At 69.2% G+C, this 221,085-nt stretch carries 220 protein-coding genes, 1 other RNA gene and 1 pseudogene (1 of these 222 only partly in view); 97 read left to right on the forward strand and 125 right to left on the reverse strand.

The genetic code is table 11. The annotated features are described in order from the left end of the window. Positions 1-148 precede the first annotated feature (148 nt). Positions 149-1,120, forward strand: coding sequence for a 4-hydroxy-3-methylbut-2-enyl diphosphate reductase (ispH, locus tag EV278_RS00280; protein WP_132085522.1), 972 nt, complete (start codon positions 149-151; stop codon positions 1,118-1,120). Positions 1,121-1,202: 82 nt separating this feature from the next. On the opposite strand, the gene EV278_RS00285 is transcribed toward ispH, so the two are convergent. Further along, a complete protein-coding gene (locus EV278_RS00285; RefSeq protein ID WP_243692044.1) occupies positions 1,203-1,613 on the reverse strand; it encodes a DUF805 domain-containing protein in 411 nt (136 codons plus the stop codon). 235 nt (positions 1,614-1,848) lie between these two features. Then, positions 1,849-2,103, reverse strand: coding sequence for a hypothetical protein (locus tag EV278_RS00290; protein ID WP_132085526.1), 255 nt, complete (start codon positions 2,101-2,103; stop codon positions 1,849-1,851). 82 nt (positions 2,104-2,185) lie between these two features. Between EV278_RS00290 and thrB the strand changes: the two genes are divergently transcribed. Beyond that, positions 2,186-3,148: a homoserine kinase gene (gene thrB, locus EV278_RS00295; RefSeq protein WP_132085528.1), complete on the forward strand. Its 963-nt coding sequence runs from the start codon at positions 2,186-2,188 to the stop codon at positions 3,146-3,148. Next, positions 3,145-3,594 carry a ribonuclease HI gene (rnhA, locus tag EV278_RS00300; RefSeq protein ID WP_132085530.1) on the forward strand — a complete coding sequence of 150 codons (450 nt, stop codon included), beginning with the start codon at positions 3,145-3,147 and terminating at the stop codon, positions 3,592-3,594. Before thrB ends, rnhA begins: the two co-directional genes overlap by 4 nt. Positions 3,595-3,622: 28 nt before the next feature. Here rnhA and EV278_RS00305 read toward each other — a convergent pair whose 3' ends face one another. The 4 genes from EV278_RS00305 to EV278_RS00320 form a co-directional block, all read right to left on the reverse strand. Continuing rightward, positions 3,623-5,389, reverse strand: a complete 1,767-nt coding sequence (locus EV278_RS00305) for an ATP-binding protein (RefSeq protein WP_132085532.1) — start codon at positions 5,387-5,389, stop codon at positions 3,623-3,625. Between the two features lie 267 nt (positions 5,390-5,656). Next, complete coding sequence (locus EV278_RS00310) at positions 5,657-8,722, reverse strand: TonB-dependent receptor (protein ID WP_132085534.1); 3,066 nt, start codon at positions 8,720-8,722, stop codon at positions 5,657-5,659. A 544-nt stretch (positions 8,723-9,266) separates the two neighbouring features. Further along, entirely contained in the window at positions 9,267-9,413 is a 147-nt protein-coding gene (locus tag EV278_RS00315; protein ID WP_207905418.1) for a hypothetical protein, read from the reverse strand. Positions 9,414-9,484: 71 nt separating this feature from the next. Continuing rightward, positions 9,485-9,904 carry a rhodanese-like domain-containing protein gene (locus tag EV278_RS00320; protein ID WP_165916478.1) on the reverse strand — a complete coding sequence of 140 codons (420 nt, stop codon included), beginning with the start codon at positions 9,902-9,904 and terminating at the stop codon, positions 9,485-9,487. 86 nt (positions 9,905-9,990) lie between these two features. Here EV278_RS00320 and ftrA point away from each other — a divergent pair, with 86 nt between their 5' ends. From ftrA to EV278_RS00335, 3 genes are all read left to right on the forward strand, one after another. After that, entirely contained in the window at positions 9,991-10,971 is a 981-nt protein-coding gene (ftrA, locus tag EV278_RS00325; RefSeq protein ID WP_132085538.1) for a transcriptional regulator FtrA, read from the forward strand. Between the two features lie 71 nt (positions 10,972-11,042). Further along, on the forward strand, positions 11,043-11,723 hold the full coding sequence (locus tag EV278_RS00330; RefSeq protein WP_132085540.1) for a hypothetical protein: 681 nt from the start codon (positions 11,043-11,045) through the stop codon (positions 11,721-11,723). Positions 11,724-12,004: 281 nt separating this feature from the next. Next, positions 12,005-13,177: a Gfo/Idh/MocA family oxidoreductase gene (locus tag EV278_RS00335; protein ID WP_132085542.1), complete on the forward strand. Its 1,173-nt coding sequence runs from the start codon at positions 12,005-12,007 to the stop codon at positions 13,175-13,177. Positions 13,178-13,256: 79 nt separating this feature from the next. Here the strand turns inward: EV278_RS00335 and EV278_RS00340 are convergent, their stop codons facing one another. Beyond that, a complete protein-coding gene (locus tag EV278_RS00340) occupies positions 13,257-13,796 on the reverse strand; it encodes a hypothetical protein (RefSeq protein WP_132085544.1) in 540 nt (179 codons plus the stop codon). Further along, positions 13,793-14,377 (reverse strand): hypothetical protein, encoded by a 585-nt coding sequence (locus EV278_RS00345; RefSeq protein WP_132085546.1) that lies wholly within the window; start codon positions 14,375-14,377, stop codon positions 13,793-13,795. The genes EV278_RS00340 and EV278_RS00345 overlap by 4 nt, the downstream gene beginning before the upstream one ends. 224 nt (positions 14,378-14,601) lie before the next feature. Here EV278_RS00345 and EV278_RS00350 point away from each other — a divergent pair, with 224 nt between their 5' ends. Both EV278_RS00350 and EV278_RS00355 read left to right on the forward strand, forming a co-directional pair. Continuing rightward, a complete protein-coding gene (locus EV278_RS00350) occupies positions 14,602-15,525 on the forward strand; it encodes an ABC transporter ATP-binding protein (RefSeq protein ID WP_132085548.1) in 924 nt (307 codons plus the stop codon). Then, positions 15,522-16,283: an ABC transporter permease gene (locus tag EV278_RS00355; RefSeq protein ID WP_035076817.1), complete on the forward strand. Its 762-nt coding sequence runs from the start codon at positions 15,522-15,524 to the stop codon at positions 16,281-16,283. The genes EV278_RS00350 and EV278_RS00355 overlap by 4 nt, the downstream gene beginning before the upstream one ends. A gap of 46 nt (positions 16,284-16,329) precedes the next feature. On the opposite strand, the gene EV278_RS00360 is transcribed toward EV278_RS00355, so the two are convergent. From EV278_RS00360 to EV278_RS00370, 3 genes are read right to left on the reverse strand one after another with little or no spacing between them, the layout of a single operon-like run. Beyond that, entirely contained in the window at positions 16,330-16,782 is a 453-nt protein-coding gene (locus EV278_RS00360; RefSeq protein WP_132085550.1) for an NfeD family protein, read from the reverse strand. A 4-nt stretch (positions 16,783-16,786) separates the two neighbouring features. Next, complete coding sequence (locus EV278_RS00365; RefSeq protein WP_132086269.1) at positions 16,787-17,743, reverse strand: SPFH domain-containing protein; 957 nt, start codon at positions 17,741-17,743, stop codon at positions 16,787-16,789. Between the two features lie 36 nt (positions 17,744-17,779). Next, on the reverse strand, positions 17,780-18,217 hold the full coding sequence (locus tag EV278_RS00370) for a TIGR02301 family protein (protein ID WP_132085552.1): 438 nt from the start codon (positions 18,215-18,217) through the stop codon (positions 17,780-17,782). A 155-nt stretch (positions 18,218-18,372) separates the two neighbouring features. On the opposite strand from EV278_RS00370, the gene EV278_RS00375 reads away from it, so the two are divergent. Together EV278_RS00375 and EV278_RS00380 are read left to right on the forward strand one after the other, a co-directional pair. Then, on the forward strand, positions 18,373-18,582 hold the full coding sequence (locus tag EV278_RS00375; RefSeq protein ID WP_028037454.1) for a hypothetical protein: 210 nt from the start codon (positions 18,373-18,375) through the stop codon (positions 18,580-18,582). Positions 18,583-18,674: 92 nt separating this feature from the next. After that, on the forward strand, positions 18,675-19,427 hold the full coding sequence (locus EV278_RS00380) for a Crp/Fnr family transcriptional regulator (protein ID WP_132085554.1): 753 nt from the start codon (positions 18,675-18,677) through the stop codon (positions 19,425-19,427). A 21-nt stretch (positions 19,428-19,448) separates the two neighbouring features. Here the strand turns inward: EV278_RS00380 and EV278_RS23860 are convergent, their stop codons facing one another. The 5 genes from EV278_RS23860 to yaaA all read right to left on the reverse strand — a co-directional run bounded on the left by EV278_RS23860 (position 19,449) and on the right by yaaA (position 23,089). Further along, complete coding sequence (locus EV278_RS23860) at positions 19,449-19,586, reverse strand: hypothetical protein (protein ID WP_165916479.1); 138 nt, start codon at positions 19,584-19,586, stop codon at positions 19,449-19,451. 177 nt (positions 19,587-19,763) lie between these two features. Further along, a complete protein-coding gene (locus EV278_RS00385) occupies positions 19,764-20,225 on the reverse strand; it encodes an NUDIX hydrolase (RefSeq protein WP_132085556.1) in 462 nt (153 codons plus the stop codon). 27 nt (positions 20,226-20,252) lie between these two features. Continuing rightward, positions 20,253-21,314: a patatin-like phospholipase family protein gene (locus EV278_RS00390; RefSeq protein WP_132085558.1), complete on the reverse strand. Its 1,062-nt coding sequence runs from the start codon at positions 21,312-21,314 to the stop codon at positions 20,253-20,255. A gap of 112 nt (positions 21,315-21,426) precedes the next feature. Continuing rightward, positions 21,427-22,224 carry a 3-hydroxybutyrate dehydrogenase gene (locus EV278_RS00395; RefSeq protein WP_132085560.1) on the reverse strand — a complete coding sequence of 266 codons (798 nt, stop codon included), beginning with the start codon at positions 22,222-22,224 and terminating at the stop codon, positions 21,427-21,429. Positions 22,225-22,321: 97 nt separating this feature from the next. Continuing rightward, on the reverse strand, positions 22,322-23,089 hold the full coding sequence (yaaA, locus tag EV278_RS00400; RefSeq protein ID WP_132085562.1) for a peroxide stress protein YaaA: 768 nt from the start codon (positions 23,087-23,089) through the stop codon (positions 22,322-22,324). Between the two features lie 100 nt (positions 23,090-23,189). On the opposite strand from yaaA, the gene EV278_RS00405 reads away from it, so the two are divergent. Further along, positions 23,190-23,528, forward strand: a complete 339-nt coding sequence (locus tag EV278_RS00405; protein ID WP_132085564.1) for a hypothetical protein — start codon at positions 23,190-23,192, stop codon at positions 23,526-23,528. Here EV278_RS00405 and EV278_RS00410 read toward each other — a convergent pair. After that, entirely contained in the window at positions 23,525-24,934 is a 1,410-nt protein-coding gene (locus EV278_RS00410) for an FAD-binding oxidoreductase (RefSeq protein WP_132085566.1), read from the reverse strand. The genes EV278_RS00405 and EV278_RS00410 overlap by 4 nt on opposite strands. A 66-nt stretch (positions 24,935-25,000) precedes the next feature. Here EV278_RS00410 and EV278_RS00415 point away from each other — a divergent pair, with 66 nt between their 5' ends. Continuing rightward, entirely contained in the window at positions 25,001-25,288 is a 288-nt protein-coding gene (locus EV278_RS00415) for a type II toxin-antitoxin system VapB family antitoxin (protein ID WP_132085568.1), read from the forward strand. Further along, on the forward strand, positions 25,285-25,677 hold the full coding sequence (locus tag EV278_RS00420; protein ID WP_132085570.1) for a type II toxin-antitoxin system VapC family toxin: 393 nt from the start codon (positions 25,285-25,287) through the stop codon (positions 25,675-25,677). The genes EV278_RS00415 and EV278_RS00420 overlap by 4 nt, the downstream gene beginning before the upstream one ends. 48 nt (positions 25,678-25,725) lie before the next feature. Here EV278_RS00420 and EV278_RS00425 read toward each other — a convergent pair whose 3' ends face one another. The 3 genes from EV278_RS00425 to EV278_RS00435 form a co-directional block, all read right to left on the reverse strand. Continuing rightward, positions 25,726-26,703, reverse strand: a complete 978-nt coding sequence (locus EV278_RS00425; protein ID WP_132085572.1) for an L-threonylcarbamoyladenylate synthase — start codon at positions 26,701-26,703, stop codon at positions 25,726-25,728. Then, positions 26,634-27,986 (reverse strand): YceI family protein, encoded by a 1,353-nt coding sequence (locus EV278_RS00430; RefSeq protein WP_132085574.1) that lies wholly within the window; start codon positions 27,984-27,986, stop codon positions 26,634-26,636. The genes EV278_RS00425 and EV278_RS00430 overlap by 70 nt, the downstream gene beginning before the upstream one ends. A 105-nt stretch (positions 27,987-28,091) precedes the next feature. Then, positions 28,092-28,733 (reverse strand): YceI family protein, encoded by a 642-nt coding sequence (locus EV278_RS00435; RefSeq protein WP_243692027.1) that lies wholly within the window; start codon positions 28,731-28,733, stop codon positions 28,092-28,094. Positions 28,734-28,905: 172 nt separating this feature from the next. Between EV278_RS00435 and EV278_RS00440 the strand changes: the two genes are divergently transcribed. After that, positions 28,906-30,651: an acyl-CoA dehydrogenase gene (locus EV278_RS00440; protein ID WP_132085576.1), complete on the forward strand. Its 1,746-nt coding sequence runs from the start codon at positions 28,906-28,908 to the stop codon at positions 30,649-30,651. A 31-nt stretch (positions 30,652-30,682) separates the two neighbouring features. Here the strand turns inward: EV278_RS00440 and EV278_RS00445 are convergent, their stop codons facing one another. Continuing rightward, the gene (locus EV278_RS00445) at positions 30,683-31,315 is read right to left on the reverse strand and encodes a lysoplasmalogenase (RefSeq protein ID WP_132085578.1); all 633 of its coding nucleotides are present in this window, start codon (positions 31,313-31,315) and stop codon (positions 30,683-30,685) included. Beyond that, on the reverse strand, positions 31,308-31,745 hold the full coding sequence (locus EV278_RS00450; protein WP_132085580.1) for a YkvA family protein: 438 nt from the start codon (positions 31,743-31,745) through the stop codon (positions 31,308-31,310). The genes EV278_RS00445 and EV278_RS00450 overlap by 8 nt, the downstream gene beginning before the upstream one ends. Positions 31,746-31,799: 54 nt before the next feature. Here EV278_RS00450 and EV278_RS00455 point away from each other — a divergent pair, with 54 nt between their 5' ends. After that, entirely contained in the window at positions 31,800-32,582 is a 783-nt protein-coding gene (locus EV278_RS00455; protein WP_132085582.1) for an SDR family NAD(P)-dependent oxidoreductase, read from the forward strand. Between the two features lie 102 nt (positions 32,583-32,684). On the opposite strand, the gene EV278_RS00460 is transcribed toward EV278_RS00455, so the two are convergent. From EV278_RS00460 to EV278_RS00470, 3 genes are all read right to left on the reverse strand, one after another. Continuing rightward, positions 32,685-33,290, reverse strand: a complete 606-nt coding sequence (locus EV278_RS00460) for a hypothetical protein (protein ID WP_132085584.1) — start codon at positions 33,288-33,290, stop codon at positions 32,685-32,687. 111 nt (positions 33,291-33,401) lie between these two features. Beyond that, the gene (locus tag EV278_RS00465; RefSeq protein WP_132085586.1) at positions 33,402-34,037 is read right to left on the reverse strand and encodes a LysE family translocator; all 636 of its coding nucleotides are present in this window, start codon (positions 34,035-34,037) and stop codon (positions 33,402-33,404) included. 44 nt (positions 34,038-34,081) lie between these two features. Further along, positions 34,082-34,486, reverse strand: coding sequence for an MAPEG family protein (locus tag EV278_RS00470; RefSeq protein ID WP_132085588.1), 405 nt, complete (start codon positions 34,484-34,486; stop codon positions 34,082-34,084). A 164-nt stretch (positions 34,487-34,650) separates the two neighbouring features. Here EV278_RS00470 and EV278_RS00475 point away from each other — a divergent pair, with 164 nt between their 5' ends. From EV278_RS00475 to EV278_RS00485, 3 genes are all read left to right on the forward strand, one after another. Next, entirely contained in the window at positions 34,651-34,851 is a 201-nt protein-coding gene (locus EV278_RS00475; RefSeq protein WP_132085590.1) for a KTSC domain-containing protein, read from the forward strand. A 64-nt stretch (positions 34,852-34,915) separates the two neighbouring features. Next, positions 34,916-36,232, forward strand: coding sequence for a PQQ-dependent sugar dehydrogenase (locus EV278_RS00480; protein ID WP_132085592.1), 1,317 nt, complete (start codon positions 34,916-34,918; stop codon positions 36,230-36,232). Positions 36,233-36,268: 36 nt separating this feature from the next. Continuing rightward, the gene (locus tag EV278_RS00485; RefSeq protein WP_132085594.1) at positions 36,269-37,219 is read left to right on the forward strand and encodes a cation diffusion facilitator family transporter; all 951 of its coding nucleotides are present in this window, start codon (positions 36,269-36,271) and stop codon (positions 37,217-37,219) included. Here EV278_RS00485 and EV278_RS00490 read toward each other — a convergent pair. Next, positions 37,214-37,759, reverse strand: a complete 546-nt coding sequence (locus tag EV278_RS00490) for a GNAT family N-acetyltransferase (RefSeq protein WP_132085596.1) — start codon at positions 37,757-37,759, stop codon at positions 37,214-37,216. The two genes, EV278_RS00485 and EV278_RS00490, sit on opposite strands and share 6 nt — an antisense overlap. Before the next feature lie 11 nt (positions 37,760-37,770). After that, entirely contained in the window at positions 37,771-38,496 is a 726-nt protein-coding gene (gene mtgA, locus EV278_RS00495; RefSeq protein WP_132086273.1) for a monofunctional biosynthetic peptidoglycan transglycosylase, read from the reverse strand. Between the two features lie 53 nt (positions 38,497-38,549). Here mtgA and EV278_RS00500 point away from each other — a divergent pair, with 53 nt between their 5' ends. Together EV278_RS00500 and EV278_RS00505 are read left to right on the forward strand one after the other, a co-directional pair. Beyond that, positions 38,550-39,227: a nitroreductase gene (locus EV278_RS00500; RefSeq protein WP_132085598.1), complete on the forward strand. Its 678-nt coding sequence runs from the start codon at positions 38,550-38,552 to the stop codon at positions 39,225-39,227. A 203-nt stretch (positions 39,228-39,430) separates the two neighbouring features. Continuing rightward, positions 39,431-40,270: an AraC family transcriptional regulator gene (locus EV278_RS00505; protein WP_132085600.1), complete on the forward strand. Its 840-nt coding sequence runs from the start codon at positions 39,431-39,433 to the stop codon at positions 40,268-40,270. Here the strand turns inward: EV278_RS00505 and EV278_RS00510 are convergent. The 3 genes from EV278_RS00510 to EV278_RS00520 all read right to left on the reverse strand — a co-directional run bounded on the left by EV278_RS00510 (position 40,267) and on the right by EV278_RS00520 (position 43,644). Further along, entirely contained in the window at positions 40,267-41,106 is an 840-nt protein-coding gene (locus tag EV278_RS00510) for a DUF4198 domain-containing protein (protein ID WP_132085602.1), read from the reverse strand. The genes EV278_RS00505 and EV278_RS00510 overlap by 4 nt on opposite strands. A 2-nt stretch (positions 41,107-41,108) precedes the next feature. Further along, a complete protein-coding gene (locus EV278_RS00515; protein WP_132085604.1) occupies positions 41,109-42,341 on the reverse strand; it encodes a DUF4331 family protein in 1,233 nt (410 codons plus the stop codon). A 112-nt stretch (positions 42,342-42,453) separates the two neighbouring features. After that, on the reverse strand, positions 42,454-43,644 hold the full coding sequence (locus tag EV278_RS00520) for a serine hydrolase domain-containing protein (protein WP_132085606.1): 1,191 nt from the start codon (positions 43,642-43,644) through the stop codon (positions 42,454-42,456). A gap of 330 nt (positions 43,645-43,974) precedes the next feature. Between EV278_RS00520 and EV278_RS00525 the strand changes: the two genes are divergently transcribed. Continuing rightward, a complete protein-coding gene (locus EV278_RS00525) occupies positions 43,975-44,559 on the forward strand; it encodes a GNAT family protein (RefSeq protein ID WP_243692028.1) in 585 nt (194 codons plus the stop codon). Positions 44,560-44,629: 70 nt separating this feature from the next. After that, positions 44,630-46,297, forward strand: coding sequence for a bifunctional diguanylate cyclase/phosphodiesterase (locus EV278_RS00530; protein WP_132085610.1), 1,668 nt, complete (start codon positions 44,630-44,632; stop codon positions 46,295-46,297). 36 nt (positions 46,298-46,333) lie between these two features. Here the strand turns inward: EV278_RS00530 and EV278_RS00535 are convergent, their stop codons facing one another. Together EV278_RS00535 and EV278_RS00540 are read right to left on the reverse strand one after the other, a co-directional pair. Next, a complete protein-coding gene (locus EV278_RS00535) occupies positions 46,334-47,218 on the reverse strand; it encodes a slipin family protein (RefSeq protein WP_132085612.1) in 885 nt (294 codons plus the stop codon). 130 nt (positions 47,219-47,348) lie between these two features. Then, positions 47,349-47,960 carry a YqgE/AlgH family protein gene (locus EV278_RS00540; protein ID WP_132085614.1) on the reverse strand — a complete coding sequence of 204 codons (612 nt, stop codon included), beginning with the start codon at positions 47,958-47,960 and terminating at the stop codon, positions 47,349-47,351. A gap of 136 nt (positions 47,961-48,096) precedes the next feature. Here EV278_RS00540 and EV278_RS00545 point away from each other — a divergent pair, with 136 nt between their 5' ends. The 4 genes from EV278_RS00545 to EV278_RS00560 all read left to right on the forward strand — a co-directional run bounded on the left by EV278_RS00545 (position 48,097) and on the right by EV278_RS00560 (position 49,920). Continuing rightward, positions 48,097-48,579: a peroxiredoxin gene (locus tag EV278_RS00545; RefSeq protein ID WP_132085616.1), complete on the forward strand. Its 483-nt coding sequence runs from the start codon at positions 48,097-48,099 to the stop codon at positions 48,577-48,579. A 70-nt stretch (positions 48,580-48,649) separates the two neighbouring features. Further along, positions 48,650-49,045: a PaaI family thioesterase gene (locus tag EV278_RS00550; RefSeq protein ID WP_243692029.1), complete on the forward strand. Its 396-nt coding sequence runs from the start codon at positions 48,650-48,652 to the stop codon at positions 49,043-49,045. Between the two features lie 3 nt (positions 49,046-49,048). Beyond that, positions 49,049-49,447, forward strand: a complete 399-nt coding sequence (locus EV278_RS00555; protein ID WP_207905419.1) for an SRPBCC family protein — start codon at positions 49,049-49,051, stop codon at positions 49,445-49,447. Beyond that, positions 49,444-49,920 carry a GNAT family N-acetyltransferase gene (locus EV278_RS00560; RefSeq protein WP_132085620.1) on the forward strand — a complete coding sequence of 159 codons (477 nt, stop codon included), beginning with the start codon at positions 49,444-49,446 and terminating at the stop codon, positions 49,918-49,920. The genes EV278_RS00555 and EV278_RS00560 overlap by 4 nt, the downstream gene beginning before the upstream one ends. Before the next feature lie 46 nt (positions 49,921-49,966). Here the strand turns inward: EV278_RS00560 and EV278_RS00565 are convergent, their stop codons facing one another. From EV278_RS00565 to EV278_RS00585, 5 genes are all read right to left on the reverse strand, one after another. After that, positions 49,967-50,863 carry a hypothetical protein gene (locus EV278_RS00565; protein ID WP_132085622.1) on the reverse strand — a complete coding sequence of 299 codons (897 nt, stop codon included), beginning with the start codon at positions 50,861-50,863 and terminating at the stop codon, positions 49,967-49,969. A gap of 79 nt (positions 50,864-50,942) precedes the next feature. Next, the gene (locus EV278_RS00570; RefSeq protein WP_132085624.1) at positions 50,943-52,562 is read right to left on the reverse strand and encodes a long-chain fatty acid--CoA ligase; all 1,620 of its coding nucleotides are present in this window, start codon (positions 52,560-52,562) and stop codon (positions 50,943-50,945) included. A gap of 86 nt (positions 52,563-52,648) precedes the next feature. Beyond that, the gene (locus EV278_RS00575; RefSeq protein WP_132085626.1) at positions 52,649-54,553 is read right to left on the reverse strand and encodes a methyl-accepting chemotaxis protein; all 1,905 of its coding nucleotides are present in this window, start codon (positions 54,551-54,553) and stop codon (positions 52,649-52,651) included. Between the two features lie 97 nt (positions 54,554-54,650). Next, positions 54,651-55,709: a 3-isopropylmalate dehydrogenase gene (gene leuB, locus EV278_RS00580; protein ID WP_132085628.1), complete on the reverse strand. Its 1,059-nt coding sequence runs from the start codon at positions 55,707-55,709 to the stop codon at positions 54,651-54,653. 12 nt (positions 55,710-55,721) lie between these two features. Next, positions 55,722-56,024 carry a putative quinol monooxygenase gene (locus EV278_RS00585; RefSeq protein WP_132085630.1) on the reverse strand — a complete coding sequence of 101 codons (303 nt, stop codon included), beginning with the start codon at positions 56,022-56,024 and terminating at the stop codon, positions 55,722-55,724. A gap of 5 nt (positions 56,025-56,029) precedes the next feature. On the opposite strand from EV278_RS00585, the pseudogene EV278_RS00590 reads away from it, so the two are divergent. Next, a pseudogene (locus tag EV278_RS00590) lies at positions 56,030-56,160 on the forward strand (hypothetical protein); the annotation flags it as partial. Here the strand turns inward: EV278_RS00590 and leuD are convergent. After that, positions 56,161-56,769 (reverse strand): 3-isopropylmalate dehydratase small subunit, encoded by a 609-nt coding sequence (leuD, locus tag EV278_RS00595; RefSeq protein WP_132085632.1) that lies wholly within the window; start codon positions 56,767-56,769, stop codon positions 56,161-56,163. Beyond that, entirely contained in the window at positions 56,769-58,211 is a 1,443-nt protein-coding gene (gene leuC / locus EV278_RS00600; protein WP_132085634.1) for a 3-isopropylmalate dehydratase large subunit, read from the reverse strand. Before leuC ends, leuD begins: the two co-directional genes overlap by 1 nt. A 124-nt stretch (positions 58,212-58,335) precedes the next feature. Between leuC and EV278_RS00605 the strand changes: the two genes are divergently transcribed. Beyond that, on the forward strand, positions 58,336-59,889 hold the full coding sequence (locus tag EV278_RS00605) for an MFS transporter (RefSeq protein ID WP_165916480.1): 1,554 nt from the start codon (positions 58,336-58,338) through the stop codon (positions 59,887-59,889). A 290-nt stretch (positions 59,890-60,179) separates the two neighbouring features. Here the strand turns inward: EV278_RS00605 and rplS are convergent, their stop codons facing one another. The 3 genes from rplS to EV278_RS00620 all read right to left on the reverse strand — a co-directional run bounded on the left by rplS (position 60,180) and on the right by EV278_RS00620 (position 61,580). Continuing rightward, positions 60,180-60,575, reverse strand: coding sequence for a 50S ribosomal protein L19 (rplS, locus tag EV278_RS00610; protein ID WP_132085638.1), 396 nt, complete (start codon positions 60,573-60,575; stop codon positions 60,180-60,182). Positions 60,576-60,578: 3 nt separating this feature from the next. Continuing rightward, positions 60,579-61,316 carry a tRNA (guanosine(37)-N1)-methyltransferase TrmD gene (gene trmD / locus EV278_RS00615; protein ID WP_132085640.1) on the reverse strand — a complete coding sequence of 246 codons (738 nt, stop codon included), beginning with the start codon at positions 61,314-61,316 and terminating at the stop codon, positions 60,579-60,581. A gap of 69 nt (positions 61,317-61,385) precedes the next feature. Beyond that, complete coding sequence (locus tag EV278_RS00620; protein WP_132085642.1) at positions 61,386-61,580, reverse strand: hypothetical protein; 195 nt, start codon at positions 61,578-61,580, stop codon at positions 61,386-61,388. Between the two features lie 280 nt (positions 61,581-61,860). On the opposite strand from EV278_RS00620, the gene EV278_RS00625 reads away from it, so the two are divergent. From EV278_RS00625 to EV278_RS00635, 3 genes are all read left to right on the forward strand, one after another. Then, positions 61,861-62,661, forward strand: coding sequence for an isocitrate lyase/phosphoenolpyruvate mutase family protein (locus EV278_RS00625; protein WP_132085644.1), 801 nt, complete (start codon positions 61,861-61,863; stop codon positions 62,659-62,661). A gap of 53 nt (positions 62,662-62,714) precedes the next feature. Then, positions 62,715-65,621 (forward strand): DNA polymerase I, encoded by a 2,907-nt coding sequence (gene polA / locus EV278_RS00630; RefSeq protein WP_132085646.1) that lies wholly within the window; start codon positions 62,715-62,717, stop codon positions 65,619-65,621. A gap of 275 nt (positions 65,622-65,896) precedes the next feature. Next, positions 65,897-67,819 carry a methyl-accepting chemotaxis protein gene (locus EV278_RS00635; protein WP_132085648.1) on the forward strand — a complete coding sequence of 641 codons (1,923 nt, stop codon included), beginning with the start codon at positions 65,897-65,899 and terminating at the stop codon, positions 67,817-67,819. Between the two features lie 66 nt (positions 67,820-67,885). On the opposite strand, the gene EV278_RS00640 is transcribed toward EV278_RS00635, so the two are convergent. The 10 genes from EV278_RS00640 to coxB form a co-directional block, all read right to left on the reverse strand. Next, positions 67,886-69,154, reverse strand: a complete 1,269-nt coding sequence (locus EV278_RS00640) for a pitrilysin family protein (protein ID WP_132085650.1) — start codon at positions 69,152-69,154, stop codon at positions 67,886-67,888. A 144-nt stretch (positions 69,155-69,298) separates the two neighbouring features. Next, positions 69,299-70,696 (reverse strand): threonine synthase, encoded by a 1,398-nt coding sequence (gene thrC / locus EV278_RS00645; RefSeq protein WP_132085652.1) that lies wholly within the window; start codon positions 70,694-70,696, stop codon positions 69,299-69,301. Continuing rightward, positions 70,696-71,415 carry an SURF1 family cytochrome oxidase biogenesis protein gene (locus tag EV278_RS00650; protein WP_132085654.1) on the reverse strand — a complete coding sequence of 240 codons (720 nt, stop codon included), beginning with the start codon at positions 71,413-71,415 and terminating at the stop codon, positions 70,696-70,698. The genes thrC and EV278_RS00650 overlap by 1 nt, the downstream gene beginning before the upstream one ends. Further along, positions 71,408-71,770, reverse strand: coding sequence for a DUF983 domain-containing protein (locus tag EV278_RS00655; protein ID WP_132085656.1), 363 nt, complete (start codon positions 71,768-71,770; stop codon positions 71,408-71,410). The genes EV278_RS00650 and EV278_RS00655 overlap by 8 nt, the downstream gene beginning before the upstream one ends. 118 nt (positions 71,771-71,888) lie before the next feature. Continuing rightward, a complete protein-coding gene (locus EV278_RS00660; protein ID WP_132085658.1) occupies positions 71,889-72,764 on the reverse strand; it encodes a cytochrome c oxidase subunit 3 in 876 nt (291 codons plus the stop codon). Between the two features lie 136 nt (positions 72,765-72,900). Further along, complete coding sequence (locus EV278_RS00665; RefSeq protein WP_279389361.1) at positions 72,901-73,539, reverse strand: cytochrome c oxidase assembly protein; 639 nt, start codon at positions 73,537-73,539, stop codon at positions 72,901-72,903. A 43-nt stretch (positions 73,540-73,582) separates the two neighbouring features. Then, complete coding sequence (locus EV278_RS23865; RefSeq protein ID WP_165916481.1) at positions 73,583-73,738, reverse strand: hypothetical protein; 156 nt, start codon at positions 73,736-73,738, stop codon at positions 73,583-73,585. After that, entirely contained in the window at positions 73,735-74,796 is a 1,062-nt protein-coding gene (locus tag EV278_RS00670) for a heme o synthase (RefSeq protein ID WP_165916482.1), read from the reverse strand. Before EV278_RS00670 ends, EV278_RS23865 begins: the two co-directional genes overlap by 4 nt. Before the next feature lie 95 nt (positions 74,797-74,891). Continuing rightward, on the reverse strand, positions 74,892-76,553 hold the full coding sequence (gene ctaD / locus EV278_RS00675; protein WP_132085662.1) for a cytochrome c oxidase subunit I: 1,662 nt from the start codon (positions 76,551-76,553) through the stop codon (positions 74,892-74,894). A gap of 24 nt (positions 76,554-76,577) precedes the next feature. Further along, complete coding sequence (gene coxB / locus EV278_RS00680; RefSeq protein ID WP_132085664.1) at positions 76,578-77,537, reverse strand: cytochrome c oxidase subunit II; 960 nt, start codon at positions 77,535-77,537, stop codon at positions 76,578-76,580. Between the two features lie 384 nt (positions 77,538-77,921). Here coxB and EV278_RS00685 point away from each other — a divergent pair, with 384 nt between their 5' ends. The 9 genes from EV278_RS00685 (at position 77,922) to EV278_RS00725 (ending at position 88,245) form a co-directional block, all read left to right on the forward strand. Then, positions 77,922-78,248, forward strand: coding sequence for a PadR family transcriptional regulator (locus tag EV278_RS00685; protein ID WP_132086279.1), 327 nt, complete (start codon positions 77,922-77,924; stop codon positions 78,246-78,248). Further along, the gene (locus EV278_RS00690; protein ID WP_132085666.1) at positions 78,245-78,811 is read left to right on the forward strand and encodes a DUF1700 domain-containing protein; all 567 of its coding nucleotides are present in this window, start codon (positions 78,245-78,247) and stop codon (positions 78,809-78,811) included. The genes EV278_RS00685 and EV278_RS00690 overlap by 4 nt, the downstream gene beginning before the upstream one ends. Before the next feature lie 10 nt (positions 78,812-78,821). After that, the gene (locus tag EV278_RS00695; protein WP_132085668.1) at positions 78,822-79,628 is read left to right on the forward strand and encodes a DUF2807 domain-containing protein; all 807 of its coding nucleotides are present in this window, start codon (positions 78,822-78,824) and stop codon (positions 79,626-79,628) included. A 208-nt stretch (positions 79,629-79,836) separates the two neighbouring features. Beyond that, positions 79,837-81,267 carry a metalloprotease TldD gene (gene tldD, locus EV278_RS00700; RefSeq protein ID WP_165916483.1) on the forward strand — a complete coding sequence of 477 codons (1,431 nt, stop codon included), beginning with the start codon at positions 79,837-79,839 and terminating at the stop codon, positions 81,265-81,267. A 26-nt stretch (positions 81,268-81,293) separates the two neighbouring features. Next, positions 81,294-81,893 (forward strand): cation transporter, encoded by a 600-nt coding sequence (locus EV278_RS00705; protein ID WP_132085670.1) that lies wholly within the window; start codon positions 81,294-81,296, stop codon positions 81,891-81,893. A gap of 162 nt (positions 81,894-82,055) precedes the next feature. After that, positions 82,056-84,104 (forward strand): TonB-dependent receptor, encoded by a 2,049-nt coding sequence (locus EV278_RS00710; protein ID WP_132085672.1) that lies wholly within the window; start codon positions 82,056-82,058, stop codon positions 84,102-84,104. A gap of 250 nt (positions 84,105-84,354) precedes the next feature. Then, positions 84,355-86,112: an ABC transporter permease subunit gene (locus tag EV278_RS00715; RefSeq protein ID WP_132085674.1), complete on the forward strand. Its 1,758-nt coding sequence runs from the start codon at positions 84,355-84,357 to the stop codon at positions 86,110-86,112. Positions 86,113-86,126: 14 nt separating this feature from the next. Further along, positions 86,127-87,437, forward strand: coding sequence for a nitrate/sulfonate/bicarbonate ABC transporter ATP-binding protein (locus EV278_RS00720; protein ID WP_132085676.1), 1,311 nt, complete (start codon positions 86,127-86,129; stop codon positions 87,435-87,437). 118 nt (positions 87,438-87,555) lie between these two features. Beyond that, a complete protein-coding gene (locus EV278_RS00725; RefSeq protein ID WP_132085678.1) occupies positions 87,556-88,245 on the forward strand; it encodes a hypothetical protein in 690 nt (229 codons plus the stop codon). Between the two features lie 76 nt (positions 88,246-88,321). Here EV278_RS00725 and EV278_RS00730 read toward each other — a convergent pair whose 3' ends face one another. The 3 genes from EV278_RS00730 to EV278_RS00740 form a co-directional block, all read right to left on the reverse strand. Then, positions 88,322-89,080 carry a DUF4908 domain-containing protein gene (locus EV278_RS00730; protein WP_243692030.1) on the reverse strand — a complete coding sequence of 253 codons (759 nt, stop codon included), beginning with the start codon at positions 89,078-89,080 and terminating at the stop codon, positions 88,322-88,324. Between the two features lie 268 nt (positions 89,081-89,348). Continuing rightward, on the reverse strand, positions 89,349-90,074 hold the full coding sequence (locus tag EV278_RS00735) for a beta-ketoacyl-ACP reductase (RefSeq protein WP_132085682.1): 726 nt from the start codon (positions 90,072-90,074) through the stop codon (positions 89,349-89,351). A gap of 120 nt (positions 90,075-90,194) precedes the next feature. Continuing rightward, positions 90,195-91,370, reverse strand: coding sequence for an acetyl-CoA C-acetyltransferase (locus EV278_RS00740; RefSeq protein WP_132085684.1), 1,176 nt, complete (start codon positions 91,368-91,370; stop codon positions 90,195-90,197). A gap of 222 nt (positions 91,371-91,592) precedes the next feature. On the opposite strand from EV278_RS00740, the gene phaR reads away from it, so the two are divergent. Continuing rightward, positions 91,593-92,270 carry a polyhydroxyalkanoate synthesis repressor PhaR gene (phaR, locus tag EV278_RS00745; protein WP_132085686.1) on the forward strand — a complete coding sequence of 226 codons (678 nt, stop codon included), beginning with the start codon at positions 91,593-91,595 and terminating at the stop codon, positions 92,268-92,270. 180 nt (positions 92,271-92,450) lie between these two features. After that, positions 92,451-92,792 carry a hypothetical protein gene (locus tag EV278_RS00750; RefSeq protein WP_132085688.1) on the forward strand — a complete coding sequence of 114 codons (342 nt, stop codon included), beginning with the start codon at positions 92,451-92,453 and terminating at the stop codon, positions 92,790-92,792. Here the strand turns inward: EV278_RS00750 and EV278_RS00755 are convergent. The 4 genes from EV278_RS00755 to EV278_RS00770 all read right to left on the reverse strand — a co-directional run bounded on the left by EV278_RS00755 (position 92,789) and on the right by EV278_RS00770 (position 96,183). Then, positions 92,789-93,103 carry a DNA-binding protein gene (locus EV278_RS00755; protein WP_132085690.1) on the reverse strand — a complete coding sequence of 105 codons (315 nt, stop codon included), beginning with the start codon at positions 93,101-93,103 and terminating at the stop codon, positions 92,789-92,791. The two genes, EV278_RS00750 and EV278_RS00755, sit on opposite strands and share 4 nt — an antisense overlap. 247 nt (positions 93,104-93,350) lie before the next feature. After that, on the reverse strand, positions 93,351-94,640 hold the full coding sequence (locus EV278_RS00760; protein WP_132085692.1) for an acetyl-CoA C-acyltransferase: 1,290 nt from the start codon (positions 94,638-94,640) through the stop codon (positions 93,351-93,353). A gap of 117 nt (positions 94,641-94,757) precedes the next feature. Then, positions 94,758-95,186, reverse strand: coding sequence for a hypothetical protein (locus EV278_RS00765; RefSeq protein ID WP_132085694.1), 429 nt, complete (start codon positions 95,184-95,186; stop codon positions 94,758-94,760). 247 nt (positions 95,187-95,433) lie between these two features. Then, positions 95,434-96,183, reverse strand: a complete 750-nt coding sequence (locus EV278_RS00770; protein WP_132085696.1) for a glycosyltransferase family 2 protein — start codon at positions 96,181-96,183, stop codon at positions 95,434-95,436. Positions 96,184-96,238: 55 nt separating this feature from the next. On the opposite strand from EV278_RS00770, the gene EV278_RS00775 reads away from it, so the two are divergent. Together EV278_RS00775 and EV278_RS00780 are read left to right on the forward strand one after the other, a co-directional pair. Continuing rightward, entirely contained in the window at positions 96,239-97,978 is a 1,740-nt protein-coding gene (locus EV278_RS00775; protein WP_132086283.1) for a glycosyltransferase family 39 protein, read from the forward strand. Next, positions 97,975-98,877, forward strand: a complete 903-nt coding sequence (locus EV278_RS00780; protein WP_132085698.1) for a hydroxymethylglutaryl-CoA lyase — start codon at positions 97,975-97,977, stop codon at positions 98,875-98,877. The genes EV278_RS00775 and EV278_RS00780 overlap by 4 nt, the downstream gene beginning before the upstream one ends. Before the next feature lie 53 nt (positions 98,878-98,930). On the opposite strand, the gene EV278_RS00785 is transcribed toward EV278_RS00780, so the two are convergent. The 6 genes from EV278_RS00785 to cysS all read right to left on the reverse strand — a co-directional run bounded on the left by EV278_RS00785 (position 98,931) and on the right by cysS (position 104,645). Continuing rightward, the gene (locus tag EV278_RS00785) at positions 98,931-99,857 is read right to left on the reverse strand and encodes a glycosyltransferase family 2 protein (protein ID WP_132085700.1); all 927 of its coding nucleotides are present in this window, start codon (positions 99,855-99,857) and stop codon (positions 98,931-98,933) included. Further along, a complete protein-coding gene (thrS, locus tag EV278_RS00790; RefSeq protein WP_132085702.1) occupies positions 99,857-101,827 on the reverse strand; it encodes a threonine--tRNA ligase in 1,971 nt (656 codons plus the stop codon). Before thrS ends, EV278_RS00785 begins: the two co-directional genes overlap by 1 nt. Beyond that, complete coding sequence (yidD, locus tag EV278_RS00795; protein ID WP_132085704.1) at positions 101,824-102,078, reverse strand: membrane protein insertion efficiency factor YidD; 255 nt, start codon at positions 102,076-102,078, stop codon at positions 101,824-101,826. The genes thrS and yidD overlap by 4 nt, the downstream gene beginning before the upstream one ends. Before the next feature lie 54 nt (positions 102,079-102,132). Further along, on the reverse strand, positions 102,133-102,594 hold the full coding sequence (locus EV278_RS00800) for an iron-sulfur cluster assembly scaffold protein (RefSeq protein ID WP_132085706.1): 462 nt from the start codon (positions 102,592-102,594) through the stop codon (positions 102,133-102,135). Between the two features lie 5 nt (positions 102,595-102,599). Further along, complete coding sequence (locus tag EV278_RS00805) at positions 102,600-103,061, reverse strand: SRPBCC domain-containing protein (protein WP_132085708.1); 462 nt, start codon at positions 103,059-103,061, stop codon at positions 102,600-102,602. A gap of 195 nt (positions 103,062-103,256) precedes the next feature. Further along, entirely contained in the window at positions 103,257-104,645 is a 1,389-nt protein-coding gene (cysS, locus tag EV278_RS00810; RefSeq protein ID WP_132085710.1) for a cysteine--tRNA ligase, read from the reverse strand. A 181-nt stretch (positions 104,646-104,826) separates the two neighbouring features. Here cysS and folE point away from each other — a divergent pair, with 181 nt between their 5' ends. From folE to EV278_RS00840, 6 genes are all read left to right on the forward strand, one after another. Next, positions 104,827-105,483 (forward strand): GTP cyclohydrolase I FolE, encoded by a 657-nt coding sequence (gene folE, locus EV278_RS00815; RefSeq protein WP_132085713.1) that lies wholly within the window; start codon positions 104,827-104,829, stop codon positions 105,481-105,483. A gap of 137 nt (positions 105,484-105,620) precedes the next feature. Beyond that, the gene (locus EV278_RS00820; RefSeq protein ID WP_132085715.1) at positions 105,621-107,450 is read left to right on the forward strand and encodes a M14 family metallopeptidase; all 1,830 of its coding nucleotides are present in this window, start codon (positions 105,621-105,623) and stop codon (positions 107,448-107,450) included. Positions 107,451-107,627: 177 nt separating this feature from the next. Continuing rightward, positions 107,628-108,029 carry an MAPEG family protein gene (locus EV278_RS00825; RefSeq protein ID WP_132085717.1) on the forward strand — a complete coding sequence of 134 codons (402 nt, stop codon included), beginning with the start codon at positions 107,628-107,630 and terminating at the stop codon, positions 108,027-108,029. Positions 108,030-108,082: 53 nt separating this feature from the next. Then, entirely contained in the window at positions 108,083-109,414 is a 1,332-nt protein-coding gene (locus tag EV278_RS00830; RefSeq protein ID WP_132085719.1) for a TldD/PmbA family protein, read from the forward strand. Next, on the forward strand, positions 109,411-110,196 hold the full coding sequence (locus EV278_RS00835) for a 3'(2'),5'-bisphosphate nucleotidase CysQ (RefSeq protein ID WP_132085721.1): 786 nt from the start codon (positions 109,411-109,413) through the stop codon (positions 110,194-110,196). The genes EV278_RS00830 and EV278_RS00835 overlap by 4 nt, the downstream gene beginning before the upstream one ends. Positions 110,197-110,220: 24 nt before the next feature. Then, positions 110,221-110,445 (forward strand): DUF4170 domain-containing protein, encoded by a 225-nt coding sequence (locus EV278_RS00840; protein WP_132085723.1) that lies wholly within the window; start codon positions 110,221-110,223, stop codon positions 110,443-110,445. A 139-nt stretch (positions 110,446-110,584) separates the two neighbouring features. On the opposite strand, the gene EV278_RS00845 is transcribed toward EV278_RS00840, so the two are convergent. After that, a complete protein-coding gene (locus EV278_RS00845) occupies positions 110,585-111,250 on the reverse strand; it encodes a tyrosine-protein phosphatase (RefSeq protein ID WP_132085725.1) in 666 nt (221 codons plus the stop codon). A gap of 138 nt (positions 111,251-111,388) precedes the next feature. Between EV278_RS00845 and EV278_RS00850 the strand changes: the two genes are divergently transcribed. Continuing rightward, positions 111,389-113,194 (forward strand): ABC transporter ATP-binding protein, encoded by a 1,806-nt coding sequence (locus EV278_RS00850; protein WP_132085727.1) that lies wholly within the window; start codon positions 111,389-111,391, stop codon positions 113,192-113,194. Further along, on the forward strand, positions 113,191-113,901 hold the full coding sequence (locus EV278_RS00855; RefSeq protein ID WP_132085729.1) for a lysophospholipid acyltransferase family protein: 711 nt from the start codon (positions 113,191-113,193) through the stop codon (positions 113,899-113,901). The genes EV278_RS00850 and EV278_RS00855 overlap by 4 nt, the downstream gene beginning before the upstream one ends. 12 nt (positions 113,902-113,913) lie before the next feature. Here the strand turns inward: EV278_RS00855 and EV278_RS00860 are convergent, their stop codons facing one another. Continuing rightward, the gene (locus tag EV278_RS00860; protein ID WP_132085731.1) at positions 113,914-114,759 is read right to left on the reverse strand and encodes a hypothetical protein; all 846 of its coding nucleotides are present in this window, start codon (positions 114,757-114,759) and stop codon (positions 113,914-113,916) included. Positions 114,760-114,845: 86 nt separating this feature from the next. On the opposite strand from EV278_RS00860, the gene EV278_RS00865 reads away from it, so the two are divergent. From EV278_RS00865 to lpxK, 3 genes are read left to right on the forward strand one after another with little or no spacing between them, the layout of a single operon-like run. Then, positions 114,846-115,835: a cation diffusion facilitator family transporter gene (locus tag EV278_RS00865; protein WP_132085733.1), complete on the forward strand. Its 990-nt coding sequence runs from the start codon at positions 114,846-114,848 to the stop codon at positions 115,833-115,835. Continuing rightward, positions 115,832-117,100 (forward strand): 3-deoxy-D-manno-octulosonic acid transferase, encoded by a 1,269-nt coding sequence (locus EV278_RS00870; protein WP_243692031.1) that lies wholly within the window; start codon positions 115,832-115,834, stop codon positions 117,098-117,100. The genes EV278_RS00865 and EV278_RS00870 overlap by 4 nt, the downstream gene beginning before the upstream one ends. Continuing rightward, positions 117,097-118,104 carry a tetraacyldisaccharide 4'-kinase gene (gene lpxK / locus EV278_RS00875; RefSeq protein WP_132085735.1) on the forward strand — a complete coding sequence of 336 codons (1,008 nt, stop codon included), beginning with the start codon at positions 117,097-117,099 and terminating at the stop codon, positions 118,102-118,104. Before EV278_RS00870 ends, lpxK begins: the two co-directional genes overlap by 4 nt. A 137-nt stretch (positions 118,105-118,241) precedes the next feature. Here lpxK and EV278_RS00880 read toward each other — a convergent pair whose 3' ends face one another. Then, a complete protein-coding gene (locus EV278_RS00880; protein ID WP_132085737.1) occupies positions 118,242-119,321 on the reverse strand; it encodes a phosphotransferase in 1,080 nt (359 codons plus the stop codon). A gap of 297 nt (positions 119,322-119,618) precedes the next feature. Here EV278_RS00880 and EV278_RS00885 point away from each other — a divergent pair, with 297 nt between their 5' ends. After that, a complete protein-coding gene (locus EV278_RS00885; RefSeq protein ID WP_132085739.1) occupies positions 119,619-119,978 on the forward strand; it encodes a VOC family protein in 360 nt (119 codons plus the stop codon). A gap of 47 nt (positions 119,979-120,025) precedes the next feature. On the opposite strand, the gene purD is transcribed toward EV278_RS00885, so the two are convergent. Next, positions 120,026-121,309, reverse strand: a complete 1,284-nt coding sequence (gene purD / locus EV278_RS00890) for a phosphoribosylamine--glycine ligase (protein ID WP_132085741.1) — start codon at positions 121,307-121,309, stop codon at positions 120,026-120,028. 321 nt (positions 121,310-121,630) lie between these two features. Here purD and EV278_RS00895 point away from each other — a divergent pair, with 321 nt between their 5' ends. Continuing rightward, positions 121,631-121,975, forward strand: coding sequence for a hypothetical protein (locus tag EV278_RS00895; protein WP_132085743.1), 345 nt, complete (start codon positions 121,631-121,633; stop codon positions 121,973-121,975). 110 nt (positions 121,976-122,085) lie between these two features. After that, positions 122,086-122,886: a nuclear transport factor 2 family protein gene (locus EV278_RS00900; RefSeq protein ID WP_165916484.1), complete on the forward strand. Its 801-nt coding sequence runs from the start codon at positions 122,086-122,088 to the stop codon at positions 122,884-122,886. 380 nt (positions 122,887-123,266) lie between these two features. On the opposite strand, the gene EV278_RS00910 is transcribed toward EV278_RS00900, so the two are convergent. The 7 genes from EV278_RS00910 to EV278_RS00940 all read right to left on the reverse strand — a co-directional run bounded on the left by EV278_RS00910 (position 123,267) and on the right by EV278_RS00940 (position 130,531). Then, positions 123,267-123,785, reverse strand: coding sequence for a tetratricopeptide repeat protein (locus EV278_RS00910; protein ID WP_165916485.1), 519 nt, complete (start codon positions 123,783-123,785; stop codon positions 123,267-123,269). Positions 123,786-123,837: 52 nt separating this feature from the next. Next, complete coding sequence (phoB, locus tag EV278_RS00915) at positions 123,838-124,530, reverse strand: phosphate regulon transcriptional regulator PhoB (protein WP_132085749.1); 693 nt, start codon at positions 124,528-124,530, stop codon at positions 123,838-123,840. A gap of 18 nt (positions 124,531-124,548) precedes the next feature. Next, positions 124,549-125,238, reverse strand: coding sequence for a phosphate signaling complex protein PhoU (gene phoU / locus EV278_RS00920; protein WP_132085751.1), 690 nt, complete (start codon positions 125,236-125,238; stop codon positions 124,549-124,551). An 18-nt stretch (positions 125,239-125,256) separates the two neighbouring features. Continuing rightward, positions 125,257-126,102, reverse strand: a complete 846-nt coding sequence (gene pstB / locus EV278_RS00925) for a phosphate ABC transporter ATP-binding protein PstB (protein WP_132085753.1) — start codon at positions 126,100-126,102, stop codon at positions 125,257-125,259. Positions 126,103-126,154: 52 nt separating this feature from the next. Further along, positions 126,155-127,468: a phosphate ABC transporter permease PstA gene (gene pstA, locus EV278_RS00930; protein WP_132085755.1), complete on the reverse strand. Its 1,314-nt coding sequence runs from the start codon at positions 127,466-127,468 to the stop codon at positions 126,155-126,157. Beyond that, positions 127,461-128,903: a phosphate ABC transporter permease subunit PstC gene (pstC, locus tag EV278_RS00935; protein WP_132085757.1), complete on the reverse strand. Its 1,443-nt coding sequence runs from the start codon at positions 128,901-128,903 to the stop codon at positions 127,461-127,463. The genes pstA and pstC overlap by 8 nt, the downstream gene beginning before the upstream one ends. Before the next feature lie 197 nt (positions 128,904-129,100). Continuing rightward, a complete protein-coding gene (locus tag EV278_RS00940; protein WP_132085759.1) occupies positions 129,101-130,531 on the reverse strand; it encodes an ATP-binding protein in 1,431 nt (476 codons plus the stop codon). A 175-nt stretch (positions 130,532-130,706) separates the two neighbouring features. Between EV278_RS00940 and EV278_RS00945 the strand changes: the two genes are divergently transcribed. From EV278_RS00945 to EV278_RS00990, 10 genes are all read left to right on the forward strand, one after another. Further along, entirely contained in the window at positions 130,707-134,000 is a 3,294-nt protein-coding gene (locus tag EV278_RS00945; protein ID WP_132085761.1) for an autotransporter domain-containing protein, read from the forward strand. Between the two features lie 252 nt (positions 134,001-134,252). Next, complete coding sequence (locus EV278_RS00950; protein WP_132085764.1) at positions 134,253-135,722, forward strand: porin; 1,470 nt, start codon at positions 134,253-134,255, stop codon at positions 135,720-135,722. Positions 135,723-135,852: 130 nt separating this feature from the next. After that, on the forward strand, positions 135,853-136,905 hold the full coding sequence (locus tag EV278_RS00955) for a sulfate ABC transporter substrate-binding protein (protein WP_132085766.1): 1,053 nt from the start codon (positions 135,853-135,855) through the stop codon (positions 136,903-136,905). Between the two features lie 160 nt (positions 136,906-137,065). After that, on the forward strand, positions 137,066-138,187 hold the full coding sequence (locus EV278_RS00960) for a histidine kinase dimerization/phosphoacceptor domain -containing protein (protein ID WP_132085768.1): 1,122 nt from the start codon (positions 137,066-137,068) through the stop codon (positions 138,185-138,187). Positions 138,188-138,204: 17 nt separating this feature from the next. Beyond that, on the forward strand, positions 138,205-138,672 hold the full coding sequence (locus tag EV278_RS00965) for a response regulator (protein WP_132085770.1): 468 nt from the start codon (positions 138,205-138,207) through the stop codon (positions 138,670-138,672). A 2-nt stretch (positions 138,673-138,674) separates the two neighbouring features. Beyond that, positions 138,675-138,995 carry a SemiSWEET transporter gene (locus EV278_RS00970; protein WP_132085772.1) on the forward strand — a complete coding sequence of 107 codons (321 nt, stop codon included), beginning with the start codon at positions 138,675-138,677 and terminating at the stop codon, positions 138,993-138,995. A gap of 175 nt (positions 138,996-139,170) precedes the next feature. Further along, positions 139,171-140,085, forward strand: a complete 915-nt coding sequence (gene argB / locus EV278_RS00975; RefSeq protein ID WP_132085774.1) for an acetylglutamate kinase — start codon at positions 139,171-139,173, stop codon at positions 140,083-140,085. Further along, complete coding sequence (locus tag EV278_RS00980) at positions 140,082-140,756, forward strand: pyrimidine 5'-nucleotidase (RefSeq protein WP_132085776.1); 675 nt, start codon at positions 140,082-140,084, stop codon at positions 140,754-140,756. The genes argB and EV278_RS00980 overlap by 4 nt, the downstream gene beginning before the upstream one ends. Position 140,757: 1 nt before the next feature. After that, positions 140,758-141,618, forward strand: a complete 861-nt coding sequence (gene dapD, locus EV278_RS00985; RefSeq protein ID WP_132085778.1) for a 2,3,4,5-tetrahydropyridine-2,6-dicarboxylate N-succinyltransferase — start codon at positions 140,758-140,760, stop codon at positions 141,616-141,618. A gap of 115 nt (positions 141,619-141,733) precedes the next feature. Continuing rightward, positions 141,734-143,014 carry a leucine-rich repeat-containing protein kinase family protein gene (locus EV278_RS00990; protein WP_132085780.1) on the forward strand — a complete coding sequence of 427 codons (1,281 nt, stop codon included), beginning with the start codon at positions 141,734-141,736 and terminating at the stop codon, positions 143,012-143,014. A 301-nt stretch (positions 143,015-143,315) separates the two neighbouring features. Here the strand turns inward: EV278_RS00990 and EV278_RS00995 are convergent, their stop codons facing one another. Further along, positions 143,316-143,870: a Panacea domain-containing protein gene (locus EV278_RS00995; protein WP_132085782.1), complete on the reverse strand. Its 555-nt coding sequence runs from the start codon at positions 143,868-143,870 to the stop codon at positions 143,316-143,318. A 102-nt stretch (positions 143,871-143,972) separates the two neighbouring features. Next, complete coding sequence (locus tag EV278_RS01000; RefSeq protein ID WP_132085784.1) at positions 143,973-144,473, reverse strand: cupin domain-containing protein; 501 nt, start codon at positions 144,471-144,473, stop codon at positions 143,973-143,975. A 52-nt stretch (positions 144,474-144,525) separates the two neighbouring features. Here EV278_RS01000 and dapE point away from each other — a divergent pair, with 52 nt between their 5' ends. Both dapE and EV278_RS01010 read left to right on the forward strand, forming a co-directional pair. Next, positions 144,526-145,713: a succinyl-diaminopimelate desuccinylase gene (gene dapE, locus EV278_RS01005; RefSeq protein ID WP_132085786.1), complete on the forward strand. Its 1,188-nt coding sequence runs from the start codon at positions 144,526-144,528 to the stop codon at positions 145,711-145,713. Positions 145,714-145,729: 16 nt separating this feature from the next. Then, a complete protein-coding gene (locus EV278_RS01010; RefSeq protein ID WP_132085788.1) occupies positions 145,730-146,650 on the forward strand; it encodes a glutaminase in 921 nt (306 codons plus the stop codon). Between the two features lie 341 nt (positions 146,651-146,991). Here the strand turns inward: EV278_RS01010 and truA are convergent, their stop codons facing one another. Further along, positions 146,992-147,741, reverse strand: coding sequence for a tRNA pseudouridine(38-40) synthase TruA (gene truA, locus EV278_RS01015; RefSeq protein WP_132085790.1), 750 nt, complete (start codon positions 147,739-147,741; stop codon positions 146,992-146,994). After that, the gene (gene fmt / locus EV278_RS01020) at positions 147,741-148,667 is read right to left on the reverse strand and encodes a methionyl-tRNA formyltransferase (RefSeq protein ID WP_132085792.1); all 927 of its coding nucleotides are present in this window, start codon (positions 148,665-148,667) and stop codon (positions 147,741-147,743) included. The genes truA and fmt overlap by 1 nt, the downstream gene beginning before the upstream one ends. A 121-nt stretch (positions 148,668-148,788) precedes the next feature. On the opposite strand from fmt, the gene EV278_RS01025 reads away from it, so the two are divergent. Continuing rightward, the gene (locus EV278_RS01025; RefSeq protein ID WP_132085794.1) at positions 148,789-149,148 is read left to right on the forward strand and encodes a cell surface protein; all 360 of its coding nucleotides are present in this window, start codon (positions 148,789-148,791) and stop codon (positions 149,146-149,148) included. 100 nt (positions 149,149-149,248) lie between these two features. Here the strand turns inward: EV278_RS01025 and def are convergent, their stop codons facing one another. The 7 genes from def to ffs all read right to left on the reverse strand — a co-directional run bounded on the left by def (position 149,249) and on the right by ffs (position 155,009). After that, the gene (def, locus tag EV278_RS01030; protein ID WP_132085796.1) at positions 149,249-149,770 is read right to left on the reverse strand and encodes a peptide deformylase; all 522 of its coding nucleotides are present in this window, start codon (positions 149,768-149,770) and stop codon (positions 149,249-149,251) included. Positions 149,771-149,919: 149 nt separating this feature from the next. Next, complete coding sequence (locus tag EV278_RS01035; RefSeq protein WP_132085798.1) at positions 149,920-151,215, reverse strand: DNA recombination protein RmuC; 1,296 nt, start codon at positions 151,213-151,215, stop codon at positions 149,920-149,922. A 176-nt stretch (positions 151,216-151,391) separates the two neighbouring features. Beyond that, positions 151,392-151,994 carry a recombination mediator RecR gene (recR, locus tag EV278_RS01040; protein WP_132085800.1) on the reverse strand — a complete coding sequence of 201 codons (603 nt, stop codon included), beginning with the start codon at positions 151,992-151,994 and terminating at the stop codon, positions 151,392-151,394. Continuing rightward, positions 151,994-152,431 carry a nuclear transport factor 2 family protein gene (locus EV278_RS01045; protein WP_132085802.1) on the reverse strand — a complete coding sequence of 146 codons (438 nt, stop codon included), beginning with the start codon at positions 152,429-152,431 and terminating at the stop codon, positions 151,994-151,996. The genes recR and EV278_RS01045 overlap by 1 nt, the downstream gene beginning before the upstream one ends. 163 nt (positions 152,432-152,594) lie before the next feature. Continuing rightward, complete coding sequence (locus EV278_RS01050) at positions 152,595-152,924, reverse strand: YbaB/EbfC family nucleoid-associated protein (RefSeq protein ID WP_132085804.1); 330 nt, start codon at positions 152,922-152,924, stop codon at positions 152,595-152,597. Between the two features lie 70 nt (positions 152,925-152,994). Continuing rightward, complete coding sequence (locus EV278_RS01055; RefSeq protein WP_132085806.1) at positions 152,995-154,830, reverse strand: DNA polymerase III subunit gamma/tau; 1,836 nt, start codon at positions 154,828-154,830, stop codon at positions 152,995-152,997. A gap of 81 nt (positions 154,831-154,911) precedes the next feature. Then, positions 154,912-155,009, reverse strand: an RNA gene (gene ffs, locus EV278_RS01060) — signal recognition particle sRNA small type. A gap of 148 nt (positions 155,010-155,157) precedes the next feature. On the opposite strand from ffs, the gene nudC reads away from it, so the two are divergent. Next, positions 155,158-156,099 (forward strand): NAD(+) diphosphatase, encoded by a 942-nt coding sequence (nudC, locus tag EV278_RS01065; protein ID WP_132085808.1) that lies wholly within the window; start codon positions 155,158-155,160, stop codon positions 156,097-156,099. A 32-nt stretch (positions 156,100-156,131) separates the two neighbouring features. Here nudC and EV278_RS01070 read toward each other — a convergent pair whose 3' ends face one another. The 4 genes from EV278_RS01070 to EV278_RS01085 all read right to left on the reverse strand — a co-directional run bounded on the left by EV278_RS01070 (position 156,132) and on the right by EV278_RS01085 (position 159,906). Beyond that, the gene (locus EV278_RS01070; protein WP_132085810.1) at positions 156,132-156,548 is read right to left on the reverse strand and encodes an MAPEG family protein; all 417 of its coding nucleotides are present in this window, start codon (positions 156,546-156,548) and stop codon (positions 156,132-156,134) included. 134 nt (positions 156,549-156,682) lie between these two features. Beyond that, positions 156,683-158,314 (reverse strand): family 43 glycosylhydrolase, encoded by a 1,632-nt coding sequence (locus EV278_RS01075; RefSeq protein ID WP_132085812.1) that lies wholly within the window; start codon positions 158,312-158,314, stop codon positions 156,683-156,685. A gap of 3 nt (positions 158,315-158,317) precedes the next feature. Further along, the gene (locus EV278_RS01080) at positions 158,318-159,166 is read right to left on the reverse strand and encodes a prephenate dehydratase (protein WP_132085814.1); all 849 of its coding nucleotides are present in this window, start codon (positions 159,164-159,166) and stop codon (positions 158,318-158,320) included. Continuing rightward, positions 159,163-159,906 (reverse strand): 3-deoxy-manno-octulosonate cytidylyltransferase, encoded by a 744-nt coding sequence (locus EV278_RS01085; protein ID WP_132085816.1) that lies wholly within the window; start codon positions 159,904-159,906, stop codon positions 159,163-159,165. The genes EV278_RS01080 and EV278_RS01085 overlap by 4 nt, the downstream gene beginning before the upstream one ends. Before the next feature lie 158 nt (positions 159,907-160,064). Between EV278_RS01085 and EV278_RS01090 the strand changes: the two genes are divergently transcribed. Then, a complete protein-coding gene (locus EV278_RS01090) occupies positions 160,065-160,769 on the forward strand; it encodes a cytochrome c family protein (protein WP_132085818.1) in 705 nt (234 codons plus the stop codon). Between the two features lie 176 nt (positions 160,770-160,945). Beyond that, positions 160,946-161,470: a thioredoxin family protein gene (locus EV278_RS01095; RefSeq protein ID WP_132085820.1), complete on the forward strand. Its 525-nt coding sequence runs from the start codon at positions 160,946-160,948 to the stop codon at positions 161,468-161,470. A gap of 48 nt (positions 161,471-161,518) precedes the next feature. On the opposite strand, the gene EV278_RS01100 is transcribed toward EV278_RS01095, so the two are convergent. Next, complete coding sequence (locus tag EV278_RS01100) at positions 161,519-162,364, reverse strand: NlpC/P60 family protein (RefSeq protein WP_132085822.1); 846 nt, start codon at positions 162,362-162,364, stop codon at positions 161,519-161,521. After that, positions 162,361-163,785 carry a leucyl aminopeptidase family protein gene (locus tag EV278_RS01105; protein WP_132085824.1) on the reverse strand — a complete coding sequence of 475 codons (1,425 nt, stop codon included), beginning with the start codon at positions 163,783-163,785 and terminating at the stop codon, positions 162,361-162,363. The genes EV278_RS01100 and EV278_RS01105 overlap by 4 nt, the downstream gene beginning before the upstream one ends. Positions 163,786-163,874: 89 nt before the next feature. Between EV278_RS01105 and EV278_RS01110 the strand changes: the two genes are divergently transcribed. Next, positions 163,875-164,711, forward strand: coding sequence for a pilus assembly protein TadD (locus EV278_RS01110; RefSeq protein ID WP_132085826.1), 837 nt, complete (start codon positions 163,875-163,877; stop codon positions 164,709-164,711). A 78-nt stretch (positions 164,712-164,789) separates the two neighbouring features. Here EV278_RS01110 and EV278_RS01115 read toward each other — a convergent pair whose 3' ends face one another. The 10 genes from EV278_RS01115 to EV278_RS01160 all read right to left on the reverse strand — a co-directional run bounded on the left by EV278_RS01115 (position 164,790) and on the right by EV278_RS01160 (position 174,456). After that, on the reverse strand, positions 164,790-165,764 hold the full coding sequence (locus tag EV278_RS01115; RefSeq protein ID WP_132085828.1) for a type II secretion system F family protein: 975 nt from the start codon (positions 165,762-165,764) through the stop codon (positions 164,790-164,792). A gap of 11 nt (positions 165,765-165,775) precedes the next feature. After that, positions 165,776-166,756 carry a type II secretion system F family protein gene (locus tag EV278_RS01120; RefSeq protein WP_132085830.1) on the reverse strand — a complete coding sequence of 327 codons (981 nt, stop codon included), beginning with the start codon at positions 166,754-166,756 and terminating at the stop codon, positions 165,776-165,778. 3 nt (positions 166,757-166,759) lie between these two features. Beyond that, the gene (locus EV278_RS01125) at positions 166,760-168,277 is read right to left on the reverse strand and encodes a CpaF family protein (RefSeq protein ID WP_132085832.1); all 1,518 of its coding nucleotides are present in this window, start codon (positions 168,275-168,277) and stop codon (positions 166,760-166,762) included. 3 nt (positions 168,278-168,280) lie between these two features. Beyond that, positions 168,281-169,807 carry a CpaE family protein gene (locus EV278_RS01130; protein ID WP_132085834.1) on the reverse strand — a complete coding sequence of 509 codons (1,527 nt, stop codon included), beginning with the start codon at positions 169,805-169,807 and terminating at the stop codon, positions 168,281-168,283. Continuing rightward, positions 169,807-170,523 carry a CpaD family pilus assembly lipoprotein gene (locus tag EV278_RS01135; protein WP_132085836.1) on the reverse strand — a complete coding sequence of 239 codons (717 nt, stop codon included), beginning with the start codon at positions 170,521-170,523 and terminating at the stop codon, positions 169,807-169,809. The genes EV278_RS01130 and EV278_RS01135 overlap by 1 nt, the downstream gene beginning before the upstream one ends. Positions 170,524-170,533: 10 nt before the next feature. Continuing rightward, positions 170,534-172,189 carry a type II and III secretion system protein family protein gene (locus EV278_RS01140; RefSeq protein ID WP_132085838.1) on the reverse strand — a complete coding sequence of 552 codons (1,656 nt, stop codon included), beginning with the start codon at positions 172,187-172,189 and terminating at the stop codon, positions 170,534-170,536. Next, positions 172,186-173,076: a Flp pilus assembly protein CpaB gene (gene cpaB / locus EV278_RS01145; RefSeq protein ID WP_132085840.1), complete on the reverse strand. Its 891-nt coding sequence runs from the start codon at positions 173,074-173,076 to the stop codon at positions 172,186-172,188. The genes EV278_RS01140 and cpaB overlap by 4 nt, the downstream gene beginning before the upstream one ends. A 182-nt stretch (positions 173,077-173,258) precedes the next feature. Continuing rightward, complete coding sequence (locus tag EV278_RS01150; protein ID WP_132085842.1) at positions 173,259-173,771, reverse strand: prepilin peptidase; 513 nt, start codon at positions 173,769-173,771, stop codon at positions 173,259-173,261. A 267-nt stretch (positions 173,772-174,038) separates the two neighbouring features. Then, positions 174,039-174,209, reverse strand: coding sequence for a Flp family type IVb pilin (locus EV278_RS01155; protein WP_132085844.1), 171 nt, complete (start codon positions 174,207-174,209; stop codon positions 174,039-174,041). A gap of 82 nt (positions 174,210-174,291) precedes the next feature. Beyond that, positions 174,292-174,456, reverse strand: a complete 165-nt coding sequence (locus tag EV278_RS01160; RefSeq protein ID WP_056760715.1) for a Flp family type IVb pilin — start codon at positions 174,454-174,456, stop codon at positions 174,292-174,294. Positions 174,457-174,767: 311 nt separating this feature from the next. Here EV278_RS01160 and EV278_RS01165 point away from each other — a divergent pair, with 311 nt between their 5' ends. The 3 genes from EV278_RS01165 to EV278_RS01175 all read left to right on the forward strand — a co-directional run bounded on the left by EV278_RS01165 (position 174,768) and on the right by EV278_RS01175 (position 176,389). Continuing rightward, positions 174,768-175,196 (forward strand): pilus assembly protein N-terminal domain-containing protein, encoded by a 429-nt coding sequence (locus EV278_RS01165; protein ID WP_132085846.1) that lies wholly within the window; start codon positions 174,768-174,770, stop codon positions 175,194-175,196. Positions 175,197-175,283: 87 nt separating this feature from the next. Continuing rightward, positions 175,284-175,853, forward strand: coding sequence for a TadE/TadG family type IV pilus assembly protein (locus EV278_RS01170; RefSeq protein ID WP_132085848.1), 570 nt, complete (start codon positions 175,284-175,286; stop codon positions 175,851-175,853). After that, positions 175,850-176,389 (forward strand): TadE/TadG family type IV pilus assembly protein, encoded by a 540-nt coding sequence (locus EV278_RS01175; RefSeq protein ID WP_132085850.1) that lies wholly within the window; start codon positions 175,850-175,852, stop codon positions 176,387-176,389. Before EV278_RS01170 ends, EV278_RS01175 begins: the two co-directional genes overlap by 4 nt. A 98-nt stretch (positions 176,390-176,487) precedes the next feature. Here the strand turns inward: EV278_RS01175 and EV278_RS01180 are convergent, their stop codons facing one another. From EV278_RS01180 to EV278_RS01195, 4 genes are all read right to left on the reverse strand, one after another. Further along, complete coding sequence (locus EV278_RS01180) at positions 176,488-177,258, reverse strand: aminotransferase class IV (RefSeq protein WP_132086287.1); 771 nt, start codon at positions 177,256-177,258, stop codon at positions 176,488-176,490. After that, positions 177,258-178,610 carry an aminodeoxychorismate synthase, component I gene (gene pabB / locus EV278_RS01185; RefSeq protein ID WP_132085852.1) on the reverse strand — a complete coding sequence of 451 codons (1,353 nt, stop codon included), beginning with the start codon at positions 178,608-178,610 and terminating at the stop codon, positions 177,258-177,260. Before pabB ends, EV278_RS01180 begins: the two co-directional genes overlap by 1 nt. Positions 178,611-178,662: 52 nt before the next feature. Then, positions 178,663-180,102 carry an MFS transporter gene (locus tag EV278_RS01190; protein ID WP_132085854.1) on the reverse strand — a complete coding sequence of 480 codons (1,440 nt, stop codon included), beginning with the start codon at positions 180,100-180,102 and terminating at the stop codon, positions 178,663-178,665. A 266-nt stretch (positions 180,103-180,368) separates the two neighbouring features. Next, the gene (locus tag EV278_RS01195) at positions 180,369-181,142 is read right to left on the reverse strand and encodes a tyrosine-protein phosphatase (protein ID WP_132085856.1); all 774 of its coding nucleotides are present in this window, start codon (positions 181,140-181,142) and stop codon (positions 180,369-180,371) included. Here EV278_RS01195 and EV278_RS01200 point away from each other — a divergent pair. Next, positions 181,141-181,974, forward strand: coding sequence for an alpha/beta fold hydrolase (locus tag EV278_RS01200; RefSeq protein WP_243692032.1), 834 nt, complete (start codon positions 181,141-181,143; stop codon positions 181,972-181,974). The genes EV278_RS01195 and EV278_RS01200 overlap by 2 nt on opposite strands. A 147-nt stretch (positions 181,975-182,121) precedes the next feature. Here the strand turns inward: EV278_RS01200 and EV278_RS01205 are convergent, their stop codons facing one another. Then, the gene (locus EV278_RS01205) at positions 182,122-183,576 is read right to left on the reverse strand and encodes an AMP nucleosidase (protein WP_132085860.1); all 1,455 of its coding nucleotides are present in this window, start codon (positions 183,574-183,576) and stop codon (positions 182,122-182,124) included. Positions 183,577-183,818: 242 nt separating this feature from the next. Here EV278_RS01205 and EV278_RS01210 point away from each other — a divergent pair, with 242 nt between their 5' ends. Further along, a complete protein-coding gene (locus tag EV278_RS01210) occupies positions 183,819-185,072 on the forward strand; it encodes a dicarboxylate/amino acid:cation symporter (protein ID WP_132085862.1) in 1,254 nt (417 codons plus the stop codon). 80 nt (positions 185,073-185,152) lie between these two features. Continuing rightward, entirely contained in the window at positions 185,153-185,575 is a 423-nt protein-coding gene (locus EV278_RS01215) for a DUF6491 family protein (protein ID WP_132085864.1), read from the forward strand. Between the two features lie 37 nt (positions 185,576-185,612). Here the strand turns inward: EV278_RS01215 and EV278_RS01220 are convergent, their stop codons facing one another. Next, positions 185,613-186,485 (reverse strand): 2-dehydropantoate 2-reductase, encoded by an 873-nt coding sequence (locus tag EV278_RS01220; protein ID WP_132085866.1) that lies wholly within the window; start codon positions 186,483-186,485, stop codon positions 185,613-185,615. A 95-nt stretch (positions 186,486-186,580) separates the two neighbouring features. Continuing rightward, entirely contained in the window at positions 186,581-187,621 is a 1,041-nt protein-coding gene (locus tag EV278_RS01225; protein WP_132085868.1) for a ribonucleotide-diphosphate reductase subunit beta, read from the reverse strand. A gap of 146 nt (positions 187,622-187,767) precedes the next feature. Here EV278_RS01225 and EV278_RS01230 point away from each other — a divergent pair, with 146 nt between their 5' ends. The 6 genes from EV278_RS01230 to EV278_RS01255 all read left to right on the forward strand — a co-directional run bounded on the left by EV278_RS01230 (position 187,768) and on the right by EV278_RS01255 (position 193,472). After that, positions 187,768-188,439, forward strand: coding sequence for a glutathione S-transferase family protein (locus EV278_RS01230; protein WP_132085870.1), 672 nt, complete (start codon positions 187,768-187,770; stop codon positions 188,437-188,439). A gap of 221 nt (positions 188,440-188,660) precedes the next feature. Then, on the forward strand, positions 188,661-189,152 hold the full coding sequence (locus EV278_RS01235) for a hypothetical protein (protein WP_132085872.1): 492 nt from the start codon (positions 188,661-188,663) through the stop codon (positions 189,150-189,152). A 258-nt stretch (positions 189,153-189,410) separates the two neighbouring features. Further along, positions 189,411-190,457, forward strand: coding sequence for an aspartate-semialdehyde dehydrogenase (locus EV278_RS01240; RefSeq protein ID WP_132085874.1), 1,047 nt, complete (start codon positions 189,411-189,413; stop codon positions 190,455-190,457). 88 nt (positions 190,458-190,545) lie between these two features. Beyond that, complete coding sequence (locus EV278_RS01245) at positions 190,546-191,316, forward strand: sulfite exporter TauE/SafE family protein (protein ID WP_132085876.1); 771 nt, start codon at positions 190,546-190,548, stop codon at positions 191,314-191,316. Positions 191,317-191,395: 79 nt separating this feature from the next. After that, positions 191,396-192,109 carry a hemolysin III family protein gene (locus EV278_RS01250; protein ID WP_243692033.1) on the forward strand — a complete coding sequence of 238 codons (714 nt, stop codon included), beginning with the start codon at positions 191,396-191,398 and terminating at the stop codon, positions 192,107-192,109. A 22-nt stretch (positions 192,110-192,131) separates the two neighbouring features. After that, on the forward strand, positions 192,132-193,472 hold the full coding sequence (locus EV278_RS01255; protein ID WP_132085878.1) for a patatin-like phospholipase family protein: 1,341 nt from the start codon (positions 192,132-192,134) through the stop codon (positions 193,470-193,472). On the opposite strand, the gene EV278_RS01260 is transcribed toward EV278_RS01255, so the two are convergent. The 12 genes from EV278_RS01260 to EV278_RS01315 all read right to left on the reverse strand — a co-directional run bounded on the left by EV278_RS01260 (position 193,462) and on the right by EV278_RS01315 (position 205,978). Then, complete coding sequence (locus tag EV278_RS01260; RefSeq protein ID WP_132085880.1) at positions 193,462-193,800, reverse strand: hypothetical protein; 339 nt, start codon at positions 193,798-193,800, stop codon at positions 193,462-193,464. The two genes, EV278_RS01255 and EV278_RS01260, sit on opposite strands and share 11 nt — an antisense overlap. Before the next feature lie 116 nt (positions 193,801-193,916). Next, positions 193,917-194,906, reverse strand: coding sequence for a lipid A-modifier LpxR family protein (locus EV278_RS01265; RefSeq protein WP_132085882.1), 990 nt, complete (start codon positions 194,904-194,906; stop codon positions 193,917-193,919). A 170-nt stretch (positions 194,907-195,076) separates the two neighbouring features. Continuing rightward, positions 195,077-196,954: a ribonucleoside-diphosphate reductase subunit alpha gene (locus EV278_RS01270; protein ID WP_132085884.1), complete on the reverse strand. Its 1,878-nt coding sequence runs from the start codon at positions 196,952-196,954 to the stop codon at positions 195,077-195,079. Between the two features lie 507 nt (positions 196,955-197,461). Continuing rightward, positions 197,462-198,664, reverse strand: coding sequence for an OmpA family protein (locus EV278_RS01275; RefSeq protein WP_132085885.1), 1,203 nt, complete (start codon positions 198,662-198,664; stop codon positions 197,462-197,464). A 327-nt stretch (positions 198,665-198,991) separates the two neighbouring features. After that, on the reverse strand, positions 198,992-200,188 hold the full coding sequence (locus EV278_RS01280; RefSeq protein ID WP_207905420.1) for an ABC transporter permease: 1,197 nt from the start codon (positions 200,186-200,188) through the stop codon (positions 198,992-198,994). Continuing rightward, complete coding sequence (locus tag EV278_RS01285; RefSeq protein ID WP_207905421.1) at positions 200,185-201,141, reverse strand: ABC transporter ATP-binding protein; 957 nt, start codon at positions 201,139-201,141, stop codon at positions 200,185-200,187. Before EV278_RS01285 ends, EV278_RS01280 begins: the two co-directional genes overlap by 4 nt. Further along, positions 201,138-202,124, reverse strand: coding sequence for an HlyD family efflux transporter periplasmic adaptor subunit (locus EV278_RS01290; protein WP_132085887.1), 987 nt, complete (start codon positions 202,122-202,124; stop codon positions 201,138-201,140). The genes EV278_RS01285 and EV278_RS01290 overlap by 4 nt, the downstream gene beginning before the upstream one ends. Then, positions 202,121-202,765, reverse strand: coding sequence for a TetR/AcrR family transcriptional regulator (locus EV278_RS01295; protein WP_132085889.1), 645 nt, complete (start codon positions 202,763-202,765; stop codon positions 202,121-202,123). The genes EV278_RS01290 and EV278_RS01295 overlap by 4 nt, the downstream gene beginning before the upstream one ends. Before the next feature lie 380 nt (positions 202,766-203,145). Beyond that, a complete protein-coding gene (locus tag EV278_RS01300) occupies positions 203,146-204,933 on the reverse strand; it encodes a cation:proton antiporter (RefSeq protein ID WP_132085891.1) in 1,788 nt (595 codons plus the stop codon). A 38-nt stretch (positions 204,934-204,971) separates the two neighbouring features. Continuing rightward, positions 204,972-205,226 carry a toxin-antitoxin system HicB family antitoxin gene (locus EV278_RS01305; protein WP_132085893.1) on the reverse strand — a complete coding sequence of 85 codons (255 nt, stop codon included), beginning with the start codon at positions 205,224-205,226 and terminating at the stop codon, positions 204,972-204,974. Next, positions 205,223-205,651 carry a putative toxin-antitoxin system toxin component, PIN family gene (locus EV278_RS01310; protein WP_132085895.1) on the reverse strand — a complete coding sequence of 143 codons (429 nt, stop codon included), beginning with the start codon at positions 205,649-205,651 and terminating at the stop codon, positions 205,223-205,225. Before EV278_RS01310 ends, EV278_RS01305 begins: the two co-directional genes overlap by 4 nt. Before the next feature lie 42 nt (positions 205,652-205,693). Then, positions 205,694-205,978 carry a helix-turn-helix transcriptional regulator gene (locus EV278_RS01315; RefSeq protein ID WP_132085897.1) on the reverse strand — a complete coding sequence of 95 codons (285 nt, stop codon included), beginning with the start codon at positions 205,976-205,978 and terminating at the stop codon, positions 205,694-205,696. 70 nt (positions 205,979-206,048) lie between these two features. Here EV278_RS01315 and ybaL point away from each other — a divergent pair, with 70 nt between their 5' ends. The 5 genes from ybaL to EV278_RS01335 all read left to right on the forward strand — a co-directional run bounded on the left by ybaL (position 206,049) and on the right by EV278_RS01335 (position 211,067). After that, positions 206,049-207,701 carry a YbaL family putative K(+) efflux transporter gene (gene ybaL / locus EV278_RS01320; RefSeq protein ID WP_132085899.1) on the forward strand — a complete coding sequence of 551 codons (1,653 nt, stop codon included), beginning with the start codon at positions 206,049-206,051 and terminating at the stop codon, positions 207,699-207,701. Positions 207,702-207,758: 57 nt separating this feature from the next. Continuing rightward, on the forward strand, positions 207,759-208,145 hold the full coding sequence (locus EV278_RS01325; protein ID WP_243692034.1) for a hypothetical protein: 387 nt from the start codon (positions 207,759-207,761) through the stop codon (positions 208,143-208,145). Further along, the gene (locus EV278_RS24200; RefSeq protein WP_243692035.1) at positions 208,115-208,303 is read left to right on the forward strand and encodes a dihydrofolate reductase family protein; all 189 of its coding nucleotides are present in this window, start codon (positions 208,115-208,117) and stop codon (positions 208,301-208,303) included. Before EV278_RS01325 ends, EV278_RS24200 begins: the two co-directional genes overlap by 31 nt. A gap of 69 nt (positions 208,304-208,372) precedes the next feature. After that, positions 208,373-208,861, forward strand: coding sequence for a copper chaperone PCu(A)C (locus EV278_RS01330; protein WP_132085901.1), 489 nt, complete (start codon positions 208,373-208,375; stop codon positions 208,859-208,861). 79 nt (positions 208,862-208,940) lie between these two features. Continuing rightward, the gene (locus tag EV278_RS01335) at positions 208,941-211,067 is read left to right on the forward strand and encodes a M13 family metallopeptidase (protein WP_132085903.1); all 2,127 of its coding nucleotides are present in this window, start codon (positions 208,941-208,943) and stop codon (positions 211,065-211,067) included. Positions 211,068-211,637: 570 nt separating this feature from the next. On the opposite strand, the gene hisG is transcribed toward EV278_RS01335, so the two are convergent. The 3 genes from hisG to hisS are packed head-to-tail and all read right to left on the reverse strand — an operon-like array spanning position 211,638 to position 215,261. Continuing rightward, positions 211,638-212,603 (reverse strand): ATP phosphoribosyltransferase, encoded by a 966-nt coding sequence (gene hisG / locus EV278_RS01340; protein ID WP_132085905.1) that lies wholly within the window; start codon positions 212,601-212,603, stop codon positions 211,638-211,640. Further along, on the reverse strand, positions 212,600-213,751 hold the full coding sequence (locus EV278_RS01345; protein WP_132085907.1) for an ATP phosphoribosyltransferase regulatory subunit: 1,152 nt from the start codon (positions 213,749-213,751) through the stop codon (positions 212,600-212,602). The genes hisG and EV278_RS01345 overlap by 4 nt, the downstream gene beginning before the upstream one ends. Beyond that, positions 213,741-215,261: a histidine--tRNA ligase gene (gene hisS, locus EV278_RS01350; RefSeq protein WP_132085909.1), complete on the reverse strand. Its 1,521-nt coding sequence runs from the start codon at positions 215,259-215,261 to the stop codon at positions 213,741-213,743. Before hisS ends, EV278_RS01345 begins: the two co-directional genes overlap by 11 nt. A 228-nt stretch (positions 215,262-215,489) precedes the next feature. On the opposite strand from hisS, the gene EV278_RS01355 reads away from it, so the two are divergent. The 5 genes from EV278_RS01355 to EV278_RS01375 all read left to right on the forward strand — a co-directional run. Next, entirely contained in the window at positions 215,490-216,059 is a 570-nt protein-coding gene (locus tag EV278_RS01355) for a hypothetical protein (protein ID WP_132085911.1), read from the forward strand. Next, the gene (locus EV278_RS01360) at positions 216,059-217,354 is read left to right on the forward strand and encodes an XRE family transcriptional regulator (protein WP_132085913.1); all 1,296 of its coding nucleotides are present in this window, start codon (positions 216,059-216,061) and stop codon (positions 217,352-217,354) included. Before EV278_RS01355 ends, EV278_RS01360 begins: the two co-directional genes overlap by 1 nt. A gap of 8 nt (positions 217,355-217,362) precedes the next feature. Further along, positions 217,363-218,508, forward strand: coding sequence for a beta family protein (locus EV278_RS01365; protein WP_243692047.1), 1,146 nt, complete (start codon positions 217,363-217,365; stop codon positions 218,506-218,508). A 938-nt stretch (positions 218,509-219,446) separates the two neighbouring features. Then, positions 219,447-219,659, forward strand: coding sequence for a hypothetical protein (locus EV278_RS01370; protein WP_132085917.1), 213 nt, complete (start codon positions 219,447-219,449; stop codon positions 219,657-219,659). 332 nt (positions 219,660-219,991) lie between these two features. Further along, positions 219,992-221,085: the 5' portion of a TonB-dependent receptor gene (locus tag EV278_RS01375; protein ID WP_132085919.1), read on the forward strand. 976 nt of this gene lie beyond the right edge of the window; the window shows 1,094 of its 2,070 coding nt (coding positions 1-1,094); the start codon lies at positions 219,992-219,994; its stop codon lies off the right edge, out of view.

A 221,085-nucleotide genomic window follows, 5' to 3' on the forward strand; every position in this document is an offset into this window, starting at 1 on the left:
TTCGAAATTGGAAAGCTTGAGCGGGAATTCCCCGCCAGCGTCATGCAGCCTGATAAAGGCATATGCGTGACGTCGCAATGCGCCGCAGACTTCACGGAGTCGCCGCCCGATGCTGGCGCGGGCGGCCCGGAAGCCTTAGGTTCGGCCCATGAACGCCCATTCGCCCATCTCCAGCCCCGGCCGCCGCGCGCTCCGCGTGGTGCTGGCCAGTCCGCGCGGCTTCTGCGCCGGCGTCGACCGGGCGATCCAGATCGTCGAGCGGACGATCGAGAAGTTCGGCGCGCCGGTCTATGTGCGCCACGAGATCGTCCACAACCGCCACGTCGTCGATCGCCTGAAGGCCCTGGGCGCGGTGTTCATCGAAGAACTGGACGAAGCGCCGGACGATCGCCCGGTGGTGTTCTCGGCCCATGGCGTGCCCAAGACGGTGCCCGCCGCGGCCAAGGCGCGAGAGATGGTCTATCTGGACGCCACCTGCCCGCTGGTCTCCAAGGTCCATGTCGAGGCCCAGAAGCACTATGACGCCGGCCGCGAGATCGTGCTGATCGGCCACGCCGGCCATCCCGAGGTGGTCGGCACCATGGGCCAGCTGCCCGAGGGGACCGTCACCCTGATCGAGGACATCGACGACGCCCGGGCCTGGGTTCCCAAGGACCCGGCCAACGTCGCCTTCCTGACCCAGACCACCCTTTCGGTCGACGACACCGCCGAGATGGTGAACCTGCTCAAGCAGCGCTTCCCTGGCATCGCCGCCCCGCACAAGGAAGACATCTGCTACGCCACCACCAATCGCCAGGAGGCGGTGAAGTCGCTGGCCGAGGCCTCGGACCTGGTGCTGGTGGTCGGCTCGAAGAACTCGTCCAACTCGGTGCGGCTGATGGAGGTCGCCAAGCGGGCCGGCGCCCGGGACGCCCGGCTGATCGACGACGCCCGCGGTATCGACTGGTCGTGGTTCGAGCACATGACAGCCGTCGGCCTCACCGCCGGGGCCTCGGCGCCGGAAGACCTGGTCCAGGGCGTGATCGACGCCATCGCCGCGCGCTATGATGTGACGGTGGATGAACTGATCGAGGCGCGGGAAACCGTGACGTTCAAGCTGCCAAGGTTGCTGACGACGTAGGGGCCCTATTCGTCGTAGGGAGCTCTGTTAGCGAGCCAGCACTTACGTACCGCTCCCGACCCTAGCTCCTTCAGGTAGGCCCCTAAGCAGACGCAGTCGCGCGGCTATCGGTCTGTTCGGAGTGGAGCGTTGGACGTTTTTTCGGATCGCAACCGAACCGATTGTCACCGGCAGTTCCGTCGCGAACCCAGAACGTAATCAACGCAAACACACCGAACGGAATAAACGCGGCGAGTAGCCACCACCCCGATTTATCAACGTCGTGAAGCCGGCGGACCATGACCGCGAACCAAGGCACAGTGACGAGCACGTAGATCAGATTGAGAACGTGGAAGCCGATCTCGTTACCGGGAAACCGTGTGTTTCTCTCAATAATCACTCCACCGACCACACAGGCGGCTGTAGCTAGGAAGATCAGCAGATAGAACAACCAAAATTCGGACCGTCGCGATCTACCCACGAAATCCACATAGCGAGCCAGCGGCCTCAGCATCAGCGGCAAATTTGGTCTCCGTCAAAAGTGGCTCGTTGGAGCTGTACCTTATGCGAAATGCAACTTCCGAAAACCACCCTTCTCAGAAAGTCAGAAGGTCTGCCGCCGGGCAGCCGCTTGCAGCTTGTTTTAGGCGGCAAGTGTCAGCCGCGGCCGGTTTCGGGTTGGGACTCTCCGGTCGTTAAACCGCATTTGTGCAGGCTTTCAGGGGTTAGCCAGCCAACACAAAGTTAGCCTAACGCGGCTTGGCCAGAGCGCTGAAGGTCTCGCCATACTCATCCATGATCGCCTCGCCGAGTTCGACCTGGCGGATGGTTTCAAGATCGACAGCGCAATCCTGGTTCGCAAGCGCTTCGAAAGTCGTCCGGTAGCGGGCCATAAAGGCTTCTCCGCGCGCGAGCCGTTCATCTGCACGCCTCTCAGTCGACGCCTCGGGCTCATCCCGCCCGGTCGAGACCGCAGGCTCGTCGCCGTCTGGTTCGCCGCTCATGGATCGTCTCCTTCCACCGCCATCCTAGCACAATTCCGACACCGCTCTTGACCGCCAGCGTCCCGTCCCGCATCCCGGCCGCATGGCCGTCTATACCGACATCACCGACGACGAACTCGCCGCCTTCCTGGGCGACTACGACCTGGGGCAGGCCCTGGCGTTCAAGGGCATCGCCGAGGGCGTGGAGAACTCCAACTTCCTGCTGGAGACCGAGAGCGGCCGCTTCATCCTCACGGTCTACGAGCGCCGCGCCAAGCCCGAGGACCTGCCCTACTTCCTCGACCTGCTGACCTGGCTGGCCGATCGCGGCTATCCCAGCGCCAAGCCGATCGCCGATCGCGCGGGCGCGACGCTGAAGACCATCCGCGGCAAGCCCGCGGCCCTGGTCGAGTTCCTGCCGGGCCTGTCGGCCCGCCGCCCGACCGTGGCCCACTGCCGCGAGGCCGGCGAGGGCCTGGCCTGGCTGCACCTGGCCGGCGAGGGCTATCCGGCCCGCCGCGCCAACGACCTGGGCCAGCCGTACTGGGCGCCGCTGTTCGCCAAGCACCGCAAGGCCGCCGACGGCCTCAAGCCGGGCCTGTCGGCCACCATCGACAGGGACCTGGCCGAGCTGGCGCTGTCCTGGCCGCGCGGCCTGCCGTCGGGCGTGATCCACGCCGACTACTTCCCCGACAACGTGTTCTTCCGGCCCGACGGCAAGTTCGCGGCCGCCATCGACTTCTATTTCGCCTGCGACGACGCCTATGCCTACGACATCGCCGTGACCCTGAACGCCTGGTGCTTCGAGGCCGACGGCAGCTTCAACATCACCGCCGCCCGGGCGCTGGTCGCCGGCTACGAGCGCCGCCGTCCGCTCAGCCCCGCCGAGCGCGACGCCATCCCGATCCTGGCGCGCGGCGCGGCCATGCGCTTCTTCCTGACCCGTCTGGCCGACTGGGGCGCGACCCCGGCCGGGGCCCTGGTCAAGCCGAAGGACCCGCTGGAGTACGAGCGCAAGCTGGCCGTGCACCGCGAGGGCCTCAGCCTGTTCGGGGCCGGCGCGTGACCCCCAGACTGGTGATCTACACCGACGGCGCCTGTCGCGGGAATCCCGGCCCCGGCGGCTGGGGCGCGCTTCTGATGTACGGCGACAAGAAAAAGGAAATCTGCGGCGGCGAGCTGGCGACCACCAACAACCGTATGGAGCTGATGGCCGCCATCCAGGCCCTGGAAGCCCTGAACAAGCCGACCAAGGCCGAACTGCACACCGACAGCCAGTACGTGATGAAGGGCGTCACCCAGTGGATCCACGGCTGGAAGGCCAAGGGTTGGAAGACCGCCGACAAGAGCCCCGTCAAGAACGTCGACCTGTGGCAGCGCCTCGACGCCGCCCGGGCGCGCCACGAGGTCGACTGGCGCTGGGTAAAGGGCCACGCCGGGCACGTGCACAACGAGCGCGCGGACGAGTTGGCGCGGCTGGGCATGCTGAAGGCCCTGGGCGAAGGGCGCTGAAGACATACCCTGTCGACCGGCGCCCCGACTAGCTCTCGACCAGTTCCAACGGTCCGGCTGTCGTCGCTAGCGCCGCGGCGATGGCTTCGAACAGGGCGGCGACGTCGATGGGCTTGCTGACGTGACCGTCGAGGCCGGCCGCCAGGTAGTCGTACTTTTGATGATCCATGGCGTTGGCCGTCAAGGCGATGATGGGCGTCCGCGCCCGGGCGCTGGCGCCCTCCTCGGCCCGGATCGCCCGGGTGGCGCTGACGCCGTCCATGATGGGCATGTTGATGTCCATCAAGATCAGATCGAACGACCGCTTGCGCCAAGCTTCCAGCGCCAGCAGGCCGTCCTCGACCACCTCCAGGCAAATGTCGGCGCCGCCCAACAAGCTCTGAAGCACCAGCTGATTTGTCGGGTTGTCCTCGGCCACCAGAACGCGGAGCGGCGTGCTGGCCGTCGTAACCAGTGCTTCCGCCACGGGCGTGAGCGCGGGCCCCATGGTGACGGCCGGACAAGCCGCACGCGGCGCCGGCAGCGTCACGCGGAAGACCGATCCTTCTCCGACCCGGCTTTCGACCGAGATGTCGCCGCCCATCAGCTTGGCCAGTTCGCGTGAGATCGGCAGGCCAAGGCCCGAGCCGCCGAACCGTCGCGTCGTCGTGGCGTCCGCCTGCCCGAAACGCTCGAAGAGGCTCGCCCTGGCCTGTTCGCAAAAGCCCACGCCCGTATCCTTCACGGACAACTCGAAACCCGTCGGCGCGAAGGCAAGCCGCACCATGACATGGCCGCGATCCGTGAATTTCACGGCGTTGCCGATCAGGTTGTAGAGGATCTGCCGGATCCGCGTCGGATCGCCATGATAGAGCGCCGGCTCTCCGTCCGTTTCAAAGTGGAGGTCGAGCCCTTTTTCCGCTGCGATGGCCGCGAAGGCGTCGCAGGCGCCGCGCGCCAGCATCTCCGGATCGAAGTCCAAGGGCTCCAGTTCGATCTTGCCGGCTTCGATCTTGGCCATATCCAGCAAGTCGTTGAGCAGGGTCAGCAACGTCGCCCCGGAGTGTCGCAAGACCTTCAGCCTTTCAGCCTGGTCCGCGGTCAGCGGTTCGCGCGTCATCGCCTGGGCCATGCCCAACACCCCGTTGAGCGGCGTGCGGATCTCGTGGGAGACGGTGGCGAGGAAGGCGCTCTTGGTCTCGTTGGCCTGTTCGGCGCTGAGCTGGCCGTTGATGACCTCGGCGTAAGACACGGCGTTGGCGACCTGCAGGCCCCTGGCGTTGACCACGAAGCAAAAGCCCAGCGCCAGCAGGATCCAGCCCTCCAACCCCGTTTGCAGTCGGCTCATGCTGTAGAGCAGGGCGGCCGCCGGAACCGGCGCGGTCCAGAAGAACATCCCGCGCGTCAGGGTGTGTTGGGCGGCGATGGTCATCAGGACGCCGGCGCTGACGATGACCATGGCGACGACGCCGGCGCTGCTCGTCGGGTGGGCCAGCAGGACGGGTCCGGCGCCGGCCACGGACAGCAGTGCCGAGATCGCGATCAACTGATTTCGAAAGACCAGGACTTGCCTTGGCGTGGCGGCGGGCAGACGCGGAACGACCCTGCGCCACCAGGCCATCGAATAGGCCTCGCAAAGCGTGAACGACAGCAGCCAGCCCAAGGCGATCCACGGACCGATCACCTTCAGAAAAAGCAGCAATGCGGCGACCACGCCGATGCTGCCGATGCGCATGGCGACGTGACCAGAATAGGTTCGAGCGTAGTACTTCTCGAACGCCTGCTGAGAATAGGACCTGTAAGCCTCGGCTTTCATGCCGGCAGATTGACCGCTCTAGTCTTTACGCACCATTGGCGGATCGCTCAGGCGGTTGCGGCATTGCGCCACAGCAGGTGCGAGCACGGCATGGCCATGACCGAATTCGCTCCGAATGTTGAGAGCGCTTCGTCCACATGACCATCGCGCGCTGACTGGGCCGAAGCCCCCGGGCCTGCTGCTCCGGGCTCCCGACACAGGCCGGAAGAAAAAGGGGCCGGCCCACGAATGGACCGGCCCTCAGGGGCTTCACGAGGAGAGTGAAGATCAGAAGGTCGCGCGCGCCGTCAGGGTGTAGGTGCGGCCGTCGTAGTCGACCCAGCGAGAGACCCGGCGGTCGTTCTCGAATTCGAAACGCGAGGAGTCGGTCAGGTTGTAGACGTCCAGCGACAGGGTGAAGCTGTCGGTGACGTTGTAGGAAGCCGACATGTCCAGCTGGCCGCGGGCCCTCACGGAACGGGCGCCGCCGGTGTACGTGCCGTTGGCGTTCAGCGGGTAGTCCGAGCGGTAGTTGTAGACCGCGCGGATGCCGTACTTGGGCGTCTCGTAGTAACCGATCAGGTTGACGTTGTGCTTGGAGATGCCCGGGAACGGGGCGATCGATGGGCTCTTGGACCTGGTGTAGGCGTAGTTGAAGCTGCCGCCGAAGTTCTTCCAGAAGCCCGGCAGGAAGTCGAGGTTCTGCTGGATGTTGAACTCCACGCCCTCGACGGTGGTCGGCTTGTCGAGGTTGTAGGCGCCGCTGGCGTTGACGTGCACCTGCTTGGTGGCGCTGGAGAGGCTGGTGGCGTTGCAGTAGGCGCCGTCCCATGACAGAGCGCCGAAGCCCCAGGTCGAGCCGTCCGCTGGGCAGAGGATCGACGGGTCGGTGGTGCTGGCGATGCGGCCGGTGATGTTCTTGTGGAAATAGGCCAGCGAAACCAGACCGTTGGGGCGGTTGTACCACTCCAGCGACAGGTCGAACGACTCGGCCATGTAGGGCCGCAGCTGGTTGTTGCCGATCTGGACCGAGACGTCATAGACGCTGACCGACCCCGAGCTTAGGCCGGTGTTCAGGATCTGCCCGGGATTGACCTTGGTGGCGGGCGAGTACTGGCGCGGGTGCGGACGCACATAGGTCTTGTAGTAGGCGCCGCGCAGGATCAGGTCGTCGGTGACGTCGGCCACGAAGATCGCCGACGGCAGGAAGAAGTCGTACTTGTTCTTGTAGTGGTCGGTCGTGAAGTCGTTCGGCGAGCCGATCGAGTCGGTCGGCGGCGTCTTCCGGTCCAGCACCGTGATCGTGTTGTCGGTGTCTTCGTAGCGGCCGCCGAAGCTGCCGCGCACGCCATGGCCGAAGATCTCGGTGTCATACTTCGCCTGGACGTAGAATTGATTGATGTCGTTCTCGTTGGTGAAGTTCTTGTCGTAGTAGGCGTCCTCGGCGTACTGGATGTTCAGCCCCGTGGGCGACAAGCCGCCGCCCGGATAGACCGTTACGGGTTTGACCGCGTTCAGGAAGTCCTGGATTTTCAGGGTCTGCCAGTTCTTGGTGTAGTTGCCGGCGATGCCGCCCATGAAGTCGCCGACGAACGGCGAGGTGGTCAGCATGCTGGGCGAGATCTTCGACGTCTGAATGCCGTAGCCGAACACGCGATAGCCCGTGGAGACGTACTTCTCGCGCTCGAGACGGACGCCCGCCTGCAGGCTCTTGATCGGGCCCCATTCGACGAAGCGCTCGCCGTCCAGGCCCACGCTGTTCAGCTCGTTCTTGGCGTAGCTTTGCGAGCCTTCCAACCCCAGGCGGATGGAGCTGTTGGCCGACGTGCCGTTGTTGTAATACGAGACCGGGTCATCCTTTCCGCCCCAGGTCCAGGTCGTGCCTGCCGGCCCCAGCGAATTCTGCGGGGTCGACTGGGTGACGTAGGAGAAGCCGCCGATATCGTCCAGGCCGGTCGACATCGAGCCGTTGATGCCGTTGCCGCCGGCGCGGGTGGGATTGACGACGTCGACCGAGGTCTCGACCGAAGCGTTGGAGCCGGACGACAGGCTCAGGGCGGCGGCCAGGCGCCACTTGTCGTTGCTCCAGTCGATATTGCCGATCACGCCGTCCGACTTCTGGCGCTGCGAATACAGGCGGGTCGAGGACAGCCCGTTCATGTTGGCGAACGAATAGCCCTCGTAGAGATAGCGGCCGTCGTTGGTCTGGATCGGCGCGCCGGTCGGGGTGATCACCGTCCCCTCGCCGGGGTTCGAGGACGGGGCGACGTAATTGATCAGGAAGTACTGGACGGTGTCGGGCAGGTTGCGGTCGGTCGAGAAGCCGATCAGGCCAACCTTGGTGTTGTCGTTCGGCTTCCACTCGATACCGGCCGAACCCGACCAGACCTTGCCGACGTTCATGCGCGTGTACTGACGGATGGCGGTGTTGGCCCAGACGCCGTTCGTGGCCTTGGAGCCGGTGTTGCTGGTGATGTAGGGCGTCGCGTCGGCCTGCGACAGGCCCAGCGCCTGGCCCAGCGAGCGGCAGTAGGAGGTGGCGCTGCTAGCGCAGGCGGTGGGCGAGAAGTACTGGCCGTAGGCGGCGTTGAACTGGGTGGGCGTCAGCCCCGTCATCGCCGAGGTCAGATATTTGTAGTCGTTGAGCCGGACCGTATCGCGGCGGAAGTTTTCCTTCTTGTAGGCGATGGTCCCGAAGACGGCGAGATCGTCGGTCAGGTGCTTGTTGTAGCTCAGGGTCGCGGCCGGGGCGTTGAGGTCGCCCAGGGTGTTGTGCTCGTAGGACAGCTTCACGGAGCCGCCGTCCTTGCGCGACAGGGCCGGGGCGATCTGCAGGTCGACATTGCCGGAAAGGCCGCCGGACACGGTGTTGGCCATCGGCGACTTCTGGATCACGAAGGCCGAGAAGATGTCGGAGTTGAACGCGCCCAGCGGCGAGCCCTGGTTGTCGCGCAATAGGGCGGGCCCGGCGAACGACTGGCCGTTCAGCGTCGTGCGGGCGTACTCGCCCGGCATGCCGCGCAGGTTGATGGTGGCGTCGCGGCCCTCGGCCTCGCGGTTGATCTGGACGCCCGGAATGCGCTGCAGCGCCTCGCCGACGTTCAGGTCCGGGAAGCGGCCCAGGCCGTCCGACGAGATGCCGTCGGTGATCTCGATGGCGTTCTTCTTGGCGCGGACGGCGTTGGCGTAGCTTTGCTTGAAGCCGGTCACGACGACCGCGTCGAGCGTGTTGTCCTGGGACGCAGCCGGGGGCGCGGCTTCCTGCGCCGCCGCGAGCGCGGGCGCCCCGCCGATGACGGTGGCCGACAGGAGCGCGACCTTCAAGGCGCGCACGGATCCGGTTCTCAAGCTCAAGACATCCCTCCTTGCATACCGCGCCACCTTGATGGCGACCTCATTGGCCTGACCTCTTTGTATTTCCCGCCCGGCCAGCCACGGCTAATTTCTCAGATAAATATGTTTTTGTGAATGAAATCTTTCCGCTCAGAGGGCAGATTTCTCATAACTAATTGATTTTACCGATATAATTTTTGTTGCGTTTCGAAACACCACGTTCCCATTTCAACTTAAATGGAACAAGAATTCCAAATAGCGGAATTGGTCAGGCCAAAATCGGAACGTAATCCAGCTTTCAACGGGCTGCGAAGACGGGACCGGGGCGCGGTTCGAACCCGCGCAAATCGCAAGCTCAGGATTCACGGCCTGGCGTGGATGACGACGGCGTAGCCGCTGAGATCGGGTGACCGCGGAACCGGGAGGACTCGAAGCGTCGGGGCCACGCCTCCGCCGCCTCCGGGCCAAAGAGGTCTGATCCAGACCGAAACGCCCCACGCCGCGAACGGCGGCTGACGAGGTCGGCGTAGGGCGGCCAGGCTGGGAAAGCTGAACAGCGCCACGTTTATGTTGTCGGCGCCTTACCGGGCAGGAAATCGCCGTGATGGATCCCGCCCATCCGGTTGACCAGCGGGATCCACAGTTTCGCATAGGCCTCGAACTCGGCCAGCGTGTTGGGGTCGATGACCTGGCGCGGGTAGCCGGCGATCATGCGAACTCCCCATTCATCGGCTGGCGCAAGTGACGCCCGCCCCCCGGCGCGGAGAGTCCGAGGAGCGACGGTCAGGCGGCCAGGGTTCCCGGCTCCGCCCCCGTCGCGAACGGCTGGCCTTCATCGTCCCAGCCGGTGATCCCGCCGATCATCAGCTTCACCGGACGGCCCAGCATCGCCAGCTTCAGCGCGGCCCGGTCGGCGCCGTTGCAGTGCGGTCCGGCGCAATAGACCACGAACAGGGTGTCGGCCGGCCACGCGGCCATGCGCTCGGCGGTGATCTCGGCGTGGGGCAGGTGCAGGGCGCCGGGCACGTGGCGGCGGGCATAGGCCTGGGGCGAGCCCACGACGTGCAGCAGCACGAAGTCGACCTCGCCGGCCCGCATCGCGGCGGCGACGTCGGCGCAATCGGTCTCGACGCTGAGCCGGCGGGCGAAATGGGCGACGGCTTCCGGCGACGACGCGGCGGGAATGGCGGAAACAAAGCTCAAGACGGCCTCCTCTGTTTGGCGAAGGAGACTTGCCCCAGAGAGCGGCGCGGCGTTAGCTGGCACGATTGCCATAGGCCGTAAATATCATGCCAAACCGCCCTCGCCCCGCCGACCGACCGAGGAACCTGAAAGTGGTCGCCCTGGCCTATGACGGCCTGTGCACCTTCGAATTCGGCTCGGTGGTCGAGCTGTTCGGCCTGCCCCGGCCGGAGATGGGACCTGACTGGTACAGGTTCGCCACGGCTGCGATCGAACCTGGCCCCCTGCGCGGCTTGGGCGGCGTTCAGGTGATCGCCGACGGCGGGCTGGAACTGGTCGAGCAGGCCGGCACGATCGTCGTGCCCGGCTGGCGAGGGTGCGACAGCCCCGTGCCGCGCCCGCTGATCGACGCGCTCCGGAAAGCCCACGCGCGCGGCGCGCGGGTGATGTCGATCTGTTCGGGCGTTTTCGTGCCGGCGGCGGCCGGACTGCTGGCCGGACGGCGGGCCACCACTCACTGGCGCCATGTCGACAAGCTGCGGGCCCGCCATCCCGACATCGAGGTCCTGCCCGACGTGCTGTATGTCGACGAGGGCGACGTGCTGACCTCGGCCGGCAGCGCCGCGGGCCTGGACCTGGGCCTGCACCTGGTGCGCCGCGACTTCGGTCCGGAAGCCGCCAACACCGTCGCCCGCCGGCTGGTGATCCCGTCGCACCGCGACGGCGGCCAGGCCCAGTTCATTCCGCGGCCGGTGCCCACCGCCCACGAGGCCTCGCGCCTGTCGCCGATCCTGGACCGCATGCGCGCCGACCTGTCCCGCGAGCACACGGTCAAGGCCCTGGCCGACGCGGCCGGCATGAGCCCGCGCACCTTCCTGCGCCGGTTCGAGGCCGCCACCGGCACGACCCCGGCCCGCTGGCTGCTGGCCGAGCGCCTGGCCCAGGCCCGCGAACTGCTGGAGACCACCCCGGCCGGCGTCGAACAGATCGCCCACGCGGTCGGCTTCGGCGCGGCGGCCCTGCGCCACCACTTCCGCAAATCGCTGGCCACCACGCCCCAGGCCTATCGGGCGCGGTTCGGAGGATAGGGCGACGCCTTTCCACTCCGCCCTTCCCGTGGCTAAGCTTGCGCCTCTGAACCGTAACGGGGGCGCCGCCCATGACACGCATGCTCCGGATGGCCCAGGCCGCCGCCGTCCTCGCCGTACCCCTGCTGGCGGCCTGCGATCAAGCCGCGCCTCCGGTCGAGCTGACCGGCAAGGTCAAGGAGGTCATCGACCGCAGCAAGGCCACGCAGGCGACCTACGCCGTATATAACTGGAACGAGCTGCCGCGGGACGGCCAGTTGATCCAGGAATGGGGCGCGGAGTTCCATTCCGGCTACAAGCATCGGGTGGAAACGCCCCGCGACCGCGTGATCGCCGACTGCAAGGCGCAGACCGGCGCGGCGCTGTCGCTGGTCACCGGCAAGACCGTCGAAGGCCCCTCGGTCGCGCGCGCGGCCTGCGGCGTCAACACCAACAAGGCCTTCACCGCGACCGAATGGAAGGGGTTGGTCAAGACGCCCTTTGGCACGGCGGACCGCGTCGTGCTGACCGACAAGGACGACGTCCGCACCTACGACATATCGCCGTCCGGGGTGATCGTGCGATCCACCTACGTGCAGAACGGTCCCCAGGCGCAGCTCGGCCTGTCGTCCGAGGCTGTAAGCGTGCTCGCCGAACTGCCCGCGTCCGGCATGTTCGACAAGGCCTCGCTGGCCCGAAGCTACGTGCCCGATCGTTTCAAGGCCGCGCCGGGGTCGGCGACCGCGCCCTCAGCAACAAGTTCGTCCCGCTGAAACGAACCCGCCCCGAAATGACCTTGGTCGCGCCGTTGCGAAGCCCGGTTCGCATCCCAATCTCTTCCTCGACGCGGACAACCCGGCTCCTCCCCCCCGGCCGGCCCCAGCGTCCCTAGAAGCGCAGCGCCCGTGCCCTCCCCCTCGGCACGGGCGCTGTTTGCGTTTCGGCCCGCATCGCCGCTCAATCGAACATTGTGCTGGTAACGCTAACATTCCGCGCTATCCTGAACTCCGAAACCTCCGGCCGCGAGACCGGAGGATCACGGGAGCGAAACGTCATGCGGGTATCGCCGAACCCCATTTCCAGACGCAGCCTGCTGGGCGCGGCCGGCGCCGCGGCGGCCCTGGCGCCCGCCTCCGCCAAGGCCGCTGCGGAGACCGACAAGGTCGGCTTCGCCATCGTCGGCCTGGGCAAGCTGAGCCTGGGCCAGTTGATCCCGGGCCTGAAGGCGGCCAGGAACGCCAGGCTGGCCGCCGTGGTCAGCGGCCATCCCGACAAGGCCCGCCGCGTCGCCGCCGAGAACGGCCTGCCCGCCGACGCCGTCTACGGCTATGACGACTACGACCGCATCGCCAAGGACCCGCGTATCCAGGTCGTCTACATCGTGCTGCCCAATGCGCTGCACGCCGAGCACACGATCAAGGCGCTGAAGGCCGGCAAGCACGTGCTGTGCGAGAAGCCGATGGCGACCACCATCGCCGACGCCGAGGCGATGATCGCCGCCGCCAAGGCCGCCAGCCGCCATCTGATGATCGCCTATCGCTGCCATTACGAGCCGCTGAACCTGGACGTCATGCGCCGGCTGCGCGCCAAGTCGCTGGGCCGGGTGCGGCAGATCAACACCACCATGGGCCGGCAGGCCGATCCCTCGGATCCGTCCGACGCCTGGCGGCTGGACGCCGCCCTGTCGGGCGCCGGCGCCCTGGGCGACATGGGCGTCTACGGGATCAGCGCCGCCCGCTACCTGCTCAACGAGGAGCCGGTCGCGGTGCAGGCCTGGGCCTGGACCGACCCCGCCGATCCGCGGTTCAAGCAGACTCAGGACCTGATCAACTGGCAGTTCCGCTTCCCGTCGGGCGTGATCGCCAACGGCTCCACCTCCTTCGGCTACGCCCCGACCATGGCCTTCGAAGCGATCTGCGAGCAGGGCCGGCTGGTGGCCGACCCGGCCGCCTTCTACGGCGGCAACCGCCTGATCGTGGTCAAGGGCGGCCAGGCCCAGCCGCCGATCCCCGCCCCGCCCGGCGACCAGTTCGCCCGCGAGATGGACTGGATGGCCGACGTGGTGCGCGGCAAGGCGCCGATGGTCTCGCCGGGCGAGGAAGGCCTGCAGGACATGCGGCTGATGCAGGCGATCCTGGACTCGGCGGCCAGGGACGGCGCGACGGTCCGGACCGACTGGGGCTACAGGCGGGCGGTGGACCCGGCCGCGGTGGTGGCTGTCGCCTAGAGGTCGCAGCTCCGGAGGTTGTTCGCCCGCGAGATGGCCGAGGCGTGGCGGACCCGCCGCCGCCCCGACCGCCTGGATCCTATTTCTTGCCCTTGTCCAGCTTGACCTTAGAGCTGGTGAAGCGGGCCTCGTCCGCTGGCGTCAGGCGGAAACCCCCGGTCACCATGCCCATGCGAACCGTCTGTTCCACATAGTAGGTCTGGCCCGGCTCGACCTCCAGCCGCAGCCGGTCGTCGGCCTTGTTGACCGCCATGGGACCGGTGATGTTGTAGCTGTGGATGCCCGGCTCGACCTCGAGGATGAAGGCGCCGCCGTTCGGCAGGTCGCCCAGGCGCGGCGCGTCCTTGGCCGGCTTGCCGTCATCGCCCACCTCGACGATGTGATAGGTATAGATCGCGCCGGGCAGGCGGCTGGGGCGGAAGAAATAGATGCGACCCTTGCCGGACTCGCTGGTCGCGGCCGCCGGCGGCGCCGCTTCCGGGGCCGGCGGCGTGTCGGCGGCCGGAGCGGCGGCCGCGTCGGGCGCTGGAGCCGTCGTGGTCTGGGCGTCCTGCGCGAAGGCCGATGCGCCGAGCATGAGCGAAAGCGCGGCGCCGGCCGCGATGATGAACTTCTTCATTGAAACGTCCCTATTTGGTCAGTCGTTGATTCAGGCGCCGCGTTGACCGGCAGCTCCACGTCCTCCGCCAGCCGGACGGTGGCCCGGGCGCCGGCGGGTATCTCGATCTCGCCGCCCTGGATGAACGCCGCGGCGACGCCCACATAGGGCGCCAGCAACACGCCCGTCGCCAGGTCGACCCGGCTCTTGCCGGAAGCCATGAACGTCATCCCGCGGATGCGAACCCGCCGGCCGTTCAGGTCCAGATAGCGGGCCGAGATGATCAGCTTGCCCTGCCTGCCGCCCATCCCCGCGCGGGCGGCGTCGATGACTTCACCCTGACCGGTGGCGCCGGCGGCGACCACGTCGACGCCCCGGCTGGAAATCGGCTGCGCCAGGCGCAGCGCGAACCTGTCGCCGAGCTTGTTGACCCGCGAGCTGAGCGTGTCGACCAATTCGACTTCCACCTGGGCGCCGGCCGGCAGCCGGAGCGTGGTCTCGGGAACGGGCGAAGCCGCCACGGCCGGCGGCGGGCCGCTCGCGTCAGCCTGGCCGAAGCCGGCGGACGCCAGGGCGTACGAGAGAAAAGCGATCACCAGCATGCGAATTGCCCCCGAGCTTCGCCGTACCATGGCGCCGTAAACCCGCAAAGGTTGTTTTAGCTCCGCATGGACGAGTTCCGGATCGGGTCGCCGTGCGCGGGACGGGCGGGCCCACACAAACTTCCGCTCATAAGCCTGATCAGCCCTAGCCAAGTCGCCGACCGGGCCCCATCTGGCTCTGGCGGCTCGGTTCCAGGGCGGGACGGCCGCGCACCAGGGGCCCCATGGCGATCATTTCCGTTTCCGGTCTGACCAAGACCTATGCTTCCGGCCATCAGGCCTTGAAGACCGTCGATCTCGACATCCGCAAGGGCGAGATCTTCGCCTTGCTGGGCCCCAACGGGGCCGGCAAGACCACGCTGATCAGCATCATCTGCGGCATCGTCAATCCCAGCACCGGGATGGTGACGGCCGACGGCCACGACGTGGTCAAGGACTACCGCGCGGCCCGCACCAAGATCGGGCTGGTGCCGCAGGAACTGCACACCGACGCCTTCGAGACCGTCTGGGCCACCACCAATTTCAGCCGGGGCCTGTTCGGCAAGGCGCCCAACCCGGCCTATATCGAGAAGATCCTCCGCGACCTGTCGCTGTGGGACAAGAAGGACAGCAAGATCATGGCGCTGTCGGGCGGCATGAAGCGGCGGGTGATGATCGCCAAGGCCCTGAGCCACGAGCCGACCATCCTGTTCCTGGACGAGCCCACAGCCGGCGTCGATGTCGAGCTGCGCCGCGACATGTGGGAGATGGTCCGCAAGCTGCGCGAAAACGGCGTCACCATCATCCTGACCACCCACTACATCGAGGAGGCCGAGGAGATGGCCGACCGGATCGGGGTGATCAGCAAGGGCGAGATCATCCTGGTCGAGGACAAGGACGTGCTCATGCGCAAGCTGGGCAAGAAGCAGCTGACCCTGCAATTGCAGAGCCCGCTGGAAGCCATCCCCGCCCGGCTGTCGGACTATCCGCTGGAGCTGGCGGCCGACGGCCACGAGCTGGTCTACACCTTCGACGCCCAGGCCGAGGAGACCGGCATCGCCGGCCTGCTGCGGCGGCTGTCCGAGGAGGGCGTCGACTTCAAGGACCTGCATACCAGCCAGAGCTCGCTGGAAGACATCTTCGTCAGCCTGGTGAGGGCGCCGCAATGAACATCCACGCCATCAAGTCCATCTACCGCTTCGAGATGGCCCGCTGGTTCCGCACCCTGGCCCAGAGCGTGATCTCGCCGGTGCTGTCGACCAGCCTCTATTTCGTGGTGTTCGGCTCGGCGATCGGCTCGCGGATGCAGGCCATCGACGGGGTCAGCTACGCGGCCTTCATCATCCCCGGCCTGGTCATGCTGTCGCTGCTGGGCGAGAGCATCTCCAACGCCTCGTTCGGCATCTACATGCCCAAGTGGGCTGGCACGATCTACGAGCTCTTGTCCGCGCCCGTGTCGTGGATCGAGACCGTGATCGGCTATGTCGGGGCGGCGGCGACCAAGTCGGTGTGCCTGGGCCTGCTGATCCTGGCCACGGCCCGGATCTTCGTGCCTTACGAGATCGCCCATCCGTTCTGGATGCTGGGCTTCCTGGTGCTGACGGCGATCACCTTCAGCCTGTTCGGCTTCGTGATCGGGGTCTGGGCGACGGACTTCCAGAAGCTGCAGATCGTGCCGATGCTGGTGGTTACGCCCCTGACCTTCCTGGGCGGCAGCTTCTATTCGATCAGCATGCTGCCGCCGATCTGGCAGAAGATCACCCTGTTCAATCCGGTGGTCTATCTGGTCAGCGGCTTCCGCTGGAGCTTCTACGGCGTCTCGGACCTGAACCCGATCGTCAGCTTCGGCGCCACGCTGTGCTTCCTGGCGGCCTGCCTGACCGCGGTGTGGTGGGTGTTCAAGACCGGGTACCGGCTGAAGGTGTAGGAGCCGCTCGAACGGGGACAGGCGCATGCGCCTGTCCCCGACCGCGTTATCTGACCGTCAGCACCGCGCCGTCGACGGCCACCACCAGCACTCGCTGGCCCGCCGCCGGGGCGGCGCCGTCGAGCGCCACCGCCGCCCAGTCCTTGCCGTCGACGAACACCCGACCCTTGCCGTTGACGAAGGCGTCCAGCACCTCGCCGTTGCGGCCGACCAAGCGCAGCGCCGGGTCGTTGAGGTCGGGGTTCTGGGCGTCCAGCACCGGCTTGAGGAACCGCCGGGCCAGGTAGGTGGTCGCGATCGTCAGCACCGCGAACAGCACCAGCTCGGCCGACAGGCCCAGGGGCGCCACCAGAGTCAGCAGCCCCACCAGGAAGGCGCTGGCGGCCGGCCACAGCAGCCAGCCGGTGCCGGTGGCGACCTCGACCGCCAGGAAGATCGCCGCCGCCGCCAGCCAGACCCAGAACGGATGGGTCGCATAGAACGCCATCAGGCCGTCCATGACGTCAGGCTCCGCGCTTGGGCGTCGGCGGGACGGCCGGGCGGGACGGCGCGTCATCGCCGCCGAGGGTCTTCACCAGCTGGGCCACGCCCGCCACCGTACCGGTCAGGCCGGCGAAGTCGGCGGGAACGATGACCGTCTTCTGCTGCGGGCTCTTGGCCAGCTCCGCGAACGCTTCGACATACTTCTGGGCCACGAAATAGTTGATGGCGTTGACGTCGCCCTTGGAGATGGCTTCCGACACGAAGGCCGTCGCCTTGGCCTCGGCCTCGGCCTCCCGCTCGCGGGCCTCGGCGTCGCGGAAGGCGGCTTCGCGGCGGCCCTCGGCCTGCAGGATGGCCGACTGTTTCTGGCCCTCGGCCCGGGCGATCTGGGCCTGCTTCTCGCCCTCGGCCTCGGTGATCACCGCCCGCCGCTCGCGCTCGGCCTTCATCTGCCGGGCCATGGCGTTGGTGATGTCGGCCGGCGGCGTCAGGTCCTTGATCTCGATCCGCGCCACCTTGACGCCCCACGGGCCGGTGGCGTGGTCGATGGTCGACAGCAGCCGGGTGTTGATCGCGTCGCGCTGGCTGAGCACCTCGTCCAGCTCCATCGAGCCGACCACGGTGCGCAGGTTGGTCTGGGCCAGCTGGGTGATGGCGTAGATCAGATTGTCCACCCGATAGGCGGCCGCGGCGGCGTCCATCACCTGGATGAAGACGATGGCGTCGACCTTGACCGAGACGTTGTCCTTGGTGATGACCTCCTGCTGGGGAACGTCCAGCACCTGCTCCATCATGTTGACCCGCCGGCCGATGCTTTCGACGAACGGGGTCAGGATGCTGATGCCGGGCTTGAGCGTCCGGGTGTAGCGGCCGAACCGCTCGACCGTGAACTCCCGCCCCTGCGGCACGATCTTGATGACGTTGACGACGACGAAGATCGCCAGCGCCACCAGCGCCAGCGGAACAAGATAAGACAGCACTGGATGGCCTCCCCACAACCGATGGAAGAGACCCTAGCGCGCGGCTCCGTCGTCCGCCACGGAATCCGGCGCCGCTTGGTCCGAAGGCGAGCGGGCCCGCATCGCGCGCGATAGCCGGGCCGCCAGGGCCCGCCCCTTGACGGCCGCCTGCTGCTCGGCCCGCAGGCTGGCCTCGCCGCATTCGGTGAACTGGCCCTGGCCGGCGGCGAAGCCGGTGTTGAAGCGGTCGCGCAGCTGGGCGTCGAAGGCCTGGTCGGCCTTCTCCACCTCGACCAGCCGCATCATCCGCGCCCGCCAGTACTGGTCGCCCGCCCCTTCGCAGACCTGCCGCAGGGCGTGGCTTTCGCCCAGGGTGAAGGCCAGGTCGAGCAGGGTCTGGCGCTCGGCCGGGCTTCGATCCTGGGCCAGGGCGGGGCCTGTCCCGGACAGGACGGCAAGAACGAGCAAGGCGTTGAGCGGCAGGCGTTTCATGGCCGCACTATCCCCGCTGACGGCGCGTCTGTCACCGTTCCGTCGGCCCGGCCCGACAGCATGATTCGCCTTTGCCTTCAATAGGCCTTGCGAAGGCCGCGGATCGGAGCGACCCTGTGGATAACGTGGGGAACAACACGCGCAGGGAGGTCGTCATGGCTGAAGTGCACTACGGGGTGGTTCGCGTTGGAGAGACCTGGGCCATCATCGGCGACCAGCTCCGGGTCGGCGCCTACACCACCCGCCGACAGGCCGAGACCGCGGCCCGCCGCCTGGCGGAACAGGTCACGGGCGTGGGTCTTCCGGTCCGCATGCACCTGCAGGATGACACCGGCCAGCTGCATAGGCCCACGCTGCTGAGCTGAGCCTTCCAGCCCGCGCGAGGGCGCTCAGGAAACTGATCACGCCGTCGCGCGCTTTGCTCCTGAAAAAGCTCGACTGTTTCCAGGAGGCGAACGTGGCCGATACTGCTGAACTGGCCGTCATTGGCGCGGCCCTGCCGCCGGGCTGCGCCGGAAACCGCCTGCTGGCCGCCCTGCGTCCCGGCGACCTGGCGATGCTGGCGCCGCACCTGTCGCCCCAGGCCCTGACCACCGGCCAGACCCTGTTCGAGGCCGGCGACGACGTCGTCAACACCGTCCTGCCCTGCTACTCGACCATGGTCTCGCTGCTGGTGGTCACCCGCGACGGCGACGAGATCGAGGTGGCCTCGATCGGCCGCGAGGGGGCGATCGGCGGCATCGTCAGCACCGGTTTCAAGCCCGCCTATGGCCGCGCCGTGGTCCGCATTCCCGGCGCCGCCCTCAGCATCCCGACCAACCGGCTGGAGGAGGCCAAGCTGCGCTCCCCGGCCCTGGCCGACCTGTTCGCCCGCTACGCCGACGTGCTGCTGGCCCAGATGATGCAGTCCTCGGCCTGCAACGCCCTGCACAGCATCGACCAGCGCCTGTGCCGCTGGCTGCTGTCGACCCACGACCGGGCCAATGACGCCACCATCCGCCTGACCCAGGAGACCCTGGCCGACATGCTGGGCGTGCAGCGCACCACGGTCACCGCCGTCGCCAAGGCCCTGCAGGACGAGGGGTTGATCCGGACCGGAAGGGGCCGCATCGAGATCCTCGACCGCCCCCGCCTGGAGCGCCGGGCTTGCGAGTGTCATGATCAGGTGGAGGCGCACTTCCAGCGGATGCTGCCGGAGGTGAAGACCTGACTTTCAGGCCTTCGACAGCCCTCAGTCCCGCCGCAGAACGTCCGGCTGGACCTCGGCCTCCGAGGTCCAGAAGCAGGCGGCCATCGCGGTCAGGATCATCGCGATCAGGGCCAGCGTGCCCCTGGGCGGGGCCAGGCCCGCGATGTCTTGCGGTGTCATCCGTCGTTTCCTCTGGCGACGCCCTGGTCTGATGCCCGGGCTGTCGGCAAGGAAAGCTTGTCACCGGCCCAACGGTTCCGCAAGCCGCTAATTTATAAGGATATTTTCTGGACGACACGGTCCAGCTTTCATCTCAACCCTGAGGATCGGGCACGTGCTGTCCCTTCGAAAGGGCGGCTATCGGCCGAAACGCTCGAACGTTTCCCTGATCACCTTGCGGGTCACGTCCCATTCGACCATGGCCAGAGCCTGGTCCAGCGGTACGAACCGGGCCTCGGCCGCGTCGTCGCCGGCCACCGGTTCGCCCGAGATCCACCGCGCCGCATAGTCAATCATCACATAGTGGCGGGTGGTCTGGCCCGTGGACGGGGAGGTGAACAGGCCGTCGACCACGTCGACCAGGCCCAGCAATTGCGCCTGGACGCCGGTCTCCTCGGCCAGTTCGCGCAGGGCGGCCGCGACCGTGGTCTCGCCGCGCTCCAGCCGGCCGCCGGGCAGGCTCCACTGACCCAGGCGCGGCGGCGTGCCGCGCTTGATCAGCAGCACCTGGTCGCCGCGCAGGCAGACCACGCCGACGGTGGGGACGGGGTGTTCAGACGTGGCGGGTACGGACGGAGCGCGGATCGAAGCGGAAACCATGGCGCGTCAGATACGCCCCATTCGTATTCACGGAAACCCCGCCTTCAGGTCCAGGCTGGAACTGATCCCGACCTGGGTCAGGCAATGGCCCAGCCAGTCGTCGGCGGCCTTGTAGCCCCGCGCCCGCAGGTCGGTCAGGAAGCTCCACTCGGTGTCGAACTTGCTGCCCAGCGACAGGTCGGCCAGGGCCTTGTCGGCGGTGATGGCGTGCATCAGCATCCGCCGGTAGCGGCCGCGGGCGTTGTCCTTCAAGAGGCCCTCGTCCAGCAGCTTCTGCACGAAGCCGATGGCCCGCAGCTCGCTGGCGAGGGCGGCGTTGAAGGTGATCTCGTTCAGCCGGTCCATGATCTCGCCCGGCGTCCTGGGCGTCTCGTCGCGGACGAACGGGTTGAGGCTGACCAGCAGGATGTCGTCGGGCGTGTCGTCGTAGAACAGCGGCCACAGCGGCGGATTGGCCAGGAAGCCGCCGTCCCAATAGGCCTCGCCGTCGATCTCCACCGCCTGGAACACCTGGGGCAGGCAGGCGCTGGCCAGGATGTGTCGGGCGGTCAGCTCGGTCTCGCGGAACACCTTGACCTTGCTGGTCCGCACCTGGGTGGCGGCGATATAGAGCTTGATCGGCGCGCGTTCACGCAGGGCCTTGAAGTCAATCTCGGCTTCCAGCACGTCGCGCAGCGGGTTCAGGTTGAACGGGTTGAACTCGTAGGGGCTCATCGACAGGGCGAAGGTTTCGGCCAGTCGCCAGCCGGGGCTGTTCTTGAGCCAGTCGGTCCCGCCGGCGAAGGCGCTGGTCCAGATGCCGGTGTCGCCGAACACGTTGCGGCCGCCGTTGCGGTTGACCTGCTTCCAGAACCGTTCGAGCCGGGCCTTGGCGCCCTCCCGTCCCCCGTCGATCAGCCCCTGGGCCAGGCAGACGGCGTTCATCGCCCCGGCCGAGGCGGCGGTCACCGCCCGGATCTCCAGGTCCTCCGCCTCCAGCAGACGGTCCAGCACGCCCCACTCGAACGCCCCGTGCGAGCCGCCGCCCTGCAAGGCCAGGGCGATGGGCTTCGGGCCGGAGGGCTTTTTCTTGAACGGCGGGATGGGCATGCAGGCGGCCTCGATCTACGGCCGGGGACATGCTCTCGCGGCGTGTCCCCTATAAGGCGCAGCGCTTTCGGAGGGGGACACGCCGCAAGGACGCGTCCCCGGCGGATGAACGCTACTGCGCCGTCCAGCCGCCGTCGATGCTGAAGGCCGCGCCGTTGGCCGAGGCGCCGGCGTCGGAGACCAGGTACAGCAGCATGCCGTTCAGCTGGTCGAAGGTGACGAACTGCTTGGTCGGCTGGGCGGCCAGGATCACGTCCTTCATCACCGCCTCTTCCGAAATGCCCCGGGCCTTGGCCTGGTCGACGATCTGGGCCTCGACCAGCGGGGTCTTCACGAAGCCCGGGCAGATGGCGTTGCAGGTGATCCCGAAGGTGGCGGTTTCCAGGGCCACGGTCTTGGTCAGGCCCAGGATGCCGTGCTTGGCGGCGACATAGGCGCTCTTGAACGGCGAGGCGACCAGGCCGTGGGCCGAGGCGATGTTGACGATCCGTCCCCGGCCCTGCTCCTTCATGATCGGCACCGCCGCGCGGGTGGCGTGGAAGGCCGAGGACAGGTTGATGGCGATGATCAGGTCCCACTGGTCGACCGGGAAGTCCTCGATCGGCGCCACGTGCTGGACGCCGGCGTTGTTGACCAGGATGTCCAGCTCGCCGAACTCGGCCTTGGCGGCGGCCACCATCTCGGCGATCTGGCCAGGCTTGGTCATGTCGGCGCCGTTGTAGAGCACCTCGACCCCGTGCTTTTCGGCCAGTTCGGCGCGGGTCTTCTCGATGGCGGTCATCTCACCCAGGCCGTTGAGGACGATGTTGACGCCCTGTGCGGCCAGCGCGTCGGCCATGGCGTGGCCGATGCCGCTGGTCGAACCGGTCACGATCGCGACCTGCCCCTGCAAACCGAAATCCACGGCCATCGGCGTCTCCTTGCGCTCACCGCCCATCATGTTGCAGCGCAGCATACAACTCGCCCTTGCGGCGGGCGAGTGCTTATAAATTCACCGGTAGATGAAATCAGGGCTGGAGGCGAGCAAAAACCCAGTCGGCGGGGGTCGAGAGGTCGGCCCGGTAGCGATAGCCATCCAGGTCGAAGGCCCGAAGGTCGTCGGCCCGGTCGATCCGGTTGTCGATCGCGAACCGGGCCATGCGGCCGCGGGCCTTCTTGGCGAAGAAACCCAGCACCCGCAGGGTGTTGCCCTTCTCTTCCTTGAAGTGGCAGGTCACGGTCGGCAGCTTCAGGGCCTTGGCGTCGACGGCCCCGAAATATTCCTGGCTGGCCAGGTTCACCAGGGTCGGATCGGCGTGGTCCTGGGCGGCGGCGTTCAGGGTCTTGGCGATGGTCTCGCCCCAGAAGTCGTAGAGATTGGCGCCGCGCTTGGTCTTCAGCCGCGTGCCCATCTCCAGGCGATAGGCCTGCAGGGCGTCCAGCGGCCGCAGCACGCCGTACAGGCCCGACAGGATCCGCAGGTGGTCCTGGGCCCAGTCCAGGGCGGGACGGTCCAGCTCGCGGGCGTTCAGCCCCGCATAGACGTCGCCGTTGAAGGCGATCACCGCCTGGAGGCCGTCCTCGACCTGGGCGTCGAAGTCCTGGAACCGGGCGTGGTTCAGGGTCGCCAGCTTTTCGGAGATGTGCATCAGCCGGCGCAGGTCGGCGACCGTCAGCTTGCGCGCCACCTTGGCCAGCTCGGCGATCTGGGACTTCAGCTCGGGCGTGGTGAGCGGCAGCACCTGATCGGGGGCGGTGAAGTCCAGCGACTTGGCGGGGGAGATGACCATCAGCATGGCGGTGCAGATAGAGGCTTGGGAGGACCGAGGCTAGTGCGGCGCTGGACAACCGGGCCGTCCGCCGCGATGTTGCCCGCCCTTTGGACGGACCCTCACGATGCCCCAGCTTCTCGGCCTGACCGCCGCCCTCCTCTGCCCGCTGGTGATGTTCGTGGGCCTGTTCCTGGTGTTGCGGACGCCGGGCCTGAAATGGCGGATCGCCTGGGCGGTGCTGTGCTTCGTCGGCGTCGGGGCGTTCTGGATGCGGGCCTCGGACGGCGCCTGGGGCTTCGTGCCGGCGGCGATCAACATCCTGGGAACCGGCCAGCAGGCCGGCTTCTACAAGGCCTCGTTCCCCTTGGGCGCCCTGGTCTCGATGTTCATCTGCGTGAGCGTGCGGCGGGTCCGCCTTCAGGCGGCCCAGCGCCGCGACGACGCCGCTGGGACCAAGACCTAGAACAGCACCCGCGGGTTCATGATCCGCTTGGGGTCCAGGGCCGCGCGGATCGCCCGCAGCACCTCGACTTCGACGGGATCCTTGTAGGTCAAGGCCTCGAGCGACTTCATCGCGCCCAGGCCGTGCTCGGCGCTGATCGAGCCCGAGAAGGCGGCGGTGATGTCGTGGACGATCTTGGCCCCCGCCTCGCGCTGAGCGTCGTGGGCGTCGTCGTCGCCGCCCTCGGGCTTGAGGACGTCATAGTGGACGTTGCCGTCGCCGACGTGGCCGAAGGCGACGATGCGGCTTCCGGGGAAGGCCTTGCCGATCGCGGCGTCGGCCTGGCCGATGAAGTCGGGAATCTTGGAGACCGGCACCGAGACGTCGTGCTTCCACACCGCGCCCTCCGGCTTCTGGCCGGCCGAATGCCCCTCGCGGATATGCCAGAAGGCCTTCATCTGGGTTTCGGTCTGGGCCACCGCCGCGTCGGCGATCAGGCCGCTCTCCAGAGCGTGGGCCAGCAGGCGCTCCAGCGCCGCCTCGGCCGCGCCGGGCTCGCCGCTGGCGATCTCGATCAGCACGTACCAGGGATGGGCCTCCGGCAGCGGGTCGCGCAGGCCCGGCACGTTGCGGACGGTCAGGGCGAAGCCCAGACGTCCCATCAGCTCGAAGGCCTCGACCGCGCCGCCGGTCTCGTCCTTGGCCCTCGCCAGGAGCTGGATGGCGTCGGCCGGCGAGGCCAGTCCCACGACCGCCACGGCCCGCGAGGCCAGGGGCGCGTGCAGCTTGAGGCTGGCGGCGGTGACGATCCCCAGCGTCCCCTCGGCGCCGATCAGCAACTGCTTGAGATCGTAGCCGGTGTTGTCCTTGCGCAGACGCTTGAGTCCGTTCCAGATCTCGCCGTTGGGCAGCACCGCCTCGACGCCCAGCACCTGCTCGCGCATCATGCCGTAGCGCAGGACAGCCGTGCCGCCGGCGTTGGTCGAGATCAGGCCGCCGATCGTGCACGAGCCTTCCGAGGCCACGCCCACGGTGAAGCGCCGGCCGACCCTGGCCGCCTGCTGATGGGCCTCCCACAGGGTGACGCCGGCCTCCAGCACCATCACGTCGTCGATCGGATCGACGTCGCGGACGGCCGTCAGCTTCTCGGTCGAGAGCAGGATCTCGCCCTGCGGGATCTGGCCCGCGACCAGACCGGTATTGCCGCCCTGCGGGGTGATCGCCACGCCCTCGGCCGCGCAGACGCCGACCACGGCGGCGACCTGGGCGGTCGAGCGCGGCAGGACCAGCAGCGGCGTCTGGCCGGCCCACCGACCGCGCCATTCCTGGAGCTTGGGCGCCAGCCGGTCGGGGTCCTGGCTCCACCCGCCCTCGCCGAGCACGGCCTTGAGGCGGGAGACGACATCTGCGGGAACGGGCTTGGTCATGGGCGGGAGGATACGCTTTCGAGGCCGCGAGGAACAGTATATACTCGGTATATACCGGAGGCCATGATGGGCATCTTCATCAAGAACCCCGAGACCGAGAAGGCCGTGCGCGAGATCGCCGCGCTGCGGGGCGAGACGATCACCGGCGTCATCGACGCCCTGGCGCGGGAAGCGTTGGCGCGGGAGACGCCGGCGCCGCGCAAGCGCCGCCCGACCCTGGAGGAGATGATGGCCGCCACGGAAGAGTTTCGCCGAGCGGTCGGGCTCGACAAGCACAAGCTCAATGTCACCAAGGCCGACTTCGACGAGCTGAACGAGATCCCTGGCCTCGAATTGCGCGATGACGCTCCGTGATCGTGGTCGATGCATCGGCCCTGGTGGCCATCGGCGACTTCGAGGATGACGCGGAGGACTTCGCCGACGCCATTTCGCGCGCTTCGGCGGCGGTCATCTCACCGGTCAACGCCGTCGAGGCCGGCCTGATCCTGATCGGCCGACGGCGCTTCGCCGACATCGGCGATTTCAACCGCTGGCTTTCGAAACTCGCCGTCGAGGTCGCGAGCGATCCGGTGGACCATTCCGGGGCGCTCGCCGCCTATATGAGCTTCGGCCGCAACTATCACCGCGCGCGCCTGAACTTCGCCGATTGCTTCGCCTACGCGCTGGCCAAGCAGATGGACGCGCCCCTGCTCTACAAGGGCGACGACTTCGCCATGACGGACGTGCGCTCGGCCCTGGGCTGACGGGATGCGGCCGGGGACAGGCGCATGCGCCTGTCCCCAATCCAGCGCTCACCCCACGAACCCCGCCGCCCGGCGCAGGCGGTCGTTGATCGCCTCGCCCAGGCCCTCGTCGGGGATCGGGGCAACGGCGATGGCCGTGGGCCTGACCCGGTCGGCGGCGCGCAGGAACGCGAACAGGTTGGCCGCCGCTTCCGCCAGGTCGGCCGTCGGGCTGAGGTTGAACACCCCCTCGCCATCCGGCCACGGCCCGAACGCCAGGAACGCCTCGCCTTCGCGCGGCGCGGCGGCGTCGATCCGCACCGGAGCGTCGGGCGCGTAGTGCAGGGCCAATCTCCCCGGCGAGCGCCGGGCGTCGTCGTCGGCCTGGGCCAGCGGACCGACCACCGCCTCCAGCTGGGCGCGGGTCACCGCGCCGGGGCGCAACAGGCGGACGGGGCCGTCGAGCACGGCGACGACGGTGCTTTCCAGACCCACCGCGCACGGCCCCCCGTCCAGGGCGGCGTCGGCCTTGTCGCCGGTCTCGGCGAAGGCGTCGGCGAAGGTGGTGGGGCTGGGCCGGCCCGAACGGTTGGCCGACGGCGCGACCACCGCTCCCCCGAACGCCGCCAGCACGGCGCGCGAGAGCGGATGGCCGGGCACGCGGATCGCCACGGTGTCCAGCCCCGCCCGTGCCAGGTCGCAGACGGCGGCGGCGTCGCGGATCGGGGCGACGATCGTCAGCGGACCAGGCCAGAAGGCGGCGGCCAGGGCCTGGGCGCGGTCGTCGAAGGCGGCGATGCGGGCCGCGGCCTCGGCGTCGTGGACATGGGCGATCAGCGGGTTAAAGCGCGGCCGGCCCTTGGCCTCGAAGATCGCCGCCACGGCCGCCGGGTTCGAGGCGTCGGCGCCCAGGCCGTAGACGGTCTCGGTGGGCAGCAACACAAGACCGCCGCCCGCCAGCGCCTGGGCGGCGGCCGCTACTTCTTCTTGGCCGTGATGGCGAAGCTTACCTTCACCTTGCCGCCGATCTGATCCGTAGACGCCCATTCGCCCTGTCCAACCCCGAACGCCGTCCGGTCCAGGGTGGTTACACCGCGCGCCGTGGCTGTGTCGCCGTCGATCTTCAGGGTGAAGGGCAGGCTGACCGGCTTCCTGACGCCCCGCAGGTCCAGGGTCCCATCGGCGACGAACCTGCCTTCGCCGGTCTTGCGGAACTTGCTGGCGGTGAAGGTCGCCTTGGGATGGGCGGCCGTGTCGAAGAAATCCCCGCTGGGCAGGCTGGAGTCCCGCTGGTCGTCGCCGGTGGCGGCCGAGCCCATGTCGATGCTGACGGTCAGCTTGGAGCGGTCCAAGGCGTCCGGCGAGAACAGGATGTCGGCGGTCCAGCGCTTGAACTGACCTTCAATGGCGTCGCCGGCCCAGGAGGCTGTGAAGTTCAGGGTCGAGCTCTTGGCCACGGCCCAGGCGACAGGGTCCTTCAGGGCCTTGTCCGGTTCGGCGGGCGCGGCGGCCTCGGCGGGCGGCGAGGTCGGGGGCGGCGCGGCGGTGGCGGCCTCGGCCGGCGTCGCGGGCGCGGCGCTCGACGTTTCGGCTTGAGTATCGGCGATGTCGGTGGACGCAACGGGCGCCTTGGCCTTGGCCGCCGGCTTCAGGGCGTAGCCCGCCGCGATCACCGCGATCAGGCCGGCGGCGGCCAGCCAGGCGCGCGGCTCCAGCCAGCCTGGGCGCGCGCCCGGCGCCATGTGGCCCAGCACTTCGTCGCGGTCGAGAATCTGGTGCTTGGCCACCGCGCCCAGGTGCAGGGCCAGCAGGCCATAGGTCAGCCACACCAGCAGCTGGTGGGCGGCCAGGCCGGCCTGGTTCCAAAGGTGCTTGGGACCCGCCGCCAGCTCGGACAGGAACGGCATGTGCGGCCACGGGATCGCGCCGTACAGCACCGTCGGGATGGTCAGCTTGCTGGTCGAGACGATGATCCAGCCGGTCAGCGGCAGGCCGATCATGATCCCATAGAAGCCCACGTGCACGATCTTGGAGGCGATCGTCTCCCACCGCGGCTGCCCGACCGGATGCGGCGGCGGCCGGTGGAACAGCCGCCAGGCCAGGCGCGCCAGGCTGAGCAGCAGGATCGTGATCCCGACCGACTTGTGCAGCTGGAAGATGGCGTAGGTGGCTGGTCCCTTGGGCTCGTCGCCCATCCGCCAGCCCAGGATGATCTGGAAGACGATGGCGGCGGCGATCAGCCAGTGCAGGACGATCGCCACCGTCGTGTAGCGGGAACGGACGGCAAGACCCGCTGCCGAAGGGGTCTCGATAGGCGCTTCGGCGGTCATGGTCGTCCTCGTCTCGACGGGCGCTGGCCCCAGCTTACTAGACTTCATCCTGACGCGCTCGCCCAAGAGGTCGAGCGCGTCAGGATGAGGAGCGTGGGTGAAAGACTACTTCTTCGGATTGAACTCGGCTTCGATCAGGAGATCCACGTCGTCGCTGACCATCGGCACGAGGTGGGTGAAGCCGAAGTCCGAGCGCTTGATCTTGCCGGTGGCCGAGAAGCCCATGATCTGCGAGCCGAACGGGGTCTTGGCGTAGCCGTTGTACTTGACGTCCAGGGTGACCGGCTTGGTCACGCCGCGGAAGGTCAGGTCGCCGGTCAGCTTGCCCGGCTCGACCTTGGTCGAGACGAAGGTGATCTTGGGATACTGGGTCCCGTTGAAGAACTTCGCGTCCGTGCCGATTTCCTTGTCGAAGTCCGGCAGGCCGGTGTCGACCTTGGTGGCGTCGATGGTGATCGACACCTTGGTGTCCAGCGGCTTGGCCGGGTCGTAGGCGTACGACCCGTCGATGGCGCCCTGGGCGAAGCGGAAGGTGTAGTGCGAGGTGCCGAAGTGCGTGACCTTCATGGTCAGGCTGGCGTGGCGCTTGTCGAGCGTCCAGTTTCCGGCGGGGGCGGCGGCCGGATCGGTCGCGACCTGGGCCTGGGCCATGGCCGGCAGCGTGACGGACGCGGTCAGAAGAGCGCCAGCCAGGACGGCGCCCTTCAGGAGAGACGGGGCGAGGCGGCGGTTCAGGGCGCGGTTCATCGGGGGACAGTCTCCAAACTGTAATAGCAGCGGTTGCCGAACCCCAACTTAGGAAGCTTGGCCCGGGGCGGAAGAGACCGCCCTTCACGAAGCCGTGATCTGATCCACTTTGCAGGGCCCGTCGCAGCATCTAAACGAGGTTCACCTATCCGCCGCCAGATCGGACCGTCCCATGACCTACCGCGCGCCCGTCCGCGACCTCGCCTTCGCCCTGAAGCACGTGGCCGGGTTCGACCGCCTGGCGGCCGCCTTCCCGGAGGCCGACGCCGACACGGTGGAGGCGGTGCTGCAGGCGGCCGGGGTGTTCGCCAGCGAGGTGCTGGCCCCGCTCAACCGGGCTGGCGATCTGGTCGGCGCCAAGCTCGAAAACGGCGTGGTCCGCGCCGCGCCCGGCTTCGCCGACGCCTACCGCCGGTTCGCCCAGGACGGCTGGACCAGCCTGGCGGCCGCGCCCGAGCACGGCGGCCAGGGCCTGCCCAAGACCCTGGAGGTCGCGGTGCTGGAAATGGTCCAGGCCGCCAACATGGCCTTCGGCCTGTGCCCGATGCTGAGCCTGGGGGCCATCGAGGCCCTGGCCCACCATGGCTCCGACAGCCAGAAGGCGCTGTACCTGCCCAAGCTGGTCTCGGGCGAATGGACCGGCACCATGAACCTGACCGAGCCCCAGGCCGGTTCGGACCTGGGCGCCCTGACGACCCTGGCCACGCCGGACGGGAACGGCGGCTACACCCTGTCGGGCCAGAAGATCTTCATCACCTGGGGCGACCACGACGCCGCCGACAACATCCTGCACCTGGTGCTGGCCCGCACGCCCGACGCCCCGTCCGGCGTCAAGGGCATCTCGCTGTTCCTGGCCCCCAAGGTTCTGGTCGACGAGGCCGGCGGCCTGGGCGCGGCCAACGCCCTGCGCGTGGGCGGACTGGAGCACAAGCTGGGCATCCACGGCTCGCCCACCTGCGTGATGCTGTACGAGGGCGCCAGGGCCGAGCTGGTCGGCCAGCTGGGCCAGGGCCTGGCCCATATGTTCACGATGATGAACGCCGCGCGGCTGCAGGTCGGCGCCCAGGGGACGGCCATCGCCGAGCGGGCCTACCAGCAGGCGCTGGCCTTCTCGCTGGAGCGCACCCAGGGCCGCTCGGCCTGGACCGGCGCCCACCCCGCCCGTCTCTACGACCATCCCGACATCCGCAAGACCCTGGTGCTGATGAAGGCCAAGATCGAGGCGGCGCGCGGGATCTGCCTGTCCACGGCCGTGGCCGCCGACCTGTCTACCCACGCCGCCACCGAGGCCGAGCGCAAGACCGCCAAGCTGCGCGAGGAGCTGCTGACCCCGATCGCCAAGGCCTGGTCCACCGACGTCGGCGTCGAGGTCGCCTCCCAGGGCGTGCAGGTGCACGGCGGCATGGGCTTCATCGAGGAGACCGGCGCGGCCCAGCACTATCGCGACGCCCGCATCGCCCCGATCTACGAGGGCGCCAACGGCATCCAGGCCATCGACCTGATCGGCCGCAAGCTTCCCCTGTCGGAGGGCCAGGCGATCGCCGACCTGATGGACGACATGCGCGACACCCAGGAGGCGCTGGAGGCCGCCGACGGCGCGCTGGGCGGCTTCGCCCTGCGCTTCAAGGCGGCCCTGGACGCGACCGGCTCGGCCACCGCCTGGCTGATCGAGCGCCGAGCCCGCGCCATGCCTGACGCCCTGTCCGGCGCCACCGCCTATCTGAAGCTGTTGGGCGACACGGTCGGCGGCTGGATGCTGGCCAAGGGCGCCCTGGCCGAGCCCGAAGGGCTGCGGCTGACCCTGGCGCGGGTCTATGGCGAGGCCGTGCTGGCGACCGTGCCGGGGCAGGTGGCGGCCGTGACAGCGGGCGGGGCCGACCTGGAGGCCGTGACGCCGGACATGCTGGGCGCGCACTGACGCGGCGGGGATAACCTCACCAGGCCGACCGCTACCGCAGCATCCCCCAGGTGATCATCGCCTGGCCGCCGAAATACAGGAACCAGACCGCCCAGGCCGTCAGTCGGGGCGAGCCGGCCAGCTTGGCCCCCTTGAACAGGTCGAACGACAGGATGGCGTCGGACGCCATGAAGGCAAGGGCCCCGACCGTGGCCGGCCAGCGCAGATGGGGCAGCAGCAGGCTGGTCGAGACCATGGCGGCGATGGCCAGCCCATAGACGACGACGGCCGGCTTCAGGGCGCCCAGCGACGTCCAGAGCCTCGCCAGCATCACCGCGGCGGCCAGCAAGACCAGGGGCGCGACGGTCCAGAACGCCGTCCCGAGCGGACCCCGCTCGCGCCAGAACAGCACGACATAGACCAGGTGCCCGGCCAGGAACGCGGCCAGGCCGAACGGCAGCCCGCGCTTCGGATCGCCGGCCAGGAAAGCGTCGCCGAGCGCGCACAGGGCCAGGGCGATCGCCAGCCCCGGGCCGTCGCCCTCCAGATAGGCCAGCACCGACAGCACGCCGACGGCGAGCGTCTTGACCAGGGTCCGCGGCGGCGACGGCGGCCGCTGGACCAGCACCAGGCCGTACAGCGCCGCGCAAAGCCCGGCCACGGCCCACAGCCTCAGGTCAGTCATCCGCGCCCAGCTTGGCGAGGAAGGTCTTGGCCTCGTCCTTGTGACGGGGCTTGAGGTTCTTGCCGACGATGGCGATCAGGGCCGCGATGACGGCCGCGTCGTCGGTGAAGCCGATGGCCGGCAGCACGTCGGGGATCGCGTCGGTCGGCAGCACGAAATAGGCCAGGGCCGCCAGCATCATGCCCTTGGCGGCGGTCGGGGTGGCCGGGTCCCGGGCGCACCACCACAGCGACAGGGCGTCGGCCGCGAACGGGACCTTGGAGGCCACCTTGCGGATCTTCGGCCAGAAGCCGCGGGCCACGCGCTGCTCGTTGACCTTCACCGTGGCGGGCACGAGCGCCTTCTTCGGGTCCAGCACCTCGCGGGCGTTGGCCTCCGGATCGACGCCGCTGGGCTTGACGTCGGGGGATGGTTTGGCGTCTGCGCTCATCGGGTTAAACCGCTCCTCAAGGACCAATTAAACGCAAGCTCCGAGGAAACGTCCATGAAACTCGATCGCACCGTCGCCGCCGTCGTCACCGGGGGCGCCTCGGGCCTGGGCGAGGCCACCGCCCGCGCCCTGGCCGCCCAGGGCGTCAAGGTCGCCATCTTCGACATGAACGAGGCCAAGGGCGAAGCGGTCGCCCGGGAGATCGGCGGGGTGTTCTGCAAGGTCAACGTGACCTCCGACGAGGACGTCGACGCCGGCTTCGCCAAGGCCCGCGCCGCCCACGGCCAGGAGCGGGTGCTGGTCAACTGCGCCGGCACGGGCAACGCCATCAAGACCGCCAGCCGCGACAAGGCCACCGGCGAGGCCAGGCACTTCCCGCTCGACGCCTTCGACAGGATCATCCAGATCAACCTGGTCGGCACGTTCCGCTGCATCGCCAAGTCGGCCAAGGGCATGCTCGACCTCGAACCCCTGGAGGACGGCGAGCGCGGCGCGATCGTCAATACCGCCAGCGTGGCGGGCGAGGACGGCCAGGTCGGCCAGGCCGCCTATTCGGCGTCCAAGGGCGGCGTCATCGGCATGACCCTGCCGATCGCCCGCGACCTGATGAACGACGGCATCCGGGTCAACACCATCCTGCCGGGCATCTTCAACACGCCGCTGATGAACGGGGCGCCCGAGCACGTGAAGGCCGCCCTGGCCGCATCCGTGCCGTTCCCCAAGCGCCTGGGCAATCCCGAGGAATACGCCCAGTTGGCCCTGACCATGATCACCTGCGGCTATTTCAACGGCGAGGACGTGCGGCTGGACGGCGGCATCCGCATGGCCCCGCGTTAGGCGTCTTAAGGGGCCACGGCGGCTCAACGGAAAAGGGGGCGACCTGAACCCAGGTCGCCCCCTCATCTGGCGCCTTCTCCCTCCGGGAGAGAAGAACTCTCGTTACTTCGGCGCCGGGCGCTGGATGCTGGGGGCCAGGTTGTCCATGATCTCGCGAGCGTCATAGGCCCGCGGATCACCGGCCGGCTTGCGCCCCTTGTGCATCACGATCTCGGCGCTGGCTTCGAACTTCTCGATCGTGCGGACCTCGGTCCGATCGAAGAAGGGGTCGCCCCAGTAGGGATCCCAGGCGCGCCAGCCGCCGTAGCGGGGGCCGTAATAGCGCCACGCCGGACGCCAGTAGCCGTAGCCGCCGCCGTAATAGCCGAACGGCCGGCCGAAGGGATCGCCATCGATCACGGTGCGGGCGTCGCGGTCGGTACGGCGGTCGGCCGTCTCGAACCAGTCATAGCCCTGCTGGGTGGTCAGCTCGGCGGCCCGGTACAGCAGATAGCGCTCGACGGTCTCGCGCGAAGTGAGGCTGTTGCCGGCGAAGGTCACCCGATAGCGGTCGCCTTCCAGGCGCTGTTCGGAGAAGCCGCCGGTGGCCTGCTGGCCGCGAATGTTCGGCTGGTAGGGGGTGGCGGTGGCGCAGGCCGTCAGGAGGGCGGCGAGCGCCACGGCCGCGACCATCCCGGCCTTGCCGCCTATGGTCTTGCGATTAATCATGGCGCATTCCTTTACTCGGAATCTTGGCGAGAAGACTCGTTTCGTCCCGTCAACCTAATGCATGGCCCAGCTTTGTGGTTTCGCCAAGGCCAATGCGTTTCAGCGATGAGATCAGCCGCGCGCCACGATCAGTCCCGCGGCGGTGATCAGCAGCACCCCGACCACGATCGCGAACCCCTTGCGAAACCCCGGTTCGGTCATCCGCGAGGCCAGGGCCGCCCCACCCAGGCCGTAGCTGCTCATGCTGATCAGGTCCATGCCGATGGTGGCGGCGGCGAACATCAGAAGCTGCGGCGCGAGCGGCCGCTGGACGTCGATGAACGGCGGCAGGACGGCGGTGAAGAACAGCAGGATCTTGGGATTGGCGATCTGCACGGCAAAGCCGTCGCGGAACGCCGAGCGTCCCATGCGGAACGACCGGTGAGTCTGGCCCTCGCCGCCCGGGTCCTTCAGGCCCGACCGGATCGACTTCACCCCCAGCCAGATCAGATAGGCCGCGCCGGCCAGGGCCAGCAGGTGGAAGGCCTTGGGGAAGGCGATGATCAGCGCGCCCAGCCCCAGGGCCGAGCAGCCGAACCACACCAGGGTGGCGGTGTTCATGCCGACCACGCCGAGCAGGGCCGCGCCCCTGCCCTTCTGCATGCCGGTGGCGATGGCGAACAGGTTGGCGGGTCCCGGGGTGATGGCCATGACGAACATGGTCACCAGGAAGGCGCTGTAGCGGGCGGGATCGACGGGCAGGATCATGACCGGCTCTCATAGCCAAGCCCTGCCCGCCGGACCAGCGGAGGCTAGGCTCCGACCGTGACGAGGATCCAGATGACGCGGCCCAGGGCGCCGAACAGCAGGATCGCCGTCGCCAGGGCCTGGATGAGGAACCCGGCCTCGCGCTTGCCCGGATCGGCGACGTAGCCGAGGGCGTAGACTATGCGCCCGACGATCCAGATCGCGCCGAGGATCGCGGCGACCAGGTCGCTCCAGTAGATCGCGAACAGCCACAGCGGCGGCAGGAACAGCGGCAGCCACTCCAGGGTGTTGGCCTGCACGCGGATATGGCGTTCCAGGATAGGATCGCCGGTCATGGCCGGCGCGTGGATGCCGCACTGGCGGCGCGCCCGGCCGATGCGGACGGCCATCCAGAAATAGACCAGCAAGGCGGCGATCGTGACGATCGCGACCCAGGAATGCGGTTGCATGGGCGTTCTCCCCCGGCTCTCGTGAAGCTGAGCCTTCGTCCGGCGGACTACACCCCAGTTCGCGCAAGATTGCATCCCGAATAGGCGCCCGAAGCCTTGGGGGAACCGGCTCACCCGACGCGCGCTCTTCCTGTCAGACGACCCCCATGCGGAGATCCTGAGCCATGCGTGTCGACTCCACGGCGATCCGGCAAATCGACTACGAGCCCGAGCACGGCAAGCTGTTCGTCACCTTCATCGACGGCGACGAATACGTCTATGTCGGGGTGCCGCCCCGGGTGACCGAGGCCTTCGAACGGGCGCCGTCGAAGGGCCGGTTCTTCCAGCGGATGATCCGCGACCGATACCCTTACAATCGGGTCTGACGCCCTTCCTTTCCTCGCCGCTCAACGCTAGATCGTAGCCTCTGGTCGGGACGGGGGCGGCGACATGGTGCGGGCGGCGATCGCCATGGTCACGGGCCTGGTCCTGAGTCTGGCCGCGAACGCGCCCCAGGCCGCGCCGCGCATCGGCTACAAGATCGAGGGAACCTGCGACGGCTGGCCCCGCTTGGCGATCGAGACCGAAAAGGGGATGTGCGCCGGCCTGGTGCTCGGCCCCGCGCCCGGCGCGTTCGCCGTCCGCCAGCTGCGCCTGCCCCGCACCCTGGTCCAGTTGGATGGCCAGACCTGGCTGGTCGCCGACCTGGCCGACTGGACGCGGCCGCGCGGCGTGATCTGGAAGCTGACCGCCGCGCCGGACCGGCCCGTGCAATTGCAGCCTCTGCTGACCGGCCTGTCCCTACCGCACGGCCTGGCGATCGGCCCCGACGGCCTGGCCTATGTCGGCGAGATGAGCCGGATCTTCCGCTTCGACCCGCGCGCCGCCGAGCCCGCCGCCACGGTCGAGGACGTGATCACAGGCCTGCCCGACAACAGGCTGCACGACAATCGCCACCCGCTGTCGCAATTCGTGTTCGCCGCCGACGGCGCCCTGCTGGTCAATGTCGGCGCGCCCTCGGACCAGTGCCTTGACGCCAACGGCGCGCGGGTCGGGACCGACCGCTGCGACCAGTCGGAGGACGAGGAGGCCACGGCCGGGATTCGCCGCTACGCGCTCCTGGCGCCGGGGCGCTGGGATACCCGGTTCACGATTCTGGCCCGCGGCCTGCGCAACTCCGTCGCCCTGGCCGTGCACCCGTCGGGAACGGTGCTGCAGGCCGAGAACAGCTACGACTTCGACGACCGCTGGAACCCGTTCGAGGAGCTCAACCGCATCGAGCCCGGCCGCCATTACGGCTGGCCCTATTGCCAGGACATGGCCACGCCGACGCCCGGCTGGACCGGCGCCATGGACTGCGCCTCGGCCGCCCACGCCCCGCCCGTCGCCCTGCTGCCGCCCCATGTCGCCCCCCTGGCCATGACCTGGTACCAGGGCGCAATGTTCCCGGGGCTCAGGGGCAAGCTGCTGATGAGCTGGCACGGCTATCGCTCGACCGGCGGCCGACTGGTCGCCTTCGCGGTCGACGCCCAGGGCGTTCCGCTGACCCGAGCCAAGGCGACCTACCCGGTCTATCCCAGCGGCTCGCGGCCGTTCGGCGCCGGGCCCGCCGCCCAGGCCCAGGTGCTGACCCCGGGCTGGGGCCGGGTCGAGGGCGTGCGGCCGCAAGGAACGCCCGTCGGGATCGCGGTCGCCGACGACGGGGCCATCTGGGTCGCCGACGACAAGAACGCCAGCCTGATCCGCTTCGCCGTCGACCGTCCCTAGCCGGAACAGGGCCGCCGCCTGCCGCGTTCGGCCCGCATGGCCGCGACGGGAACCCACAACAGCTCGACCACCGTGGTCTACGCGGCCCTGGCCGGCAACCTGGCCATCGCCGCCACCAAGTTCGTCGCCTTCGCCCTGACCGGCTCGTCGGCCATGCTGACCGAGGCCATCCACTCCAGCGTCGACACCGGCAACCAGGGCCTGCTGCTGCTGGGTCTGGCCCGGGCCCGCAAGCCGCCCAGCCAGACCCATCCGTTCGGCTACGGCATGGAGGTTTATTTCTGGGCCTTCGTGGTGGCCCTGTTGATCTTCGCCCTGGGCGGCGCGTTCTCGATCTACGAGGGCGTGCTGAAGATCGTCCGGCCCGAACCGATCGAGCGGGCCTGGATCAACTTCCTGGTCATCGGCCTGGCCGTGCTGTTCGAGGGCGGTTCGTTCCTGGTGGCCTGGAAGGAGTTCAAGGTCGTCCGCAAGAGCGCGCCGTTCTTCCGCGCCATTCGCCGCAGCAAGGACCCGTCGATCTTCGCTGTGCTGCTGGAGGACGGCGCGGCCCTGGCCGGCCTGGCGATAGCGGCCCTGGGCGTGGCGGGTTCGGCGATGTTCGGGATCGCCTGGGCCGACGGCGCGGCCTCGGTGGCCATCGGCCTGCTGCTGGTCGGGGTGGCGATCTTCCTGGCCAACGAGACCCGCAGCCTGCTGACCGGCGAGTCGGCCTCGCCGCGCATCGTCGAGGCGGTGCGCGCCATGCTGGCCGCCGACCCGCGCATCGACACCGTGACCGAGGTGCTGAGCATGCACCTGGGGCCCAGCGAGATCCTGCTGGGCGTGACGCTGGACTTCCACGACGCCCTGACCGCCGGCGAGATCGAGGACGCCGCCGACGACTTCGCGGTGCGGATCCGCGCGATCGATCCCCGGATCACCCGGGTCTTCGTGCGCTCGGGCCGGGCCCGGGCGGCCTATGCGCGACCGCTGGAGGCTTCATAACTCGCGCCGCGCCCTCCACGCCTCCGCCGTCTGTCCCCACAGGTGGATCGTCGTATCCTGATAGGGCTCGGGCAGCTTGCCCACCTCCAGGAAGCGCGAGCCGACCCGTTCGGCCACCTTGATCGAGGCGAGGTTGGCCGGGTCGATGCAGTGGACCAGCCGCGTCCAGCCCAGGTGGTCGACGGCCCAGTCCATCGTCGCCGTCGCCGCCTCGACCGCATAGCCCTTGCCGTGGGCGGCGGGGAGCAGGCTCCAGCCCACCTCGGTCCCCGGCCAACCCTCGGGGCGCCAGGGACCGACCCGGCCGACCCACCGGCCGGTGTCCTTCTCGATCAGAGAGAACATGCCAAAGCCGTTCAGCGCCCAGGAGCCGGCCATGGTCGCCATCATCCGCCACGCCTGGGACCGGCTCATCTGGCCGCCGATGAAGCGAGCCGCCTCGGGGTCGGCCATCAGCTCGGCCCAGCCGTCCAGGTCCTCGGTGGCCGGCGGGCGGAGGATCAGTCGTGCGGTTTCCAGGGTGGGGCCAGGGGCGAACATCGCGGACTCCTCTAGGCCACGCAGGCCGCCAGGCCGCCCCGGCGCACCGCGCCCGAGGCCTTGCCGATCCGGCTGGAGCGCTTCTTGACGTAGCGGCCCGGGTTGACCGCCTTCCATTTCAGCGGGCTGGGCAGGATCGCCGCCAGCCGCGCCGCCTGAAGCGGGGTGAGCTTGTCGGCTCCGACCTTGAAATAGGCCCGCGACGCCGCCTCCGCGCCATAGATCCCCGGGCCGTATTCGATGGAGTTCAGATAGACCTCCATGATCCGCTTCTTGCCCCAGATCGTCTCGATCAGCACCGTGAAATAGGCCTCCAGTCCCTTGCGGACATAGGAGCGGCCTGGCCACAGGAAGACGTTCTTGGCGGTCTGCTGGCTGATGGTCGAGCCGCCGCGGATCTTCCTGCCCTTCTCGTTGTTCTCGTAGGCCTTCTGCAGGGCGTCGAGGTCGAAGCCGTGGTGATCGCAGAACCGGGCGTCCTCAGCGGCGATCAGGGCGCGCGGCAGGGCCGGCGAGACCTCGTCGATCGGTCGCCAGTGATGGTTCCAGCCCTTGCCCTCGGCCAGGCGGATAACCATCAGCGGCGTGGCCGGCGGCGGCACGAAGCGATAGAACACCACCGTCAGGATCGGCCCGGCGACCAGCAGGATGAACAGGGCCACCAGGATGTTCCGCACCAGCACCTTCACAGATCGCCCCCTAACCTTTCGCCGCTTGTCTTGACCTTGCGGCCGGATGCTAGCCAAGCCTGTGGCGCGGGGATAGCCGCCCAGCCGTTAGCGAGGCCTTGATGACCCAGTCCAGGACCGTTTCCGAAACCGTCGCCCGGCGAATGTCGGTTCGCGCCTTCCGGCCCGACCCGCCGCCCGGCGCCGTGGTCCGCCAGTTGCTGGAGGCCGCCGGCCGCGCGCCGTCAGGCGGCAACCTCCAGCCCTGGGTGGTGCACGCCCTGGCCGGCGAGCCGCTCAACGAACTCAAGGCCCTGGTCTCCTCGCGGCTGATGGACCGCGACGAGCCGGAATACCACGTCTACCCGCCCAATCTCTGGGAGCCGCTGCGCACCCGCCGCTACCAGGTCGGCGAGGACCTCTACGGCGCGCTGGGCATTCCGCGCGAGGACAAGCTGGGCCGCCTGCAGCAGTTCGCCAAGAACGCCGAGTTCTTCGGCGCGCCGGTCGCCCTGTTCTTCTCGGTGCACCGCGACTGCGGCCCGCCGCAATGGTCGGACATCGGCATGTACATGCAGACCCTGATGCTGCTGGCCGTCGAACAGGGCCTGGACACCTGCGCCCAGGAGTTCTGGTCGGCCTACGGCAAGCTGGTGGCGACCTTCCTGGACCTGCCGGCCGACCACATGCTGTTCTGCGGCATGGCCCTGGGCTATCGCGACGAGACGGCGGCCGTGAACGCCTGGCGCTCGCGGCGAGCCCCGTTCGAGGAATGGGGGTCGATGCGGGGGTTCGAGTAGGGCGGCGCTCGCCTTGACTTGCCCCCTACGGGTCGCTTCGCGACCGTCTTCCCCCATAGGGGGAAGAGCCTGAAGCATGAGGCTCCGCCCCCTCTGGGGGCGGACAGACCGCGCAGCGGTCAGGTGGGGGCAAGTGCAAGAACCCCTCCGCCATAACCTCCCAGGTCATTGCCGCCATGACCGCTTCGGCCGATAGCGGCCTCATGAATGAACTCAGCGTCGCCCTGCTGCTGCAAACCCCGACGGTCGGCGTCCGTGACGTGGCCTGCGATGGAGCCTGCCGTCACCGCAGCCCCAGCGAATGCGCCGCTGCGACCCACCTGGTGTTTCCCTATCGCGGCGCCTACGTCCGCCATGTCGGACGCCAGGACGTGGTGGCCGAGGCCAATCAGGTGGTGTTCTTCAATCGCGACCAGGAGTACGCGATCAGCCATCCGGTCGGCGGCGGCGACGCGTGCCTGTCGGTGTCGATCGGCGACGACCTGCTGGACGAACTCGCCCCCGCCGACCAGTTGGAGGACGGCGCGTCGACGGTGTTCCGGCGACCGACGCGGGGGCTCGCCCCTCAGGTCCAGATCCTGGCGGCCCGGCTGAGACACGGCCTGGCGCGCGGCGCGCTCGAGCCGCTGCGGGCCGAGACCCTGACCCTGGACCTGGTCCGCCGCGCCCTGGGCGAACGGGCCTCAAGCGCCCGCGCCGCCAGCTATGGCCGCCGCAAGCTGGCCGACCGCGCCAAGCTGGTCCTGGCCTCCGACCCGGCCCGCCGCTGGACCCTGGCCGAGGTCGCCGACGAGGTCGGCGTCTCGCCGGTCTATCTGACCCAGGTCTTCGCCCAGGCCGAGGGCGCGCCGCTCTATCGCTACCAGCTGCGCCTGCGCCTGGCCGCCGCGCTCGATCAACTGGACGACTGCGAGGACCTGACGGCCCTGGCGCTCGACCTGGGCTTTTCCAGCCACAGCCATTTCACGGCCGCGTTCCGCAAGCTCCATGGCTGTACCCCGGTCGATTTCCGGCGACTGGTTCGCCCCCGCGGCCACGCCTAGTTGGAGAACCCGAAGCTGAGGCTGGAGAACACGGTCTCGAAATCGACGCCTTCGTCGGCCAGCGGCTTGGTCCAGACCACGTCCATCATCCAGGACCCGCCGCCGGGCATGGCGAAACCGGCGCGTCCCTCGCCATCGGTGCGGTGCTGCTCCAGCGGCGCGGCGTCGTGGGCCAGGTCGGTCAGCTTGACCAGCGCGCCGGCCAGGGGCCGCCCTTCATAGAGCACCCGCACCGGCAGACGGGCCGGACGCGGCAGGGCGTATGGGCTGGCTTCAGGCACGATTTCCAGGCTCAGTCCCACCGGCCGGGTGACCGCCGCCTGATCGCCGCCCTCGCCGACCTGGACCAGCGCCTTGGTCTGGCGGCTGTAGCGCTCGGAAGCGTCGAGCCCCTGCAAGCCCTGCGCGGCGCGAGCCTCCAGCGCCGGGGTCAGGCCCTCCTCCCGCGCATAGGCGTTGAAACGAGCGGCCGACAGATGGCTCTGGGCGGCCGCGTCGCTGCGCAGGGTGACGATATAGGCGCCGGGCCGTGAAAAGCTCAGCGCGCCGTCGGCGTCCGGGGCCCCCAGGGTCAGGACCGGGCGAAGGTCCTGGATCTCGCCGGCCGAGGTCGTGGCGTCGAAGCGCACCACGCGGCGCGGCGGCAGCTGCGAGCGCTGGCGCTCGGTTCCCGTACCGACCTGCAGAGTCATCGGCGTGGAAGCGGCGACCGGCAGCTGGAAGCGCTGCGGCTGGATCCAGAACTCGTGGGCCAGGGCGACGCCAGGTCCAGAGGCCAGGGCCAAGGCGCCGACGGTCAGCAGGGCGTGGCGGAGAGAAACGTTGAACCGGCTCATGATCAGGGCGCCTTGAACGGGGAAGAGGCGGCGCCGTCGGGCGCGGCCAGGAACGGGAACACGGTGTCGGAATGCACGTGGTCGTCGCGGTCGACGCCGTCGTCGACGCCGGTCAGCCGGCCGGTGACCAGGAGCGAGCGGTAGACGTCGACCGCGTCGTAGCTGGGCGTGCGGCCGCCACAGTCGCCGGTCAGGTCGCGCCGGCCGGCCAGGGCCGCCAGCTCCACCGCGAACAGGGTCGAGCACCGCGCCGCGGCGCTGTCGATCCACAGCCGGTCGTCAGCCAGCAGGATCGCCAGGTCCAGATAGCGCGACGCCCCCGCCGAGCGGTCGGCGATCATCGCATTGCCACACTCGCCGTCGAAGGCGTCGTAGAGGCCGAGGGTCTTCTCGATCTCCGGAATGAAGGCGTCCGAGGTCGCGGGCGTGGCGTGGTTGTAGGCCTCCTTCAGGGTGTCGCTGACCGCCTCGGGCTCCAGCGTCGCCAGCAGGGCGTTGCCGGTCAGCGGCCGGCCCATGCGGTCGATGCGGCCCTTGGGCCCGACGGTCTCGGCCCAGACCGCCAGACGCTTGCCGCCGCGCGACACCACGGGCAGGTCGATCGACACGACCAGCGCAGCGGGTGTCCAACCGGCCAGCAGGTTCTGGGCCGGCCCTCCGCGCGTGTGGCGCCAGCGGTCCAGGATCCCCGCCGAGGTCGCCCGGTCGAAGGCGGGGCAGCCCGCCTCGTCCCGCGGCGCGCCGGCTTTCAGCGCCGCGGCGGCGAAGTCATAGGCCTCGCGCGTGCCCTTGACATTGTTGAAGAACGGATCGTCCCGCAGGCCCGCGAAGACGCGGAAATGCTGGCGCCGCGAGACCAGCCCCTCGGGACGGCCGGCGTCGCCCTGCACGTCGTCCCCGGCGGCCTCGCAGCGGATCTCGGCGCCGGGGAACCGGCAAGCGATCGTGGTCGTCGCGGTCGTCCTGCCGAACCGCGCGCCGCTGTCGACGTGGAAGACGTAGGCCAGGTCCTTGGAGAACCCATGGCCGACGATCGCCATCACCAGGTTCAGCCTGCGGTGATCCGGCGAGGTCCAGGCGAAGATGTCGCCGATGTCGGCCCGCGGGTCGGCGATGACGCTGGGCGTGTCGAGGTGGTCGGACGCCTGGGCCGGCCCGGCCGCGGCCAGCAGCAGGGCCGCCGCGCCAGCCAGGCCGGCCGTCAGCGCGGGGCGGAATTTGGGGGTTCGGGTCATGCCGTGGCTCCTGAAGAGTGGAGCCGCAGAAGGCCTTGGAAGGGCGCCCGCGCGCTGTCGAAATCTTTAGCGATCTGCCCTGGAAGCTCAGGCGGTCAGTCTTCCCGGCCCCTCAGGGCGCCACCGTCGCCGCATCGCCGCCCTTCAGCTGCAGCCAGTCGGTGAACGGCAGGTGGTAGTAGAGGTCGAAGACCTCGGCCTGCAGCTTGAAGGGCAGGCTGCCGTCGCTGTTCCACAGCATCACCACGCCGGTCTTGGTCGCCGGATCGAACATCATGGTCGAGCGATAGCCGTCGACCGCGCCGCTGTGGCCAACCAGGCGGTGACCCTTGTAGCCGAAGCTGCGCATGCCCAGGCCATAGCCGGGATGGTCCAGCGTCCGCCCCAGGGGCGAATTGCCGTAGGGCCGGCTGGTGTCGACGCGGGGCTGCTGGATGTCGGTCAGCACCGCGGCGGGCAGGACGGCCGGGGCCTGGCCCATCTGGGCCTGCATCCATCGCGCCAGGTCGACGATGTTGGAATTGACCCCGGCGGCGGCGGGGATCCGGTAATAGGCCTCGGCCAGCGGCAAGGCGCGGCCGCCGCGCGACGGGCGCGCCCAGTGCTTGGCCGACCGCAGGCCTTCCAGGCCGATGGTCGTGCTGGTCATGCCCAGCGGCAGGAACAGTTTCTGGCGGGCCTCCTCCGCGTAGGGCCGATGGGTGGCGGTCTCCAGGACCTCGCGGATCGTGTCGTAGGCGACGTTCTGATAGGTGTGGCAGGTCGCCGGCGGGCATTGGGGCGGCACGGCGGCCAGGCTCTGGCGGATCATCCTCGGATCCCGTCCGCCCTCCAGCCAGCCGTCATAGGCGTTGCGCGGCAGGCCCGTGCGCTGGGACAGCAGTTGCTCGACCGTCAGCCGGTTCTGGGCCTCGCCGGGCAGCCGCAGGCTGGTGTTGAACTTGGCCAGCGGGTCGTACAGCGAGAAGATCCCGTCCCGGGCCAGGCGGGCGCTGAGCGTGCCGGCCACAGTCTTGGACAGCGACGCCCAGCGGAACACCGTATCGGCGTCGACCTTTTCACCGTCTTCCGGCGAGGTCAGGCCATAGCCGCGTACGAACGACAGGCGGCCGCCCTCGACCACGGCGATCGCCAGGCCCTCCATCGAACGGTCGGCCATCATCGCCCGGATGCGGGCGTCCAGGGCGCGGTAGTCGATCCGGCCGCGCCATTCTCCAGGCTCAAGCGGCAGGGCGAGCGGCGTCGCGGCCGGCGCGGCGGCGACCGGGTCGGTCTTGGGCGTGCGAGCGCGATGCAGCGCCATCCAGCTCGCCGCCGCCAGCCCGATCACCAGCAGGACCGCCGCGATCGTCCGCCAGCCGGGCCGGCGCCGCCGGGCGAAGGTGTTGTGTCGGGTCCTGTAGAACTTGGCCAGCCGTCTAACCCGTAGAGAATCGTCGTCGCCCGACGCGGCGACCTCAGCGGCAAGCTGGCGGGGCTTTGCGTCGATTCCGCGTCGCGCGTGATGAACGCCGTGTCCTACGCCTTTGCCGCGCCACGGCAAGGCTTCAGACGCGGCCGCGTCACGGCGCCGCGCCTATTGCCTCCGGCGTCCCGACGCTCGAAAGTGCGGCGCTCGACGAGACCCAGCCGCGTGACCGCCTTTCTCCGCCTCTTCCAGACCGATCCAGGCCCGCGCCTCGAAGGCGAGGCGGTGTTCCTGCGCCTGCCGCGCCTGCACGACTACAAGCCGTGGGCCGAGTTGCGGGCCCGCTCGGCCGCCTTCCTCAAGCCCTGGGAGCCGACCTGGCCCGAGGACGACCTGACCCGCCCGGCCTTCCGCGCCCGGCTCAACGCCTACGCCCGCGAACTGGAGCTGGGAGAGGCGTTTCCGTTCTTCATGTTCCGCCGCGACGATGGGACGCTGATCGGCGGCGTTCGGCTGTTCCACATCCGTCGCGGCGTCTCGCAGACGGCCGTCATGGGCTACTGGATCGGCCAGCCCTACGCCCGCCAAGGCTATATGCAGGACGGAGTCCGGACGGCGATCGACTTCGCGTTCGGCGAACTGGGACTGCACCGGCTGGAGGCCGCCTGCATGCCGGAAAACGAGCCTTCGGCCGCCGTGCTGCTGAAATCGGGCTTCCAGGAAGAGGGATATGCTCCCGCTTATCTGAAAATTAACGGCGAGTGGCGAGATCATCGTCTGTTCGGGATGGTCGCGCCCCCGGCTTGTTAGCCGGTCTTCTCTTCGGAGGGGATTTTTAGCGCGGACCCGGGCGCGGCGCCTTCGGGCGTGGGATCAGGGCATGTCGTTCAAGATCAGTCAGCGACGCGTATGGGACGCCACGGCCACCCTCGAGGCCCTGGGCGCCGCCGAAGTCGCGCTGTGGCTCTGGGAGCCCGAGGCCGATCGCCTGCGCGTCAACGGGGCTTCGCGGGCCCTGGGCCTGGGGCCGCTGGCCCCGGACTGCTCCTCCGCCGCCTTCCGCGCCCTGACCCTGCCCCAGGATCGCGCCCAGGCCGAAGACATCCTCAAGGTCCGCCCGCCGGGCAGCGAGATCATCGCACGCCTGCGCACGCGAGGCGGCGAGATCTGCATCTGGCGCGGGACCTGGCTGGAAGACGGGGTGCGCGCCGCCGGCGTCGTCGTCCCCGAGGTCAAGTTCGCCGCGTCCGAGCGCGACACGCTGACCGGCCTGCTGGACCGCAAGAGCTTCATCGCCCAGGCCCGCGAGCGCCTGGCCATCGGCGGGGTCCATGAACTGGTGGTCGCCGACGTCGACCGCCTGCGCCGGCTGAACGAGGCCCTGGGCCACGAGCGCGCCGACCTGGTCCTGGCCGCCCTGGGCTCGCGCCTGGCCGCCGCCTTCCCGTCCGAGGCCCTGCTGGGGCGGATCGGCGAGGACGAGTTCGCCGTGCTGTGCGATCCGGCCGGCTTCGAGCCCGCCGAACTGCTGCGCACCGCCCTTGAGCAGCCCCTGCGGGTGGCTGGCTTCGACATCCACCCCACCCTGTCGATCGGCGCCGTCGCGGCCGAAGGCGGCGAGGACGCGCCGGAGGCGGCCGAGCTGCTGCGCCGCGCCGAGCTGGCCGTCGAGGCCGCCGCCGCCAACGGCCGCGGCAGCGCCGCCGCCTACGGTCGCTCGATGGAGACCGACGGCCTGTCGCGCCTGGCCCTGGAGGCCGACCTGCGCGGCGCCATCGGCCGCGGCGAGATCACCCCCTTCTTCCAGCCCGTGGTCCGCCTGTCGACCGGCGCCCTGTCGGGCTTCGAGGCCCTGGCCCGCTGGATCCACCCACGCCGCGGCATGCTGCCGCCGGATGAGTTCCTCCCGCTGGTGGAGGAGATGGGCCTGATGAGCGAGCTGGGCGAGCACATGATGCGCACCTCGGCCCGCCAGCTGGCCGCCTGGCGCCGCTCGCACCCGGCGGTCGGCGCCCTGACCGTCAGCGTCAACCTGTCGACCGGCGAGATCGACCGCCCGGGCTTGGTCCACGACGTGCGCCAGGTGCTGCGCGAGCATGACCTGCCGCGTGGGGCCCTGAAGCTGGAAGTCACCGAAAGCGACATCATGCGCGATCCCGAGCGGGCCGCCGTGATCCTCAAGACCCTGCGCGACGCCGGCGCCGGCCTGGCGCTGGACGATTTCGGCACCGGCTTCTCGTCGCTGTCGTACCTGACCCGCCTGCCGTTCGACACGCTGAAGATCGACCGCTACTTCGTGCGGACCATGGGCAGCAACGCCGGCTCGGCCAAGATCGTCCGCTCGGTGGTCAAGCTGGGCCAGGACCTGGACCTGGAAGTCGTCGCCGAGGGCGTCGAGAACGCCGAGATGGCCCGCGCCCTGCAGGCCCTGGGCTGCGACTACGGCCAGGGCTTCGGCTATGCGCCCGCCCTGTCGCCGCAGGAGGCCGAGGTCTATCTGAACGAGGCCTATGTCGACGGCGCCGCGCCGGTGAAGGCGCGGGGCTGATCGTCCGGGCCTTTACCGGGCCGCCGCCTTCGAACCTCAGTGGCTGGCTGAAACCTGCCCGACCGCCGGCTCGCGGGTCAGGCGATCGACGCCGCCAAGCTGCATCGTGTCCAAGGCCGTGCTGGGCACGATGACGAAGGTCGCGTTCTGCTTCAGCCCCTCGTACAGCATGTTCATGGCCCGCAGGTGCAGGGCGGTGGGGTTGGCCGCATAGGCGCGGGAGGCGTCCTCGAAGCTCTTGGCCACCTGGCGTTCGGAATCGCCCAGGATGATCCGGGCCTGGCGCTCACGCTCGGCCTGGGCCTGCATCGACATGGCGTTCTCCAGGGCTTCGGGGATCAGGACGTCCTTCAGCTCCACCGAGATGACCTTGACGCCCCAGGGCTCGGTGCGCTCGTCGATGATCCGGCGCAGTTCCTGGCCGATCCGTTCACGCCCCTCCAGCATGTCGGCCAGCACGGTCTTGCCGATCACGTCGCGCAGGGCGGTCTGGGACGCCCAGGCGATGGCGCTGTGATAGTCCTCGACGTCCAGCGCCGCCCGCCGGGGCTCGACCACGCACCAGAACAGCGCCGCGTCCACGTCGACGGGCACGGTGTCCTTGGTGAGGGTCTTCTCGGCCTTGAAGCTGGAGGTGATCACCCGGACATCGATCCAGTAGGGAATGACGTCGACGATCGGGATGATCCAGAACAGGCCGGGGCCGTTGAGGGCGCGAAAGCGTCCGAGGCGAAGCACGACCGCCCGCTCCCACTGGCTGGCGATCTTGATCGACGCGCCCAGGATGGCGCCGGCGATGACGAATATGGCCAGCAGGACCCCGGCCGTCATGGTGTCGGCGCGGACTGGCCAGGCCGCCGCGGCGCCCGCGGCGACGGCGACCAGAAAGAGGGTGAAGGGGATGGCGCTGGGCTGGCGCATGGGCCTGCTCCCAAGATGGATGCGGAGGCCCCGACGCGGCGCGCCGCGACTTGCATCAATCCGTAAAACGTTCACCCAAGGCAAAGGTTGCGGCGAACGAGCCCCGGGGCGCCTGCCCCGCAAAGATCGCCTAGGCTCGCCCCGCCTGGCTCGACAGGTGATCGGCGGTGACGCCGATCTTGGCCAGGGCCATGGTCCACTTGTTGTCGTAGTCGTCGCCGAACAGCAGGGTCTCGTCGGCGTCGCAGATCAGCCAGACATTGTCGCGCAGCTCCTGCTCCAGCTGGCCGGGGCCCCAGCCGGAATAGCCGAGGGCCAGGATGGCGTGGCGCGGCCGGCGGACCTTGCTGCCCAGGGCGTCCAGGGCGTCGCGGGTCACCGTCAGGGCCAGGCCGTCGGCCACCGGCACGGTGGAGTCGGGCGAGATGTAGTCGTCGGTGTGCAGCACAAAGCCGCGCTCACGCTCGACCGGACCGCCCAGCATCACCAGCTCGCCGCCGGCCTCGATCTCGGGCGCGATCCCCAGATTGTTGAGCAGCTCGAACAGGGTCAGGCCCTCGACCGGACGGTTGACCGCCAGCCCCATCGCCTGTTCGGCGTCGTGGGCGCAGACATAGAGCACGGCGCGCTCGAAGCGTGGATCCTCGATGCCGGGCATGGCCACCAGCATGTGTCCGGCGAGGAAGCCGGTCTGGTCGCTCTTCTGGGCCTGGGCTCCGGGGTCCTTGCGTGATGTGTCCATGGTTAGAGGATCGGGTTGGAACGCGTCGGTTTCAAGTCCAACCTTGCGCTTGGCGATCCGCTCCGGCGCCTTTATCTCGGTGACGCGCTCTCGATGCGCGTTATCCCTTTTCCGGGCAACCCACAGGACACCGCACATGGCGATCAAGGTTGGCGACACGCTTCCTTCGGCGACTTTCATGACCAGCACGGCCGAGGGCCCGACCCCGGTCACCAGCGACGAGCTGTTCAAGGGCAAGACCGTGGCCCTGTTCGCGGTGCCCGGCGCCTTCACCCCGACCTGCTCGGCCAAGCACCTGCCCGGCTTCAAGGAGAAGGCCGCCGAGCTCAAGGCCAAGGGCGTCGACACAATCGCCTGCGTCTCGGTCAACGACCTGTTCGTGATGAAGGCCTGGGGCGCCGACCAGGGCATCACCGACGAGGTGCTGCTGCTGGCCGACGGCAACGGCGACTTCACCCGGGCGGTCGGCCTGGAGTTCGACGGCAGCAAGTTCGGCATGGGCCTGCGCTCGCAGCGCTATTCGCTGATCGCCAAGGACGGGGTGGTCGAGACGCTGAACGTCGAGGAAGGCGGGGAATTCAAGGTCTCGTCGGCCGACTACATGCTGGGCCAGCTGTAGGCCGGACCATCGATAGGCTTCGTCATTCCCTGCTCGCCGGAGAATGACGAAGCCAAGGGGAGCGACGTCCGTGACAGACGGCTTTGACATCTCCGCCCTGCCCTTCGCCGCCTTGATGGGACTGGAGATCACCCACGCCGCGCCGGACCGCGTCGAGGGCCGACTGGTGGTCCGTCCCGACCTGTGCACCGCCGGCGGAATCCTGCACGGCGGGGCGGCCATGGCGCTGGCCGACAGCCTGGGGGCGGTGGGCGCCTTCCTGAGCACGCCGGCCGGGATGCGAACCACCACCCTGGAAAGCAAGACCAACTTCATCGGCGGTGCCCGGGCCGGGACCACGGTCACGGCGGTCTCGACCCCGCTGCATGTCGGCCGCCGCTCCAGCGTCTGGACCACCCGGATCGAGGGCGAGGGCGGCAGGCTGGTGGCGGTGGTCACCCAGACTCAGATGACCGTGGAGGCCTGAGCCATGACCCTGTTCGAAGCCCGTCCGATCACCGTGTCGATCGCCCGCCCGGCCGACCAGGTCTACGACTTCGCCTGCCAGCCGGAGCGTTTTCCCCGGTGGGCCGCGGGCCTTGGCGAAAGCCTGACCCGCGACGGCGACCGCTGGATCGCCCACGGGCCGGACGGCGACGTCGCCGTGCGGTTCTCGCCGCGCAATTCCCATGGCGTGCTCGACCACTGGGTGACCTTGCCCGACGGGACCGAGGTCAGCATCCCCTTGCGCGTGGTGGCCAATGGTGACGGCGCCGAGGTCACCCTGACCCTGTTCCGGCTCCCCGGCATGGACGACGCCCGGTTCGCGCGCGACCAGGGCATGGTCGCCGAGGACCTGGCCACGCTGAAGGCGCTGCTGGAGTCATGATCACCCTGCGCGGACCGCGGCCGGGCGACTATGGCTGGATCGTCCAGCGGCACGGCGCGCTCTATGCCGACGAGCAGGGCTGGGACGCCCGGTTCGAGGGGCTGGTGGCCGGGGTGGTGGCCGAGCTCATCAAGAGCTTCGACCCGGCCCGCGAGGCCTGCTGGATCGCCGAGCACGAGGGGCGGCGGGTCGGCTCGATCCTGCTGGTCCGCGAGAGCGACACGGTCGGCCGCCTGCGCCTGCTGCTGGTCGAGCCCTCGGCGCGCGGGTTGGGCGTGGGCGACAGGCTGGTGGCCGAATGCGTGACCTTCGCCCGCCTGGCCGGCTATCGGGAGGTGGTCCTCTGGACCCAGAGCAACCTCCTGCCCGCCCGCCGCCTCTACCAACGCGCCGGCTTCGTGCTTGAGGACAGCTGGCCCTACGAGGGTTTCGGCGAGGGGCTGATTTCCGAAACCTGGCGATTGCGGCTGTAGATTTCCGCGGTCGGGGCAAACCGGCGCCCCTCCCCCGCGCGGCGCCTTAGCGTCCGGCGATGGCGTAGGGGCCTTCGACCGCCCATGGCGCCTGGTCCAGGAACGCCTTGGCGCGGGTCGGCTCCTTCATCTTGTCGTAGTCCCGCCCCTCGTAGCGTTCGAAGAAATAGGCGCGATATTGCGGGTTGTCGAAGGTCAGCAGGCCGCGCTTTTCCGCGTCTCGAAAGAACCGTCCCAGGGCGGTGATCGGCTCCAGATTGCCCGTGTCGGGCACGCGGACGGAACGATGGCCCATGGGCTTGCCGGTCAGCATCGGACCCACGGGCCAGTTCAGGCCGTCGCGATCGACGGCGATGGTGAAGAAGGCGTCGCCGCCATAGGTCGCCTGGACGCAGTGATAGGTCTTCCAGCGCCGAACGGCGTCGGCGGCCAGGGGTTCGGCGCCGGCCGTCCGCGCATCGACCTGCGCCAGCTCGGTCAGCGGGGCGTTCGGCGCCAGGGTCATGCCTTTGAACGGCGAGACCGGCGGCTCGACCACGTCTTCGACGCCCAGGTCGGCCAGGCGCTTCTGTTCGAGCGCCACTAGGCGGCGCCAATAGGGATAGAAGGCCTGGAGATCGGCGGCGGTCGCCTCGACCGGGCAATTGGCCAGCATCTTCGGCGCCAGGACGTCCAAGGCCTTGGCGCGGAAGCTGTTCAAGGCGCGCTGCATGATCAGGGCGCGCCCCTCGCGGCCGTTGTCCACGCCGGCGAAGTCGAACAGCGGATTTTGTGGCGACTCGAATTCACCGGCCAGAACGGGCTGGCCGTCCAGCCGCGCCAGCTGGCCGACCTCGGCGATCTCCTTGGAGAAGTCCTTGGGCCCGGCGAGGGCAGGGGTGACCGCCCCCATCAGCACGGCGACCGCGAGCAGGACCTTGGAACGACGAAACACCGACAGCATCGACGCGCACTCCAGGATGGGGGTCACAACCTAGGAGAGATTTCCGAACTCTGCAATTGGCCTTGGATCCTGGTGCGGATCACCCCGTCAGATGCTCGCGCCAGACCTCCCGCAGCACTTTCTTGTCGATCTTGCCGGTCGCCGTCAGCGGGACGGCGGCGAACACCACGTCGTCGGGGGTCCACCACTTGACGATCCGTGAGGCCAGATAGTCCAGCACCTCGGCTTTGCCGATCGCCGCGCCCTCGTGGGCCTCGATCACCAGCAGGGGGCGCTCCTCCCATTTCGGATGCGGCACGCCGACCACCGCGGCGATCTTCACGCCGGGGCAGCCGGCGGCGACGTTCTCCAGGTCGATCGAGCTGATCCATTCACCGCCCGACTTGATGACGTCCTTCTGCCGGTCGGTGATGCGCATGAAGCCGTGCTGGTCGAGGGTGGCGATGTCGCCGGTGTCGAACCAGCCGTCGGCCTGGGCGGCGTCGGCGTCCTGGCGGTAGTAGCGGCGGACCACCCAGGGCCCGCGCACCTTCAGGGCGCCCGAGGTCTCGCCGTCGCGCGGGGCCTCGGCCCCGTCCTCGGTCTCGACCCGCAGCTCGATCCCGAACTGCAGCCGGCCCTGCCGGGTCCAGATCGCCTCGTTCAGGGCGTCCTCGCCCAGGACGGCGAGGGACGGCGTGGGGGTGGCCACCACGCCGATCGGGCAGGTCTCGGTCATGCCCCAGATCTGCAGCACGTCGACGCCGTACTTGGTCTTGAAGATCTCGGCCATGGCCCGCGGCACGGCGCTGCCGCCGATCACGACCCGCTTGAGGCTATCCGGCCGCTGACCGGTCTGTTCCAGATGGGCCAGGTACATCGTCCAGATGGTCGGCACCCCGCCGGTGAAAGTGACGCCCTCGCCCTGGATCAGGTCGTGCAGCGACGCCCCGTCCATCTTGTCGGCCGGCAGCACCAGCTTGGACCCGCAGATCGGGGCGGTGAACGGCAGGCCCCAGGCGGTGGCGTGATAGAGGCTGGAGCACGGCATCACCACGTCGAAGGCGGTCAGGCCAAACGCGCTGGCCAGGCCGCCGGCCATGGCGTGCAGCACCACGGCGCGATGCGAATAGAGCACGCCCTTGGGATCGCCCGTCGTGCCCGAGGTGTAGCAGAGGAAGGCGCCGGCGTTCTCGTCCAGCACAGGCCAGTCAAACGACTGGGCCTCGCCGTCGATCAGGGCCTCGTACGACGTCGCCCCGACCCCGGCGTCGTGCGTCCGCTCGGCGTCGGACAGCATGACGAAGGTCTTCACCGTGGTCAGCTGTGGCGCCAGGCGGGCGACCAGCTCGGCGAAATTGCGGTCGAACAGCAGGACGCCGCTGGCGGCGTGGTTGATCGTGAAGACGATCTGCTCGTCCGACAGCCGGGGATTGGCGGTGTGCAGCACCGCGCCCAGGCCGGGGACGGCGTAGAACAGCTCCAGGTGCCGATGGGTGTTCCAGGCCAGGGAAGTGACCCGGTCGCCGGCCTTGACGCCCAGCCGCGCCAGGGCGTTGGCGGCCTGGGCCGCGCGCTGGGCGAGGCCCGCGTAGTCGTAGCGCCAGAGCGGCTCGTCGATCAGCCGGGAGACGATCTGGCGCCCGCCGTGGGCGGCGGCCGCGTAGCGCAGGATGCCGCTGACCAGCAGCGGCGTCGTCTGCATCAGGCCCGGGATCATGGCCGCTCCTCCCCTGTCCTTTTGGGACAAGCTTAGAGCGTCGTCGCGGGAAGGGTAGGCCTTGTCGAGGCTCTCTGTTCGCCGGCCTAGAACTCTTCCCAGCCGTCCACGGCGACCGCGGCATTGCCGTTGAACGCGGCGGCGATCCGGGTCCGGGCCGCGTGGGCCGGGCTGGCGATGGGGCGCGAGGCGGGGCTGGCGGCGACCGGGCGCGAAGCCTCGCCGCCGACCTTGAAGCGCCCGACCAGGGCGGCCAGTTCGCCGGCCTCGCCCTTCAGCGAGTGGGTGGCGGCGGTGGCTTCCTCGACCATGGCGGCGTTCTGCTGCACGACCTGGTCCATCTGGTTCACGGCGCTGTTGACCTGGTGCAGGCCGGTCGCCTGTTCCTGGGCCGAGGCGGCGATCTCGCGAACCAGGCTGTCGATCGAGGCGACCTGGTCGACGATGGCCTGCAGGGCCTGGCCGGTCTGGCCCACCAGGCTGACGCCGCTTCCGACCTGGGCGGTCGAGGTCGAGATCAGGCCCTTGATCTCCTTGGCCGCGTCGGCCGAGCGTTGGGCCAGGGCTCGCACTTCCTGGGCCACCACCGCGAAGCCTCGGCCCGCGTCGCCGGCCCGCGCCGCCTCGACCCCGGCGTTCAGGGCCAGAAGGTTGGTCTGGAAGGCGATCTCGTCGATCACCCCGATGATCTGGGCCACCTGCTGCGACGAGGTTTCGATCTCGGTCATGGCGCTGACCGCCTGGCTGACGATCTGGCCGGACTTCTCGGCGCCGGTCCGGGCGTTGGCCACCAGGCCGGACACCTCGTTGGCGCCCGCGGCGGTCTTGCGCACGGTGGCGGTGATCTGGTCGAGGGCGGCGGCGGTCTCTTCCAGGCTGGCGGCCTGCTGCTCGGTGCGGCGCGACAGGTCGTCCGAGGCGCTGGCGATCTCTTCCGAGCCGGACCGGATGCCGCCGGTCGCCGCGCTGATGCCGCGCAGGGCGTCCTGCAGGCGGTCGGCGGCGGTGTTGAAGTCGGACTTCAGCTGGGCGGCCTTGGGGGCGAAGTCGGCGCTGATCCGGTAGGTCAGGTCGCCGCCGGCCAGGCGGTCCAGCGCCTCGGCCAGGGCCCCGATCGCCACGGCGTCGGCCTGGGCCTCGGCGGCCTTCTCGGCTTCGCGCTGGGCGCGCTCGGCCTCGGTCAGGCGGCGCTGCTCGACGGTCTCGCCTTCCAGCCGCGCCTTGGCGACGGCGGCGTCCTTGAAGCTGAGCAGGGCGTCGGCCATCAGCCCCACCTCATCCTTGCGGCCGATCGCCGGGACCTCGACGTCGTTGTCGCCCGAGGCCAGGCGGCGCATGACGGCGGTCATCCGCGACACCGGGGCGCCGATCGTGGTCGACAGCAGCCAGCCCATCAGGCCGGCGATGGCCAGGGCGGCCACGCCGCCGATCACCAGCGACTGGGTCGCCAGGGTCATGGCGCCCTTCTGTTCCTTGGCGCGAATGGTCACGCGCTCAAGGGCGGCGCCCGACAGCTCGTCCTGCAAGGCGCGCAGGTCGTCGAGGCTCTTCTTGCCGATCGTCGCGCCGGCCTGGGCCTTGCTCGCAGGGTCCTTCATCGCCGTCAGGGTCGGCTCGGCGACGTCGCGCCGCCAGTCGGCCATGGCGGTCCGTATCTTCTGGATGCGTTCCTTCTGGGCGGCCTGGGTGGTCTTGCCCTCGAAGGCGTCCAGCGCCTTGTCGAACTGGGCGGCGTTGTCCTGGTAGACCTCGGCGAAGGCCGGATCATCGGTCAGGGCGTAGCCGCGCAGGGCGTTCTGCTGCTCGAGGATCAGGCTCATCATCGTCTCGGCCTGGCTGGCCAGGACGAGGCTGCGCTGGCTGGAGGTCGAGGCCTTGTCGATGCTCTGCAGGCTGGTGAAGACGACGCCGGACGAGACCGCGAAGGCCAGGATCAGCGCGCTGAACGCGATCCCCAGCTTCGTGGAAATCTTCAGGTCCTGGAATCGCATCGCTTGCCCCGCGCGCCGGTGTTGAAATCGACGCGCAGGGTTTGACGGACAACCCTTAAGGTTACGTTGCGGGAACCTTAAAGATAACGTTGATATTTCAATGACCTAGGTTCGAGAGCACGGCGTCGCCCATCTGGGCCGTCGACAGCTCGCCGCCCAGGTCGCGGGTCCGGGCCCCGCCGTCCAGCGCCGCCTTGACCGCCGCCAGCAGGACGTCGGCGGCGTCGGCGCGGTTCAGCGACCAGCGCAGGGCCATCTCGAACGACAGGATGGCGGCCAGCGGATTGGCCACGCCCTTGCCGGCGATGTCTGGGGCCGAGCCGTGGATGGGCTCGTACAGGCCCGGCTTGCCCGCCGCGCCCAGGGCCGCCGAGGGCAGCATGCCCAGCGAGCCGGTCAGCATGGCCGCGGCGTCCGACAGGATGTCGCCGAACAGGTTGTCGGTGACGATGACGTCGAACTGCTTGGGCGCGCGCACCAGCTGCATGGCGCAGTTGTCGGCCAGGATATGCTCCAGCTGGACGTCCGGATAGTCGCGGGCGTGCAGGTCGGTGATCACCTGCTTCCACAGCAGGCCGCTCTCCATGACGTTCGACTTCTCGGCCGAGTGAACCTTGTTGCCGCGGCCGCGAGCCAGTTCGAAGGCCACGCGACCGACCCGCTCGATCTCGCTGGTCGTGTAGACCGCCGTGTCGAAGCCCTTCTTCTGGCCGTCCGGCAGATCCTCGACGCCGCGCGGCTGGCCAAAATAGACCCCGCCGACCAGTTCGCGCACGAACATCAGGTCCAGGCCCGAGACGAGTTCGGTCTTCAGGCTGGAGGCGTGAGCCAGGGCCTCGAAGCAATAGGCCGGGCGCAGGTTGGCGTAGACGTCCATCGCCTTGCGCAGGTTCAGCAGCCCGGCTTCCGGGCGCAGATGGCGCGGGGCGCTGGCCCATTGCGGGCCGCCGACCGCGCCCATCAGCACCGCGTCGCTGGCCAGGGCCGCGTCGCGCACCTCGTCGGTCAGCGGCGTTCCGTGGGCGTCGTAGCTGGCGCCGCCATAGATTCGCTCCTCGACGTTCAGGTCGGGGGTGAGGACCTGGGCCACCCGGCGCACCTCCCCGCAAACCTCGGGGCCGATCCCGTCGCCGGGCAGGAGCAGAAGCGTGGACATCGGAAAGCTCTCTTAGATGGTGCGGTAGTCTGACACGTCGAAGGACGACATGCGGCGGTCGTGGACGCCCAGCTCGGGGAAGCAGGCGCGCCAGGCGGCCATGTGCGGGCTGGCGCGATGAAAGGCCAGGGCGTCCTCGTCGACGAAGTGCTCGAACACCCGGATCAGACCGGGGTCCAGCGGATCCTCGCTCAGCGCATAGTCCAGGCAGCCCGGCTCGGCGCGGCTGCCCTCGACCTGGGCCTTCAGGTGCGGCCGCAGCTCGGCCAAGCGTTCGGGCGGAACGCGGATCGTCCCGGCGAGGATGACGGTCATGGCTGTTGGTCCTCGGGAGGCGCCGCCGTGCGTCCTTCGAGGCTCGGCTGCGCCTCGCACCTCAGGATGAGGCAAGCAGCAAGACGCCCCTCATCCTGAGGCGCCCGCGAAGCGGGCCTCGAAGGACGCAGGGCGATCAAGCCTCCAGCCACGGCCGGTCCAGCGCCCGCTTGCTCTCGAACAGGTCGATGTCGGCGGCGTGCTGCAGGGTCTCGCCGATGGCGTCCAGGCCCTTGAGCATCTTGTCCTTGCGCACCGGGTCGATCTCGAACCGGAAGCTCCTGCCCGAGGGCGAGACCACGGTCTGGGATTCCAGGTCGACGCTGACCATGTGGTTGCCGCCCTTGGCCTCGTCCATCAGCTGGGCGACTTCCTCGGGCTTCAGCACCACGGGCAGCAGGCCGTTGTTGAAGCAGTTGTTGTTGAAGATGTCGGCGAAGCTGGTCGAGATCACGCACAGGATGCCGTAGTCCATCAGCGCCCACGGGGCGTGCTCGCGCGAGCTGCCGCAGCCGAAGTTGTCGCCGGCGATCAGCACGGACGAGCCCTTGTACTCCGGCCGGTTCAGCACGAAGTCGGCGATCTCGTTCCCCTCGCCGTCGAAGCGGAAGTCGTAGAACAGGCCCTTGGCCAGGCCTTCGCGCTCGACGGTCTTGAGGAACTGCTTGGGGATGATCTGGTCGGTGTCGATATTGGCCAGCGACAGCGGCGCCGCGCGGCCGTCGAGACGGGTGAAGGCCTGCATCAGACGGTCTCCTCGAACAGGGCGCGCACGTCGGTCAGGTGACCGGCGATCGCCGCCGCCGCCGCCATGGCGGGCGACACCAGGTGGGTGCGGCCGGCGCGCCCCTGGCGGCCCTCGAAGTTGCGGTTGCTGGTCGAGGCGCAACGCTCGTGCGGGGCCAGCTTGTCGGGGTTCATGGCCAGGCACATCGAGCAGCCCGGCTCGCGCCAGTCAAAGCCGGCGGCCTTGAAGATGGCGTCCAGCCCCTCGGCCTCGGCCTGTTCCTTGACCAGGCCCGAGCCCGGCACGACCATGGCCTTGACGTGCGGGGCGACCAGGCGGCCGTGCAGGAAGGCCTCCTGCACCACGGCGGCGGCGGCGCGCATGTCCTCGATGCGGCTGTTGGTGCACGAGCCGATGAAGACGCGGTCGATGCGCGCTTCCGAGATCGGCTGGCCGGCGGTCAGCCCCATATAGTCCAGCGCGCGACGGGCGGCGGCCCGCTTGTCCGGGGTGGCGAAGCTTTCCGGATCGGGGACGGCGCCGGTCACCGGGATGACGTCCTCGGGGCTGGTGCCCCAGGTGACCATCGGGACCAGGGCCGAGCCATCGATCACCACGGTGCGGTCGAAATGGGCGTCCTCGTCGCTGACGAAGCCCTTCCAGTACGACAGGGCCATGTCCCAGGCCGCGCCCTTCGGCGCCGAGGGCTTGCCCTGGATATAGGCGAAGGTCTTGTCGTCGGGCGCGACCAGGCCGGCCTTGGCCCCGCCCTCGATGGTCAGGTTGCACAGGGTCATGCGGCCTTCCATCGACAGGTCGCGGACCACCTGGCCGGCGAATTCGATGACATAGCCGGTGCCGCCGGCCGTGCCGATCTCGCCGATCACGGCCAGAGCGACGTCTTTCGCCGTGACGCCGGGGCCCAGTTGGCCGTCGACGCGGACGAGCATGTTCCTGGCCTTCTCCTGGCGCAGGGTCTGGGTGGCCAGGACGTGCTCGACCTCGGACGTGCCGATGCCGTGGGCCAGGGCCCCGAAGGCGCCGTGGGTCGAGGTGTGGCTGTCGCCGCAGACGATGGTCATGCCCGGCTGGGTGCGGCCCTGCTCCGGGCCGACCACGTGGACGATCCCGTTGCGGATGTCGCCCATCGGGAAGAACTCGATGCCGTTGTCCTGGACGTTGCGGGCCAGGGTCTTCAACTGCAGGCGCGCCTCGTCGTCGGCCACGGCGTCGACGCCCAGGGCCTGGCCCTCGGTCGGGATGTTGTGGTCGGCGACGGCCAGGGTGCGATCGGGCCGGCGCACCTTGCGGCCGGCCGCGCGAAGCCCGGCGAAGGCCTGCGGCGTCGTCACCTCGTGGATGAGATGCAGGTCGATATAGAGGATCGCTTCGCCGTCCTGTTCGTTGACGACGTGAGCGTCCCAGATCTTGTCGTACAGGGTCTTGGGTGCGCGGGTCATGATACCCGCGCATCTAGGCCTTGAGACGGGGCGCGTAAAGCGAGGAAACGCCGAAAATTCACGCCGGCCGGCGGCAGCTTGGATCAAACTGCCTCGGCTGAGCCATGCAAAGGCCTTGCTGCGCATGTTTCTTGCCCCGACGCCGAGCCTGAGCGACGAGGACCGCGAGCGCGGCCTGCGACATCTGGTCCGCGAGGCGGGGTACTCCAACGCCGTCACGGCCGTGACCAGCGGCGTCATCCTGACCGCCTTCGCCCTGCAGCTGGGCGCCTCCAACACCACGATCGGCCTGCTGGCGGCGGTGACCTTCTGGGTGCAGCTGCTGCAGCTGCCCGGCGTGCTGCTGGTCGAGGGTTTGCGGACCCGCAAGCGGATCTCGGTGCTGGCCAGCCTGATCAGCCGCTGCGCCCTGGTCGGCATGGCCCTGCTGGCCCTGACCGGCGGCGGCCCGGCGGCCCTGGCGGGGCTGGTGGCGGCCCAGGTCTTCTATTGCGGGATCGCCACCTTCGGGGGCTGCGCCTGGAACGCCTGGGTGCGGGACCTGGCCCCCGAGCAGCGGATGGGCCAGATCTTCGCCAAGCGGACCATCAACGCCACCGTCGTCGGCCTGCTGGCCAGTCTGGCGGCCGCCCTGGCCCTGGACCGCGCGCCGGAAGGCTCGTTCCTGCGCCCGTTCGTGTTCGCCGGTCTCTATGGCGCGGCCTTCCTGGCCGGCCTGCTCAGCTGCCGCGAGCTGGCCCTGACCCCCGAGCCGCAGATGCCCGCCCCGGCCGAGCGGGTGAGGCTGGTCCCGCTGCTGCGCGCCCCGCTGAAGGACCGGAACTTCCGCCGGCTGATCGCCTTCCTGGCCAGCTGGCAGTTCGCCGTGAACCTGGCCACGCCGTTCTTCACGGTGTTCTTCGTCAAGCAGCTGGGGCTGTCGGTCACGTTCGTGGTGGTGCTCAGCGTCGTCAGCCAGGCGACCAACGTCCTGGCCCTGCGCAGCTGGGGCCTGCTGTCGGACCGCTTCGCCAACAAGTCGGTGCTGGCCGTGGCCGCCCCGCTGTTCATCGCCTGCATCGCCGCCATGGTCGGCGCCTCGCAGATCCACGAACGGTCCTGGGTGATGGCCTATTTGATCGGCCTGCACGCCCTGATGGGCCTGGCCACCGCCGGGGTGACCCTGTCGTCGGGCAATATCGCCCTGAAGCTGTCACCGCGCGGCTCGGCCACGGCCTATATCGCCGCCAACGCCATGATCAGTTCGGCCGCCGCCGGCCTGGCGCCGCTGCTGGGCGGGATGTTCGCCGACTTCTTCGCCGCCCGCCGGCTGGAGATCCTGGTGCGCTGGACCAGCCCCGGCGACGTGCTGACCCTCATGCCGCTGCGCGTCTCCAACTGGGACTTCTATTTCCTGATCGCCGCGGTCCTGGGCCTCTACGCCCTGCACCGACTGGCCATGGTCAAGGAGCAGGGCGAGATCGACAACCGGCTGATGGTCGGCGAGGTGCTGGCCCAGGCCCGCCGCGACGTGCGCAACGTCTCGCCGATCGCCGGCCTGAAGATGCTGACCGACGTGCCCTCCGCCCTGCTGCGCGACGCGCGGGTGCGCAAGCGCCTGCAGCGGATGCGCGACCGCCGCGACGCCCGCCAGGGCGCCCCGCCCAAGCGGCGGCGGACGGCGGTCAGCCTGCGCTGAGCGAGGGCATGTCTCCGAACGCAAAGAGGGCGCGCCCTGTGTTTGCGGCGCGCCCTCATATCGCATTTCCTTCGGTGGCCATGACGCCGTTTCCGAAGAGGGCCACTCCCTAGCAAGGGGGCGGTCTATAAGCCCGTCGCAGAGCGGTGGGGGTGCGTTCACCAAACACCAGACACCGGCGTTTTGTCAATATATTCGTGCGCCTGCACGAAAGCTTGACCATTGAAATCCCGCAAGAAAAAGGCCCTGGCGTTTCCGCCAGGGCCTGGATCTTCGCGAAGTCGCGCGCCCTATTCGGCGTCGGCGGCTTCGGTCTTGCGGACGTTCGAACGCTCGGCGATCCGGGCCGACTTACCGCGACGGTCGCGCAGGTAGTACAGCTTGGCGCGACGGACGACGCCGCGGCGCTTCACCTCGATGCTTTCGATGCTCGGCGACAGCAGCGGGAACAGACGCTCCACGCCTTCGCCGAACGAGATCTTGCGGACGGTGAAGCTCTCGTGCACGCCGCCGCCCGAACGGGCGATGCAGACGCCCTCGTAGGCCTGGACGCGCTCGCGCTCGCCTTCCTTGATGCGGACGTTGACGCGCAGGGTGTCGCCCGGTTCGAACTCGGGGATCGCGCGGGCCGCCAGCAGACGGTCGGCTTCTTCGCGCTCAAGTTCGGCGATGATGTTCTTGGCCATGGTCTAATCTCCTTTGGGCTTACCCGTTTTCGGGCCGCCTTTTGCCTGTTGATTGGCGAGATGCGCTTCCCAGAGGTCTGGACGCCGCTCGCGGGTGGTCTCTTCACGCATACTGCGCCGCCACTGGGCCACCTTCTTGTGGTCGCCCGACAGCAGCACCTCGGGGATGTCGAGCCCTTCGAACGTCCGCGGCCTAGTGTACTGCGGATGCTCAAGGAGCCCGTCCTCGAAGCTTTCTTCCTGCGTGCTCTCGAAATTGCCCAGAACCCCTGGAGCCAATCGAACGCACGCCTCGATCACGACCATCGCCGCTGCTTCACCACCGGCAAGAACAGCGTCTCCGACCGAGACCTCCTCGAACCCCCGGGCGTCGAGCACCCGCTGGTCCACCCCCTCGAAACGGCCGCACAGGACGATGACGCCCGGCGCCTTGGCCCATTCCTTGACGCGCGCCTGGGTCAGGGGCCGACCCCGGGCGCTCATGTACAAAAGCGGCCGCCCACCGACGTCCACGCTGTCCAGCGCGGCGGCGATGACGTCCGCTTTCAATACCGCTCCCACGCCGCCACCCGCGGGGGTGTCGTCGAGGAAGCCGCGCTTATCCTTGGAAAACCCCCGAATGTCCAGTGTTTCCAAACGCCACAGGTCCTGTTCCTTCCACGACGTGCCGATCAGCGAGACGCCGAGCGGGCCGGGAAAGGCCTCGGGGAACATGGTCAGGACGGTGGCGGTGAACGGCATGAGCGCTGCATAGCGCTCTCCACCCTTAAAAACGAGAGGGCCGTCGAAACGAGAGGCTGGGCCTCCCGCCTAGGCCAGGGTGGTCTTGGGCAGCGGTTTGCCGGCTTCGGCGGGCATCAGCGGCGGGGTCAGCTTGACCGGCTCGCTGGTCGGTCGGGCGGGCGGCGCGACGTGGCGCACGGGAGCCACGGCGAGGACGGTGGCGGTGGTCAGGGTCGCGGCGACGAGCGCCGTACCGACACGGATCTTCTTCCATGAAACCATGGGCCAGGGTCTTCCTGTGTTTCGGGTCGTTCGAACCAAAGCCCGGGAAAGGAGGAGGTTCCCGTTTTTGCGGCGCAGGCGAACCCCCTGCCTCTAGGCGAGGCAATTGACCTCGCCAAGGCGGCAATACGACGCGTTCGCCGCAATTGGCCGACCGCCGTTTTTGCGGGCGCCCGCCGCCAACGGATGTCAGCAGCCGGTCATCAAGGTCCGATTTCCGCGAGACGGCCGGGCCGCGATTGCCGATAGTCCGCCCGCCTGCCCTCCCGGAGCCGCCGCCATGACCACGACCGCCGACCGCTTCCACGCCCTGCACGCCGGCCCCGACGTACTGCTGCTGCCCAACGCCTGGGACGCCGCCAGCGCCGCCCTGATGGCCGACGCGGGCGCCAAGGCCGTGGCCACCTCCAGCGCCGCGGTGGCCTGGGCGCGGGGCTATGCCGACGGCGACGCCGTTCCGGTGGCGGCCGTCGTCGACACCATCGCCAGCATCGCCCGGGTGGTGTCGGTTCCGGTCTCCGCCGACATCGAGGGCGGCTACACCGACGACCTGCCGACCCTGGCGGAGACCATCAAGGCCGTGATCGGGGCCGGCGCCGTGGGAATCAATTTCGAGGACGGCCGGCGCGATCCGGGCCTGCACGCCCGCAAGATCCAGACGGTCCGCGCCACCGCCGACCAGGCCGGTGTCAAGCTGTTCATCAACGCCCGCACCGACGTCTATCTGGCCAAGCTGGCCGAGGGCGAGGCGGCCCTGGCCGAAACCCTGCGCCGCGCGGCGCTGTACGCCGAGGCCGGGGCCAGCGGGATCTTCGTGCCCCTGCCGATCGAGGAAGACCTGCTGTCCAGGCTGGCGGCAGGCGTCTCCCTGCCGCTCAACGTCATGGGCCGCCCGGGCATGCCGTCGGCCCAGCGACTGGGCGAACTGGGCGTGCGCCGCCTGAGCTCGGCCACCAGCCCGTTCAACGCCGCCTATGGCGCGATGCTGACGGGCACTCGCGTCTTTCTCCTGGACGGAGACACCGCGGGATACGCGATCTATGGCAAGGACCTGCCCAACCTGAACGTCCGGTTCGGCTAGGTTCGGCGTCTGGGGTGTTTCCGGCTCCCCCGCGACCGCTTATCTTCCCGGCCATGACCGACACGCTCGCGCCCGATTCCGCCGCCCTTCCCGAGGCCGACCGTCCCCTGACCCAGGACGGACCGGCCGTCCGGCTGTTCCTGGTCGACGGCTCGGCCTATCTGTTCCGCGCCTATCACGCCCTGCCGCCGCTGACCCGCAAGAGCGACGGCCTGCCGGTGGGCGCCGTCCAGGGCTTCTGCAACATGCTGTGGAAGCTGATGCGCGACATGCAGGGCGACGCGCCCACCCACCTGGCGGTGATCTGGGACCATTCGGAAAAGACGTTCCGCAACAATCTCTACGACCAGTACAAGGCCCATCGGCCGCCGCCGCCCGAGGATCTGATCCCGCAGTTCCCGCTGGTGCGCGAGGCCACCCGCGCCTTCGGCGTCCCGGCCATCGAGCTGCCCGGCTACGAGGCCGACGACCTGATCGCCGCCTATGCCTGCCGCGTGCGCGAGCAGGGCGGCGAGACGGTGATCGTCTCGTCGGACAAGGACCTGATGCAGCTGGTTGGCGAGGGCGTGTCGATGTTCGACCCAATGAAGGGCGTGCGCATCGACCGCGAGCAGGTGTTCGAGAAGTTCGGCGTCTATCCCGAGCGGGTGGTCGACGTGCAGTCGCTGTGCGGCGACAGCGTCGACAACGTCCCCGGCGCGCCCGGCATCGGCATCAAGACCGCCGCCCAGCTGATCAACGAGTACGGCGACCTCGACACCCTGTTGGCGAAAGCCGGCGAGATCAAGCAGCCCAAGCGCCGCGAGACCCTGATCGAATACGCCGACCAGATCCGGCTGTCGCGCGCCCTGGTCAAGCTGGACTGCGACACGCCCCTGCCCGAGCCGATCGACGACCTGGTGGTGCGCGAGCCGGACAAGCAGGTGCTGGCCGACTTCCTGGAGACCATGGAGTTCCGTTCACTGGCCCGCCGGGTCGGCGACGGCAACGCCGCCGCCGCGCCGCGCACCCTTGGCCCATCTGGGGACCGCCCGCCCGCCCAGCCCACCGCGCCGGTGCTGTCGGTGTCGTACGGCCGTCCGGTCGAGCGCGCGACGACCCAGGCCGTGACCATCGACCATGCCGCCTATGTCTGCGTCCGCGACCTGGAAACCCTGAACGCCTGGGTCGCAAAGGCCACAGCCAAGGGGATCGTCGCCTTCGACACCGAGACCGACGCCCTGTCGTCGGCCACCGCCGGCCTGTGCGGCGTGTCGCTGGCCATCGCGCCGGGCGAGGCCTGCTACATCCCCGTGGGCCACTGCGAGAAGGACGGCCTGGCCCTGGAGGCCGCCGCCGACCTGGTCCAGATCCCCCTGGAAGACGCGATCGCCGCCCTCAAGCCGCTGCTGGAGGACCCGGCGGTGCTGAAGGTGGCCCAGAACGCCAAGTACGACATCGCCGTCCTGGCCCGCCACGGGATCGCGGTGGGCCCGATCGAGGACACCATGCTGATCAGCTACGTGCTGGAGGCGGGCCTGCACGGCCACGGCATGGACGAGCTGTCGGAGCTGTGGCTAGGCCACAAGCCGATCCCGTTCAAGCAGGTGGCGGGCTCGGGCAAGGGCCAGATCAGTTTCAAGCACGTGGCGCTCGACCAGGCCACGGCCTACGCCGCCGAGGACGCCGACGTCACCCTGCGGCTCTACGAGGTGCTCAAGCCCAGGCTGGCGCGCGAGGGCCTGCTGACGGTCTATGAGACCCTGGAGCGCCCCCTGCCCGCCGTGCTGGCGGCGATGGAGAACGAAGGCGTGCGGGTCGATCCGGAGACCCTGCGCCGGCTCTCCAACGAGTTCTCGATGCGCATGGCCCAGTTCGAGGCGCGGGCCCAGGAGCTGGTCGGCCGGCCGTTCAACCTGGGCAGCCCCAAGCAGATCGGCGACGTGCTGTTCGGCGAGATGCAGCTGAAGGGCGGCAAGAAGACCGCCACCGGCCAGTGGTCGACCGACAGCGACGTGCTGGAGGCCCTGGCCAACGAGCACGAGCTGCCCCGCGTGCTGCTGGACTGGCGCCAACTGTCCAAGCTGAAGGGCACCTATACCGAGAACCTGATCGCGGCCATCGCGCCGGGTGGCGAGAATCGGATCCACACCTCCTACGCCCTGGCCTCGACCACGACCGGCCGCCTGTCGTCGTCGGATCCCAACCTGCAGAACATCCCGATCCGCACCGAGGAGGGCCGCAAGATCCGCAAGGCCTTCGTGGCCGCGCCGGGCAAGGTGCTGATCAGCGCCGACTACAGCCAGATCGAGCTGCGCCTGCTGGCCCACATCGGCGACATCCCCCAGCTGAAGAAGGCCTTCCAGGAGGGCCTGGACATCCACGCCATGACCGCGTCGGAAATGTTCAACACGCCGATCGAGGGCATGCCCAGCGAGGTGCGCCGCCGGGCCAAGGCGATCAATTTCGGCATCGTCTACGGCATCTCGGCGTTCGGCCTGGCCAACCAGCTGTCGATCCCGCAAGGCGAGGCCGGGGCCTATATCAAGACCTATTTCGAGCGCTTCCCCGGCATCCAGGCCTATATGGAGGCGACCAAGGCCTTCGTGCGCGAGCACGGCTACGTCACCACCATCTTCGGGCGCAAGATCAACATCCCCGACATCGGCGGCAAGTCGGTGGCCCACCGGCAGTTCGCCGAGCGGGCGGCGATCAACGCCCCGATCCAGGGTGCGGCCGCCGACGTCATGCGCCGGGCCATGATCCGCATGCCGGGCGCGCTGAAGGCGGCGGGGCTGTCGAGCAGGATGCTGCTGCAGGTGCACGACGAACTGGTGTTCGAGGCGCCGGAAGCCGAGGCCGAGGCCACGATCAAGGTCGCCCGCGAGATCATGCAGGGCGCGGCCGAGCCGGCCGTGGCGATCTCGGTGCCGCTGACGGTCGAGGCGCGGGCCGCCGTCAACTGGGACGAGGCCCACTAAAACGAAAATTTTTCGCGGCATGGAAATCGCCACCACAGGTAGAGCGCTCTCGCTTGCGGGGCGCCTACGCCTTTGACCGTACAATCTTGGATAGGAGCGCGCGGCGGAGGACAGGCGCACGTTCCTTCTGCCTGCGACCTTGCGCCACAGTACAGTTAAGCCCGTGGAAACCCTGGCCCGGCCACAGAGAAGACGTGCGACGCGCGCTTCTGGCTGCCGCTTAAATACCTGTGGTCCAAGAGTTTTTGCGTCGCGATCTCAAGAGGAGCGCGCCCATGAACTTCGGCGATCTGAAAATCCCCCATAAGCTCATGGCGGTGTTCGCCGTGATGCTTTCGGCGATCGCGGTGATGGGCGTGACCCTGTTCGTCAACCAGACGAAATACGAAGCCTCGATCCAGCGCACCGAACGCGCCTATCTGTCGTTGCGCGCCGCCGACACGGCCGCCTTCCGCCTGACCCGCCAGGAGAACTCGCTGCGCGGCTTCCTGCTGTCGGGCGACGAATATTACGTCAAGCGCCTGGAAGAGGCCCACAAGCCGAAGTTCCTGGCCGCCCTGGAGCAGCTGCGCGCCCTGGCCCAGGGCGACGAGGCCCAGCTGGCCCGGATCGCCGCCGTCGAGACGGCCTATGCCGACTATCGCAAGGCCGCCATCGAGCCCGGCGAGACCCTGGCCCGCGATCCGGCCACCCACCAGCAGGCCGTCGACCTGGTCAAGCACGACGGCGTCGCCGACCAGTCGGTCTCGGTGGTCGAGGACGACATCGAGCTGATCGTCAAGAATTCCGAAGCCGTCGTCGCCGCCGAAGCCGCGGCCCAGAAGAAGTCCGCGCTCGAGGCGCGCCTGACCCTGGCGATCGGCATCGGCGTCGCCATCGCCATCGCCCTGGGCGGCGGGCTGCTGCTGTCAGGCGTCATCGCCGCGCCGGTGACGGCCATGACGGCGGCCATGCGCCGCCTGGCCTCGGGCGACAACGGCGTGGGCATTCCGGCGACCGACCGCAAGGACGAGATCGGCCAGATGGCCGCCGCCGTCGCCACCTTCAAGGAAGCCGCGATCGCCAAGATCCGCCTGGAAGCGGTCGCCGAGCAGACCCGCCTGGCCGCCGAGAGCGAGCGCGCCGCCAATGACGACGAGCGCCGCGTGGTCGCCGCCGAGCAGAGCGCCGTCGTCGACGAGCTGGCCTCCAGCCTGGCGCGCCTGGCCCAGGGCGACCTGACCTGCCGCATCGACGCCGAGTTCGCCGGCCGCTATCGCCAGCTGCGCGAGGACTTCAACCTGGCGGTCGAGAAGCTGCGCGAGGCCATGGGGGCGATCATCGTCTCCACCAAGGGCGTGCGCAGCGGCTCCGACGAGATCGCCGACGCCTCCGACAGCCTGGCCCGCCGCACCGAGCAGCAGGCCGCCTCGCTGGAAGAGACCGCCGCCGCCCTGGACGAGATCACCGCCACGGTCCGCAAGACCGCGTCCGGCGCCAAGGAGGCCTCCACTGTGGTCGCCACCGCCCGCACCGACGCCGAGGAGTCCGGCCGGATCGTCGGCCAGGCGGTCCGCGCCATGACCGAGATCGAGACTTCCTCGGCCCAGGTCAGCCAGATCATCGGCGTGATCGACGAGATCGCCTTCCAGACCAACCTGCTGGCCCTCAACGCCGGGGTCGAGGCCGCCCGGGCCGGCGACGCGGGCCGCGGCTTCGCGGTCGTGGCCCAGGAAGTCCGCGCCCTGGCCCAGCGCTCGGCCGAGGCGGCCAAGGAGATCAAGACCCTGATCTCGACCTCCACCCAGCAGGTCGAGGCCGGCGTCGACCTGGTCGGCCAGACGGGCAAGGCGTTGCAGCGCATCGTCACCCAGGTGGCCTCGATCGACGGCCTGGTCACCGAGATCGCCGCCTCGGCCGTCGAGCAGTCGACCGGCCTGCAGGAGGTCAACAAGGCCGTGAACCAGATGGACCAGGTGGTGCAGCAAAACGCCGCCATGGTCGAGGAAGCGACGGCGGCCAGCCACTCGCTGAAGAACGAGGCCAACCAGCTGGCGGCCCTGGTCGACCGCTTCCGGGTCGGCGATGCGTCCGCCACCGCGGTTCGCACCCCCGCCCCGCGGCCGGCCCAGGCCCGCGCCGCGACCGCGGTCCGTCCCGGTCGGAGCGGCGGCGCCGCCGCCCTGGCGACCAAGGTCGAGGACTGGGAAGAATTCTGATCGACGGCCGCGCGACGATCGGATGAGCAAGGCTCCCCGGACCCGGTCCGGGGAGCCTTCTTCGTTCTAGGCCAGCACCTTTTCGAACGCCTCGCCCGCCTTCAAGGCCGTCTTGGCGCCGAGGATGGCGCTGGCGGCCTTGGCGGGGCCCAGGATCGTGCGGCCCAGGCGCCGGAGGTCGCCGATGCTCACCGCGTCCACCGCCTGGGCCAGCTCGGCGGGCGTGTAGAGGCGGTCGAACATCAGGGCCTGGCCGGCCGCCTGCTCGGCGCGCGACAGGGGCTGCTCGCGAGCCATGAACATGTGGGCCTTCAGCTGGGCCTTGGCGCGGGCCAGTTCGGCGTCGTCGATGCGGGCGGCCAGGAGAGCGATCTGCTCGGCGCAGACCTTGGCCGTCTCGGCCGCGTCGCTCGCCGCGCAGCCGGCATAGACCCCCAGGGCCCCGGCGTCGGCGTAGGTGTCGGCATAGGCGTCGATGTTGTAGGCCAGGCCGCGCTTCTCGCGCGCCTCCTGGAACAGCCGCGACGACATCCCCCCGCCCAGGGCCTCGGCGAAGATCCGCAGGGCGAAATAATCGTCCTCGCGGGCGCTGACGGCGGGCAGCATGAACACCAGGTGCGCCTGCTCCAGCTTGCGGGCCTGGCTCTTGCGGCCGCCGACAAAGCTCGCCGGGTCGCTGGCCGCGGCCCCAAGCGTGGAAGGCATCGACCCGAACTCGCGGCGGGCCAGGTCCAGCACCTCGTCCAGCGCGACCGCGCCCGAACAGCTGACGACCAGCCGGTCGGCGGCGTAGAGCTGGCCGCGCCAGTGCGACAGGCCCTCGACCGTCGCGGAATTGACACTGTCGACCGTACCCAGGATCGGCCGGGCCAGGGGATGGTCGCCCCAGGCGGCGGCCTGGACCAGGTCGAACACATAGTCGTCGGGGGCGTCGGCGGCCTCGGCGATCTCCTGGGCCACCACCTGCTTCTCGCGGGTCAGGTCGCCCTCGTCGAGGGTGGGACGCAGGACGAGATCGCTGAGCACGCTCATCCCAAGGTCCAGCCCGCCCTTCAGGGCGCGAACCTGGAAGCTGGTGCGCTCATAGCCGGTGGCGGCGTTGATCTGGCCGCCCTGGGCCTCGATCACCTCGACGATGTCGCGCGAGCTGCGGGCGCCGGCGCCCTTGAACACCATGTGTTCCAAGAGGTGCGACCAGCCCGACCGCGCGGGGTCCTCATAGGCGGCGCCGCGCCCGGCGACAACGGAGAGCGCGATGGTCTCCAGGCCCGGCATCGGGTCATGGACGACGCGGACGCCATTTTCGAGGGTGTGGAGGGTCGTGGTGGCATTCATCTGCTCACGCACATAGCGGGGCGGGGGGCGCGGCGCCAGTGCGGCCGATCGTCGGACGGGGACACGCCCTTGCGGCGTGTCCCCAAGACTGGGCGCTGAGCTAACTGTTGGCGACACGCCGAAGGGCATGTCCCCGGTCGCGGATCACTTGCTGGCGAACACCCGGACGAAGGCCTTCACCGTCTCGGCGTCGGCGGGGAGGCGGTCGAACTTTTCGGGCTTCTTGGAGAGGTCCGGCGTGGCGCGCGGCGTGGCCGGGACGACGCCGGCGGCGGCCGAGACGGCTTCCGGGAACTTGGCCGGGTGGGCGGTGGACAGCACCACGACCGGGGTCGCGGGATCGGCCAGGCGCAGGCCCTGGGCGGCGGCGACGCCGACGGCGGTGTGCGGGTCGATGACCTCGCCGGTCTCGTTCAGGGTCGACAGGATGGTCTTGGCGGTGTCGGGCTCGCTGACCGAGGCGCCCTGGAACAGCTCGCGCATCTTGGCGTGGGCGCTGGGCGGGATGTCCAGCAGGCCCGTGCCGGCGAAGGCGCGGAAGGCGCGTCCGGTCTCGACGCCATCGCGGCCCACGGCCTCGAAATACAGGCGCTCGAAGTTGCTGGCCACCTGGATGTCCATGGCCGGGCTCTGGGTGGCGGCCACGGCGCCGCGCGCGTAGCGGCCCTCCTCGAAGGCCCGGGCCAGGATGTCGTTGGAGTTGGTGGCGGCCACCACGCGGGCAATCGGCAGGCCCATGCGGCTGGCGACATAGGCGGCGTAGGCGTCGCCGAAATTGCCCGTCGGCACCACGAAGGCGACCTTGCGGGCCGGCGCGCCCAGGGCGACGGCGGCGGTGAAGAAATAGACGCTCTGGGCGGCGATCCGCGCCCAGTTGATCGAGTTGACGCCCGACAGGTCGACCGCATGACGGAACTGGTCGTCCTGGAAGGCCTGCTTGACGATGGCCTGGCAGTCGTCGAACGAGCCCTGGATCGAGACGCAGGCGACGTTCTTGTCGGTCGCCGTGGTCATGAACCGGCGCTGGACCTCGCTGATCCGGCCTTCGGGGAACAGGGCCACGATGCGGGCGTTGGAGCGGCCGCGGAACGCCTCGACGGCCGCGCCGCCGGTGTCGCCCGAGGTGGCGCAGATGATGGTCATGGTCCGCGACTGGCGCGACAGCACGTAGTCGTAGAGCCGTCCCAAGAGCTGCATCGCCACGTCCTTGAAGGCCAGGGTCGGACCGTGGAACAGCTCCAGCAGATGGCGGCCGGGCGCCAGCTGCTTCAGCGGGACGACGGCGGCGTGGGCGAAGGTGGCGTAGGCCTCCTCGCACATCTGCAGCAGGTCGTCGGCCGGGATGTCATCGCCGACGAACTTGCCGACCACGGCGGCGGCCACCTGGGCGTACGGCCGGCCGGCGAAGGCGGAGATCTCTTCGGGCGTGAAGGTCGGCCAGCGCTCGGGCACATAGAGGCCGCCGTCGGGGGCGAGGCCCGCCAGGACCGCGTCGAGGAAACCGATCGAGGGGGATTCGCCTCGGGTCGAAACGTAACGCATCAGGGTCTCATCCTCCGCCAGAGCATGGCGGCATAGATAAACAGCAGGGTTACGGCAAGACCGAACCACGTCAGGGCGTATTCGAGGTGCCGATTGGAAATTTCTGCCGGTAGCGGCGCGGGGGTGACGCCGGGCACGGCGGGGGTCGCGGACTCGACCATCAGAATGTACGGCGACAGGCCCACGCGCGTCAGAACCGTCTCGCCATTGGCCCGCCAGCCGCCGAGCTGGTCGTGCAGGACCAGGACGCCGGTCACGTGGGACGGAGCGGCGAACGGCCGGTTCCTGGGCGCGGTCTGGCCTTTCAACGCATCGACCACGCCGAGGTCCAGCCGGATGACGTCATAGGAAGCGTGCGGCGTCCAGCAGATCGCACCGGCCCGCCAGACGATGTCGCCGTCGCGCACACCATAGATCAGCGGCAGGGAGTCGATGCGACGCCGTGTCGGATCCGGCGTGACGCAGTCGGTCGTCACCCGGACCCAGGACACGTCCTCGCCGCGTCGGACGCGCGCGAGCACGGGCGCCAGCGGCTGGGCCGGCGCGCTCTTCAGCAACTCGATCCGGGCCAGCAGATCCTGCTTCCACGCCAGGCGCTTCACCTGCCAGACGCCCAGGCCGCACAGGATGGCGAAGGCGACCAGCGTCGCGATCGTCAGGCCGACGGGGAAGCGACGGTCCTTGGGCGCGCTTCCTAGCGGCTTGGGGGCGTCAGACATCGTGGCGGCCGGCCTCGGCGGCGTGGTTGGCGATGTGGGCGGCGACCATCAGGCCCTTGGCCGGGCGCATCAGGACCAGGCACGCGATCAGGGTCAGCGGCAGCCAGACCACCAGCAGCAGCCAGACCGGCCAGTTGAAGGCGAACATCGAAAACAGCGCCCCGAACGCGCACAGGAAGCCGGCGATCAGGATCACGAAGGTCGCCGCCCCGTCGCCGGTCTCGTGGGCGCCCAGGTCGAAGCCGCAGGCCTCGCAGGTGCGCGAGACCTTCAGGAACCCGTCGAACAGCATCCCCTCCCCGCAGTGGGGGCAACGGCCGGTCGCGCCGGCCAGGTAGGGGTTCACATTGGGCATCGACCTCGTCCTTACCACGGCTGGGAACAGACGCATGCGCCTGTCCCCGAATTCAGCTCCAAAACGAAAAAGGCCCGGAACGCGGTTTGGCGTTCCGGGCCTTCTGGGATCTTCCGATCTAGTGCGGCGAAGCGCCGAAGATCACGTAGACGAAGGCGAACAGGAACAGCCAGACCACGTCCACGAAGTGCCAGTACCAGGCGGCGGCCTCGAACCCGAAGTGCTGCTTGGGGGTGAAGGCGCCGTTCAGCAGCCGGATCAGGCAGACGATCAGGAACAGGGTGCCGACGAACACGTGGAACCCGTGGAAGCCGGTGGCCAGGAAGAAGGTCGAGCCGTAGAGGCCCGAATTGGCGGCCGCTTCCGAGTAGAACAGGTGCTCGTGGTTGATGTGGCTGTACTCGTAGACCTGGATGCAGGTGAACAGCGCGCCCAGCAGGATGGTCAGGATCAGGCCCCACTTGGCGCCCTGGCGGTCGCCCTGCTGCAGGGCGTGGTGCGACCAGGTGATGGTGGTGCCCGACAGCAGCAGGGTCAGGGTGTTGACCAGCGGCAGGTGCCAGGGCGAGACGGTCTCGACGCCGGCCGGCGGCCAGGTGGCCCAGGCCGTGCGGACTTCCTCGATGCCCGACAGGGTGCGGTGATGGTGGAACAGGGCCATCTCGAAGAAGATCCAGAACCACGCCACGAAGAACATCACTTCCGAGGCGATGAACAGCACCATGCCGTAGCGCAGGCCGATCGAGACGACGGGGGTGTGGTCGCCGGCGTTGGCTTCCTTCACCACGTCCCGCCACCAGCCGAACATCGTATAGAGCACGCCGGCGATGCCGGTCGCGAACAGCCACCACTGGCCCTTCTCGATGCCGAAGACGCCGCCCTTGATCCAGGCGATCAGGCCGATGGCCATGACGGTGGCCGAGGCCGAGCCGACGAACGGCCACGGGCTGGGGGGCAGGATGTGATAGTCGTGTTTGACGGCGCCGTGGGCCATGTGCGTGCTAACCCTTTAATCCCTCAAGAGCGTGATCGCCGAGGAAGGAAGCCGTCGCCGGCGGCCCTCACGCTCTCACCCTGTAAATCCAGCGCATCGACCCGGTTCCCCCTGCCGACGCGCCCTGTGTGAAACGCTATAGCGCCCTCGGCGGCTTGCCGCCAAGGGGTTCGACGATGCGCGGCGGACTGTCGGCCTGTTTCGCCCCGGCCGCGTCAGGAACCGCCGGGAAGAAGGTGTAGGACAGCGTGATCGTCGACTTGTCCTTGGTGTCGGCGTCGGTCACGAAGCCGGGGTCGACGAAGTAGACGACCGGGAACTCGACCGTCTGGCCCGGCTCGATCGTCTGGTTGGAGAAGCAGAAGCATTCCAGCTTCTGGAAATAGGCGCCGGCCTGCTCGGGCACGACGTTGTAGAGCGCCCGGCCGGTCATCGGCTTGTCGCCCCTGTTGGTCACCTTGAAGAAGGCTAGGCCCGTATCGCCGATGCGGACCTCCTGGCTGGTCTGCATGGGCTGGAAGTCCCAGGGCAGGGTCCGGACGTTGGCGTCGAAGCGGACCTCGACCTTGCGGTCCAGCACCTTGGTCGGCTTGGTCACCGCCTTGCGGACCGTGCCGTCGAAGCCGGTGGCCTGGCAGAACAGCTTGTACAGCGGCACCGCGGCATAGGCCGCCCCGACCATGCCGAAGAAGGCCAGGCCGCAGATCACCGCGACCTTCAGGTGGCCCCGCCCCTTCGGCCTGGGCCCGACGCCGACCCGGTTGTCGGCCTCGATCTTGGCCAGGTCCTCTGGCGAGAGGCCAGTCTCGGAAGGGGGCCTAGAAGTGGGGGCCAACATTGCCTCCCAGCTTCACGACGGTGACCACGAACACCAGGATGACGAAGGCCGCCAGGCCAAGGCCCAGGGCGATGTTGCGGCCGCCGCGCGCCTTGGCGGCGGGATCGACGTCCTTCCGGGGCTTGGGCGAGGTCATAGCAGCAGCTCCACGACTTTCAGGGCGGGCAAGCCCAGCACCGCCTCGGCCAGCAAGGCCGCGAACAGGGCGAACAGGTAGAGGATCGAGAAGGCGAACAGGTTGCGGGCGTGTCGAGCATCACCTCCCAAGCGTTCCTTGGCCGGCTTGCCGCGCTTTGCGACCGCGTCGCCGACCTCGTAGAGGTCGCGGTCGGCTGGACGTGGGTCGGCGGCGTCGCCGGCCGTGCTGGCGAACACCCGCCAGGCCAGGGTCAGGAACACCAGCCCGCCCAGGCCCGAGACCGCCAGGTACAGCCCGCCGCCCAGGCCGGTGAACACCGGGGCGAGGCAGATCGGGATCAGGACCAGGCTGTAGAGCAGGATCTGCCGGCGGGTCTCCTTGGCGCCCTTGACCACCGGCAGCATCGGCACGCCGGCCTTGGCGTAGTCGGTGGCGATGTACAGCGACAGGGCCCAGAAGTGCGGCGGGGTCCACAGGAAGATGATCAGCACCATCAGCCAGGCGTTCAGCGGCGCGTGGCCCGTGGCCGCGGCCCAGCCGATGGCCGGGGGCAAGGCGCCGGCCAGGCCGCCGATGACGATGTTCTGGGCCGTCCAGCGCTTGAGCCACATGGTGTAGACCACCGCGTAGAACACGATGGTGAAGGCCAGCAGGCCGGCGGCCAGCCAGTTGATCGCCATGCCCATCAGCATGACCGACAGCAGGCTCAGCACCACGCCCAGGGTGGCGGCTTCCTCGCCCTTGACCAGGCCGGCGGGCACCGGACGGCCACGGGTGCGGCGCATCTTGGCGTCGATGTCGGCGTCGTACCACATGTTCAGGGCGCCCGAGGCCCCCGCCCCGACGGCGATGCAGAACACCGCCACCGCGCCCAGCAGCGGATGGATCGGGGTGCGGGCGGCCAGCAGGCCCGTGAGCGCGGTGAAGACCACCAGCGACATCACCCGCGGCTTCAGCAGCTGGAAATAGTCCTGCCAACGGGCGTGGCGGACCGTGGCGGTCGCCGCGTCGTCGGGGGTCAGGACATCTCCGGAGAGCGCTGGGGTGCGGGCCATTTTACTTAAGGGTTCGGGTCTTGATGGGCGAAGGGCGCGGACTGGATTCTCATCCGGCCCGCGCCCCCGCGTCTTGCGTATCTAGTCTACCAGATTCAGTGGCTGTCGGCCTTGATGACCGGCGGATCGCTGAACTGGTGGAACGGCGGCGGCGAGGACAGGGTCCATTCCAGGGTGGTGGCGCCTTCGCCCCACGGATTGGCCTCGGCCTTGCGGCGGCGGACGGCGGCTTCCAGCAGGATCACCAGGAACACCACCACGCCCACGGCCGTGATCGCGTAGCCGACCGACGAGACGTAGTTCCAGTGCGCGAAAGCGGCCGGATAGTCCACGTAGCGGCGCGGCATGCCCTGCAGGCCCAGGAAGTGCTGCGGGAAGAAGATCAGGTTGACGCCGACGAACATGATCCAGAACTGCACGCAGCCCAGGAACTCGTTGTACTTCACGCCCCACATCTTCTCGAACCAGTAGAAGAAGCCGGCGAAGATGGCGAACACCGCGCCCAGCGACAGCACGTAATGGAAGTGGGCGACGACGTAGTAGGTGTCGTGCAGGCTGTAGTCGATGCCGGCGTTCGACAAGACCACGCCGGTCACGCCGCCGACGGTGAACAGGAAGATGAAGCCGATCGCCCACAGCATGGGCGTCTTGAAGCTGATCGAGCCGCCCCACATCGTGGCGATCCACGAGAAGATCTTCACGCCGGTCGGCACCGCGATGACCATCGTGGCGGCCACGAAATAGGCGCGCAGGTTGATGCTCATGCCGACGGTGTACATGTGGTGGGCCCACACGATGAAGCCGACGAAGCCGATGGCGACCATGGCGTAGGCCATCGCCAGGTAGCCGAAGATCGGCTTCTTGGAGAAGGTCGAGACGATGTGGCTGATGATGCCGAAGCCCGGCAGGATCAGGATGTACACTTCCGGGTGGCCGAAGAACCAGAACAGGTGCTGGAACATGACGGGGTCGCCGCCGGCGGCCGGGTCGAAGAAGTGGGTGCCGAAGTTGCGGTCGGTCAGCAGCATGGTGATGGCGCCGGCCAGGACGGGCAGCGACAGCAGCAGCAGGAAGGCGGTGATCAGCACCGACCAGGCGAACAGCGGCATGCGGTGCAGGGTCATGCCCGGCGCGCGCATGTTGAAGATCGTGGTGATGAAGTTGATCGCGCCGAGGATCGACGAGGCGCCGGCCAGGTGGAGGGCCAGGATCGCCAGGTCCATCGACGGGCCGGTGTGACCGGTGGTCGACAGCGGCGGATAGATCGTCCAGCCGCCGCCGAAGCCGCGGCCCGGGCCGCCGTCGACGAACATCGAGGTCAGCAGCAGCACCCAGGCGGCGACCAGCAGCCAGAACGAGATGTTGTTCATCCGCGGGAAGGCCATGTCCGGCGCGCCGATCATGATCGGCACGAACCAGTTGCCGAAGCCGCCGATCATCGCCGGCATGACCATGAAGAAGATCATGATCAGGGCGTGGGCGGTGACGACGGCGTTGTAGCCGTGCTTGGACTGCTCGATCAGGCCCAGCAGGCTGACCGACGAGTTGGGACCGAAGATCTGGATGCCCGGCTCGGCCAGTTCCCAGCGGATCAGGCCCGACAGCGCGCCGCCCACCAGGCCCGCCATGATGGCGAACAGGATGTAGAGCGTGCCGATGTCCTTGTGGTTGGTCGAGAAGAACCAGCGCTGGAAGAACGGCGGCTTGTGGTCGGCGTCGTCGTGGCCGTGGGTGTCGATGTCAGCGGCGTGAGCCATCGGACTTAATCCTGCAATCGTATCTTAGGCCGCCGGCGCGGCGGGGGCCGCGGCCGGAGCGGAAGCGGGGGCGGCGGCCGGCGTCGCGGCGGCCGGAGCGGCGGCGCCCGCGGCGGGGGCCGGAGCGGCCGCGGCGGTCGCGGCCGGCGCGGGCGAGGTCTTGGACTTCACCCAGGCGTCGAAGTCGGCCTGGCTGACGACGTGGATCTCGATGGGCATGTTCGAGTGGTCGACGCCGCAGAGCTCCGAGCACTGGCCGTAATAGACGCCGATCTTGTCGGCCTTGAACCAGGTCTCGTTCAGGCGGCCGGGGATGGCGTCGGTCTTCAGGCCGAAGGCCGGCAGGGCGAAGGCGTGGATCACGTCGGCGCCGGTGACCTGCACGCGGATCACCTGGTTGACCGGCACCACCATCGGCTTGTCGGCGGCCAGCAGGTAGGGCACGCCCTTGGCGTCGGCCTCTTCCTTCTTCAGCGGCACCGAGGTGATCTCGCTGATCTTCTGGTCGGGATATTCATAGCCCCAGTACCACTGGTAGCCGGTGGCCTTCACCGTCAGGTACGGCTTGGGCATGTCGTTGTAGGCGAACAGCAGCCGGAACGAGAAGATGGCGATGATCATCAGGATCAGCACCGGGCCGATCGTCCAGATGATCTCGACCGTGGTGTTGTGGCTGAACTTGGCCGGGACCGGGTTGGCCTTGGCGTTGTAGCGGATGACGATCCAGACCAGCAGGCCCAGCACCAGCAGGGTGATGGCCGTGATGATCGGCATCAGGACGTGGTTGTGGAAGCCGATCGCCTCGTACTTCAGCGGGGAAGCCGCCTTCTGGAGGTCGATCGCGCCGGGGGTCGGTTGACCCAGCAGTTCGGTGCCCTTGGCGAGGGCCTCCCCCGCGAACACGCCCGAAAGGGCCATCGTCGTGGCGGCGACGGCGGCTACGCCCGTCAACTTCCGCCGCATCCCCTGAATTTGCGCCTTCATATCCCTCACGGCCCGTTTCGGCGGCGATTTGGCGTCGCGATCAACCCCACGCCGCGCCGACATGCACAATACGACCAGCGACACGGGACTTAGGCAATCGACTTCGTCAGGCGACGGGAATCGAGCGCGAGGTCCCGGCGTCTCTGGCCGGTCGCTGGCGTGCATACGCGCTCCAATCCCCGTTGCCAAGCGCCAGAGGCGTTCGCCAGGACGCCTTGCGCGGGCCTGAGGCGCCACACCTGCGAACCGCTCTCAACAACAGCCGTTTCAGCGCACGCGCGCTACGTACCATTACTAACATGTAATGACAGCTACCTTGCAATGGACACTACCTTGCGTCACAAGGGTGCTCAGCAACGGGCCAAGGTCGGAGACCGCAACGCCGTGACGGAAGCCATTGAAGTTCAACTGAAGAAAGGCGTGCTGGCGCTGTGCGTGCTGGCCCTGCTGTCGAAAGCCGACAGCTACGCCTACGAAATCGCCAGCAAGCTCGCCAAGGACATCGATATGGGGGAAGGGACGATCTACCCGCTCATGCGCCGCATGCAGTCGGACGGCCAGGTCGAGACCTATCTGGTGGAATCCCAGAGCGGTCCGCCGCGCAAGTACTACCGCCTGACCGAGGCCGGGCGGGCCAGCTTCACGGCCCAGAAGACCGAATGGGCGGCGTTCGTTTCCGCCGTCGAAAACATCCTGGGAGCCGCCGCATGACGCGCGCCGAATTCCTCACCCGCCTCAAGCGCGGGCTGGCGGGCCTGCCGGCCGCCCAGATCGCCGACATCGTCGCCGACTACGAAGCCCACTTCAACGACGCCCAGGAGGCCGGGCGCAGCGAGAGCGAAGTGGCCGCCGCCCTGGGCGAGCCCGAAAGACTTGCCCGGGAACAGCGCGCCGAACAGGGCGTCCGGCGCTGGGAGGAGACCAAGAACCCCTCGGCCGCCGCCGGAGCGATCTTCGCCGTCGTCGGCCTGGGCGCCATCGACATCCTCTTCCTGCTGCCGCTGCTGATGGGCGTGCTGGGGACGCTGTTCGCCTTCTTCATGGCCGCCATCGGCGTCTTCGTGGCCGGCGGCGCGGTGACCACCGTGGGACCGTTCGCCGGACCGCCCGGCGGCCCCGCGGTGGCCTTCCTGCTGGGCATCGGCCTGATGGCCGGAGCCACCGCCCTGGCCGCGGTCACCACCCTGCTGACCATCGGCCTGGTCAACGGCCTGATCTGGTACGGCCGCCTCCACTACCGGCTGCTGAAGCCGGCCATCGAAACCCAGGTCTGAGGGGACCGCCATGATCCGCAACCTGACCATCGTCGCCGTCGCCAGCTTCGTGCTCTGCGTCGGCTGCTTCGCCGGGGCCTTCGCGCTCGGCGGACGCGACATCGTCAAGAACGGCTGGAGCTTCCCGGCCGACTGGAACATCGAGGTCAACGACGACAACGACCACATCCACATCGGACCCGGCTCGTCGACCGCCGACAATGGCGAGACCACCACCCGGAACATCGCCTGGAGCGGCTCGGACGCCCTGCAGATCGACGTGCCGGCCGAGGTGATCTTCACCCAGGCCGCGCCGGGGGCCGGCGCCAGCGTCAGGATCGTCGGGCCCCAGCGCCTGGTCGACCGGGTGACCCTGGAGAACGGCCGGCTGACCTTGCGCGACGGCGACGGCGGCGAGGGCTCGATCTCCATCCACGGGCACGGCGTGCATATCAGCCGCGACAGCGACCAGCTGTCGGTGGAGATCGTCGCGCCGGGCGTGCGGACCTTCACCCTGAACGGCAGCGGCGACCTCTATCTGAAAGCCTATGACCAGCCCGACCTGGCGCTGGAGATCAACGGCAGCGGCCATGTCGACGCCCAGGGCAAGGCCAAGAAGGTCGACCTGCGGGTCTCCGGCTCGGGCGAGGCTGACCTGCGCGGCCTCGACACCGGCGACGCCAAGGTCGCCCTGGCCGGCAGCGGCGAGGCGCACGTCGCCCCCCACGGGGCGGCCGAGGTCGAGGTGGCCGGCAGCGGCGACGTCTACCTGACCAGCAAGCCGACCGTCCTCAGCTCCGACGTCGCCGGCTCGGGCGAGGTGCACCAGGACTGGTGAGCAGGCCCTTCGCACTTGCCCCCTACTGGCCTTCGGCCGTCTTCCCCCAGAGGGGGAAGAGCCTAAAGCGCAAAGGCTCCGCCCCCTATGGGGGCGGACAGACCGCGAAGCGGTCAGGTGGGGGCAAGTGCGCTTGCACGGCCCTCCCCCGCGTCGAATCGTCGTCGGGGTGATGACGGGGGCGGACGAAACGCTTACCTGTAACCCCATGACCGCTCCCCTCACCGCCCCGTCCCTGCTGGCCTCGGCCAATGTCGATCCCGAGCGCGCCCGCGCCATCCTGGGCGAGGCCCTGGCCGGCGCCGACGACGGGGAACTGTTCGTCGAGCGCTCGGAAAGCGAATCCTTCGTCTTCGACGACGGCCGGCTGAAGAGCGCCTCCTACGATTCGGGCGAGGGCTTCGGCCTGCGCGTGGTGGCGGGCGAGACCGCCGGCTACGCCCATTCGGCCGAGATCTCTGAGGCCGCCATCGGCCGCGCCGCCGATTCGGCCCGGCTGGCCCGTCGCGGCTATGCCGGCGTCAGCGCCGAGGCCCCGCGCGCCACCAACGAAAAGCTCTATGGCGAGGACGACCCGGTCGCCTCCCCCGCCTTCTCCGACAAGGTCGCGCTCCTTCAGGAGATCGACGCCTTCGCCCGCTCGCGCGATCCACGCGTCGTCCAGGTGATGGCCTCGATGGCCGGCGAGCGGCGCGTGGTCGAGATCCTGCGCGCCGACGGCCGCCTGCTGCGCGACGTCCGCCCGCTGGTGCGGGTCAATGTCCAGGTCACGGTCGAGAAGGACGGCCGCCGCGAGGCCGGCACGTCCGGGGCCGGCGGCCGCGCCGGCTTTTCCGCCTGGATCAGCCCCGACAAGTGGCGGGCCCAGGTCGACGAGGCCCTGCGCATGGCCCTGGTCAACCTGGACGCCGTGGCCTGCCCGGCCGGCGAGATGGACGTGGTGCTGGGCCCCGGCTGGAACGGCGTGCTGCTGCACGAGGCCGTCGGCCACGGCCTGGAGGGCGACTTCAACCGCAAGGGCATCAGCGCCTTTTCCGGCCGCATCGGCGAACGGGTGGCGGCCAAGGGCGTCACCGTGTTCGACGACGGGGCGATCCCCGGCCGCCGCGGCTCTCTGACCATCGACGACGAGGGCACGCCGACCGAGCGCACCGTGCTGATCGAGGACGGGATCCTGGTCGGCTACATGCACGACCGGATGAGCGCCCGCCTGATGGGCATGGCGCCCACCGGCAACGGCCGCCGCCAGTCCTACGCCCACATGCCCATGCCGCGCATGACCAACACCGGCATGCTGGCCGGCCAGGACGACCCGGCCGAGATGATCGCCTCGATGAAGCGCGGCCTCTACTGCGCCAATTTCGGCGGCGGCCAGGTCGACATCACCAACGGCAAGTTCGTCTTCCAGTGCACCGAGGCCTATCTGGTCGAGGACGGCAAGATCAGCGCCCCGGTCAAGGGTGCCACCCTGATCGGCGACGGCCCCAGCGCCCTGACCCGCGTGACGATGATCGGCAACGACTTCGACTTCGACCCCGGCATCGGCGTCTGCGGCAAGTCGGGCCAGGGCGTGCCGGTGGGCGTGGGCCAGCCCTCGCTGAAGATCACCGGCCTGACCGTGGGCGGCACGGCGGTTTAGGCAAGGCTGGCCCGAGGGATCTGGCGATGACGCGGGAAGAGGGTCTTGGTCGCGCCATCCGGCTGGTGGCGGCGCTAAACCTGGCCTATTTCGGCGTGGAGTTCGCCGTGGCGCTGCACATCGGGTCGGTCTCGCTGCTGGCCGACAGCATCGACTTCCTCGAGGACGCGGCCGTCAACTTCCTGATCCTCGTCGCTCTCGGCTGGAGCGCCAGGCGAAGGGCCCGGGTCGGCATGGCCCTGGCGGGCGTCCTGCTGGCGCCGGCCCTGGCCTTCCTCTGGGCCCTGTGGCGCAAGTACGCCGATCCTGTCCCGCCCGAGGCCCTGCGCCTGACCCTGACCGGGGCCGGCGCCCTGGCCGTCAACCTCTGTTGCGCGTTCGTCCTGGCCCGGTTCCGGCATCATTCGGGCAGCCTGACCAAGGCGGCGTTCCTGTCGGCCCGCAACGACGCGCTGGCGAACATCGCGATCATCGCCGCGGGCGCCGCCACGCTGTTCACCCGCTCGCCCTGGCCCGACGTGGTCGTCGGCCTGGGCGTCGCCTGCATGAACATCGACGCCGCCAAGGCGGTCTGGACGGCGGCCCGTGGCGAGCACGAGGCCGAGCAAAACCAGGCCGAACCCTAAGCCAAGACATTATCTGGAAAAGGAAAAATGGCGCCCACCCAGGTGATCGGCGGAAACATTTCACAAATGTAACCTACCTTTCGGTTTTGTAACTTGGCCTTGCGCCACCCGGCGCACAGGGTCGCGACCAACAAAGCGGGGGCGCTTTGGGGGTATCGCGCCATGGGTCTGGCTTCCGTCGTCTTTGTCCTGGGACTGGCCTCGCCGCAGGCCCAGGCCGACCCCGCCCCGGCCGCGCCCCTGCAGGTCGCCGCGCCCGCCGCCGAGGCCCAGCGCGGGGTGACGGCCTATCCGCCCGAGTTCTTCGCCGAGCAGCGGCCCAGCACCGCCTTCGACATGATCACCCGCCTGCCCGGCTTCCGGCTGGATCGCGGCGACAGCGCCCGCGGCTTCGCCGGCACAGCCGGCAACGTGCTGGTCAACGGCGAGCGCCCCACCACCAAGAGCGACAGCCTCGAGGACATCCTCAAGCGCATCTCGGCCTCGGCCGTCGAGCGGGTGGAGCTGATCCGCGGCGGCGCCCCGGGCATCGACATGCAGGGCCAGACGATCCTGGCCAATGTGGTGATCAAGTCGACGGTGCAGGTCGAGAAGGTCGCCAACATCCAGACCTATCTCTATCCCGACGGCCTGTTCGGCCCGCTGCTGGAGTTCCAGGCCTCGCGCCGCGACGGGATCAACGAGATCGAGGGCTCGCTGAAGGCCACCGTCGACCGCACCGACCAGACCTTCGACGGCGGCGCGCGGGTGACCAGCTTCCCCGACGGCCGCCCGACCATCCGCGAAGCGGTCAAGGGCTACGACCAGATCCAGAACTATGCGGCGCGCGGCGCGATCCAGCGGGCGGCGCCGGGCGGCAAGATCCGGGTCAACGGCAAGATCGAGTACTTCTCGTTCGATCGCGACGTCGTCTACACCCGCTACCAGCCCAGTCCCGGCCGCCAGGACAGCGGCGAGACCAGCCAGGAATGGACCGGCGAGTTCGGCGCCCGCTACGACGCCCGGCTGGGTCCGCGCACCGACCTGCAGCTGGTGTTCCTGCAAAACCTGGGCGACGAGATCTATGGCTCGACCCTGGCCCTGCCCGGCCGCGCCGAGGTCTATCGCGAGCGCGACAAGACCGGCGAGAGCATCCTGCGCGGCGAGCTCAAGCACCGCCGCTCCCAGGCCCTGTCGCTGGAGGGCAGCGTCGAGGGCGCCTACAATTTCCTGGACGGCGACACCCGCTACGACGTCAACGGCGCCCCGGTCGACATCGGCCCGCCGCATGTGAAGGTCGAGGAGCTGCGCGGCGAGGCGGCCGGCAAGGCGGTGTGGCGCGCCACGCCGAAACTGACGATCGAGGCCGGGGCGCGGATGGAGGTCTCGCGCATCACCCAGAGCGGCGGCGTCGACGTGGAGCGCAGCTTCTTCTACCCCAAGCCCCGGGTGCTGGCGACCTGGAGCCCCAACAGCGTCGACCAGCTGCGGGTGCGGGTCGAGCGCGAGGTCGGCCAGCTGGACTTCGGCGACTTCATCGCCTCGGCCGACCTGACGGCCGGCAGCCAGGACGGCGCGGACGTCAACCTGGAGCCCCAGCGCTCGTGGGTCGGCGAGGTCGCCTGGGAGCGGCGGTTCTGGGGCGCGGGCTCGCTGTCGACCACCCTGACTCACGCCGAGATCTCCGATGTCGTCGACTACAAGCCCCTGAAAGGCGGTGGCGACGCGCCCAGCAACATCGGCTCGGGCCGGTCCGACCAGTTCGTGATCCTGATGACCCTGCCGACCCAGAGGCTGGGCGTTTCCGGCGGCCAGGTGAAGGCCCGCCTCAGCTGGTTCGACAGCGAGGTCACCGATCCGGTCACCTTCCACAAGCGCCGCATCACCAACGCCACGCCATTCGTCTGCAACCTCAGCTTCACGCGCGACATGCCGGGCGGCAAATGGAGCTGGGGAGCCTCGCGCAACTGCCCCAACGAGTACAGCCGCTTCCGCCTGGGCGAGGTGCGCACCCAACGCTTCGAGCCGTATTTCGAGGGCTTCGTCGAGTGGAAGCCCGGCCCCGACCTGACGGTGCGCACCACCCTGTCCAACTGGACCTCGCGCAACGTCACGCGCGAGCGGGTGATCTACAAGGGCTCACGCGCCGACGGCCTGGTGGACCGCGTCGAGTACCGCTCGCTGCCGTTCGAGCCGTACCTGTTCGTTCAGGTGAGGAAGCGGCTGGGTTAGGGGGCGGCAGACCTTGGCGCCTCGCCTCCCACCCCACTATCGAGACCAGCTTGACAACACCGTTCGAAGGGCGCATTCCGCCGCCGCGCTCGTTGCTGCACTGCAGCGGCGAGACGAACAACGGAAACCCAGACCCCATGCCTAGCGACAGTCACAGTCGATCCACCACGCCGCGAAAAGCGTCGCGCTAGGGGTTCAACGGGCTCCTTGCTGACGGCCGATCGCGGCCATAGTCACAAGGTGAAGCCCCATGGTTTTCCTCTCCGGAGACCTCAAGGCCGCGCGCCCGCTCGCGCGCTTCCTCCGCGCCGGAACCATCCCCTCGTGGGCGGATCTGGTCGCCTTCGTCCTGCTCGCCGCCCTGGCCATCCTGGTCGTGCGCGGCGCCGAGGACATGAGCCAGCCCCTGGCGGCCCTGCACGCCGCCCCGGTGACGCTGGACCCCGCGCGCCTGCCCGAATACGCGCTGCGCACCACGCTGCGGATGTTCCTGGCGCTTTTCGCCTCGCTCGTCTTCACGTTCACGGTCGCCACCCTGGCGGCCAGGAGCCGAAAGGCCGAGCTGCTGATCGTGCCGGCGCTGGACATCCTGCAATCGGTGCCGGTGCTGGGTTTCCTGACCTTCACGGTCACCTTCTTCATGGGCCTGTTCCCCGGCCGCCAGCTGGGTGTGGAGTGCGCGGCGATCTTCGCCATCTTCACCAGCCAGGCCTGGAACATGGCCTTCAGCTTCTACCAGTCGCTGCGGACCATCCCCGCTGACCTGGACGAGGTCAGCCGCCAGTTCGGCTTTTCGCCCTGGCGGCGCTTTACACGACTGGAACTGCCGTTCGCCACGCCCGGCCTGGTCTGGAATGTGATGATGTCGATGTCGGGCGGCTGGTTCTTCGTCGTGGCGTCCGAGGCCATCACCGTGGGCGACACCACCGTCACCCTGCCGGGCATCGGCTCGTGGCTGTCGGTGGCCATCGCCCGCCAGGACATGAAGGCCGTCGCCTTCGGGGTCGCGGCCATGGCCGTGGTCATCGTCCTCTACGACCAGCTGGTCTTCCGTCCGATCGTCGCCTGGGCCGACAAGTTCCGCTTCGAGCAGACCGCCAGCCAGCAGCGGCCGGCCTCGTGGCTCTATGACCTGCTGCGTCGCGCGGCGTGGACACGGTCGCTGGCCCAGCCGTTGGCGACCGCCGCACGCCGCATCGCGGACCTGCGCCCGCCTATCCGTCTCTCACCATCGCGCCTTCCGCCCCCGCCGCCCCTCGTCGGCCGGAGCATCGACGGTCTCTGGCTGCTGGCGGTCGCCGCGACGGTCGGCGGCGGGATCTGGACCCTGTGGTCGTTCCTCAGCGCGCGCCTGACCGTCGGCGATCTTGGCGAAGTGTCGGTCCTCGGCCTGGCGACCCTGGTTCGGGTGGTGGCGCTGATCGCCCTGACGACCCTGATCTGGGTTCCGATCGGCGTCTGGATCGGCCTGCGTCCGGCCTGGGCCGAGCGCCTGCAGCCGATCGCCCAGTTCCTGGCCGCCTTCCCGGCCAATGTGATGTTCCCGTTCGCCGTGGCGGCCATCGTCGCCCTGCATCTGAACCCCAACGTCTGGCTCTCGCCGCTGATGGTGCTGGGGACCCAGTGGTACATCCTGTTCAACGTCATCGCCGGGGCCAGCGCCATCCCCAGCGACCTGAAGGAGGCCGCCGGCATGTTCGGCCTCAAGGGCTGGCAGTGGTGGCGCCAGGTCGCGATCCCGGGGATCTTCCCCTACTACGTGACCGGCGCGCTGACCGCTTCAGGCGGGTCGTGGAACGCCAGCATCGTCGCCGAGGCGGTCAGCTGGGGCCACGAGCACCTCGAGGCGGCGGGCCTGGGGGCCTACATCGCCAAGGCCACCGCGGCCGGCGACGGGGCGCGCGTCGCCCTGGGCGTGGCCGTCATGTCCGTCTTCGTCATCGCCTTCAATCGCGCGCTGTGGCGGCCGATGTACCGCTTCGCCGAACGTCGCCTGCGCCTGGCCTAAAGGGAGATCATCCCATGACCCACTTCACCCACGTCAAGGACACCCGCCTGGTCGAGGCCAAGGCCGTGCGTCACCTCTATGGCAAGGCCGAGGGCGCCAACCTGCTGGTGCTCGACAATGTCGACCTGACCCTGTGCGAAAACGAGATCGTCGGCCTCTTGGGCCGGTCGGGCTCGGGCAAGTCGACCCTGCTGCGCTCGATCGCCGGGCTGATCCGGCCGACCTCGGGCGAGATCATCTTCCCCGAGCGGGTCGACGGGCCGACCACGGTCAGCATGGTGTTCCAGAGCTTCGCGCTCTTTCCCTGGCTGACGGTCCTGCAGAACGTCGAGGTCGGACTGGAGGCCAAGGGCGTCAAGCCGGCCGAGCGCCGCCGCCGCGCGCTTGCCGCCATCGACCTGATCGGACTGGACGGCTTCGAGAACGCCTATCCCAAGGAGCTGTCGGGCGGCATGCGCCAGCGCGTGGGCCTGGCCCGCGCCCTGGTGGTCGATCCCTCGATCCTGCTGATGGACGAGCCGTTCTCGGCCCTGGACGTCCTGACCGCCGAGACCCTGCGCACCGACCTGCTCGACCTTTGGGGCGAGGGGCGGATGCCGATCAAGTCCATCCTGATGGTCACCCACAACATCGAGGAGGCGGTGCTGATGTGCGACCGCATCCTGGTGTTCTCGTCCAATCCGGGCCGCGTGGTCTCGACGATCAAGGTCGACCTGCCCCAGCCGCGCAACCGCCAGGATCCGGCCTTCCGGGATCTGGTCGAGCGGATCTACGCCCAGATGACCCGGCCCGACCAGGCCCCCGCGGCCCGCGACGGGGTCTTTCCCGGCATCGGCCTTGGCTTGGTGTTGCCGCGTGTCTCGACCAATGTCCTCGCCGGCTTGATCGAAGCGGTGCATGCTGCTCCATTCGATGGCCGGGCCCCGATGTCGGACCTCGCTCAAGACCTGCGGTACGAGGCCGACGAGCTGTTCCCCATCGCCGAGACCCTGCAGTTGCTGCGCTTGGCCGAGCTGCGCGAGGGCGATTTGGTGCTGACCGCCACCGCCCGCCGTTACGCCGAGGCCGACGTCGACGCCCGCAAGGCGATCTTCGCGCAGCAGCTCCTGAGCCATGTCCCGCTGGCCGCGCACGTACGGCGAGTGCTGGACGACCGGCCCAGCCACGCCGCGCCGGCCAGCCGCTTCCGCGATGAACTGGAGGACTTCATGTCCGCCGACTATGCCGACCAGACTCTGCGGTCGGTGACCAACTGGAGCCGCTATGCCGAGGCCTTCTCGTACGACGAGGGGGTAGACCGGTTCTCGCTGGACGACGCCGTCTAGAGCAAATCGCGCGATATAGGAATCGCACGATTTTCTATATCTCTTTGTTTTCGCATCGTTTTTGCGGAAAACCGGCATCCACTTTTCCGCGCGATGCTCTAGAACCCAGGGGAAGGCCATGACCTTGAAACTCGTCATCCTGGGCGCGGCCATCGCCGCGTCCAGCCTTCTCGCGGCCGAAGCCCGGGCGTCGGGCAACGAACACGTCGTCGACGATGCGGCGGTCGAGACGCCGGGCGTCTGCCACCTGGAGATCTGGACCACTCGGTTTTCACAACGGCAGGGCCTGATCAATCTCTCGCCGGCCTGCACGCGCAAGGCTTGGCCTCGGCTGGAGATCGGCGGGGGGCTACAGCGCGTCTGGAGCGACGGCGCCGTCGAGACCGCGGTTGGGCCCGCCCTGAAGCTCAACATCCTGCCGGAAGAGAAGGGGGTTGGGCTCGGCTTGGCGGGAGCGGCTGGCTACGGCGTGCGCGCGGGCCATCTCGACACCGCCAGCCTGATCGCGCCGGTCACGATCCCTGTCAGCCAGAGGCTGCGGGTCAACTTGAACGCAGGCTGGAGCTATGTCCGCGCCGACGCCAAGTCCCACGCCGCCTTTGTCGGCGCCCAGGCCGAGTGGACCATGGCGAGAAACTTGACCTTGATGGTCGAGACTTTCCGGCGTGGAGCCGGCCATACTGGCGGCCAGCTCGGCCTGCGCTGGACCCCGGGCGGCGGGCGGTTCGATCTCGATCTCGTCGCTGGTCGCCGGATCGACGGCGCCAGCCCGCGGGCGATCTCGATCGGTCTGACGATGCGACGGTGAACGCCGGCCAACGGACGGCGCGACATTCCGGCGGTGTCGTAGGTTCCGCTATGGGCGCACCATCGCCCTCCGCCCCCTACTTGTTGACGATCTTGATGATCCGCTTCGACGACGGGCGGCCCGACAGGCCCTTGCCGGGGGCGTAGGTGACCGTCAGGTCGCCGCCCTTCAGGGTTGCGCCGGGCTTGTGCCCCTCGGCCAGCAGGACGCGGGTCACGCGGGTCAGCAGGTTGCGGTCGCCGTCGCGGGCCATGCGCTCGAAGGCCTCGGCGGTGACGGTGGCGGTGTCGGCGACCAGGACCGAGGTGGCGGGGGTGGCGTCGTCGACGGTCTCGAACGCCACCCGGTGCTGGGCCGCGCGGCTGGCCCGGGCGCTGGCCTGGACCAGCCGCTGGAACAGGGCGTTGACCGAGATGAACGGCGGCGGCTGGATCGAGCTGGCCTTGCCCATCAGGGCCGCGGCGTCGCCGCCGGGCCGCTCGCGGGTGAACAGGGTCATGCCGCCCAGCTTGCTGGCCCGCAGCACCGGCTCGCCCAGCTCGTTCTTGTAGATGGTGTCGCCGCGCGGCGCCGGCTGGGGCGACAGCACCCAGACCTCGGAGCTGTTCTCGAACTTCAGCAGGGGCTGGGGCGCGGCACGGTCCAGGATGAAGGCGTCGCCGGTCTCGGCCACATAGCGGGCGATGGGCGGCGCCGGCGCCTTGCGGGTCTCGCCCCGGGCGCCGAAGAACGCGTCGCGCAGGCTGGACTGGGCGTTCGCGGCGCCGCCCGTGGCCGCGCCCGTGGCCGCGAAGGCGAACGCCAGCAAAATCGCCCAGCGCCCTGGCCCCGTCATCACAGCCGATCGACTCTTCATCCCCAGCGTCATGCCCGGGGACTGGGGCGAATCTTGGACGCCGAAGACCTTGTTGCCGCCACGCAATTTCCCGAAGACGTCATGAAATGCTTGGAAAGATTACCCCGCCGGCCGGAATCTTCGAACCGGCGGGGAGTCTTCGTCAAGCGCCCATGTCTTTTTGCGACGACCTGTGGCCTTTCGGTCGCGCCCCTGGTCGCGTTCTGGGACCGCTCCCATTTGCAACCCTGGAGGGTCGCCCGGAACCTCAGGCCGCCATGTACTGGCCGCCGTTGAGGGTCAGGGTCGCGCCGGTCACGAAGCCCGCCCGCTCGCCGGCCAGGAACGAGACCATGTCGGCGATCTCCTCGCCCTTGCCCAGGCGGCCGACGGGGATGCCGGCGATGATGCCGGCCAGGACGTTCTCGGGTACGGCCGCGACCATCTCGGTGTCGATATAGCCCGGGCAGATGACGTTGACCGTGACGCCCTTCTTGGCGTTCTCCAGGGCCAGGGCCTTGGTGAAGCCGATCAGCCCGGCCTTGGCGGCCGAATAGTTGGTCTGGCCCATCTGGCCCTTCTGGCCGTTGATCGAGCTGATGTTGATGATCCGGCCCCAGCCGCGCTCGCGCATGCCCTCGATGACCGGACGGGTCATGTTGAAGGCCGAGTCCATGTTGACCCGGATCACTTCGGACCACTGCTCGTAGGTCATCTTGTGCAGCATGCCGTCGCGGGTGATGCCGGCGTTGTTGACCAGCACCTCGACCGGACCCAGCTCGGCCTCGACCTTCTTGACGGCGGCGGCGCAGTCGTCAAACGAGCCGACATTGCCCTTGACCACCATCACGCCCAGCTCCTTGGCGCAGGCCGCGGCGGCCTCCTCGTTGCCGGAATAGCCGGCCGCCACCTTGAGGCCGTCGGCGACCAGCCGCTCGCAGATCGCCCGACCGATGCCCCGGGTGCCGCCGGTCACGAACGCAACTCTCGCCATGTTTCTCTCCCGTTGAGGTCTCTTATCGTTGCACGGGACCGGCGACGGGGGACAAGCCCCCGCCGACGATCGTCATGAAGATTTGGCCAACAAGCGTTTCCCGCCAGGCCTCGGCCGTCGTCAGACCGCCTCGACGCACAGGGCCACGCCCATGCCGCCGCCGATGCACAGGGTGGCCAGGCCCTTCCGGGCGCCCGAGCGCTTCATCTCGTGGACCAGGGTGGTCAGGATGCGCGCGCCCGAGGCGCCGATCGGGTGGCCGATGGCGATGGCGCCGCCGTTGACATTGACCTTGGCCGGATCCAGGCCCAGCTCGCCGACCACGCAGAGCGACTGGGCGGCGAAGGCCTCGTTGCTCTCGACCAGGTCCAGGTCCGAGACCTTCCAGCCGGCCTTTTCCAGGGCCTTCTTGCTGGCCGGGATCGGGCCGGTGCCCATGATCTCGGGCTCGACCCCGGCGTTGGCCCACGAAGCGATCCGGGCCAGCGGGGTCAGGCCGCGCTTCTTGGCCTCGTCGGCGCTCATCAGCACCAGGGCCGCGGCGCCGTCGTTCAGGCCCGAGGCGTTGGCGGCGGTGACCGTGCCGTCCTTGGTGAAGGCCGGCTTGAGGCCCGAAATCCCGTCATAGGTGACGCCGTGGCGGATGAACTCGTCCTTGTCGACGACGGTGTCGCCCTTGCGGCCCTTGATGGTGACCGGGACGATCTCGGCGTCGAACTTGCCGGCCTTCTGGGCGGCCTCGGCCTTGTTCTGGCTGGCGACGGCGAACTTGTCCTGGGCCTCGCGGGTGATCTGCCAGCGGGCGGCGATGTTCTCGGCGGTCTGGCCCATGTGGTAGCCGTGGAAGGCGTCCCACAGGCCGTCCTTGATCATGGTGTCGACAAAGCCCAGGTCGCCCATCTTCTGGCCGTTGCGCAGGCTCTGGGCGTGCGGGGCCTGGCTCATGCTTTCCTGGCCGCCCACCACCACGATGTTGGCGTCGCCGGCGGCGATCTGCTGGGCGCCCAGGGCCACGGCCCGCAGGCCCGAGCCGCACAGCTGGTTCAGGCTCCAGGCCGGGCTCTCGACCGGGACGCCGGCGTTGACCGAGGCCTGGCGGGCCGGACCCTGGCCGGCGCCGGCCTGCAGCACCTGGCCCAGGATCACCTCGTCGACGTCGGCCGGCGCGATGCCGGCGCGCTCGACGGCGGCCTGGATGGCCACCTTGCCCAGTTCATGGGCCGGCAGGCTGGACAGGGCGCCGAGGAAGGATCCGACCGGGGTGCGGGCGGCGGAAACGATGACGATGTCGCTCATGGCGAAGGAACTCCCGTGACGTGTCTTTCGGGCGCTCCTCGCGGACGCGGCGCCCTTGATTTTGCAGTGCAACATCACCTTGCACAAAGCGGCAGGGTTCGTCACGCGCACATTTTCACGGGTTGTTGCGAGATCCAAGCGCCGCCGGGACTGGCGTCATGCCTTTGCATTCGCGATAGTGCGATGCGAAAAGGCGGAGATAACGCTGTCCTAGGGAATGAAATGTCCGAGAACACCGAAAACGGCGAAACGCCCTCGGCCAAGGCCGGGGAAAAGGCGGCCGGCCAGAAGGTCGTCATCAAGAAGTACGCCAACCGTCGCCTCTACAACACCGCGTCGTCTTCGTACGTCACCCTCGAACACCTGTCGGACATGGTGAAGGAGGGGGTCGACTTCGTGGTCTACGACGCCAAGACCAATGACGACATCACCCGCTCGGTGCTGACCCAGATCATCTTCGAGGAAGAAAACCGCGGCGGCGGCCAGAACCTGCTGCCGATCCAGTTCCTGCGCCAACTGATCGGCTTCTACGGCAACTCCATGCAGGCCTTCCTGCCCAGCTATCTGGAGATGTCGCTGGAGAGCTTCACCAAGCAGCAGGAGCGCCTGCGCGGCCAGCTGGCCGGGCTGGCCCCGGGCATGACCGGCGCCAAGGGCGTGCCGGGCATGGGCGTCTACGAGGAGCAGATCCGCCAGAACATGGCGCTGTTCGACCGGGCCATGAAGATGTTCTCGCCGTTCGCCTACGCCCGGCCCGAGGACGGGCCCGCCGCCCCGGCCGAGCCGCCGCCCCCCGCCGCCCCGCCGCCGTCCGCGCCCAGCGAGGACTCCCTGGCCGACCTCAAGCGCCAGCTGGAAGCCATGCAGCAGCAGATCGAGAAGCTGGCGACCAAGCCGTAGAGCCGTGCGTCCTTCGAGGCGCGCTCAGGAGCGCGCACCTCAGGATGAGGGACGTTGTCGCCCTGCTGCCTCATCCTGAGGTGCGAGGCGCAGCCGAGCCTCGAAGGACGCACCGCGCCACACGTCCTTAACCAACCCCGCTGACCGGTCCTTAACCGTCGTGGGCGACAAGTCTTCATCATGAACGGCCCGATCGACCCCATCCGGCGCGCCCAGGCCGCGCGCCGGGCGCTGCCCGCGCCTCGCGACGCCACGAGCGAATCTGGCCGTCCCGAGGCGGACGGCGAAGAGGACGTGACCTTCGTGCGCGACGAGCAGCCGGCCGCGCCGCCCCCGCCGCCTCGCCGCGGCGCGTTCGCGACCTTCGCCGCTCACCTGATGGGCCAGAGCGGCCAGAAGCGCGGCCTGCGCGGTGGGCAGGAAGTGCTGGACGCGGCGCGTTCGACCTACCTGGGCACGGAATATTCCGGCCCGGCCGACCGCCGCCCCAAGGCCGGCCTGATCAAGAAGACCGAGATCTAGCCCGTCAGGCGGGCGATCAGCGCCTCGAGCGCCGTCACCCGCGCCTCCAGCACAGCCACCCTCCGCTCCAAGGGCGGGACCTCGGCCGCGGCATGGACGCCGACCCCGGCCCGTCGCGCCGCCTCGGCCAGCGGCACGCCCAAAAGCTCGGCAAAGGCGGCGATCTGGGCCGCCGTCAGCTCGCGCTGGTCCTTGTAGGCCAGGGCCAGCTCTTCGGTCGTCATGCCGGCCACGGCGGCCAGCACCGTCCGCGACAGCCCCCGCTCGGCCAGCCGCGCGTCGTACCAGGACTGGTCGAAGAACAACGCCATGGCGAGGAGGCTAACGCAGGTCGCGGGCTTGGCGCCAGTCTTGCTTGGTTCGAGGCGGATCCAGACCTCGAGACCCCTTCATGCTGCTGACCGCCGTCACCCGCTTCTTCGACATCGCCGTCGTGACCCTGATCTTCACGGCCCTGACCTGACGCGGCTGGGGGACATGCCCTTGCGGCGTGTCCCCATCAGCTAGCGCCGCGCCAGGTCTTGGGGACACGCCGCAAGGGCATGTCCCCGGCTGCGCCTACGCGCTTTCCAGCAGCATCATCGTGCCCTGGCCGCCGTCGGCGCAGATGCTGACGACCGCCTTCTCGCCCTTGGACCGGCTGGCCAGTTCCTTGACCGCCTGGCTGAGGATCCGCGCGCCGGTGGCGCCGAACGGGTGGCCGACCGCCAGGCTGCCGCCCGTGGGGTTCATCCGCTCGCGCGGGAACCGTCCCAGGTCGGCCTCGACGCCCGCCCTGGTCTTGCGGAAGCCCTCGTCCTCCCAGGCGGCGATGTGCGACAGCACCTGGGCGGCGAAGGCCTCGTGGATCTCCCACAGGCCGACATCGGCGTAGGCCAGGCCGTTGCGGGCCAAGAGGCGCGGCACGCCGTAGGCCGGGGCCATCAGCAGGCCCTCGTGGCGCAGGTCGATCGAAGTGACCTCGTAGTCGATGATCCTGACGCGCGGCGTGGCCGCCGGCAGGCGGGCCAGGCCCGCCTCGGACGCCACCCAGATCGCCGCCGCCCCGTCGGTCAGGGGCGAGGAATTGCCGGCCGTCAGCGTGCCCTGGCCGCTGGTCTTGTCGAAGGCCGGCGACAGCTTGGCCAGCTTCTCCAGCGTCGAATCCTTGCGCGGGATCGTGTCGCGCTTCACGTCGCCGACCGGGATCACCAGGTCGTCGAAGAAGCCGGCCTCCCAGGCGGCGACGGCGCGCTGGTGGCTCTCGAAGGCGATCTGGTCCTGGGCGGCCCGCGACAGCTTCCATTCCTTGGCCGTGATCTCGGTGTGCTCGCCCATCGACAGGCCGGTGGTGCGGTTGGCCACCTTGGGAATCCACAGCTTCAGGTCCGACGGCTTCAGCCTGGCCAGGTGGGCCAGCTTCTGGCCGGGCGTCCTGGCCGCCTGGAAGCCCTTGAGCCAGTCGGAGAAGGCGATGCTGGCCCCGACCTGCACCTTGCTCATGCTCTCGACCCCGCCGACCAGGGCCAGGTCGCGACCGCGACCGTCGATCATGCCGGCGGCCTCGATCACCCCGATCATGCTGGTCGAGCAGGCCATGATCGTCGAGAAGGCGGGGATGGCCGGGTCGGCCCCGGCGTCCAGCAGCACCTCGCGGGCGATGTTGCTCCAGGTCAGGTTGGGGATCACCGTGCCCCAGACCGCGAAGTCGGGGCGGGCTCCCGCTGCTTTCTGGGAGAGTTGGGCCAGCATCGCCTGCACCACCGGGACCGACAGGGCGATGGCGTCATGGGCCTTCAGCGGCCCGTCGGCCTTGGTGAACGGCGTGCGCAGGCCGGCCGCCAGCCAGATGTCGGGTTTGGACGCCATGATCGTGATCCTTCGGGGAACGCTGGCCGAGATGTCAGCATGGCGCGGCTTGGCCACAAGGGTCTTGTCGATTTTCGTCTCAGCCGGGGACATGCCCTTGCGGCGTGTCCCCGACCGCTAGTGGCGCGCGTCGCTGAAGTCCATGTCGCGGCGGGCCGAGACGATGGTGACGATGAAGCCGGCCAGCACGTCCAGCAGCACCATGGTGGTCAGCAGGAAGAACACCGAGGTCCCGAAGGCCGGGAACAGCAGGAATTCGACCAGGCAGCCGATGAACAGCACCATCGACAGCGAGTGGTTGATGATCGCGATCTTGCGGCTGGTCGTCGATTTCAGCAGCTCGACGAACAGCACCACCAGTGAAACGGCGATCAGCAGGTCGCCCAGGCTGACGGCCCAGTCGCCGCCCGAGGTCATGTGGATCGTGAACAGCTGCTCGCCCAGCCGATATTGCGCGGCGTTGGCGGCGAACCCGCCCGCGAAGGTCAGGACGATCAGGTTGTAGACCAGCACCGGCAGGGCCAGCAGCGGAAACGCGGCGAACATGTTCTGGCTCTCCCCCGGGATGGCGCGGTTCCAGGGTTAACCGGTTTCGGGGATTCCGAGAAGCTGAGAGCGCTCGGGGGGCGAGCGGCGAAAGGACTCGCCTCAACCCTTCTTCCGCTCATCCCGACGAAAGTCGGGACCCAGATCCCAAAGCGTTGAGGCTGATTGGAGAAGCTCTGCGTTCATGGCGTCAGTCCCGGCGCCATTCCATCTGGGTCCCGACTTTCGTCGGGATGGGCGGGGTTTTTCAGACCTCGTCCACGCCCTGCGGGTTGCGGGCCCGGGTCTGCAGCCACATCACGCCCAGCAGGTCCGACACCGAGGCCTTGAGCCGGCCGAAGTTGGTGTATTTCGACACCCCGGTCTCGCGATGGCGGTGGTTCACCGGTTGGAACTCCACCTGATAGCCCTCGCGCAGCATCAGGGCCGGGATGTAGCGGTGGATGTGATCGAAATAGGGCAGGCGCAGGAAGGCCTCGCGGCGGAAGGCCTTGAGGCCGCAGCCGGTGTCGTTGGCGGTGTCCTTGAGCAGGCGCTTGCGCACCCCGTTGCCGAACCTGGAGGCGAAGCGCTTGGCCGAGCTGTCCTGGCGCTTGACTCGCTCGCCGCCCACCAGGGCCAGTTCCGGCGGGGCCGCCTTCAGGGCCTGGGCCAGGCGCGGCGCGTCGGCCGGGTCGTTCTGGCCGTCGCCGTCCAGGGTGACGACGATCGGCGCGCGGGCGGCCAGCACGCCGCTGCGCACGGCGCGGCTCTGGCCCGAATTCTTGCGGTGGCTCAGCACCCGCAGCTGCGGGATCTCGCCCTTCAGGGCCACCAGCAGGGCCTTGGTGTCGTCGCGACTGGCGTCGTCGATGAAGATGATCTCGTGGCGCTCGCCCGCGAAGGCGGCGGCGATCTCGCGCGCCAGGGCCGGCGCCGCGCCGCCCTCGTCGAAGACGGGCACGACGACGGAATAGTCGGGGCCAGGGCCGGGGGACACGGAAGCGGAAGCGTTCATCGCCCTCTCATAGCGCAAAAATAGCCTAAAAGAAGGATCGTGCTATTCCACCATGATGACGCTTGAATCTCGCCTGGATGACTGGAGCCGCGGCTGGCGCGGCCCGCTGTTCGCCGCCCTGGTGGCCCTGATCGCCGGCCTGCCCGGCCTGTTCGCCATGCCGCCGCTGGACCGTGACGAATCGCGCTTCGCCCAGGCCACCGCCCAGATGCTGGAAACCGACGACCTGGTGGTCATCAGGTTCCAGGACCAGCCGCGCTTCAAGAAGCCGGTCGGCATCCACTGGCTGCAGGCCGCCAGCGTCACGGCGTTCTCTGCCGTCGAGGACCGGGGGATCTGGGCCTATCGGATCCCCTCGCTGCTGGGAGCCATGCTGGCGGCGGCGGCCTGCGCCTGGGGGGCGTCGGCGCTGCTAGGACCCAAGACCGGCCTGCTGGCCGGCGGCATTCTGGGCGCGACGATCCTGCTGTCGACCGAGGCCTTCATCGCCAAGACCGATGCGGCCCTGTGCGGCTTCACCACCCTGGCCATGGCCGCCGTGGCGCGGATCTACGCCGCCCACCTGGCCGGCCAGCCGACCGGCACGGGGGCCAACCGCTGGACCAAGCTGGCGTTCTGGATCGGCCTGGCCATGAGCGTGCTGATCAAGGGTCCGGTCGGGCTGATGGTGGTGGCGCTCAGCGTCGTCGCCCTGTGGATCTGGGACCGCAAGGCCCCGTGGCTCAAGGACCTGGGCTGGGGCTGGGGCCTGACCCTGGCGGCGGCCATCGTCCTGCCCTGGGCGATGATGATCACCGTCGCCACCGACGGCGCCTTCTGGTCGACGGCCGTGGGCAGCGACTTGGCCCCCAAACTGGCCGGCGGCCAGGAAAGCCACGGCGCGCCGTTCGGCAGCTACGCCCTGGCGGCGTTCCTGCTGGTGTTCCCGGCCACCCTGCTGCTGCCGTCGGGCCTGACCCTGGGCTGGACGGGACGCAAGGAGGCGGGGGTGCGCTTCGCCCTGTGCTGGCTGGTCCCCACCTGGCTGGTGTTCGAGATCCTGCCGACCAAGCTGGTCCACTACACCCTGCCCGCGGCGCCGGCCCTGGCCATCCTGATGGCCGCCGCCCTGCGCGCGCCCCTGGCCCGCATTCCCCGCCTGGTCGGCGCGATCCTGTCGGCCCTGGCCGGCCTGGTCTTCGCGGCCGGGGCGATCTACCTGCAAGCCGAGTACGGCGACCGGGGCGACTGGCTCGCCACGATCCTGACCGCCCTGCTGTTCCTGGCCGCGGGCGTGGTCGGCGCCGTGCTGCTGATGCGCCGGACCGCCGCCATCGCCCTGGTCACGGCCGGGGCGCTGGGGATCGCCGCCCACGCCGCCCTGGTCGGGCTGCTGGTCCCGCGGCTGGAGCCGCTGCTGCTGTCGCCGCGCCTGGAGAGGGCCCTGGAACAGGCCGACCTCGCCCCCCGCGGCGGAGCGCCGGGCCCGGTGGCGGTCACCGGCTATTCCGAGCCCAGCATGATCTTCCTGCTGGGCACCACCACGGAACTGACCGACCCGGTCGGCGCGGCCCAGGCCGTCGCCGAGGGCCGTCCCGCCGTGGTCGAGGGCCGCCAGGACCAGGCCTTCAAGGCCGCCCTGGCCGCCCTGGGCCAGACCGCCCGCCCGGCCGGGGTGGTCGACGGCTTCGACTATTCCGACGGCGACAAGGAGCGCCTGACGCTCTATCGCGGCGCGCCGGTCCGGGCCGACGGCGAGGTGGACGGCGAGACCGGCGAAGAGACCGCCGAAACCCAAGCGGAGGCCCGCCCATGAGCCGCTTCATCCAGATCGTCGAGGTCGGCCCACGCGATGGGCTGCAGAACGAGAAGCTGTCCCTGCCGGTCGACGAGAAGCTGGACCTGATCCGCAGGCTCGAGGCGGCCGGCGCCCGACGGATCGAGACCGTGTCGTTCGTCAATCCCAACCGCGTGCCGCAGATGGCCGGGGCCGAGGAAATCCAGGCCGCCCTGACGCCCGACCTCGACCGTTCACGGATCGGCCTGGTGCTGAACATGCGCGGCTGGGACCGCTGCGTGGCCGCCCAGTGCGACGAGGCCAATGTCGTGGTCTGCGCCACCGACGGCTTCGGCCTGGCCAACCAGGGCGCCACCGCCGCCCAGCAGGTCGACGCCCTGGCCGCCATCGTCGAGCGCCAGGCGGTGGAGGGCGGGCCGCCGATCACCGCGACGATCTCGGTGGCCTTTGGCTGCCCGTTCGACGGCGAGGTGTCGGAGGACCAGGTCGTGGCCATCGCCCGCGACGCGGCGTCGATGGGCGTGGCCGAGATCGCCATCGCCGACACCATCGGGGTCGCCGATCCGTGGACCGTCCGCCGGCGGATCGAGGCGGTCCGCGCCGCCGCCCCAGACGTCCGGCTGCGGATGCACTTCCACGACACCCGCAACACGGGCCTCGCCAACGCCTATGCCAGCGTCGAGGCGGGGGTGGACGTGCTGGACGCCTCGGTCGGCGGCCTGGGCGGCTGCCCGTTCGCCCCGAACGCCACCGGCAACATCGGCACCGAGGACCTGGTCTACATGCTGGAACGGGCCGGGTTCGAGACCGGCTACGACCTGTCGGCCCTGATCGAGATCGGCCGCCAGATCAGCGAACGGCTGGGCAAGAGCGCCCCGGCGTCCTCGCTGGCGCGGGCCGGCGGTTTTCCCGGTTAGGTCGGGTGCTGCGATCGGGGACAGGCGCATGCGCCTGTCCCCAGCTGGAAACCCTAGATCGGCCGTCCCGTGATCTTCCAGAGCAGCGGCCGCGACACGCTCATCAGCAGGATGGCCGGGGCCAGCAGGACGGCGATCACGTAGCGCTGGATCGTGTCGGCCCGCTTGATGAAGTAGCGCGACAGGCCCACGCCCTTGTGGAACTCGACCTTCAGCGGGTGCTCCAGGCTGGTGTGGCCCAGGTGGATCACCTCCGCGGCCGGCTGGAACAGCACCTGGCCGCCGGCTTGGCGGGCGCGCCAGCACAGGTCGATGTCCTCGACGTGCAGGAAATAGCCTTCGTCGAAGCCGCTCAGCAGGTCGAAATCCTCGCGGCGCAGGGCGAAGCAGGCGCCGGAAATGGTCGGCATCGGCACGGGCGCCTCGGGCAGGGGCTCGCGTTCGCGGTGGATCTCGAAATTGCGCAGGGCCTTGAAGCGCAGGGTCAGGTGGCCGAAGCTGAGCAGGGTGGTGACCGGCGTGACCTCGCCGCGACGGCCGCCGCGCTGCTCGCTGCCGTCGGTGTTCATCACCCGCGCCCCGACCACGGTCGGGACCGGCTGGTTCTCGAACGCCCCGACCAGGGCCTCGACACAGCCCGGCTGCAGATTGGCGTCGGGATTGAGGAAGATGAGGTATTCGCCGCGCGCGGTCTCGGCCCCCATGTTGGCCCCGCGCGCGAAGCCGACATTGCCGTGCCCCTGCTGCAGGACCACCCGGGCCTCGCTGCGGCCCAGGGCGCGCAGGCGCTCGGCCTCGTCGGGCGGCGAGCCGTTGTCGATGATGACGAACTCGTCGACCAGCGGCTCGGCCAGCACGTGCTCGATGCTTTCGACCAGGGCTTCCCCCGTCTGGTAGACGACCATGACCACCGAGACGCGCGGCCGAACCGGCCGCGCGCCCGTGACGAAGGTCGAATGCGAGGGAAGAATACTGTTCATCAGGCCTGCACTGACGCCTCGGGCCGGGCGCGCTGACGGGCCAGGTCCGGCGGGGTCGCTTCCTCGGTCAGGACGCGCCCGGCCTCCTCCAGCGACAATACCTTCTGCCCTTCGCCGCCGAGGCGACGCAGGGCGACTTCCCCGTTCTCGGCTTCCTTACGCCCGACCACTGCAATCACCGGCACCTTCGCGAGGCTGTGCTCGCGAATCTTGTAGTTGATCTTCTCGTTCCTGAAATCGACCTCTGCGCGAATGCCCAGGGAAGTCAATCGATCGGCCACGCGCTGGGCGTAATCGTCGGCGTCCGACGTGATGGTGGCCACCACGACCTGCACCGGCGCCAGCCACAGCGGCAGGGCGCCGGCGTAGTTCTCCAGCAGGATGCCGATGAAGCGCTCGAACGATCCAAGGATCGCGCGGTGCAGCATCACGGGCCGGTGCTTGGCGCCGTCCTCGCCGATATATTCGGCGCCCAGCCGCTCGGGCAGGACATAGTCCAGCTGCAGCGTGCCGCAGGTCCATTCACGGCCAATGGCGTCCTGGACGATGAAGTCCAGCTTCGGCGCGTAGAAGGCGCCGTCGCCCTCGGCGATCACCGGCTCGACGCCCGCCAGCCGCGCGGCCTCGGCCAGCATGCCTTCGGCCTTGTCCCAGAACGCGTCAGAGCCGGCGCGCAGCTCCGGACGCGTGGCCAGGGCGATGTACTTGGTGGTCATGCCCAGGTCGCCGTGGATCATCCGCGTCAGGCGGATGAAACGCTCGGTCTCCTCGACGATCTGGTCCTCGCGGCAGAAGATGTGGGCGTCGTCCTGGGTGAAGGCGCGCACCCGCATCAGGCCGTGCAGGGCGCCGGACGGTTCGTAGCGGTGGCACGAGCCGAACTCGGCCATGCGCATGGGCAGCTCACGATAGGACCGCTGGCCCACGTTCCAGATCTGCACGTGGCCCGGGCAGTTCATCGGCTTGAGGGACAGGATCTCGCCTTCCACCGTCTCGCAGACGAACATGTTGGCGCGATACTTGTCCCAATGGCCCGACTTCTCCCAGAAGGCCTTGTCCAGCACCTGGGGCGTCTTGACCTCGATATAGCCGGCGCGGTCGAGCTGGCGGCGCATATAGGCCTCCAGCGTCTGCCACAGCTTCCAGCCCTTGGGGTGCCAGAAGACCATGCCGCGGCCTTCTTCCTGCATGTGGAACAGGCCCAGCGACTTGCCCAGCTTGCGGTGGTCGCGCTTCTCGGCCTCCTCGATGCGCGTCAGATAGGCCTCGAGATCGGCTTCCGACGCCCAGGCCGTGCCGTAGATTCGCTGCAGCTGGGCGTTGTTCTGGTCGCCGCGCCAGTAGGCGCCGGCCAGCTTGGTCAACTTGAAGGCCTTGCCCACGTGCTTGGTCGACGGCAGGTGAGGCCCGCGGCAGAGGTCCTTCCAGTTCCCCTGGCGATAGACCGTGATCGTGTCCGTGGGCGGCAGGTCGCGGATGATCTGCGCCTTGTAGGCCTCGCCGATGTCGTCGAAGTGCCTGATGGCTTCGTCGCGGTCCCAGACCTCGCGCGTGATCTTCTCGTCGCGGTCGACGATCTCCTTCATGCGCTTTTCGATCACGGCCAGGTCGTCCAGGCTGAACGGCTCGTCGCGGGCGAAGTCGTAATAGAAGCCGTCCTCGACGTTCGGACCGATCGTCACCTGGGTGCCGGGGAACAGTTCCTGCACGGCCTCGGCCAGCACGTGGGCAGTGTCGTGGCGGATGGTGTCGAGCGCATCGGGGGCCTCGCGCGTGATGATCTCGAACTTGCCGCCGCCGCCCAGCAGGTCGGGCGTCAGCGGACGATCCAGGTCCAGCAGCTGGCCGTCCAGCTTGATCAGCAGGGCCTTCTTCTCCAGCGACTTGGAGATCGAGGCGGCCACGTCACGGCCCGTCGAACCGTCAGCGTACTGGCGGGCCGAGCCGTCGGGGAAAATCAGGTCGATCATTCTTCACAGTTCCACTTGCGCGGCGCGCGGGGTGGAGGCGGCGGGTCGTATCCCGAGCCGCCGAACGGATTGCATCGGCAGATCCGTTCCACCGCGAGCCAGGACCCCTTCAGGGGTCCATGATCCTTGAGCGCCTGGGCCGCGTATTCCGAGCAGGTCGGCAGGTAGCGGCACTGGCGCCCGATGAAGGGCGAGAGCGTCGTCTTGTAGGCCCGCAGGCCCAGGTCGACGGTGCGTTCGTAGAGTGTCATGCCGGCGCTTTCGCGAACGGAGTCGGGACCTTATCGACTAGCGAAAAGTCGCGATCAAGCGGCGCCGGCGCAGCTAGTTCGGGTTTGGGCGGCGCCTGTGGCCGTACGGACAGCCTCGACCGTGGCTTCGAACGCCAAAAGCGTCGAGGCGTGACGGGCAGGATAGTCCTTGACCGGCTCCAGCACGGCGAGCTCCGCAAATCGGCCCTCAGGAGGCGGGCCGCCTGACTTCAGCATAGCGCGCAAGGCGTCGCGGGCCAACTCGATCTCGGCGAGGTCGGCCCCGACCACCTGGGCGCCGAGGATGGCGGCCGAGGCCTGGCCCAGGGCGCAGGCGGCCACGTCCTGGGCGAAGTCCGTCACCCTGCCGTCGCGCACCGTCACGTCGACCACGATCCGGCTGCCGCACAACTTGGCGGTCTTCTCGGCGCTGGCGTCGGGCGCGGCCAGCCGTCCGGCCCGGGGCATGTTGGCCACCAGACCCAGGATCCGAGCCGAATAGAGATCGTCGATCATGCCGCTTATGTGGGGGTGTTCTGGCGCTGCGACCAGAGCCCCTCGGCCCGCGCCTTCACCGCCTCGCCCATCCGGGTGAAGGCCGCCTTCAGGCGTCGGCGCTCGTCGCGGCTGACGAAGCGGACCAGCGGGCCCATGAACAGCTCGCCGTTCGAGAAGGTCGAGCCGATGTCGCTCATCTTCTCGATCTCCAGATAGCGGACGGCGGTCACGAAACCGTTCAGCCGCCTGGTGCGCCAGTGCAGCTGCTCGTACGGCACCCAGTCCTGGACCACGGCCTCGACGGCCTGGGCCGGCGCGTCGCCGACCACCAGGTCGAAGCGCAACGGCGTGCCGATGCGCATCTCGCCCTCCATGCGCGGGTGGACCGGGTTCCAGTCCTTCCAGGCGGCGAAGTCGGAGACCACCTCCCAGACGATCTCGGCGGGGGCAAGCACCCCGGTGCGGAATTCTACGGCGCGTTGCATGGGTGTCCGTCTAGCACTCTTAAAACATCCGCTCATCCCGGCGAATGCCGGGACCCAGATCCTCGGGCGGGGCGGATGACTGGATCAGCTCGGCGCTTTTGGCGTCAGCCTCAAAGCCATTCCATCTGGGTCCCGGCATTCGCCGGGATGAGCGGATTATGGGTGTAATTTAATTCTACACCAATCCAAAAACACTCAGTCCTTCATGCGCCAGGTGGCGCCGGCGGGACCGTCCATGACCACCACGCCCAGGCCGTCCAGCTCGGCGCGGATGGCGTCGGCGGCGGTCCAGTCCTTGGCGGCGCGGGCCTCGACCCGACGCTTGAGCAGGTCTTCCACCTTGGCCTTCAGATCGTCGTCGGCGTCGCCCTCGAACCAGGCGTCCGGATCGGCCTGCAGGAAGCCCAGCACGCCGGCCGAGGCCAGCAGCCGGCCCTTGTTGGCGGCGATCGCCGGTTCGTCGCCGGCCGTCACCGCTCGCTCGATGGCGCTGGACAGTTCGAAGAAGCCCGACACCGCCAGCGGGGTGTTGAGGTCGTCCGACAGGGCGGCCAGCACCTCGTCCGAGGGCTCGGCCTCGCCGGCTTCGATGGTCTTGGCGCGGCGCAGGGCGCCGTACAGCCGGTCCAGCGCCTTGCGGCTCTGCTCGACCAGCTCCGGCGTCCAGTCCAGCGGCTGGCGGTAGTGGCCCGACAGCAGCGCCCAGCGGATCACCTCGCCCGGCACGGTCTTCAGGAGCTCGTGCGGGATGACCACATTGCCCAGGCTTTTCGACATCTTCTCCCCCGACATGTCGAGGAAGCCGTTGTGCAGCCAGTAGTTGGCCAGGACCGGCGCGCCGTGGGCGCAGCGGCTCTGGGCCAGCTCGTTCTCGTGGTGCGGGAAGGTCAGGTCGATGCCGCCGCCGTGGATGTCGATCGTCTTGCCCAGCTGCTTGTCGATCATGGCCGAGCACTCGATGTGCCAGCCCGGGCGGCCCGCGCCCCAGGGGCTGTCCCATTCGGGCTCGTTTTCCTTCGACGGCTTCCACAGCACGAAGTCGGCCGGGTGGCGCTTGTAGGGCGCGACCTCGACCCGGGCGCCGGCGATCATGTCGTCGAGGTCCCGGCCCGACAGGGCGCCGTAGTCGGCGAAGGCCTGGGTGTCGAACAGCACGTGGCCCTCGGCGGCGTAGGCCGCCCCGTTGTCGACCAGCTTGCCGATCATCTCGACGATCGGGCCCATGTGCTCGGTGGCCTTGGGCTCCAGGGTCGGCGGTAGGGTCAGCAGGGCCGCGGCGTCCTGGTGGTAGGCGGCCAGGTAACGGTCGGTGATCACCTTGATCGCCACACCCTCGTCGGCGGCCTTCTTGTTGATCTTGTCGTCCACGTCGGTGACGTTGCGGGCATAGACCACCGCGTCCTCGCCATAGACGTGGCGCAGCAGGCGAAACAGCACGTCGAACACCACGACGGGGCGGAAATTGCCGATATGGGCGTGGTTGTAGACCGTCGGCCCGCAGACATACATCGTCACCCGGCTCGGATCGGCGGGGGCGAAGTCGCGCTTTTCGCGCGCCATGGTGTCGTAGAGCTTGATGGTCATGGGAGGAGGGCGGCCTGACGTCGCGGGAGTGTTGCGGGGATATGGGTCGGCCCCATATAACGAGGGCACGCGCGCACGACCATCGCTGAAATGATGCAGGGCGCGCGACGGGTGGCACGCGTAATTCCAGGGCGAAAGGCGTCCTGGCGCAACTCAGCCCGTGGAAAGACCCTTCCCGCACATGGACGCACTGACCCGCGAGCGAACCCTGATCGGTCTCGGAGACGACACCGGTCTTGATCTTGAACCCGGCTTGCATCCCCATTCTTGGCGCCCCACCCGAGACGAGGCCATGGCCGCCGTCCGGACCCTGCTGGCCTGGGCCGGCGACAATCCCGACCGCGAAGGCCTGCTCGACACGCCCCAGCGCGTGGTCGACGCCTATGGCGAGTGGTTCGCCGGCTATCACGGCGACCCGGCCACGGAGCTCTCCCGCACCTTCGAGGACGTACAGGGCTACGACGACATGGTCATGCTGCGCGGCATCGACGTGCAGAGCCACTGCGAGCACCACATGGCCCCGTTCCTGGGCAAGGCCTGGGTGGCCTACATGCCGACCGGCAAGGTGGTGGGCCTGTCCAAGCTGGCCCGGCTGGTCGAGATCTTCGCCAAGCGTCTCCAGACCCAGGAGACCATGACCATGCAGATCGCCGACTCGATCGAGGATCACCTCAGCGCCGCCGGCGTGGCCGTGCTGATCGACGCCGAGCACCAGTGCATGTCGACCCGCGGCGTGCGTCACCATGACGTCTCGACGATCACCACCCAGTTCCGCGGCGTGTTCAAGACCGACAAGGTTCTGCAGCAGCGGTTCATGGACCTGGCGACGCGGAAGTAGATTCAACGCGGTGCGTCCTTCGAAGCCGCTTCGCGGCGTCTCAGGATGAGGAAGTCTGTGCTGCTTTCCTCTTCCTGAGGTGCGAGCCATAAGGCGAGCCTCGAAGGACGCAGGGCGTCTCCTGGGGGCGTTGGACGATGTTGAAGACCTGTCTGGCGGCCCTGGCCGTCGCGATGACGGCGAGCATGACCATGGCTGAAACGCCCAAAGCCCCCTGGGACTCCGACATCCTTCCACCGCCGCTCGCCTGGCATGGCGCCAGCGAGAAGCTGGTCGCCAAGCCGTCCGATCCCTGGATCACGCCGTCCGAGCGGACCGGCCTAACCGCCTCGCCCGACTACGCCGAGACCCGCGCCTGGCTGGAAAAGCTGGCCGCCGCCTCGCCGATGATCCGCATGGAGACCTTCGGCAAGTCGCCCGAGGGCCGCGACCTGCTGGTGGTCTATGCCGGTAAGGACGGCGAGGCGTTCGATCCCAAGAAGCCGGTGCTGCTGGTCCAGGCCGGCATCCATCCGGGCGAGATCGACGGCAAGGACGCCGGCATGATGCTCCTTAGGGATATCGCCTTCCACGGCAGGGACGCGCTGCTCGACAAGGTCAACCTGGTGTTCGTGCCGATCTTCAGCGTCGACGGCCACGAACGGGCCAGTCCCTACAGCCGTCCCAACCAGCGCGGCCCGACGGTCCAGGGCTGGCGGCACACGGCCCAGAACCTCAACCTGAACCGCGACTACGGCAAGCTCGACGCCCCGGAGATGCGGGCGATGATCGGCCTGATCAACACGGTCCGGCCCGACCTCTACCTGGACATCCACGTCACCGACGGCGAGGACTATCAGTATGACGTCACCTATGGCTGGGCCGGCTATCTGGGCGACTTCGCGCGCTCGAAGGCCACCAGCGCCTGGCTGGACAACACCTATCTGCCGGCCACCGAGGCGGGGCTGAAGGCGGCGGGGCACGTCCCCGGCCAGCTGGTCTTCGCCCTGGACGACCGCGATCCGAAGAAGGGTCTGGGCGCCTCGCCGGCTTCGCTGCGCTATTCCAACGGCTATGGCGACGCCGCGCGGATCGCCACGGTGCTGGTCGAGAACCACTCGCTCAAGCCCTACCGCCAGCGCGTGCTGGGGACCTATGTCCTGCTGGAGGAGAGCCTGAAGGTGCTGGCCCGCGACGGCGCGGCCCTGCGCGCCGCCGAGGACCAGGACCGCGCTCGGCGGCCCGCGGTGGTCGAGGCCAATTTCGGAACCGGCTTCGGCAAGGGCGGCGACAAGCCGCTGCGCACCGTCAGCTTTCTGGGCGTGCGGTACGAGACCTACGACTCCCCCGCCTCGGGCCGCAGGGAGATCCGCTGGCTGGGTCAGCCCGACCCCCAGCCCTGGTCGCTGCCGCTCTACGCGGCCGAGCCGTCGCTGAAGCTGACCCCGCCCAAGGCCTACTGGATCTCGTCGGCCAAGCCGGACCTGATCGAGCGCCTGCGCGTCCACGGCGTCCAGATGGAGACCCTGGCGGCGCCGAAGGCGGTGTCGGTCGACATGATCCGCTTCACCACGCCGAAGATCGCCGCCCGCCCCAGCGAAGGCCATGTCGAGATCGCCGCCGGCCCGGTGACCCACGAGACCCGCACGGTCGCCTGGCCCGCCGGCTCGGTGCGGATCCCCACCGACCAGCCGCTGGGCGAACTGGTCACCCTGCTGCTGGAGCCGGAAAGCGACGAGAGCTTCTTCGCCTGGGGCCTGTTCCCGGAGGTGCTGCAGCGGGTCGAATATATCGAGGGCTACGCCATCGCCCCCCTGGCCGAAAAGATGCTGGCCGCCGATCCCAAGCTGAAGTCCGAGTTCGAGGCCAGGCTGGCCGCCGACCCGAAATTCGCCGCCGATCCCGACGCGCGGCTGGGGTGGTTCTACCAGCGCACGCCGTATTACGACGACCACTACAAGCTCTATCCGGTCGGGCGGGAGCTCTGATCGGGGACATGCCCTTGCGGCGTGTCCCCACCGGCTCGCGCGGCGCTTGAACTTGGGACACGCCGCAAGGGCATGTCCCCGCCCGCGAAGGTCGCCTCCCCCACGAGCCCGCTTGCCAGCGCCGCCGAACGCTGAACCTTATGCCGGCCAGTTCGACCCGTTTTCACGAGCACCCCGATGGACACCATCGCTTCCGGCCACGCGGCCGCCCTGTGGGTGGGGCTGCACGTCCTGCTCCTGCTGACCCTGTCGCTGCTGGTCGTGCGCCTGCGGCAAAAGCACAAGGTGGCCCTGGGCGACGAGGGCATTCCCGAGCTGGCCCGCGCCATCCGCGCCTTCGGCAACGCCAGCGAATACGTGCCCGTCGGCCTGGCGGCGATCATCGTCCTGGCCCTGGTCGGCGCCCCGCCGCTGGCGATCCACGTGGTGGGGCTGGTGCTGCTGTCCGGCCGGCTGATCCATGCCGTGGGCCTGTCCAACAGCGGCGGCGCCTCGATCGCGCGCTCGGTCGGCATGATCTGTACCTGGGTGGCCTACATCTTCGGGGCGGTGGCCCTGCTGTTCTACGCGATCGGCTGATCCGCCCCGGCGCGGCGCTTGCCCCCGCCCCGCCCCCTCGTCCATAAGACCGCATGGACGAAAACCTGTTGCATGACGTGCTCGCCGCCGCGCGGACCGCGGGCGCCGACGCCGCCGAAGCCGTGTTCGCGCAGCGCCAATCCCTCTCCGTCGGCGTTCGCCTGGGCGCGCTGGAGGAGGTCGAGCGCGAGGAATCCCGCGACATCGGCCTGCGGGTGTTCATCGGCCAGCGCAGCGCCACGGTGTCGGGTTCGGACATTTCGGCGGAGGGCCGCGCCAAGCTGATCGACCGGGCCGTGGCCATGGCCCGCCTGGCGCCGGAGGATCCCTACGCCGCCCTGGCCCCGGCCGAGCGCCTGGCGCGGGCGCCGTTCCGCGACCTGGACCTCCACGACCCGACCGAGCCCTCGGCCGAGACCCTGGAGGCCCAGGCCCGCGAGGCCGAGGCCGCCGCCCGCAGCGTTGAGGGCGTGACCAATTCCGACGGCGGCTCGTCGTCGTGGAGCGCCTCGACCTGGCGGCTCGTTACGAGCGAGGGCTTCTCTGGCTTGCATCAAGCCAGCGGCTTCGGCGTCTCGGCCTCGGCCATCGCCGGCGAGGGGGCGGGCATGGAGCGCGGCGGCGAGGGCCGCTCGACCCGCCACGCCGCCGACCTGCCCTCGCCCGAAAGCATCGGCCGCAAGGCCGGCGAGCTGGCGGTCGCCAAGCTGAACCCACGCAAGCTGGACTCCACCACCGCCCCGGTGATCTTCGAGAACCGCCTGGCCATGTCGCTGCTCAGCCCGCTGATCGGCGCGATCTCGGGCCCGTCGATCGCCCGCGGGACCTCGTTCCTGAAGGACAAGCTGGGCCAGGCGATCTTCGCCAGGGGCGTGACCCTGCTGGACGATCCGTTCCGCCCGCGCGGCCTGGGCTCGGCCCCGTTCGACGACGAGGGCGTGGCCTGCGAGGCCCGCGCCCTGATCGACGACGGCGTGCTGACCACCTGGCTGATGAATGTCAGCTCGGCCAAGCAGCTGGGACTGGAAAGCACCGGCCACGCCTCGCGCGGCCTGGCCGGCCCGTCCGGCGTCTCGACCCATAACCTGACCCTGCAGCCGGGCGACAAGGACCTGGCCGGCCTGATGGCCGACGCCGGGACCGGACTATTGGTGAGCTCGATGTTCGGCCCGTCGCTGAACGGCAACACCGGCGACTGGTCGGTGGGCTGCTCGGGCTTCTGGTTCGAGAACGGCGTCTCGACGGGCCCGGTCACCGAGATCACCGTGGCCGGCAACCTGATCGACATCTACGCCCGCCTGGTCCCCGGTTCCGACCTGGAGATCCGAGGGGCCAGCAACAGCCCGTCGCTGCTGGTCGACGCCCTGGCGATCGCCGGAAAATGACCGACCTGGACCTGATCCTGACGGCGGCGCGCGAGGCCGGGGCCCTGGCGCTCTCGGCTCGCGGCGAGGGCCTGAAGGTCTGGTCCAAGGACGGCGGCTCGCCGGTCACCGACGCCGACCTGGCCGTAGACGCCCTGCTGAAGGACCGCCTGGGCGCGGCCCGCCCCGGCTATGGCTGGCTGTCGGAGGAGACGGCCGACGATCCGAGCCGGCTGGCCACGCCGCGCCAGTTCGTCGTCGACCCGATCGACGGGACGGTGGCCTTCATCAAGGGCAAGCCCTGGTTCGCCGTGTCGATCGCCGTGGTCGAGAACGGCCGCCCGATCGCCGGCGTCGTCCACGCCCCGGCCCTGGACGAGACCTACGCCGCCACCCTGGGCGGCGGCGCCGCCCTGAACGGCGTCGCGGTCAGCCCCAGCGACACCGACGACCTCGAGGACGCCGCCATGCTGGGCGACGCCAAGATGTTCGCCCATCCGGTCTGGGCCGAGCCGTGGCCGCCGATGCGGGTCGAGAGCCGCAACTCGATCGCCTACCGCCTGTGCCTGGTGGCCGCCGGGGCCTTCGACGCGGCGGTCGCCCTGTCGCCCAAGAACGAGTGGGACCTGGCCGCCGCCGACCTGATCTGCGCCGAGGCCGGCGCCGCCCTGACCGACCACAAGGGCCGCGCCTTCGCCTACAACCGGGCCAATCCGCTGCTTCCGAGCGTGGTTTGCGCCAATCGCGCGCTTCACCCGTTGATCCTGTCGCGCGTCGGGCATATCGACCTGCCGCAACGCTAACTTCCGCGCAGGAAATTCCACGCCATGAGCGACAAGCAGCTTCTTCACCTCGTGATCGGCGGTGAACTGAAGAACGTTTCCGATGTCGAGTTCCGCGACCTGTCGAAGGTCGAGTTCGTCGGCGCCTACGCCAGCTACGCCGACGCCCACAAGGCCTGGAAGGCCAAGGCCCAGGCCACGGTCGACAACGCCCACGCCCGCTACTTCATCATCCACGCCCACAAGCTGCTGGATCCGAGCCTGGGGTGAGGCGGCAGGGGACTTGCCCCCTACGGACCGCTTCGCGGTCGTCTTCCCCCAGAGGGGGAAGAGCCTCGCGCCATAGGCTCCGCCCCCTATGGGGGCGGACAGGCGGCGAAGCCGCCAGGTGGGGGCAAGTGAGCGGCCCCTACTCCCGCCGCAAGATCCCCTCCGTCACGATCCCGCCGATCATGCCGGCCCGGAAGTCGGCCTTGATCTTGACGGGGTCGTAGTCGGGGCTCTCCACCCATTGGGTGAAGGTCAGGCCCTTGGGGGCGGCGTCGGTCAGGTAGCGTTCGAAGGTGTAGTCCAGCACGCCGGTCTTGCCCTGCCTGATATGCAGATACTTGAACGACAGCTGCTCCATCGCCGCCTCGATCGGCAGGCCCAGGCGGTAGTGGGCGTAGAGCACGCTCATGATCCCCGCCCGGTCCGCGCCCGACTTGCAGTGCATCAGGGCCGGATATTCGATGGTCTCGAACAGGTCGCGCGCGCCCAGCACGCGCTCCTTGATCGGGACTTCGCGCGAGGTGATCACGAAGTCGACCATCTTCAGGCCCAGCTTGTCGCAGGCGTATTTCTCCAGGGCGTAGAAGCTGCCGTCGAACCCGCCGCGCAGGTTGATGACGGTCTTGATCCCCTGCTTCTTCCAGGCGGCCAGCTGGTGCGGCCACGGCTGGTTGGTGCGCACCAGCTCGGGGCTGATCCAGTGGTCGTTCTTGAAGCCCAGGCGTAGATAGGCGTGGTCGTTCCACAGGTACGAGAGGTAGGTGCGAAAGCGTCCCCAGCGGGTGGTGGTGTCGTAGCCGGGCAAGCGGGCGATCCTTCGTGAACCAGGCCTAATTAGGCGCCACAGCCCTGTAATGCAAAAGCCACAGCGCCGCACCCCCGCCGCAATGACAGGCCATGGCTGAGCTTGACAGCTCCGCCCCGACAGCCGACCCCTGCCGCCATGACCGATCCCGCCGCGCCGCAAGCCACCAACCGCGCCCTCGCCGCGCGGATCTGGCGCGAGTATCTGCGGCCGCGTGCCGGAACCCTGGCCACGGCCATGATCAGCGCCGCCATCGTCGCCGCCCTCAGCGCGGGCCTGGCCAAGGTGCTGGAGCCGGCCGTCGACCAGCTGATCACCCACCCCCAGCCCGGCGCCCTGTGGCGGATCCCGTTGCTCATCGCCGTGATCGCCATCTCGCGCGGCCTGTTCCAGGTGCTGCAGACCCGGTCGATCAACCAGATCGGCAACGGCGTGGTCGGCGACATGCAGGTGCGTCTGTTCGGCAAGCTGGTGCGCTCGGACCTGGCCCGGCTGCGCGGCGCCCATTCGGGCTCGTACGTCTCGTCGATGCTCTACGACGCCACCCTGATCCGCGAGGCGGCGACCAGCGGCGTGGTCAACTACACGCGCGAGATCCTGACCGTGGCCGGCATGCTGGCGGTGATGTTCCAGCTGGACTGGATCCTGGCCTCGGGCGTGCTGATCATCGCCCCGACGGCCGGCCTGTTCATGCGGCGGTTCTCGAAGAAGACCACCAAGGCCGCCAAGGGGGCCATGGGCGAGACCTCCAACCTGTCGACCGCGATCATGGAGAGCCTGGACGGCGTCAAGATCGTCAAGATGGAGAACCGCGAGGCCTATGAAGAGAGCCGCGTGGCCGCCGTCATCGACCGCCGCCAGCGCTTCCTGATCAAGGGTTCGAACGCCAAGGCCATGGCCGCCCCGGCCACCGAGGCCTTCGGCGCCCTGATCACCGCCGCCGTCTTCGTCTACGCGGGTTGGCGGGCCAGCACTGGCGGCATGACCGCCGGGACGTTCACCGGCTTTCTGTTCGCCCTGGCCGCATCGCTGCAGTCGCTGCGCCAGGTCGCCAACCTGCAGACCGTGTTCAGCGAGGGTTTCACCGGCGCCCGCCGCCTGTTCGAAGCCCTGGACGTCGAGCCGGCCATCGTCGACCCCGCCGACGCCAGGGTCCTGCCCCCCGGCGAGGCGACCATCGCCTTCGACCAGGTCAGCTTCGCCTATGGTGACAACGCCCCGGCCCTGCACGACGTCTCGATCCAGGCCCGGCGCGGCGAGACCGTCGCCCTGGTCGGTCCGTCCGGCGGCGGCAAGAGCTCGCTGCTGAACCTGATCCCGCGCTTCTACGACGTCACCGCCGGCGCGGTGACCATCGACGGGCACGACGTGCGCGGCGTGACCCTGGCCAGCCTGCGCGACCGGATCGCCCTGGTCACCCAGGAGCCGTTCCTGTTCGACGACACCATCCGCGCCAACATCGCCTACGCCCGGCCCGGCGCGGCCGAGGACGAGGTCGAGGCCGCGGCCCGCCAGGCGGCGGCCCACGACTTCATCTCCGACCTGCCGCTGGGCTACGACACGATCGTCGGCGAGGCCGGGACCCGGCTGTCGGGCGGCCAGCGCCAGCGCATCGCCATCGCCCGCGCCTTCCTCAAGGACGCCCCGATCCTGCTGCTGGACGAGGCGACCAGCGCGCTGGACACCGAGAGCGAGGCCCAGGTCCAGGCGGCGCTGGAGCGGCTGATGGCCGGCCGCACCACCATCGTCATCGCCCACCGCCTGTCGACCGTGAAGGACGCCGACCGCATCTATGTGATCGACAAGGGCCGGGTGGTCGAGACCGGGACCCACGCCGCCCTGGTGCGCCACAAGGGCCTCTACGCCCGCCTGGCCAAGGCCCAGGACCTGGATCACTTGCCCCCCGATCCTCAAGATGGCGCGCCCTCGGAGATCGGAGCTTGAGACCGCTGCGCTGGCCCCTGGTGATCCAGGTCGTCTCGTCGATCTTCGCCGGCTATTCCAAGCTGGTGTTCCGCACCCTGCGCCTGACCCGCGAGGGCCAGGAGCACGCCGAGGCGGTCTGGGCCCAGGGCCGCGAGACCGGGGTCGGCGCGATCCTGTGCTTCTGGCACGCGCGCATCCCGATGTCGCCGCTGACCTGGCCGCAGGATCCCGGCCGCCAGGACATGCGGGCCCTGATCTCGCGCTCGGCCGACGGCGAGTTCATCGCCCAGACCGTGGAGAAGCTGGGCTTCCCCTCGATCCGCGGCTCGTCGACCAAGAAGTCCGACCCGGCCAAGAACAAGCACGGCGAACAGGCCTTCCGCGACATGATCAAGTGGGTCAAGGACGGCGGCGGCGTGGCCATCACGCCCGACGGCCCGCGCGGCCCGGCCGAACGCATGGAGAAGGGCACGCCGTCCCTGGCCCGGGTGACCGGCGCGCCGGTGATCTTCGTCGGCCTGGCCGCCAAGCCGTGCCTGCGCCTGGGCTCCTGGGACCGTACGGTGATCCCCCTGCCCTTCGCCAAGGCCGCCATGGTCTGGAGCGCGCCGACGGCCGCCGGGCGGGGCGATGACCCCGACGCCCTGGTCGAGGTCTGGGCGGCGGAGCTGTCGGCGGTGACGCGGCGGGCGGAGGCGTTGGTCGAGCTGGAGGCGGACGGTTAGTAAAGAGGACGCCTAACCGAGATCCAGTGTGGGCGGTCCATTCTCGAATATGGGCCTTAGAACTTCCCAATCGCCGTGATGCGGCAGAAGATATGCTTTGGCACCGTTAAATTGGGCCCAGTAGGCAATCAACCTACCAAGAAAATCTAACCGATCAGGGTGCTCCTCTGAGCGAGATATGATCAACTGAGGAAACCCTGATCCGCCACCAGGCAGCTTCATTTCATGCGCCTCTATACTCGCCCACACGAAATCAACGTTTGGATACCCACTCTCGACGACTTCAAAGGTGGATTTGATGGCATGGAGAATGCCAATTGCGTCAATCATCTCCTCCCTGTCATTCATAATGATAGTCATTCCGACCGAGTTCGATAAATTGAGATTTGATTTTGTAACCAGAATTTGCTCGTCGGACTTCTGAAGGTGCCGGCGCACCGCTCTAGCAGAAAGGTCGTACATCATCTTCACGACCTCCCCCTCGTCGGACAATCCGCGTAAAGCTGCCGACACCCCTACCCGCCCGAAGACGATCGGTGCCCCCGGTTGGGCAAATCTTTTCTTTAATCGATCCTCGACCCGAATTTTTGGATCGCCCTTTATTGTCTTCAGTTCAGCGACAATACGACGCTTATCGAGCAGATAGTCAGCCTTCGCTTTATCGCCGCTTAGCTGAGAAAATTCTTTTTTATCAAGAGATTCTGCATCCGGCTGACTTTCCAGGAATCGGATCATGCGATCTTCGAGCCGCTCGATCGGCTTCGCCATCACAAGAGCGAACGGATACACGTAAAGTTTGCGTGGCGTCATAACGCATCTTTCCCAATTCCCTTGGCGAGGCAGAAGCCAGAGGTTCATCCAATCGCCCCTGAAGCTACTTCGATACGAAAACCTTGCCACCGTTGAGCGATTGATCCGACCCGCCCTTGGTGGGATGTAGGCCCATGCCGAACGATCACGATCACAAGCACGATCATCACGACCATGATCACCACGATCACGGCCATTCCCACGACCACGGCCACCACCACCACGGCCCAGGCGGGCACAGCCATGCGCCCAAGGACTTCGGCCGGGCCTTCGCGATCGGCGCGACGCTGAACATCGGCTTCGTGGTCGCCGAGACCATCGCCGGCCTGATGACCCACTCGCTGGCCCTGCTGGCCGACGCCGGCCACAACCTGTCGGACGTGCTGGGGCTGTTCATGGCCTGGGGCGCGGTGGTGCTGGCCAAGCGGGCGCCGGGCGGGCGCCACACCTACGGCCTGCGCAAGGGCACGATCCTGGCCTCGCTGACCAACGCCGTGGTGCTGTTGGTGGCGGTCGGGGCCATCGCCTGGGAGGCGGTGCGCCGCTTCGCCCACCCGGAGCCGATCCAGACCGGGCCGGTGATGATCGTCGCGGCGATCGGCATCGTCATCAACACCGCTACGGCCCTGATGTTCATGAAGGGCTCCAAGGACGACCTGAACATCCGCGGGGCCTTCGTGCACATGGCCGCCGACGCCGCCATCTCGGCCGGAGTGGTGGTGGCCGCCGCCGCCATGTGGGCCACCGGCTGGCTGTGGCTGGACCCGGTGGTCAGCCTGGGCATCGTGGCGGTGATCATGCTGGGGACCTGGAGCCTGCTGCGCGACAGCCTGGACCTGGCCCTGGACGCCGCCCCGCGCGGCATCGACCCCCGGGCGGTCAAGGCCTGGCTGGCGGCGCGGCCCGGCGTGACCGAGGTCCACGACCTGCACATCTGGGCCATGAGCACCACCGAGACGGCCATGACCGCCCACCTGGTCCGCCCCGACAACCCCGACAACGACCAGTTCCTGCACGACATCTGCGGCGAGATGGCCGGTCGCTTCAAGATCGGCCACGTCACCATCCAGGTCGAGAGCGGCGGCGTGGCCACCTGCCACCTGGCCGGCGCGGACGCGGTGTGAGCCTTCCCCTGTCCCTGGCCCTGTACCGGGCGGCGACCACCGCCCTGGAGCCGTTCGCGCCCTTGCTGCTGGGCCACCGGGCCAAGGCCGGCAAGGAGGACCGCGCGCGGCTGCACGAGCGGCTGGGCCGGCCGCAGACCCCGCGGCCCGACGGCGTCCTGGTCTGGCTGCACGGGGCCAGCGTCGGCGAGAGCCTGTCGATCCTGCCCCTGGTCGAGCGCCTGCGGGCCGAGCGCCCGGGCGTCGCGGTGCTGGTCACCTCCGGCACCGTCACCTCGGCCCAGCTGCTGGCCCGCCGCCTGCCGGCCGGGACGATCCACCAGTTCCTGCCGGTCGACACGCCCGGCGGCGCCCGGCGGTTCCTCGACCACTGGCGGCCCGACCTGGCGGTGTTCGTCGAGAGCGAGCTGTGGCCCAACCTGCTGCTGGCCGCCAAGGCGCGAGGAGCGAAGCTGGCCCTGGTCTCAGCCAAGCTGTCGGACAAGAGCTACGCCGGCTGGCGGGCCCGGCCGTTCGCGGCCTATGAGCTGTTCAGCGGCTTCGACCTGATCCTGGCCCAGGACGGCCGCGCGACCGAACGCCTGTCCAGCCTGGGCGGGACCGTGGCAGGCGAGGCCGACCTGAAGTTCGGTGCCGCGCCCCTGCCGGTCGACGCGGCGGCCCTGGCCAGCCTGCGCGTGCGGCTCAGCGACCGGCCGCTGCTGCTGGCCGCCAGCACCCATCCCGGCGAAGACGAACGGGTGCTGGCCGCCTGGCGCGGTCTGCCGGATCCCCCGCGCCTGGTGATCGTCCCGCGCCATCCCGAGCGCGGCCCCGCCATCGCCGACTTGGCCCTGGCGGCCGGCGCCGCGGTCTGCCTGCGCAGCCGCGAGCCCGACGACTCGGCCGAGGTCATCGTCGCCGACACCCTGGGCGAGCTGGGCCTGTGGTACCGGCTGGCCGACCTGGCCCTGGTGGCCGGCAGCCTGGTCGAGGGGATCGGCGGCCACAATCCGCTGGAGCCGGCCCGGCTGGACTGCCCGATCGTCTCCGGCCCGCATGTCGAGAACTGGCTGACCGCCTATGCCGACCTGCGCGACGCCGACGGCGTGACCTTCGCCGACGCCTCGGTGCTGGACGCGCGCCTGGCCGAGCTGCTGGCCCGGCCCGACGTCCTGCGGTCGCGGGCGGACCGCGCCCGGGCCTTCGTCGCCCGGCGCGACGCCGAGGCCCGGGCGGGGCTGGACCGCATCCTGGCCCTGCTCGACGCGGAGGCCCGGCCATGAAGCTGGCCACCCCGCGCTGGTGGTATCGCCGCGACGGCGCCCCCAGCCCCCTGACCCGCGCCCTGCTGACCCCGCTGTCGTGGATGTGGGCCGCCCAGACCGCCCGGCGGATCGCCCGCACCCAGCCGCGCGGCGCCGACTGCGCGGTGATCTGCGTCGGCAACTTCACGGTCGGCGGGGTGGGCAAGACGCCGATCGTCCGCGAGCTGCTGCTGACCCTGACCCAGCGCGGCCGCCGCGCCCATGGCCTGTCGCGCGGCTATGGCGGCCGGCTGAAGGGTCCTGTCCAGGTCGATCCGGCCCGCCACGTCGCCGGCGATGTCGGCGACGAGCCGCTGATGCTGGCCCAGGACTTCCCGATCTGGGTGTCGCGCGACCGGGTGCTGGGCGCGCGCCGGGCCGCGGCGGCCGGGGCCGAGGTGGTGGTCATGGACGACGGCCACCAGAACCCCGACCTGCGCAAGACCCTGTCGCTGGTGGTGGTCGACGGCGAGACCCGCGAGGGCGAATGGCCGTTCGGCGACGGCAAGGTGTTCCCGGCCGGGCCGATGCGCGAGCCCCTGGCGGCCAGCCTGGCCCGCACCGACGCGGTGATCGTGCTGCTGCCGGGCGACCTGCCCGCCGCCGATCCCGACCTGCTGGCCCTGTTCGGCGACACGCCGGTGCTGATCGCCAGGCTCGAGCCCGCCACCCCGCCGCCCAGGGGCCGCCAGGTCGGCTTCGCGGGCATCGGCAAGCCGTGGAAGGTGGAGCGGGCCCTGAAGGCCGCCGGCTGCCATCTGGTGGACTTCGCGCCCTATCCCGACCATGGCGCCTATGACGAGGCGACGCTGAAGTTCCTGGCCGACCGCGCGGCGGCCTACAGCGCCGGGCTGGTGACGACCGAAAAGGACTGGGTGCGGCTGCCGCCGGCCTGGCGCGACCGGGTGACGCCCTGGCCAGTGCGGGCCCGGTTCGAGGACGAGGCGGCGCTGGGGGCGTTGCTGGAGGGTGTGGGGCTGTAGGTCGTCCACTTGCCCCCACCTGACCGCTTCGCGGTCTGTCCGCCCCCATAGGGGGCGGAGCCTTCGCACTGGAGCGCTCTTCCCCCTCTGGGGGAAGACGACCGCGAAGCGGTCCGTAGGGGGCAAGTACTCGCCGCCTAAGCCCCCGCCTTCCTGGCGAAGTCCCAAGCCCCCCGGGCCAGCACCGGGACCCGCGCCTCCATCAGCTCGGCGTGGGCGCTGGCGGCGGTGCCGTCGCGCACGCGGCCGACGATGCCCTGGCAGATGCCGGCCAGGCGGAACAGGTTGTAGCTGAAGTACCAGTCCAGGTTCGGCAGGCCGTCGCGGCCGGTCAGCCGGCAGTACTGGGCCACGGCCTCGTCGATGGTCGGCACGCCATAGGCGGTCAGGTCGGCGATCTCGGCCAGGCCGCCGCGCTGGTCGGACGGCATCACCCAGTTCATCAGGAAGTAGCTGAAGTCGGCCAGCGGGTTGCCCAGGGTCGACAGCTCCCAGTCCAGGACCGCCACCACCCTGGGCTCGGTGGGGTGCAGGATCATGTTGTCCAGCCGGTAGTCGCCATGGACGATCGCGGTGGCGTCATCGGCCGGGCAGGTGGCCGGCAGCCAGTCGATCAGCCGGTCCATCTCCTCGATCACCTTGGTCTCCGACGCCTTGTACTGCTTGGTCCAGCGGTCGATCTGGCGGGCGAAGTAGTTGCCGGGCTTGCCGTAGTCGGCCAGGCCCACGGCGGCGTAGTCGACGGTGTGCAGGGCCGCCAGGGTGGCGATCTGCGCCTCGTAGATCGCCCGGCGTTCGGCCGGCGCGTAGTCGGGCAGGGTCCCGTCCCACAGGATCCGCCCTTCGACATTGTCCATCACGTAGAAGATCGTGCCGATCACGGCCTCGTCCAGGCACAGGGCGTAGGCCCTGGCGACGGGGAAGCTGGCCTTGTTCAGGCCCGAGATCACCTTGAACTCGCGGTCGACGGCGTGGGCGCTGGGCAGCAGCTTGCCCGGCGGCTTGCGGCGCAGGACGTACTTCCTGGTCGGCGTGACCAGCTGATAGGTCGGGTTGGACTGGCCGCCCTTGAACTGGCGCACCTCCAGCGGCCCCTGGTAGCCCTCGACGTTGGCCTCCAGCCAGGCCGCCAGCCGGGCCTCGTCGATGGCGTGGCGCGGGTCGATGGGCTTGGTCCCGGAATTGAGGTCCTGGGCGGACGGTTCGGCCGCGGCCATGCGCTTACTCCCCAACGCTTGTTTGAATGGACATTAGGGCCTGGGCGCCGCGACGCAAGTCTCCGTGGGCCTTGAGCCGTCCATCGAAAGCCGGTTACAAGGGCGGCGTCGAAAAAGGGCCATGGACCGGACAAGGTAAGCCCGGTCGCTTCGCGCGTCGAAGAACCTGTACCCTCGCCTCACGGCTGGGACCCACGACGAGACGACGGCGCATCGTGCGCCGCCGGCTCGGCGTGCGTGGTCCGTTTGTCGTCTTTCGAGCCCCGTCGCGCCGCGCCTCACATCAAGGAGAGCGCCATGCGCCTGAACCATATCGACCTGCCCGTGCCCGACGTCGCCGCGACGCGGGACTTCTTCGAGACCTGGCTGGGCTTCACCCACGAGCGGACCCTGGGTCGGGACGGCCTGGCCATCCTCCGCGACGCCGCCGGCCTGGTGCTGGTGCTCAGCCGCCTGCGCCGCGACGGGGCCCAGACCTGGCCGATCCCGTTCCATATCGGCTTCCACCTGGAGAGCCCGGCGGCGGTCTCCGCGCTGCAGGCCCGGATGGCGGCCGGCGGCCTCGCCGTCGAGCCGCCGACGATGCAGCACGGCGCGTTCGCCTTCTACCTGACCGCGCCGGGCGACATCCTGGTGGAGGTGGCGCACCGGCCGTAGCGCCGTGCGCGGGACGGGGACAGGCGCATGCGCCTGTCCCCGGCGGGTCAATGCTGGCTCAGCGCCCGCCAGCCGATGTCGGTGCGGTAGAACCCGCCCTCCAGCGACACCGTCCCCAGGGCGGCGTAGGCCACGTCGCGGGCCTCGTGCAGGGTCGCGCCCAGGGCGCAGACGTTCAGCACCCGGCCGCCGGACGCCACCAGGCGGCCCTCGGCGTCGCGCGCCGTGCCGGCGTGGAAGATCACCGCCTCGCCGCCGAACTCGCTGTCGGCCCCCTGGATCAGGCCGCCGGTCTTCGGCGCGTCGGGATAGCCCTGCGCGGCCAGCACCACGCAGATCGCCGCCTCCTCGCGCCACACCGGCGGCGCGGCGGACGCCAGCTCCCCCTTCGCGGCGGCCAGCAGCAGCGGCGCCAGGTCGCTTTCCAGCCGCAGCATCAGGGTCTGGCACTCGGGGTCGCCGAAGCGGGCGTTGTACTCGACCAGCTTGGGCCCCTGCTCCGTCAGCATCAGCCCGGCATAGAGCACGCCGACATAGGGACAGCCCTCGGCCGCCATGCCGGCCACGGTGGGCAGGACGAGCTCGCGCCAGGCCTGGTCGACCAGGGCCGGGGTCAGGACCGGCGGCGGCGAATAGGTGCCCATGCCGCCGGTGTTGGGGCCTTCGTCGCCGTCATAGGCCCGCTTGTGGTCCTGGGCCGCGCCGAACAGCACGGCGGTCTTGCCGTCGCAGATCGCGAACAGCGAGGCCTCCTCGCCGTGCATGAATTCCTCGATCACCACCCGCGCCCCGGCCGAGCCGAAGCGGCCGCCCAGCATGTCGAGCACGGCGGCGTCGGCCTCGTCGCGCGTGGCGGCGATCACCACGCCCTTGCCGGCCGCCAGACCGTCGGCCTTGATCACGAACGGCGCGGCCAGGGTGTCGAGGAAGACGCCGGCCGAGGCCGCGTCGGTGAACACCCCATAGGCCGCCGTCGGCAGGCCGTGGCGAGCGCAGAAGTCCTTGGTGAAGGCCTTGCTGGTCTCCAGCCGCGCGGCCTGGGCGCTGCCGCCGAAACAGGGGATCCCGACCTTGGCCAGTTCGTCGGCCAGGCCGGCCTCCAGCGCCGATTCCGGACCGACCACCACCAGGTCGGCCGCGATCTCGCGGGCCAGGGCGACCAAGCCGGCCACGTCGGTGACCTTCACGGCGCGCAGCTCGGCGACCTGCTCGACGCCCGGATTGCCCGGCGCGGCCACCAGGCGGCCGCACAGCGGCGACTGGGCGATCTTCCAGGCCAGGGCGTGCTCGCGCCCCCCGGACCCCACGAGCAGGATGTTCAGCTTTTCCATGAGGCGGGGATGTCGCGCGGGGGCGGCGCGGGGTCAAGGCAGGTCGTGCACGGCGAAAGTTATCCACAGGGTCGCGACCAAGGACGCGCCCTCGCGGCGCGCGGCCCCCTCCGGCCCTTCGGGCCACCTCCCCCAGAGGGGGAGGATCGTCGACCGGCCGCCGCGCTGCCTAGCTGCTCCCCCTCTGGGGGAGCTGTCGGCGAAGCCGACTGAGGGGGTTTATCCCCGCACTCTTCAAACCCGACCCCAACGAAATCAACGCCCTACAGGAAAACGCACGTTTCCTATCCCCACTGTCCGGGACGGCCGCATCCTTGAGGCATGACCCACACCGACATCCCCACCCGCTGCCTCGCCCTGCAACTGAAGCTGATGGACGCCCTCGACGCGGCCTGGGCGACCCTCGAACGCACCCACGACCCCGCCGAGATCCGCAAGGTTCGCGACCGGGCCAAGGCCATCGGCGAGCTGGCGGCCATGGCCCGCAAGGTGGCGCAGATGACCCCCACCGTGCGCAAGCCGCCGGTCGACGTCCTCACCGCCGGCCTGGCCGCTGTCCAGGGCGGGGCCGACCTGGGCGTCATGGCTGGGCCCGTGGCGGCCCAGGCCGAGCACGCCCGGCGGGCCCTGGACAAGCTGAAGGGCGGTCGGCGCGGGCGGCTGTGAGCCCGTTTGGCGACCCTATCCTTCAACACAGCTGAACGATGCTGCGCTCGCTTTCGAATGGCCAAGGCGTCGCCGATCGCCGCAAGCTCGGGGTCTCACAGGAGGCGACGATGCGACTGATCCGGACCGTGCTGATGGCCGCCGCCCTGTCGCCCGCCGCGACCCACGGGGCTCCGGCGCCGGCGGGGGCGAACGCCACGCCCGCCGACGCCGTGCGGCTCTATGGCGAGGCGATCGCCGAGCGGGACCCCGCCAAGCTGGCGCGCGCCTTCCAGCCCAGCGCCATCGCCTATGAGGTCGATGGCGGGACGGTCGCCGCCACCTACCAGGCCCAGTGGAAGGCCCGCCTGGCCAAGGCGCCGGAGCCACCGGAGCCGTCGGGACCACCCCCGGCGATCGAACGGATCGACGCGGGCGCGACCACCGCCCTGGCCAGACTGCGCTCGGTCCGCGACGGCCGGCCGCTGGTCAACTACGTGCTGCTGGCCCGGCTGGCGGGCGGCTGGCGCATCGTCGGAACGCTCCGCCAAGCGGACCCGGCCGAAAGCCCGGCCTCGGCGGCGGGCGTGGCCGGGGTGGTCGACGACAAGTTCGAGGCCGACCGCGGCTGGGACGAGGCCCGGCTCGGCCAGACCCTGGATCCCCGCGCCCTGGTCATGAGCGTCGAGGACGGCGAGTTCGTCGCCGCCTCGGCAGTCGAGTGGCGCGCGCGCTATGTGGACCGGCGCAGGACCTCGCCGGGCGCGCGGTTCAAGGTCACCAGCCGCCTGGTCGACGCCCAGGGCGACATCGGCATGGCCCGCTGGTCGTTCCGCACCGACAGCGGCGAATGGACCGACCGCGCGCTGATGCTGCGGACGGCCTCGGGGTGGCGGATGGCGGCGCTGCTGTTTGTCCGGGAAGCGCCGTAGCTGGGGGCCCTTGATCCTGACCTGCGGGAGGACCCCCTCAGTCGCTCCGCGACAGCTCCCCCAGAGGAGGAGCATCTGCTCGGCGTAGCTCCTCCCCCTCTGGGGGAGGTGGCCCGAAGGGCCGGAGGGGGCCTCGCGGCAGGGTGTCGTCAGGCGATGAGGGCGCCCCCCGCCCGCGGCGAGGTCTCGCCTTAAAACCTTGATGGCGAGCCTGCTCTGGCGTCTGGCCGAGTCAAGGACGACGCACCGCGTCGCCGCGACGCGGCCGCCGGAGGCGGTCCTTGACTCGGCCAGACGCCAGAGCTCCGATCCACCAAGGGTTTAAGGTGAGGCCCATCCGCCGAGCGGATGGGGCTGCGGACCAAGCCGCCACGGACGCCTCAAGTCCGGCAGGGGCTCTCGTCGATCGCGGCCTTGGCCGAAGGGTAGCCACCGTCCGCGGCCTTGTGGAACCACCGCAGGGCCGCAGCGCAATCCTTAGGCGTTCCTTGGCCCGTTTCGTAGGCGTGACCCAAATTGACAAAGGCCTCCATCGCGCCGGCGTCGGCCGCCTGCGTCATCAGGAGAAACGCCTGATGGTCATCCTTCGGCACGCCCATGCCGTTCTTATACATCACGGCAAGATTGTTCTGGGCAGCGGTGTTTCCCTGGTCAGCCGCCTTGCGGTACCATTGGGCGGCCTTGCCGTAGTCCTTGGGCACACCCAGGCCCAAGAGATAGAGCCGGCCGAGATAGGACTGAGCGGTGGGATCTCCCTGTTCAGCGGCAGGTGTCCAAAGCTTCAGGGCCTTGGCGTAGTCCCCGCCCTTGGCCGCCTCCAACCCATCTTCGACGGGTCCCGCGCAGGCCACGCCGACAAGGCACGAAGCCACGACCACACCCAACATAAATCGACGCATCTTCATATCGAGAGATGGGACACGAATTCAGCTTGGCTGCAAGCCGCCGCCCCTACGCCGCGTCCAAATCCAGCGAATACCCCGCCGACCGCACCGTCCGGATCGGATCCCCGTCCACATCCCCGTTCAGCGCCTTGCGCAGCCGCCCGATGTGGACGTCCACGGTCCGCGCCTCGACATAGACGTCCGAGCCCCAGACGGCGTCCAGCAGCTGTTCGCGGCTGAACACCCGGCCCGGGTGCTGCATCAGGTAGTCGAGCAGGCGGAACTCGGTGGGGCCCAGGTGGACCTCCTTGCCCTGGCGCTTCACGCGGTGGGCGACGCGGTCGATGACGATGTCGCCGACCGTGATGCGGTCGTCGGCCAGGCCCGGGCGGATGCGGCGCAGCACGGCGCGGACGCGGGCGGTCAGCTCGATCATCGAGAACGGCTTGACCACATAGTCGTCGGCCCCGGTGTCGAGGCCGCGGATCCGGTCGCTCTCCTCGCCGCGCGCCGTCAGCATGATGATCGGCACGTTGCGGGTCTCGCTGCGGCCGCGCAGGCGACGGCAGACCTCGATGCCCGAGACCTTGGGCAGCATCCAGTCGAGGACCACCAGGTCGGGGGCGCGCTCGGAGGCCATGGTCAGGGCCTCCTCGCCGTCGCCGGCCACGCCGACGACATAGCCTTCCTTGTCGAGATTGTAGTGCAGCAGAGTGGCCAGGGCGTCTTCGTCTTCGACCACCAGAACGTAAGGAGTCACTTGCGCTGGCCCTCTTTCTTACTTCGACAGCTCAAGCTTGGGACGCTGGGAGACGATCTCCTCGCCGGTCAGCTCGAAATGGATGATCTCGGCGATGTTGGTGGCGTGGTCGCCGATGCGCTCGAGGTTCTTGGCGACGAACAGCAGGTGGGCGCACGGATTGATCGTCCGGGGGTCGCCCATCATGTAGGTCAGCAGTTCGCGGAAGATGGCGTTGTAGTGCTCGTCGACCTCCTCGTCGCGGCCCCACACGCCGATGGCGCGCTGGAGGTCCGAGGCGGTGTAGGCGTCCAGCACGTCCTTCAGCCGGCCCTGGACCAGGCGGCCCATCCGCTCGATCGAGCGGGTCAGGGCGCTCATCGGGTCGGCCTCGGTCAGGATCAGGGCGCGCTTGCCGATGTTCTTGGCCATGTCGCCGCAGCGTTCCAGGCTCATCGAGATCTTCAGGGCGGCCACGGCGTGGCGCAGGTCCACGGCCATCGGCTGGCGCAGGGCGATCAGCCGGAAGGCCTTGCGCTCGATCTCGCCCTGCAGGGTGTCGAGCCGCTCGTCGCGGGCGACGACCTGCTGGGCCAGGGGCGCGTCGCGGCGGGCGATGCAGTCGATGGCGTCGGCGACCTGGGCCTCGGCCAGGCCGCCCATGCGGGTGACCTCGGCCGTGAGGTGGTTCAGCTCTTCGCCGTAGGATTTGACGGTATGTTCGGTCATCGCTTCTGATCCTGCCGGTTAGCCGAAGCGGCCGGTGATGTAGTCCTGGGTGCGGGTGTCGCGAGGATTGGTGAACATCTCCTCGGTCGGACCGCTCTCGACCAGCTTGCCCAGGTGGAAGAAGGCGGTCTTCTGCGACACGCGGGCGGCCTGGGCCATCGAGTGGGTGACGATGACGATGCAGTACTGGCTGCGCAGCTCGTCGATCAGCTCCTCGATCTTGGCGGTGGCGATCGGGTCGAGGGCCGAGCAGGGCTCGTCCATCAGGATCACCTCCGGCGAGACGGCGATGGCGCGGGCGATGACCAGGCGCTGCTGCTGGCCGCCGGACAGGCCGGTGCCGGGCTGGTGCAGGCGGTCGGAGACCTCGTTCCACAGGCCGGCCTTCTTCAGGCTGCTCTCGACGATGGCCTCCAGCTCGTCCTTGCGCGAGGCCAGGCCATGGATCTTGGGGCCGTAGGCGACGTTCTCGAAGATCGTCTTGGGGAACGGGTTCGGCTTCTGGAACACCATGCCGACGCGCGAGCGCAGCACCACCGGATCGACCGTCTTGGCGTTGACGTCGGCCCCGTCGATCTCGATCGAGCCCACGACCCTGGCCGAGGGGATGGTGTCGTTCATCCGGTTGATGCAGCGCAGGAAGGTCGACTTGCCGCAACCCGACGGGCCGATGAAGGCCGTGACCGACTTGGCCGGCACGTCCAGGCTGACGTCGAACAGCGCCTGCTTCTCGCCGTAGAAGACGTTGACGTCGCGGGCGCGGATCTTGAACTCGCCGGTGGTCACGTGGCCGTGGCCGGCGGGGATGGCGGCCGCCAGGGCGGGCGCGTGAGCGATGGTGTCATCGCGGTTTTCGGTCGGCATGGCGTGTCCCAGCGAAAGGCAGGAAGCGAGGGGATTGAGGAGGCGCATCAGTCTACCACCGGCGTTCGAAGCGGCGGCGCAGGATCACCGCGGCGGCGTTCATGACGATCATGAAGACCAGCAGCACGATGATGGCGGCGGCGGTGCGTTCGTGGAAGGCGCGCTCGGAGGCGTTCTCCCAGATGAACACCTGGACCGGCAGCACGGTGGCCGAGCTGGTGAAGCTTTCCGGCGCGCCGGGCACGAAGGCGACCATGCCGATCATCAGCAGGGGCGCGGTCTCGCCCAGGGCGTGGGCCAGCGACAGGATGGCGCCGGTCATCACGCCGGGCATGGCCAGCGGCAGCACATGGTGGAAGACGGTCTGGGCCTTGGAGGCGCCCACGCCCAGGGCGGCTTCGCGGATCGACGGCGGCACCGCCTTCAGCGCGCTGCGGGTGGCGATGATCACGGTCGGCAGGGCCATCAGGGCCAGGACCAGGCCGCCGACCAGCGGCGAGCCGCGCGGCACGTGCAGCCAGTTGATGAACAGGGCCAGGCCCAGCAGGCCGTAGACGATCGACGGCACGGCGGCCAGGTTGTTGATGTTGACCTCGATGATGTCGGTCCAGCGGTTCTTCGGGGCGAACTCCTCAAGATAGACCGCGGCCATCACCCCGACCGGGATGGCGATCAGGGCGGTGATGACCAGCATCATGGCCGAGCCGATCACCGCGCCCCAGACGCCGGCCTGCTCGGGCTCGGTGGAGTCGGAATTGGTGAAGAACTGGGTGTTGAAGCCGGTCTTGACGGTGCCGTCCTTCTTCAGGCGGTCCAGCCAGTCCAGCTGCTGGTTGTCGAGCTTGCGGTCTTCCTCCGCCGTCGAGCGCTTGATCTCGCCCTTGTAGTAGAGGTCGGCGTCGGCCTTGACCGAGCCGGTGACCTCGACGGTCTTGCCGATCAGCGAGTGGTCCTTCTTGACCCTCTGCAGCAGCTGGTTGCCGAAGTCGCGCGAGACCAGGGCCTGGACCTTGCTGGACACCGTACCCAGGTCGTCGTCCTGCACGCCCAGCTTCTTCATCATCGCCTCGGCGACGATATAGTCGTAGTTGACCCCTTCCAGGGCGCTGGTGTCGATCCGCTCGGGGTTCAGATAGACCGGCACGGTCAGGGTGTGGGTCTCGAAGGTCGAGTAGCCCTGGACCAGGATGCGGCCGACCAGCACGACCAGGAAGATCATGGCGACGACGATCGCCGCGACGCCCTGGGCGCGGAACAGCTTCTCGGAACGGTGGCGCTTCTTCAGCAGGGCGTCGCGGGCGGACAGGCTCGGACGGGCCGGCGCGCCGGGGGTGATGCCCGATGGGGACAGGGACGCGTCAGTCATATTGTTCCCGGTACTTCTGGACGATGCGCAGGGCGATGATGTTCAGCCCCAGGGTGACCACGAACAGGGTCAGGCCCAGGCCGAAGGCCGACAGGGTCTTGGGGCTGTCGAATTCCTGGTCCCCGGTCAGCAGGGTGACGATCTGGACGGTCACGGTGGTGACGGTGTCCAGCGGGTTGGCGGTCAGCTTGGCCTGCAGGCCGGCGGCCATGGTGACGATCATGGTCTCGCCCACCGCGCGGGACACGGCCAGCAGCATGGCGGCCATGATGCCCGGCAGGGCGGCGGGCAGCACCACCTTCTTGACGGTCTCGGACTTGGTCGCGCCCATGGCGTAGCTGCCGTCGCGCAGGCTCTGGGGCACCGAGTTGATGATGTCGTCCGACAGCGACGAGACGAACGGGATCAGCATGATGCCCATCACCACCCCGGCCACCAGGGCCATCTGGTTCTGGACCTGCATCAGGTACTGGGCGATCCCGTCCAGCGGTCCGCCGGCCATCTGCTCGCCGACGCCGTTGAAGAAGGCGCGGAACAGCGGGCCGACGGTCAGGGCGGCGAAGAAGCCGTAGACCACGGTCGGCACCCCGGCCAGCACCTCCAGCAGCGGCTTGATCACCGCGCGCAGGCCGCGGCCGGCGTATTCCGACAGGTAGATGGCCGAGTAGAGGCCGATCGGGGCCGCCACCAGCATGGCGATCAGCATGACCAGGAAGGTGCCGGCGAACAGCGGCACAGCGCCGAACGCGCCGGACGAGGCCACCTGGTCGGCGCGCATGGCGATCTGCGGGGCCCATTCGGTGCCGAACAGGAAGCTGAGCGGCGAGACGCTCTCGAAGAAGCGCCAGCTCTCGTAGATCAGCGACATGACGATGCCGAGCGTCGTCAGCACGGCGGCGACCGAGCAGGCGATCAGCACGCCGCTGATCCAGCCCTCGACCCGGTTGCGGGCGCGGAATTCGGTGTTGATGCGCGGGGTGGCCAGCAGGAACCCGGCCAGGGCCAGCAGGCCGGCCAGGCCCAGGACCGAATAGCTGACGATGCCGTCGATCCGCTTGGCTTCGGCCACCTTGGCGTCGAAGGCGGCCTTCAGCGGGCCGTCATAGGTCACCTCGCTGGGCGCCTGGCCGACGGCGACGGCGCTGACGTCGCTGAAGAACACGTCCTGTCGATCAGGCGTGAGGGCTTGCACGACCGCCGGCCGCTGGGCCTGCAGCATGGCGTCCTCGACCCGGCCGCCGAAGGCCGCGCCCAGCAGCAGAAGCAGCGCGGCGGGCGCGCCGGCCCACAGGGCGGCGTAGAGGCCGTAATAGTTCGGCAGCGAGTGAAGCTTGGCCTTGGAGCCGCCGGACGACTTCAGCGCGCGGCCTCGGCCGGCCATGAACGCCGCGCCGGAGAACAGGGCGAGGAAAAGGAGCGAGAGCCAGGTCAGCATGCGTGAGGCGGGGCCTTGCGCGAAGGATGCGGTGGCGGCGCCCGACGCGCCGTACCGCCCGCGCCGATCTATGCCGGGCGGGCGCCGACCTTATGCGACGTTTTGACGACAGTTTTGCGACACCGTGCGGGAGGGGCGGATCCGAGGGCGTTTGCCCCCTCCGGCGTCATCCGGGCACGAGGGCCCGGGAAGACGGGCTAGGTGGAAAGCGGCGACGGGGACGAGGGGCTCGCCGATGCATCCCGGCTGTCGCCCCGCGCCATCGGCAGATACACCCCAAACGTCGCGCCCTCGCCGAGCGCGCTCTCCACCGTCATGCCACCTCGGTGGCGGTTGACGATGTGCTTGACGATGGCCAGGCCCAGGCCCGTGCCCGAGCGCTCGCCGCTCTTCTGGCCCTCGACGCGGTAGAAGCGCTCGGTCAGGCGGGGCAGGTGCTCGCGGGCCATGCCCGGGCCCCGGTCGCTGACCCGCAGGCTGGCGTAGCGCTCGCCCTCCGCATGGTCGGGGGTCAGCAGCGACATCCGCGCCGCGCCGGGGTCGCGCGGGGCGGCGGCCATGTCGGCGGTCAGGCCCGAGAAGATCTCCACCCGCACCACCCCGTCGCGCGGCGTGTACTTGATGGCGTTGTCGACCAGGTTCTGGATCACCTGGACGATCTGGTCGCGGTCGCCCTCGACCACCGCCGCGCCGCGCGGCGGCAGGACCGGGTCGAAGGCCACGGCCTTCTCCTTGGCCTGGGGGGCCAGGGCGTCCAGCACGTCGATGGCTGCCATGGCCAGGTCGACCCGGCCCAGCGGGGCGATGTGCTCGTTCAGTTCGATTCGCGACAGGCTCATCAGGTCGTCGATCAGCCGCGCCATCCGCTCGGCCTGGGCCTGCATGATGCCCAGGAACCGGTCGCGGGCCCCGACGTCGTCCTTGGCGTGGCCGCGCAGGGTCTCGATGAAGCCCGACAGCGAGGCCAGGGGCGTGCGCAGCTCGTGGCTGGCGTTGGCCAGGAAGTCGGCCCGGGTGCGCTCGCTGCGGCGGGCGTCGGTCTCGTCGCTGAGCACCAGCAGCGCCAGGCGCGAGCCGCGCTCGTCGACGCCCAGCGGCGCGCAATGCGCCGCCCATTCCCGGCCCTGCGCCCCGCCGCCGACATAGTCGACCGAGCGCCGCACGCCGCCGAACAGGCTCTCGTCCACCGCCTCCAGCACCTGCGGGCTGCGCAGGGCCGAGACCAGCAGCCCGCCGCGCGGCTGCAGCTTGAACAGCTCGCGCGCCGCGGCGTTGGCGAACACGAACCGCCGGCCGGTCAGGTCGTCGGCCTCCTCGGCGGCGATCACCATCAGCGGGTCGGGCAGGGTCTCGAGAATCAGGGCGAAGGGCGGCGGATGGTCCAGCGCCGCCGGGACGGGCGCGGGCGCGGCCGGGTCGGCCGGCCGGTTCAGCGTCCGCCGGGTCAGGACATAGCCGGCGACGCCGCTGGCCAGGGCCAGGGGAATGGCCGCCCCGGCGTTGGCCCCGCCCGCCGCCGCCAGGCCCAGCAGGGCGGCCGGCCCGGCCAGGACCGCGCCCCAGACGGCCAGGGGCGTGCGGACGGCTCCGTCGGAACGGACAGACGAAGACGGCGAGGCCATCGGCATGCGGCAGTCTCGGTTTGAGCGAGGGGAGGATTCGGCGAACCAGATATGGCGCCCTGGGAACGCTTGCGATAGACCGTCAAACGCCTCGTCGCGCGACGCTGTCGGAAAGCACCGCAATTTCGCCGCAACGTGCCGCAATCTGGGGTCTGGGATTATCTCTAAGGTGTCGTTCGGAATGCAGCGCAAGGTCCTGGTCGCGACAGTCGCAACCGCTCCTCTCCTGGCCATGGCGTTCGGCGCTTATGCTGAGACGGTCATCAACACGGCCCGCACGACGCCGATCGCCACCGCGACCGCCACATCCGCCGGCGCGCCCGACGACGTGAAGGTCGACACCGGCGGGGGCATCACCCTGACCACGGCCGGGCCGCTGGTCACGCTGAACAGCAACAACAAGGTCACCCTGGGCGGCAACGGCCTGAGCACGGTGGGCGTCGACAACTCGACCGGCGTCCTGATCCAGGGCGGCACGACGGGCTCGGTGACCAACAACGCCGCCATCAGCCTGACCGAGGACTACACCCCGACCGACACCGACAACGACGGCGACATCGACGGCGTGTTCGCCAAGGGCGCCAACCGCTACGGCGTCCGCCTGGTGGGCCCCGGCGTGTTCACCGGCGACATCGTCCAGGGCTCGACCGGCTCGATCGCCATCGAGGGCAACAACTCCGCGGGCATCTCGCTGGAGAGCGGCCTGGTCGGCAACCTGACCACCGCCGGCTCGATCGCCGTGACGGGCGACAACGCCTACGGCGTCCACGTCGCCGGCCCGGTCACCGGCAAGGTCACCCAGAACGGGTCGGTTTCGGTGCTGGGCCAGAACGCGGTCGGCGTGGCCCTGGACGGCGACGTGACCGGGGCGTTCGCCATCCAGGGCGCGGTCTCGGCGACCGGCTACCGCTACACCACCCGGCCGGCCCAGACCGCGGTCGACAAGCTCGACGCCGACGACCTGCTGCAAGGCGGTCCGGGGGTGCGGGTGGCCGGCGACGTCACCGGCGGCGTGCTGCTGAACGGACCGACCTCGTCCACCGCCATCAGCGGCACGACGACCACCACCACCACGATCTCGTCCTCGACGACGGGAACGGGGTCGATCAGCGTCTCCGGCGGCGCCCCGGCCCTGCTGATCGGCTCGGACACCCGCGCCGTCACCCTCGGCGCCGTGGGGACGGCCGACAACGCCTACGGCCTGCTGGCCAAGGGCGCCATCTCGGCCAACGGCGTCTACGACAAGGTGGCGGCCACCGGCGTGCAGATCGGCGGCCAGACCGGCCAGACCACCACTCTGGTCGGCGGCGCCCGCTTCGACAGCACGGTCTCGGCCAGCGCCCGCGAGGCCAACGCCACCGCGATCAACCTGACGTCCGGCGCGACGGTCCCGTCGCTGTGGAACCGGGGCGCGATCAGCGGGACCAGCGCATCCTTCGCCGGCTCGGGCCTGACGGGCGACGCCCGCGGCCTGGTGGTCAACGCCGGCGCCAACCTGACCAACCTCACCAACAGCGGCAGCATCACGGCCACCCGCAGCGGCGAGACCGGCGACGCCATCGCCGTGCTCGACACCTCCGGCACGCTGAAGACGATCACCAACAGCGGCGTGATCACCGCCCAGGTCGCCGCCCCCACCGTCAAGGCGGACGGCACGACCACCTCGACAGCCAAGGCGACCGGCACGGCCGTCGCCGTGGATCTCAGCGCCTCGACCGGCGGCGTGACCCTGACCCAGGCCGCGCCGGTCTCGACCACCGTCACCACCACCTATCCCAGCGCCGACACCGTCACCACGGCGACGTCGACCTCGACCACCGTCACCCCGACGATCATCGGCGCCGTCCGCTTCGGCTCGGGCGCGGACACCTTCGACGTCCAGGCCGGGAACGTCCTGGGCGACATGTCGTTCGGAGCCGGCGCCGACACCCTGAACATCGGCGGCGGCGCCGTGGTGCTGGGCGCGCTGCGCGATTCGGACGGCCAGCTGGCGCTCAATATCGGCAACGGCTCGCTGGGCCTGACCAACGCCGAGACCATCAACGCCACCAGCCTGTCCCTGGGCGCCGACAGCAAGATGGTGTTCACCGTCGATCCCAGCGCCAACAACGGCGCGGGGGCCAACACCCACCTGATGGTCTCGGGCGCGGCCAATATCGCGTCGGGCGCCCAGCTCGGCCTGCGCCTGACCAGCCTGCTGACCGCCCCGACCAGCTATACGGTGATCACCGCCGGCTCGCTGACGGCCGGGACGATCAAACAGGACCTGCTGGGCGGCACCCCCTACCTGTACGTCGCCTCCAGCCGCACCGACAGCAACAACGTCTATCTGGACGTCCGTCGCCGCACGGCCGCCGAGATCGGCATGAACGCGACCCAGGCCTCGGCCTATGACGCCACCTTCGCGGCCCTGGGCAAGGACACGGCCATCGCCAGCGCCTTCCTCAGCCAGTCGACCAAGGACGGCCTGCTGGGTCTCTACGACCAGATGACGCCCGACCAGGGCGAAGGCTTCTTCGCCGCCCTGCAGGACGTCAACCACGCGATCTCGACCGCCACCGCCTTCCGTCCCGACCCGGGCGACCGCTACGGGCCCGACAGCCTGTGGATCCAGGAGATCAACACCCTGGTGCGGCGCGACACCGACGACACCATGGGCTCGGACACCCAGGCCTTCGGCTTCGTCGGCGGCTACGAGGCCATGGGCGACGCCGGCGGCGCCCTGGGCCTGACCCTGGCCTATGTCAGCGTCGAGGAGCACGACATCGCCGCCAAGGTGGGCGAGCAGACCACCGGCAACTTCGTCCAGCTGGGCGCCTATTGGCGCCGATCGATCGGCGGCTGGCGCATGAACATCGGCGGCGGCGGCGGCTATGGCTGGTACGACGGCGACCGGACGTTCAATTCCGGCGACCTGAACGGCGACGGCGTGGCCGACGTTCAGCGCAAGAACAGCGCCAAGTGGAACGGCTACACCTTCAACGCCTACGCCGGCGCGGCCTATGAGACCAAGTTCGCCGGCCGCTACTTCGTGCGCCCCGAGGCCTATCTCAACTACCTCTACCTGGACGAAGGCGCGCGGAACGAGAAGGGCGGCGGCCCGACCGCCACCCCGAACGCCGAGAACGGGTTCGACCAGAACCGCCAGAAGCGCAAGTCGGACAGCCTGACCGGCGACGTCGGCGTGGTCCTGGGCGCCGATTACGGCCGCGACCTGTGGTGGCGTCCGGAAGTGCGGGTGGGCTACCGCCAGACCCTGGCGGGCAAGCTCGGCGACACGGTCTACAGCTTCGCCTACAGCGGCGCGCCGGTCACCACCCTGGCCGCGGCCGACGACAAGGACGGCGCGGTGACCCTGGGCTTCGCCCTGCGGGCCGGCACCCCGATGTCCTACCTGGCGCTGGAAGCCAACGCCGAGGCGGCCAAGAAGCAGAAGCGCTACAACCTCAAGCTCACCGGGCGGGCGATGTTCTAGCTCACCCCGCGACCGAGGGTCCTATCGACTTTCGGTCAAATGGTACGCACACTGATCAATAGGCCCGCGCTTCGGCGCGGGCCTATTTCGTTTTGACTCCAACCGCCCGCCTGCGTGCGGACCCAAGGGTCCGAAAGGGAGCCTGAAGGAAAACTCAAAGCCTTCCGCTCTTATCTCTATTTAACACCTAGGAATAATCGTCTTTTGTCTCGCCAACGGCGACGCCAGCCAAGGCGTCGAGAGGGGAAAACCATGACCAAGATCCACACGACCGCCGGGGCCGCCCTGCGCACGGCGCTGATCGCCGGCGCCTCGCTGGTCGCCATGACCGGCGCGGCCCACGCCCAAAGCGCCCCTGGGGCGGCTCAGACGCCCGAGCAGCAGCAGGCCCGCATCGAGGCGCTGGAAGCCCAGCTTGAGGCGCTGTCCAGCCAGATCGCCGACCTGAAGGCCGCGACCGCCGCCAGCCTCAAGGACGTGCGCACCGCCCAGGCCCAGACCACCGTCAGCATCGCCGGCGGCAAGCCGACCATCGCCTCAGGCGACGGGGCCTTCAGTGCCAACATCCACGCGGTGATGCAGCTGGACGCCACCTGGTACAACCAGGACAGCGGCCTGCCGGCGGCGACCACCGGCCGCGACCTCAACAGCGGCACCAACTTCCGCCGCGCCCGCCTGGGCGTCGACGGCAAGGCCTTCAAGAACTTCGACTACGGCGTGCTGCTGGACTTCGGCGGCGCGGGCACCGACGGGGCCGGCCAGCTGCAGGAGCTGTACCTGCAGTACAACTACGCGCCGTTCAAGGTGAAGGTCGGGGCGTTCGCGCCGAACCTGGGCCTGGAGGACGCGGCCTCGACCAACGGTTCGCTGTTCCCCGAGCGCCCGTCGGGCGCCGAAGCCACCCGCGGCCTGGCCGGCGCCGACCGCCGCATCTCGCTGCAGGCCCAGGCCGTGGGCGAGCGCTGGCTGATCTCGGGCGCGGTGACCGGGGCCAAGGCCGGCGACGGCGCCACCTTCGACGAACAGCTGGCCTATCTGGGCCGCGTCGCCTTCATTCCGTTCAAGGGCTATGACTGGCTGACCCATGTCGGCGTCAACGCCAGCCGGATCGTCCAGCCCGCCCAGACCGCCGTGGCCGGGGCCTATCCGATCACCGTGGAAGACCGCCCCGAGCTGCGCACCGACGGCACGCGCCTGGTCAGCAGCGGCGCCATCGACTCGTCGGGCGCCCGCCACTACGGCCTGGAACTGGCCGCCCAGAAGAAGAACTTCCTGATCCAGGGCGAGTATTTCGACATCGCCCTGGACCGCCGCAACCGCGCCGCCAACGTCAGCGATCCGAAGTTCTCGGGCTGGTACGTCGAGGGCGGCTGGGTGCTGACCGGCGAGCAGCGCCGCTACAACGCCGCCAACTTCGCCTTCGACGCCCCGGCGATCGACAACCCGTTCGACCCCAAGGCCGGCAAGTGGGGCGCCTGGGAGCTGGCGGCCCGCTATTCGGTGCTCGACCTGAACCACCACGAATATGCGGCCGTGGCGGCCGACCGGGTGCGCGGCGGCGTGCAGGAGATCGCCACCGTCGGCCTGAACTGGTTCCCCAACTCGGTGACCAAGTTCTCGCTGGACTATCTGGACGTCGACGTCGACCGTCGCGACGCCGCCGGGCTCCAGATCGGCCAGAGCTACAAGGCCGTCAACCTGCGCAGCCAGTACGCGTTCTAAGATCGGGCGAAGCCACGTCCCTCTCCTTCGCGAGGGAGGGACGTGGACCGACGCCCGCGCGGCGTCGCCAGCCAGGGCCAGGCTGGTCGCGAGTATTCATGATCCACCTTCTCAAGCGAGCGACATCGCCATGACCCAAGATCTCAAGACCCCCACGCGACGCGGCCTCCTGGGCTCGGGCGCCGCCGGCGCCGCGGCCCTGGCCGTCCCCGCCGCCCTGGCCGGCTCGGCCCAGGCCCAAGGCGCCAAGCCGCTGACCCTGCTGAACGTCAGCTACGACCCGACCCGCGAGCTCTACAAGGACATCAACGCCGCCTACGCCAAGTACTGGAAGGACAAGGTCGGCCAGACCCTGACCATCAACCAGAGCCACGGCGGCTCGGGCAAGCAGGCCCGCTCGGTGATCGACGGCCTGCAGGCCGACGTCGTCACCCTGGCCCTGGCCTATGACATCGACGAGATCGCCGCCAAGGCCAAGCTGCTGCCGGCGAACTGGCAGTCGCGCCTGCCCAACAACTCCACCCCCTACACCTCGACGATCGTGTTCCTGGTCCGCAAGGGCAATCCCTGGAAGATCAAGGACTGGGGCGACCTGATCAAGCCGGGCATCGACGTGATCACCCCCAACCCCAAGACCTCGGGCGGGGCCCGCTGGAACTATCTGGCCGCCTGGGCCTGGGCCCTGAAGCAGCCGGGCGGCAGTCCGGCCAAGGCCGAGGCCTATGTGACCGAGCTGTTCAAGCACGTGCCGGTGCTGGACACCGGGGCCCGCGGCGCGACAACCAGCTTCACCCAGCGCGGCCTGGGCGACGTGCTGCTGTCGTGGGAGAACGAGGCCTACCTGGCGCAGGAGGAACTGCCGGGCAAGTTCGACATCGTCTATCCGTCGCTGTCGATCCTGGCCGAGCCGCCGGTCGCCCTGGTCGACAAGAACGTCGACCGCCACAAGACCCGCACCGTGGCCGAGGGCTATCTGAACTTCCTCTACAGCCCCATCGCCCAGGACCTGATCGGCAAGAACTACTACCGCCCGCGCAACGCCGCGGCCGCGGCCAAGTACGCCTCGCGGTTCAAGTCCATCCCGCTGGTGACCATCGACGACACGTTCGGCGGGTGGAAGAAGGCCCAGACCACCCACTTCGCCGACGGCGGCGTCTTCGACCGGATCTACAAGCCGAAATAGGACCGGATCGCCTTTTTCCCTCTCGTCCTGGCGCCCATGGCGGCGGAAACGGTTGGCGTTTCCGCCGTTGTGCGTTTTGCTCGCATGTCTGGAACCCGACATCCAAGCTCGCGTTCTGGGGAGCCATGGTCATGCCGGTCAGTCGGGGGCGTCTCACGAAATGACGGACATCTTGCGGTCGGAACGCGCGGCGGAGGAACTGGCCGCCGGGCATGGCGTCGGCGACCCTTTCGCGGCGGCGATCCGCGCCGTCCGCATGGCGATGATCGTCACCGACGCCCATCAGCCCGACAATCCGATCATCTTCGCCAACGACGCCTTCCTGGACCTGACCGGCTATAGCCGCGACGAGGTCATCGGCCGCAACTGCCGCTTCCTGCAGGGCCCCGGCACCGATCCGGCGACGGTCGCGACCCTGCGCCGCGCCGTCGCCGACGGCCAGGACCTGACGATCGACATCCTCAACTACCGCAAGGACGGCTCCACCTTCTGGAACGCCCTGAACCTGTCGCCCGTGCGCGGCGAAAGCGGCCGAATCGACTATTTCTTCGGCTCGCAGCTGAACATCAGCGACAAGAAGCGGGTCGAGTTCGAGCTGGGCGACGCCCGCGACCGGCTGGAGGCCGCCGTCGAGGCCCGCACCGCCGACCTGACCCAGGCCCTGCAGCAGAAGACCGCCCTGCTCCACGAAGTGGACCACCGGGTCAAGAACAACCTGCAGCTCATCTCGTCCCTGCTGCTGCTGCAGAACCGGCGCGTCACCGACCCCGCGGTCAAGAACAGCCTGCGCGGCATGCTGGAGCGGGTCAGCGCTATCGCCACCGTCCACCGCCGGCTGTTCCAGAGCGACGACGTCGAGCGCTTCGACGTCTCGGCCTTCGTCCGCGACCTGGTCAGCGACATGATGGGCACGGCGCGGCGCGAGGACATCAAGGTCCGCCTGGACCTGGAGCGTGTCGACATCGCCGCCTCCAAGGCCGCGCCCCTGGCCCTGGTGATCAGCGAACTGTTCTCCAACGCCCTGCGCCACGCCTTCCCGCCCGAGGCCATGAACGGCCGCGAAGGCGAAATCTTCGTCGGCATCGCCCGTCAGGGCGACAATTTCCGGATCGAAATCACCGACAACGGCGTTCAGCTTGAGAATTCCGCATCGTCGGGCGGATTCGGTCTGACCATCGTCCAGCTGCTGTGCCAGCAGCTCAAGGCGCGGTCGGAGACCACGCCCGCCGATCCCGGAACCCGGGTCGTGGTGCACCTGCCGATCAACGGCGGGCATCACTGAGGAGGTTGGGTCTGGAGATGAGCGAGCGCCCGCTCGACGTTCTGATCGTGGAAGACGAGGTCCTGCTGGCCACCGAGCTGGAGTTCCTGGTCGAGGAGGTCGGCTTTCATTCGGTCGGCCTGGCCATGAGCTCCGACGAGGCGGTGGCCCTGGCCTGCGACCTGCATCCGGACCTAGCCCTGGTCGACGTCCACCTGCGCGACGGCCCGACCGGCGTCGAGGTGGCCCGCACCATCCATGACGACTGCGGCGGGGTGGCCCTGTTCATGACCGCCAACGTCAAGCGCCTGCCGGACGACTTCGCCGGGGCCTGCGGGGTGATCGGCAAGCCCTATTCCGAACATGGCGTGAAGACCGCCCTCTCGTACCTGACCGTCTGCCTGCGCGAGGGCCATGCGCCCGGACCGCCGCCGGTTGGGCTGGAGCTGTCGCCGGCCTATGCCGAGCGCTGGGGCCTCTCCTCCGCCCTGCACCGCGCCGGCTAGGCGTGGGCGTTCCGTTTCTGGCGTCCGTCGTCGGCACGGCGGCCGCCCTGCTTTCGATCACCAGCTTCGCCCCGCAGATCGTCAAGATCTGGCGCGAGAAGGACGCCTCGTCGGTGTCGCTGCGGACCTATGTCGTCACCGTCACCGGCTTTTCCTGCTGGATCGCCTATGGCGTGCTGATCAAGGCCTGGCCGGTGATCGCCTCCAACACCGCCTGCCTGCTGATGTCCGGCGCGGTGCTGGCGCTGAAATGGCGGTTCGACCGGGAGGGATCTCAACCCCTTCCCTCCGCTCATCCCGGCGAAGGCCGGGACCCAGTCTGAGTCTGGGGAGCATTCTGGGACGATCGACTGATCCAGCCTTTTTCTGATCTTCGGCTTGGGTTCCGGCTTTCGCGGGGATGAGCGGGTATTAGGGGGCGCAAAAGAGAGGCGACGCGTGACAGGGGTCCCCACGTCCGCTATCGAGGCGCGCCTTTCGCCTTACAGGACCGCCGCCTTGACCGACGTCGCCGAGGAAGCGGGCTGGGCCACCGCCAAGACCCTGGCCGAAGCCCTGCCCTACATCCAGATCTACGACCGCGAGACGGTGGTGATCAAATATGGCGGCCACGCCATGGGCCAGGAACAGGTGGCCAAGCTGTTCGCGGCCGACGCCGTGCTGCTCAAGCTGCTGGGCGTCCACCCCGTCGTGGTGCACGGCGGCGGGCCGCAGATCAGCCGCATGCTCGACAAGGCCGGCGTCAAGTCGACCTTCGTCGACGGGCTACGCGTCACCGACGAGGCGACGATGGAAGTGGCCGAGATGGTGCTGTCGGGCGCCATCAACAAGGAAATCGCCAACTGGATCACCCTGGCCGGGGCCGAGGCCGACGTGCGCGGCGTGGGCCTGTCGGGCAAGGACGCCCGGCTGATCACCGCCGAGAAGGTGACCCGCACCCGCAAGGACCCCGACAGCAACATCGAGCAGGCCGTCGACCTGGGCTTCGTGGGCGAGCCGACCAAGGTCGACCCGCACCTGATCCAGGCCCTGCTGACCTCGGAGACCGACTACATCCCGGTGATCGCCCCGATCGGCGTGTCGACCACGGGCGAGACCTTCAACATCAACGCCGACACCGTGGCCGGGGCCCTGGCGGGCGCCCTGAAGGCCAAGCGGATGCTGATGCTGACCGACATCGCCGGCGTTCTGGACGGCAATGGCGAGCTGATCCGCCAGATGACCGTCGCCGAGGCTCGCGGCCTGATCGAGAGCGGCGTGGCCAGCGGCGGCATGATCCCCAAGCTGGAGAACGCCATCCACGCCGTGGAATCGGGCGTCGAGGCCGTGGTCATCCTGGACGGCCGCCGTCCCCACGCCATGCTGGTCGAACTGTTCAGCGAGCACGGCGCGGGCACGCTGATCTCGAAATGAGCGGGCCCGACCTCGCCCCAGATCTTCGGCACGTCGAGACCTGGCTGTTCGACCTGGACAACACCCTCTATCCGGCCGAGTGCGAGTACATGGCTCTGATCGAGGGGCGGATGACCGATTTCGTCGAACGCTACACCGGCCTGGCGCGCGACGAGGCCAAGGCCCTTCAGAAGCGCTACTACACCGAGCACGGCACCACCCTGGCCGGGCTGATGATGCACCACGGCATGGAGCCCAAGGCGTTCCTGGACGAGGTGCACGACGTCTCGATGGATCGCCTGGCGCCCGACGCGGCCCTGCGCGCGGCCATCCTGCGCCTGCCCGGCCGCCGCCTGGTGTTCACCAACGGCTCGACCGGCCACGCCGAGCGGGTGCTGGAGCGCCTGGCCCTGGCCGACCTGTTCGAGGACACCTTCTCGATCGAGACCGCCGACTACCTGCCCAAGCCGGCCATGGCCACCTTCGAGAAGATGACCCGCCGCCACGCCGTGGCGCCCGAGGTCGCCGCCTTCTTCGAGGACAGCGAGAAGAACCTGGCCCCCGCCGCCCTGCTGGGCATGACCACCATCCTGGTCGGCGCCGACGCGGCCGACTCGACCGCCGATTTCGTCCATCACCGCACGCACGACCTCGCCGGGTTCCTGACCTCGGCGCGCCTGAAGGAAGCCTGACATGACCGCCCAAGACCTTTCCGGCCTGACCCTCGCCGACTTGCAGACCGAAGTCGAAGCCGCCTGGGAAGCCCGCGACGGCGCCTCCACCGCCACCACCGGCCCAGTGCGCACGGCGGTCGAGGAGACCCTGCTGATGATCGACGCCGGCAAGGTGCGGGTGTCGGAGAAGATCGACGGCGAATGGACCACCCACCAGTGGCTGAAGAAGGCCGTGCTGCTGTCGTTCCGCCTCAACCCCAACCGGGTGATGCACGCCGGGACCCTGGGCGGCGCGGTCGGCCCGTGGTGGGACAAGGTTCCCAACAAGTTCGACGGCTGGGACGCCCCGCAGTTCGAGGCCGCCGGCTTCCGCGCCGTGCCCGGCGCGATCGTCCGCCGCGGCGCCTATGTCGGCAAGAACGTCATTCTGATGCCGTCGTTCGTGAACATCGGCGCCTATGTCGATGACTCCACCATGGTCGACACCTGGGTGACGGTCGGCTCGTGCGCCCAGATCGGCAAGCGCGTCCACCTGTCGGGCGGCGTCGGCATCGGCGGGGTGCTGGAGCCCCTGCAAGCCAACCCGACTATCATCGAGGACGACTGCTTCATCGGCGCCCGTTCGGAAGTGGTGGAAGGGGTCGTCGTCGGCGAGGGTTCGGTGCTGTCGATGGGCGTGTTCATCTCGGCCTCGACGAAGATCGTCGACCGCGCCACCGGCCAGGTCCACATCGGCAAGGTGCCGCCCTACAGCGTCGTCGTGCCCGGCAGCCTGCCCGATCCCAAGGGCGGCCCCAGCCTGTCCTGCGCCGTGATCGTCAAGACCGTCGACGCCAAGACCCGGTCCAAGACCTCGATCAACGACCTGCTGCGCGACTAGGCCCCTGGCCCCCTCCGGCCCTTCGGGCCACACGCCTTGCTGGCTGCTCCCCCTCTGGGGAGCTGTCGGCGAAGCCGACTGAGGGGGCGCTCGCCCCGCCGCCAAGGACCGCGTCATGCCAGGCCAGACCCTGACCGCCCTGCGCAACGGCGACCTGGCCGGAGTTCGCGAGCTGCGGCTGCGCGAAGGCCTGACCGCGTTTCCGCGCGAGATCCTCGACTTGACCGACACGCTGGAGGTGCTGGACCTCAGCGGCAACGCGCTGACCAGCCTGCCCGACGACCTGGGCCGGCTGACCAAGCTGCGGGTGCTGTTCTGTTCGGGTAACCGGTTCGAGCGCCTGCCGCCTGGGCTGGGCGACTGCGCGGCGCTGAGCCAGGTCGGCTTTCGCGGTTGCGGCCTGCGGGAGGTCCCGGCCGAGGCCCTGCCGCCCTCGTTGCGCTGGCTGACCCTGACCGACAACGCCATCGAAGTCCTGCCGGACGCCCTGGGCGAACGGCGGATGCTGCAGAAGCTGATGCTGTCGGGCAATCGCCTGACGGACTTGCCACGCAGCCTGGCCGGCCATCCGCGGCTGGAGCTGCTGCGCCTGTCGGCCAACCGCCTGGAGGCCCTGCCGGGATGGCTGGCCGAGGCGCCGAGCCTGGCCTGGCTGGCCTGGGCCGGCAATCCGTTCGACCACGGCGCGCCCGCCTCCAGCCGAACGGTCGCCTGGTCGGCCCTGCGGCTGGGTCGGTCGCTGGGCGAGGGCGCCTCGGGCCAGGTCCATGCGGCCGACTGGCTCGATGGCGGAAAGGTCCGTCCCGTCGCCCTGAAGCTGTTCAAGGGGGCGATGACCAGCGACGGCCTGCCCGAGCGCGAGATGGCCGCCTGCCTGGCCGCCGGCGAGCACCCGAACCTGACCGGCGCCCTGGGCCGGCTGGTCGACCATCCCGAGGGCGCGGAAGGGCTGCTGATGCCGCTGCTCCCCTCGGACTGGCGGGTGCTGGCCGGCCCGCCCAGCCTGGAAAGCTGCAGCCGCGACGTCTACGACCCGGCCTTGCGCCTGGACCTGGAGGTCGCGCTGCGCATCGCCCGCGACGTGGCGGCCGGCGCGGCGCACCTGCACGCCAGCGGCCTGTCGCACGGCGACCTCTACGGCCACAACACCCTGTGGGACGGCGCGACCGGCGGGGCGGTGCTCAGCGACCTGGGCGGGGCCTCGTTCCTGCCCGCCGGTCCCGGCGACCCGCTGGAACGACTGGACGTCCTGGCCTTCGGCCGGCTGCTGGGCGAACTGCTGGAGCGGGTCGATGGTGAAGTCCCCGATGCGATCCACACCGTGAGGCGCGCCTGCGAAAGCCGCGTTCCCGCTGAGCGGCCAGACCTCCGGGAAGCTCTTGAAACCTTGACCTAGCGGTCCATGACGAGATGTCGCCTGCGACTATGGCTCCCTTACCGATATATGCCAAAGGAACACCTTGTGATCGAAGACCTCATAGAGCACACGAAAGCTCGGTGCTCTCGGCGTTCTCGGAGCGACAGCGATGAAGATGTCTCGCTCATCAAAAGCAGAGCATCGTTCGTTGTTGAACGGCGTCCGTCTCAACGACCATTCGAGATACTGGACACCTTCGTCAATGAACGGAAACTGCCGTTGCAAGGCGTAGATGGCTGTCTCGAAAAGCTCTGAATGGCCGATCAAGAAAGGTGGCTGATCAGAACGGTCGCGCACTCGCATGGGTCTTGGCCGTTTCTAGAGCCCACGCGCGATCCGCGTCCGTAATTTCCACCGGCACCAATTGCAAAGCGGTGAAATAGGGTATGATTTCGCCCAGTTCGGCGGCTTCCCATGCGGCGTTGTGGCTGATTTCGCTGATCTGGCGTGCGGTTTTTCCACGAACGAAGTCAGCGACATCTCTCAAAAGCGCCACTTCGCCTTCGGCCAAGCGCAGAGGCTGGAAAGGTCGCGCCGCAACATAATCCTTCTTGAAGAAGCCATGATATTCGGTCTCGCGAACGGTTAAACGGCCTTCTCTGGCCAACTCGTCCACGGCCGACGTGAGATGTCGCGCGGTGGGACCAAACTTCTGCTTTAAATAATCCACGCCAGTGAGCGGCCTTCCTTCTTCGAGGAAAGTAATCATATCGGCGAAATAAAGCATTTTATGCAACTTAACATTGCCAAGCTCTTCGGGCGGACAATGCGAAGCTAGAAAGAGAATCGCCTCTTTGAATTTCTCACGGTCGAATTGGACGGTGGATCCGGGCACGATCAATCTCCGAATCGGAGTTGAATCCTCCAGACTCGCTGGGTCAATAGAACAAAGCGGGAACTTATCAGAAAGCGTTTCTGCCGCAGTTGCGCCTCCAAGTCAATCCGTCGTTGCGGGTCCCGGAGCCTGTCCATACGGCGTCCCATCGCGGCGGCGATAAAAATCCTCGCCCGCGCGGCTGACCAGGTCGATGTCGGGATAGCTGCAGGTGTCCTGGTCGGGGCGGCGCGCGCCGATCTCCAGCAGCACGGCCTCGCGGTCCGAGCGGTTCTGCAGGTGATGGCCGTTGGCGACCCCGGCCTTGAAGGCCGCGCAGTCGCCGGCCCGCAGGATGGTTTCGCCTCCATCTTCTCCCAGGGCGCCCTCCACCAGCACCACCTCGCCCTCGACCACCCAGACGAACTCGTCCTCGGCCGAGTGCCAGTGGCGCTGGCTGCTCCACTGGCCGGCGGCCAGGCGCATCAGGTTGACGCCGAACTGGTCGAGCCCGGCCGCGTCGCCCAGGGCCCGGCGCCGGCGCCCGGCGCAGGGCTGGTCGAACGGCGCGGGATAGTTGCTGCCCTGGCGCTGCGGCGCGGCGGCGATGTCGATCTTGGGCATGGCGGCGTTCTCGGGTTTGCGTCGGTGGCCGGGGGAGCCTAAAGCCAGGGCGATGACCGACACCAGCCCCTCCCTCGCCGTCGCGGCCTCCGGCCCCGTGCCCCTCGACCCCGTCGCCCTGGCCCAGGCCCTGATCCGCCGCCCCTCGGTGACCCCGGCCGACGAGGGGGCGATGGACATCCTGCAGCGCCAGCTGGAAGCCCTGGGCTTCGCCTGCCGGCGCATGAAGTTCGGCAAGATCGAGAACCTCTACGCCCGGCGGGGGACGGCGCGGCCCAATCTCTGCTTCGCGGGTCACACCGACGTGGTGCCGGTGGGCGACACGGCGGCCTGGACCGCCGGTCCGTTCGAGGCCGAGATCAAGGACGGCGTGCTCTTCGGCCGCGGCGCGGTCGACATGAAGAGCGCTATCGCCGCCTTCGTCGCCGCCGTCTCCCGCCTGCCGCACGACCTGCCCGGCTCGCTCAGCTTCCTGATCACCGGCGACGAGGAGGGCGTGGCCGAGGACGGGACCGTCAAGGTGGTCCAGACCCTGGCCGCCGAGGGCGAGGTCATCGACCACTGCATCGTCGGCGAGCCGACCAGCGCCAACCTGCTGGGCGACATGGTCAAGATCGGTCGGCGCGGCAGTCTCAACGCCTGGATCGCCGTCGACGGCAAGCAGGGCCACGTCGCCTATCCGCATCGGGCCGCCAACCCGATCCCGGTGCTGGTCGACATCCTCTCGCGCCTGCAGAGCCGGGTGCTGGACGACGGCTATGCCGGCTTCCAGCCGTCGAACCTGGAGGTGACCACGGTCGACGTCGGCAACACCGCCACCAACGTCATCCCGGCCAGCGCCAAGGCCCGGATCAACATCCGCTTCAACCCCGCCCACAAGGGCAAGGACCTGGCCGCCTGGATCGAGCAGGAGTGCCGAGAGGCCGCCGAGGGCTTCTCCGGCCGGGTCGAGGCGCTGTGCAAGATCAGCGGCGAGGCGTTCCTGACCGAGCCGGGGGCCTTCACCGACGTGATCGTCGCCGCCGTCGGCGAGGCTGTCGGCCGCACGCCGGAGCTGTCCACCACCGGCGGCACCAGCGACGCCCGGTTCATCCGAGCCCTGTGCCCCGTCGTCGAGTTCGGCCTGGTCGGCTCGACCATGCACCAGGTCGACGAGCGGGTCCCGGTCCAGGAGGTCGAGGCCTTGGCCGACATCTACCAGGCCCTGATCGGCCGCTATTTCGCGGCCTTCGCGGTTTAGGGACCGGAAACCGGCGATGGACCATCTCTCGATCGCCGACGTCCTGGCCGAGGTGGCCGTGCTGGTGAAGCCGCACTTCGGCAAGGGCCGGCCGGCCGACTACATCCCGCAGCTGGCCGGCGTGCCGCCGACCAGGTTCGGCATGGCCGTGCGGCTGGTCTCGGGCGAGGAGGCGGTGGTCGGCGACGCCGACGAGGGCTTCTCGGTCCAGAGCATCACCAAGATCTTCTCCCTGGGCCTGGCCCTGAACCGGTTCGGCGACGAGGTCTGGACCCGGGTCGGCAAGGAGCCTTCGGGCACGCCGTTCAACCACCTGTCCCAGCTGGAGGCGGAAGAAGGCGTTCCGCGCAACCCGTTCATCAACGCCGGCGCCATGGCCGTCTGCGACCAGCTGATGGACGTGTTCAACGACCCGCCGGCCCTGGTGCGCGGCTTCGCGGGCTTCCTGGCCGGCGAGAAGGTCGAGATCGACGAGACGGTGGCCGCGTCCGAGCTGGCCAACGCCTGGCAGAACCGGGCCATCGCCAACCTGATGCGCGGCAAGGGCACGATCAACCACGACCCCGAGGCCGTGGTCGCCGCCTATTGCCGCCAGTGCGCCCTGACCATGAGCTGCCGCCAGCTGGCCCGGGCCATGCTGCCCCTGGCGGCCGGCGGCTTCTCGCCGATCGTCGAGGAGACCATCTTCCCCGAGCGCCTGACCCGCCGCCTGAACGCCCTGCTGCTGACCTGCGGCATCTATGACAGCGTCGGCAGCTTCGCCTACCGCGTCGGCCTGCCGGCCAAGAGCGGGGTCGGCGGCGGAATCGTCGCCATCGTCCCGGGCAAGGCGGCGATCGCGGTGTGGTCGCCGGAGCTGGACCGGTTCGGCACCTCGGTGGTCGGCACGGTGGCCCTGGAGCGGTTCAGCCAGCTGACCAACTGCTCGGTGCTGTAGGGCCTCTCGACGACGGATTTGAGTCAAATCAAAGCCGATCGACATCGGTCGCGCGAAGCTTCGCCGTCATAACGACGGAGCGCTTCCATGACCCCTTTCCTGACCTTCGTGGTCGCCGCCTTCGGCGCCTTCATGCTGGCCCTGGCGATCGGCCAGATCCAAACGGCGCGGGCCGAGCGGGCGAAGAAACGATAGGGAGCCTCCCCTTGATCCGCTCATCCCGGCGAATGCCGGGACCCGGATCCCAAAGCTGTATGGATGATTGGAAGGGCTCTGCGCTCCTGGCGTCCGCCACACCGTTAGTCCATCTGGGTCCCGGCATTCGCCGGGATGAGCGGATTCTAGGATTCCCCCTCGTACCCGACCCCCGTCAGGTACAGCCCGTCCGACGGCGCCACAGGCCCGCAGGCCGTGCGGTCCTTGGCCTCCAGCGCGTCGCGCAGGTCCTGGGCCGTCCATCGCCCGACCCCAACCTCGGCCAGGGTGCCGGTCATCGACCGCACCTGGCGATGCAGGAACGAGCGGGCCTCGAACACCAGGTGGACCTCGTCGCCGACCCGCGACACCCGCGCCACGTCCAGGGTCTTGACCGGCGACTTCGACTGGCAGGCCATGTCGCGGAAGGTGGTGAAGTCGTGCAGCCCGACCAGGACCTGGGCGGCGGCGTGCATGGCCTCGGCGTCCATCGCCTTCTTCATGTGCCAGACCTTGCCCTTGTCGAGGGCCGGCGGGGCGCGGCGGTTGAGGATGCGGTAGAGATAGCGCCGCTCGTTGGCCGAGAACCGGGCGTGCCAGCCCTCCGGCGCGAGGGCGCAGTCGAGCACGCTGACCGCCTCGCGCGTCAGGTGGGCGTTCAGCGCGTTCATCACCGTCTCGGCCGGCCAGTCGCGCTCCAGGTCGACCTGCACGACCTGGCCGGTGGCGTGGACCCCGGTGTCGGTGCGGCCGGCGGCGGCGATGCGGATCGCCTGGCCGCTGAACGCCTTGACCGCCGCCTCGATCGCCCCCTGTACCGACGGCTGGGCGGCCTGGGCCTGGAAACCGTTATAGGGCCGGCCGTCATATTCGATCGTCAGGCGGTAGCGGGGCATCAGGCCAGGACCGTGCCCGCCGCCAGCGGGAAGCCGCGGACGAAGACCTCGGCGTCCTGGGCGCCCTTGCCCTCGCGCTGGGCCTTGAGCAGGCGCACCCCGCCCTCCCCGCAAGCGATCAGCAGGCCGTCGTCCAGCGCCGCGCCGGGCGTCCCCTCACCGTCCTCGACGCGCGACAGCAAGGCCTTCACCCGTACCGGCCCCTTGTCGGACGGCGCCTCGAACCAGGCCCCCGGAAACGGGGAAAGCCCGCGGATGTGGCGGTCGACCTCGGCGGCCGGCCGGGTCCAGTCGATGCGGGCCTCGGCGGCCTTGATCTTCTTGGCGTAGGTGACGCCGTCCTCGGCCTGCGGGACCTCGCGGGCCGCGCCGCGCTCGATGGCCCCCAGGGCGACGGGCAGCATGCGCGCCCCGACGGCGGCCAGCTTGTCGTGCAGGGTCCCGGCGGTCTCCAGGGCGTCGATCCGCACCTGTTCGCCCATCAGCACCGGGCCCTCGTCCAGACCCTCGCTCATCCGCATCACCTGGACGCCGGTCACCGCGTCGCCGGCCATGATCGCCCGCTGGATCGGGGCGGCGCCCCGCCAGCGCGGCAGCAGGCTGGCGTGCAGGTTGAAGCAGCCCAGACGCGGGGCCTCCAAGACCTCGCGGACCAGGATCTGGCCGAAAGCCACGACCACGGCGGCGTCCAGCTCGAGGGCGCGGAAGGCCTCGATTTCCTCGGCGGTCTTCATCGAGACCGGCGTCCGCACCGGCAAGCCCAGGCTCTCGGCGAAGGCGTGGACCGGCGAGGGCTTGAGGTCCTGGCCCCGGCCGCGCGGGGCGGGCGGCTGGGAATAGACGCAGGCGATCTCGTGGCCAGCGGCGACCAGCTCGGCCAGGCAGGCGACGGAGAATTCGGGGGTTCCAAGGAAGGCGAGGCGCATGGCGGACGTTTAGACGGCCCGGGCGTTCTTAGGAAGGCTGGCTTAGGAAGGCTGGCGGCCGAGTCGGAACCTCGACCATGACCCGCCGTTCTATGGGGCGACCCATCCAGGAGGATACGCCATGCGCTCCATCACCCTGTTCGCCGCCGCCGGCCTGGCCGCCCTGTCGCTGGCCGCCTGCTCGGACGAGCACGCCACCCAGATCAAGGAAGGCGCCAAGGCGGCCGGTTCCGAGATCAAGCAGGCCGCCGTCGATATCAAGAACGACCCCGACGTCAAGCAAGCCGGCACGGCCCTGAAGGAAAGCACCGAGGAAGCCGCCGCCGACGCCAAGGTCGCGGCCGGCGAGGCGGTCGACAAGGCCCAGGAAGCTGGCGCCAAGGCCGGCCAGGAAACCAGGGAAGCCGCCGCCGACCTCAACGCCGACGCCAAGAAGGCCGGCTCGAACGCCAAGAAGGAAGTCCACGAGGCGACGCGGTAAACCTGGCGCCGAAGGAGGGGACAGACACTCACGGCAAGGCCTGCGCCAATGAGGCACGATCGCGGGGTGAGTGTCTGTCCCCCGCGTCGTCCGCCGCGCTTTAAGCCGCGCGGCGAGCCTTCTTGACCTTGCTGATGGCCCGGTCGCGCTTCAGGCGCGACAGGTGGTCGATGAACAGCACGCCCTTCAGGTGGTCCATCTCGTGCTGGATGCAGACCGCGAACAGGTCGCTGGCCTCTTCCTCGACGGCCTCGCCCTGGTAGTTCAGGTAGCTGATCCTGACCTTGGCCGGACGTTCGACGGCGTCATAGACCTCGGGCACCGACAGGCAGCCTTCCTCGTACGAGAACAGCTCCTCGGATTCCCAGGTGATCTTCGGATTGACGAAGTAGCGGGGGGCCGGTTCCTCGCCCTCGCGGGCCAGGTCCATGACGATGACATTGACCAGCTCGCCGACCTGCACGGCGGCCAGGCCGATGCCGGGGGCGTCGTACATGGTTTCCAGCATGTCATCCATCAGGGCGCGCAGGGCGTCGTCGACGGCAGGCACGTCCTTGGAGACCTGCTTGAGGATCGCCAGGTCGGCGGCGTTATCGACGGTGAGGATGCGACGGATGGCCATAATATCGCTCAGGTAAGCGCAGCGCCGGTCTGGGTCAAGGCGACCGAAGGGCGCGGCCCCTTCAGTCGGCTTCGCCGACAGCTCCCCCAGAGGGGGAGCAGCCGCGCCGCTGACTGGGGACAGGCGCATGCGCGTGTCCCCGTCCCAGGTCAGGGCTTGGCCTGCAGCCGCGTCATCGGCTCGGCGGCAGGCTCGGCCAGCTTGACCAGCGGCCGCACGGCGTTCTCGACCGGCGACAGCTCGCCGATCTCCTTGCCCTCGTGGTCGACCGACAGGTCCTCGAAGCGGCGGGCCTGGGTCAGGACCTGGCTTTCCAGCGAGCCGACGAACTGGTTGTAGCGGCCGACCGCCGCCTCCAGCGCCTTGCCCACCGAGCCGGCATGGGCCCCCATGACGGCGATGCGCTTGTAGAGCTCGCGGCCCACGGCGACGATATTGGCGGCGTTCTTGGCCTGGTCCTCGGCCCGCCAGCCATAGGCGACGGCCTTGCACAGGGCGAACAGGGTGGTCGGCGTGACCAGCAGCACCCGGCGGTCCATGGCCTCGGTCATCAGGTCGGGCAGGCGGTCCAGAGCGGCGGCCAGGAAGCCGTCGCCGGGCACGAACATGGCCACGAAGTCGGGCGAGCCCTCGCTGGCGAACTGGTCCCAGTAGGCCTTGGCCGAAAGCCCCTGCATGTGGGCGCGGACGCTGGCGGCGTGGCGGGCCAGGGCGCTTTCGCGCAGGTGGTCCTCGGTCGCCTCCTGGGCCTCGAGGAAGGCGTTCAGCGAGCACTTGGCGTCGATCACGAACACCCCGCCGCCCGGCATCTTGACCTTGACGTCGGGACGCCGGCGGCCCTCGTCGCTGTCGACGCTGAACTGCTCCTCGAAGTCGAAGCGGGTGTTGAGGCCCGCGGCCTCCAGCACGTTGCGCAGGGTCTGCTCGCCCCAGCGGCCCTGGACCCCGGCCCCGCGCCGCAGGGCGGCCGACAGCTTGCGGGCCTCGAACTGGGTGGCGGTCGAGGCTTCCATCAGGGCGGCGATCTGGGCCTTCAGGCCGCCGGTCTCCTCGGCGCGGGCCTTCTCGACGGCCACGACCTGGGCCTCGAACTTGGCCAGGGTCTCGGCCACCGGCTTGAGCTGGGCCTCCAGGCGCTGCTGGCTGAGCAGCTCGCGGCTCTTGAAGTTCTCCTCGGTGCGCTTGATCAGCGCCTCGGCCACGGTGTTGGCGGTCATGGTCGCCTGCTGGGCGGCCTGGGCGCGGATCAGCTCGGCCTGGGTGGCGGCCTGGTCCTCCAGCAGCCGGGCCCGCTCGCCGGCCTGGACCAGTTGTTCGTTCAGCCGCCACGCCTTGGCCTCGGCCTCCGCAGCGCGGCGCATGGCCCAGACGGCGAATCCGATGGCGGCCAAGGCCGCCAGCAGCAGGACCAGGGCGAGGATCAGGAACGGATCTGCGAAGTTCATGCTCCGTTCTTAGCCGGAGTCGGGGGATCGGGAAAGCGGCGCACTGGCCCCCTACGGACCGCTTCGCGGTCGTCTTCCCCCAGGAGGGGGAAGAACGCTGTCGCCGCGCCGTGCGGCTCCGCCCCCTATGGGGGCGGACAGACCGCGAAGCGGTCAGGTGGGGGCAAGTGTTCGCCCTAGGCCGGCCGTCTCGCCCTCAGCGCCTGGGCGATCGTGCCGTCGTCCAGCCAGTCCAGGTCGCCGCCCACCGGCACGCCGCGCGCCAGCATGGTCACCGAGACGCCCGTGGGCGCCAGGCGGTCGGCCAGGTAGTGGGCGGTGGTCTGGCCGTCGACGGTGGCCGGCAGGGCCAGGATGACTTCGGCGATCTCGCTGTTGCTGGCCCGGCCCAGCAGTTCGTTGACCCGCAGGGCCTCGGGCCCCACGCCGTCCAGCGCCGACAGCAGGCCGCCCAGCACGTGGTAGCGCCCCTTGAACGAGCCGCCGCGCTCCATGGCCCACAGCGATCCCACCTCCTCGACCACGCACAGCAGGCGGTTGTCGCGCGTGGCGTCCGAGCAAACGGCGCAGGGGTCGGAGGTGTCCAGCGAGCCGCACACCGAGCAGGTGCGCACCTTGGCCTGGGCGTCGACGATCGCCGCCGCCAGCGGGGCCAGCAGGGTGTCGCGCTTCTTCAGCAGGGCCAGGGCCGCCCGCCGGCCCGAGCGCGGCCCAAGGCCCGGCAGCTTGGACAGCAGGGCGATCAGGCGCTCGATCTCGGGTCCGGCGGAGGCGGCCATCAGGACTTGGCCACCCGGGTGACTTGCGAATAGACCACCCGCCACTGGCCGTCGCGCCGGGCCCAGGCGTCCACGAAGCGCACGACCAGGGCGAAGCGCTGACCGCCGTCCGTGCCCGTCATATTGACCCGGCCGCCCAGGAGGGCCGTGTCGCCCAGCACCTTCTCGACCGGTTCCTCGATCGTGAACGGGTCGAGCTTGAAGCCGGGGGCCACATAGTCGGCGATCAGCCGAGCCTTGTCCTGGACCTGGCCCGCGCCGTTGACCAGCACGTAGTCGTCGGCCACCAGCCGCTCCAGCGCCGCGCGGTCGCCGTTCACCTGGGCCGCGTCATAGGCGTGGGCCGCCGCGGCCAGGTCGGCCGGCAGCGGGTCGGCCAGGGCGACGGCCGGCGCGGCCAGGGCCAGGGCGATCAGGGCGGTGGGCAAACGGAGCATGGTGTCCTCTCCCTAGATCCGCTCATCCCGGCGAATGCCGGGACCCAGATGGAATAGCTCGGAGCCGGCTTCCACAAGCGCGGAGTTCTTCCAGTCAGACCCAGCCTTTGGATCTGGGTCCCGGCATTCGCCGGGATGAGCGGAAGTCAAAATGGGAAACGCTCTAGAACTTCATCCCCGGCAGGCCGCCCATCATGCCGGCCATCGGGCCGGCGGCTTCCTGCATCAGTTGGGCCTGCCTGGCGTCGAGCTTCTTCTTGGCGTCGGCGTGGGCGGCGACGATCAGGTCGGCGATCACCTCGCCCTCGCCCGGCTCGACCAGGCTCTCGTCCAGCACCACCTTGGCCAGCTCGCCCGAGCCCTTCAGGGTGACGGTGACCATGCCGCCGCCGGCCGTGCCGTCGACGGTCAGTTCGGCCAGCCGCGCCTGGGCGTCGGCCAGCTTCTGCTGCATGGCCTGGGCCTGCTTCATCAGGCCGTTGAGGTCTTTCATCAGGTTTAGCTCCATGGGTGGGCGCGAGGATCAAAGTCCGTTTCCCCGGCGAAGACAGATATAGGAAAGCCTACAGGTCTTCGACTTCATCCGGCTCGATCGGCGGCGCCTGGGGCGTCAGGATCGTGCGGACCTCGACGATCTCGGCGCCCGGGAAGGCGCTGAGCACCGAGGCGACGAACGGGTCGGACTTGATCGCCGCCAGCTCCTCGCGCTCCTCGCGCTTCTGGCGCTCGAACAGGCTCTCGGCCCCGCCGCCGCCTTCTGCCGCCACCAGCCAGGGCTGGCCGGTCCATTCCTTCAGCGCCCGCACCAGCCGGCCGGCCAGGTTGCCGGGCGCGCCGGGGGCCGGTTCGAAGGTGATCGCCCCGGGCCGGAAGCTGATCGGGCGGACATATTGCTCGACGTCCAGGCGCAGGCCGATGTCGCGCTTCTCGGCGATCAGCTTCACGACGTCTTCGAAGGACGCCAGCACCGGCGCGGCCGGCGCCGAGGGCGCGGCCATCACTCGGGCCTGGGCGTTGACGGCCCCGCCTCCGCCGCCGCCGATCGAACCGCCGCCGCCCCCGCCGCCGGGGCCGGCCGGCTGGCCGTCGCGCAGGGCCTTCAGCGCCTCCTCCGGACCGGGCAGGTCGGCGGCGTAGCACAGGCGGATCAGCGCCATCTCGGCCGCAGCCATGGCGTCGGGCGCGCGGCGCACCTCGTCATGGGCCTTGAGCAGCATCTGCCACAGCCGCGCCAGGGTCCCGGCCGAGGTCTGGGCCCCGATCGAGGTCAGGCGCGCGGCCTGCTCCTTGGGCATCGACAGGGCGTCCGGCCCCAGGGCCTTGGCCACCGACGCCGCGTGGCAGTGATCCAGCAGGTCCAGCATCACCACCGCCGGGTCGGCGCCGAAGCCCCACAGGGCGCGGAAGCCCTTCAGCGACTCGCCCGGCTTGCCGCTCATCACGTTTTCGAACAGGGCGATGGTCTGGCCGCGGTCGGCCAGGCCCAGCATGTCGCGCACCACCGCGGCGGTGACGGTCGAACCGCGCTCGCCCTGGACGATGGCCTGGTCCAGCAGCGACAGGCCGTCGCGCACCGAGCCCTCGGCGGCGCGGGCGATCAGGGCCAGGCCGTCCTCCTCGACCTTGGCCCCTTCCTTGGCGGCGATGCGGCCGAAATGCTTGACCAGCACGTCCGGCTCGACCCGGCGCAGGTCGAAGCGCTGGGTGCGCGACAGGATCGTCACCGGCACCTTGCGGATCTCGGTGGTGGCGAAGATGAACTTGGCGTGCGGCGGCGGCTCTTCCAGCGTCTTGAGCAGGGCGTTGAACGCCGCCGTCGACAGCATGTGCACTTCGTCGATGATGTAGACCTTGTAGCGCGCCTCGACCGGGGCGTAGCGCACCCCGTCCAGCAGCTCGCGCATCTCGTCGACCTTGGTGCGGCTGGCGGCGTCCAGCTCCAGCACGTCCATGTGCCGGCCTTCGATGATCGCCTTGCAGTGCCGCCCCTCGACGGTCAGGTCGACCGAGGGGCCGTTGACCGTGTCGGTCTCGTAGTTCAGCGCCCTGGCCAGCAGGCGGGCGGTGGTGGTCTTGCCCACCCCGCGCACGCCGGTCAGCATGAAGGCGTGGGCGATGCGGCCGGTGGAGAAGGCGTTGGCCAGGGTGCGGACCATGGCCTCCTGGCCGATCAGGTCCTCGAAGGTGCGCGGCCGGTACTTGCGCGCCAGCACGGTGTAGGCGGCGTCCGGATCCGCAGGCGCCTGGTCGGCGGCGGCAGGCGTCGTCACGGCCGGCGGCATCGCCTGGGGCGCGGCCGGCGGCCCGCCGAAGATGTCGGCGGTGTTCTCGTCGCGTTCGGCGGGTTCTTCGTCCCACGGCGGCGCGGAATCGGTCGTGAGGTCGTCGTGGTCGGCCATGGCGTGAGTGTAGTGTGCGGACGGGCGCAGCAAAAGGCTCGCGCGGCCCTTGGCGGCCAGAAGCTGACAGATTTTGGCGGAAGGTGGAGACCGGACAGCGACCCAGAGGGGATCTCGTTGTGGCTGCTGCCTCTCGGCCCTGACCAGGTTGGCGAGGACTCCGTCCGCGCCGGTCTCCAAGGCCTATATCGCGACTCATCGTGACGGATGCAAGACACGATGCGCGGAGCCGTGACGACTCTTCGTCGCGGCGGCTTTTGCGCCGGGCCGCATTTTCTTCGCGCGAAGCCGAATCCCCTTCGCGCGAAAATGCTCTAGAGATTCGCCATGGCCCTTTCGATCATCACCAACACCTTCGCCGGCAATCCGCTCGACCGCGCCAGCGAGCGCCGGGGCGACGAGGCCTGGCTGGCCGAGAAGGCCGCCGACCCGCAGTCGCTGGCCGTGGCCGTCTGGAACGGCAAGGCCCTGGTCGAGGACGCCGTCGGCGACGATGGCAAGGTGACGGGCGCCCAGATCGCCTATCTGCGCGCCGACATGGCCAAGGACCTGGCCGCCACCCCCGAGCGGCTGCTGTTCCTGGGCCTGTGGAAGGACATCGCGGTGTTCGCCGTCGACCTGGAGGGCGGGGCCGACCCGGCCGAGGGGCCGCTGCGGGGCCTGGGCCGGTTCGAGGAGCTGCGCGGCGTCGCCCCGACCCTGCCGCCGCCCGACGCCGGCATCCTGGCCACCGCCAAGTCGATGTTCGAATGGCGGCGCAAGCACAAGTGGTGCAGCAACTGCGGCCAGGAGACAGTGGTCAGCGACGGCGGCTGGAAGCGCCAGTGCCCGTCCTGCCAGGCCGAGCACTTCCCGCGCACCGACCCCGTGGCGATCATGCTGGCCCTGCACGACGGCCGCTGCCTGCTGGGCCGCCAGGCGCTGTGGCCGCCCGGCATGTACTCGGCCCTGGCCGGCTTCATCGAGCCGGGCGAGACCATCGAGGAAGGCTGCGCCCGCGAGCTGAAGGAAGAGGCCGGCCTGACCGCCACGGCGGTGCGCTACCACTCCAGCCAGCCGTGGCCGTGGCCCTCGTCGCTGATGATGGGTCTGATGGCCGACGTCGACAGCGACGTCGCCGCGCCCGACCAGACCGAGCTGGAAGCGGTCAAGTGGTTCACCAAGGACGAGGCGAAGGCCCTGATCAAGGGCGAGCTGGAAGGCTTCTTCGCCCCCCCGCCCCTGGCGATCGCCCACCAGCTGATCAAGGCCTGGGCGGAGGGGGAATAGGGCTAAATCCTCCCCCATAGGGGGAGGATCATTTACCCGAACAGCACCGCCAGCTCTCGAACCACCATCCACGCCAGCACCAGCGTCGCCGCCGCGAAGGCGGTGAAACGCAGCAGCACGATGTTGACGCTGACCTGGATCAGGCTGTGCAGCACCCGCAGGCCCACGAACGCCCAGGCCAGCCGCACCGCCAGCGGATCGCCATGGCCGGCCACCTGGATGGCCAGGGCCGCCGCGTAGAAGATCGTCGGCTGCTCCATCAGGTGGTTGTAGTTGTCGGCGGCCTGGCGGGCGATCGGCGGCAGGCCGTCCAAGCCGCCCGGAAAGGCCGCGTCCTGCGGCTTGATCCCGGCCCGGCTCATGGCCGGCAGCCGCTGGACGTACATCCACAGCCAGATCACCAGCGACCAGGCTGTCAGCGCCATCACTGGCGCGATCAGCGTATTCATTCTCGCCTCCCCACCTTCGTTCGGAGGAGATTAGACGCCGACCGGCGCTATCCGGAAGCGTGCCGTTGCGACAGGCCTCCGGGGCCGATCACCTTCAGCGTCGCACGCGAAGCCGGTGCTCGGCCTGGCCTCGATCAGCTTGAGACCCGGGCCCGATAGGTCAGCGCGCGGAACACCACCTCGCCCTCTCCGGCCGAGAACAGGGCGGGCCTCAAGCTCAGGAAGCCGTCGGCCATGTTGTGGTTGTAGCCCGACACCTCGTAGGACACGATCTTCCGCCACGCGCCGCCAGGCCGGCGGACGAAGAAGCTGGCGACATCGCGGTCGTTGACCACGCGAAGGCCCAGACGACGCCCCTCGCCAGGTCCCGGCGCCGGATAACCCTGTTCTCTGCCGCCCTTGTAGGCGTGCAGCCGCTCGGCCTCGGCGCCGACGCCGCAGAACAGCTTGTCGTCGTAGAACAGCAGCAGGCCGCCCTGGCCCGGGCCGCGAAGCTCCAGGTCGATGGTCACCTCGTAGGACCGATCGCCGGCAATCATGGCCAACGGTGAGGCGTCGGCCGGGCCGCTTCCCTGACCCTTCAGGACCAGACCGCCGTCGGCCAGCCGGACGCGGTCCAGATAGCCGGGCTTCGGCGCGAAGAAGGCCAGGCGCGAGCCCAGCATGGCCTGGTGGAAATCGTCGGACAGCGCCAGGCCGTGCGGGTTGGTCGCTGTCCTGCTTGGCTTGGGCAGCGGCCGGGAGAGATCGCCGCCCAGGGCCCTGGGCCAGCCGTCGGCGGTCCATTCAAACGGCTCCAGCAGCATCTGCCGGCCCAGGGTCCGGAAGCCATGCTCATAGCCGTGATAGGCCAGCCACCAGTCGCCGGCCGGTCCCTGCACCGGGGTGGCGTGGCCGCGCGACCACCAGGGCTCGTCGATGCTGGTGGTCCTGACGATGGGGTTGTGCGGGCAGTTCTCCCACGGCCCATGGATCGAGCGCGAGCGGGCGACCACCGCCATGTGGCTGGTCGGCGGCCCGGCCGTGCCGCCCTGACCCGAGAACAGGTAGAACCAGCCGCCGTGGCGCAGGATCTTGGGTCCCTCCGGCGCGGGAGCCTCGATCACCCAGTCCTCGGGGATCGGCCAGCCGTCATAGACCTTCTCGACCGCCCCGTCCGGACGCAGGCCGTCGTCGCTGATCCGCACCCGGTGGCCGTCGTTGAGGAACAGGTAGCGCTTGCCGTCCTCGCCGACGGCGTGGCCGGGGTCGATATAGCCGTCCAGGCCCATATCGATCGGCGCGCTCCACGGCCCCGCCATCGACGGCGCGTGGATTACGTAGATCTTGAACGGCAGGCCGGCCGCCTCCGCCTTGGTCAGGACGGGGATGTAGATGAAATAGCGGCCGTCGTGCCTGGCGATGTCCAGGGCCCAGACCGTGCCCAGCGGGACTGTCAGGGCCGGCCCGACCGGGGTCCAGTTGACCAGATCGCGCGAGCGCCAGACCACCACGCCAGGATAGTATTGGAACGAGGAGAAGACGGCGTAATAGTCGTCGCCGTCCTTGAGCACGCTGGGATCGGCGCGGTCGCCCGACAGCACCGGATTGCGATAGAAGCCGTCGCCCAGGTCGGCTCGGCGCTGCCCCTCCACACCGGCCCGCCAGGGCGGCGACCGATCGGCGGCGACTGTAGCGGCCCGGGCCGTCGATGCTCCCACGGAGGTTCCCAGGCCGCCGGCCGAGGCCAGGCCCAGCAGCAGGGCTTCGCGGCGCGACCGGGCCACCGCCTACACCCGGTCCCGGAACGGATCGGCCGGATACACCCCCAGCACCTCAAACTTCTCGGAGAAGAACTTCAGCTCGTCGAAGGCCAGGGCCAGGGGACGGTCCTCGGGGCGGCCGTCGACCTCGGCGTAGAAGAAGGTGGCGGTGAAGGCCCCGCCCTCCATGTAGCTTTCCAGCTTGGTCATGTTGACGCCGTTGGTCGCGAACCCGCCCAGCGCCTTGTAGAGGGCGGCCGGCAGGTTGCGGACCTTGAACACGAAGCTGGTCACGCAGCGGTGGGTGAACGGCGGCGGCTCCGGCCTGGGGTCGGCGGTCATCACCAGGAAGCGGGTGGTGTTGTTGCGCGCGTCCTCGATGTCGCGGGCCAGGATGTCCAGGCCGTAGATCTCGGCGGCCAGGGCGGGGGCGACGGCGGCGCGGGTCGGGTCGGGCTTCAGGGCCAGGGCCTTGGCGGCGCCGGCCGTGTCGCCGGCGCTCTCGTGGGCCAGGCCGAGTTTCTTCAGGCTGTGGCGGCACTGGCTCAGCGCGATCGGCATCGAGCAGGCGATCTTCACCTGGTCCAGCGTCACGCCCCTGTTGGCCATCAGCTGGAAGCGGATCGGCTTGAAGCGCTCGCCGATGATCTTCAGGCCCGACGACGGCAGCAGGTGGTGGACGTCGGCGACGCGGCCGGCGATCGAGTTCTCGATCGGGATCATGCCCAGCTGGCAGGCGCCGGTCTTGATGGCCTCGAACGCCTCCTCGAAGGTCGCGCAGGGCACGGCCTCATGGTCGGGGAAATAGGTGCGGCAGGCCTCGTGGCTGTTGGCGCCGGGCTCGCCCTGGAAGGCGATCTTCTTGAGGATGCTCATGCGGCGGTCTTTCCGGCGGCGTAGGCGCGCGCCGCTTCCAGGTCCGAGGGATTGTCGACGGAGATCGGGGCCTCGGCGGCCACGGCGGCGCGCAGGCTGAGGCCCAGCTCCATGGCCCGCAGCTGCTCCAGCTTCTCGCGCTTCTCCAGCGGCGAGGGCGGGGCGGCGTTGAAGGCTTCGAGCGCGGCGCGGCGGTAGCCATAGATGCCGATGTGCCGCCAGACGGGGGCGTCGCCATAGAGGGTGGAGCGGGTGAAATAGAGGGCCCGGCCCGACAGGCCGTCCTGCTCCAGGGCCAGCACGGCCTTGACCACGTCGGGATTGGACCGGTCGGCCGGCGAGGTCTCGGGCGCGACGACGGTGGCGATGTCGCAGCCGGGGTGGGCGTCCAGCAGGTCGGCGCAGGCGCTCAGCACCGAGGGCTGCACGAACGGCATGTCGCCCTGCAGGTTGACGACCACGTCGTGGCGGCGGTCCGGGTCCAGCACGTCGAGGGCGGCCAGGATGCGGTCCGAGCCCGAGGGCAGGGCCGGATCGGTCAGCACCGCCTGGCCGCCGGCCCGCTCGACCGCCTCGACGATGGCGGCGTCGCCGGCCGCCACCGCCACCGGGCCGATTCCCGCCGCCTGGGCCTGACGCAGCACGCGCACGATCATCGGCAGGCCGCCGATGTCGGCCAAAGGCTTGTCCGGTAGGCGAGTGGCCGCCATGCGGGCGGGAATGACGACGATGGGGTTCATGAAAGGCCGATGCGGGTCAAAACCGTTGCTGCCCGGTTGCGCCCCGGGCGGTAGCGTGTAAGAGACGCGAGCGCAACATGGAGCGCGCGGGGGAAACCTCCGGGCGCGGATTTCGGGCCTGTCGTCAGACGGCCCCCAAGAGGCTGGTAAGGCTTTAGATGAGCGACCTGACGTTCAACAAGATCGCTGGCGGCGTGCTGCTGACCGGCCTGATCATTTTCGGTCTGCGGGAAGCGTCGGACATCGTTTTCGCCAAGCACGAGCTTGAGAAGCCCGGCTACGAGATCGCGGTCGCCGAAGAGGCGGGCGAAGGCGGCGCCGCGGCCGAGGCCGCGCCCGACTGGGGCAGCGTCCTGACCCCCGCCAACGTCGCCGCCGGCCAGGCCGTCAGCGCCAAGTGCGCCTCGTGCCACAACTTCACCGCCGAGAATCACACCGGCCCCGGCCTGTTCGGCGTGGTGGGCCGCAAGCCCGGCACCCATCCCGGCTTCGCCTATTCGCCGGCCATGGTCGATTACGGCAACAAGAACCCGGTCTGGGACTACGACAAGCTGGACACCTTCCTGAAGGCGCCGGGCAAGGACGTCTCGGGCACCAAGATGACCTTCGTCGGCCTGAAGAAGCAGGAAGACCGGATCGCCATCATCGCCTACCTGCACAGCCTGGGCTCGTCCCTGCCGATCCCGGCCCCGAAGCCGGCCGGCGCGGCTCCGGCTCCCGCTGGCGAGGCTCCGGCCGCCGGCGCGGCCGCTTCCGGCGCCGCCCCCGCGGCTTCGGGCGCTCCGGCTCCGGCCGGGGCTGGAGCTCCGGCCGCCGGCGCGCCGGCCACCCCGGCCCCGGCCGCGACGACCGCCAAGTCCTGATCGTCGTCAGGTCCGAAGAATCGAAGGCCGCGAAGCTCGCTTCGCGGCCTTTTCCTTGCCGCCTTTCCAGGCGCCCCAGGCCTCGTGGAACCACCCGCAGCAAAGCTGCCTTGCCGTTTATCCCCATTCCATGAGTAGAGTATCGGACCGTACCGCTTCACCGGAACCGTTCGACCATGACGTCTCGCCTGCTGGCCGCCTCCTTCGCCGCGCTGCTGATCGCCGCCCCCGCTTCGGCCCTCCCAAGCCTGGCCTGGGCCGCCAAGGCGCCGACCGTGGCCCTCAAGTCGCTGGCCGACCTGCCGACCCCGCCTTACCCCTACGACGAGAAGGCCGACGCCGAGGCCGACGTCGCCGCCGCGCTCAAGCGCGCGAAGAAGGCCCACAAGCTGACCCTGATCGATTTCGGCGGCAACTGGTGCGGCGACTGCCGGGTCTTCGCCGGCGTCATCGAACAGCCGGACGTCAAGGCCTGGGTCGACAAGCATTACGAGGTCGTGACGGTCAACGTCGGCCGCTACGACAAGAACATGCAGATCCCCGCCCGCTACGGCCTGGACAAGCTGAAGGGCGTGCCCAGCTTCCTGGTGGTCGACGCCAAGGGCAAGCTGGTCAACGACGGCGCCTTCTTCGCCCTGACCGACGCCCGCCACATGACGCCGCAGTCGATCGTCGACTGGCTGGCCCAGTGGCCGAAATAGGCGCGCGCTGACCGGGGACACGCCCTCGCGGCGTGTCCCCGTCTGTAGCTACGGCCTTCTCCACCCCGTCACCGCCCCGCCGCCGGCCGCCTCGATCCGGGCCACGGCCCCGGCCAGGGGCTCGACCGCCACGGCCATGTGGTGGGCGTTGGCGTGCAGGATGGTGTCGGCGTCCAGCAGCAGGGCCACGTGGCCCTTCCAGAACACCAGGTCGCCGCGCCGGCGGTCGGCCTCGGCGATCGGCGCGAAGAAGGCCAGCTGCATGTCGGTGTCGCGCGGGACGGCCTTGCCGCAGGCCGCCAGGGCCTGCTGCACCAGGCCCGAGCAGTCCAGGCCCAGCGATTCGCGGCCGCCCCACTGGTAGGGCGCGCCCAGATAGCCCTCGGCCACGGCCACGTGATCGCCCAGCGACACGCCGACCGGCGCCAGGTGGGCGGCGACGAACCAGCCCGTGCCCTCGCCCCGGGCGAACCGCCCCTCGGTCGCCTCGATCGCGGTCAGGGCGTTCTGCGAATAGAGGCCCACCGGCTGTGACTTGATGTCGGGCTCGGCGAAGGCGTAGGTGCGCGGGACCGCCACCTGGCAGGTGGCCGGCGCGCCGCGGGCGGCCAGGTCGTCCTCGGCGACGAAGCCGACATAGCCGTCGCGCGCCGCCTGCCCCCAGGCGAAGCCGTCCTTGACCTCCAGCACCTTGAACAGCTCGCCGAACAGCAGCTGGTCCCACTGCTCGGCCATCGGGTGGGCGGCCTTGCGCAGGGCGGCGGTCGGGACGGCGACCTGGCGCAGGGTCGGGGCCTCGTAGCGCTCGGCGGCGACCAGGCCCTGCAGGTCGAGATCGGCCAGGTCGGGCCGGGCGAGGGTCACCCGGGGATCGTACGGGCGCGGACCGCTCATGCCGAAGCCTTCGGGAACCGCGACTTCAGCATGCCGTAGAGGCCCCGGATCACCTGGGCTTCGCCGCCGGACGCGAAGCCCGGCCGGGCCTTGGGGTTCCAGGCGAAGATGTCGAAATGCGCCCAGGACCCGGTGGTCGGGGCGAAACGCTGCAGGAACAGGGCGGCGGTCACCGACCCGGCCTGGGCCCAGGCGTCGGGATCGTTCTTCAGGTCGGCGATGTCGCTCTCGACCGCCTCCCTGTATCCATCCCACAAGGGCATGCGCCAGACCGGGTCGGAGGCCTCGCGCGCGCCTTCCTCGATCTCCAGAGCCAGGTCGTCGTCGGGGGTGTAGAACGGGATGACCTGCGGCCCCAGGGCGACGCGGGCGGCGCCGGTCAGGGTGGCCAGGTCGATGGTCAGGACCGGCTCCAGCTCGGCCGCGCGGGCCAGGGCGTCGGCCAGGATCAGCCGGCCCTCGGCGTCGGTGTTGCCGACCTCGACCGTCAGTCCGGCCCGGGTGGCCAGCACGTCGCCGGGCCGCATGGCGTCGCCGGCGATGGCGTTCTCGACCACCGGGACCAGCACGCTCAGCGCCACGGGCAGGCCGGCGGCCATCACCATCCGGCCCAGGGCCAGGGCATGGGCGGCCCCGCCCATGTCCTTCTTCATCAACCGCATGCCGCCGGACGGCTTGATGTCCAGGCCGCCGGTGTCGAACACCACGCCCTTGCCGATGATCGCGACGCGGGGGTGGGCGGCGTCGCCCCAGGTCAGCTCCAGCATCCGCGGCGCGCGAGCCGGGACGGCGGCGCGGCCCACGGCGTGGACGGCGGGATAGTTCTGGTCCAGCAGGTCGTCGCCGACGATGACGTCCAGGCTCGCGCCGTACCGCTCGGCGATCTCGCGGGCGATGGTCTCGATCTGCAGCGGCCCCATGTCGTTGGCCGGGGTGTTGACCATGTCGCGGGCCAGGGCGCAGGCGTGGGCGACGGCGCGGACCTCGTCCAGATCGACGGTTTCGTCCGCGACCAGTCGTCGCGCCTCCCCCGCGCCCGTGGAGGGCCGGTAGCGGTCGAAGCGATAGGCGCCCAGGGCGAAGGCCAGGGCGATCTGGCCGAGATCCAGGCCGTCGGGGATGGTCGCCAGGCGGTAGTCGCCGGCCGGCAGCCTGGCGGGCAGGGCGCGGAACAGCATGGCCTCGGCCTTGCCCCGGGTCCCCAGGCCCAGCAGCACGCGGTCCACGGCCCCTTGCGGCGTGGGCAAAACCAGCACCTGGCCGGCCTTGGCCTTGAAGTCCTCCAGGGCCACGAAGCCCTTCACGAAACTCGGCCGCGCCTCGACGAAGGCGGCCAGTTCGGCCTCGTACAGGCAGTGGATGGGCGTCGGCGCGCCGTCCTCGGGCAAGCGGGACGAGGAAGCGATGATCGGTTCCGACATGGACGCGCCCTTGAGGGGTGAAAATTATGCTTAACGATTCCTTGAGGGCCGCGCGCGAGGATGCGGGCGCCGTCGGGAGATTCCTCTTCATGTGTCGCATGCGCGCGCGCCTCGCAACCGTTCTTGGCCCTGTCCTCGCCTCCGGCGTGTGGATGGCGGCGTCGGCCCACGCCGCCGACAAGCCCGCGCCGTCCGCTCCGGTCGCCGCGCCGCCCGCCGCCGCGCCCGAGGCGCCGCCCAAGGCCACGCCCGCCGAGCGGGCCGAGGCCCAGCGCGCCGATCCCCTGACCCGCATGGCCTTCTGGGCGTCGCAGGTCGAGCGCGACGGCCGCGACGTCGAGGCCGGCGTCGGCCTGTCCCAGGCCCTGCGCGCCCTGGGCCGCTATGACGAGGCCGCCGATGCGGCCGCCAGCGTGCTGATCGTCGCTCCCGACAACTACGACGCCCTGATGGAATCGGCCCGGGCGAACGTGGCGCGCGGCCAGGGCTTCTACGCCATCGAGCCGGGCCGCAAGGCCGCCGCCCTGCAGCCGCGCGACTGGCGTCCGCTGTCGCTGCTGGGCGTGGCCTACGAGCAGGCCAAGCGCGACGACGAGGCCCTGGCGGCCCATCGCCAGGCCGTGGCCCTGGCCCCCGCCGAGGCGGTTCCGCTGACCAATCTGGCCTTGCACCTGGCCTCGACCGGCGACCTGCCGGGCGCCGAGAAGCTGCTGCGCCAGGCCGCCGTCCTGCCCACCGCCACCATCCAGGTGCGCCAGAACCTGGCCCTGGTGGTCGGACTTCAGGGGCGCCTCGACGAGGCCGAGAAGCTCGCCCGCCAGGACCTGCCGCCGGAATCGGTCGACAACAACCTGGCCTGGCTCCGCGCCGCCGTCGGCCAGGCCGGCGCGACCCGGTCATACGACGCGGTGAAGGCGGGGGGTTAGGGGGCGCCTGCCCCAGTTCCCTTGTATCTGGATCGCGGCTCGAAGGCGTGATCCAGATACAAGGGAACTGAAGGCCCCCTACCGGCCCTTCATCACGTCCTGGATCTTGATGATCGCCGGGCCCATGATCACGACGAACAGCACGGGCAGGAAGAACACGATCATCGGCACGGTCAGCTTGGCCGGCAGGGCCGCGGCCTTCTTTTCGGCGGCCGACAGGCGCAGTTCGCGGTTTTCCTTGGCCATCACCCGCAGCGCCGCGCCCAGCGGGGTGCCGTAGCGCTCGGCCTGGACCATGGCGGTGACCACCGAGCGGATGCCGGGATGGTTGGTGCGCCGGGCCAGGCCTTCGTAGGCCAGGCGCCGCTCGGGCAGGTAGCTGAGCTCGGCGGTCAGCAGGCTGAGCTCCTCGGCCAGCTCCATCGAGGCCGAGCCGACCTCGGACCCGACCTTGGCGATGGCCGCCTCGATCGACATGCCGCTCTCGACGCAGATCAGCATCAGGTCCAGGGCGTCGGGGAACGCCGCGACGATCGACTCGCGACGCTTCTGGGCGGCGTTGGAGATGTAGAGGTTGGGCGCGTAGTAGCCGGCCGTCAGGGCCAGGAAGCAGATGGCGATCTTCTGCATCGTCAGCAGGCCGAAGCCGTTGACGACATAGAGGTAGAACGCGGTCACCACCGCAAACGCGAACGGCATCACGAAGCGGAAGAAGTAGAAGGTCGAAACCGGCTTGGGACCGCGGAAGCCGGCCTGGGCCAGCTTGTCGACCACCTTGGGATCTTCGAGCAGCCTGGACAGCTGCAGGCGCTCGACGACGTTCTTGTACATTCCCTCGTCGACATGGCGCAGCGAACCGCCGCCGCCCTTCTGGGCCATGGCCTCGCGCGAGCGGCGGCGCAGCTCCTCGCGGCGGTTGGCCACCGACTTCAGCCGGCCTTCCAGGTTGTTGTTGCTCATCATCGGCGACGCCAGGGTGACGATGGTGGCGAACACCACGATGGCGATGAAGGCGCTGAACAGGGTCTGGGGATTGGTGAGCATCTCGATCATGGCCGCTCCCCCTAGAACTTGAAATTGATCATCTTGCGCATCACGAAGATGCCCAGGCTCATCCAGAAGCCCGCCGCCAACAGCATCAGGTGGCCGCGCGGGTCGCTGAACATCGGCGCCATGTAGCTGGGCGCGGTGACCGAGATCAGCGCGACGACGCTGGGCGGCAGGCAGCCGATGATGAAGGCCGAGGCGACGGCTTCGGCCGACAGGGCCTTGATCTTCTCGGCCATCAGCTTGCGGGCCCGCAGCACCGTCGACAGGTTGCCCAGCGCCTCGGCCAGGTTGCCGCCGGTCTTGGCCTGGATGGTCAGGACGATGGTGAAGAAGCGCAGCTCGTTGGTCGGCATGCGCTCGTACATGCGTTCCAGCGCCTGCTCCATCGACATGCCCATGCCGGTGTTCTCGACCAGGACGCGGAATTCGCCGGCCAGGGGCTCGGGGCATTCCTTGCCGATGATCTTCAGGCAGTCATGGACCGGCAGGCCCGACTTGATGCCGCGCACGATGATGTCGATGGCGTCGGAGAAGGCGTTGGTGAACTTCTTGGTGCGGGCCTTGGCCATCATGCCGACCACCCAGCGCGGCAGGCCGAAGCCGGCGGCGAAGGCCGCGCCCAGGGCCAGGAGCGGCATCTGGCGCAGCAGCAGCAGCACCAGGCCGACGGTCAGGCCGATCACGCCGCTGACGATCCAGAACATCCGGACGTTCTCGCCCAGGCCGGCCGCCCTCAGGCGCGCGGCGATGGTCAGCGTGGCCTTCTTTTTCTTCTGGTCCTGTTCCTTCAGGGTCTTGAGAATCTGCTTGCGACGGGCGTCGGGCGTGCTGGCCGCGGCCTTGGCGCGGGCGGCGACGGCCTGGCGGTCGCCGCCGGCGATCAGCTGGGCGCGCTTGACGGTCTTGGCCGAGCCGCTGTCGCCGCCGCCGGCCAGCACGAAGCCCAGACCCGCGATGGTGATGAAGCCGAGGACGCCGGCGAGGATGAACAGCATCGCCTACTCCGCCGCGTCGAGGGCTTCGGCCAGCTCGCGCTCCAGGCCGTAATAGCGGGCGCGGTCCCAGAAGCGCGGGCGGCCGATGCCGGTCGAGCGATGCTTGCCCATCACCTTGCCCTCGGCGTCCTCGCCGCTGATCTCGTAGACGAACAGGTCCTGGGTGACGATCACGTCGCCTTCCAGGCCCACCACCTCGGTGATGTGGGTGATCCGGCGCGAGCCGTCGCGCAGGCGGGCGGCCTGGACGATGACGTCGACCGAGCCGACGATCATCTCCTTGATGGTCTTGGACGGCAGGCCGTAGCCGCCCATGGTGATCATGCTCTCGATCCGGCTGATCGCCTCGCGCGGGCTGTTGGCGTGCAGCGTGCCCATCGAGCCGTCGTGGCCGGTGTTCATGGCCTGCAGCAGGTCGAAGGCCTCGGGTCCCCGGACTTCGCCGACGATGATCCGCTCGGGACGCATCCGCAGGCAGTTCTTGACCAGGTCGCGCATGGTCACCGCGCCCTGGCCTTCCAGGTTGGGCGGCCGGGTTTCCAGGCGCACCACGTGCGGCTGCTGCAGCTGCAGCTCGGCCGCGTCCTCGCAGGTCACCACCCGCTCGGTGGGGTCGATGAAGGCGGTCATGGTGTTGAGCAGGGTGGTCTTGCCCGAGCCGGTGCCGCCCGAGATGACGATGTTGCAGCGGCAGGCGCCGATCACGCCCAGAACCCGCGCCCCTTCCGGGCTGATCGACTGGAAGTCGACCAGGTTCTTCATCGTCAGCTTGTCCTTCTTGAACTTCCGGATGGTCAGGGTGGGACCGTCCAGCGCCAGGGGCGGGGCGATGACGTTGACGCGGCTGCCATCGGGCAGGCGGGCGTCGCAGATCGGGCTGCTTTCATCGACCCGGCGGCCGACCTGGCTGACGATCCGCTGGCAGATGTTCATCAGCTGCAGATTGTCGCGGAAGCGGACATTGGTCAGCTGGACCTTGCCGCCCACCTCGATGAACACCCGATGGGCGCCGTTGACCATGATGTCGGCGATGTCGTCGCGGGCCAGCAGCGGCTCCAGCGGACCATAGCCGAGGACGTCGTTGATGATGTCCTGGACCAGGTGCTCCTGCTCGGAGACCGACATCGAGACGTTCTTGATCGCCACCAGCTCGGCGACGATGTCGCGGATCTCCTCGGCCGCCGCCTTCAGGTCCAGCTGGGCCAGCTGGGAAAGGTCGATGGTGTTGAGCAGGGCGTTGAAGATCGTGGTCTTGGTGGCGTGGTAGTAGTCGCTCTGCTCGCGGACCACCTGGGTGGTCGGCGGAGCGCCCTGGGCGGCGCGCAGCTGGTCCAGGCCCGAGGTGGCCTTGGGGCCGGCCGGCTTGGCCGCGGCCGCCGGCGCGGGCGCGGCCGCCGAGGCGGCGGACTCGTTGGCCGGCTCGATGCGCTGCGGGCGCGTGGCGATGGCCGGCGCGCCGGTCGAGACGGGCGGCGGCGCCTGCTCCGTGCGGACGGCGGCCTGATCGCGCTTGCCGAACATGCCCTACTTCTTCTTGAACAGGCTGGAGAGGACCGAGGTCTTCTGGACCGCCGGCGGTTCGCGGCGGCTGATCAGGCGCGCCAGATGGTCGATGCCCTCGGCGGCCTTCGACTTGGGCGCCACCTCGGCGACCATCTGGCCGTTGTTGGCGGCCTGGCCGAAGGGCTTGGGGTCGAACGGCAGCACCAGGGACGGCGTCAGGCCCAGGGCCTCGCCGAAGTCCTTGACCGGGATCTCGGGACGGCCCGGCACGCCCACCTGGTTCAGCACCAGGCGCGGCGGGGCGTCGTTCGGACGCGCGGCCCGCACCAGGTCGATGATGTTCTTGGCGTTGCGCAAGCTGGCCAGGTCGGGCGTGGCCACCACCACCAGGTCGTCGCTGGCGATCAGCACCCGGCGGGTCCAGGCGCTCCAGCTGTGTGGCAGGTCCAGCACCACGAAGGGCGCCGCGCCGCGGATCTTCTGGGTGACCTCCTCGAAGGCGTCGGCCGGGATCTCGTAGTCCTGGTCCAGGGCGCCGGGCGCGGCGAACAGCGACAGGCGGTCGCCGCAGCGGACCATCATCCGGTCCATCAGCACCGGGTCCAGGCGGTCAGGCTGGGTCAGGGCGTCGAGCACGCCCTGCAGCGGGTCCTGGTTGAAGTCGAGCCCGGCGGTGCCGAACGGCAGGTCCAGGTCGACCATCACCGTGGCGGCCTGCACGCGCTCGGCCATCGACCAGGCGAAGTTGTGGGCCAGGGTCGAGGATCCGACGCCGCCCTTGGCCCCGACGAAGGCGATCTGCCGGCCGATGAACGGCGCGGAGGGATCGGCATACAGGCTTGAGACCGCGCGGATGATCTGCAGCGGCCCCTGGGGCTGGGTGATGTACTCGCTGACCCCGCGCCGCATCAGTTCGCGATAGAGGGCGATGTCGTTGGTCTGGCCGATGACCACGACCTTGGTGCCCGGGTCGCAGACCTGGGCCAGGCCGTCCAGCAGGGCCAGCATGCGCGGCGCGGCGTCCAGGCTCTCGACCAGCACCAGCGAGGGGGTCGACTGGTTCTGGTAATAGGCCACCGCCGCCTCCAGCCCGCCGGGCTGGGCGATGGTCGAGGCGCGGGCCATTCGTCGGTCGGCCGCGGCGGCCTCGACCAGGGCGACGGTCTCGGCGCGGGCGCAGAAGGCGTGGATGGTGATGCGCGGCACGGCCGCCTCGCCCATGTCGGCGTCGGCGGCGGCGAGGACCTCCTGCACCAGGGCCTCGGTCGTGCCGACCGGATGGACAACCGGCGCCACCGGTTCGGCCGCCTCGATCGGCGGGGCCCGGGTCGCCGCGGTCGCGGCGGCCGGCGGCTTGGGCGCATAGGGCTCGGCCAGCGGCAGGTCCGCGAACGGCGCGGAGACGGTTTCGCGAGGGCGCACGGACGGGAACTCGGCGAACGGGTCGTCGCCGCCCAGCACGGCGCCGGGCGCGGTCCCGGTCGTGGCGAAGTCGTCGTCGGCCTCGAAGCCCAGGTCGAAGGGGTCGTGATCGCTGCGCGTGGCCATCAGTTGACCGCCTTCGAAACAACGCCGTTGGACTGCTCGTCCTTGGCCGAAGAGGTGACCTCGCCCTTGCGGTACTTGTCGAGCACGGTGGCGCGGCGGCCGGAGTCGATCGCCGTTTCGGCGCGCGGACCCAGCAGATCCTCGGGATTGGCCACCTGGGCGGCGATGTTGGCGGTCACCGCGCAGCCGAAGTTCTCGTAGGCGGCGTTGTTGCGGGTGGCGGCGAGGTTCTCCCAACCGCCGCATTGCGGGACGCTGGCGGTGAAGCGCAGGAAGCCGACCCTCAGCGGCGCGTCCGGCGCGCCCGCGGCGTCATAGCCGGTCACCCGGACCTTGGCGGCCGGCGCGCCCATGGCGACCAGGCGCTGGCGGGCGGCCATCGCCATGCGGCCGGCCATCTCGCCGCGGGCCCCGCCGATCGGGGCGTTGACGACGATCTCCCGCGCCTCGACCGCCATCCAGCGGCCCAGCAGCCCGTCCAGGGCCTGGATCTGCGCCGCCGACAGCCCCTCGGCATGGAGCGCCAGCTGCACCTCGTCCGGCCGCGAGTCGATATGGACGCGGTCTTCCCACTGCTGGGTTTCGGTGCGCGGCGCGGCGGCGGTTTCGGGGCCGGCGGCCGGAGCGGCGCAGGCGGCCAGCAGCGACAGGACCAGGCCTGCGGCGGCCAGTTTCGGGGCCGTCAGGAGCGAAGAAGAAGGATGGGGTCGCGTCATGTCCGCGTTCTCACTCGATCACATAGCCGACGGGGCCCTGGTAGGCGCGCCCGCTGTTCGCGCCGACCGGCGCCTTGACCACCTTGTTGAGCCGGCCCAGCAGGGCCGTGCTCATGTCGCTCGCCGTCTGCAGGCCGTCGGCCGGGGTCTGCAGGTTCTGCGGTTTGGTCGGGTCGACGATATAGGGGGTGATGATCACCACCAGCTCGGTCTCGCCGTTCTGGTAATCGCGCGAACGGAACAGGGCGCCCAGGATTGGCAGGCTGGTCATGCCCGGCAGGGCGTCGATGTTCTGCTTGCTCTGCTGCTTCAGCAGTCCGGCGATCATCAGCGAACCGCCCGACGGCAGCTCGACCGTGGTCTCGGCCCGCCGCACCGTCAGCCCGGGAACGACCAGGCTCGAACCGCCGTTGGACGAGGCCAGGGTAAAGGATCCCAGGCTGGTCAGTTCCGACACCTCGGTCGACAGCTTCAGGGAGATACGGCCGCCCGACAGCACGACCGGCGTATAGCCCAGGCCGACGCCGAAGGGCTTGAACTCGATACTGACCCGGTTGGTGCTGTCCAGGCCGGTCGGAACCGGAAACTCGCCGCCGACCAGGAACTTGCCCGCCTCGCCGGACACGACGGTCAGGTTGGGCTCGGCGAGGGTCCGGATCAGGCCCGCGCGTTCGAACGCCTGGATCATGCCCTTGCCCGAGTTCAGGCCGGGACTGCCGGCAGTGTCCTTGACCGTCGCCGTATTGCCATTGATGACCTTGACCGGATTGCCATTGGCGTCGACGGAATCGAACACCGTCGAATGGACGACCTGGTAGCAGGTGCCCGAGACACCGGCCGCGCAGGGCACCACCATCTGCGGCTGCTTGGTGGTGTCGCGCGCCCAGCCGCCGAGGGCCCCGCCCAGGAGGCTGTTGTTGACGCCGTAGGTCGGCGTGAAGCCGAACTTATACTGGGTCTCGCCCAGTTGGCCGAGCACGGCGCTGGAATCGACGCCCAGCTGCTTGATCATGTTGCGCTGGACTTCGACGATGCGGACCTTGAGCATCACCTGGTCCTTGCCGGCGATGGTCAGGAGGTTCAGCACGTTCTCCGGCTTGTCGACGAACTTGGCGGCGATCTGCGAGGCCACGCCGGTTTCGTTGGCGTCGGCCACCGCACCGGTCAGGATCACGCTGTCGCGGATCGCCTGCACCTGGATGTTGGCGTTGGGCAGCACCCGGCGCAGGGTCTCTTCCAGGGCGGTGGAGTCTTGCTCCACGCGGATGGCCAGGCTGAGGATCTTGCGCCCCGAGGCGTCGAAGAACACCGCGTCGGTCGAGCCCAGGGCCATGCCCAGGACATAGATCCGGCGCGGGCCGCGCAGCACCGCGTCGGCCACCGCCGGGTTGGTCACCAGCATGTCGCGCACATCGACGGGCAGCTCGATGATCGCCGACTTGCCCCGCGACAGGTTCAGGGTCTGGGCGCCCGAACTGGTCAGGTCGATGCGCAGCACCTGGTCGGCGGGCGGGGCCATCGTCGCAGGGGCCGGCGCGAGCGGCGCGACCCGGGCCGGGGTCCGGTAGAGATGGGTGCCGGCCGCCGGCCCGTCGGCGAGCGCCGCGGCCGAGGGGGCCAGGGCCAGGACGGCCGCGAGCAAGGCGGAGGAAAGCCGGCGGATCATGGGCGAACCGAAATGCTGGAGGTCTGGCCGCCGCGATTGATGCGGACGACGCCGGAATCTTGTGAAGCGCCCGCCAGGCCCGAGGGGCCGCCCAGGTCGGTATAGGCGCGCAGGGTCAGGGTGACCGGGCCGGCGGCCTTGGCGCGGGTCAGGGCCTCGGCCTCGGCCGGCCCGACCTCGAGGGTGGCCGTGGAAGCGACGATGGTCTTGGCGTCCTTCTCGGCCGCCGTGCTCTGGTCCAGGGCCAGCACGCGGACGTTCTGGACGATGGTCTCGGCGACGGTCCGCTTGGCGCCGCCGGTGTCGCCCTCGCCGACGCTCTGGGCCTCGTGGGCCTGGATGACGTCGACGCGGTCGCCGGGCAGCACGAAGCCGCCGACTGCGGTCTCGGAAGTGACCGGAACGGCCATGGCGCGCTTGCCGGGTCCCAGGACGACCGACAGGTAGCCGCCTTCGCCGCCGCGGACGATCTTGCGGGCGGTGATGGGTTCGCCGGCCAGGATCGGATCGCGGACGATCGCGCCCTCGACGGCCTTTTCGGGCGTGACGCCGCCGATCATCGCGCCTGCCGCGTCGCCGACGGCCTTGGCGGCCTTGGCGGTCGCCTTGGCCGGGACCGGATCGGCCGCGCCGTTGGTGATGAAGGCGGCGTTGACGGTGTCGGACGGCCAGGGCTGCCAGTCCACGTCGCCGGCGGTCAGGCGATCGCCGATGGCCAGGTCGTGCTTGGCGACCAGGACCTGGGTCATCGGCTTGGCCGCGGGGCCGGCGGTCTGGACGATCGGCGCGGGCGCGGGCTTGCCGCCCAGGGCTTTCTGCATGACCACGGCCAGGCCGATGGCCGCGACGGCGGCGACCAGAACGATCATGACGCGAAGAGGATTCATGCGGTCGGGCTCTAGCGACGAAAACACGGGTCGAGGCGGGCCGCCTTCAGGCGATCACGCACGAATCGTCCAACGGCCCTTCTGGCCCCCGTCTCATGCTCGCGCGCCCATGGTTAACAGCGACTAAAGGCGACGGTCCGAAAGGTCGCCCGGCGGCGCGACAGGCTGACGCGGGCGCGATTCTAGGCGCCGACGGCCAGGGTCAGGGCGCCTTGCGGGAAGGCGGCCAGGGCCCCGACCGCAATGGCCACGCCGTAGGGAATGTCGCCGCCCTGGGCGCCCAGCTTGCGAAGCCAGGCGGGGCTGCCGGCCAGGACCGGCTCAAACCAGCCCGAGCGCAGGCTGAGAAGGCCCAGGGTCAGGGCGCCGCCGGCCAGGCCCGTGACCAGCATGAACGGCAGGGTCGCGGGCCAGCCCAGCCACAGGACCGCCGCGGCGAACAGCTTGGCGTCGCCGCCGCCGATCCAGCCGGCGGCGAACATGCCCATGCCGACCAGCAAGGCGACGAAGCCGGACGCCAGGCACAGGCCCAGGGTCGCCAGGGAGGCGCCGCTGACCAGGGCGATCGGCGCGAAGGCCGCGATCAGGGCCAGGGAAATCCAGTTGGGGATGGTGTAGCTGGTGACGTCCTTCAGCGCGGCCACGACGACCAGCGCGGGAAAGATCAGCAGCAGGGCGAACTGGAGGGTGTGCATGGCGGCCTTGCCTTTTGGATCGGCGGCACTGTGCGCCGATCTCGTGAAGCAATGGTTTCCCGCGCGACGAAATCCGCGCACGCCGACGGGACAGGACGCCGGGCTCGGCGCCACGTCCCACGTCCCACGTCCCACGTCCCACGTCCCACGTTCGGTCTACGGCGACTTAGAGCATCGCGCGGAAAAGTGGGCGCCGGTTTCCGGGAAAGCGATGCGAAGACAAAAACCTAGAGCAAATCGTGCGATTCCTAAATCGCGTGATTTGCTCTAGCCGCCCCCGAGCTGGTCAGCGGCGGCTTGGAAGGCGCCCTTCACGTTGCCGCCGAGCAGGCCAAAGGCTCCGACGGTCACCAGGGCGATCAGGGCGATGATCAGGCCATATTCGACCGCGGCGGCCCCGGACTCGTCGTTCAGGAAGCCAGCGACAAACTTCGACATGATGGAAGCTCCTCGATCATGGGAACAAAAAAGGCCCCGGCGTCTCCGCCGAGGCCCTCTTGTCTTCCTAAGGACGGACGCCTTAGCCGATGGCCGTCGCGGCCGAGGTCAGGCGGTTCTTCAGGTTGGTGCCCAGCGTGGTCACGGCGGCGACGATCACGACGGCGATCAGGGCGACGATCAGGCCGTACTCGATGGCGGTGGCGCCGGATTCGTCCTTCAGGAAGCGGGTGACAAACTTCGACATGGTGGATCTCCTGGTCAGTAAGTGGATCTGGGCTCCAAGCCGTGTCGACTTGCTCACCCCCGAAAACACGATCAATTTCGCCCACCTCACTTAATACCCAGTAAACAGCGAATAGTTTCTCCAGACTTTTTGTTGGTTTATTTTGATTTACCATTACCTTCTCTTAACTACGCCTTGCCGATGAGGGCAAAAGCTCCTTATGCGACAAGGTGTTCTCGATGGCCTGAGGCAATACACGAACATCGAACTTAGGTCTTTATTGACCATTCCGCGGCATGCTCTCCCTTGCACCAAGCTGGGAAGACATCTTCATGCGCCGCCTGACTCTCGCCCTCTGCGCCGGTCTGAGCCTCTCCGTCGCCACCGTCGCCGCCGCCGACAGTCCGTCCGCGCCGCTGTCGGTCGGCGCCGGCGGCGCCGCGCGCATCCTGCTGAGCGCGCCCGTACGCGACATCGTGGTCGGCGATCCGGCCGTGGCCGACGTCAGCCTGGTCAACGAACGGACCCTGGTGGTGCTGGGCAAGAAGCCCGGCGCGACCACCGTGCTGGCCTTCGACGCCCAGGGGCGCGCCCTGGCCGACCGCGACGTGGTGGTCTCCGACATTCCGACCCATGCGGTCATCGTCCAGCGGGGCGCAAGCGCCGCGACCTACGCCTGCGGCGATCGCTGCTCCATTCTGAACAGCACCACCCAGCCCGCCGCGCCCGCCCCCAGCACCGCGCCGGCCGCCACTCCCTAGAATTGGCGCCCTAAACCCCTGATTAGGGACACGCGGCCTAGATTGCCGCGCCTGACGTTCTTCAAAGGCGCTGACGCGGACGCCGCCATGGCCGATCGAGCCCGACACCATCGCCAGCTTCTGGCCCGCCTGGGCCTGCTGCGCTGCTTCGCTCGCGCCGACGACGGCGCGACGGCGATCGAGTTCGCCTTCGTCGCCATTCCTTTCCTGATCCTGGTGTTCGCCATCATCGAGCTGGGCCTCATCTTCCTGGTGTCGATGGGCCTGGAAAACGCGCTGATGGTGGTCGACCGCACGATCCGCACCGGCGAGCTGCAGACCAATGGCGGCGACGCGGCGAGCTTCAAGCAGGCCGTGTGCGGCCAGATGTCGTGGCTGGGCGGGTCATGCTCGACCTCGCTCACCCTGGATGTCCGCGTCCTGCCCTCATTCTCCCAGACCAGCGGCCTGCCGACGCCCGACCCCGCCAACACCTGCTTCGATCCGGGCGGCCCCGGCTCGATCGTCCTGGTGCGGGGCTATTACAAGTGGCCCGTGATCACGCCGCTGCTGCGGGACGCGCTCGCTGGTTCGTCTGGCGAACGCCAGATCACCTTCGCCGCGGTGTTCACCAACGAGCCCTATTCGGAAACCCCCGCCCCGATCAAATGCCAATGACCCGTCGCCCCTCCCACTTCTGGCGCGACCGGCGCGGGGTCTCGGCCGTCGAATTCGCCCTGATCGCCCCCGTGCTGATCCTCTTCTACTTCGGCATGGCCGAACTGACGGAGGCGATGATGGCCCAGCGGCGCATGAGCCACGTGGCCTCTTCGATCGGCGACGTGGTGGCCCGCGACCAGAAACTGACGGACGCCCGCCGCGACGACGTCTTCAGCGTCGGCGCGGCGCTGATGTCGCCCTTCCCGACCACAACCCTGCGGATGTGCCTGGTCAGCGTCGCCTCCGACGCGAACGGCAAGGACACGGTCGTGTGGTCGGAATCGTCCAATGCGCCGGCCAACTGTCCTGCGAAAGGCGCCGTGGTCGACATTCCCGTCAGCGTGCTGCCGGCCGGCCAGAGCGTGATCATGAGCAGCGCCAGCTACGATTACGACTCGTTCTTCAAGTTCATCCTGCCCCAGACGCTGACCTTCCGCCGCACCTTCTATCTGAAGCCCCGACTCTCCGACCAGGTGACCCGCTCGGCCACCTAGAGCAAATCGCGCGATATGGGAATCGCGCGATTTGCTCTAGCTTTTTGTTTTCGCATCGCTTTGTCGGAAAACCGGCATCCACTTTTCCGCGCGATGCTCTAGAGCGTCGTCGTCTCGCGCAGCCGTTCGACCAGCGCGTGGGGACCGAAGGTCTCGCCCTCGAAGCGCCGGGCCGGCCGCACGCCGATCAGGCTGTTGGTCAGGAACACCGCCTCGGCGGCGTCCAGGGCCTCGGCGCCGCTGGCCACCTCGTGGACGTCGACGTCCAGGGCCCGAGCCGCCGCCATCACCCGCCGCCGGGTCAGGCCGCCCAGCACGCCGCAGTGCAGGGCCGGGGTGAACAGCGAGCCGCCCGCCACCCAGAACAGATTGGCCGCCCCGGCGCAGGCCAGGTCGCCGTGATTGTTGCGCATCACCGCCTCGTCGGCCCCGGCCGCCCGGGCCTCGGCGCGGGCCAGGACGTTGTCGACATAGGACAAGGTCTTCAGCCGCGCGGCGGGCGAGCCCTCGTTGCGGCGGGTCGAGGCCAGGGCCAGGTCGACCGGCGTCGTCACGACCGGCGCGGCCGCGGCCGTCGCCATCAAGCGGAGCACGGGCGCGGCCGGACGATCCAGTCCCCGGCCGCCAGAGCCGGCCGTCAGGGTCAGGCGCACAGCCGCGCGGGCGTCGGCGAGACCGGCCTCCGTCGGCGCGGCGAGAACCCGGGTCTTGGCCTCGGCGAGATCGAACATCGGCAGGCCCAGGACCTCGCATCCGGCCGCCATCCGGGCCAGGTGGTCGTCCAGGTGCGGCAGGTCGCCGCCGGTCCACAGCATGGTCTCGAACAGGCCGTCGCCCAGCAGCAAGCCTCGATCGTCGGGTGGGGTCATCATCCGCGGGGCGGCTCCATCAGGGCCCGGCGCAGGGCGGCGAACTTGGCTTCGGTCTCCAGGTGCTCGGCGTGGGGATCGCTTTCGGCGACAACGCCCGCCCCGGCCCTGGCTTCCAAACGCCAACCCGCCCGGTCCTGTTCAAGGCCGACCGTACGGATCAGCACGCTGGACTCCAGCGCTCCGTCGACCCCGGCCCAGAACAGCGAGCCGCAATAGGGGCCGCGCGGGGTCTCCAGCTCGGCGATGACCTTCATGGCCTGGACCTTGGGCGCGCCGGTGATCGAGCCGGGCGGGAAGGCCGCGCGCAGCAGGTCGGCCGAGGCCAGGCCCGGGGCCAGCCTGCCGGTCACCGTCGACACCAGGTGGTGGACGTTGGCGAAGGTCTCGACCTTGAACAGCTCGGGCACGGCGACGCTGCCTGGCGGGCTGACCCGCGCCAGGTCGTTGCGCATCAGGTCGACGATCATCAGGTTCTCGGCCCGGTCCTTGGCGCTGGCCGACAGCTCGGCGATCAGCCGCGCGTCCTCGGCCTGGTCGGCGCCGCGCGGCCGCGTGCCCTTGATCGGCCGGGTCTCGATCGAGAGATCCTCGCCCCCGTTCTCCTTGGCGACCTGCAGGAACCGTTCGGGCGAGTTGGACACCAGGGCCCGGCCGGGCAGGCGCAGATAGGCCGAGAACGGCGCCGGGCTGTCGGCGCGCAGGCGGGTGAACAGGTCGAACGGATGGGCGCCGGCGACCAACCGCCCGGTCCAGGCGCGGGCGATATTGGCCTGGAAGATCTCGCCGCCGACGATGCGCTCGATCACCTGGGCCACCGCCGCCTCGTAGGCCTCGCCGTCGCTGGCTTCGAGCCCCTCGCACAGCACGCCGTCGTGCGGGGCCGGCGCCGGACCGTCCAGCCAGCCCAGGGCCGCCTCGGCCCGGGCCCGGGCGAAGCTCTGCGAGCCGCCGCGGCCGATCGCCAGCACCCGGCGCTGCAGGTGGTCGAAGGCCAGCAGGGCCGGATAGCGGGCGCAGGCCAGGTCGGGCCAGCCGGTGCGCGGCAGGCCCAGGCGCTCGACCCGGTCGCCCAGTTCGTAGGCGGCCAGGCCCACGACGCCGCCCTGGAACGGCGGACCGTCGGGGTCCGTCGCCTGGGGCGGGCCGACCAGCTCGGCCAGGGCCGCGAACGGGTCGCGGGGCTCCTCGGCGGTCACGGTCAGCGTGGCGTCCGGCTCGCGCAGCAGGTATGACCACCGCCCCGCCTGGCCGCCGGAGATCAGGGCGCAGGCGAACGGTTCGTCCCGCCACGGGGCCGCGGTCCAGACCGGGTCGCGCCAGGGGGCGCTGATGAGGACGACGTGACGCATCGGCGGGTGATACCGCCCCCCGCGCCCGGAGGCTACGATTTCGCGCGCGAGATCAGGTCTCCCGGCCGCCGCCCCTGACCAGGAACAGCACGCAAAAGCCCATCAGCAGCAGGGCCGCGACCGGCAGGAAGCCGCCGACCTGGCTCTTGAACACCGCCGTGGCCAGGGCCACCAGCAGCGAGCCCAGCCACATCGTCGCCGTGCCCGACAGGGCGTAGAGCCCGAAGAACGCCGCCGTCTTGTCCGGCGGGCACAGGCGGATCAGCAGGGTGCGGCTGGAGGCGTACTGGGCGGTGACGAACACCGCGATCAGCAAGCCCAGGCCCAGATAGATCAGCTCCGGCGCGGTGCGGAACAGCGGCCCGTTCCAGACCGGCGCATGAGCGGCCGGATCGTAGGACCAGACGTACAGGATCTTCTCGCGCCCCATGCCCAGGGTGGCGACCAGCACGGCCAGCGAGCCGGCGATCTCCAGCTGCACGGCCTTGCGCGGCCCCAGCGTGCGATCGAACCACGGCGCGACCAGGCCGCCGACCACCCCGAAGACGCTTAGCGAGATGCCGTAGGCCAGCATCTCCAGCGCGCCCCACTTCATCAGCCCGGCCGCCAGCAGTCCGCCGAACACCAGCAGGGCGGTCATGCCGTCGTTGTAGAGCAGGCGCCCGCCCAGGAAGAGGGCGATGTCACGATGGCCCTTCAGGTCGCCGAAGATGTCGCGCAGCATCGCCACACCCGCCCGCAGGCTGGCCATCCAGCTGCGGCCGGTGCGGGCCGCGTCGGGGGTCCACAGGAAGAACGGGATCGCGCCCAGCAGCAGGACGGCCGCCGACATCGGACCCGAGATCCGGCTGGGCTCGTTCCGGCTGGCGTCCAGCCCGAACAGCGGGGCGCGCGGCACGCCCGGCCAGTCCACCTGGCCCGGCAGCACCATGCCCCACAGCATGAAGACCAGCAGAGCCACCGACAGGCCGTTGGCCAGCGCATAGCCCAGGCCCGAGATCAGGGCGGCCCGGCCCGGAACCTCGCCCGCCGCGCGGCCCAGCAGCGAATTGCTGACCACGTCGCCCCAGTTATAGGCCACGCCCAGCACGACCAGCAGGCCGCTGGTCGCCATCAGCGGCAGGCCGCCGGCCGGCATGGCCCACCACAGCGCGACCAGGGCCGGGACCATGATCGCAGTCACCATCCCCAGCATCGGCTTGCGCGGCCCGTACTGCTCGATCATCGCCCCCAGCAGCGGCGCGGTCAGGGCGGTCAGCAGGCCGTAGATCGTCGAAATGTTGGCCACCTGGGCCTGGCCCCGGACCGGATCGCCGACCAGCACCCGCGAGAAGTAGGGCGAGAAGATGTAGATGGTGATCAGGATCACATAGGGGTCGCGCGCCCCCTGCTGCAGGATCCAGGCGAGCGCGCCGCGCGGCAGGCCGGACTTCAGCGGAGCCATCGGCTGGCCCTCGCTTGGAGCCGCCGCGGCGGCCGAGAACTCACTCATGCGGTTCCACCCTATGGAGTCGCCGTCTGTCGCAGCGCCTTGGGTGAAGCGTGGCGTTGAAACGGGCGTTTGTCACGGGCGAATGCGGACCTTGGGTTCCTATATCCGTCAGTCCCGCCCTCGTGGCGGGAACCTCTCTGTCCACCGCAAGAGCGGGGGCGTGGCGCGCCAGCGCGCCACGGTGCTTCACCGTCAGCTGAACGAGAGGTTCTCGCCACAAGGGCGAGAATGACGGCTGCATTTTTGGGGACCGGGATGCTGTCGCTCTACAGCAGGATATGCGCCCGCACCGCCTCGCGGCCCTTCGCGTCCAGGCCGATCGCCTGTTCCAGGTAGGCGTCCAGCGAGCCGTGCCGCGCCTTGATCGCCGCGATCGCCGCGGCCAGGTAGTCGGCCTCCACGCCCATGGCCGCGCGCACGGCGGCGTCGGACGGCCGGCGGCCCAGCTCGGCCTCCAGCAGGTCGGCGAACACCGGCCCGCGGCGGGCGAAGCGGGCTTCGTCATTGGTCAGCAGGTAGTCGTCGACCAGATCGTCGTCGGCCACGCCGGCCAGGTGGTGGGTCAGGGCGGCCAGCAGGCCGGTGCGGTCCTTGCCCGCCGCGCAGTGGATCAGCACCGGGCCCCGCGCCGCGGCCAGGGCCTGGAAATAGCGGCGGAACAGGTCCAGGTGCCGCTCGGCGAACGGCGCGCGGCGGTAATAGTCGACCAGGTAGCCGCGGATCGACCGCACCGACAGATCCGATTGCCGCAAAAAGGCGTGCCAGGGGTCCTCGCCGGTCACGCCCAGGTCGTTGTCGATCACCTCGGCGGCAAAGCCCGCCCAGCGCCGCGACGGGTCGCGCTGGCGCTCGTTGGGGCGGCGCAGGTCGACGATGGTGCAGAGGTTCAGGCCGGCCATGGCGACGAGGTCGTCGTCGGTGGCCTGGGCCTGGTGGGCGGCGCGGAACAGCAGACCCTTCTTCAGCCGCCCGGCGCCGGCGGCGTAGTCGCCGAAGTCGCGAAAGTTGTCGACGCCTTGCAGGACGATATGACGGGTCATGGCGCGCTTGTTAGCGCCGCCCGGTGACGAAAGCGAGACGCTGGACGCCGCCGGACGGCGGGGCCACTCTGCCCCGATGACCGACCTGCACCGCTTCCAGAGCTTCGACGGCGTCTCGATCGGCTATCGCACGCTGGGCGATCCGGCGGGCTGGCCGACCGTGATGCTGCACGGCTTCCTGGCCAGCGCCGAGAGCAACTGGTTCCTGCCCGGGATCGCCGCCGTCGTGGCGGCCATGGGACGGCGGGTGATCGCCCCCGACCTGCGCGGCCACGGCCGCTCGGACGCCCCGTCCGACCTCGCCGCCTGGCCGCCCGACGTGCTGGCCCGCGACCAGGAGGCCCTGGTCGCCCACCTGCACCTGAAGGACTACGACCTGATCGGCTACTCGCTGGGCGCGCGCACGGCGGTGCGGATGCTGGCGCGCGGGGCGCGGCCGCGAAAGCTGGTCCTGGGCGGCATGGGCGATCGCGGGCTGATGGCGGCCGGGGCGCGGGCGGCGATGTTCGAGGACGCCATCCGCCATGGCGACGCCGCGCGCGATCCCCGGGCCGGCCGGCGAGTCCAGGCGATGATGGCCGCCGGCGGCCTCAAGCCGGAAGCGATGCTGGGCGTCCTCGCCTCGTTCCTGGCGACGTCGGCCGAGACGATCGCGGCGATCGACGTCCCGACCCTGGTGGCGGCCGGCCAGCGCGACGACGACAACGGCTCGATCGAGGCCCTGGCGGCGATGATGGCCGACGCGCGGGCCGTGCGGGTTCCGGGCGACCACCTGAGCGCGGTGATGGAGCCGGCGCTGGCGGCGGCGATCGTGGGGTTTTTGGAAGGGTAGCGGCGGCGATCACTTGCCCCCTACGGGTCGCTTCGCGACCGTCTTCCCCCAGAGGGGGAAGAGCCTTTGGGGGCGAGCGCTCCGCCCCCTATGGGGGCGGACAGACCGCGAAGCGGTCAGGTGGGGGCAAGTGCCCCCTAGATCCGATCACCGGAACGGCGGTTCGTCGAAGGCGCGCAGCTTGCGCGAGTGCAGGTTGGGACCTTCCTCCTGCAGCAGCTTGCAGGTCAGGATGCCGATCTGCAGGTGCTGGCTGATCGCCCGCTCGTAGAAGGCGTTGGCCTGGCCGGGCAGCTTGATCTCGCCGTGCAGGGGCTTGTCCGACACGCACAGCAGCGTCCCGTACGGCACCCGGAAGCGATAGCCCTGGGCGGCGATGGTGGCGCTTTCCATGTCGATGGCCACGGCCCGGCTCTGGTTGAAGCGCAGGGCCGACAGGCTGTGGCGCAACTCCCAGTTGCGGTCGTCGGTGGTGACCACCGTGCCCGTCCGCAGGCGCTTCTTCAGCTGATCGCCGCTGTCGCCGCTGATCGCCTTGGAGGCGTCGTAGAGGGCGCGCTGGACCTCGGCGATCGACGGCACCGGGATCTCGGGCGGCAGCACGGCGTCCAGCACGTGGTCGTCGCGCAGATAGGCATGGGCCAGCACGTAGTCGCCGATGGTCTGGGTGTCGCGCAGGCCGCCGCAGTGGCCGATCATCAGCCAGGCCTGGGGCCGCAACACCGCCAGGTGATCGCAGATGGTCTTGGCGTTGGACGGGCCGACCCCGATGTTGACCAGGGTGACGCCCCGGCCGCCGGGGGCCATCAGGTGGTAGGCCGGCATCTGGTGCTTGCGCCAGGTCGACTCGGCCACCGCCAGTTCGGGATTGGCGGTGTTGGCGGTGATCGTCAGCCCGCCCGCGCACGACAGGGCCGTGTAGGGGCTGTCCGGCTGCTGCAGCTGCTCGATGCCCCAGCGGACGAATTCGTCGACATAGCGGTTGTAGTTGGTGAACAGGATGAACTGCTGCACGTCCTCGGCCGGGGCGCCGGTGTAGTGCTTCAGCCGGGCCAGGGAGAAGTCGGTGCGCAGGCCGTCGAACAGGGCCAGCGGCCGGTTCTCCTCCATGGCCGGGTTCCACACCCCGTCGGCGATCTCGTCGCCGATGAAGGCCAGGTCGGTGGTCGGGAAGAAGCGGGCGATGTCCTCGCTGCGGACGTCGGCCTGGTTCAGGTCGATGCTGGCGTCCAGCACGTAGGGATAGGGGATTTCCTGGCTGGAGCGGTCGATCTCGATCTCGACCTCGAAGTCGTTCATCAGCAGGGTCAGCTGCTCGACCAGGTAGTCGCGGAACTGGTTGGGCTTGGTGATCGTCGTGGCGTAGACGCCGGGCCGGCTGACCCGGGCGTACGAGCGCGCCAGCTTGGGCGGCAGGGCCTCGGGATCATAGATCAGCCGCAGCTCGGGATAGGCGAACGTACCGTCGAACCGCGTCTGCGGGTCGGGCCGGGTTCCCTGTTCGAGATAGGCGCGAAGCGCGGTCCGCAGGGCGTCGACGGCGCGTTCGTATTCTTGATTGAGCCGCTCGACCGCGGCGATTGCTTTTTCTTGGTTTGACATGGCGCCCTATATCAGCGTTCCGCCGCCTTTTCCAGCCAAGCCTCGCCTCGACGTCGGCGGAAAGCTCTGGGGCATGGACGAAGCCGATTTCGTCGGCCACAAGGGACCAAATGCCCGGGCGTGGGGCGGATGGCGGCGGGAGCGACCTCGCGCCTGATCCAAGTCCCGGGCGGCAACCTGCACATCCGCGGCGTCGACAGCGTCGGTCCGCAAGAAGACCGTCCGGCGCCCGAGGGGACCTTATGAATAGACGTTTCGCCTTCCTGATCGTCGCCGCCATGATCCTCGGGGTCCTGGTCGGCTGGGCCTGCAACCAGTACCTGGACGCGGACGGGACCAAGAAGGCGGCCGACCTGGCCGCGCTGCTGCCCTACATCTTCCTGCGCCTGATCAAGATGATCATCGCGCCGCTGGTGTTCACCACCCTGGTGGCCGGCATCGCCCACATGGAGGACGCCGCCGCCGTCGGCCGGGTGGGCGTCAAGGCGATCGGCTGGTTCCTGGTCGCCTCGATCCTGTCGCTGCTGATCGGCATCGGCATGTTCCACCTGCTGGACCCCGCCCATGGGGTGGTGCTCAAGGAAGTGGCCGAGGCCGGCGCCCCGCCGTCGGCCGAGGGCGCCTTCACGGTCAAGAGCTTCATCGACCACCTGATCCCCACCTCGCTGTTCGAGGCGATGGCCAAGAACGAGATCCTGCAGATCGTGGTCTTCTCGGTGTTCGTCGGCACGGCCGTCGCCACCCTGGACAACAAGGCCCCGGCGGTCCTGGAGGTCACCGAGCAGGCCGCCTCGATCATGCTGAAGGTCACCGCCTTCGTGATGGCCCTGGCCCCGCTGGCCATCTTCGGCGCCCTGGTCAACACCGTCGCCAAGGAGGGCCTGTCGATCCTGGGGGTCTACGCCCGCTTCATCGGCTCGTTCTATGCGGGGCTGGGCACGCTGTGGCTGCTGCTGTTCCTCGCCGCCCTGTTCTTCCTGGGCAAGCGGGCCATCCCGCTGTTCGGCTTCATCCGCACCCCCGCCCTGCTGGCCTTCTCGACCGCCAGTTCGGAAGCGGCCTATCCGCGCCTGCTGGACGGCCTGCCCACCCTGGGCGTGCGCCGCAAGATCGTCAGCTTCGTCCTGCCGCTGGGCTATTCGTTCAATCTCGACGGCTCGATGATGTACTGCACCTTCGCCACCCTGTTCATCACGGCGGTGCACGGCGTGCACCTGACGCTGGAGCAGCAGGCCTCGATGCTGCTGCTGCTGATGGTCACCTCCAAGGGCATGGCCGGGGTGCCGCGGGCCTCGCTGGTGGTGATCATGGCCACCCTGACCTATTTCGGCCTGCCCGAGGCCTGGATCGCCCTGGTGCTGGGCGTCGACCACCTGCTGGACATGGGCCGCAGCGCCACCAACGTGGTCGGCAATTCGGTCGCCGCCGCCGTGGTCGCCAAGTGGGAAGGCGAGCTGGACGATCCGGCGCCGCAAGCCGAGGCCGCCCAGGCCTGAACCGCCAAGCGGGACCGATTGACTTCAGGAGGGAGAAGACCAATCTCTTCCTCCGAGGGATCTCGGTTAGGAAGACCGCCATGAACGTCAAATCCATGATCCGGGCCGGCCTGATGACGACGGCGCTCCTGGCCGCCTCGGCGCCGGCCCTGGCCGCCAACGCGCCCGACGACGCCAAGGACGCCGTCGCCAAGCCGGCCCGCAGCTGCTTCTACCTGTCGGACTGGGACGGCTGGAGCGCGCCCGACCGCGATACCCTGTATCTGCGGGTGCGCAATCGCGACGTCTACCAGGTGGAGCTGTCGCACGGCACCAGCCAACTGACCTCGCCGGGCGTGCACCTGGTGTCGATCGTCCGCGGCATTGACTCGGTGTGCAACCCGCTCGACCTGGACCTGCGGGTCTCCGACGGCTTCGGCTTCGCCATGCCGATCATGGCCAAGTCGATCACCAAGCTCTCAGCCGAACAGGTCGCGGCCATCCCGAAGAAGGACCGGCCGTAGGGGTTTCGACGGACGGGGAGATCCGAGCGGATTTCCTCTACCCCGCCGCCGCCTCCAGCAGGGCCACCATCATCGCGTTGACCGGCGTGGCGATCCCGTGTCGTGCGCCCAGGCGGACGATCACGCCGTTGCGGGCGTCCAGCTCCATCGGGCGGCCGGCGGCGCGGTCGGCGTGCAGGGAGTTGATCCCGTCGGGCGGCGCCGCGCGATAGCCCTCGACCACCTTTTCAGGCAGATCGGACGGCAGGTCCGCCCCCTCGGCCCGGCCCACCGCCACGCATTCGCCGACCAGGGCCCGCATGATCTCGGCGACCGGCTCGCGCCGGGCCACGCCCGCCGGCTTCAGGGTCAGGGCGTTGACCGCCCCGGCGCAGTTCAGGGCCAGCTTTTTCCAGGCCGCGGTCCTGAAGTCGGCCGTGGTCGACACCGCGATCGGCGTGTGGGCGAACAGGGCCGCGAAGGCCTCGCCCGCCGCGCCGTCCGGAACCAGGATCGAGCCGTCGCGCCGCTGGCGCACCCGGCCCGGAGCGCTGCGCTCGGCCGGGATGTCGACCACCGCCGGAGTGATCCGGGCCGCCTCGACATAGGGGGTGAAGCGCTCGACGTGCTCGACGCCGTTCTGCAGCACCGCCACGCGGGCGCCCAGTCCGACCAGCCGGGCCAGCCAGTCTCCGGTGACGACCGCGTCATAGGTCTTGGTGGTGACGATCGCCCAGTCCACGGGCGAGGCGTGATCCGGCGCGGTCAGCACGCGCGGGCTGGCCGTCAGCGGCCCGCCGGGCGTCTCGACCTCCAGCCGGTCGAACGGCGTGCGGGCGCAGACCTCGACCGCCAGGCCGGGATCCTGGGCCAGCCAGGCGGCGACGACGCCGCCCACCGCGCCCGGACCGATCACCGCTATCCGCGTCATCGCCCAACTCCAGATTCCGAACGCCAGACAGAGAAAACGCCGCCCCCTTTCGAGGGCGGCGGCATGTTATCCCCGTTGTCCCTGCTTCTTCTGGCTTATTCCGCCGGCAGGGTGTTCTCCGAGCGCTTCTGCAGCATGGTGTCGAAGCTCGACCACACGCCGTCCGCGCCGTGCCATTGGCCCCGGGTGGCCGCCTTGGAATATTCGGTGGCCCGGGCCTCGAAGAAGTTGGCGTGCTCCACGCCCGACAGCAGCGACTGCAGCCAGGGCAGCGGGTTTTCCTTCACGCCATAGACCTCCGGCAGGGCCAGCTGGCGCAGGCGCCAGTCGGCGATGAACCGGATGTATTGCTTGATGTCGTCGGGGGTCATGCCCTGGACGTCGCCGGCCTCGAAGGCCAGGTCGATGAAGGCGTCCTCCATCTTCACCACCGTCTGGCAGCAGTCGACGATGTCGTCGGCCACGGCCTTGGTGACCGCCCCGGTCTCCTTGTTGAACGTGTGGTACAGCTTGATGATGCCTTCGCAGTGCAGGCTCTCGTCGCGGATCGACCACGAGACGATCTGGCCCATGCCCTTCATCTTGTTGAAGCGCGGGAAGTTCATCAGCATCGCGAAGCTGGCGAACAGCTGCAGGCCCTCGGTGAAGCCGCCGAACATGGCCAGGGTGCGGGCGATGTCGGCGTTGGTGTCGACGCCGAACTTCTGCATGAAGTCGTGCTTGTCGCGCATGGCCTGGTATTCCATGAACGCGCCGAACTCGCTCTCCGGCATGCCGATCGTCTCGAGCAGCAGAGCGTAGGCCGCGATATGGATGGTCTCCATATTGGCGAACGACGACAGCATCATCTTCACTTCGGTGGGTTTGAACACCCGGCCGTAGCGTTCCATGTAGTTGTCGGCGACCTCGACATCCGACTGGGTGAAGAAGCGGAAGATCTGCGTCAGCAGGTTCCGTTCCTTGTCGTTCAGCTTGACGGCCCAGTCCTTGAGATCCTCGCCCAGCGGCACCTCTTCGGGCATCCAGTGGACCTGCTGCTGCTTCTTCCAGAACTCGTGGGCCCACGGATAGCGGAACGGCTTGTAGGCGCCGGAAGGGGTCAGCAGGCCGGGCGTGGTGATCAGCTTGGCGGACATCGAGGAACCCTTGGGGCGAGAACGGGGGCGAGAATCGGTCGAACGAACTAGGATAACGTACGTTAGCATTTAGCCAGACGCACGCCCCTCCTGTCTACCAGATGTAGTGTGACGAGGGGTCGCATCCACAACATAGGGCCTTGCCTGTGGAAAAGCCATTTACCCTGTTCAGCGCCCTCGGATCGGGCGGCGTGCCCGTCGAGGCGGCCATGACGCTGATCGGCCTGCCCTACGCGATCGTCGAGGCGCCGACCTGGGAAGGCGAGGCCGAGCAGGCCAAGGTGGCCGGCGTCAATCCGTTGAAACAGATCCCGGCCCTGCTCACCCCGGAGGGCGAGACGATCACCGAAAGCGCCGCCATCCTGCTGTGGCTGGCCGACCGCCATCCCGAGGCGCGGCTGGCGCCGGCCCCCGACTCGCCCCTGCGCGGCCAGTTCCTGCGTTGGATGGTGTTCGTGCCGGCGGCGATCTATTCGCTGTTCTGGGTGCGGGACGATCCGTCACGGCTCGGCGGGCCGGACCCGGAAGTCCAGGCGCGGATAAAGACGGCGACAGCCGAACGGATCCTCGACTGCTGGGGCATGATGGAACGGCAGGTCTCGCCGGGCCGCTACCTGCTGGGGGACGAGCTGACGGTGCTCGACCTCTATGTCGCCGTGGTCAGTCGCTGGGGCCCGAGGCGCGTGCGGTTCTACGAGGTCGCGCCAAAGATGGCGGAGGTGGTCAAACGGGTGGACGCCGATCCGAGGCTGGCGGCGTTCTGGGAAAAGCGGTTCCCGTTCTTCGACGGGTGGGAGCGGCTGGGGCAGCAGGTGTAGAGGTCGACCGAAGCGAACGGATGAAAGTTCGCGACACCGAATTGGCCTCACCTTGCAAGCCCGCAGCCGTTTCATCTTGAGCGACGCTATATGCAACGCTAGGTTTTGCCAGAACGTCCGCTTGAGGCGGCCTGGCCTCCGGTCCATGAAGCTGCTCATGTCGCGGGCCGCCGCGGACCTTGCCCGAGGCGAGCCCCTCACCCGACCGCGAGGAGAGGAAAATGAAGCGGCTGGGCGGAATGCTGTTGCTCTCGGCTATCACTCTCTCTTCGGCCGCCAGCGCCGCGGACCAGAAGCCCTACGTCTCTTGGGGAAAGCCGGGCGTTTCCTTCGCGCAATACCGAGCGGAGGCCGTCGACTGCGCCTACGCGGGCGCGACCAAAAGCTTCACCGACCAAGCCGCATACAAGGACGCCCGACATGGCCTGAACGCCCAGGACAGCGAGCTTGAGCGCGGCGATGTGGCGGAATACGTCATGATCTACCGAAGAAACCTCAGGCGTAATATCTCGAAGCTGCAGACCTACCTGGTCGGCAATGTCGAGAAGTGCCTGCTGGATCGGGGATACAAGCCCTTCGTTTTGACGACGGATCAGAAGAAGAACCTCGACAGGCTGGATCGCGGCAGCCAGGAAAGGTTCGAGTTTCTTCACGCTCTTGGAAGCGATGGAAAAATCTTGAGCGAACAGTCTGTCGCCCCGGAAAAGCGCTGATGTCACGCCTCTCGACGCCGGCGCATCCGCGGTCGAGCGCGCAGCTTTACCTCGCCACGCTTCCCCGCTAAGAACCGCCCCGATGCAATTCGCGCCGACCATGATTATTACCCCGAAAACGACCCGCCTCGGCGGGGCGTGGTCGGGTGCGTGCGCGAACTAGCGAGCATCCCATCAGCCCCGCCGATGCGCGGGGCCGGCTCTCACACCACGAGACCTCAGCGCCCGCGCCTCCGCACTTTCAGGAGACGTAGACCCGTGAGCTTCAAGTTTTCCCGATCCCATCCGCCGCGCGTCGGCGTCGTCGGCGCCACCGGCCTGGTGGGCGGCATGATGCGCGCGCTGTTGGCCGAGCGTGATTTCCCGGTCGCCGAATTGCGCCTGTTCGCCTCGCCCCGCTCGGCCGGGACGAAGATCGACTTCAAGGGCGTCGAGGTCGTGGTCGAGGACGCCGGGACCGCCGACTTCAGCGGCCTAGACATCGTGTTCTTCTCGGCCGGCGGCGGTACGTCGCGCGAACTGGCCCCGAAGGCCGCCGCGGCCGGCGCCGTGGTGATCGACAACTCCTCGGCCTGGCGCTCGGACCCGGACGTCCCGCTGGTGGTGGCCGAGGTCAATCCGCACGCCCTGAAGAGCATCCCCAAGGGCATCGTCGCCAATCCCAACTGCACCACCATGGCCGCCATGCCGGCCCTCAAGCCGCTGCACGACCGCGCGGGCCTCAAGCGCCTGACCGTCAGCACCTACCAGGCCGCCTCGGGCGGCGGGGTCGAGGGCATCCAGGTGCTGTCCGAGCAGCTGCGCGCCGGCGCGAGCGGCGACCTGGACGGCCTGGCCCAGTCGGCGGACGCCGCGCCCCTGCCCGCTCCCCGCAAGTGGGTCGCGCCGCTGGCCTACAACGTGGTGCCGCTGAACTATGTGCTGGGCGAGGACGGCTATACCGAGGAGGAGCTGAAGCTGCGCGACGAGAGCCGCAAGATCCTCGAAATCCCCGGCCTGCCGGTCTCGGGCACTTGCGTGCGCGTGCCGGTCTTCACCGGCCACTCGCTGTCGATCAACGCCGAGTTCGAGCGCCCGCTGTCGGTCGCCGAGGCTGTGGCCCTGCTGGCCGCCGCGCCGGGCGTGGTGCTGGACGAGGCGCCCAACCCGCTGGCCGCCACCGGCCAGGACCCGGTGTTCGTCGGTCGCCTCCGCCCCGACCCGACAGTCGAACACGGCCTGGCCCTGTTCGTGGTCGGCGATAATCTGCGCAAGGGCGCGGCCCTGAACGCCGTGCAGATCGCCGAAGTGATGCTGGACCGCTAAGGCTATCGTCCCGGCTCGACGCAAGGCGCGCCGGGACGACAAACTTGCAGCGGCGGAGACGCCGCCCAAACCGACAGGCCCCGCTTCCATGCTGACCGATCCCCTGTTCTACGCTGTCGCTGTTCCCGCGGTGATCCTGCTGGGCCTGGCCAAGGGCGGATTCGCGGGGATCGGGGTGGTGGCGGTGCCGTTGATGGCGCTGGTGATCTCGCCGGTGCTGGCCGCCTCGATCACCCTGCCGATCCTGCTGGTCCAGGACGTGGTCAGCGTCTGGTCGTTCCGCCGCACCTGGGACCGGGGGCTGCTGATCCTGATGCTGCCGGCCGCGGGGGTCGGCATCTTCCTGGGCTGGCTGCTGGCGGCCCGGGTGTCGGTGGCGGCGGTCGAGCTGTCGATCGGCCTGATCTCGATCGCCTTCTCGCTGCAGCGGCTGTGGGCCGAACGGGCGGTCAAGGCGGCGGCCGCCGTCGAGGCCGGCCCCGCCCGGCCCTGGCTGGGAGCCCTGTGCGGCGCGGCGGCCGGTTTCACCAGCCAGGTGGCCCACGCCGGCGGCCCACCGTTCCAGATCTATGTCCTGCCCCGCCGCCTGCCGCGCGACGTGTTCATCGGCACCAGCGCCATCTTCTTCGCCACCGTCAACTGGATGAAGGTGCCGGCCTACATCGCCCTGGGCCAGTTCACGCCCCAGGTGCTGGCCACGGCGGCCGTGCTGCTGCCCCTGGCCCTGGCCTCGACCTGGGCCGGCGTCTGGCTGGTGCGCCGCGTGCCGGCCGAGGGCTTCTACCGGGTGATCTATGTCCTGCTGATCGCGGTCGGGACCAAGCTGGCCTGGGACGGGGCGCACGGCCTGCTGGGCTGAGAAAATAACACCGCCCGGCCCTATCCCAGCCACGATGATCGGCGTTTATATGTCACCGATCGCGCGTAGAGTTGGGGACATGACCGAGACCACCAGCATCATTCCGGCGGCTCCGGCGGCGCAGGTTCCGGCGCCCCTTGCGGCCACGCACTATCCGACGCCGGCCGCCAAGTGCGCCGACCTGGTGGTGCACCTGGCCGGCCTGGCCTGCGCCCTGCTGGGCGGCGGCATCATGCTGGGCCTGGCCTTCGGCCTGGGCTCGCTGAGCCAGGTGGCGGCGATCGCCGTCTACACGGTCGGCCTGATCACCATGCTGTCGCTGTCGACCGCCTACAACTTCGCCAAGGCCCGCTGGCGGCCGCTGCTGCGCCGCTTCGACCATGCGGGCATCTTCGTGATGATCGCCGCGTCCTATACGCCGTTCACCACCCAGAACCTGCACGGCTGGTGGGCGATCGGCATGACCACGGCGGTCTGGTCGGTGGCCGGGATCGGCGTCGCCGCCAAGCTGTTCCTGCCCGGCCTGGACAAGCGCTTCTGGGTCGGCCTCTACTTGGCCCTGGGCTGGCTGGTGCTGGTGGCCATCAAGCCGATGATCGCCGGCATGGGCTGGGCAGCCCTGCTGCTGCTCGCGCTTGGCGGGGTGATCTATTCCACCGGTACGGTGTTCTATCTGATGAAGCGGCTGAAGTTCCGGCGGGCGATCTGGCACGGTCACGTGATCGGCGGCGCCGGCCTGCACTACGCGGCCGTGCTGGTCGGGGTGGTCCTGGCCTCCAGCGGTCGGCCCTGACCGCGCGTCCGTCGAGTTGGCCTTGAACACCCCGTCCGATCCCAAAAAGACCGTCCAGAGCTTCTTCCGGGATCGCGCGGCCAACAGCCAGCGCGGCAAGCGCCTGCCCGCCCCGCTGGACCATGCCGACAACGCCATCGAGGCGGTCGGCTTCCCGGGGGTGCGACTCAGCATCGACGAGGCCGACGAAGCCCTGCGCAGCGTCGCCGACCGCCTGGCCCCGATGCGGCCGCTGCTGGGCCGCGACGACTTCAACATCCTGGCCCTGTCCGGCGGCGCGGCCGGGGGCGCCTTCGGGGCCGGCGCCCTGGTCGGCCTGACCAAGGCCGGGGCGCGGCCGGAGTTCGCCATCGTCACCGGCGTCAGCACCGGCGCGCTGATCGCGCCGTTCGCCTTCCTCGGCCCGGCCTGGGACGACCGCCTGGCCGACGCCTATGTCGGCGGGCACGCCTCCGAGCTGCTCAGCCTCAAGCGCCTGGGTCCGACCCTGGGGCCCAGCCTGTTCCGCGGCGACTCGCTGGACGGGCTGGTCGCGCCGTTCGTCGACCTGGACATGATCCAGGCCGTGGCCGCCGAGCACGCCCGCGGCCGCCGCCTGCTGATCGCCACCACCAATCTCGACAGTCAGAAGGCGACCATCTGGGACATGGGCGAGATCGCCACCCGGGGCGGCGAGGCGGCCGTGCGGCTGTTCCGCGACGTGCTGGTGGCCTCGGCCACCCTGCCCGGCCTGTTCCCGCCCAAGCTGATCGAGGTCGAGGCGCCGGACGGCGAGGGCGGCGTCGCCCGCTATCAGGAAATGCACGCCGACGGCGGCATCGCCGCGCCGCTGTTTCTGATGCCCGACGCCCTGCTGCGCTGGCGCGAGCTGGGCCAGCGCCTGCGCCGCGGCCGGGTCTATGTGATCTTCAACACCGTGCTCGACCCCTCGCCCCGCACCACCGCGCCCGGCGTGACCTCGATCATGGGCCGCAGCTTCGAGACCATGCTGCGGTTCTCGTACCGGCAGGCGCTGAGCGTGGCCGCGGGGTTCTGCGCCCGCCACAACCTGCCGCTCTGGTCGGCCTCGATCCCGGCCAGTTTTTCGGACTTCAACATGATGAAGTTCGAGACCGCCGTCATGCGCCGCACCTTCGACGACGCCGAGGCCCTGGCGATCAGCGGCCAGCTGTGGTCCAGCGCCAGCCCGGCGCCCGAGCCCCTGTGGCGCGGCCTGTTCAAACGCCAGCCGTCCACGCGGCGGGCACCGGTCAAGGACCCGATCCTGGCGCCGGCCCTGGCCCTGCCGGACGAGCCGCCCGTCGACCTGGCGACCGACCTGGCGGTGGTCCCGACCGTCGAACGCCAGGAGCCTATTTCTTGAGGTAGCGGGCGCGCAGCTTCTCGACGCGCGGCGGGTCGGCCCGGAAGTCGCCGGCCAGGCCCAGGCGAGCGTTGCACGACGGGCAGCGCACCGACTCGTCGTCGGCCAGGGCGGCCGGCGGGTCGAAGCGCGTGCCGCAGGGCTTGCACTTGAAGTCGCCGACAGCCGGCGGCGGGGCGGGCGGCGGCGACGGCTCGGGGGCGATCACCACGACCCGCTTGGCGCCGGCCGGCCGGGCGATGCGCTCCAGCGGCGGTGGTCCGCCCGGCGCGGCGACGCCGCTCTTCAGGCTCAGGATCTTGCGGCGAGGGGGCTCGCTATCGCTCATGGCGCTCGATGGCTCGGCTGGAGGCCCGGCTGCAGGCTTCGGTGAAGGACGGGCGCTAGCTGCATGATCTGAGCCCGAAACTCAAGCGCCGAAGCGTGGACGCCGGCGCGGCGGTCCTACCAGTGCGGCCTCAGGCTGAACGAAAAGGCCACCATCTCGTCCTTCTGGGTGGCCATGCCCATGATCTGGTCCTTGGCCCTGATCTTGCGGTGCACATAGCCGAACGAGGCCTGCATCGGCCCCTTTCGCCAGGCCAGCCCCGCCTGGCCGTCGCCGACCAGCTTGCTGCTGGTGTCGGTGGTGACGCCGGCCCGGCTCCAGTCGCCGTCGCCGCTGCGCAGCATGTTCAGGCCGACGGCCTGGCCGCTGGCGGCGGCGAACATGTACCAGCGACCGCGCTGGCCAAACTGGCGGCCATCCTCGACGCCCAGCGAGTCGACGACCCGGTCGCCCATCTTCTTGCCGAACCGCACCGTCGCCCCGGCCTCGGCCGAGCCGCCGGCCCCGCCGAAGCCCAGGCCGGCGTGCGGCGTGACGTCCAGGGCGTACTTGCCCGCCCCCACCGACACGGCGGCCGGCCAGCCGCGGGTGACGGTGACGTCGACGTCGCGATCCTCGAAACTGTCCTGCTCGGGCCGCACCAGGGCCAGGGGCCGGGTCTGGCCCTGCGCCGCGACGCTGGCCACCGACACGCGCACCGAGTCGACCGCGTGGGCCCCCTCGCCGACGACGAAGGCGTTGGACCGCCAGGTGACCGGGCCGCGGCCCTCGTAATAGCGGTTGGCGTCCAGCAGGCCGGCGTCGCCATAGGCGCCGGCCGGCGACAGCGCGAAGCTGGGATCGCTGGCGCGCCCGGCCTTGGAGACGGGCGCCGCGGCGAAGCCGACGGCTGCGCCGGCGGGGCGCACGTTGCGCACGCCCAGGTCCATGGCGGCGCCGGGGCGCAGGTCGACGATAAAACTGGGCGAGGCGGTCTTGCGGGCGGCGGCCGACGCCCCATCTGCAGGCCTGGACGTTTTGACGGACTTCGACGGGCGAGCCTCAGCGGCGGCGACAGCCAGCGCGCTTACCGCCAAGATCGCGACAAATGCCGTGCAAGCACGCATTCAGGTCCCCAGAACCCTTTTCCCCTCTGGAAGCCTACTCGGAATTCGAATGACGTCCATGGGACAAATCCCCGCGTCATCAACATTTCTTACAAGGTAAAGGTTCCCGACGCGAAAACGGCGTCGCGGGAGGCCGCGACGCCGTCGATCTCGGGGTTCCAAAGGCCCGCCTACTGGCAGGCCAGGCATTCCTCGTAGTCGGTCTTGGCCGGGGCGTCGAAGCCGTTGGCGGGCCCCGCCACCGCGACGTCAGAGCCGGCGTAGGACGCCCGCTGCACCGATTTGGAGCGCAGGTAGTACAGCGACTTCACGCCGCGCTCCCAGGCCTGCCAGTGCAGCATGTGCAGGTCCCACTTGTCGACGTCGCCGGGCAGGAAGATGTTCACCGACTGGCTCTGGCAGATTTCCGGCGTGCGGTCGGCGGCCAGCTCGACCACCCAGCGCTGGTCCAGTTCGAAGGCGGTCTTGTAGACGTCCTTGTCGTCCTGGCTCAGGAAGTCCAGGTGCTGGACCGAGCCCTCGTTCTCCAGGATCGAACCCCAGACCGCGTCGGTGTTCTGGCCCTTCTCTTCGAGCAGCTTCTCCAGATAGGGGTTCTTCACCGCGAACGAGCCCGACAGGGTCTTGTGGGTGTAGATGTTGGCCGGGATCGGCTCGATGCCGGCCGACGTGCCGCCGCAGATGATCGAGATCGAGGCGGTCGGGGCGATGGCCAGCTTGTGCGAGAAGCGTTCCATCGAGCCGCGATCGGCGGCGTCGGGGCACGGGCCCTTCTCCTGGCCGATGGCGATCGACGCCTTGTCGGCCTCGCGGCGCAGGTGCTTGAACATCCGCATGTTCCAGCTCTTGGCCAGGGCGCTCTCGAACGGCACGTTCTGGCTTTGCAGGAAGCTGTGGAAGCCCATCAGGCCCAGGCCCACCGAGCGCTCGCGCATGGCGGCGTAGGCGGCGGCCTTGGCGGCGTCCGGCGCGCGGTCGATGAAGTCCTGCAGGACGTTGTCGAGGAAGCGCATGATGTCCTCGATGAACATCGGATGGTCGCGCCACTCCAGGAAGGTCTCGGCGTTGACCGACGACAGGCAGCAGACCGCCGTCCGGTCGTTGCCCAGGTGGTCCAGGCCGGTGTGCAGCATGATCTCGCTGCACAGGTTCGACTGACGGACCTGCAGGCCCAGCTCGCGCTGGTGCTGCGGCATGGCCCGGTTCACGGTGTCCGAGAAGATCAGGTAGGGCTCGCCGGTCTGCAGGCGCAGCTCCAGCACCTTCTGCCACAGGGCGCGGGCGTCGACCTCACGCAGGACCTCGCCGGTCTTTGGCGAGCGCAGGCCGAACTTGGCCCCGTCGCGGACGGCGTGCATGAACTCGTCGGTGATCGAGATGCCGTGGTGCAGGTTCAGGGACTTGCGGTTGAAGTCGCCCGACGCCTTGCGGATCTCCAGGAACTCCTCGATTTCCGGGTGGTGGATGTCGAGATAGACGGCCGCCGAGCCGCGGCGCAGGCTGCCTTGGCTGATCGCCAGGGTCAGGCTGTCCATCACGCGGATGAAGGGGATGATGCCGCTGGTCTGGCCCTGGCCCTTGACCTTCTCGCCGATCGAGCGGACGCCGCCCCAGTAGGTGCCGATGCCGCCGCCGTTGGCCGCCAGCCAGACGTTCTCGTTCCAGACGCCCAGGATGCCGTCCAGGCTGTCGTCGACCGCGTTCAGGAAGCAGCTGATCGGCAGGCCGCGCTCGGCGCCGCCGTTGCTGAGCACCGGGGTCGACGGCATGAACCACAGCTGGCTCATATAGTCGTAGACGCGCTGGGCGTGGTCGGCGTCGTCGGCGAAGGCCGTCGACACGCGGGCGAACATGTCCTGGTACGACTCGCCCGGCAGAAGGTAGCGGTCTTCCAGCGTGGTCTTGCCGAAATCGGTCAGCAGGGCGTCGCGCGAGCGATCGACCTCGACCTTGCGCACCAGGGCCAGCTTGGGGCGTTCGGAGGTTCGCAGGCCTTCGGTGCGGGCCTGGGGGACAGCCGTCGTCGTCTTCGCCGCTTCACTGCTCATGATCAAAAATCCATAATCAATCAGCGAGTTCCGGAGAAGGGAACGCCCCGTCCAGCCGCTATATCTTGTGGCCGAGGAGCCCCCTCAGCCCACATATGGGGCCACAGTGGCTAATGACTCGTCAACGACGAGATGTGCTCCGCGGGCGAGTTTTTTCTTAACAAGCTGTGAACGAACGCCGGTCCCTCGGAAGATGCTGGGCGCGATCAAAGGGTTGCATGATCAAGGCGATGGCGGCTGCGACGCCCTGTCGCGGTCAACAAAGAAGTGATCCGGCGGCGGAGCGGATTCCGCCAAAGGCGCTTGCCAATTCGATGCGCCCGGGCGGTGGGGGTTGTTCGGCGGATGACCTCAGTGCGAGGCATTGCGACTCATACATATCGCGGCGAGTTGCCGGGATATTGATTGGCCGCAACCGCATCCAAAACGCGTCCCGCGGTTGAACGCGCAAAAGAAAAGGGCCCGGCCTTTCGGCCGAGCCCTCAACTTCAGCGCCTGATCTTGATCTTAGAAGTTGATCGAGATCGTGGAACGGCGGTTCAGCGGTTCCTTCACACCGTCGCCGGTGGCGACGGCGGGGGCGCTTTCACCCTTCCAGTCAACGGCCAGGGTGTCGGCGGCGACACCGGCGCCGACCAGGGCGTCAGCCACGGCCTTCGCACGACGCTCCGAGAGCTTGGCGTTGTACTTCGGCGAACCCGAGGTGTCGGTGTGACCCACGACCACCAGCTTGGTGGCGTGGCCCGAGGTCGCGTAGTTCGCGGCTTCCGAAACCACCGACTGGGCTTCCGGCGTCAGCACGTACTGATCGAACGGGAAGTAGACGATGAACTCGCGCGCTTCGTACTGCGGCGGCGGCGGAGGCGGCGGCGGCGGCGGAGGCGGCGGGGGAGGCGGCGGGGGCGGCGGCGGCGGGGGAGGCGGCGGCGGCGGCGGCGGGGCGGCGAAGGAGTACCGCAGACCGACGGTCAGCGATTGGTCCTTGTACTGCCCTTCGAACGAACCGGGATTGATCGGGCCCGAGCTGGTGGTCTGCCAGGCGTGATCCTGGGTCGCGAACCAGCGATAGGTCACATCGACCTTCAGCTTGTCGGTCGCCTTGATCGAGGCGCCGGCGATAGCTTGCCAGGCGACCGAGATGTCGTCGTCGTCGGCGGTCAGGTTCTGGATGGCGGGGTTGGCCGCGGTGACCGGGCCGACGCCGCTGTACTGACCCAGCGCGCTGACGTCGAGGCGGTTGATGCCGACGCCGGCGCCCAGGAACGGGTTGATCCACGAGTCCGGGGCGAAATCGTACAGGACGTTGACCATCAGCGACCAGGAGTCGATCGAGCCCGACGGGCTGCCGCAGGTCGGGGCGGCCGCGGTGCGGGTCACGCCGGGGGTGCAGAGGCCGATCGGCTGCTGGCGGACCGGGTTGCCGCGGACGCTGGTCAGGTCGCCAGGACGATAACCGCCCTCGACTTCGGCGCGCCAGTTCGGGTTGAACTGGTAGCCCAGGCGGACGAAGCCGGCCCAGTCGTCATCGGCCGACCAGGTCCAGTGCGCCGGAGCGCCGTCCCGCAGGTTTACTTCCGATTCGGTGTTGATGCCCTCGGGCCAGTGATAGCCAAGGTCGACCGCGCCGTACCAGCCGGTCTCTTGGGCCGAAGCGGCGCCAGCGGCGAACACCGCGGCCAGAGCCACTCCCGCCAGGAGTTGAAGTTTCATATCAAGAGCCCTCTATTGCCCTGCACCGGCCGAGACCGACCGAGCATTGTTATACCAAGGCGCACGATCCGCGAAAGTGTCAGCAGAGCAACACCCGCCAGGTTTCGGCGCCCTCTGAGAAGACGCCGCGAACACCTGACCCGTCCCTGCAGAATCAACTTCCGAGCGTTTCGGCTGACTGTCCCGGAAAAAGCGCCAGCGCGGTACCGGTTCGCACGTGAATCCGCGCAGCGCAAGGCCTTGAGCACGTTTTGCCCCTTCGAGGTGCGTAAAAACGTCACGTCCGGGCACGAACTTCACAGCGGCGCACAAGGGGCGCCGGCTACCTCAGTCGAGCGTCCTACGGTAGCGCGACATGGCGGCGGCGGCGATCGCCACGACAAATACCGCCAGGGCGGCAAGACTTGTCCACAGGTCCACAAGCCCCAGTCCTTTAAGTAAAGACCCGCGCATCACCCTCAGGAAGTGGGTCACGGGAATCACGCCGCCCAGGGCCTGGGCCCAGGCCGGCATGCCCCGGAACGGGAACATGAAGCCCGAGAGCAGGATCGACGGCAGAATGTAAAAGAATGACATCTGCACGGCCTGCAGCTGGTTGCGGGCCACGGTCGAGATCAGGAAGCCCAGCGACAGCGACCCGAGGATGAACAGCACCACCCCCAGGGCCAGGGCGTCCCAGCCCCCCGCCATCGGCACCGAGAACAGCACCCGGGCCAGGACCAGGATCACCACCGTCTGGATCAGGCCGACCACCACATAGGGCGACAGCTTGCCGATCATCACCTCGATCGGCTTGGCCGGGGTGGCTAGCAGGCTTTCCATCGTGCCGCGCTCGTATTCCCGGGTCATGCCCAGCGAGGTCATCATCACCAGGGTCATGGACAGCACTACGCCCAGCAGGCCGGGCACGATGTTGTAGGCGGTGATGGCCTCCGGATTGTAGCGGCGGTGGATCACCACCTCGAACGGATCCTGGCCGGTCGCCATGCCGGAAGAGGGGGCGGCCGCGCCGACCAGGTCGCGGGAAAGCGCGGTGCGCGGAAGGTTGGCCAGCGCGGCGATCGCTCCACCGGTGGCGGCCGGGTCGGAGGCGTCGGCCTCGACCAGGATCTGGGCGCCGTCGCCACGCACCACCCGGCGGGTGAAGTCGGCCGGGATGGTCAGGGCGAACTGCACCTCTCCCCGGGCGATCGCCCGGTCCAGCTCCTCGGGCGAGGCGGCCTCGCGGACGATCTCGAAATAGCCGTTGTGGGCCAGGGCCGAGAGGGCCGAGCGGGCCATCGGCCCGTGGTCCTGCACCAGCACGGCGGTGGGCAGGTCGCGCGGGTCGCTGTTGATCGCATAGCCGAACAGCATCAGCTGGACGATCGGCATGACCAGGATCATCGCATAGGTCAGCCGGTCGCGGGTCAGCTGGATGAACTCCTTGGTCAGCACCGCCAGAATGCGGTTCAGCGACAGTCCTCGATCTGAAGATTGGCCGCGATCGGCGAGAGCCCCCGGATCGGAAGACCGGGCGCTCATTGGAAATTGTCCTTCGACGCGGCCATCAGCTGGATGAACACGTCCTCCAGGGTGGGCGAGACCTCGGTCCAGGCCAGCGGCGGCTTGCGATAGGGGGCGATCGCGGCCTCCAGCGCCACGCGGTCCTGGCCGCTGACGTGCAGGGCGGCGCCGAACGGGGCGGCCATGGCCACGCCGGGCGCCTTGGCCAGGTCGCGGCCCAGGCGATCGGCCCCGGGCCCCTCCGCGCGGAAAGTCGTCAACCCCGACTGGCCGATCACCGCGTCCAGGGTCCCGCGCGCCATCAGCCGACCGTAGGCGATATAGGCGATGTCGTGGCAGCGCTCGGCCTCGTCCATGTAGTGGGTCGAGACCATCACGGTCAGGCCCTCGGCCGACAGGGCGTGGATCTCGTCCCAGAACTCGCGCCGCGCCTGGGGATCGACGCCGGCGGTGGGCTCGTCCAGCAGCAGCAGGCGCGGCTCGTGCAGCACGCAGGCGGCCAGGGCCAGGCGCTGTTTCCAGCCGCCCGAAAGGCTGCCGGCCAGCTGCTTCTGACGGTTGACCAAACCCAGGCGATCGAGGGCCTCGTCCACCCGCTGGCGCCGACGGTCCAGGCCATAGATCCGGGCCGTGAAGTCCAGGTTCTCGCGGATCGACAGGTCCTCGTAGAGCGAGAACTTCTGGGTCATGTAGCCCGTCTGGCGCTTGACCGCCTCGGCCTGTCGCCGGAAGTCCAGGCCCAGCACCGTCCCCTCGCCGCCGTCCGGGGTCAGCAGGCCGCACAGCATGCGCAGGGTCGTGGTCTTGCCCGAGCCGTTGGGGCCCAGGAAGCCGGTGATCTTGCCCGCCCCCACCTGGATGGTCAGGTCCTGGACCACGTGCTTGTCGCCATACGACTTGTCGAGGCCGCGGACATCGACGGCGAGATCGGCGACCGCCAGGTCGGCGGCGGCCGGGGCGGCGGCGCTCACCGCCCCGCGTCCTTCAGCGGCGTGACGTCGATCGGCAGGCCGGGCGGCAGGCCGGCCGGTTGGTCCGGCAGGGCCTCGACCAGGAACACCAGCCGGTCGCGGGCGTCGCGGCTGTAGATCACCGGCGGAGTGAACTCGGCCCGCGGGCTGACGAAATTGATCCGGGCGCCGAGCCCCGGCTTGCAGCCGTCGCAGGCGAAGGCGATCCGCGTCCCCGGCCTATAGAGCGAGACCTCGGCCTGGGGCACGTAGAAGCGCAGGCGCACCCGGTCGTCGGGCAGCAGGGCCACCACCGGCTGGTTGGCCGCCACCCACTCGCCGGGCTGGTAGAAGACGTCCTGCACCCGAGCCGCCGCCGGGGCCCTGGGGCTGATCTGGTCCAGGCGGTTCTGGGCGACCGCCAGCTGGTCGCGGGCGGCGGCGGCCTGGCTTTCGGCGGCCCGGACAGCGTCAGGCCGCGCGCCCAGGGTCCCGACCCGGCGCTGCTGTTCGACCGTCCGGACATTGGCCTGGGCGGTCTTCAGCGCGGCCCGCGCCTGATCCAGACGGGCCGGCGCGTAGATCCCCTTGGCGACCAGCGGCGCGATCCGATCGTAGTCGGCCTGGGCCTGCGCCAAGGCGGCGGCGGCGGCGGCGCGCTGGGCGTCGTAGACCGCCAGTTCGTCCGGCCGCTGGCCCTTGGCGGCGTCCAGCGCCTGGGACGCGGCGGCGGCGGCCTGGGACGCGGCCTGGTCGCGGGCCGCGACCAGCTGGGCGGCGTCCAGGGCGAACAGCGGCTGGCCGGCCGCCACCCGCTGGCCGCGCTGCACCGACACCGTGCTGACCGGCCCGGCCGTGGACGCCCCGACATACAGCGTCTCGCCCTCGACATAGCCCGACAGCCGCCGGGGATGGGCCGCGCCCGGCCCCCAGAGCCGCCAGGCCACGAACCCGACCAGCCCGACCGCGACCACGGCCAGGACGATGCGAACCGGCGGCTTCATGCCCGCGCCTCCCCGGCCTCGACCAGCATGCCCCTCAGCACGACCTCGGCGTGCTGGGCCAGCAGGGCCTTCAGGTTGACCGGCTTGACCCCGACCGGCGCGAACACCTCGCGCCACAGCACGCCCAGCAGCAAGGGGCCCGCCAGGCTGAACACATAGAGCTGGGGATCGCCGGGCCGCACCTCGCCGCGCGCCTGGGCCGCGGCCACCGCCCCGCTCATCGCGCCCAGCATCAGCGAGACCACGTCCTCGTGCCAGACCTTGGCCAGCTCGGGGAAATTGCGCGACTCGCCGATCACCATCTTGGCCACCGCGCCCAGCCGCCCCTCGGTCATCACCTCGCCGATGCGGGCGAAGACCAGGCGGATCAGGTCGCCGAACGGCAGCGGGCTCTGGCCGATGAAGCCGGCCATCGCCGCCAGGCTGGGCGCGATCGTCTCGCGCACCACCGCCCGGAACAGGTCCTGCTTGGTCTCGAAATAGAGATAGAGCGCGCCCTTGGAGACCCCGGCCCGGGCGGCGATGTCGTCCAGCCGCGCGGCCGCGAAGCCCTTCTCGGAAAACACCTCCAGCGCCGCGGCGATGATCTCGCCGGGCCGCGCCTCGCTGCGTCGTCGCCACTTGGGTTGGCCGGGAGGCATGGCGGGGGCTCGCTTATATAACTGACGGGTCAGTTATATATCGGGACGCTGAGTTCCACAACCTGCCCACTGGATACGCCAGGGAATCGTCTGTCGCTCGCCGACGAGCCGAAGAGAGTGGCGATGTTAGAACAATTGGCGAAAGAGCTGGCGCAGCCCAGACGACCCAAGGCAGCCCCTCCTGGCGTCACCTAAGGGTGGGAAGCGGACATTGAGTGCGTCCTTCGAGGCCCGCTGCGCGGGCGCCTCAGGATGAGGCGCTTGGTACTGAATTCCTCATCCTGAGGTGCGCGCTCCTGAGCGCGCCTCGAAGGACGCACAGCGCTTAAAGAGTCCGCTTAGGGTCGAAACCGCTCGTTGGCGCCACTATTCGGAGCCCCCTACCCCCGCCCCGCGTCCCGCAGCCGCTTCCGCTTGCCGCCCAGCGCATCCGGCCGGTTCAGGACCTTGCGGTATTCGTCGCGGCGTTCGTGGATCGAGGCGATGACCAGGCCCATGGGAACGCCGATGTCGACCAGCACGGCTTCCGACAGCTGCAGGCTGGCCTCGATGGTCTCGGGCACGGCGTCGGTGGCGCCCAGGTCGTAGAGCCGCGCGGCGTGGCGGGCGTCGCGGGCCCGGGCGACGATGGTCAGGTCGGGGCGATGCCCGCGCGCCACCGCCACCACCGCCTCGGCGGCCTCCGGCGAGTCCATGGTCACCACCACCGCCCGGGCGTAGTCCAGGCCGCAGCGTTCGAGCAGCTCGACCCGCGAGGCGTCGCCGAAATAGACCTGGTGGCCGTTGCGGCGCCCCTGCTGGACGAAACCGGGGTCACGGTCGATGGCGATCCAGGGCAGGTCGTGGCGGTCCAGCATGTCGCCGACCAGCCGGCCGACCCGGCCATAGCCGACCACCAGCACCCGGTCCCGCGGCTCCTCGCCCTGGTGCTCCTCGGCGACCTCGGGCGCCTCGCTGAGCGGGGCCGCCGCGCGCCTGGTCAGCCGTCCGCCGGTCCCCGACAGCAGCGGGATCAGGAACATGGTCAGGGTCGCGGCCACCAGCACCGCCTGGCCGACCTGTCCCGAGACCACGCCGGCCCCCATGGCGTTGTCCAGGATCACGAAGGCGAACTCCCCGCCCGCCGCCAGGGTCAGGGCGGCCTCGACCGCCGCCCGGCCCGACAGGCCCAGCAGCCGGCCCAGCCCGACGACCATCACGCCCTTGACCGCCACCAACCCCAGGGCGACGACCAGCACGAAGACCGGCTTGGCCACCAGCAGCGACAGGTCCAGGCGGATGCCCAGCGACACGAAGAACAGGCTGAGCAGCAGGCCCTTGAACGGCTCGATCTTGACCTCGACCTCGTGGCGATACTCGGTCTCGGCCAGCAGGATGCCGGCCACGAAGGCGCCGAGCGCCATCGACAGGCCCGACAGCGACGCCACCAGCCCCGCCCCGATGATCACCAGCAGGCAGGCGGCCATGAACATCTCTTCGCTCTTGGCTTTCGCCACCGAGCGCATCATCGGCCGCAGGGCCAGGCGGCCGAACAGGACGATCACGCCCAGGCCGACAGCGGCGGGGCCCAGGGCCAGCAGGTCGCCGAGCGTGAACGTCCCGTCGCCCCGGCCGAGGATCGCCAGGGTGATCAGGATCGGCGCCACCGCCAGGTCCTGGAACAGCAGCACCGAAAAGGTCGCCCGTCCGCCCTCGGAATGCAGGCGCTTGCGCTCGACCAGCACCGGCACGGCGATGGCGGTGGACGACAGGGTCAGGGCCGCCCCGATCGCCAGGGCCGCCACCGGCGGCTGGCCCAGGGCCATGGCGACGCCGCCCAAGGCCAGCGAGCAGCCGACCACCTGCAGGGCGCCCAGGCCGAAGACCAGCTTGCGCATCAGCCGCAGCCGCTCCCACGACAGCTCCAGCCCGATCATGAACAGCAGGAACACCACCCCAAACTCGGCCAGCTGGGCGATTTCCTGCGGGTTGTCGACGGTGACGTAGTCCAGCCAGGGAAAGGCGTGGCTCAGAGCCCCCAGGCCGAACGGCCCCAGGATCACCCCGGCGATCAGGAAGCCGAGGATCGGATTCAGCTTCAGCCGCTTGAACAGCGGCGCGACGATACCCGCCGTGGCCAGGAACAGCACCAGGTCCTTGTAGTCCGCCGGCGATATCGCGTGGTTCACGTGCCCCTGCCCCCCTGTTCCTGGACCCCAGCCCGCGCTTAGCCGCTCGGCAGCTCGTCGCCCTTCAGGGGCGGATTGTCGCCGCCAGCCTTCTTGAGAAGTTCCATCGCCTTAGGAATGTCCGCCCGCGCCGCCCGCTCGGCGAAATAGCTCTCGGTCCGCAGCGCCGACAGCTTCTCAGCAACCGCGACATTGATCAGTTGATTGAGCGCAACGCCTTCGGCTTCGGCAAGCTTACGCGCCTCGTCCAGCAGAGACGGCTGAAGCCGTAGCGCAAAATTGCTCTTCCTCATCGTTCCGCCTCCAACCTTCGTATGGCTTCGCTCGGCAGCCAGAGTTCGACGCCAAACCGGTGCGCCACCGCATCAAAATCACGCTTGTTATAGGTCACGATGGCGTCAGCCCGGCCGTTGGCGGCGGTTTCCAACACCATGTCGTCATCCGGATCTCGCACCGCTGGTCGCCAGAGAAACGCCAACCGCACCGGCTCAGCCGCCGCGGCGACCGCATCCAGAATGGTCCCGACGTCGCCGGCCGAAAAGCCGGAAGCCGTCAGATGCTCGCGGCGTGTCATCACCGCCTCGTACTCAATCAACAACGGGGTGGAGACCAACAAGATCAACCGCTTAGACAACCCCGCCAGCAGCAGCCGGTTGGATGCGCCCGCATGACTGCGGATCGCCGCCACCATCGTCGCTGTGTCGAGGACCAAGCGCATGCACCTATAATGGATCTCGCCTGCAATATTGCAAGGATGGCCTCATCCACCGGACGGCGCGGGTTGGCTGACCAGCTTCAGTCTCACGCCCGCCCCCGCCTCGGCCCCCTGGTCGTTTCCGGGCGGGATCAGCGCGACGCCGCCGGCCTCCAGCGCGTCGATCAGCAGGCGTTCGGTGCTATGGTGCAGGGCGTGGCGCTCGGTCTCGAAGTCCTTGACCGTGCTGCGCGACACGCCCGCCCGGTCGGCCAGCTCGCCCTGCGACCAGCTGAGCAGACCGCGCGCGCCCCGGCACTGGGCCGGCAGGAGAATTTTCGCGTGGGGCATCTGGCGCTCCGAAGATCCTCACCCATATTGGTTGACTACGCCCGAAAACGTTGACCGTCAAGGAGCGCCTTTGCACCATACCTCGCTGATCGCCACCATCGTCGCCGGCCTGGGCCTGGCCTTCGTGTTCGGGGCCGTCGCCAACCGCCTGAAGCTGCCCGTGCTGGTCGGCTACCTGGTGGCCGGCGTTGTCGTCGGCCCGTTCACCCCCGGCTACGTCGCCGACCAGGAGCTGGCCCCGCAGCTGGCCGAGATCGGGGTGATCCTGCTGATGTTCGGGGTGGGACTGCACTTCTCGGTCAAGGACCTGATGGCGGTGCGCAAGATCGCCATTCCCGGCGCCGTCGTGCAGATCCTGGCGGCCACGGCCCTGGGGATCGGCCTGGCCCGCCTGCTGGGCTGGACCCTGGGGGCGGGGATCGTGTTCGGCCTGGCCCTGTCGGTGGCCTCGACCGTGGTGCTGCTGCGCGCCCTGCAGGAGCGGCGGCTGATCGAGACCGACCGCGGCCGCATCGCCGTCGGCTGGCTGATCGTCGAGGACCTGGCCATGGTGCTGGCCCTGGTGCTGCTGCCGGCCGTCTCGGGGATGCTGGGCGGCGAGGCCCCGCCGCCCGGCCCCGGCGGCGTCGCGGGCGCCTTCGCCATCACCATCGGCAAGGTCGCGGCCTTCGTCGCCCTGATGCTGATCGTCGGCCGCCGGCTGATCCCGTGGATCCTGCACCGCATCGCCCACACCGGCTCGCGCGAGCTGTTCCGCCTGGCGGTGCTGGCCATCGCGCTCGGGGTGGCGTTCGGCTCGGCGGCGCTGTTCGGCGTGTCGTTCGCCCTGGGAGCCTTCTTCGCCGGCATGATCATGGCCGAGAGCGAGCTCAGCCAGCAGGCCGCCAACGAGACCCTGCCGCTGCGCGACGCCTTCGCGGTGCTGTTCTTCGTGTCGATCGGCATGCTGTTCAACTGGTCGGTGATCCTGCGCGAGCCCCTGGCCGTGCTGGCGACCCTGGCGATCATCGTGGTCGGCAAGTCGGTCGCCGCCTATCTGATCGTGCTGGCCTTCAAGCGCCCTACGAGCGTGGCCCTGACCATCTCGGCCAGCCTGGCCCAGATCGGCGAGTTCTCGTTCATCCTGGCCGGCCTGGGCGTGTCGCTGAAGCTGCTGCCCAAGGACGGCCAGGACCTGATCCTGGCCGGCGCCATCCTGTCGATCCTGCTCAACCCGCTGCTGTTCGCCCTGCTCGACAAGCTGGCGCCCAGGCTGGCGGGCCGAGCCGGCGAGCCGGGCGCCCCGGCGGCGGCGAACCGGCCGCACGGCGTGCTGGTCGGCTACGGCCGGGTCGGCAAGGCCGTGGCCGAGGGGCTGAAGGGCCGCATGCCGCTGGTGGTGATCGAGGACGAGGGCGAGCGGGCCGACGCCCTGCGCGCCGCCGGCTTCGAGGCGGTCCAAGGCAACGCGGTCAGACCCGAAGTGCTGCTGCGGGCCGGCCTGGCCGAGGCCACCCACCTGTTCGTCGCCGTGCCCAGCCCGTTCGAGGCCGCCCGGATCATCGAACAGGCCCGCGCCGCCAACGCCGGGGTCAAGATCGTCGCCCGGGCCTATACCGACCACGACGTCGACCTGCTGACGGGCATGGGCGCCGACCACGCCCTGATCGGCGAGCAGGAAATCGCCCGCGGCATGCTGGCCCTGGCCCCGAAGCGACCGCCGCCGGCGGCGTCGGTGCATTAGAGGGACCCTTCACCCTCCATGATTCCTCCACAAGGCCGCTGAGACAGGGAGACGACGATGGCCAGGCTCGTGTTCGGAATGATGCAATCGCTGGACGGCTATGTCGCCGGGCCGCCGGGCGGGCCGGAGCTGCCGCCCCCCGGTCCGGCGCTGCATCAGCACTTCAACGACCACGTCCGCGGCCTGGCCGGCTGCCTCTATGGCCGCCGCCTGTACGAGATGATGCGGTACTGGGATGAAGACCGGCCGGAATGGGATGCGGTCGCCCGCGACTACGCCGAGGCCTGGCGGGCCCGGCCGAAATGGGTGGTGTCGGGCTCGCTGACCTCGGTCGGCCCCAATGCGACCCTGGTTTCCCATGACGTCGAAGCCTTCGTCCGCCGGCTGAAGGCCGAGGTCGAGGGCACATCGACGTGGCGGGACCGGAGCTGGCGGGCAGCCTGACCGACCTTGGCCTGATCGACGAATATCACCTCTATCTGCGTCCGTTCGTGCTGGGCGGCGGCAAGCCCTACTTCGCCGGGGCGCGGCCGCCGCTGCGCCTGGTCGCCAGCGATCTGGTCCCGGAGGACGCCGTCAGACTGGCCTTCGTCCCGGCCTGAGGGCTGGCTGGCCGCGGGATCGACCATGACCGGCTGTGATCGCGCCGGGATCGGCTATAAGGACACGCCATGACCCGTCTTGCCCTCGCCGCCCTCGCCGCCGCCGTACTCCCGACCTTCGCCGCGCCCGCCCAGGCCGCCGACTACCGCGTCGGCGGGGTCGAGATCCGCCATCCCTGGACCCGACCGGCCAAGGCCGGCATGAACGGGGTCGGCTACCTGACCCTGGTCAATGTCGGGGCCAAGCCGGTCAAGCTGCTGATGGTCCAGAGCCCGGCCGCCCGGTCGGTGACCCTGCACCAGACCAGCCAGGCGGACGGCGTCGCCTCGATGCGGCCCGTCACCGACGGCCTGAAGATCGCGCCCGGGGCCAGCGTCGCCTTCGCGCCCGGCGGTTATCACCTGATGCTGATGGGCCTGACCCGCGCCCAGGCGCCGGGCGGCAAGGTTCCGCTGACCCTGGTGTTCGACGGCGGACGGCGGATCCGCATCGAACTGGCGGTGGAATCTGGCGCCGCGAACGCCGACCCGATGGCGGGCATGCACCACGACCACTGAACATGACAAAAAAGTAAGGGACGAAACGGCCCGGTTGATGGCCAAGTCGCGGTTCGGATTTTCAACGGATCGCGACTTCATGAAACGAATCTGGTTCGCCGCCGCCGCCATGGCCGCGCTGTCCCTCTCGGCCTTCGGGGCCAACGCCCGCGAAGACCACGACCACGCCTGCCTCAACGACGCCTGCACCCTGCAGTCGCTGTTCGTCGCCGCCGACACGCCGGCGGCCGGCCCGGCGACGCTGTCGCTGGAGTCGCCGCGCTACGGCGCCTGGGGCTTCGACCTCGCCGGCATGGACCGCTCGGCCAGGCCGGGCGACGACTTCTACAAGTTCGCCAACGGAACCTGGGACGCCAACACCGCCATCCCCAGCGACCGCACCCGCTACGGCAATTTCGACAAGCTGGCCGAGCTGTCGGAGGCCCGCACCAAGGCGATCATTACCGAGGCCGCCTCGGCCAAGTCGCCCGACGCCGACACGGTCAAGATCGGCGCCGCCTACAAGGCCTTCATGGACGAGGCCCTGGCCGAAAAGCTGGACGCCAAGCCGATCGCCCCCGAACTGGCCGAGATCCGCAAGGTCGGGACCAAGGACGACTTCACCGCCCTGATGGGCAAGAACCCCACCACCGGCTTCTCGGCGATCCTGGGCCTGGGCATCAGCCCCGACGCCAAGAACCCGACGCGCTACGCCGTCTACGCCGCGACCGGCGGCCTCAGCCTGCCCGACCGCGACTACTATCTCGACGCCAAGTTCGCCGAGAAAAAGACCGCCTACGAGGCCTATGTCGCCCGGATACTGACGATGATCGGCTGGGACAAGCCGGCCGAGAACGCCAAGGCGATCGTCGCCTTCGAGACCCAGCTGGCCGAGGCGTCGTGGACCCGCGCCGAGCGCCGCGATCGCGACAAGACCTACAATCCCATGACCCTGGCCGAGCTGCAGGCCCTGACCCCGGGCTTCGCCTGGAACCGCTACCTGGTGGGGACCGAGCTGCCGGCGATCGACCGCGTGGTGGTGACCACCAACACCGCCTTCCCCAAGTTCGCCAAGGTCTATGCCGACACCCCGCTGGGCACCCTGAAGGCCTGGCAGGCGTTCAAGGTGGCCGACGGCGCCGCGCCGCTGCTGTCCAAGCGCTTCGTCGACGCCAGCTTCGAGTTCCGCAACAAGACCCTGGCCGGCCAGCCCGAGCAGAAGCCGCGCTGGAAGCGCGCCGTCGCCTCGGTCAATGACCAGCTGGGCGAGGCGGTCGGCCGCGTCTATGTGGCCCGCTACTTCCCGCCGGAGTCCAAGGCCAAAATGATCGACCTGGTCGGCAACATCCGCGGCGTGCTGAAGGCGCGGCTGGAGACGCTGGACTGGATGTCGCCGCAGACCAAGGCCCAGGCCGAGGACAAGCTGGCCCAGTTCACCGTCAAGATCGGCTATCCCGACAAGTGGCGCGACTATTCCAAGCTGGTGATCAAGCCCGACGACGTCTACGGCAACGCCCTGCGCTCCGGCGCCTTCGAATGGCGCCACGACGTCGAGCGCCTGAACCAGCCGGTCGACAAGACCGAGTGGGGCATGACCCCGCAGACGGTCAACGCCTACTACAACTCGGTCAATAACGAGATCGTCTTCCCGGCCGCCATCCTGCAGGCCCCGTTCTTCCATCCGGACGCCGACCCGGCCGTCAACTACGGCGGCATCGGCGGGGTGATCGGCCATGAGATCAGCCACGGCTTCGACGACCAGGGCCGCAAGTCGGACGGCAAGGGCGTGCTGCGCGACTGGTGGACCGCCGAGGACGCCGCCAAGTTCAAGGCCCAGGCCGACAAGCTGGGCGCCCAGTACGGCGCGTTCGAGCCCCTGCCCGGGTCCAAGGTCAACGGCCAGCTGACCATGGGCGAGAACATCGGCGACATGGGCGGCCTGGCCTTCGCGCTTCAGGCCTATCACGCCTCGCTGGGCGGCAAGCCGGCCCCGGTGCTCGACGGCTTCACCGGCGACCAGCGGGTGTATCTGGGCTGGGCCCAGGTCTGGCGCTCGAAGATCCGCGACGACGCCCTGCGCCAGCAGGTGGTCAGCGACCCCCACTCGCCGGCCTATTACCGCGTCAACGGCACGATCCGGAACCAGGACGGCTGGTACAGCGCCTTCGACGTCAAGCCGGGCGACAAGCTGTACGTCGCGCCGGAGGAGCGGGTCAGGATCTGGTGACGACAGGAGCGCTTCGGAAAACCCTCTCCCAGCGGGAGAGGGCGGGGCCCGCCGCGTAGCGGTGGGAGGGAGAGGGATTACACCCTCGCCGTTTTCTCGCCGCGCCCTGCCGGCACGCCGACCGACGCCCGACGCCCTCACCCTCCCAACGCGTTGCGTTGGGCCCCTCCCTCTCCCCACGGGAGAGGGTCCTCGCGTTGAAGCTCCGAAACGCAAAAACGGCGGCCCGCCTCGCGGAGCCGCCGTTTTTATCGAAAGTGTCAAAACTTGAGAACTGGACCCGAAAAACACTAAACCCGTCGCGGGGGATAATCGCGACGGGTCCAGCTATTTCTCGATCACTCGATCTAGGTGGGCGTTTCCTCCCCGAAACGCCGAAGGAAGGGAGCTCTCTTTGGGCTCGTTTCTTCCTTGCAAGGGTTAGAAACGGCAAATCCGAGATGGTGTCAACGGCAACGATCGTGAATCCGCAAAGCCCAACGATATTTTTGACACAAAACCGTTAGATTGGACCCGCGGGTCAAACTTATCACCGATCTCTCAGCAAATTTTTGACAACTCAGTCAAAACTTACCGAAACAGCCTCTGGCGAAGCTTGTCCAGCACTACCGACCGCGACTCGAAAACATAGTCCGGCCGCGACACCGTCACCGGCTCGACCCCGGCCGCGCCCAGGGCGGCGGCGGCCTCGAACAGGTCGGCGGCGGCCAGCAGGGCGCCATTGGCCCGCCGGGCGCCCTGACCGACGAAGGGGGCCACGGCCGCCTGGCCCGCCGCGTCCTGCTCGGCCGGCCAGACCAGGGTGGCCAGCTTGCCGGCCCGACCCTTGGCCTCGACCACGGACAGAAGCCGCGCCAGCGAGCCCAACTGGCCCTCCGTCCACGGCGTGATCAGCGAGGCGGTCAGCTGGGCCTGGCTCCTGAGGATCACCCCGTCGGACAGGATCTTCAGCCCGTTGGCCGCCAGGGTCGCGCCGGTGGTGGTGATGTCGACCACCAGCTCGGCCGCCCCGGCCGCCGGAGCCCCCTCGGTGGCGCCGCTGCTCTCGACGATCCGGTAGTCGGCCACGCCGTGGCGGGCGAAGAAGGCCCGGGTCTGGGTGAGGTACTTGGTGGCCACCCGCAGGCGCCGTCCGGTCTTGGCCAGGTGAGCGTGGCCCACCTCGTCGACATCGGCCATGGTGTCGACGTCCAGCCAGCTCTTCGGGGCGGTGACCACCAGGTCGGCGCGGCCGAAGCCCAGGGCCCGCAGCAGCATGACCCGCGCGTCCATGTCCTCGCCGCGCTCGCGCAGCAGGTCCTCGCCGGTGACGCCCAGGTGCAGCTCGCCGCTGTCCAGCCCGGCGGCGATGTCGCCGGCCGACAGCAGCCGCACCGAGACGCCCGGCAGGCCCGACAGCTCGGCCGAATAGCCGCGCGCGCCGCCTGACATCTCCAGCCGGAAGCCGCACTCGGCCAGCCAGGCCTCGACCTGGTCCTTCAGCCGGCCCTTGGACGGGATGGCGAAGATCATCGGCGTGTCTTGTGGGGCGCTCATTCGCCGCCTCCCGCATGGGCTCGCGCCGGGCGCACCATGCAGCCCACGGCGCCGGTTGTCGCCGCCGCGCCCAGGCGGGCGGGCAGGCCGTCATAGCGTCCGCCGGCCGCCACCGGCCGCTCCTCGTCGAGAGCGGCGCTGCGCACCTCGAACAGGAAGCCATCGTAATAGCCGAAGGCCCGGCCGAAGGCGGCGGCCAGGACCATGCGGTCCTCGGGGACGCCGCGGGCCACGAGGCCGGCCAGGCGCCGCCGCCAGCCCTCGAGCGCCGCGTCCAGCGCCTCGCGTCGCGGTCCGCCCAGGGCGGCGATGGCGTCCAAGGCCGCGCCCGGACGGTCGCCGACCGCCAGGAAGGCCCGCACCGCGTCGGCCTCGCCGGCCGACAGCGTCCCGGCCCGGGCGGCCTGGGCGCGCTCGACCAGGCGGTGGGCGATCTCGGCCGGACGCCGGCCGCCGACCGGCTCGATGCCGGCCAGGGACCACAGCTCCTGCAGCACCGCCGCGGCCTCGGCCTCCGGCAGGCCGGCCAGCAGGGCGGCGATGCGGCTCTTTTCCGCGCTCGGCGCCTCGGCCCCGCCGCCGCCGTCCAGCTCGATCTTCAGCTGGCGCGGCTTGGCGAAGGCCCGCTTCAGCCGCGCGCCCAGCGGCGGGGCCAGGCCCAGGCTGTCGATGAAGGCCCCGAACAGGCTGACATCGCCCAGCAGCAGGCTCAGGTCGTCGCGACCGCCCGCCGCCGCGCTCGCCCAGGCCAGGGCGGCCATCTCGGCGTCGGCGGCCACGGAATCGCCGGTCTCGAAGGCCTCGATCCCGATCTGGCGGAACTCCTCGGCCCGGTCGCTGCCGCGCGGCGCGACGCGAAACGCCTTGCCGTCATAGAAGTAGCGGCCCGCCACGGCGCCGGCCGCCAGGTGCTGGCGAGCGATGGCGACGGTGAAGTCGGGGCGCAGGCAGGCCTCCTCGCCCGCGTCGCCGGAGACCACAAACAATCGCGAGCGCATGGCCTCGCCGGCCAGGTCCAGCAGCAGGCCCAGCGGCTGCAGCACCGGGGCGTCGGTCGGCGTCGCGCCGGCCGCCAGGAACGGGGCGCGGATGGCGTCCAGCGCTTCGGCCGGAATGGAACGTTCCAGTCTCACGACATCAACCCCCAAAGTCGCCCGAAGTGATCTTGCGCACCGCCGCGACCAGCTCGCCGCGCGGGATGGTCTGCTGGCCGGGACGCTCGGCCTTCCAGGCGGCGTTGTCGGCCACCCCGGCCGCCAGCTCGCGACCCAGGTCCAGGTCCTTGATGGTCACCGTGCCGGCCGCGATCTCGTCGCCGCCCAGCATGATCGCCGCCGGCGACAGCCGCCGGTCGGCGTATTTCATCTGCGGCCGCATGCCCGAGGTCCCCAGATAGACCTCGGCCGGGATGCCCGCCGCGCGCAGCTCGCCGGCCACGGCGAAATAGTCGCCCATGTGGGCCTGGTCGAAGGCGATGACCACCACCGGCCCCCGCGCCGCCCCGCCCGGCTCGCGGCCCGCCGCCCGCAGCGCCGCCGCCAGGCGCGAGACGCCGAACGAGAAGCCGGTGGCCGGCGTCGTCTGGCCGGTGAACCGCGCCACCAGGTCGTCATAGCGCCCGCCGCCGCCGATCGAGCCGAACGAGACCTTGTTCCCCTTGTCGTCCGTGGTCGACAGCAGGAGCTCGGCCTCGAACACCGCGCCGGTATAGTATTCCAGCCCCCGGACGATCGACGGCTCGAACAGCGCCTGGTCGTCGGCCACGCCCAGGCTGCGCAGCGCCGTGTCGATCTTGGCCAGCTCCTCCAGCCCCTCGTCGCCCTCGGCCGAGCCGCCGATCACCTCGGCGATCTTCGCCAGGGTCGCCGCGCGCCCTCCGGACCCGGCCTGGACGAAGTCCACCACCGAGTCGACCGCCTTGCCCACCAGGCCCGCGCCCTTGGTGAAGGCGCCGCTCTCGTCGAGGCGCCCCTCGCCCAGCAGCAGGCGCACGCCCTCGACGCCCAGGCGGTCCAGCTTGTCGACGGCCCGCAGCACGGCCAGCTTCTGGCCGCCGGTCTCGACCCCGGCCGCGGTCAGCAGGCCGTTCAGCAGCTTGCGGTTGTTGATCTTCAGCACCGCCGCGCCGCGCGGCAGGCCGGCCGCCTCCAGCCCCTCCACCGCCATGGCGATGATCTCGGCGTCGGCCTCCGGACGGGCCGAGCCGACGGTGTCGGCGTCGCACTGGATGAACTCGCGGAACCGTCCCGGCCCCGGCTTCTCGTTGCGCCACACCGGCCCGAAGGCGTAGCGGCGGAACGGCTTGGGCAGGGTCTCCCAGTTCTGCGCCGCGAACCGCGCCAGGGGCGCGGTCAGGTCGTAGCGCAGGGCCATCCACTGGCCATTCTTGCCTTCAGAATCTGGGTCGTCCTGCAGCGCGAACACCCCCTCGTTGGGACGGTCGCTGTCGGGCAGGAACTTGCCCAGGGCGTCGGCATATTCGAACGCGCCGGTGTCCAGCGCCTCGAAGCCGTAGCGCTCATAGACCGCCGACACCGCCTCCAGGATCGCCCGCTCGGCCCGCAGGTCGCGGGCCCGCTTGTCGGCGAACCCGCGCGGATTGCGGGCCTGCGGGCGGAAGGTCGTGGCTTCCGGGTCGTTGCTGGTCTGGTCAGTCATGCGCGCGTCGGGTCCTGGTCGTAGGTCTCGACGGATGGCGCTTTAGCTCAAAGCCCCATCCGCCTTGGGCGGGGCTCGGGCTGGGCGGTCGCTTAGAGCGAACGGACCCGGCCGATCCCGCGAGGCGAGGTCGGATGGTGGTGGCGGCCGTGATGGTGCGGCAGGCGGGTCATTGCGGGGCGGTGTTTAGCGGAAGGCGGGCGTGGGGGGAAGGGGTGAGCGAGTATCTTGAAGCGCCACCTACTCCTTCCAGACACAATCTATGGTGGCGTATATCCGGGCCAGCAAGCGGTACTTGCGCAATCCATCTCGACACAACAATATCGTTGTGTCATGATTCCACCATTCGTCGCCGTTCCAGGTGCGCCGCACCTAGTACTGCCGCCAGGAGTCCACTGGGCAACTCTCGCCGAGGCGGGAGAGCGTTTTGGCGTAGGCGATAGGAGAAATTGGTTGTTTGAAGGCGTGACGGCAGCTGCGGGCGCATTGGCGTCGGCCGGTTGTGGGTCTCTATATCTCGACGGTAGCTTTGTGACCTCGAAGATTGAACCAGATGATTTCGATGCTTGCTGGGACCCAAGGGGAGTAAACGCCCAAGCGCTTGATCCACTGCTGCTGGATTTCACCGCAGGCGGGCGGCGCAGGCAAAAGCGGGTATATCGAGGCGAGCTTTATATCAGCGGCGCACCGGTCGGCGGCGGACTGACCTTTCTTGAGTTCTTCATGGTCGAAAAGCACACAGGCGGATCGAAAGGGGTCATCGGCATAGACTTGTCCCGAACGGGGTCCACACACTGATGATCACAAATGAACGGCAATATCGGATCACCCGCGCCCAAGCCGAGAAATTCCAAGTCGCATTAGGCGAGAACAACGAACTTGAGCTGATCCGCTCGGGCGTAGACCCCATCATCGCGGCCGCCCATAAACGCGGCCTCCAAGAGCAACTTCGTGAGTTGGAGAGGCAGCTCTCGGATTACGACAGCCTTCGCAGCGGCCATCAATCTGAGCTGGTCGCTGATCACCTGTGGCAAATTGGCGAACGGCTGATCCAAGCCCGTGTGGCGTGCGGGCTTACTCAACGTGAGCTCGCTGATCGGCTCGGCGTGAAGGAGCAGCAGATTCAGCGCTACGAACAAGAGCGCTATCTAACAGCAAATCTGGAGCGCCTCTCTGCAATGGCAGAGGCACTCTCGCTCTCAATTCATGTAAGACTACAAGTTTCAGTGCAGTCTACTGGTTCACCGCTGCCAGACAATCATCGTGTAGACGCATCACGATTGCCAGTTCGCGAAATGAAAAAACGGGGCTGGCTTAATGAATTTTCCGACGAAGAAGGCGATGCTCGGAGGTCGGATAGTGATCTGGCCGCACTCTTCATTTCTCGACATCACGGCCTGAGAGGGCCGGCGGCGCTCCATCGCATGAACGTGCGCACCGGTTCGACTCTCGATAACCACGCCATGGTCGCTTGGAAGGCGCGCATCTTGCAGAAAGCTCGCCAATTTCTACAGGGCGCGCCAACTACATTCGAACCTTTGGACGCTAGCTTTGTTCGAGAACTTGTCGGACTTAGTCGTAGTTACGATGGTCCGGTTCGCGCGGTTCATGCACTTCGAGAAAGGGGTGTAGTCACTGTATTCGAGCCCCACCTGAAGGGCACCCATTTGGATGGAGCGGCGTTACTCCTAGACACCGCGACGCCCGTCATTGGACTGACCTTACGCTTTGACCGATTGGACAATTTTTGGTTCACCCTTCTTCATGAGCTTGGGCACGTTGTGCTTCATCGTGACAGTGGGCTGAAGGACGGTTTCTTCGACGACAATACCGTTACCTCCGAGTCCGTCGCGGAGGGCGAGGCCGATCATTTCGCTGAGAATGCGCTAATCCCGGACGAAGCGTGGAGAACCTCCTTCGTCAAATTCACAAAATCGTCCTCGGAGGTGCAACAATTTGCAAAGCGGTATAATGTTGGTGACTGCGTAGTGGCAGGCAGGATTCGCCGCGAACGTGGATACCACTTGTTCAAGGATTTGATTGGTTCTGGTTGTGTAAGAGAGTTGATTTCGGACGCAGGTTTAATGGAGTAAGGCCGTTGATGTCGCTACTTGGTAGGGTCGGTTATATTCCAATTCTGAAATCCAAGATGGGAGAGTGGCGAGCGCTCGGCAGCATACCTGCTCAGGACCAGGACTGCATACTTCCGCTAATGGTAGTTCCGCCTGCGGGTGACTTCGATCCGGAAGCCGGCCAAGCGCTTGAACCCGCCGAACATCTAAAGCGTTTCGGCGGTCGAGCGTTCGACTATTGGGGCCGACGCCCCTTCTTCGTTGACGCCTTCCATGTTGACGACGAAAGGCATGCTGGTGAATCCGGTATTCACCCGCTCACCTCCTTGCTCGGGCGCGCTGCCTTGGCGGGAGCTCGGGCTTACCCAGCCACATCGCTACGCCATACACCAGCCTATCAAACAGCCGTCGCGCAGTTCGTTTCAAAAAATCCGGGTGCACCAATTTGCGTGCGCCTGAACGCCGCCGAGCTCGAAGGTGATCGGTTAGCTGAAAGCCTCGACGACCTTCTAAGGTCAATTGATTGCACCGTGCAGCAAGCCACGATAGTAGTTGATCTCACCAGCCTCGAACTTACTGCTGATGAACACTTCGTCGATAACTTGCTCACTCGCCTAAATTATCTGCCCAACCTCCACGATTGGATGCAACTGGCGGTAACGCTAACAAGTTTTCCAGAAATTCCAAGGGTAGTTCCTGGAGAGCGTATTCGGCGAGATCGCACTGATTGGCAAATTTACCAGATGCTCTTGGCATGTGGAGAACGGCTTTTTCGCCGTCCAATTTTCAGCGACTGCGCACTGGAATTTCCAAATTACAAACCAGCCGGCCGGGCAACACCGAGAGCACGATTCAGATATTCTACGACTTCCGAGTATGTGATCGACTCAGGTACCACCACTAAAAAGCCCCACGGCTATCAAGCAATCTTCCCAGTCGCTCGAACGCTGGCAAGCTCGCCCGAATTCAGCGGTGAAACGTTTTCTCGAGGAGATGCCTTTATCGCGTCCCTAGCAGCGGGCAGAGCAGGGCCAGGTCAAGCTTGGCAATGGAGATGGGCCTCAACTGATCACCACCTCCATCTCATCGTAGATCAATTAAGACCCATACTTGGACTACCGACGAGGGCCACCCAACACGCCCCTCCCGAACCAGAGCAAGCTCTTCTGTTGTAGATTGGACATTCCAACCAACTTCAACGGCCCGGGCCGAGCGGTGGTCGGCCGGCATTGCCTAAGGTGCCGATTTCCTCTCGCCAACTCGACAACCACACGACCGCGCCGGTCGGGACCCAGCCTTACATCTCTCGTAGGCAGCAGCGTGCCGGGCTGGGCAGGTCAGTCAAGGACCGGCCGTCGGCCGGCCGCGACGCGGCGACGCGGAGCGTCGTCCTTGAGTGACCTGCCCAGCCCGGCGATCGTCTCCGCCGTGAGATGTAAGGCTGGCTCCCCTTCGTGGGCGAAGGGGGCGAGGTCGGTCCAGCCGGCCGACTCAGCAGGTGTTTAGGGGATAGGCCGCGCTCCATCCCCGCCAGACGCGCGACGAAGCCCAGCAAACTCAATGCCTTGCAGAAAAATCAGCGTCACCAGCGCCGCCGCGCTCGGACACCGGCCATACTGGTCCTCGCCCCACCACCGGGGAGGCCGTCCAGCTGGCGACCTGGCGGGTGGCGGGGGCGGTCGAGCGGGAAGCGTCCGCCGGCCGGCGTCGCAGGGTCCCGGTGGACCGGTCGGCGGAACGTGGGGGGCCCTGGATGGGGCCTCGGGCGGGCCGGACCGGGCGGCGGGATCAAGCCCTCGGCGCCGAACGGCGACACGCGGCAGGCGCGGGCTGAAATCGCCCGCGCGGTCCGGACGGGGTCGTCGCCCCTCCGCCCGGCCCATTTAAGCAAAGAATGGGGCCTCCATCGGAGCGGGTTAAAACCCCGCGCCCCGAAGGCTCTCGTCCACCGGCCGCGCGGAGCGCCCGTGACGTGTCGAAACGGTACTCTCCAAAACAACATTCCGGGCATGCCCCGGGCGCTTCGCCGCCTCCCCATCCCTCAGCGGGTTTCCGCGTGAGCGCGCGGACGCTCGCCCCACCGCAACCTGACCAGCCCTTCAAGGAGACTCCCATGAGCAAGTTCAAGCCGCCCAGGCCCGCCAACGACCATCTGTCCGCCTTCGGGGGCGGCGACGACCCCGACCAACTGACGGACGCGGAGATCGACGCCCGGATCGAGGCCGCCGAGATCGCCCGGCGACGGGCCCTGAAGCTGGGGCTTCTGCGGATGTTGGAAACGCCGCTGCCCAGCGCGGCGCGGGAGACGGGCCCGGACCGCCGTTGATGGCGCGTCCGCCCGGGCGTCGTGCAGGCTTTGGGGACACGCCGCGAGGGCGTGTCCCTGGCGTTGCCCCTGGCGTCGTCCGTTGTCACTTGCCCCCACCTGGCCGCTTCGCGGCCTGTCCGCCCCCATAGGGGGCGGAGCCGTCGCTTCGAGACTTTCGCCGCGCTTCATAAGTCTTACTGGCGCTTTTACTGATTTATCCACAGCCGCTCACAGTCCACCAACATGAACGCCGTGTAATGTGACGTCGAAGTAACCCACCTTTCCGGCTTGTAACTTGAGATGATCGTCCGGGGTCGGCAGTTATCGGGGCATCTGAGGGGATGACATCGATGACCAAGACCACGCTGCTGGCGACCACCGCCGCCGCCCTGCTGTTCGCCGCCGGGACCGCCCACGCCGCCGACGCCGCGCCGCAGGCCGCCCAGGTTCCGGTGCCCACGGGCCCGACCAGCCAGGCGCCGCTGGACGACGCGACCCAGAAGGGCGTGCTGGTCTTCACTCCCGACTTCTTCGCCGCCCAGCGGCCCAACACCGCCCTGGACATGGTCGACCGGGTGCCCGGCTTCACGGCCGACGACGGGGCCGGGACCCGCGGCTTCGAGGGCGCGGTCGGCAACATCCTGATCAACAACAACCGCCCGGCCTCGAAGAACGACGCCGGGACCGACGTGCTGGAGCGCACCCCGGCCAGCCAAGTCGACCGCATCGAGCTGATCCGCGGCGGGGCGCCGGGCATCGACATGCAGGGCTATTCGGTCGTCGTGAACGTGATCCTGAAGACCGCCGCCAGCCGCCAGTCGATCGTCACCTGGAACGCCGGCCTGTTCGACGGCGGCCACGACGTCTGGGGCGGCAGCTACCAGTTCACCGCCAAGAGCGGCGAGCGCAGCTGGAGCGTGCTGCTCAGCGACGGCACCTCGACCAGCGACTCCAACGGCGTGGGCCGCAACATCCGCCGCGACGCGGCCGGGGCGGTGCTGCGCGACGAGGCCTTCATCAACGACAGCTGGGGCGGCGGCGACTCGGCCCGGGTCAACTATTCGGGCCCGCTGGCCGGCGGCAAGGTCGAGGCCACGGCCGAATACGGCGTCCACGACTGGCGCGAATGGCAGAAGATCAGTTCGCCGGGCGTGCTGCGCACCAGCGACTACGCCGAGGACACCAAGTCGGGCGAGCTGGGCGTGACCTATATCCGCCCCCTGAAGCCGAAGTGGACGCTGGAGGCCCGGGTCATCCACCAGTTCGAAAGCTTCGACGACGTGGCCACCGGCGCCGACAGCCAGGCGGGCCTGGACCAGCGCTTCACGGCCAAGGGCGACTCCTCGGAATCGATCCTGCGGGCCCTGGTCCGCCACGAGCGCGGCGCCGGCCTGACGATCGAGGCGGGCGGCGAACTGGCCTACAACATGCTCGACACCCACCA

The organism is Caulobacter sp. BK020 (assembly GCF_004342605.1).
GTDB lineage: Bacteria > Pseudomonadota > Alphaproteobacteria > Caulobacterales > Caulobacteraceae > Caulobacter.

Coding starts and splice junctions, on each gene's coding strand:
- ispH (WP_132085522.1), top strand. CDS start 149: ATGAACGCCCATTCGCCCATCTCCAGCCCCGGCCGCCGCGCGCTCCGC.
- EV278_RS00285 (WP_243692044.1), bottom strand. CDS start 1,613: ATGCTGAGGCCGCTGGCTCGCTATGTGGATTTCGTGGGTAGATCGCGA.
- EV278_RS00290 (WP_132085526.1), bottom strand. CDS start 2,103: ATGAGCGGCGAACCAGACGGCGACGAGCCTGCGGTCTCGACCGGGCGG.
- thrB (WP_132085528.1), top strand. CDS start 2,186: ATGGCCGTCTATACCGACATCACCGACGACGAACTCGCCGCCTTCCTG.
- EV278_RS00305 (WP_132085532.1), bottom strand. CDS start 5,389: ATGAAAGCCGAGGCTTACAGGTCCTATTCTCAGCAGGCGTTCGAGAAG.
- EV278_RS00315 (WP_207905418.1), bottom strand. CDS start 9,413: ATGATCGCCGGCTACCCGCGCCAGGTCATCGACCCCAACACGCTGGCC.
- ftrA (WP_132085538.1), top strand. CDS start 9,991: ATGCCAAACCGCCCTCGCCCCGCCGACCGACCGAGGAACCTGAAAGTG.
- EV278_RS00330 (WP_132085540.1), top strand. CDS start 11,043: ATGACACGCATGCTCCGGATGGCCCAGGCCGCCGCCGTCCTCGCCGTA.
- EV278_RS00335 (WP_132085542.1), top strand. CDS start 12,005: ATGCGGGTATCGCCGAACCCCATTTCCAGACGCAGCCTGCTGGGCGCG.
- EV278_RS00340 (WP_132085544.1), bottom strand. CDS start 13,796: ATGAAGAAGTTCATCATCGCGGCCGGCGCCGCGCTTTCGCTCATGCTC.
- EV278_RS00345 (WP_132085546.1), bottom strand. CDS start 14,377: ATGCTGGTGATCGCTTTTCTCTCGTACGCCCTGGCGTCCGCCGGCTTC.
- EV278_RS00350 (WP_132085548.1), top strand. CDS start 14,602: ATGGCGATCATTTCCGTTTCCGGTCTGACCAAGACCTATGCTTCCGGC.
- EV278_RS00355 (WP_035076817.1), top strand. CDS start 15,522: ATGAACATCCACGCCATCAAGTCCATCTACCGCTTCGAGATGGCCCGC.
- EV278_RS00360 (WP_132085550.1), bottom strand. CDS start 16,782: ATGGACGGCCTGATGGCGTTCTATGCGACCCATCCGTTCTGGGTCTGG.
- EV278_RS00370 (WP_132085552.1), bottom strand. CDS start 18,217: ATGAAACGCCTGCCGCTCAACGCCTTGCTCGTTCTTGCCGTCCTGTCC.
- EV278_RS00375 (WP_028037454.1), top strand. CDS start 18,373: ATGGCTGAAGTGCACTACGGGGTGGTTCGCGTTGGAGAGACCTGGGCC.
- EV278_RS23860 (WP_165916479.1), bottom strand. CDS start 19,586: ATGACACCGCAAGACATCGCGGGCCTGGCCCCGCCCAGGGGCACGCTG.
- EV278_RS00385 (WP_132085556.1), bottom strand. CDS start 20,225: ATGGTTTCCGCTTCGATCCGCGCTCCGTCCGTACCCGCCACGTCTGAA.
- EV278_RS00390 (WP_132085558.1), bottom strand. CDS start 21,314: ATGCCCATCCCGCCGTTCAAGAAAAAGCCCTCCGGCCCGAAGCCCATC.
- EV278_RS00395 (WP_132085560.1), bottom strand. CDS start 22,224: ATGGCCGTGGATTTCGGTTTGCAGGGGCAGGTCGCGATCGTGACCGGT.
- yaaA (WP_132085562.1), bottom strand. CDS start 23,089: ATGCTGATGGTCATCTCCCCCGCCAAGTCGCTGGACTTCACCGCCCCC.
- EV278_RS00405 (WP_132085564.1), top strand. CDS start 23,190: ATGCCCCAGCTTCTCGGCCTGACCGCCGCCCTCCTCTGCCCGCTGGTG.
- EV278_RS00410 (WP_132085566.1), bottom strand. CDS start 24,934: ATGACCAAGCCCGTTCCCGCAGATGTCGTCTCCCGCCTCAAGGCCGTG.
- EV278_RS00415 (WP_132085568.1), top strand. CDS start 25,001: ATGGGCATCTTCATCAAGAACCCCGAGACCGAGAAGGCCGTGCGCGAG.
- EV278_RS00425 (WP_132085572.1), bottom strand. CDS start 26,703: ATGGGCGTCTACGGATCAGATCGGCGGCAAGGTGAAGGTAAGCTTCGC.
- EV278_RS00430 (WP_132085574.1), bottom strand. CDS start 27,986: ATGACCGCCGAAGCGCCTATCGAGACCCCTTCGGCAGCGGGTCTTGCC.
- EV278_RS00435 (WP_243692027.1), bottom strand. CDS start 28,733: ATGAACCGCGCCCTGAACCGCCGCCTCGCCCCGTCTCTCCTGAAGGGC.
- EV278_RS00440 (WP_132085576.1), top strand. CDS start 28,906: ATGACCTACCGCGCGCCCGTCCGCGACCTCGCCTTCGCCCTGAAGCAC.
- EV278_RS00445 (WP_132085578.1), bottom strand. CDS start 31,315: ATGACTGACCTGAGGCTGTGGGCCGTGGCCGGGCTTTGCGCGGCGCTG.
- EV278_RS00450 (WP_132085580.1), bottom strand. CDS start 31,745: ATGAGCGCAGACGCCAAACCATCCCCCGACGTCAAGCCCAGCGGCGTC.
- EV278_RS00455 (WP_132085582.1), top strand. CDS start 31,800: ATGAAACTCGATCGCACCGTCGCCGCCGTCGTCACCGGGGGCGCCTCG.
- EV278_RS00460 (WP_132085584.1), bottom strand. CDS start 33,290: ATGATTAATCGCAAGACCATAGGCGGCAAGGCCGGGATGGTCGCGGCC.
- EV278_RS00465 (WP_132085586.1), bottom strand. CDS start 34,037: ATGATCCTGCCCGTCGATCCCGCCCGCTACAGCGCCTTCCTGGTGACC.
- EV278_RS00470 (WP_132085588.1), bottom strand. CDS start 34,486: ATGCAACCGCATTCCTGGGTCGCGATCGTCACGATCGCCGCCTTGCTG.
- EV278_RS00475 (WP_132085590.1), top strand. CDS start 34,651: ATGCGTGTCGACTCCACGGCGATCCGGCAAATCGACTACGAGCCCGAG.
- EV278_RS00480 (WP_132085592.1), top strand. CDS start 34,916: ATGGTGCGGGCGGCGATCGCCATGGTCACGGGCCTGGTCCTGAGTCTG.
- EV278_RS00485 (WP_132085594.1), top strand. CDS start 36,269: ATGGCCGCGACGGGAACCCACAACAGCTCGACCACCGTGGTCTACGCG.
- EV278_RS00490 (WP_132085596.1), bottom strand. CDS start 37,759: ATGTTCGCCCCTGGCCCCACCCTGGAAACCGCACGACTGATCCTCCGC.
- EV278_RS00500 (WP_132085598.1), top strand. CDS start 38,550: ATGACCCAGTCCAGGACCGTTTCCGAAACCGTCGCCCGGCGAATGTCG.
- EV278_RS00505 (WP_132085600.1), top strand. CDS start 39,431: ATGAATGAACTCAGCGTCGCCCTGCTGCTGCAAACCCCGACGGTCGGC.
- EV278_RS00510 (WP_132085602.1), bottom strand. CDS start 41,106: ATGAGCCGGTTCAACGTTTCTCTCCGCCACGCCCTGCTGACCGTCGGC.
- EV278_RS00515 (WP_132085604.1), bottom strand. CDS start 42,341: ATGACCCGAACCCCCAAATTCCGCCCCGCGCTGACGGCCGGCCTGGCT.
- EV278_RS00520 (WP_132085606.1), bottom strand. CDS start 43,644: ATGGCGCTGCATCGCGCTCGCACGCCCAAGACCGACCCGGTCGCCGCC.
- EV278_RS00530 (WP_132085610.1), top strand. CDS start 44,630: ATGTCGTTCAAGATCAGTCAGCGACGCGTATGGGACGCCACGGCCACC.
- EV278_RS00535 (WP_132085612.1), bottom strand. CDS start 47,218: ATGCGCCAGCCCAGCGCCATCCCCTTCACCCTCTTTCTGGTCGCCGTC.
- EV278_RS00540 (WP_132085614.1), bottom strand. CDS start 47,960: ATGGACACATCACGCAAGGACCCCGGAGCCCAGGCCCAGAAGAGCGAC.
- EV278_RS00545 (WP_132085616.1), top strand. CDS start 48,097: ATGGCGATCAAGGTTGGCGACACGCTTCCTTCGGCGACTTTCATGACC.
- EV278_RS00555 (WP_207905419.1), top strand. CDS start 49,049: ATGACCCTGTTCGAAGCCCGTCCGATCACCGTGTCGATCGCCCGCCCG.
- EV278_RS00560 (WP_132085620.1), top strand. CDS start 49,444: ATGATCACCCTGCGCGGACCGCGGCCGGGCGACTATGGCTGGATCGTC.
- EV278_RS00565 (WP_132085622.1), bottom strand. CDS start 50,863: ATGCTGTCGGTGTTTCGTCGTTCCAAGGTCCTGCTCGCGGTCGCCGTG.
- EV278_RS00570 (WP_132085624.1), bottom strand. CDS start 52,562: ATGATCCCGGGCCTGATGCAGACGACGCCGCTGCTGGTCAGCGGCATC.
- EV278_RS00575 (WP_132085626.1), bottom strand. CDS start 54,553: ATGCGATTCCAGGACCTGAAGATTTCCACGAAGCTGGGGATCGCGTTC.
- leuB (WP_132085628.1), bottom strand. CDS start 55,709: ATGTCCACGCTTCTGCTCCTGCCCGGCGACGGGATCGGCCCCGAGGTT.
- EV278_RS00585 (WP_132085630.1), bottom strand. CDS start 56,024: ATGACCGTCATCCTCGCCGGGACGATCCGCGTTCCGCCCGAACGCTTG.
- leuD (WP_132085632.1), bottom strand. CDS start 56,769: ATGCAGGCCTTCACCCGTCTCGACGGCCGCGCGGCGCCGCTGTCGCTG.
- leuC (WP_132085634.1), bottom strand. CDS start 58,211: ATGACCCGCGCACCCAAGACCCTGTACGACAAGATCTGGGACGCTCAC.
- EV278_RS00605 (WP_165916480.1), top strand. CDS start 58,336: ATGTTTCTTGCCCCGACGCCGAGCCTGAGCGACGAGGACCGCGAGCGC.
- rplS (WP_132085638.1), bottom strand. CDS start 60,575: ATGGCCAAGAACATCATCGCCGAACTTGAGCGCGAAGAAGCCGACCGT.
- trmD (WP_132085640.1), bottom strand. CDS start 61,316: ATGCCGTTCACCGCCACCGTCCTGACCATGTTCCCCGAGGCCTTTCCC.
- EV278_RS00620 (WP_132085642.1), bottom strand. CDS start 61,580: ATGGTTTCATGGAAGAAGATCCGTGTCGGTACGGCGCTCGTCGCCGCG.
- EV278_RS00625 (WP_132085644.1), top strand. CDS start 61,861: ATGACCACGACCGCCGACCGCTTCCACGCCCTGCACGCCGGCCCCGAC.
- polA (WP_132085646.1), top strand. CDS start 62,715: ATGACCGACACGCTCGCGCCCGATTCCGCCGCCCTTCCCGAGGCCGAC.
- EV278_RS00635 (WP_132085648.1), top strand. CDS start 65,897: ATGAACTTCGGCGATCTGAAAATCCCCCATAAGCTCATGGCGGTGTTC.
- EV278_RS00640 (WP_132085650.1), bottom strand. CDS start 69,154: ATGAATGCCACCACGACCCTCCACACCCTCGAAAATGGCGTCCGCGTC.
- thrC (WP_132085652.1), bottom strand. CDS start 70,696: ATGCGTTACGTTTCGACCCGAGGCGAATCCCCCTCGATCGGTTTCCTC.
- EV278_RS00650 (WP_132085654.1), bottom strand. CDS start 71,415: ATGTCTGACGCCCCCAAGCCGCTAGGAAGCGCGCCCAAGGACCGTCGC.
- EV278_RS00655 (WP_132085656.1), bottom strand. CDS start 71,770: ATGCCCAATGTGAACCCCTACCTGGCCGGCGCGACCGGCCGTTGCCCC.
- EV278_RS00660 (WP_132085658.1), bottom strand. CDS start 72,764: ATGGCCCACGGCGCCGTCAAACACGACTATCACATCCTGCCCCCCAGC.
- EV278_RS23865 (WP_165916481.1), bottom strand. CDS start 73,738: ATGACCTCGCCCAAGCCCCGGAAGGACGTCGATCCCGCCGCCAAGGCG.
- EV278_RS00670 (WP_165916482.1), bottom strand. CDS start 74,796: ATGGCCCGCACCCCAGCGCTCTCCGGAGATGTCCTGACCCCCGACGAC.
- ctaD (WP_132085662.1), bottom strand. CDS start 76,553: ATGGCTCACGCCGCTGACATCGACACCCACGGCCACGACGACGCCGAC.
- coxB (WP_132085664.1), bottom strand. CDS start 77,537: ATGAAGGCGCAAATTCAGGGGATGCGGCGGAAGTTGACGGGCGTAGCC.
- EV278_RS00690 (WP_132085666.1), top strand. CDS start 78,245: ATGACGCGCGCCGAATTCCTCACCCGCCTCAAGCGCGGGCTGGCGGGC.
- EV278_RS00695 (WP_132085668.1), top strand. CDS start 78,822: ATGATCCGCAACCTGACCATCGTCGCCGTCGCCAGCTTCGTGCTCTGC.
- tldD (WP_165916483.1), top strand. CDS start 79,837: ATGACCGCTCCCCTCACCGCCCCGTCCCTGCTGGCCTCGGCCAATGTC.
- EV278_RS00705 (WP_132085670.1), top strand. CDS start 81,294: ATGACGCGGGAAGAGGGTCTTGGTCGCGCCATCCGGCTGGTGGCGGCG.
- EV278_RS00710 (WP_132085672.1), top strand. CDS start 82,056: ATGGGTCTGGCTTCCGTCGTCTTTGTCCTGGGACTGGCCTCGCCGCAG.
- EV278_RS00715 (WP_132085674.1), top strand. CDS start 84,355: ATGGTTTTCCTCTCCGGAGACCTCAAGGCCGCGCGCCCGCTCGCGCGC.
- EV278_RS00720 (WP_132085676.1), top strand. CDS start 86,127: ATGACCCACTTCACCCACGTCAAGGACACCCGCCTGGTCGAGGCCAAG.
- EV278_RS00725 (WP_132085678.1), top strand. CDS start 87,556: ATGACCTTGAAACTCGTCATCCTGGGCGCGGCCATCGCCGCGTCCAGC.
- EV278_RS00730 (WP_243692030.1), bottom strand. CDS start 89,080: ATGACGGGGCCAGGGCGCTGGGCGATTTTGCTGGCGTTCGCCTTCGCG.
- EV278_RS00735 (WP_132085682.1), bottom strand. CDS start 90,074: ATGGCGAGAGTTGCGTTCGTGACCGGCGGCACCCGGGGCATCGGTCGG.
- EV278_RS00740 (WP_132085684.1), bottom strand. CDS start 91,370: ATGAGCGACATCGTCATCGTTTCCGCCGCCCGCACCCCGGTCGGATCC.
- phaR (WP_132085686.1), top strand. CDS start 91,593: ATGTCCGAGAACACCGAAAACGGCGAAACGCCCTCGGCCAAGGCCGGG.
- EV278_RS00750 (WP_132085688.1), top strand. CDS start 92,451: ATGAACGGCCCGATCGACCCCATCCGGCGCGCCCAGGCCGCGCGCCGG.
- EV278_RS00755 (WP_132085690.1), bottom strand. CDS start 93,103: ATGGCGTTGTTCTTCGACCAGTCCTGGTACGACGCGCGGCTGGCCGAG.
- EV278_RS00760 (WP_132085692.1), bottom strand. CDS start 94,640: ATGGCGTCCAAACCCGACATCTGGCTGGCGGCCGGCCTGCGCACGCCG.
- EV278_RS00765 (WP_132085694.1), bottom strand. CDS start 95,186: ATGTTCGCCGCGTTTCCGCTGCTGGCCCTGCCGGTGCTGGTCTACAAC.
- EV278_RS00770 (WP_132085696.1), bottom strand. CDS start 96,183: ATGAACGCTTCCGCTTCCGTGTCCCCCGGCCCTGGCCCCGACTATTCC.
- EV278_RS00775 (WP_132086283.1), top strand. CDS start 96,239: ATGACGCTTGAATCTCGCCTGGATGACTGGAGCCGCGGCTGGCGCGGC.
- EV278_RS00780 (WP_132085698.1), top strand. CDS start 97,975: ATGAGCCGCTTCATCCAGATCGTCGAGGTCGGCCCACGCGATGGGCTG.
- EV278_RS00785 (WP_132085700.1), bottom strand. CDS start 99,857: ATGAACAGTATTCTTCCCTCGCATTCGACCTTCGTCACGGGCGCGCGG.
- thrS (WP_132085702.1), bottom strand. CDS start 101,827: ATGATCGACCTGATTTTCCCCGACGGCTCGGCCCGCCAGTACGCTGAC.
- yidD (WP_132085704.1), bottom strand. CDS start 102,078: ATGACACTCTACGAACGCACCGTCGACCTGGGCCTGCGGGCCTACAAG.
- EV278_RS00800 (WP_132085706.1), bottom strand. CDS start 102,594: ATGATCGACGATCTCTATTCGGCTCGGATCCTGGGTCTGGTGGCCAAC.
- EV278_RS00805 (WP_132085708.1), bottom strand. CDS start 103,061: ATGCAACGCGCCGTAGAATTCCGCACCGGGGTGCTTGCCCCCGCCGAG.
- cysS (WP_132085710.1), bottom strand. CDS start 104,645: ATGACCATCAAGCTCTACGACACCATGGCGCGCGAAAAGCGCGACTTC.
- folE (WP_132085713.1), top strand. CDS start 104,827: ATGGACGCACTGACCCGCGAGCGAACCCTGATCGGTCTCGGAGACGAC.
- EV278_RS00820 (WP_132085715.1), top strand. CDS start 105,621: ATGTTGAAGACCTGTCTGGCGGCCCTGGCCGTCGCGATGACGGCGAGC.
- EV278_RS00825 (WP_132085717.1), top strand. CDS start 107,628: ATGGACACCATCGCTTCCGGCCACGCGGCCGCCCTGTGGGTGGGGCTG.
- EV278_RS00830 (WP_132085719.1), top strand. CDS start 108,083: ATGGACGAAAACCTGTTGCATGACGTGCTCGCCGCCGCGCGGACCGCG.
- EV278_RS00835 (WP_132085721.1), top strand. CDS start 109,411: ATGACCGACCTGGACCTGATCCTGACGGCGGCGCGCGAGGCCGGGGCC.
- EV278_RS00840 (WP_132085723.1), top strand. CDS start 110,221: ATGAGCGACAAGCAGCTTCTTCACCTCGTGATCGGCGGTGAACTGAAG.
- EV278_RS00850 (WP_132085727.1), top strand. CDS start 111,389: ATGACCGATCCCGCCGCGCCGCAAGCCACCAACCGCGCCCTCGCCGCG.
- EV278_RS00860 (WP_132085731.1), bottom strand. CDS start 114,759: ATGAACCTCTGGCTTCTGCCTCGCCAAGGGAATTGGGAAAGATGCGTT.
- EV278_RS00865 (WP_132085733.1), top strand. CDS start 114,846: ATGCCGAACGATCACGATCACAAGCACGATCATCACGACCATGATCAC.
- lpxK (WP_132085735.1), top strand. CDS start 117,097: ATGAAGCTGGCCACCCCGCGCTGGTGGTATCGCCGCGACGGCGCCCCC.
- EV278_RS00880 (WP_132085737.1), bottom strand. CDS start 119,321: ATGGCCGCGGCCGAACCGTCCGCCCAGGACCTCAATTCCGGGACCAAG.
- EV278_RS00885 (WP_132085739.1), top strand. CDS start 119,619: ATGCGCCTGAACCATATCGACCTGCCCGTGCCCGACGTCGCCGCGACG.
- purD (WP_132085741.1), bottom strand. CDS start 121,309: ATGGAAAAGCTGAACATCCTGCTCGTGGGGTCCGGGGGGCGCGAGCAC.
- EV278_RS00895 (WP_132085743.1), top strand. CDS start 121,631: ATGACCCACACCGACATCCCCACCCGCTGCCTCGCCCTGCAACTGAAG.
- EV278_RS00900 (WP_165916484.1), top strand. CDS start 122,086: ATGCGACTGATCCGGACCGTGCTGATGGCCGCCGCCCTGTCGCCCGCC.
- EV278_RS00910 (WP_165916485.1), bottom strand. CDS start 123,785: ATGCGTCGATTTATGTTGGGTGTGGTCGTGGCTTCGTGCCTTGTCGGC.
- phoU (WP_132085751.1), bottom strand. CDS start 125,238: ATGACCGAACATACCGTCAAATCCTACGGCGAAGAGCTGAACCACCTC.
- pstB (WP_132085753.1), bottom strand. CDS start 126,102: ATGCCGACCGAAAACCGCGATGACACCATCGCTCACGCGCCCGCCCTG.
- pstA (WP_132085755.1), bottom strand. CDS start 127,468: ATGACTGACGCGTCCCTGTCCCCATCGGGCATCACCCCCGGCGCGCCG.
- pstC (WP_132085757.1), bottom strand. CDS start 128,903: ATGCTGACCTGGCTCTCGCTCCTTTTCCTCGCCCTGTTCTCCGGCGCG.
- EV278_RS00940 (WP_132085759.1), bottom strand. CDS start 130,531: ATGCCGATGGCCTCGCCGTCTTCGTCTGTCCGTTCCGACGGAGCCGTC.
- EV278_RS00945 (WP_132085761.1), top strand. CDS start 130,707: ATGCAGCGCAAGGTCCTGGTCGCGACAGTCGCAACCGCTCCTCTCCTG.
- EV278_RS00950 (WP_132085764.1), top strand. CDS start 134,253: ATGACCAAGATCCACACGACCGCCGGGGCCGCCCTGCGCACGGCGCTG.
- EV278_RS00955 (WP_132085766.1), top strand. CDS start 135,853: ATGACCCAAGATCTCAAGACCCCCACGCGACGCGGCCTCCTGGGCTCG.
- EV278_RS00960 (WP_132085768.1), top strand. CDS start 137,066: ATGACGGACATCTTGCGGTCGGAACGCGCGGCGGAGGAACTGGCCGCC.
- EV278_RS00965 (WP_132085770.1), top strand. CDS start 138,205: ATGAGCGAGCGCCCGCTCGACGTTCTGATCGTGGAAGACGAGGTCCTG.
- EV278_RS00980 (WP_132085776.1), top strand. CDS start 140,082: ATGAGCGGGCCCGACCTCGCCCCAGATCTTCGGCACGTCGAGACCTGG.
- dapD (WP_132085778.1), top strand. CDS start 140,758: ATGACCGCCCAAGACCTTTCCGGCCTGACCCTCGCCGACTTGCAGACC.
- EV278_RS00990 (WP_132085780.1), top strand. CDS start 141,734: ATGCCAGGCCAGACCCTGACCGCCCTGCGCAACGGCGACCTGGCCGGA.
- EV278_RS01000 (WP_132085784.1), bottom strand. CDS start 144,473: ATGCCCAAGATCGACATCGCCGCCGCGCCGCAGCGCCAGGGCAGCAAC.
- dapE (WP_132085786.1), top strand. CDS start 144,526: ATGACCGACACCAGCCCCTCCCTCGCCGTCGCGGCCTCCGGCCCCGTG.
- EV278_RS01010 (WP_132085788.1), top strand. CDS start 145,730: ATGGACCATCTCTCGATCGCCGACGTCCTGGCCGAGGTGGCCGTGCTG.
- truA (WP_132085790.1), bottom strand. CDS start 147,741: ATGCCCCGCTACCGCCTGACGATCGAATATGACGGCCGGCCCTATAAC.
- fmt (WP_132085792.1), bottom strand. CDS start 148,667: ATGCGCCTCGCCTTCCTTGGAACCCCCGAATTCTCCGTCGCCTGCCTG.
- EV278_RS01025 (WP_132085794.1), top strand. CDS start 148,789: ATGCGCTCCATCACCCTGTTCGCCGCCGCCGGCCTGGCCGCCCTGTCG.
- def (WP_132085796.1), bottom strand. CDS start 149,770: ATGGCCATCCGTCGCATCCTCACCGTCGATAACGCCGCCGACCTGGCG.
- EV278_RS01035 (WP_132085798.1), bottom strand. CDS start 151,215: ATGAACTTCGCAGATCCGTTCCTGATCCTCGCCCTGGTCCTGCTGCTG.
- recR (WP_132085800.1), bottom strand. CDS start 151,994: ATGGCCGCCTCCGCCGGACCCGAGATCGAGCGCCTGATCGCCCTGCTG.
- EV278_RS01045 (WP_132085802.1), bottom strand. CDS start 152,431: ATGCTCCGTTTGCCCACCGCCCTGATCGCCCTGGCCCTGGCCGCGCCG.
- EV278_RS01050 (WP_132085804.1), bottom strand. CDS start 152,924: ATGAAAGACCTCAACGGCCTGATGAAGCAGGCCCAGGCCATGCAGCAG.
- EV278_RS01055 (WP_132085806.1), bottom strand. CDS start 154,830: ATGGCCGACCACGACGACCTCACGACCGATTCCGCGCCGCCGTGGGAC.
- nudC (WP_132085808.1), top strand. CDS start 155,158: ATGGCCCTTTCGATCATCACCAACACCTTCGCCGGCAATCCGCTCGAC.
- EV278_RS01070 (WP_132085810.1), bottom strand. CDS start 156,548: ATGAATACGCTGATCGCGCCAGTGATGGCGCTGACAGCCTGGTCGCTG.
- EV278_RS01080 (WP_132085814.1), bottom strand. CDS start 159,166: ATGAGCATCCTCAAGAAGATCGCCTTCCAGGGCGAGCCCGGCGCCAAC.
- EV278_RS01085 (WP_132085816.1), bottom strand. CDS start 159,906: ATGAACCCCATCGTCGTCATTCCCGCCCGCATGGCGGCCACTCGCCTA.
- EV278_RS01090 (WP_132085818.1), top strand. CDS start 160,065: ATGAGCGACCTGACGTTCAACAAGATCGCTGGCGGCGTGCTGCTGACC.
- EV278_RS01095 (WP_132085820.1), top strand. CDS start 160,946: ATGACGTCTCGCCTGCTGGCCGCCTCCTTCGCCGCGCTGCTGATCGCC.
- EV278_RS01100 (WP_132085822.1), bottom strand. CDS start 162,364: ATGAGCGGTCCGCGCCCGTACGATCCCCGGGTGACCCTCGCCCGGCCC.
- EV278_RS01105 (WP_132085824.1), bottom strand. CDS start 163,785: ATGTCGGAACCGATCATCGCTTCCTCGTCCCGCTTGCCCGAGGACGGC.
- EV278_RS01110 (WP_132085826.1), top strand. CDS start 163,875: ATGTGTCGCATGCGCGCGCGCCTCGCAACCGTTCTTGGCCCTGTCCTC.
- EV278_RS01115 (WP_132085828.1), bottom strand. CDS start 165,764: ATGATCGAGATGCTCACCAATCCCCAGACCCTGTTCAGCGCCTTCATC.
- EV278_RS01120 (WP_132085830.1), bottom strand. CDS start 166,756: ATGCTGTTCATCCTCGCCGGCGTCCTCGGCTTCATCACCATCGCGGGT.
- EV278_RS01125 (WP_132085832.1), bottom strand. CDS start 168,277: ATGTTCGGCAAGCGCGATCAGGCCGCCGTCCGCACGGAGCAGGCGCCG.
- EV278_RS01130 (WP_132085834.1), bottom strand. CDS start 169,807: ATGGCCACGCGCAGCGATCACGACCCCTTCGACCTGGGCTTCGAGGCC.
- EV278_RS01135 (WP_132085836.1), bottom strand. CDS start 170,523: ATGACGCGACCCCATCCTTCTTCTTCGCTCCTGACGGCCCCGAAACTG.
- EV278_RS01140 (WP_132085838.1), bottom strand. CDS start 172,189: ATGATCCGCCGGCTTTCCTCCGCCTTGCTCGCGGCCGTCCTGGCCCTG.
- cpaB (WP_132085840.1), bottom strand. CDS start 173,076: ATGAATCCTCTTCGCGTCATGATCGTTCTGGTCGCCGCCGTCGCGGCC.
- EV278_RS01150 (WP_132085842.1), bottom strand. CDS start 173,771: ATGCACACCCTCCAGTTCGCCCTGCTGCTGATCTTTCCCGCGCTGGTC.
- EV278_RS01155 (WP_132085844.1), bottom strand. CDS start 174,209: ATGTCGAAGTTTGTCGCTGGCTTCCTGAACGACGAGTCCGGGGCCGCC.
- EV278_RS01160 (WP_056760715.1), bottom strand. CDS start 174,456: ATGTCGAAGTTTGTCACCCGCTTCCTGAAGGACGAATCCGGCGCCACC.
- EV278_RS01165 (WP_132085846.1), top strand. CDS start 174,768: ATGCGCCGCCTGACTCTCGCCCTCTGCGCCGGTCTGAGCCTCTCCGTC.
- EV278_RS01170 (WP_132085848.1), top strand. CDS start 175,284: ATGGCCGATCGAGCCCGACACCATCGCCAGCTTCTGGCCCGCCTGGGC.
- EV278_RS01175 (WP_132085850.1), top strand. CDS start 175,850: ATGACCCGTCGCCCCTCCCACTTCTGGCGCGACCGGCGCGGGGTCTCG.
- EV278_RS01180 (WP_132086287.1), bottom strand. CDS start 177,258: ATGACCCCACCCGACGATCGAGGCTTGCTGCTGGGCGACGGCCTGTTC.
- pabB (WP_132085852.1), bottom strand. CDS start 178,610: ATGCGTCACGTCGTCCTCATCAGCGCCCCCTGGCGCGACCCGGTCTGG.
- EV278_RS01190 (WP_132085854.1), bottom strand. CDS start 180,102: ATGAGTGAGTTCTCGGCCGCCGCGGCGGCTCCAAGCGAGGGCCAGCCG.
- EV278_RS01200 (WP_243692032.1), top strand. CDS start 181,141: ATGGCGCGCTTGTTAGCGCCGCCCGGTGACGAAAGCGAGACGCTGGAC.
- EV278_RS01195 (WP_132085856.1), bottom strand. CDS start 181,142: ATGACCCGTCATATCGTCCTGCAAGGCGTCGACAACTTTCGCGACTTC.
- EV278_RS01205 (WP_132085860.1), bottom strand. CDS start 183,576: ATGTCAAACCAAGAAAAAGCAATCGCCGCGGTCGAGCGGCTCAATCAA.
- EV278_RS01210 (WP_132085862.1), top strand. CDS start 183,819: ATGAATAGACGTTTCGCCTTCCTGATCGTCGCCGCCATGATCCTCGGG.
- EV278_RS01215 (WP_132085864.1), top strand. CDS start 185,153: ATGAACGTCAAATCCATGATCCGGGCCGGCCTGATGACGACGGCGCTC.
- EV278_RS01220 (WP_132085866.1), bottom strand. CDS start 186,485: ATGACGCGGATAGCGGTGATCGGTCCGGGCGCGGTGGGCGGCGTCGTC.
- EV278_RS01225 (WP_132085868.1), bottom strand. CDS start 187,621: ATGTCCGCCAAGCTGATCACCACGCCCGGCCTGCTGACCCCTTCCGGC.
- EV278_RS01235 (WP_132085872.1), top strand. CDS start 188,661: ATGAAGCGGCTGGGCGGAATGCTGTTGCTCTCGGCTATCACTCTCTCT.
- EV278_RS01245 (WP_132085876.1), top strand. CDS start 190,546: ATGCTGACCGATCCCCTGTTCTACGCTGTCGCTGTTCCCGCGGTGATC.
- EV278_RS01250 (WP_243692033.1), top strand. CDS start 191,396: ATGACCGAGACCACCAGCATCATTCCGGCGGCTCCGGCGGCGCAGGTT.
- EV278_RS01260 (WP_132085880.1), bottom strand. CDS start 193,800: ATGAGCGATAGCGAGCCCCCTCGCCGCAAGATCCTGAGCCTGAAGAGC.
- EV278_RS01265 (WP_132085882.1), bottom strand. CDS start 194,906: ATGCGTGCTTGCACGGCATTTGTCGCGATCTTGGCGGTAAGCGCGCTG.
- EV278_RS01270 (WP_132085884.1), bottom strand. CDS start 196,954: ATGAGCAGTGAAGCGGCGAAGACGACGACGGCTGTCCCCCAGGCCCGC.
- EV278_RS01275 (WP_132085885.1), bottom strand. CDS start 198,664: ATGAAACTTCAACTCCTGGCGGGAGTGGCTCTGGCCGCGGTGTTCGCC.
- EV278_RS01280 (WP_207905420.1), bottom strand. CDS start 200,188: ATGAGCGCCCGGTCTTCCGATCCGGGGGCTCTCGCCGATCGCGGCCAA.
- EV278_RS01290 (WP_132085887.1), bottom strand. CDS start 202,124: ATGAAGCCGCCGGTTCGCATCGTCCTGGCCGTGGTCGCGGTCGGGCTG.
- EV278_RS01295 (WP_132085889.1), bottom strand. CDS start 202,765: ATGCCTCCCGGCCAACCCAAGTGGCGACGACGCAGCGAGGCGCGGCCC.
- EV278_RS01305 (WP_132085893.1), bottom strand. CDS start 205,226: ATGAGGAAGAGCAATTTTGCGCTACGGCTTCAGCCGTCTCTGCTGGAC.
- EV278_RS01310 (WP_132085895.1), bottom strand. CDS start 205,651: ATGCGCTTGGTCCTCGACACAGCGACGATGGTGGCGGCGATCCGCAGT.
- EV278_RS01315 (WP_132085897.1), bottom strand. CDS start 205,978: ATGCCCCACGCGAAAATTCTCCTGCCGGCCCAGTGCCGGGGCGCGCGC.
- EV278_RS01325 (WP_243692034.1), top strand. CDS start 207,759: ATGGCCAGGCTCGTGTTCGGAATGATGCAATCGCTGGACGGCTATGTC.
- EV278_RS01330 (WP_132085901.1), top strand. CDS start 208,373: ATGACCCGTCTTGCCCTCGCCGCCCTCGCCGCCGCCGTACTCCCGACC.
- EV278_RS01335 (WP_132085903.1), top strand. CDS start 208,941: ATGAAACGAATCTGGTTCGCCGCCGCCGCCATGGCCGCGCTGTCCCTC.
- hisG (WP_132085905.1), bottom strand. CDS start 212,603: ATGAGCGCCCCACAAGACACGCCGATGATCTTCGCCATCCCGTCCAAG.
- hisS (WP_132085909.1), bottom strand. CDS start 215,261: ATGACTGACCAGACCAGCAACGACCCGGAAGCCACGACCTTCCGCCCG.
- EV278_RS01360 (WP_132085913.1), top strand. CDS start 216,059: ATGATCACAAATGAACGGCAATATCGGATCACCCGCGCCCAAGCCGAG.
- EV278_RS01365 (WP_243692047.1), top strand. CDS start 217,363: ATGTCGCTACTTGGTAGGGTCGGTTATATTCCAATTCTGAAATCCAAG.
- EV278_RS01370 (WP_132085917.1), top strand. CDS start 219,447: ATGAGCAAGTTCAAGCCGCCCAGGCCCGCCAACGACCATCTGTCCGCC.